This is a genomic window from Roseibium sp. ROS1 (assembly GCF_054658215.1).
This window is the reverse complement of record NZ_BAAGIG010000002.1, coordinates 1-226,601: the sequence shown is the minus strand read 5'-3', so window position 1 is coordinate 226,601 and position 226,601 is coordinate 1. Positions and strand designations below refer to the sequence as shown.

Genomic DNA, 226,601 nt, shown 5'->3' with positions numbered 1-226,601 from the left:
CTGGCAGATGCCTTGAGAGACCCGGACGTCGTTCAGGCAATAGAGGCCGTTGGCGGGATCTGGGTTACAAGTTTCGAATGGAGCGGCCGGTACCAGCAATTGCTCCAGCTTGGGTGGAGCCATCTTTCCGATGCGCAAAGCGCTGCGAATGCGGCCGAAACCCTGCGACGCTCACCACGAGGCTACACCGAATTTCCAACCGCCCTCGGTTATGCACTCGGCCATGCGGCAACCCTGATGCGCAAGGCACCTGCACCTTGTGTTCGTAAGGTCATAGATGTAGCCGGTGATGGCATCAACAACGACGGTTTCGGCCCGGAAAGCGCCTACAGGGCCTTCGATTTCCAGGACGTTACGGTCAACGGTCTGGTGATTTCAGGCGCCGATGAAGCTCCGGTGCGCTACTACCGGACCCATGTGATCAGGGGTCCGGGTGCCTTTGTCGAAGTTGCAGCCAGTTATGACGACTACGCAGAGGCAATGAAGCGCAAACTGCTGCGGGAAATCTTCGGCAGCGGCTACGCTTCCCTGCGCTGAAATCAGCTTCAGGCTTGCCGGCGCTCCGCCCGGGCCAAAAGAGCCGCTTCGAAATCCGCTGCCGGCATTCTGTCCTGCAGGGCCCTTAGGAAAAGCTGCTTCTGTGTCTCGGGCGCCAGCCCGCCTACAGGCGGATCCCGGTCCAGATTGGTCGGGAAGGAATATCCTTCCGCACACGCGGAAACAGCCGCCTCCAGTCTGGCACCTGACATTGTTGCCTGTCCGGTTTTCGCCAGGAGCACGGGATAGAGCGCCCGGCACATGGCATCCCTGTCCACACTTTCCATGGCGCGTCCGAAGGCCGAGGACACCTGAAGCAGGTTTGCCATGCGCTGGATATCTGCACTGGAATTGTCACCGGCAGCGTGGAACAGTGCCGGGTTGAAGAACACCGCATCGCCCTTGCGCAATGGCATCTGCACGTAATTCTGTTCAAAAAACTCCTTGAATGCCTCCAGCCGGTAGGCAGCGTAGCCCGGACGATAAAGCTGTGAAAACGGCAAGAGCTTCGTGGGACCGCTTTCAATCGGCATGTCTGTATGCGCGACCGCCCCTTGCAGGGTCATGACCTGCGACAGGTCGTGCACATGGGCCGGATAACGTGCGCAGTCTTCTGCGGACTGGAAACCAAGGTGGTAATCCCGATGCGCCTGCTGCGCCTTGCCTCCCGGACGTACAAGATTGACCTGGGCCGTCATCTGGTAGTTCGGCCCGAGCCAGGCTTCACAAACGGCATCGATGGCAGGATTGGCAAAATAATCCGCGAAGACATCGGGGGCTTCCAGGCAGAGTTTCTGCAGTGAGTTCCAGATCCGGTCGTTTGCGCCGGCGGCTGCAAAATGATCCGCACCGCCGCCTGAAGCAGCTTTCTCCTCGGCGATGATCCGGTTGTAGACCTGCGTTGCCCGGTCTATCGGGGTGACATCCTTATATGCCTCCTCCAGCACCAGCACACCCGAGTGCAGCCGCATAACCTGCGCCCATTCTGCCATCAACCGGCTACGGCTTTCGCTACCTGCGAGTACGGTCTCCAGATCGGCAACCCGGTAGACGGGAATACCGGCAACCACCTTGTAGGCGTGCGGCACGATGCCGTCGTCCAGTTTTTGCGACACAAGTTGCCTGAAGTCCTCGACATCGCAACTGGTGGCGTTGAAATACGCCAGATGATCGACCCGTTTGTCCATGATCCCCTCCCAGGTTTTGTTGGCTGCAATGCTATCAGGATCGGTCTTGATCGGATCGGCATTTTCCATCAAGAATCCATCAAATGACCCATCGCTTCCCGATCAAGGAAATCGCCCTTCAGGCAGGCCTCAGCACTGCCACGGTTGACCGCGTGATGAACGGGCGAGCACATGTCAGCCCGCAAACCCGTCGCAGGGTTGAGGATGCGATTGCAGAACTGGAACAACAGGAAGGTCAGCTGGCTGCCAGGGGGCGGCGGCTCTTCTTCGATGTGGTTATGGAAGCGCCGAACAGGTTCAGCAGAGAAGTGCGTCTTGCCTGTGAAAGCGTGCTGACAGATCTGCATCCGATCGCGATCCGCCCCAGGTTCACTTTCACCGAAACCATGTCGGCAGCCGAATGCAGCGCGATTCTGCAGCGGATTGCAAAGCGAGGCAGCCAGGGCATCTGCCTCAAGGTGCGCGATACAGAGGAAGTCCGGCATATGATCGCAGGACTGGCAGACCGCAGAATCCCTGTCGTCACCGTCTTTACCGACCTTCCCGCATCCCGGCGGCTTGCCTATGTTGGCCTGGATAATCGCAGCGCCGGCAAAACCGCAGCCTATCTCATGCACAAGCTCCTGCCGGCGAACGGAACGGTTCTGACGACGCTCAGCCAGCACACCTTTCAGGGCGAGGAGGAGCGCTACGAGGGTTTCAGGCAGGAACTGGATCGTCTGCGCCCGAAATGCAGATTGGTGGATGCCAGCGGCGGCGGCGGCCTCAATCCCGAAACACGGCGGGAGGTTGCCGAGAAGCTGGGCTCCTCTCCACCGATTTCCGGCGTCTACTCCATGGGAGGCGGCAACAGGGCCATTTTGCAGGCCTTGTCCGAGGTGGGCCAGATACCAGGGGTCTATGTCGCGCACGATCTGGACAAGGATAACCTCGAGCTTCTCCGGCAGGAGCAGCTGACGCTGGTGCTTCATCACGACCTGCAGTCAGACATGCACACGGCGTTTCGTCATCTCCTGGCATACCACGGCATCGGCACGTCTCCCTCCGGCGAAACGAGCGATGTTCAGGTTGTCACCCCCTTGAACATCCCTTCCAGGTTCAGTGAACCAGCCTGACCTGGCAGTGCTGATCTCCACAGCCAAAGCCTGCCGTTCAGCAGAAAACGCGCCAACAGCACACTGCCAGCAGTTGATCAACCGTGTTTCAGCTCTGTGCCAACTGCGCGTTCGACAAAAGCTAACATGGATTGCCTGAGCTGTTTTCTGGTCGAAACATCTCTGGAAACGGCATTCTGGCCACTGCGTTCGATCAAACCAAGAACCAGTTCGGCCGACGTGGCAGGGTTTTCTTCAAACGTTGGCAGGCAGTTGGCAACAGCTTGAACGAGCCGGGCCCGGGTTTGTTCGAAAAGGCCGCCGATCTCGGGATTTCTGAAGGCCTCGGCAACGATTTCCGCGCTCAACGCGGCATGTGCCGGCGACGAACAGAGATCGAAATACTCCGCTCCAAATTGCAGCAGTCTTTCCATCCGATTTTTTGACGTGTCTTCAAGCCGCCTCAACAAGGGATCAAGTTCGACAGTTTCCAGTTCCGAGATGGCTGCGATGATCTCGTTCTTGCCCTTGAAGTGATTATAGAGATTGCTGAGGCTGATCCCCGCCTTTCCCGCGATGTCGCGCATGCCGGTCTGGTGAAACCCCTTTTCGATGAAAAGACCCGCAGCCGTTTCGACGATCATCTGCCGACGCTTGGCGGATTTTTCCAGACGGCTGGTGGATTGCGGCCTGGTTTCGGCCATCGGGAATCTCCTGTGGGACGCTACGAAGAAAGACCGTAGACCGACTTCTTCTTCTGCGCTGTTCATTTCAGGTTCGTTGCCGTCTTGCAATCCTGGGCCGCGCACCCAATTAAAGAACGAACGTTCGTTTTTTGTGAGGTGTCATGTATTCTGATCTGGAACTTCGCCTTCAGGAGGCGGCTGGCGTCTTCAACGGTATTGAAATTCTGGCGCTGGTCTTTCTTCTTGTTTTGGCTTCCGAAACCGTGTGGGACCGGTTTACCGGCTACCGTCAATCGCTATCGGAAACCGGGGCAAATCTGATTATCGGCCTTGTCTACGGTCTGTTGGAACGAACCGCATACGGGCTGATCCTCGTGATTGCCGTTTTCCTTGCAGAACCGTTCGCGCTTTGGGACCTGCCCATGAACGCTTTGACGTGGGTGCTTGCGATCGTGGTCGCTGATCTGACGTACTATTGGATGCATCGCTGCGAGCACCGGGTACGGCTATTCTGGACCTATCACAGCGTTCATCATTCTTCGCCTGAGTTCAACTTCACGACGGCTCTGCGTCTGGCCTGGACCGAAGCGCTGTTCGAATGGATGTTTTTCATTCCCATGGTGATTGTCGGTTTCGACCCTGTACAGGTGATCGCAGGACTTGCCGTCGTGGTGGCCTATCAATCGTGGATCCATACCGAAAAGGTCAGACGGCTCGGGTGGCTTGAGAGCATTCTGAACACACCGTCGCATCATCGCGTGCACCACGGCAGCAATCCGGAGTATCTCGACAAGAACTATGGCGGCATCCTGATCGTCTGGGACCGGCTCTTTGGAACCTACACACCCGAGCGTGCCAAGGTTGTCTACGGGATCACCGATCCGCTCAACACATCCAATCCGATCACCATCAACTTTCGAGACTTCATTCGTCTTGGCACAGATGCGCTCAATGCCCCTTCCTTCGCCCAGGCTCTGAAGATGCTCATGAAACCTCCCGGCTGGACACCGACGCGCGATACGGCTTTTCCCGCGGACCAGTCCGACACTCAACTGCAGTCGCCTGCAGGTTCCAGCCAAGGGGAACACCACGATGAACATTGATCTGCTTCTGGCGACGTTTGCCGGCTATCTGGCGGTCTTCGGACTGAGCGACCGGCCACAGGACCCGAAGGTCCGCGACTACCCCATTGAAACCGTCCAGATCAGAACTGCGTCCGGCACCACCGTACTGGATGCCGAGCTAACCTTGCCAAAAGGGAGGGCGCGCGTCCCTGCGGTGGTACTCATCACCGGGTCTGGCCCACAGGACAAGAATGAAGAAATTGCGGGCCACAAACCTTTTCTCGTGCTTTCAGATCACCTGACGAAATCCGGCTATGCCGTGCTGCGTTACGACGACCGCGGCGTGGGCCGGAGCACGGGAGACTTTGCGACTGCAACCCCGCAGGATCTCGCGAGCGACGCAGCCGCCGCGCTTGCCTATGTGAAGTCTCATCCGCGTGTTCTTTCCGAAAAAACCGGATACATCGGCCACTCGGAAGGCGGCTATCTCGCGCCGATCGCGCAGCAGATCGAACCGGCCGCCTTTCATGTTTATCTTGCGGGCCCTGCCCTGCCGCTTGTTCCCGATGTCATGCGTACTCAGGTTCAGGATATCGGGCGTGCGGAAGGCCTGTCCGATGAAGTCATTGCCGGACAGAGCCGCGCGGTGAATGAGATCAGCTCCGCTCTTTTGAAATCCGGAACACCGGCAGAATTACGCGAGGACATCACGAAGGCCTTGAAGAACTCGGGGGCGAGCGGTTCCCAGATCAGGCAAAACCTGGCTGTCTGGGCGACACCCTGGGCCTCCGCCTACGCACGGCACGATCCGGTTGAACAGCTGGCAGGCCTGACCATTCCGGTGCTGGCCCTTTTCGGTGAGCACGACTTGCAGGTTTCCGCCAGCGAGAATTCACCTGTCATGCGAAGAGCCCTCACCCACCCGCTCTCGGATGTCAGAACGCTGCCTGGCCTCAATCACCTGTTCCAACCAACGCAAACCGGACGTATCAACGAGTATATCCGGATAGCAACGACCATCGATCCAACCGCATTGCAGGCGATTGCGACATGGCTCGATATGATCGTGCAGGTGCCATAAAAACGCGGGAACGGTGCCCTTCTCCTGCGGCCAGGCCGTCACCCCCCGGTGTTGCCGTAGTTTTCCGCCTCCATGCCCCGGTAGAAATCCTTCAGCGTCTTGCCGGGTTCCGGATCAAACCTGTCTCCCGTCTCCCGCATTTCGGAAATTCGGTCCAGACGGAACATACGGAAGTCCTGGCGCAATTCGCACCAGGCCACCAGCGTCCAGACCTTGCCCCAGAACCACAGTCCGAGAGGGCGGATCGTACGATCGGTCGGCTCTCCCTTGCTGTCGCAATACGCCACGAACAAGCGCTTGCGGCCATCGGCAGCCGCCTCCAGAAAATCGATATGAGCGCGGATTTGCGGTGTCATCTCTGGCGCGAACGCGTGGATCTCGACTTCGTTCTGACGCACCCGCATCTTTTCCGGCAGGACGGCGTCGATCTTGATCATCGCCTCTTCGGCGGCCCGGGCCATGGCGGCCCCGCCCCAGGCACGGATCAGACGCGCACCGGCGAGTAGAGCAACAATTTCATCCCGGGTGAACATGAGTGGTGGCAGTTCATAGCCATCGCGCATGATGTAGCCGACACCAGCCGCACCTTCGATCGGCACGCCGGATGCCTGCAAGTCGGCAACATCGCGATAGATGGTGCGTTCGGATACTTCCAGCCATTCGGACAGCTGACGTGCCCGCACGAGCCGGCCGCCGCGCAGATATTGCACGATCTGGAAAAGGCGGTCGGCGCGTCTCATGATGCCGGCTCCTTGCGAAGCCGACATCCTGTCAGTCTCAAATCAGCGTGCGAACATGCCGATGGAATTTCCGTCCGGGTCGATGCCATAGGCAAAGCGCCCCGCCGGAATGGCAGCCGGATCGGAAATGATCTCTCCCCCCTTGGCAGCGAACCGTTCCATCGTTTCTTCCAGGGTGTCCGGGCAGGCGAGATGAATGGTTGGTCCGGTCCCGTTCTGAGCGGGTTTTCCCGGGTAAAGGTGACCCGCAATCCCACCCTGCTCCTTGGTCGGAAAGATTGCGATCTCATTTGGTCCCATGTCGATGACACGTCTAAGCTCCGTTTTGAAAACGTCGTTATAAAAGCTGACCGCCTTGTCCAGATCGGAGACAGGAATCTCCATCCAGACGTTGAAGTGATCGGGTGCAAAAGTCATGGAAAGTCTCCTCAGGCGCTGTGATGAGGATCACCTTATCAAACCTCTCCTGACAGCATTCTGTCAGGAGAGACTGACAAACATATATGACGCAAGGGTAAGTAAACACCTGCAAATTTCGTCTCACAGATGAATTTGGAAAAGAGGCTGATGACAATTTGCCGGTACCGCGTCGTCACAGCTAAACTGCATGGGCCGGGACGCAGACCAAGGCGGTGCGACAACCGGAAGGAGAGATCATGAAACGCTGGCAGATGATCCTTTTCGGTCTCTTGCTTCTGCTGACAAACTTCACGCCTGCCTTCGCGCATTTTTCGGAAGGTACCAAGGTGCGCACGCTTCTGGTCTCCCGTGAAGGTGACACGCTGACTGTTTATGTGCGGGTGCCCGCTCCACTTGTCTTCTCGGATCTCGTCGGTCGCTCGCAGGTCGAACAGGTACCACTGGTCTCGCCGTTTCTTCGCCTGGAGCAAACCCCGGACAGTGAGCGCTATCGGGTTGATCTCGGCGCAATCGACAGCAATCGATCTGCCTTTGAAAACCGGCTGCGCAACGCCCTCGTCTTTTCGCAGGCGGACCTTGTCCTGCCGGTGGAGATCATCGGGTTTACGGTTCACGCCAGTCGACCTGATCAGGACATCGACACAGCTGTTGCCGCCCAATCCGCATTGAGCGAGGCTTTCCCGAATGAAGACCCGCTCTTTGGTACGGCAGTCATCGACTACGCGCTCAGGCTGGAAAGCAGCGATCCGACCGGTGTCCTTCAGGTGCAGTCCGGGTACGCTCCCCTGATCCCGGGGCCCGGCATAGCCATCGACAACCACCTGGTCGATGCCCGCATCACCCCTCCGGTTTCGACCACGGCTCCCGGGCAACTGGAAGAACATGCGCGGTTCGACGGATCCCGGCTCAGCACGTTTCTGCATTTCATCCACCAGGGCACCCTGCATATTCTGGAAGGCCTTGATCACGTCTTTCTGGTGATTGCGCTGGCTCTGGGCGTCGGGGCAACGCGGAGACTGATTTACCTCGTCACCGCCTTCACGATCGGGCACTCAGTCACGCTGATTGCCACCTTCCTCGGGGCAACACCTTCCTGGCCATGGTTCATCCCGTTGGTGGAGACGGCCATTGCCGCTTCCGTTCTTTATGCGGCCATCGCGGCAATGGTCCGGAAGTCGGGCTCGGTGCTCGTCTTCGCCGCGATCGGCCTGTTGCACGGCCTTGGCTTTTCCTTCGTTCTTGCGGACATTCTCGGCCGGGGCGCACCGGATCTCATACCCGCGCTGCTGGCATTCAATCTCGGCATCGAATTTGGCCAGCTGATCATTCTCGCCGTAACGCTCTCCATCGTCCTGCTTGTGCGAAAGACAGCTGAACCCGCCCTGCACCCCTTGCGGCTCGGCGCGCTGTCGGGGATTGCGATCCTGTCTGCCTGGTGGGTCATCGAGCGCCTGTCCGGATTGCTGACTTCGGCCTGACTTGAGGACGCCTCATGGCTATTTCAGGCAAAAAACACCCTAAAAAGACATAAAAAGCCGATTAATCTGCCGGGTTAAGCGCCGTTAATTCTAACAATTGACTTGTTCTTAATCCCGACCGTGCAACTTGGGCGGAATAATAATTGGCAATGAAATGGCTCGTCACGGTACCTCGCCCAATACCCGCCCACTATTAAAAGGCTCTCTTGCAGGCCTCGCGACGGTTGCCGTCATGTTGCTTATAGCCTGGGCCGGTGTCGCCTATGACGGGCAAAGCGAACTGCAGAAACAGACGGCAGACCTTCTTGGCATCTGGCAGTCCAACATAGACCGTGGAAACAAGCTCTACGGAGCGCTGGAAAGACTTCCCGAAGACGATTGCAGCGACGCGCATCTGAAAACGCTGAACACGCTCGTCTACAACGACAATCACATTACCAATATCTGGTTTTTTCCGAACGGCGACACGAACGCCGCCTGCTCTTCGAGCTTTGGGCGTTTCGAACCTGCCCACGATTTCGGCCCGCCTGAAAAGGCGCAACTGTTCCGCGATGGCAGGGAGACCTGGTACAGGGTGCCCTTCGACAAGGCCGAGGGTGTCGACAGCGTTACAGTGATCAAGAAGGGCCGCTACGGCGTTTCATTCTACCAGACCGGCAACCTGGCAACGGCCGCCGACGACATGTTCTATGTGTCGAGTGTTGAAGACCCTTACACGGTTCTGTTCCACGCCAATGGAAACGCGGGCCTTCTGAAGCAATACCGCGACAACTACGGCCCGATGTTCGGCAACGTCTATGCACAGGCCTGCGGCGAAGGCGATGTCAGGCTGTGTTACCTGACCATGATCCCTGCCAGCCGGATCGTTCAGCAAAATATCGGCCTGCTCGCGATTTTTGCGGTCTTCGGCATCGTCACCGGCGGGCTCGTTTTCCTGAGGGTGAAACGGATCGTGCGTGACCGCCATAGCCCGGCCGGACGGATCCGTCACGCGATCGCCAACGGCGGCAAAGGTTTCGAGCCGCACTACCAGCCCATCTTGTCGCTCGACACGATGAAATGCGAAGGCTGTGAGGTTCTGGCCCGGTTCGAAGATGCCCAGGGCAAGCTTTTCCCGGATGAATTCGTGAACATAATCCAGCAGGAGAACCTGACCTGGGAGTTTACCGAGATCATCATCGCCAAGGCACTGCGCGACCTGAAACCGCTGCTTGCGGGACGGCCGGGTTTCAAGGTGTCCGTCAATTTCTTCCAGGCGGATCTGGAAGACGAACAGATCCAGTCCGTTATTCAGTCGCCGGTTTTTGCGATGGCGACGGAAGCCGGTCTTTCCCTTTGCTGCGAGATCCTGGAAACCGGGATCCGGTCCGGTACCAGCATTGCAAAATCGCTGGAATACCTGCGCAGCATCGGCTGCCTGATCGCAATTGACGACTTCGGCACCGGCTATTCCAACCTTGCCCAGATCAAGGCGCTCAAGCCCGATCTGGTGAAGATCGACAAGATGTTCGTCGATGATCTCGGCAGCACCACCGACACGGCCCGCGGTGCCTTTGTTCAGGCGATCCTCGGCATTGCTTCGGCACATGGCATGAAAGTCTGTGCGGAGGGTGTCGAGACGATGGACCAGCTCGCGTCTCTCAGGAACCGAGATGTGGACTACGCCCAGGGCTATTTCTTTGCCAAACCGATGCCCATCCGGGACTTCTCCCTCTACCTTCTGGAACAGACCTTGAAGGAAAAGATGCCGACGAGCGGACGCTTGGCAAAGCTCAAGCCTGTCAGCGGCTGACACCCGTTCCAGCACCGATCGCCTGCTTTTCCAGGCTTCCAGCCTCGCGCGTTCGAGCAAAACGGCACAACCACAAAAACTCCGATGCAATTTCGAGCACGATTGATCTGTCTCAAGGTGAATTGAACAGGTTGGCGGCACCTTGTGGTTCTTACAAGGAGGCAAGAATGAGCCACGTGCCACACGAGTTACATGAAGAATTTCCGGAAGCCGCAGACACTTTGCATGCGTTGAAAACAAGTGATGCCCATTTCGCACGGCTGGCGGATGAATATCACACCGTCAATCGCGAAGTGCACCGCATCGAGACAGATGTGGAGCCGGCATCCGACGATGTCCTGGAAGACCTGAAAAAGAAGAGACTAAATCTGAAAGACCAGATTGCTGCCATCCTGGCGGCAACGGCTAACACCGTGTCCTGAGCCCCTCCTTTTCAGGCCGGTGTTAAAGCCCGCGCCGTCCCCGTCCGACGGCGCGGGCCACCACATGCAGCTCTCCAGGAAAAGGTCCTGGCCCACCAGGAGCGCAGTGGAGCACATTTCCGGTTTTGGCGACCTTGTCGCCCGCACGGTCAGCATACCGACAAAGAGTTGAAAAAAGAAGGCGCCGCAGCTTTTCGTAAAAGCCCGGCGCCAGTCTGGGGAGGAACGACCCTCATCGTTCACCCTACGATGTGGGTCTTCCCGCAAATAGTTGCAAGGCAAGCCTGTGTGAGGCTTGCGTGATCCAGGACCAGCGCTCCCCGGCACAGCTTGACCCACACGCGGCGCTGTTATCTTCTGGGGCGAGTTCATTTCGGATCAGACCATGACCCTTGTTCGCCTCTGCCTGCTTCTGCCCCTCTTGTTCTCGTCCACAGCATTTGCCGCCGATCATTGCATCGATGTTCAGGCAAAACGCGGCTGGCAGCAACTGTCCCTGCCCGGCGGGAAGATCACCGGCGTGCAGTATTCCGGCGGCTGGAGCGTGATTGCCGGCATGTACAAGGCCGTCGGCCCGCGTGGCTATACGGGCGAAGACGCCCGCCGGCTAGGCCCGCTCTACGGCTACAAGTTCGACCAATCCTACGCTTTCGGCGAGATGCTTGTGCGAGATCAGGCGGGCCGCATTGTTCCGTTCGCGGAGTTTGCCGCGCTCGCCGTCAACTCGCGCGATCCGGCCGGTGTCTATGCCTTCCGCATCAACGACAAGGATGTCGCGCTGCCGGACAATGCCGGTTCCATTCGCGTCTGTATTTCAATGCGCTGACCTTCTCAACAGGCCCGCTTCCCCTTCCCCTGCCCTGAACGGATCTCCCCCCATGACCCAGAAAACCATCCTCATCACCGGTGCTGCCCGGGGCATCGGCCTTGCGACGGCAAAGCTCATGCTGAGCCGCGGCTGGCAGGTTGCCATGCTTGACCGGGATGTCGACGAACTCGCGATTGCGTCCGAAGGTCTGGCAGGTGCCGTTCCGTTTATCTGTGACGTTTCCATCGCAGAGCAGGTCGAGGCAACCATCCCTGCCATCTTGCAGAAATTCGGTCAGCTAGATGCCGTCGTGAACAATGCCGGCGTCGCCGAATTCGGCCCGATAGAGGAGACGGATTTTGCCATGTGGCGGCGGGTCATGGAGACCAATCTCGACGGCGTGTTTCTGGTTTCTCAAGCTGTCGTTCCCGCCTTGAAGAAAACCCGTGGCGCCATCGTCAACATCGCCTCCATTTCCGGCCTGCGCGCGTCAACGTTGCGGGTTGCCTACGGAACCTCCAAGGCCGCCGTCATCCAGCTCACCAAGCAACAGGCAGCGGAACTTGGCGAATACGGCATTCGTGCCAACTGTGTCTGCCCGGGCCCCGTGCGCACCAAGCTGGCGATGGCGGTGCACAGCCAGGACATCATCGATGCCTATCACGACGCGATCCCGCTCAACCGCTATGGCTCGGAAACGGAAATTGGCGAAGTAATCGCCTTTCTATGCTCCGAGCAGGCGAGTTACGTCACCGGGCAGGTGATTGCTTCCGATGGTGGTTTTGAAAGCACCGGGGTTGGGCTTCCGGCACTTCGCAAGTAAGTGAGCGTCACTCGATTTTCAGAAAGACACAACGCTGCATAACGGGCCGGTTTGCGGACTTGCGGGAACAATCTTCTTTCCGGAATGCGCCCTCAGGCCGGTATTTGTCCATGACCGCGTCCAGGCGATCATTGGTGATGGCAGCGTTGGCCCTTTGCAGGCACGGCAGCAGCAGCGCCTTGTTTGCCCGTTGCTGGGCAACGCTGGGATATTTGCCCGGCTCCGGATTGACGGGTTTGAAACACTCGATGAAGACCGCCTCCTCGATACCGAGGTCTGCCGCGATCCTGTCGGTCGGGCGGTTCGGGTCGTTATCGGCAAGGGCGGGACCAGCCAGGAACAGTGCGGCAAGGAAAAGGGTGGTGCGCATCTGACTATCTCCCTGAAACGCAACCGGCTTCCGGTTTTCGGAGACGGATTTCCGGATCATGCAACCACTCTACCGGCTTCAATTTTTCAGGATGTGATAATCGTCACAAATTTTCCGAAAGCGCCTTTTTTCTCAATCACGGTCATCGAACGCGCAGACAAAACATCCGATTAGCTGTCAGGCAGAAAATGAGCGGCGATCTGACGCTGATGGGCTCGGGTCCGATGTTCAAACAGATAAATTCCCTGCCAGGTTCCAAGCGCCATGCGCCCTGCCGAGACGGGAATGGAAAGCGAAACCGGCATCACCGCCGCCTTGATGTGGGCAGGCATATCGTCCGGTCCCTCCAGGGTATGCACCAGATAATTCATGGAAGGATGATCTGCGGGCGGAACCAGGCGTTCGAAAAACGCTTTCAGGTCGCGCTGCACATCCGGATCCGCATTCTCCTGGATCAGCAGCGAACACGAAGTGTGGCGGACGAACAGTGTGAGCAAGCCATCTTCCGCACCCGTTTCTGCAAGCCATTCAGCCACCGACGAGGTGAATTCGTAAAGGCCCTGCCCGCGGGTGCCAATTGCGAATCTGGTTTGCATCGATTCCTCCGAGGACCATTTGCCACTTCGCACTGGCTTAGGCGATCCACGCTACGGTTGCAATTACAGCCGCGGGCCGCCATCTGAGGGAAGCCTACCGAAGCCCCGCCAGTTTTTCCGAACCGAGGCCCTGATGCCAACTCCCCGAAAGAAGATCCTCATTGCCTCTCTGGGCACGCGCGGAGACGTTCAGCCCTACGTTGCCCTGGCACGCGGCCTGGCAAAGATGGGCGCCGACGTCGTGGTGACGACGGGAGAAGGTTTCGATGACATGATCACCGCCGCCGGTGCCCGGTCACGGCCGGTTCCACTGGATTATCAAGCTCTTCTGCAAAATGAGGACATTCAGGCTGCGCTGTTCACGTTGAAGGGCAAAATCCGTGCAGCCCACAAGAATATCGATCTGCAGAAGGAAGCCGCCCGGCGCCTCTGGCAGATCGGCATGCAGGAAAAACCGGACCTTATCCTGTTCAATCTCAAGGCAACTGTCCTGACACTTGTGGCGCGTCATCTCGACGTACCCGCCCTGCCGACAGCGCTTCAGCCGGTGAGCGCGGCAACGGGTTCCTTTCCGCTACCGCTTTTCGGGTTGCCCGACCTCGGACCCTTCCTGAATCGGCGAAGTTTTACCATCGGTCGCTCCCTGATGCGGCTGGGTATCGCGCCGCTCGCAAAGGCCGTCCGCGCGGAAGCGGGGACGAAGGATGCGCCTGCCCATTCGGGCGATCTGATGGACGGCCATATGCCCGGCGGAGGATCGCCGCTGTCCCTTCAGGCTTTTTCCCGGGGTCTCGTGCCAACACCACCAGACTGGCCGGAGAACAACTGGGCCTGCGGCTATTGGCTGACCGAACCTGATCCGAACTACGTTCCGCTGGAAGATCTGGCTTCGTTTCTGGAAAACGGCCCGGAGCCGATCTATCTGGGCTTTGGCTCCATGCCGAGCAGGAACCCGGCAAAGCTGACAGAAACCGTGCTTGCAGCCCTGGAACAAACCGGCCAACGTGCGATCCTGGCGACGGGCTGGGGAGGATTGTCCGGGCAAAGCCTGCCGCGGACACTTTCAGGCCGCGTCTTCCTGCTGGATAAAGCACCTCATAGCTGGCTTTTCCCGCGTTGCGCGGCAATCGTTCACCACGGTGGTGCCGGCACCACCCACGAAGCCCTGCGCTGGGGCAAACCTTCGCTGGTCTGTCCCGTCTTCGGCGATCAGCCCTTCTGGGGTGCGCAGGTTCACAAGATCGGAGCCGGGCCTGCACCGATCCGGCAAAAGTCGCTCACTCCTTCGAAACTCGCCCGGGCGCTGATGCAGCTCGAAGACCCTGTGTATCGTGTCGGTGCCAAACGGGTGGCAGACATCATGGCAAGCGAACCGGGTGCGCGAGGTACGGCAGAGCGGCTCCTGTCGATGATCGGCGCTGACAGGATCTGATTATACTATGTCGTCTAAAACCAAGCTACGTATCTGAAAACGCGGCTTCGGCCCCGAAGGCTGTTGCCAGAAACCGCGTCATGCAGGCGACCCGTTCGACAGAGCGAAGGTCGGGATGGGTCAGCACCCAGAGCTCATTTACTGGTATGTCATTAGTGAGGGCCAGTTTCTGCAAGCCGCCTTGTGCGACATCCACCGGAACGAGACATATCCCCAACCCCTTGCGCGCCAATGCAGCCATGGTCATCAGATCATCGCTTCGGACCGCGATCCTGTCGCGATGCGTCCTGTCCATCTGTTGGAAGCCTGGCCGCTGGGATAGAAGTCCGCTTGCACCAATCAGGTCATGTGTTGTGAGATCGGCCGAATTCGACGGCGCGCCATTGCGCTCCAGATAGGTCTTACTTGCGAAATAGGCCCAGGGAATATCTGCGACCTTGCGTCCGATCAGGTGTTCGGGTGGAGATGACGTGACCCGCAGGGCAATCTCCGCAGCCCTGCTGGACATGTTGAGCTCCTCGTTGGAAGTCAGCAACTCAACGGTGATGTCTGGAAACCGGGCTTTGAAGTCGCGCAGATAACCGGGAAGGAAATGGGCTGCGAAACTTGCGGGGGCCGTCAATCGAATTCGCCCCTTCAAAGCCAGATCCGCCCCGGATATCCGCCTGTCGATGTCCTCCATGGCAACGACAACAGACTGCGCCAGGTCCAGAATTTCGGCACCAGCCTCGGTCGGCCTGTAACGGCCCTTCACCTTTTCGAACAATCTGGAGCCAAGCTGCTCTTCCAGAGAACGGATGTGCCTGAACGCCGTGGCATGGCTGATTGCGAGCTTTTCAGCAGCCTTGCCGAGACTGCTGGTCTCGGCGACCGCGTGAAACGTTCGAAGGTAGTTCCAATCCATCATGTTCTTTCAAATTTGAAAACTTCCACCTTAAATCTGCCTATTCCAAACATTTTTGCAAACACCTAAATCCATCACGCCGGCACCGCACACACCGATTTTCAGGAGAAACTTATGATCGGATATACGTCTTTGGGAACCAACGACCTGAAGCGGTCAGCAGCGTTTTACGACGCATTGCTGGCTGAACTCGGCGCACAGCGGCTGATGGAGTTCGATGACTTCATCGTCTGGGCGAACCAGCCGACCACGTCAGCCTTTTCCGTGCATATTCCTTATGACGGCAAACAGGCGACCGTCGGCAATGGCGTCATGGTCGCCTTGTCCGCTCAGAACCGGGCACAGGTCGACGCGGTCTACCGTAAAGCCATAGAGCTTGGCGCAGCGGACGAAGGCAAGCCCGGCCAGCGCGCCGACAACGGCTTTTATGCCGCCTATTTTCGGGACCTGGACGGCAACAAACTGAACGTGCACCACATGGTCTGAGCTCAAACCGGTTCCATGCAAGAGCGATCAACAGTGTTGATCGCTCTTTCCTTTTTGGCCGCAGCCTGACACAACTAGACAGCCCGCCGAATAGGAGTCACCCGTCCGTGTTTCCCGCCCGCTATACCGTTTTCATTCTTTGTATCGTACTTGCCCTGGTTGCACTTGTCCTGACGTTTGCCCTCAGCGGCTACTTCGTCTGGCCATTTCTGGTTTTTGCTGTCCTCTCGGCGATCGGTTATCTCGATATCCGCCAGACCCGACATGCGATCCTGCGCAACTATCCTGTTTCCGGTCATTTCCGTTTCCTTTTCGAAGCGATCCGGCCGGAACTGCGCCAGTATTTCTTTGAAAGCAACCAGGACGGTAGACCGTTTTCGCGGGAGCGGCGCTCCATGGTTTATGACCGGGCGAAGGATATCGAGGATGTTCTTCCATTTGGTACAGAACTTGATGTCTACGACACTTCCTATGGCTGGGTGAACCATTCGATCTGTCCCAAACCGCACAACCATGAAGACATGCGCGTGACGATTGGCGGACCGGACTGCAAACAGCCTTATTCGGCTTCCCTCTACAACATTTCGGCCATGAGCTTCGGCTCACTTTCCGGCAATGCCATTCTGGCTTTGAACAAGGGCGCCAAGTCAGGCGGGTTCTATCACGACACCGGGGAAGGCAGCGTTTCGCGCTATCACCGGCAAGGTGGTGGCGATCTGGTCTGGGAGCTTGGCAGCGGCTATTTCGGCTGCCGCGCGGACGATGGCACTTTCGATGCCGAAAAGTTCGCCAAGCAGGCTGTCGAACCGCAGATCAAGATGATCGAAATCAAGATGAGCCAGGGGGCCAAGCCTGGTCATGGCGGTGTGCTGCCCGGACCGAAAGTGACGGAAGAAATCGCCGAAGCTCGCGGCGTTCCGATCGGCACCGACTGCATATCACCTGCCTCTCATTCCGCTTTCTCGACCCCGGTTGAACTGCTGCATTTCATCGTTCAGCTGCGGGAGCTCTCAGGTGGCAAGCCGGTCGGCTTCAAGCTGTGCATCGGTCATCGCTGGGAATTCATGGCCATTGTCAAGGCCATGCTGAAAACCGGCATCAAGCCGGATTTCATCGTGGTCGACGGTGCCGAAGGCGGGACAGGCGCCGCACCGGTGGAATTTGCCAACAGGTTGGGAACACCTCTGCGCCAGGGTCTGACCTTCGTACACAACTGCCTTGTCGGCACGGGTCTTCGCGAAGATATCCGGATCGGTGCCGCCGGCAAGCTGATCAGCGCATTCGACATTGCAGGGGCGTTGGCTTTGGGCGCCGACTGGGTCAACTCTGCGCGCGGCTTCATGTTCGCAGTCGGCTGCATCCAGTCCCAGAGCTGCCACACCAACCGTTGCCCCACCGGCGTTGCCACGCAGGACCCCAAGCGCCAGCAGGCCCTGGTTGTTCCCGACAAGGCACAGCGCGTCGCGAATTTTCATCGCAACACGCTGAAGTCCCTTCGGGATTTTTCCGCCGCTGCCGGGCTCAGCCATCCGCGCGAATTCAAGCCGGAACATTTCTACCTGCACGAAGGTCTTCGTGAAATCATGCCGGCCAGCGTCGCGCTGTCCTGGTTGAAGAAGGGGGCCCTCCTGGAAAAGTCGCACAACATTCCGGGCTACTCGACCTATTGGGAAATGGCGGAAGCAGAAAGCTTTCACCCGGCCAAGTCGGTGGAAGCTGCAAAGTCCGCCCACGCCTAGGAATAAAACGTCAGCGGGGGCCTTGCGTCGTCCTTCAAGGTGAAGGTTTCCGGGAAACAGGCTTTCTCGAGGCGCGCACCTGCTGCCTATCCTCCCAACCGGGCTATGCCTGCGGCTCACATGATATCCATGGCTGCAAGGTGACCATTTCTTGCAGCTAAAAACGAACAGACGTCAGTCGAGCTGGCGCGCCAGTTGAACGGCAAAATCACCTGCCTCATGCGAGCGGATGACCGCGTGGCGAACGAGATCGTCAAAGTGGCTGGAGAAGAGCTGGACGTGGCGCGTGTTGGAAAACGCCAGGTAGCGCTGCCCGAGGTAGAGTGCCGCCCATTTCTGCCCGAAGACCGTGAAAGGTGCGGAGAACCGGTCGGTCGCGCCGAAGAGATGCAGACGTAGCGAGGGGTAAAGCTCGCTCAAGGTAAGCCCCATGACCTCCAGCTGTTCGCGACGCAGGTCAACCGGAAGCCCCTGCCATAGCCCCTCCCCGCGCGCAAAGCCTTCCAGCGCCTCTTTCGACAGGGCGATTTCCATGTCGGATTCCGCCCGGCTGAGGAGTGCCCTCTGATCCCTGGTGCCGGTTATGGCCTGGTCGGCGGTGCGCAACGTTTCGCCGGAGTACTCGAAAGCCAGAACAGCTTCGGTCTTGAGGACATCCGGCAGGTTGGCGGGCACATGCCGGATCTTCGCCCCGACCGCATCGCGGTACCAGGCGAGCAGATGTTCATCGACCGGGTGCCGCTCGGTCTCGGCCACCTGAACTGCCTGATCCAGGATTTCGGCCGCGGCCCCGCGGTGGGTGGAAAGACCAAGCAACCAGTCGGAAGAAACGCTGAGCGCGGTCGCAATGGCAGCCAATGCCTGCCCGTTTGGCAGGCGGGGTGCATCTTCCGACAACAGCTGGGAAACGGTTGACCGGTCGAGCCCGGCACCGCGTGCCAGATCCGATCGGTTCATATCCCGGCTGCGCAAGGCATCCGACAGGCGTTCGCGAAAAAGTACGGCGCGGTCTCTCTTGTCCATGAGAGGAGTATTGTCAGCCGGATTTCGGAAAATCAACACAAGCTGACATTTTCCCGAAGCACCAGCCTGTGGGAAGCTCACGCAAGCAAGGTGCTTTTCAACAGCCCCTATTCAGCAGCACTGAGCGCCAGGAAACCACCTGATTGACGTTCCCAAAGCGCAGCGTAAAGACCACCGGAGGCAAGCAGCTCGCGGTGTGTACCTTCTTCCGCAATCCGGCCTTGATCCATCACCACGAGCCGGTCCATTGCGGCAATGGTCGACAGACGGTGGGCAACGGCCAGCGTGGTGCGCCCTTCCATCATGCGGGTGAGGTTCTGCTGAATGGCAAGCTCGGCTTCACTATCGAGGGCAGAGGTTGCCTCATCGAGGATCAGGATCGGCGCATCTTTCAAAAGCACCCTGGCGATCGTGATACGTTGGCGCTGACCGCCGGATAGTTTGACACCGCGATCGCCCACATGGGCATCCAGCCCCGTCCGGCCCTTGCTGTCCTTCTGCTCCTCAATGAAATCGAGCGCTTCGGCAGCACGGGCAACCGCACGGATCTCCTCGTCGGTGGCTTCCGGCCTGCCATAGCGAATGTTGTCGCGGATCGACCGGTTCAAAAGGGAGATGTCCTGGGTGACAACGCCGATCCGGCTGCGCAGAGATGCCTGGGTGACATCGCGCACGTCCTGTCCGTCGATCGAAATCCGGCCCTCGGTCACGTCCCGCAAGCGCATCAGCAAAGACACAGCGGTCGATTTGCCGGCGCCGGACAGGCCAACCAGACCGACACGCTCACCCGACTTGATCGTCAGGTTGAACTTGTCCAGGACCGGCTTGCGGTCACTCTGATAGGCAAAGGACACGTTGTCGAAGCGGATTTCCCCGGTGCTGACATTCAGCTCGCCGGCATCCGGCTGGTCGATGATTGCCGGCCGGCTCGTCATGATCGGCATGGCATCGCGGATCGTACCGAGCGTGCTGGTGATCGACTGTCCGATCCCTATGAAGCTGGATGACGCGTGCGACAGCGAGCGTGTGACGGTCAGCCCGGCGACAAAGTCGCCGATTGAGACCCACCCCTTCATCATGCCCCAGAAGCCAATGACCACCACAGCCAGGATCAGCAGCACGTTCAGAAAATAGACGCCGCTGTCGGTCAGGATATAGGACCGGTTCTCGCTGTGCCTGGTGTCGATTGTTTCGCCGATAACCTTGCGAATGGCACCGGCTTCCGAATCTTCCGCCGCAAACAGTTTGACCATCGCGATGTTGGAATAGACGTCTGTCATCGCGCCGGTGGCCTTGGAATTTGCCGCCGCCACCTTAGCAGAGCGCTGCAGATAGGCCGGGATCGCCAACCAGGCGACGAGGATATTCGCGCAGATCCAGAACAATACCGGAATGGCCAGCGGCCAGGCCATGGCCAGAAGCAGCAGGAACGATCCGCCAAACTGAATGACCAGGAACGGAACCGTTTCGATGGACAACATCATCTGACGGTGGACCGACATGGTGACCTGGGCAATGCGGGAGGCAACCTGACCGGCGAAAGTGTCCTCAAAGAAAGCCAGGTCCTGGGCTTCCACGGCCTTGTGCGCCTGCCAACGCATTGCCGCCGGCAGAAGAATGCGCACGGTCTGGAAGGCAAAGGTCTGGCGCAGGAGAAAGGCGAGCGGATCAATAATCACGAAGAGGAGGAAGAAACCGGCCAGGATGGTGAGGTTGTCTTTCAGAAACGCCTGCGCCCCTGCCTCGGTCACACCGTCGACCACGAAAGCTATTGCCCAGATGCCCGCAAGACCCAGCCCGGAGGAGATCATCGCCAGGCAGGAAACGATTACCAGTTGCCAGCGGAACATCATCGCGAAATGCCAGACCAGCTTCAGCGGCCCTTCATCCGGAAGAGGCGTGACAGGCAGTTCCAGCGGTTTGATGTGGGTTTCGAACGGATGGAAATACCGGTCGATGAGCCGCGCAAGCAGCGGCCTGGCGATTGACACGCAAAACACTCCTCGACTGAGACCAGCGCCTGATCAGGCCGCGGGCTCAATCCTGTAAACACAGCGACGACCGCCCGAGAGCTGATGTTCGGTACGTTCGACCGAGACACCTGGCCCAAGTACATCCTTGAAAAGCTTGAGTTCCGACCGGCAAAACCCCTGACAGGCCGTTGCCGCGGCACAGATCGAACAGTGATTTTCGATCAGCAGGTAGCCTGCCCCTTCCGGAACAAGATCGGCCATGTAGCCTTCCCGGTTGCGCAGATCGGCAAGCACTTCCAGCTTGCCGCGCAGATCCGGCGCCTTGCCAACCGCTTCGGTATAGGATTTCCGGCTTTGCGCTTCACGGTGGGCAATCAGCTTGTCGACACCTTCTTCGCCGAAAATATCGTTCAGGCCGGAAATCAACCCGAGCACCAGGTTGGAATGATTGTCAGGAAACTGCTTGTGCCCGTCCGGTGTCAGGTCCCAGACCCGCTTGGGCCGGCCGACCGAACCTTTCTGATCATCGAAATCCACCAGTCCGTCCTGCAGCAAGCCGTCCAGATGCTGGCGAACAGCCACTGACGTCACCTTCAACCCGCTGGCAAGATCTGCCGCAGTCTGTGGGCCGGAAGATTTCAGCGCGTTCAAAAGCCGGGTTCGAGTACGATCTGCCATAGCCGTCTATATAGCGTATTTCAAAGATAAAAAAATAGTCTGCTTATCTTATTGTGAAGCGACCAGAGCATTTCCCGCCAACAAGCCTGCCTTGGCAGTCACGTTTATTTGCCAAGCGTGGCGGGAGCATGCAAGAAATGTCACTATAATATCCTGCGATGAACCGTTGTCCGGCGCCGGCCCAACTTAGTGCCTGATTGCTCGATCACACGGTTTTCGCCTTGAAATATTTCGGAACCCTCGCGTCAGCATTTCCCATAGGCGCTTTAACTCTTCAAGAACCCCAATGCGACGCAAAGTCAGCAAAGTCGCCTTCATAACAATTCTTTATCTCATTTTGATTAGAAGAAATATCAATGGAGAAAATGATGGAAAAAATCAGGGCTTTCCTGAGATGGATGATGATCGATCCTCGCCATCCGGAAATTGCACAAGCTCAGTACAATGAGCTCAAGACCCAGATTCCGTCGCTCTATGCCCTCCTCATGGTCAATGCGGTTGCCGTTGCCTATACCCATTTCGATATCGCGCCGACTTATCTGACCGTCGGAATTCTTGCGCCGATCCTCTTGATCACGACCTTTCGCATGGTGGCCTGGATACGCGCCCGCAAAGTTGACCCGACACCGCAAGAAGCGATCAGCAAGATGCGGCAGACCGTCATTCTCGGCAGTCTGGTGTCCGTCATCTACATTGCCTGGTCGCTGAGCCTGGACGGCTATGGCGGACCTGCGGAGCGCGGTCATGTGGCGCTTTTCATCGCCATCACCGTCATCGGCTGCATCTTCTGCCTGATGCATCTGCCGCAGGCTGCCCTGATGGTCATGGTGATCGTGACGATCCCTTATCTTGTGCACTATCTCGGCCAGAACCAGGACGTCTACATTGCCATAGGGCTCAATATCTTCCTGGTGTGCCTGGTCGTCCTGCAGGTTCTCCTGAACGGCTATCGAGGGTTCTGCAAACTGATTGAATCGCAATCGGACCTGGCCGCCAAACAGAAAGAAACGGAGCGTCTCAACGCAGAAAACTCCAAGCTTGCCCAAACCGACGCGCTTACCGACCTGCCGAACCGACGCTATTTCTTCAACCGGCTTGAAGCCCTGATCAGCGAAGTGGAAGGTACGGACCGGCAGTTTGCGGTCGGCGTCGTCGACCTGGACCGGTTCAAGCCCATCAACGACACCTATGGCCACCAGTTAGGCGACCAATTGCTGATGGAAGTCGGCTCGCGCCTGAAAAGCCTTGGACTGCCGAATGTCGAGATCTGCCGTCTCGGCGGCGACGAGTTCGGTTTCCTTTATCTCGGAGACATCTACGAGGCAGCCTCGACGGGGCAGTCTATTTGCGAACTGATCAGCCGCCCCTATCGGATCGGTGAACTGCAGGTTTCCGTTGGCGCGTCCTGCGGCATTGCGTTCTATCCTGATGCCGGCACTTCTGCCCATGTTCTGTTCGACCGGTCCGACTACGCCCTTTACAATTCCAAGACCAGCCTGCGCGGCCGGACGACGGTCTATTCGGCTGAACATGAAGCCCGCATCCGCTCGGAACGGGCCATCGAGGCCGCGCTTCAAAGCGCCGATCTTGCCAGCGAATTCCAGGTCTATTTCCAGCCTGTCGTCCAGTTGCCGGAACGGTTCGTTGTCGGCTTCGAAGCGTTGGCGCGGTGGGACAACCCGCAGCTTGGCAGGATTGCCCCCGACAAGTTCATTCCCATTGCCGAGCGCGCCGGCCTGATCCACAGGCTGACCCTGTCGCTGTTCGAAAAGGCGGTCGAGCAGATCAAGGCCCTGCCCGGAACGCTCTCGCTATCCTTCAATCTGTCCGCACATGATGTCACCTCCGCCGAGACAGTGGCTGCGCTGCTCGAGATCATCCGCCGCGCGGCGATAGACCCGCGGCAGATCACCTTCGAAATTACCGAGACTTCCGTGATCGGCAGTTATGAAGCGGCTGAAACCTGTCTGCAGGTTCTTCGCAATGCCGGTGTCAAACTCGCGCTGGATGACTTCGGCACCGGTTATTCCAGCCTTGGCTACCTGCACCGACTGCCTATCGACTGCGTCAAGATCGACCGCAGTTTCGTTGCCGGTATCAAGGACCCGATCGCGAGCGGCGTCGTGACCTCCATCGTCAACCTGTGCCGGTCCATGAAGATGCAGTGCGTGGTGGAAGGCGTTGAAGAAAGCAACCAGTTGGAACTTCTGGAAGCGATGCATTGCCGTTTGGTCCAGGGATACCATTTCAGCGCTCCCCTGCCTTTCGAGGACCTTCTTGCCGATGCCAGGGAAAATGGAAGGGTTGCAGGGCTGCCCCTGTCCGGCACTGCCGGGGCCAGCAGCTTTCAGTTCTTCCGCGCCTGACCGGCGATCCGGACCAATTCCACCGGACCTCTTCTAATCCGTCCGGGATTTGTTTACCTCTCCGGTCTCAACCTCAAAAATCCGGGACCTGTTCATGACCGGCGGCACCAAGCGGCAAAAAGACATGCGCAAGGCCTTGCGGGTCCTGCTGCCGCGCGTTCCCTTTTCAGATGCGGAAGCCATTCTCGAAGTTGCCCTCGCCGGACACCTGCGCCATCTGCCGCCCGGCATTGCCCTCTGGCAGGCCACTACCAGTCATGTCCGGCACGCCCTGACCGACTACGACACGTTGCTGGACGAAGGTTATGACCGTGACGCTGCCCGGTTCTTCGTGCTGGACGAAATGAATGACGTTCTGAGCTCCTGGGGATGTGCGAAACGCCTGGAAGCTGACGATACGTCCCCAACCGAGGACTGACACCGGTGCTTAAAGCGGATCCGTGCCCGTCACACACAACCCCGGATGGGATTTGCGGGTAGCCGGCCGTTACGGCCGCCGGGCGATCAAATCGATCTCGACCAATGCATCGACGGCAAGGCCCGACACGCCAATACAGGTACGACCCGGCAATTTTCCGGGTTCGAAAAATGACCGGTAGGTGTCGTTCATCGCCTGATAATCGCGCTTGAATTCAGTCAGATAGACACGAATGAAAGTCGTGTTTTCAAGGCCGAGCCCGAGGCCGGCCAGAACGAGTTTCAGGTTTTCCATCACCCGCACAGTCTGCGCCTCTATGCCCTCCGGCAGCGGGGCGTCCGGATCGTCCGGCAGTGTCGGCATCTGGCCGGTTACAAACACCCAGCCGTCAATTTCGACGGCATGGGAGAATGGCGCGACCGGCTGTGGCGCCTGATCGATCATGTGGTGGATCGGCAGCATGGAGGCTCCTGTTGGAAGGTTATGACAGAGCATCCAGACTAGAGAATATCAGGCACCTCGGGAAACAGGTTTCCCTCGCTGCGAGCCTTAAAATCAGATGCGCTCGTAGATCCACTGTTCGGGAACATGGGCGGTGACCGCCTCGCCCGCCGCAACCTTCCCCGGGACTTCGACATAGCCAACAAGTCCTCGCAGGCGCTTTGCCTTTTGCGGGAACAACAGGTCCAGTCCTTCCCGACCAGGATTGGCTTCGGCGATCGCCTCGCCCGCGAAACGGCAGGGTTTGTTGTCACCGTCCACACGTATAACCACACCGCCCTCGAACACCAGCCGGGTGCGCGGTGGCACCATCGTAAGGTTGGGAATGCCGGACAAGGTAATGTTGCCGCCGATCCATTCGGCTTTCAGTTCGGCAATCTCCATGCGAGTGGCAATCAACGAAAGTTCCTCGGCGGACAGGATGGATATCTGGCGCTCGTTGCACATTTCCGTGCCACGCGGATACCAGGGTTCGCGGCCACCGGACCTCCGGGTGTATCCGCCATGCCGGTCTCCCGGAATGCCTTCGAACGTCATCTCCAAAGCATCCGTTGCAGTGGTCCTGAAGTCTTCCGCAGAGACTGTCCTGAAAACGCCCTCCACCTTGCCACTTGTCCTGAATGCAGGCGTAATCCGAAAGTCATTGGCAAGAAGCTGGAGCTGGTCTGTCATGCGGTGTCTCCTGTCGCAGTCGAGTGGCGATGCTAGGGCGCCGGCGCCTTCCTGACCAACAAAACTCATTGATGTTTTCATAAGCGCGGAAGATCGATCCGCTGCCCCAGTATTTGCGGTGGTGAAAGCTATCTTCAGGCAGGGCCGGAGAGGAATTTCTCCTTGCGCAAGCCGTCCAGGCATCGGACGATTTTCCGCGCGTGGTAGAGCATCGCGACCCAACCGGTTTCCAGCGCAAGATTGCCTGTTGCGCCCTCGGGCATGGCTGTCATCCAGTCATCCTCCAGGCCCGGGACGGTCTGCCTCGGGCGTCCATCCAGGACAGCCGAGAACTCATCTTCCAGACGCTTGTCCATGCGAGCGACAAGCGCCTCTATCCCCGACCTGGCCTGAGCTTCCACCGTTTCCCGCGTGACGTCCGAACGGGCTTCGCGGTAAAGCACCACGTATTGGGCCAGCACGATCACCAGCACGTTGAGGTCACTGGCGGAGCGTGTGAACGACGACCAGGGAGCTTGCTCGATCCGATAGGACCTGGCGGTGGCGATCAGCGTGCTCGCTGCCGTTCGAAGCCGGGCGAGATCCTGAAGGTCCGTATCCGCCTTGCCGCCTTGCGCCCGCAGGCAACTTCGGCAGGCGTTGAGGTAATCGGACGCCAGCTCCTTGAAGCTTGCGCCAGTGCGGTTGGGAAACAGCAGCCATGCCGCGGCAAGCCCCACGCCTGCGCCGATCATCGTGTCATAGAGACGCGACCAGAGTTCATCGATGGGCAGACCTTCAAGCGTCTGAAGCCCCATGACCACCAGGAAACTGATGATACCTGAGGCGATGGCGTAATTGCGGTCGAGGAAAACGATGACCCCGGGTATGGCAATGACAACCAGTACCAGCCTGACGGACGGAAACTCCGCCAGGGCCGGGTCGACCAGCATGGCCAGAACAACGCCGCCCGCCGTCCCGCCGATCCGCTGTGCGGTTCGGAGCAGTGTCGCCCCAAGGCTGTTCGACAGCACGATGATGATGGTGAGCGTGACCCAATAGGCGTGATTGAGATCGAACGCGAACCCCAGGGAAAAGCCGATCCCGGCTGCGACACCTGCCTGAAGTGACAGGCGCCAGGAAAGCTTCCGCAACCAGCCGCCCTCGCGGCTGTCGTCATCCGTACCGAGGCTCAGGCGAACCGGCTGGTCTTTTGCCGCCAGCAGCCACAGACGCTTGAAAGCCTGGGCAATGCGCAATTCCTGAAACCGGTCATGTGCCGTTACTGCCGCATCGGCCTGCAGCCAGCTCGCGGCAGGTGCGCTTGCGCCGGTTTTGCCTTCCCCGACATCGCTCTCTTCCGGAACGCCCTCACCGGTTTCAAGGCGATGGACAAGCCGGTCGACCGCACGGCGAAAGCCGTCATCTTGCGCCAGTCGGGTGCGTGCGTCCCGGGACAGCTGGTCGCGCGCATCGCCCACCACTTCCAGGGCAAGTTCCACCATGATAGCCGCTTCCGGCGACATGCCCTGCAACTCACCTTCCGGTCTGAGCAGATCGGCACAGACCTGAAGTTCCATGCGCAGCTTCGCCAGATCCCTGATCCGAACTGCCGCATCGCCGGACGAACCGGTCGCCCGGCCTGACAGCTGCCTCAGATAGGTTGCCATCGCCTGACGATTTGCAGCTTCGACCCGCAGGTAGGTTCGGTATGTCGAAGGCCGCCAGGGCCCTGTGCGAACCACGAGGGCTGTCACCATTCCAAGCACCGCCATGACCGGAAGCCAGAGGCCGGGCGATCCTCCGACGTTGCCGAGGACGACGAAAAGCCAGCAAATCGCCATGCTGCGCCCAGCGCGTTGCCAGAAGGGACCAAGCCCCTGCATGGCAAAGCCGAGCATGATCGCGGCGATCCAGAGCCCTTGCAGAACGGTTGAGGCGCTTTTCCCCGACAGCTCGGCGACAACCGCCCCGAGAGCAAACAGGGTCGTCAGCAGAACGCCAAGCTTCAGGATGCCGAGGACCTCGGCCTTTCTGGTGGAGACCGGCGTGAACATCAGGCAGTGACCGCCGCTCGCGGCTGCCAGAACGGCCAGTTTAAAGGCCGACTGACCGGGCACGAAGCTTGCCACGACATTTGCCAGAAAGACCGCTCCGAGCACGGTCAGCATCAGATGAACGCCGCGCATCAGCCGCAAGCCGCCGGGGTCCGTGCGCAGGAGACTTGTCTTTATGTCCGAAGCGGCTTGCAGCATCTGTCTGACTTGAACCCGGCTCTTCAGGGCAAAAACCCCGACGTTCTGAATGGAAATCTTTTATGCGGACTGCATTGTCTCGTGTCCATGGCGCTTTGACCGGGTGGACGCAGGCTTGCCGCAGAAGATCAGTCGGACGACTTGCCGTCGACAACCGTGAATTCGGCAAAGACCGGCCAGTGATCGGAACCGTTGAAGTGTCCGAGTTCGCAGTTTTTGACCGCAAGCCCGCTCCTGACGAAAAAATGGTCGAGTTCGAGACCGATGCCCGGAACAGGGGCAAGCCATGTCGGGGTCCAACGACTGCCGCAGACTGCCTTGCGCACCCCTGCCGTTTCCTGAAACCGTTTCAGCAGCGGTGCCCAGGAGGCGGCGTTCATGTCGCCGGCAACAAGAACAGGTCCCGGCGTCCTCGACACTTCGGATGCAAGCTTCTGAAGGATGTCCGCCTGGTGCAGATAGAAGTCACGCCTGAAAGGCGGCAGTGTGTGAACTGCAAGGACACTCACACAGGGCTCCGCCTGCATACCGCAGTAAATCGCTTTCGTAATCGCGTATGGGTTCCCGCCTACAGGGATCAGTTCAACGCTGTGCGGCGCAGTGCGCGAGAGGATAACTGCGGCGGGACGTCCACCAAGCGCCTGATCGGGCGTTCCGGCCACATGCAGCATGCCTTCAAACCGGTCGAGCAGCCCTTGGTCGGCAGGTACCGGCAGCTCCGTGAGGATCATGAGATCGAAGCCGCGGGCGCTGTTTTCCTCAACCAGATTGCCGAGCGCTGCGGCGCTGCCGAAGAGATTTGCGGTGACGACGCTGATCGCCGGTTCTGCCGCATTGGCGGTTGGGGCAAAGCGTCCGTTGTCGAAGATGCCCATGCGCATGAGAGCGACCACCGACAGGCAGATAGCCAGTGCCGCCATGTTCCAGTTCCGGAAGAAGACGAACCCTGCAGCAAACAGCAATCCGGCAAGAACGTATTGGGTCTGAAAATGAGCCAGCAGATCGACGGGCCAGCCGACTGCCGCCAGAAACGAGGCGAGAACGGAGATGGCGAAGGCCACAAACAGACAGACGAGAGTTCTGTGGAACATGCCTTGTGCCGCTCGCAAGGACAAAAATTGCCGGTGGCCGGTTTATACCGCCGGACAAAAAAGATGCCGGCCCGTTTCCAGGGCCGGCACATTCGGGAAACAGGGGGCACGCCCCCCATTTCAGCTTCCAGGCCGTTCGCTTAGCGCGTAAGCGGCTTGTACTTGATCCGGCGCGGGTCGGCGGCATGTGCGCCAAGGCGGCGGACCTTGTCCTTTTCGTAGTCTTCGAAGTTGCCTTCGAACCATTCCACATGGCTGTCGCCTTCAAAGGCGAGCATGTGTGTGGCCAGACGGTCGAGGAACATACGATCGTGGCTGATGATAACGGCGCAGCCGGCGTAGTTTTCCAGCGCGTCTTCCAGAGCTGCCAGCGTCTCGGTGTCGAGATCGTTGGTCGGCTCATCGAGCAGCAGCACGTTGGCGCCCTTCTTCAAGACCTTGGCCAGATGCACGCGGTTGCGCTGACCGCCGGAAAGGTCGCCGACCTTGGCCTGCTGGGCAGCACCCTTGAAGTTGAAGGACGAGCAATAGGCGCGAGAGTTGATTTCCTTGTCGTCGAGGTAGATGACCTCGGCGCCGCCGGAAATTTCTTCCCAGACCGTGTTGTTCGGGTTGAGCGCATCGCGCGACTGGTCAACGTAGCCAAGGTGCACACTGTCGCCCACGACGACCTTGCCCTTGTCCGGTGTTTCCTGACCGGTGAGCATCTTGAACAGGGTCGTCTTGCCGGCGCCGTTCGGGCCGATCACGCCGACGATGCCACCGCGCGGCAGCTTGAACGACAGGTTGTCGATCAGGAGACGGTCTTCAAAGCCCTTGGAAACACCATCGACTTCGATGACGTTGGCACCGAGACGCTCACCAACCGGGATGAGGATCTGTTCGATGGACGGCTGACGCTCTTCCTGGGCGGTCAAGAGGTCTTCAAAGGCCCGGATACGGGCTTTCGACTTGGTCTGACGGCCTTTCGGGCTCATGCCCATCCACTCGCGCTCACGGGCAATCGCCTTGGAGCGGGCCATGTTCTCGCGGCCTTCCTGCTCCATACGCTTGGTCTTCTTTTCCAGATAGACCGAGTAGTTGCCTTCGTAAGGGATGCCCTGACCGCGGTCGAGCTCCAGAATCCAGCCCGTGACATTGTCGAGGAAGTAGCGGTCGTGGGTGATGATCAGGACGGAGCCCTTGAACTCACGCAGGTGACGCTCCAGCCAGTGAACGGTTTCAGCGTCCAGGTGGTTGGTCGGCTCATCCAGCAGCAGCAGGTCCGGCTCGGACAGCAGCAGCTTGCAGAGCGCGACGCGGCGGCGCTCACCACCGGAGAGATTGTCGACGGCTGCATCTGATGGCGGGCAGCGCAGGGCTTCCATCGCCATTTCCACCTGACTTTCCAGGTTCCACAGATCCTGCGCGTCAATCTCGTCCTGAAGCTGTGCGGCTTCCTCGGCGGTTTCGTCCGAGTAGTCCATCATCAACTCGTTGTAGCGGTCAATTTTCGCCTGCTTGTGGGCAACACCTTCCATGACGTTCTCCATCACGGTCTTGGTGTTGTCGAGCTGCGGTTCCTGCGGCAGATAGCCGACCTTCGCACCCTCGGCCGCCCAGGCCTCACCGGTATATTCCTTGTCGATACCGGCCATGATCTTCAGAAGGGTCGACTTACCCGCACCGTTCGGGCCCAGGATACCGATCTTGGCGTCCGGGTAGAACGAGAGATGGATGTTGTCGAGAACCTTCTTGTCGTTATAGGCCTTGGACAGGCCATGCATGTGATAGATGAACTGGCGCGCCATGGGGCTCCGCTTCTCCGCTTTCAAAATCTGATGGGATTCTCAGGAATTCTGCGGCGTCTTTTAGGGGAAATGGCGCCCGGGGGCAATGGGGGGATTTGCCTGAGAACGCCTCGAGAGTTCGTCTCGCAATCAGGCATTACCTGTGCAATCGCAATTAGACCTCTTCCTTGGCCAACTTTAAGCCGCCTTCGCTTTGGGATAAGTGTCCTTTTCATTGGACAGTTTACGGACCGACTCCGATTACCAAAGTTTCCAGAAAGCACGCCGCCCCACTCGCGTTAAACGCCGACCGCTATACTCGGAATTGCAGTTACGCCCAAGAACCTGCCCACCCTGTCATTCCGGACAAGTGCAGCTACGCTGCACGCCGATCCGGAACCCAGCGTGTCAGCGTGAGCAAAGCGAACACTCAATTTGCCGCGCATGGCGCGACATATCTCTGGATTCCGGATCGGCGCTCGACACCTGTCTCACTTGTCCGGAATGACGGCGGAATACGCCGTTTCACTGATGAAGTGAGCCGAAAGCGTTTCGAGGGTGACGAAATTTGCGTACCAACTCTGCCCATTCGGCTCTTTTCTCCCCCAACCGAAGACCTTAAGGTCACCTCACCTTTCTTCATCACCCCACCGGACCTGCCATGACCTCCATCGATATTCTGATGCCCCGCCCGATGCTGCCGATCGTTCAGGAGCAGCTTGATGCCGCCTTTACCGTGCACCGGCTCTACGAGGCCGACAATCCGGAAGCGCTGCTGGCGGAAATCGGCGAGAAAATCCGCGGGGTTGCGATGGCATTCGGGTCGGTCAACGCCGAGTTGCTTGCGAAAATCCCGAACGCGGAAATCGTTTCCAGCTTTGGCGTCGGCTATGACCACGTCAACACGGACGATTGCCTGGCGGCGCAGGTGATGGTGACCCATACGCCCGATGTGCTGACGGAAGAAGTTGCCGATACGGCGGTCGGGCTGATGATCATGACCATCCGCGAATTCGGCCAGGCCGAACAGTGGCTTCGCCAGGGCAATTGGGAAAGCAAAGGGCCCTACAAGCTGACCGGGGCGACCATGCAGGGGCGCACGCTCGGCATCTTTGGTCTGGGGCGCATCGGCAAGGCGATTGCCAAGCGTGCCGAAGCCTTCGGCATGACAATCCATTACCACGGCCGCCACAAGCAGGACGACATCTCCTACCCCTATCACGCGACGCCGAAGGCGCTGGCTGCTGCCTGCGACACGCTGATGGTGGTGGCTCCGGGCGGCGAGGAAACCAGACATGCCGTCAATGCGGAGGTGCTGGAAGCACTCGGGCCAGATGGCATCGTCATCAATATCGGCCGTGGCACCGTCATCGACGAGGCCGCATTGATTGCGGCGCTTGAGAATGGCACGATCTATGGTGCCGGCCTCGACGTCTTCGAGAACGAGCCGCATGTGCCCGAAGCCCTTCTGAAACTGCCAAGGGTCACCGTACTGCCGCATGTCGGTTCCGCCTCGCAGGCGACCCGCAATGCCATGGGTCAGCTCGTGGTCGACAACCTGAAAAGCTGGTTCGAAACTGGCGCGGCCATAACACCAGTGCCGGAAATGCGCTGAGATTGAGGGCGTGCCAGGGCTGCAGGCAGCCCGACCCGTTTCTTTTCCCGGCTCAGTATTTGACACGCCCGACTTGTGCCTTAGGTTTATGGATCAAGCGCATCCTTTCTGCTTGTGATGCGCTTACCCGATAGGCGTGGATCCATCAGACCACATAAACCACGCCGGGATGCCGACTGGGGCGGCTGGTGAACCAAAAGACGAATGCGTTCAGAAGCCTACTCAACACCGGCTGTTCGCCCGGATCCGTCAGCGGGTCCAGTTTGCCTGCGGAAGTGGCCCGTTTGCTCGGGGTGCCTCGCAACGGCAGAAGACGACATCCCAGGTCGCAGAAGGTGGCTGGCGACGTAACCTCCGCCAGCACCCTGGGCCGGCCCCTTCCGGGCCGGTCCGCACCGACATCTCACATGCTTGGGGAAGGCCTCAAGCCGAACCTTCTCATTCCGCTCCACCGGCCGGGCACCTGAACGGTGTAAAGGTGCTGCCCATGTTTGCACTGACGGTCATCATCGTCAGAATGTCGGCAAAGGCGAATTCGGCGGGTGTTTTCGGGCAAACGGCTTTCGCCGCGAAACACCCCCCTTCGATAAAGGCATCATGTTCGGCAACGAAACCGGGCCGCATTTGTGAACGACTGACATTTTCGAACGCCACGCGGACGATCTCCTGATAGTAGGCGCATCTTCTGGCGCGCTTTTGTTCGCGTGTTTCCTCGGCAGATGCCTGGGAGAAACCGGCTGAAACCGCGACAAGCGCCAACGGCAGGGCAAACAAGGATCTTGGAACGGACAAGGTTGTCTCCGTCAGAAGCGGCAGGACATTTCCAGAGGCAGAGGCGCCCGGGCGAATGAAGGGATCCGCCCGGACAAGAAAACTCAGTCGTGGAGACTTTCGGCAAGTGCGGCTGCGATATCGGCAATCGCCTTGTTGCGGTCGTCAAAGGAAGCGTCGGTCTGCGTGATGTAGACCGCGATCACGACGGGCTCCCGATCGTCTGGCCAGATCACGCCGATGTTGTTGCGCGAGCCATTGGCCCCTGCCCCGGTCTTGTCGGCGACCGGCCATTCTTCCGGCAGCCCAGCACGCAGGGTCGCGTTGCCCACCTTGTTGTCCAGCAGCCAGCCTGTCAGCTGGGCTCTGGCGGTGGACGAAAGGGCATTGCCCAGAACCAGTTTCTGCAACGTGGCAACTGCCGCTGCCGGGGTGGTGGTGTCGCGGGCATCGCCCGGGCGGCCTTCATTGAGACCCGGCTCCGTCCGGTCCAGCCGGGTGATGGTGTCGCCAATACCCCGAAGGTAATCCGTCAGTCCTGCCGGTCCACCGACAGCTTCCAGCACGAGATTGGCCGCCGCATTGTCGCTGATCGCAACGGCCGCTTCACACAGTTCCAGATAGGTCATTCCTCCGGAGCCGACCTTTTTCTCGGTAACCGGCGAATAGGAGACGAGGTCTTGCGAGCGGATCTTCACGCGGCGTTCCGGCTGAACCTCGCCCTGCTCGCCCTTTTCCAGAAGGGCCGCACACAGAAAGGCCTTGAAGGTGCTGTTGAGCGGAAAACGCTCGTCGGCGCGGTGGGTCCAGGTCTTGCCGGTTTCCGTATCCAGCACCGCAACCCCGATCCGGGCAGACAGTCGGCTCTCGGCACCGGTGACGGTTTTCTCAAGTGGTGCGGGATCGAACCCGGCGGCGTGTGCCAATCCGGAAATTGCCGGAAACCCGGCAAAAAGGGCAAGGGAAAGCGTCAACGCGTTACGGCGTGTCCAGAGTTTCATCTTCAACTCCAATGATGAATACAAACAGCCCGAACCGGTGTGGTGTGTCGCCCCCCGCACCATTCGTCTTTGGGACACCGCGACAGTGCCGCTGCCTCAGATATAACGCAAATGATGAATACTGAGGTTAGGCATGAGTAAAACTTGGCCTAAGTGGGATCCGGATGGACGTCTCGAAACTTCCGCTAAATGCCTTGAGAGCCTTTGAAGCCTCTGCAAGGCTCTGCAGCTTTACACGCGCCGGCCTGGAACTGCGGGTATCGCAGACTGCCGTCAGCCACCAGGTGAAGGCGCTGGAGGACGTGTTGCAGGTGTCGCTGTTCGAGCGCCTTCCGCGCGGCGTTGCCCTGACGGATGAAGGACTGGCGCTGCTACCTGTACTGAGCGATGCCTTCCGGCGGATGAGCGATGCGCTCAGCCGGTTCGAGGATGGCAACTACCGGGAGGTGCTGACGGTCGGCGCCGTCGCCACTTTCGCGACCGGCTGGCTGTTGCCGCGCCTTTCCGGCTTTGCCAGGGCCCATCCGCAGATCGATCTGCGGCTGAAAACCAACAACAACCGCGCGGACATTCTTGCAGATGGTCTCGACTGTTTCCTGCGCTTCGGCGACGGGGCCTGGCATGCCACCAACGCGGTCAAGCTGATGGACGCCCCGCTGTCGCCTATCTGTTCGCCTGGAACCGCTGCCCGGCTATCCAAGCCGGAAGACCTTGTGCACGAGCCCTTGCTGAGATCCTACAGGTTAGATGAATGGGCCATGTGGTTCCAGGCGGCGCAACTGCCGCCACCACGGGCGCGCGGCTGGATGTTCGACAGTTCTCTTGCGATGGTTGAAGCCGTCACGCAGGGTGCCGGCGTCGCTCTGGTGCCGACAGCGATGTTCAGCCGCCCCCTCGCGTCCGGCGCGATCGTGCAGCCTTTCCAGACCAGCGTCCTGACGGGAAGCTATTGGCTGACTTGGTTGAAGTCGCGGGAGGAGACCAGCGCCATGCAGAAGTTCCGCTTGTGGATGCTGGAGACGGTAGCGGAGTGAAAGGAGTCGCGCAATAAACTATCTCGAAAAAAGAGCATTGGGGAGGTGGAAACACGCTTCGACTTTGCATAGAGCCATTGGGACGAAGTCAAGACAAAACATCCATATTAGTGCAGCATAAAGAGACTTCGCTATTGCATACAACAGTTCGATATTTGTCCCGATGGCCAATTGTGAATATCTAGGCACGATTAGTCTAAGGTGCGACCCAAGCGGAAAATCGCTCTATGTTGAAAATATATGTGTATGACACCGCTTCGTCATCAACAAAATCCAACTCAGAACCCAGCCGCCTGAAAACGAGAGTGCGCAAAATCTTTGACGCTACCATCCTGCTCGGGATATTGATTCATTCTTGCTCGAATTCATCTGACTGTTTTCGATCTTAGCAAAAATTTTGGAGTGGCCTCTTGCCAGTTTTGTTGAAACGAGCGTCATTGGCGTATTTCCCTGCGCCAAAATGTGCATGTACTACTTTGAAAACTGCCATCTACGATGCAGAACATGAGGAAAAATATGATCCGGAAATAATGGTTAAGAGGCAATCAGTTCACGATCTGTACAGAACCTCCCAGTTTGATACTTCATTCATAAAGCGCACCGAAGGTCTATTGAGGATCGCATTTGTCCGTGAGCCTAGTCAAAGAATTTTATCCGCATATGCAAACAGAGTAATATATCACAAGGCGCTCGAAAAGTTTGGTGACTTCGAAAAACTTGGCCTTAACTCAACTCCAAGTGTCGAAGAGTTCATTTTGAAGCTGCCGCTCTATCGATCCGCGTGTCATGAGGTAAGGCATCACACTGATCTTATGACATTATTCTTAGGTCCTTCTAGAGACTTATATGATCGATTACTAAACCTGTCTGAAATCGAAGTATTCTATGATATACTTGAAAAAGCCTACAATAAGAAGATTGATCGCCGCAGAAGACAATTTGAAGGACCAAAACTTACTATTGACGACCTATCTAGTTCGACACGAAAATTACTAATATCTTATTGCGCTCATGATTATGATTTCCTTGGTATAGCCCCCCCAAAGACTGGCTTATCAGGTTGGAGCTGGTCGAAGAACAGTTTCTTTAAATCAAAACAAGCTACTCAGTTCGGATCAAAACAAAAACAGGGCCAAATTTAACGTACCAACCAGTTGAAATAACAGGATGCCAATTGAAGTTGCGCTAATCGCGATTTATTTGAATTAAAAAAGGAGGCAATCGCCCACCTCAAGGCTTTCGCCCTTTCACCATTTCGCGTTTGCCGGCGAAGCCTTCAGCCTTTTCAATCTCGAACCCGGCAGCCTGAAGATTGCGGCGAACCCAGCCGGCAGCCGTGTAAGTTGCCAGTGTTCCGCCATGGGCCGTCAGGTCAGCCGCCACCTTCAGAAGGTCCGCGTCCCAGAGCTCCGGATTGCGAGCCGGACTGAAACCGTCGAGAAACCAGGCATCGATGGGGGCAATTGCCGGTTCTCCTCCCTCGCCTTCACCTGCCATTCCGGCGTTCAGCTCACCGATCAGCTCACGCGCATCGCCAATGCCGATCTGGAGGTTGGCTCCGGCAATTTTCAGGCTGTTCCAACCCGGCTCAGGCGACCAGGCCTGCAGCAGCTCTTCTGCCAGCGGGGCCAGTTCGGGAAAGGCCGCGAGGGACCGTGCCAGTTGCTCTCCCGACATCGGGAACAGTTCGAAGGTCAGGAAGGTCAGGTCCGGCCGATTGGTCCTTTCCTGCCATGCCGCAAGGGTGGTGAGGAAATTGAGGCCTGTCCCGAAGCCGAACTCTGCAATGGTGAAACGCTCGCAGCCATCGAAGCGGCCAGGCAAGCCGTTTCCTTGCAGAAACACATGACGCGTTTCCGCAAGCCCCCCGGCCTTGGAAAAATACGTGTCGTTGAAGCCTTCAGCCCGGGGCACATCGCCCTGCAGCCATTCCAGATCCGGTGCCTTGATCGACATGATCTTGAGGTTTCCTTCGGGGCGCACCCATCAGCCTTTGCCATTTGCAACGCGTTCTCATAAGAGAGCCGGCAGGATCAATCAATCTCAAAGGACCCCGCCCCATGGCAGCAACCGACGCCGAAACTTTCGATGTTGCCATTGCCGGAGCCGGTATTTTCGGTCTCGCTGTTGCCCGGGCAGCGATCGAGGCCGGACTGAAGGTGGTAGTTCTGGAGAAAAGCCACGTCGGCGCCGGGTCCAGTGGAGGTGTGCTGGGGGCGTTGATGCCGCACATGCCGGCACGCTGGAACCCCAAGAAGGAATTCCAGTTCCAGGCCCTGCTGTGTCTGGAAGACCGCATCCGCCAACTGGAAAGCCAAACAGGGCTTTCCTGCGGCTATCACCGCTGTGGACGCATCCTGCCGCTGACGACAACCGACAAGCTGGAGCACCATCTGGAGCGGGCGGAAGAAAGCAAGCTGCGCTGGCAACCTCAGGAAACCGGCTTTTCCTATGTGGTTGAACCTGCCGGAAGCCGGTCTGACTGGCTGGACGCGAATGCCGCTCCCTTCGGCATCGTCTATGAAACCCTTGCCGCGCGGATCTCCCCGAGGGCTTATCTGGCAAGCCTTGCCAGCTTCGTCCGTCAGAACGGCAGCTTGCGGGAAGGCGTTGAAGCGGTCGGTTATGAGGATGCAACACAGACCGTCCTGCTCGCCGACGGGCAGACCTCGATTCAGACTCGGCAATTCGTCGTTTCAGGAGGATTTGCGGCTTTCGACCTGATCGAAACGCTGACCGGCGAACGCATCGGACGTGGAGAGAAAGGCCAGGCCCTTGTGCTGGAGGGCAAGGGACTGGAAGACAGGCCAGCGATCTATTGCGACGGGCTTTACGTCGTGCCGCATGACGACGGTACCGTCGCCATTGGCAGCACATCCGACCGGGAATTCGAAGACGCCGCCCCCTCTCCAGTCCGTTCAGCCGAACTGCTGGAACGCGCCACCGCCTTTTGTCCGCTATTGAAGGGCCGAGAGGTTCATTCCGACTGGGCCGGCATCCGGCCCCGCAATCACAGGCGAGACCCGCTAGCTGGAAAACTGCCTGGCTTTGACACCGCCTTCGCGGCAACAGGCGGCTTCAAGATTTCCTTCGGCATTGCACATCTGATAGCGGAGGCCCTGGTGGCGGAGATGACTGGCAGAGAGCCTGTTGTTCCTCTGCCAGAGACATTCCGCCCGGCACACCACTTCGGCAGCGGCAGACTGGACGCAGATCGCTAAAGGAACTCACGTTCACGCAATCGCCGACCGCAGAAGCCGACGGCGCGCATGCAATGAAAGGTTGTATATGCGATTGCAGGTGATGAGACTTGACCGCGAACTTGACGCGGTTCGTTCAATCACAATCGGTTTACGCACCTGCTGCCTAGATGGCAGCAACCACCGCGTAAAGACCGTAAAGGCTGAGCGAAATCGTCCCCCAGAACAGGAGATTTTTCGCCACCAAAAATGGCAAATTCATAGACCCACCCTGATGAGCTGCATAGTCAGCCTGCTTCCTCCTCTCCACCCCAGAGGATTCAACTTCGGTTCCGGCTGTAGCTGCTCTCGCCATTTCGGCAATCCTTGAACGACTTAACCAATGGCCATCTGGAACCCATTTCCATCGGCCACACACAGTACCGTTTACGTCGTAAATGGTTAAAACCCGTTTAAGATTAACATGAATCTTTTCTTAATTTACAGCACAATGAAATTGTTGATATGCACAAATTATGGCCCGGCCCGCGCAGCTCTTGCGCGTCCCTCCCTGCCGGTCTTGTTTGATCCGACCTGAAGGAAGCCCTGCAGCATGAGCCTTGACAGCGTACGCAACCACCTTGCCAGTGCCGCCCCCGAACTTGAAGTCATCGTGACGGAAGACAGCAGTGCCACGGTCGACCTTGCCGCCAAGGCACATGGGGTCGAGCCCGGTCAGATTGCCAAGACGCTGTCGTTTCAGCTCAAGGACAAGATCTTTCTGGTGGTTGCCCGCGGCGATGCCCGCATGGACAACAAGAAGGCGAAAGCAACCTTTGGTGGCAAGGTGAAGATGCTGGGCCTTGATGAAGTGGAAACGCTGACGGGACACCCCGTCGGCGGCGTATGCCCTTTCGGCCTTGCCCAGCCGTTGCCTGTCTACTGTGATGTCTCTCTGAAGGAATATGACGTGGTCATTCCCGCCGCCGGCGCGACCAATGCCGCTGTCAGGATACCGCCGGAGCGCATGGCGGAAATCACCGGTGCGGAATGGGTGGATGTCTGCCAGCCGCCGCAGGATGCGTCGCAGCAGGCATAAGAGCCACATGAAGCCAGACATTCGCCCGATGTCTGCCAGGCGTTACGCCCGGTAATAGTCCCGGTACCATTCGACGAACCTGGCAACGCCTTCCTGCACTGTGGTCTTCGGGCGGTACCCCGTGAGGCTTTGCAGCAGATCCGCATTGGCCCATGTCGCCGGAACATCTCCGGCCTGGATAGGCATGAGATTGCGTTCGGCGGTCCGGCCCGTAGCTGCCTCAATGGCTTCGATGAACTCAGTCAGCTGAACGCAGGTCGAATTGCCGATGTTGACCACTCGCCAGGGAGCAACCGGTGAAAGGCTGTCGCCATCCTTCACTCCTTCTCCCTCGGCCGGGCGAACAGGCACTGCGTCCATCAGCAGCCGGATGCCTTCGACGAGATCTTCCACATAGGTGAAGTCCCGTTTCATGTCGCCGTAGTTATAGACGTCGATCGGCTTGCCTTCGAGGATCGCCTTGGTGAACTTGAAGAGAGCCATGTCGGGCCGTCCCCAGGGACCGTAGACGGTGAAGAAACGGAACATCGTCACCGGAAGGTCGTAGAGATGGGCATAGGAATGCGCCATCGACTCTGTTGCTTTCTTGGTCGCCGCGTAGAACGACATCTGGTGGTCAGCCTTATCGGTCTCCGCATAGGGCATTTCGGTGTTGGCGCCATAGGCGGACGACGTGGACGCCAGCAGCATGTGTTCCGGCGGAAAGGCCCTGGCTGCCTCGAGCAGCTCGAACGTTCCGCAGATATTGCTTTCCAGGTAGGAGCGCGGTGCTTCGATGGAATAGCGGACACCCGCCTGCGCTGCCAGATGAATGACAAAATCCGGCCGCTCCGTACGAAACAGGGACATCAGCAGGTCCGGCGCCTCAACGCGGTCGTTCACCGGCTTGAAATGCTCGTTCTGCATCAGCATCTGCTGCCGGCGTTCCTTCAGGCGGACATCATAGTAATCCGTCATGGCATCGAGGCCGATCACCCGAAAGCCGTCCTTCAGCAGTCGGGTACATAGGTAAAAGCCGATAAACCCGGCAGAGCCGGTCACCAGAACGGTTTTCATGATTTGCCCAAAGCCTTTCGATCAAAAATTCATTTTACAAAACGCGTAAGTAGGTCAGCCAAGTTATTAAAAGGCTTCGAAGGTTCGGGCAATGGCGAAGTCTGTCCGAACCCTCTTGGCCTCCTGGAACCGCGACACTTACAGACGCCACAACACCTAGTACAAAATGAATTACCGCGGCGTGACACGCCCACAGAGCTTCTGAAAAACGACCGGTTCCCAAACGAAATTCCAGCTCGTCTGGCCGGAAAATCGCATCGGTCCCACAAACGAAAAAGCCACCCGCGTCCTTGCAACGCGGATGGCTGTCTTTCAGATACCAGGGCACGTTATCAGCCTGGCAAGGTCACTTTCGGCCTCTTGTCAGATGCCGCCGCCGTCGGCGGAGAAGCTGTTCAGGAACCCGCGCTTGCGCAGATACTCAACGATCTCCTCGGCAACTTCTTCCGGTTCCCGGCCGACGTTGCGAATATGAAGTTCCGGATTTTCCGGCGCTTCATAGGGGCTGTCGATACCGGTGAAGTTTTTGATCTCGCCCCGGTCGGCCTTGGCATAAAGGCCCTTCGGGTCGCGTTTGCGGCATTCCTCGATGGGCGTATCGACAAAGACCTCGATGAACTCACCGTCTTCCAGGAGATCGCGCGCCATCTGCCGCTCCGAGCGGAACGGCGAGATGAAGGATACCAGCGTGATCATGCCCGCATCCGCAAAGAGCTTGGCCACCTCGCCGACACGGCGGATGTTTTCCACCCGGTCGGCATCGGTAAAGCCCAGGTCCTTGTTGAGGCCGTGGCGGACGTTGTCGCCGTCGAGCGTATAGGTGTGACGCCCGTCGACATGCAGTTTCTTTTCGACGATCGACGCGATGGTCGACTTGCCGGACCCGGAGAGGCCGGTGAACCAAAGGACTGCCGGCTTCTGACCGAGTTTTTCAGACCGGGCGTTCTTGTCGACGTCGAGGGCCTGCCAGTGAATGTTGCTTGCCCGGCGCAGTGCGAACCAGACCATGCCCGCACCAACCGTCGAGTTGCTCATCCGGTCGATGAGGATGAAGGAACCGGTTGTGTGGTTGGCCTCATAGGGATCGAACGGCACCGCGGAGGACAGTGAGAAATTGCAGAACGCGATTTCATTCAATGCCAGCGTCTTGCCGGCCACATGCTCGAACGTATTGACGTTGATCTTGTGCTTGATTTCGGAGACCGTCGCCGTCACCGTGCGAGTGCCGATCTTCAGGAGATAGGGCCTGCCCGGCAGCAACGGCTCGTCCGACATCCAGATGACATGGGCGGCAAACTGGTCGGCAACATCCGGGCGATGTGCGGTCGAGGTCAGAAGATCGCCGCGGGAGATGTCGATTTCATCTTCCAGCGAAATGGTGACTGCCTCGCCCGCCCGGGCGGAGCTGACTTCACCGCTTGCGCCGATGATCGACTTCACCCTGGACTGCTTTGCCGGACCGGCAACCACCAGTTCGTCGCCAACCGACACCTGGCCGCTGGCGACCGTACCGGAATAGCCGCGGAAATCGAGGTTGGGCCGGTTGACCCACTGCACCGGGAAGCGGAACGGGGCTTCCAGCACATGCTCGCCCACCTGAACCGTCTCCAGGTGCTCCAGCAGGGTCGGTCCGGAATACCAGTCCATCTTGTCGCTGCGCCCGGTGACGTTGTCGCCATAGCGCGCCGACATCGGAATTGCCTGCAGGGTTTCGAAATCGAAGCCGTTGGCAAAAACCTCGAATTCCTTGCGGATTTCCTCAAATCGTTCCTGGGAATAGCCGACAAGGTCGATCTTGTTGATGGCCAGCACAACGTGGCGGATGCCCAGCAGCGACGCGATGAACGCGTGGCGACGGGTCTGGACCATCAGGCCGTTGCGGGCATCAACCAGCAGCACGGCAAGGTCGGCGGTGGAAGCGCCGGTGGCCATGTTGCGGGTGTATTGTTCGTGGCCCGGGGTATCGGCAACGATGAACTTGCGCTTTTCGGTCGCAAAGAACCGGTAGGCAACGTCGATGGTGATGCCCTGCTCGCGCTCGGCCTCAAGACCGTCGACAAGCAGCGCCAGATCGATGTCCTCTCCCACGGTTCCATGTTTTCTGGAATCGCGTTCCAGCGCGGCCAACTGGTCTTCGAAGATCAGCTTGGTGTCGTAAAGCAGGCGGCCGATCAGGGTCGACTTGCCATCGTCAACGGAACCGCAGGTCAGGAAGCGGAGCTGGTCCTTGCTTTCCTGTGCCAGGATATATTCGGTGACGGCTGTCTCTGCAGCTTCCTGAATGTTCTCGATCGTCATCTTAGAAATATCCTTCCCGCTTCTTCTTCTCCATCGACGCGCTTTCATCCTTGTCGATGAGGCGGCCCTGGCGTTCGGATGTACGGGCAATCAGCATTTCGCGGACAATGGCGGGCAGCGTGTCGGCATCCGATTCAATGGCGCCGGTCAGCGGGTAGCAGCCGAGCGTGCGGAAGCGGACCATCTTTTCCTCGATCTCTTCGCCGGGCTGCAGTTTCATGCGGCCGTCGTCGACCATGATCAGCATGCCGTCGCGGTTCACGACCGGGCGCTTTGCTGCGAAATAGAGCGGCACCATCGGGATGTCTTCCGTCAGGATGTACTGCCAGATATCCAGCTCGGTCCAGTTGGACAGCGGAAACGCACGGATGCTCTCGCCCTTTGCCACACGGGCATTGTAGAGGTTCCACAGTTCCGGCCGCTGGTTCTTGGGGTCCCAGCCGTGATTGGAATTGCGGAAGGAGAAGACGCGCTCCTTGGCGCGCGACTTTTCCTCGTCCCGGCGCGCGCCGCCGAAGGCGGCATCGAAGCCGTATTTGTTCAGCGCCTGTTTCAGCGCCTCGGTCTTCATAATGTGCGTATGAACCGAGGAGCCGTGGGAAAACGGGCCGATATTCTTTTCAAGCCCTTCCGGGTTGGTATGGACGATCAGGTCCATGCCGAGACGCGCGGCGGTCTCGTCACGGAAGGTGATCATGTCCCGGAATTTCCAGGTCGTATCCACATGCAGCAACGGAAACGGCGGCTTGGACGGATAGAATGCCTTCATCGCCAGGTGCAGCATGACGCCGGAGTCCTTGCCGATGGAATAGAGCATCACCGGATTGGAGAATTCGGCCGCGACTTCGCGGATGATGTGGATGCTTTCTGCTTCCAGCCGCTTCAGATTGCTGAGGCGCTCGGGCGAGATCCCGTGAGATTGCATGTTCATGTTCGCTTTTCCGTTTGGCCGGCGAACCGGCCGTATCAATCGTTCGGCACGGGCCAACCGCCCGCGCAATTTTGCAAATCGTCAGGCAGCGGGCGCGACATCCCGCAGGAGGTTCCTGCATCCGGCTGCCAGAAAAAACGGGTTCCGCAAGTCGTCCTTGCGGGCGTTTTCCGGCACCCGGTAGACAAAGTCCTCGCCGGTTGAAGCCAGAACGACCGCCCCGCCGGCGGCGCGCACAACAGCATCGCCGGCGGCAATGTCCCATTGCATCGTGGGCGCAAGACGGGGATAGAAATCGGCCCGGCCGGCCGCCACCCAGCACAGCTTCAGCGACGAGCCGACGTTAAGCTGCTCGGCGACACTCAGCCGTGAAATCAGGGCAGAGGTTTCTTCCGAAAGATGAGAGCGGCTGGCGAGCACGCTGATGCCGTCCACCGGCGGCGTGCGAACGGAGATTGGCGCAACATCGCTGATGCCACCGTTCGCGATGGTTCCCTTGAAGGCCCTGGTTTCGGTTTTGCCGTTGTCCCGGATTTCCCCGCCCCAATAGATCTCTTCGAGGGCTGGTGCGGAAACCACGCCGAACACCGGGCGGCCATCCTCGATCAGGGCGATGTTGACGGTGAACTCGCCGTTCTTCTTCAGGAATTCCTTGGTACCGTCGAGCGGGTCGACCAGGAAGTACCGCGCCCCTGCCGCAGGCAGCTTGCCAGCTTCGACCGCTTCTTCGGCCACCACCGGAATGTCGGGGAACTTTTCCGCAAGGCCCGCGAGAATGATTTCCTCGGCTGCCGCGTCGGCCTTGGTCACCGGAGACCCGTCGACCTTGTTCTCGACCTCGAAAGGTTCCGCGTAGATTTTGAGGATTTCCTCTCCGGCCCTCAGGGCCAGCAGGTTCAAGAAAGATATCTGGTCTTCAGTCATTGATGCCTCAATTCGCGCCGGGAAATATTGCCCCCCGCGCTGTCCGCCCGCGTGGCTGTCCCGTAAATAGAAAGGTACAGTGTATCAATTCAAGGAATGGTGTTCCACGTTTTCGCCTGAATACAAAAAGCTCAGGTTTCTCTGACCGTCGCAAGGGAGCTTTTGTTGCTCCCAACATGGTCCTATGCCGGGCTTTACCTGACCGATCCATACGTGGATTCACCGATTGGCAAGGGCTTTGCGCCTAAACTTACCCCAAATGGGGGTTAAAGTGCCCTTGGACACCATGAGAATGCGAGAAACCCATGTCGGACGCCAAACCATTTCCGCACACACCCGCGGATGAGAGCGCCAGCGAACAGATGCCGCGGGAGCGGCGGGCACGCGTGTTCAAGAAAGGCAAGATGGTCTTTCAAAACGGGCTGAGATCCATTCCCTGCATGGTGCGCAACATCTCCGAAGGCGGCGCTTTGCTGGAATTCGAGCAGGCCTACATGCTGCCCAAGGAATTCGACCTTCATATCGACCTGGAAGACTATGAAGTCACCTGCGAACGCCGCTGGGAGGAAGGCCTTCGCTGCGGCGTCCAGTTCATCGGCGAGAAACGGCATGTTGCTGCTCAGCGCGCGCAGGTGCTGAAAAGCTCCGAAGAAGCGCTGAGAAGCGAACTCGACGAGCGCCGCGACAGCCCGGACAACTTTTTCCAGCGCCGCCACCAGGACGAACCGCATACCGACGAGCGCACCTCCGTGCGCCGCAACCGGCAGGACGCAAGTGCCGGCGCCGGCAAGCCGACCTTCGGCAAGAGACGCTGATACTCTGCGCGCGGCGAAATACTTCAGATACCCTTTCTCTTCGCGGTGCTCGACAGACAGCCAGCAAGTGCACCCTGCCGCCCAAGGCAGAATGCCGGCTTCCACGCGAGCCTCTAAATTCCTGGATATGATCCGCCTCCGCGTCGTACCCTTTGAAGATCACGCCAAGGCGTGTTTCGAACCAGGATCATGACCAGGAAACAGCCCGTGGCGACCACCCTCTACGACATGAGCGTGCCAACCTTCCTGCAAACGGCACGCGCCGTCAGCGGGTTTCTTCAAAAGGCGGCAACTCATTGCCAGCAGACAGGCACCGATCCGGACGACTTCGCGACCGCGCGGCTTTATCCGGACATGGCTCAGTTCTGGTTTCAGATCGAGTGCGTCGACAATTTTTCCGTCTGGGGCCTGGAAGCAATGAGAACGGGTGCCTTCACCCCTCCGCCGCTTGTCGGACCAGCCCCATATGCGGCTCTGCAGGACCGGATCGCGCAGACAGTGACACGTTTGCAGGCCTATACGCCTGCCGAGGTAAACGACTGGTCGAGCCGGCCTCTCGACCTTGATCTGGTTCACATCAGCCCCGCGCCGATGCCCCTGACATCGGAGACGTTTCTCCTGTCCTTCCTGCTGCCGAACTTTCATTTCCACGCCGTCACCGCCTACGACATCCTGCGCACGCGCGGCGTGCCGATCGGCAAGCGCGACTATGAAGGCCAGTTGCGGACGAGGCCGGACTGACGGCCCTCACCCTCACCGGCAGAAACGGACGGGCTCGCCAACTGGAAAGCCGCGCAGGCAATTCATCCCGTTTCAGGGCCGTTTTCATGACACCTGCGCAAACAGATATGGCCCACCGGGCAAAACCCGGCAGGCCATATCGTCAGCGGAGGTTCAAAACCTCTCAGGCCGCCTGGCGCTCACGCTCCAGCGTCCGCACGGTGGCCGGGCGTTCGCTGCACCGCTTCACCCAGTCACGGATCGCCTCGTTGTCTGGCAACATGTCCGGCAGCCACAGGAACGGACCGCTGCACAACAGGTCGACGGCGGAATAGGTTTCGCCCAGCAGGTAAGGCTGCTTTTCCAGCGTTTCCGCCAGCCGCGCGACCATCGTGTCGAAATCGCGCAGGCTCGCCTCCACGGCCGGATGCGTAAACTGGGCGAATTTCAGGATGATGACCGGCTCCATCACACCCTGATAGTAGAACAGCCAGGACAGATATTCCCCGCGCCCCGGCTGGCCTTCGATCGGCCCAAGCCCGGCTTCGGGAAACTTGTCGGTAAGATAAAGCATGATCGCGCCGCGCTCGCGGATCCCCTCGGCACCATCCACCAGGTAGGGCACCTTCTTTTCCGGGTGCGGGTTGGATGCATCCGGCCCGCCCGAGCCATCCTGCCGGCGAACCGTCACTTCCTTCACCTCGACGTCGGCGCCCAGCTCTTCGATCAGGGTCACGATCGCCGAAGACCGGCTGTTGGGAGAATGGTAAAGCGTCATCATGGGAAAGCTCCTTTTCTTTGTGATGCCAAAGGTATAGCTTCCCCCTGCTGACAATTTACGGCAGGAGCAAAAATGGCCCGCATGGACAGGCTGATGCGCCTGATGGATACCCTCAGGCGCCTTCCCCAACCGGTCACCGCCGCGCGCCTTTCCGAAGAGACCGGCGTTTCCCTGCGCCAGCTCTACCGCGACATCGCGACCTTGCGTGCGGGCGGCGCCCTGATCGACGGGGCCGCAGGCGTCGGCTACACCTTGACGGAAGATCCCGTGCTGCCGCCGCAGAGTTTCTCCCGGCTGGAAATCGAGGCGCTGATGCTGGCGCAAAGCGGGCTGGACCAGATCGGCGACGAGACACTGAAAAAGGCCGGCCGCAACGCCATGGCCCGCATCATCGCCACCCTGCCCGACCGGCAGGCGCGCCAGGCCATGCACACGGTGATGCGCAGCTGGCGGCAGCCGGACAAGCGCCCGCCGGTGACAGTGGATCTCGACCTGTTGCGCGAGGCCTGCTGGGAGGAGTTCAGCCTGGTCATCACCTACCGCGACCTGCAGGAGCGAACCACCACAAGGGAAATCTGGCCGATGGGCCTGTCCTATAGCGAAACCTCGCTGCTACTGCTCGCCCATTGCCGCCTCCGGCAAGACTATCGCCACTTCCACGTCAGCCGGATCGCCTCCCTGGCGCCCGGCACCGAAAGCTTCCGCCCCAACCGGGTGGGCCTGCTCCGCGACTACATCCAGCAACGGGGATATGACCGGAACAGATCACCTCAGCGCGGTGAAGTTGGGTAAAGTGCGAATTTGAAACGGGCTAACCTCAAAACGGGGAAATTTCGGAGAAGCGGGTCACTTCCGCTCCTTCTCCCAGCCGGGTTCCTAGCGCGGAAAACTCCAGTCAAAAACGATCCAGTTTTGGGGGATCAGAGCAGTGTTACGAAAAGCAGCGCGCTAAGGGTTCGGATCAGGTGGCGGAGGAGATGCCTCTACAATATTCTCTCACCGGTCCCAACGAAAACCCCGAATTGCGGTAATGTTAACACCCACGGCTCATCCAGATCCGTTGAAAAAATTTCTAGATCCTTTCCGCCTTCCAACCGAAAAACCAAATCAATAGGTCTGTCTGGTGATTGGAAATCGAGTCCGACGACAGTGCTTCCATTTAGGATTGAAGAAACTCCTAGAGATTGGTCATCTAAGCATCCTAGGAAGATGCCCTTGCCATCAAATATCCGCCAAACCGATTGCGTACTAAAACTCCAGCTTTCGCCGGAGATTACTAAAGTTGTTTCATCCCAAGATGAAAATGAAATACGGAGCGGAAGCTCAATATTTACCGCTGATAAAAAGGATCGCATATCAATCATCCTGCACAATATGAGTGCTTTCGCGAACATATTTCTTTCGCTCAGCGCGTGTCATACCTGACGGCGGTTGAGGCGGTTTGCCTGTAGTGGGATCAACCGGTTGTCCGTTCGCATTTTCGAATGATGCGCGTTCTGGACTACGGCTATCGGCTTGCATTACTCGAACTCGGGTACCGTCCGGTAAAGTATACTTTGTACTCACTGACCTGCGACCCGAGCTTCTGCCGGTTTGGCGCGCGCCCTTCAGGGCAAGGTCCCGGCCGGTTTCGACCGACACGTTGCCGCCCGCCGTGACATCCGTATTGGTTTGATAGGTCTCCGCGTGCTCATAGGGGCACTTTTAGCTCGGGCTCAGGTCAGCAGTCTGTTTTACTGATTCAATCCCTTCAGACTTCGTAGTCGCCCACATGGTCAAGATAGAATGTTGTGTCCTGGTAAAGTTGCAAAACAAACTCGTTGAATGAGTTTGAAACGGGTTTTTTGTCATATGGGGCATAGACCGCGTTAGGGTTAGCTGAATGTGGTCTAAGGACAAAATAGCTGTAACTCCCCATATCAAAGAAAGGGAGTTCTCCGTCGGCGACAAGCTCAGCATCGTATTGAAAGCTCACGTCTTCACGGAGCCAGAGTTCACTCAGGCGTCGCAAGTCCACAAATATATTCAGATAGTCGGTCTGTAGGACCCCTTTGCGACTTCGTACCAGATGGCCACTCCCAACTTTGGCATAAAAACGTCTGAGTTCATGCGGTATCATGATCCCCATGCGTTTTTCAGCATCTGCAAGTTCAGCTTCTTCTATCTTCCAGAATTCATTTTTTTGGGCGTTGCCACGATGGTCATCCGGTACTCGAAACTGATTTAGTTCAGAGAAAATTTTGTCGACTTCCTTGATACTTAACGACATCGTTATGGTGATCCAATCATCTGCATCAAGTTCTTGAAAGCACTCCCAGTCCCATGGATGTCACCTTGATGCTGATCTGGGAACCTCGCAGGCGCAATTACTATTGTATGGGACCACTTCACCCATACGACGATCACTACGAATCGTTCGTACATCGGATAGATTCAATGCATCAAAGTCTGCGACAGGTGGAATGATCAGAGTTGGATACGTCCCTCGGATAAATCAACAAAGAAAGTAAACAAATCAGACGATATCGCTCGTTCAACGCCCGGCCCTATAGCTAATATTTTCGTTCTAGGTGACGCTTTCGTATCGAGGAAAAAATAGATACCAGTGCCGTCATCCGAAATCGGGATATATGCTGGGTTCTCAGCCCCAGCTTGTCCCCAATCCCTGAACTGCTTTGTCACCTTTGTCACGTCTTGCCAGAGTGGCGGATCGTTTTTTTCAAAGCCAGGCAAGCCATAGATTTCAACACCTCCGATCAAGCCGGAACCAAATCTTTGCAAAAAATCTCTGTATTGTTCCGGAAATCTGACACCTAGGTCTGCTTCTGCTGCTGCAACCGCAGCCTCCGGGACAGGCCCGTAGACCTCACCACCCGCACACATTTCTTCGAACTTCCGGTTATAACTCATGAATTTTCCTCATTCAGCAAGTTGCCCTGAGTTGATAAATCCTTGATATCGCTGTTGCCAGTATGACTGCGAATAGTTCGGTTGCCTGATCGGGCCTCCCAGCCCCGGAATATGGAGCGGCCCCCCAGTCGAATGATTGTAGCGGTTTTGAGACCGAGTAACCTCAATCATCTGACCGGTTTCGCGTCCGACATGGTGCAGTTGAAGTGGTTCCCAATCGCCATTCGCGTTACGGACGAAGGGTGCCTGCCCATTGCGCATCCTAGTTACGTTTTGCTGGCTAAGCTCGATATCTGAACGCTGAACAACCAGTTCACCACGGTGGCGAGTTACACCTGTCCAAGTAGTGCTCTCACCAAATGTTGCTTCAGCATTGCGAAGGAACTGGGCCTCATCAACATTTCGGGCTTGAATTCCGCTGAACCGTCCGCTTCCTCCCTTTGTGGCAATAGAGGAACGCAAAAGCGTGTAGAGCGACCCAGTGGTTTCCACGCCATCCAATGCGCGCAGATCGCCGGCTTGCGCGAGCGTATTGCCGGTAGACGTGAGATTTCTGCTGGTTGTCGGTGGTGCTTGGGCCGTGTTCGTGAGATTAGGCGACTGAGTGCCTTGCTGATGCGACACGGCGGGGTAGCTGACCTGCGACCAATCACTAGGCGTGGCAACCGCCGCAACCGATCCGAATGCCGCGAAAAGCAGCATCAGAAATGTTCGTATCAGGCAACGGAGCAAGGGCATTTCCGCAGCTACGAAGGTTCTTGATCCGACTTTTTAGTTAGGCGCATCTCAGCGTCCACCTCGCCATTGATCGCCTTTTGAACAGCCTGCTTCCACTCGTGCCAATACGCAGGGTCCATCGGTTTTCCATCGCTGGCGAGACACATCGCCCCAAGCATCGCGCCAATCTCGTCTGACTTTGTGCGATGGTAGTAGTCTTCGAGGAATGAAAACATCGCCAAGTACGACTGTTTTTCGTCCATTTTCACCATCTATTGCAACCCTACCCCTTCAACCCATTGTTTCGGAGGATTGTTAACGCCGCCGTTCTGAATGACACCATTTCGGGTATAGACCCAGACCTGTGATCCATCTGCTTGCGTGATTGTATGAACTTCGTTCCCGAATCTATCTGTACCATGCAAGTTCGACGGATTGTTGCTCGTATCGACCAACAACTGCCTGTTTTGAGGAGTATCTGGCAGATGGCCCGAACGATCTCCAAAGACGTGCCCAAGCTGTGAAGGATTGTCCGGCAGTCCGTTGGTTACCCTATTTGGAGCCTTTGTTTTTCCAACAAACTTCGGAGCGAGAGCGAGTCTTACTGTGGTGAAGCTGGTTCCCGGCCCACCGACCGCAGATGCGTCGCTTACATAAGAAATGACTGCCGGATCCCCCACATCCAGCGGATTGGCAAAGAATAAGTCACCTGTAACTGTATTCTTATAGAGGAAACGACCATTGCCGTCTGTCGTTACAAGGTCTTCGCCATCTTCTCCGTAGCCTGTTACATACGGGCCGTTTGACATGGCCGCGATTGCGCCCATTGCCCTGACCGGCGCCGTGAGGTTCCCGTTGCGGAGCAGATCCGCCCAACGACCGGCATCCTCCGGGTTGGCGATCATAGTGCCGAGATAGATCTCAAGGCATTGACGTGTCTCTTCGTCGCTCAGGTTAATGACATACCCATTGGATGTCGTAACAGAGCAAGTTCCTTGTGCGTAGGCAGGTGAAACGAACAATTGCCAGAGATTAAAGCCATGCTGAGGGTTGCAACCAGCAAGCTGTGTCAGGATCGCTTCGTCCGAAAGGTGTCCCGCACGTTTGGCTTGGGCCAAGTCTTTTATACCTGGGTTTTCATCTCCCATCCTTTCCATGACACTGGAAACGATTGAAGAAGCTGCGTGCCCAACCAGTTTGACGGCTTTGAAAGCGTCCCTGACACTCGTATCACTCACATAAAGCTCAAACCCTTCCTGCTTCTGCGAGGTCACTTCCACCACCGCGTCCGGGTCGCGGTTGAGGTTGGAAAGTTGGGTTTCGGTGGCGGTGGTGTCTTCCGCCGCCTCCAGCTCCGCTTCGGTGCGCAGGGCTTCCGCGCGGGCCGTGTCGCCTTCGGCATCTGCCGCGTCGACCTCGGCTTCCAGGTCGGCGGCCTTGATGCCGTCGCCATCGCCGTCGCGCACGGTGATCTCGCCCTCGCCAATGGTGGCGCGGGCAACGCCCTCGGTTTCGGAGTTGGAATAGGCCCCTTCCACCGTGATGCCCGGTTTGGACTTGCCTTCCGGATTGGAACCTATGCTGACGCCGACCGAACCGGAAACCTGCCGGCCCTTGCGGTGAAGGTCGATATCCGCCGTTTCCAGACGCTCGGTTTCAAGGGTCAGGTCGCCGGAGCGAGAGGCGATTACCCCGCCGGTGAAGTACCAGACATGCCCTCAAAATGGGATTGGAGTATTAGCGGTGGGCAAGACCTTCGCCGCGCCGCGGCGAAGCAACTAGACATATATCACGGACGCCTCGGTGCGCCATCGTCATGGAAGGATATCAATCGGAAGGGAAAAGCGAATTTACTCGTTTTATTGTTGGCAAATTCCGGCAGAGTACCTCAAACCAATCATTTTGCGTCAACACCGCTACATGCGTTACTTCATTATGAGCAAAAATACCACAGCTTTGCCTATGAAACCATTCGAGAAAATCTGATCCGGTTACTAGTACAATAGGTCCAACTGGCTGTTTCTTTTCATCGTAAGTCCAAGACATCGACAAAAAGCTTCCCTCATCCATGCTCCTCTGAGCTAAGGGAGCATGCCCGAAATTGATTTCAAATATTTCCTTCCCACGCGAAGAAAACTCCGTAACATAGATGCGATATCCTTTGTCATCATAGTGCAATGCACAAAACTCCAGGCGCTCTGGCAGCAAATATTTTGTAGGAAATGGGCTGTGAATACGCATCTTAGTCAATACCTTATCTTAGTTACACCGTCTGGATACTGAATCTCCAACGTAGGTTGACTAACAAATCCCGGTCGATTTTCACTGCTATCAGAACGAACGACTACCTTCGTTCCATCTGGTAGCTTACCCACGCGCCCCAAACCTCCATTCGGCATTTTGATATCCCTGACATCACTCAGACCTAGCGAGTCAAAATCAGCGTTTGCCTGATCAACCCTCCAGCCTTTTGAATCTGAGTTGTCGGTCCGTCCTTGCTTGGCAAACGTTTACTGCCAGCGAAAACATTGTCCGCCGACTTATTTGTGGCAATTGAGGAACGCAAAGGCGCACAGACCACCCCTGTGGTTTCTGCGCCATTTGATGCGCGCAGGTCATCGGCTTGCGCAAAGACAATGCCTGTAGCCATCACATTTGCACTGGTGTGCGGCGGCGCGCGGGCGGCGTTCGTCAGAATGACCGGCAGCACGCAAAATTCCTGCGCCTCAACTGGATAAGTGACCCGTGCCCAATCTCCCGACGCGGCGAAGGCTGCAACCGTCCCAAATGCTACGAAGAGCCGTACGCTCAAGGCTCGGATCAAGACCCGGAGGATAGACATTAAATAGCTACCACAAGTCTACTCTGGAGCATGAGAATTCGACCCGATCACCGCTTTGCAAGTCGGCCGGAATATCGGCATCGACTTCAACAATAATTCCACCCACACAAAAAGTTTTTCTTTCACAATCATTAAGAACAGCACAAAAATCATGTGCCAATCCTTTGTTGTGGCGCTCTATTTTTAGAGGAGAGGAGACGGTTCGTATAAACCCCCTCGCATCTAGCAGGTGTAGCGGCTCGTCCAGCCTATCACCAACGCTATAGGTGTACGGCTGGCAAAATGTAGCCACATAAAATCCTTTACCTGAAACAATTACCACTGCTTCTCTTGAAGATTTGTCTAGCCATTCTTCTTGAGAAATTATCATTTTGTAATCCCCAAACTTGGCGCCTTTTTAGCCAGCTCACTAGCCGTCTTGATATGAAATGTGGTGAGGTTGCCCGTCGATCTATCCAAGCCTGAAAAGGCTTATTTTGCACTACCTTGTCCGCCGATCAGTTTAACAAACCCATTTAGCTCTGGAACATAGGTGCCAGTTTGGATCGTATGATGTGCATCGTCCAAGTAGTTCTTCATATTGTAAGACGTCTTTCCAAACGCATTCATCATTTCGGAACCGTGTTTATCAAAATGCTCAACCGCTCCGTCACCCTTGAAAAACCGATATTTGTCACGGTCAAATCCCTTGAGGAAATCATCTCCCCCCTTTGTGGCAAACTTCTGCTTCTTGGTTTTGACCTTGACACCCGGAATTGCACCGAGTGCTGCAAGCATGAAGATATCTCGGACGCTTGTTCCGTATTCGCGTAGGCGCTGATCTTTTTGTTCCAGGGTTAGATCGTCGTTCCCGAGAACAGCGCGGACATTTGCATCCATCGCTGCGCGGTCAGCATAGGCCAGAACGCCTTCTGCGCGTCCGAAAACTTCGATGCCTTCATCGCTTCCGCTCCTTCTCCCAGCCAGGATCCTAGCGCGGAAAACTCCAGTCAAAAACGATCCAGTTTTGGGGGATCAGAGCAGTGTTACGAAAAGCAGCGCGCTAAGAGTTCGGATCAGAGGGCGGAGGAGATGCATAATTCAGACAGAAGACGGGTCTGGTGCTTGGTAGTCCTCGAACTCCCAGCGAAGATACCGGGACAGTTTGTTGGCCACTTCATTCCAACTGTTTCCATCGGCTTTTCTTGCGATCTCATAGACTAAGTTTTTTACTGCTTGTTCGTCGTATTCAGATACGAAAACTATATTTCTCGCAAATGCTGCTAAACCCAGCCTATTCTTGGAGAACCATTTTGGCGTGCAAACTTCAAAGCTAAATATTTCGGCTCCGTCTTCTCCCAAAGGTCCAATCATAGCCTCTGCTGCGACACAAAAATCTTCAACGTCATCAGGCCAATATGCCCAATTTTCATGATCAATCAGATCTACGGATTTCACTTCGGCAATCATGGCGTGACATTCACGTGGCCATTCGCGCCCCATGCTCCACTAGGTGTTAGTCGCTGCTCAAAATTAGCCTGGACTCCAGTCGTAGCAAACTGGCTGTTTGGCTTTGATGAGGGAGGTCTAAATTGCCTCAAACCGTCTGCACTTTCGTAGTATCCGCGTGAAGTCACCCGATAGCCCGGACCAACCCAAGCCTCTCCCATGGCTAAAGTTTGGTCGCGGCTAAAAGTTCCCATTCCGTAATTGATTGGGCCTTCGCCTCTAAGAGCCGCACGTGCCGAGTTGCCTGCTTCTCTTAGGCTACCGCTTAATTCCGGCCAGTCTACCCTATTTGGTACGATGTTTTCAGTTTGTGGCGCCCCACTCCCAGCGACATTCTGACTTTTGGTCTTTGTTTTGGTTTTGACCTTGACACCCGGAATTGCACCGAGTGCTGCAAGCATGAAGATATCTCGGACACTTGTTCCGTATTCGCGTAGGCGCTGATCTTTTTGTTCCAGGGTTAAATCGTCGTTCCCGAGAACAGCGCGGACATTTGCATCCATCGCTGCGCGGTCAGCATAGGCCTGAGATAGCCCGTCACCGTATGGATGATAGTTCACCCCAGGAATGTCGTTGTCTAGAACGTAAAGTGCATCAATGAGAGCAAGCTGAGATGCGTTGCGATCTCCACCTTCGCCTACAAGGTCTAGGCCCGACGCATAGCCTGCTGCAAAGACAATGGCGTCCCGTTCTTCCCCCGACAGAGAATTCAAATAGGCGTAGATGGCATCACTACACTCGGCATAGGTTTTGATTCCAAGCGAAAGTACGGAGCCATCAACTCGGATGATGGTGCAGTTGAACTCCTGCGCGTGTGCTGGCGTTATTAGCCAATTCAGCGGATTGAATTGGTTATAACCCTGTTTTTGGCCGCAGCCGCCAAAACGTCCCCCCTCACCAAGTGCCGCGAGCCCGGCGTTGATGTTGCCACGCTCCTCCTCGCTCAGCTCACGACCGAGCAGATATTTATCGATGAAGCCGCCGGGAGCCGTCGCTTCTTTCAGCGATTTCTGAACAGCCCGCACCGCCGTATCACTCACATAAAGCTCAAACCCTTCCTGCTTCTGCGAAGTCACTTCCACCACCGCGTCCGGGTCGCGGTTGAGGTTGGAAAGTTGGGTTTCGGTGGCGGTGGTGTCTTCCGCCGCTTCCCGGTCCGCTTGCGCGCGCAGGGCTTCGGCGCGGCCCGTGTCGCCTTCGGCATCTGCCGCGTCGGCCTCGGCTTCCAGGTCGGCGGCCTTGATGCCGTCGCCGTCGCCGTCGCGCACGGTGATCTCACCCTCGCCGATGGTGGCGCGGGCAACGCCCTCGGTTTCGGAGTTGGAATAGGCCCCTTCCACCGTGATGCCCGGTTTGGACTTGCCTTCCGGATTGGAACCTATGCTGACGCCGACCGAACCGGAAACCTGCCGGCCCTTGCGGTGAAGGTCGATATCCGCCGTTTCCAGACGCTCTGTTTCAAGGGTCAGGTCGCCGGAGCGCGAGGCGATCACCCCACCGGTGATGGAGGTCGTTTCGCCGACATCGGCATTGAGCGCGTTGTCGGTGACGATGCCGGAGGGGGCGTTCACCCAGGCCGAGCTGTTGGAGCCCTTGGCCCCATTGACGCTGGCAGATGCGCCGAAGGTGGGCCCGGCGCCGTCTGCCCCCAGCCCGATGCCCACGGAAACCCCGGCGCTGTAGCCACTGCTCTGGTTGGAGCCTTCGGCCGTGTCCAGCCGGCTTTCGATGGTGAGGTTGCGGCCGATGTCGAGATCGGCACTGTCGGCTTCAATTCGCGCTCATAAAAGCGATCAACCAAAGCAAAGCTCGATCAACAAGTTGGCAATGCAGCCCAGTGTCACTTTAAAAGTTCAGCGGTTTGATCCGTGTTACGCGATGGTTTTTTGATCTCCGTTTACAGATTCAAACACAGCACCCGTCACACCAGAACCTTCAAAACGCCTCTTAACCTCCTCGCTCACGATAATGGAGCCGAGGTGTTTTTTGAGGCGGAAAATATGATGATCTCCGGTCTTCGACGGATCTATAACCAAATTGAAAAATGCGCGGTACTGCCCCGCCTTGTCTGGCCGAACAGGATCGTTTTCTTCATACTTCTGAAACTCGGATCGTTCTTCGTCTACGCAATCAATCTGCGTTTCGACAATCATCACAAAATAATCTTGATCTACCTGTTTGTTTTCGACCTTAACGGGCTCTAGAACTACGTGGTGATAAGGTTCATCGACTTCTGGCAGTCCAGTCAAAGCATTCTTCGCTTTAATACTAAGCACAGGAACACCAAAAGCTGCGCTCTCACTATAATCTAGTTCCTCTCCGTCTTGAAACACATCTATAGTATATTTTCCCGGCTCCATAAAGTAAGGAGTGGGATCGCTAAATAACCAGTTATCTACATTATGCACATCTCCCAGTGTCCATTTACAAGGATTGAACATATCCGAGCGAAGTAAATAGTATTTCATAATCTACTGTCCCGTGAGCCACTTATTAATTTGACTTCCTGGTGTCACAGCTTCTGCCTTTAGCCTGTTTAGAGTATTGGACACGGCTTGTGTATAGGCAGGACTATTAGCGGACAACCCTCGCGTCGCATCAGTCAATCTGCCGTAGACATACTGATGATATGCCTGTGGATGTGACCTACGGTGTCCAGGAACGGCAATTTTATTGATTTCAATATCAATATTCAGTCCCGCATTGTCGAAAATTTTCTTAAACCGAGACGTCCAAGCGGGCGTTTTACCGGCACCTATGTCACATTTATTGGTACAGACATGATGAATCGGAACTGAATTGTAGTCAGTTGGGGCAAACGTGCGGACCCCGCCTCCTTCGAGCGTGAAATAACCGCCATTTGTGTCACTGTAGATAGGCTTTCCATTATCCGAGTATCGACCGATCGAAAGCTACCCCTCAGGGTTTTCTATCCGCTTGTATAAGAACTCTGCAAAGCTGTCCGCGTATCTTTTTTCATTTGCGCCAGCTTTCACAAAGACTGGATACTCTCCGTCATCATCTTGGGTCGATGTGTCAAAATAGAAAGTTTCACCAAAATCATTAGAGCAAACAACTACAGCGGAATCCCTTACAAAGCCCTGCTCTCTTTCACTCTTTGTTTGATAAGCAATGTCGCCAACCGACAGGTCGGATAGAACGGGATATATTGCGAATATCTCTTCGCCATAAACGTGACCGCCGCCGTAGTTCTTGACAAACCAGAGATAGCTAGGGGGCAGCTTACAGCCAATCTTGTTTTCAGTTTCAGCAACTCTTTCGTCTGTTGGTGAAAGATCGCTGCTCGCTGTGCCGAACTCAACGCCATTGCCAGAGTATTCGGCAATTAGTTTTTCTAACTCAGTTATAGACGTCATCATTGCCCCCAGTTTGCCGAGCGATTTATCCAATAATTGCTCGACCATGTGCTCTGATCCCCGAAAACTGGATCGATTTTGACTGGAGTTTTCCGCGCTAGGATCTCGGCTGGGAGAAGGAGCGGAAGCGATGAAGGCATCGAAGTTTTCGGGGATCAGAGCAGATGCAGCAAAGCTCCAACCTCCGGCGATCCAAACTTCGGGCTCAGTGCATCATTTCACTCGACTTTGAATGAAGACGCGCCGAAATACGGGATCAAAGTGATCGTCTGTGCTTTTCAAACGCTTCTCGCGTTGCGGTTTGCACCCGAGGGAAATACTGGTTCAAGTCTCTCAGAAACATCAGCGTGGAGAGAGCTTCGGCACGTATTCTTGTAGTGTCTTCCACACTGTCATATTCTTGTATTTCAGCACTCTTTAACTCCACCCAGTCTTCCAACTTTCTGCGAAGCAGCGATATCCTCTCCTCCGCACTAACATTTTCCGGAACAGTTCGCTCCGTTCGAAGACCAAGAGCATTCATTTCTTCCGAGTGCGTTACGCCGAGGGCGCTATATCCAATCTCCTTGTTTTCGAAGAGTCTGCCAATTGCAGCTTCAAGTTCTTTAGATAGGTGCACCATTTACTTCCTCATTCGAAATCTAACCACGGGATTGTGTCTTCCCAGTTCGCTCGAGCATTTGCGCGCCGATGCGCTTCTGCATGTGAAATACCAGGGTTGTTCTTCTTAATCCAAATCTCGGCCACCTCATGTTTGAGTAGCAGTTTGTCGCTCGTTGTTCCTTGGCCGGTCCGTAGTCTGTGCCAAGCTGTGGCGATGGCAGGATCAGCTTGGAAATTTGGAATATCGTTGTTTCGCTTGAAAAGATAATCTTTGATCTGCTCAAGCCTTCCTTGGCTTCTATGATTCAAATTCAAGTAACGTGTAATTGCTTCCACGTCTGTTTTTGAATTTGCAATTACAGTGTATGCCTCTTCCACCTCGGCTTGTCTCACATTCTTGGCTCCCCATTTCCACTTCGGAAAGGTTCGTCCGCCAGTTTCGGTGGCATGGTAAAATCCTGAGAAACGCTTTGTTACTGTTGGCCCTACCTTCGAAGCCAGTGAAGAAATAGCCTTGGCAACCGCTGTTCCAGCAGCAGCTCCAGTCGCATTTCCAATGAGTTCTTCAGCCTGAACGACCGCGATGTACTGCGACCAGCTCATTCCCGTCGTATCGAAGCCCAAAGAGCTCTCGCTCGGTGGTGTCAGCTTCAGGAAAGTGGCAAGGTGCAGCTCTTTTTGACCCATGGTGTTGTAGAGCTTGAGCACCGTCTGGTTCTTGGTGTTTTTGCAGCTTGGCGCCTGGCAGTGCAAAGCCTCGTTCGCCAGCTCAAGCATCAAGACCGTGTCATAGGACAGCCCGGATACGCTTTCGATGTCCCATTTGGTGATCGATTTCAGTTGAGCGCGGTCAGCGGCTGGCAAGTCTGCAAAAATGCGCGCTGCCAGAGCAGCCTTCGCATAGGCTTGAACGCCGGGATCAAGGTTCTCACAATATTCTACGAGTTCGGCAAGCGTCTCCCGTTTGATCCCGAACATGAGATCTTCAATCGCAGTCTGAGAGCAGTCCGCAGCGTAGGCTGGAGTAACAATCCAGTTCAGCGGGTTGTACCGATTATACCCTTGACGACCGCCGCAGGCGGCCAAGCGCTTTAGCAGTTCGCGTTGTTGGGGAGACACATCCAGCTTTTCGATGGCCTGCCCTACCGCGGAAAGAACCTTGCCCAGGTCCCGCACCGCCGTATCACTCACATAAAGCTCAAACCCTTCCTGCTTTTGCGAGGTCACTTCCACCACCGCGTCCGGGTCGCGGTTGAGGTTGGAAAGTTGGGTTTCGGTGGCGGTGGTGTCTTCCGCCGCCTCCCGGTCCGCTTCGGTGCGCAGGGCTTCGGCGCGGGCCGTGTCGCCTTCGGCTTCCGCCGCGTCGGCCTTGGCTTCCAGGTCGGCGGCCTTGATGCCGTCGCCATCGCCGTCGCGCACGATGATCTCGCCCTCGCCGATGGTGGCGCGGGCAACGCCCTCGGTTTCGGAGTTGGAATAGGCCCCTTCCACCGTGATGCCCGGTTTGGACTTGCCTTCCGGATTGGAACCTATGCTGACGCCGACCGAACCGGAAACCTGCCGGCCCTTGCGGTGAAGGTCGATATCCGCCGTTTCCAGACGCTCTGTTTCAAGGGTCAGGTCGCCGGAGCGCGAGGCGATCACCCCACCGGTGATGGAGGTCGTTTCGCCGACATCGGCATTGAGCGCGTTGTCGGTGACGATGCCGGAGGGGGCGTTCACCCAGGCCGAGCTGTTGGAGCCCTTGGCCCCATTGACGCTGGCAGATGCGCCGAAGGTGGGCCCGGCGCCGTCTGCCCCCAGCCCGATACCAACGGAAACCCCGGCGCTGTAGCCGCTGCTCTGGTTGGAGCCTTCGGCCGTGTCCAGCCGGCTTTCGATGGTGAGGTTGCGGCCGATGTCGAGATCGGCACTGTCGGCTTCAATCCGCGCGCCCTTCAGGGCAAGGTCCCGGCCGGTTTCGACCGACACGTTGCCGCCCGCCGTCACATCCGTGTTGGTGTGATAGGTCTGCGACTGGCTGTAGGAACTCTGCTGGCCGGAGACATCCAGCCCCAGGCTGAGGCTGGCGCCGGGGGCGCCATTCTTGCCACTGGCGCCGACACCAAGCGTCAGCCCGATGCCCGCGGACATGCTGGAGCTTTCGCCCTCATAGGCGAGATGGTTTTGCGCCGATTCCAGGATGACATCCCGTCCCGCCGCCATGGCAATATCGTTGCCGGCGTCGATCCGGGCGCCCTTGGCGGTGATGTCGCGTCCCGCCTCCAGGGACATGTCGTTGCCCGCCGACAGCGTGGCGGTGCGGGCGATGGCGCTAACCTCCGACGAGCTGCTTTCCTCGCGGGAGATGCCGATGCCGATGCGCACCCCGGCAATGGTGCCGCCCTGGCGGATGGCGTTGAGCTGGTTGAGCGCGTCGACCGCCTTCAGACCGGCGGAGACCGCGGAAAGCGCCTGATAGCCGAGATTGCCCTTGCCCGAGGCTGCCATGCGCGGGGCATCCGCCAGCGATTTCACCGGTCCGGAGATGTTTTCGAAGGCGCCGACCGACAGCGCGAAGGTGTCGATCTTGTGGCTTTCCGAATGGGCATAAAGATCGTGGACGCTGTCCAGGACGATGTCGCGCCCGGCGGTTATGCCAAGGTCTTCGTCGGCGGCGACGGAGGCAGCTTCGGAGACCACATCGCGCCCGGCATCAATGGAAACGTTCCGGCCGGACACCGCCGAGGTGACCTGGGTCAACGAGCTGGTGTCGGAGGTATGCCGTTCGGACTTGTAGCCGGCGACCACGCCCATGTTGCCGGTTTCGGCAAAGAAGCCGCTTTTCTTGTCGACCCGGCTGTCTTCGGAGGTGTTCTGGGCAGCTTCCAGGCGCACATCGCGCCCGGCCGAAAGGGCAACGTCGCTTTGGGAGGATACGGCGGAGCCCTTGACCACGACATCCCCTGCACCGGCCGAGATCTCCAGATCGCCGAGCGCGGTCACCATGGAGCCCACCTGCGTGGTGCTGCTGCTGTCGCGTTTCCTGGAACTTGAGGTCAGGAAACCGCTTTTGTTGCGCGCGGACCGGTCTTCCCGGCTTTCCTCCGCCGTGCCGATGGTGACGTTTTCACCGGCTGTCAGGCTGGCCGTGCCGTCGCTGGCAATCAGCGAGCCTTCCACGGCAATGTTGCGCCCTGCCTTGAGGTCAACCGCGTCTGCCGCCTGGATGGTGGAGCCGGACACACGGGTCTGGCTTTCGCGCACATCGTAACGGTTGCTGCCCGCCTGGCCACTGGCTTCAAAATGGCTGTCGAGCTCGATGGCGGTCACCACCAGGTCCCGGCCGGCGTCGATTTCCAGGCTGCCGCCGCTGGCAAGATCTGCCCCGGTGATGCGGGTGTCGCTATCGCTGCGGATGGTCAGCGTGTCTTCCGCCGTCACCGTGCCGCGCTCATAGGCCCAGGTGCCGATGGCCGTGGTGCCGTTGCCGGTCGCCCGGGTTGCGGTTTCGATCGAGACAGTCTCGCCGGACAGGGTTACATCCCTGCCGCTGATCGTGCCGGACCTGTTGAGCAGGGTGCCGGCGGCGCTGGCGACCAGGGTTTCGTCGGCCTTGATCGTGCCGCGAACGTTCCTGATTTCCGCTGCCTCCAGCGTCGTGTTGCGCCCGGCGATGACAGCGCCGGTCTTGTTGAGGCCGGTTGTCGAGGCAAGGTAGAGACGGGGCGCGATCACCTCGACGCCGTCCACCACCGCGCGTTCGTACCAGACGATGTCGCTGGTCAGGAGTGCGATCTGCTCCTCGCTCAAGGACACGCCGAACGCCAGGTCCAGCGCCTCGGCCTGTGCGCCCGCGTTGTCGATCAGCGTCTTCATCTGCAGGGCATCGGAGGTCTGGTCGGCGGACAGCCAGCGGCGGCCCGTGGCCCTGCGCACCTGCTCGGCCACATACTGGCTTTCGAAATAGGCATCACCGAGCGAGCGGATGTGCTTGTCGATGTCGGGAATGCCGACCGTATCCAGGAAATACTGGGACCCGAAGAATGCGCCGATGTCGACGAATGCGAAGCGGGTTTCGTAAAGGAACGGGCTGCTTTCCGGAGCGCGGCTGAAAAGCTGGCCGTTGAACTTGTAGGACGCAGGGTCGAAGGCCGGGGCCTGGGAGCTGGCGTTGAGCTGAACGATGGACGTGTCCTGCGTGGACTTTTGCAGCTTTTCGGGGGTGGAAGGCTCGCCGGCTTCGTTGGTGAGCGTGCCTGTCAGGTTGCCGATCAGCGATCCGCCGGCGTGGATGGTCGCGGGAACGGCATCGATGGTTTCGGCGCTCAGCGTCTTGCTTTGCACCCCATTGTCCAGAAACTTGTGCGAGGGGGCAAAACCCAGCGTGCGGGTTTCGTAGCTCGACCAGCTCTGGTGAATGGTGATGACCCGTGTCAGGGTCTTGCCGCCGTTGACGATACTGGTGCCGTCGATGCGCATGTCGCCGGAGGCGACGATGTCGCTGTATTCGTTTTCCAGCGTACCGACATCCAGCACCATGTTGCCGTTCAGCGCCGCGATGCGCGCGACCGGGTCGACCAGCTCATAGGTGTCTTCGGTGACGAAGATGGTCACCACATCGCCCGAACCTGCTGCGCCGTCCTCGTCGGGGGCGAGCATCAGCCAGTCGTCATAGGTGCCGTTGTCCGGGTCGAACTCGGCAATGGAAGTCGGTGCGTAGTCCTTCCACCAGTTCTGGTCCCAGTCCGCTGCCGTGGCATTTTTGGCCGTGAGGATCTCATCGATCTTTTCCGGGTGCGGCACGAAAACATAGCCGCCGGGCCCGCCGCCAGTGTCCCAGAACTGGTCCCAGTCGCCGATGCCGCCGGCCGCCCAGTATTTGGAGAAACCGCCCTTCAGCCAGTCGGGAGGATAGGCCCCTGCGACGACTTCATTGGCATATGCGGTCGTCTTGGTGTCGAAAGTGGCACCGGTGATGTTCTTCAGGCTTTCAGCCCGGATCGTCAGCGTTCCGGACCGTGCCTCGATGATCCCGCCCTTGCGGTTGATGATGCCGGCCGCCTTGGTGCCGGCCGTGCGGCCTTCCAGCGTCAGGCCGTTTTCGGCAACAAGAACGCCGCCATGGTTGTCCAGACTGGCCGAGCGGATGGTCAGGCCGTTGCCGGCGTGAACGCCGCCCCGGTTGGTGAAGCTGTCCAGCCCATCGAACAGGGCAGCATCATTGGCAATGATGTAAGCGTCAGCGGCGACACTCGTGGTTCCGCCGTTGACCGTCAGCCCGCCGGTCGCTTCCAGTTTGCCGGTCACCGACAGCGTGCCGCCGATGGTCAGCTGACCGGTTCCGTTCACGCGCAGCAACCCGGCAACGGTCAGATCGTTGACGCTGAGGTCCAGCGCGTTGGTGGCGGTCAGCCCCGGGGCGGCAGCGGCAAGCGTTGCAGTGCCGGTGATGCTGCCGGAGATATCCCGCGCCGCGACCGTCGCACCGGAACCGCTGAGGGAGAGCCCGCCAAGATCGAGTTCCAGGGAACCGACCTCCAGCGCGCCGAGCTGGTTCCAGGTGCCGGCGGTGATCCGTGTCAGGTCGCCGGACTGAATGCGGGACCCGGCGGCAACGTTGAGCGAACCGGATGCAGTCAGCGTCAACGTGCCGGCGTCCGTTATCGCGGCGCCTTCGCCGGTGACACCCGCAAAAACCTTGCCGCCGGAAATGTCGATCACCGGTGCTGTCAGCGCGACATGGTCGCGCGCGTTGACCTCGCCCGCCGTTGCCACGGTCAAACGGCCGGTTGCCGAAAGGGCAAGGTCTCCGCCGGAATAAAGCACGGAGCCGGAGGCCACCGTGACGTCGCCAAGGCTGGAGGCGACATTGATTGCACTGGCGATCGATGCGCTGCCAAGGACCACGTCGTTTGATGCCTGCACCGTGTAGGTGTCGGCGGCAACGGTTCCGGATTGCTGAAGCGCGCCGACGTTGAAGGTGATGGCCTCGCCCGCCTGAAGGTGGCTGGCGGCGGAAAAATCGGCCAGGCCCGTCGTTGCCACCTTGATGGAGCCGACCCCTGCTGCCAGCGTGCCACCGGGCGCCATGCCCGCCAGGAGCTGCGCCTCGTCAAAATCGATGCCTGCTGCTTCCAGCTCCACCTGGCTGCCGGCACCAAGGGTTGCATCCTTGGCAACCTTGATATCGCCGCCGGCCTTCAGGATCAGCGTTTCCTGGCCATAGAGGGACGCATTTTGCTGAACCTCCACCGACCCGTTGACGGACCGGGCGCGCAGGGACTTGCGGGCAGACACCGTGCCGCCAAGCACCAGCTTGCCATCGGCGGTTATCTGAAAATCGCCGGTGGCTGCGGTCGCGCTTTCCGGAGCACGCACACCGACGCCGCTTTCCGTGCCGATCAGCTTGATGCGGCCGGCATACATGCCGCCAAGCGCGGAGGTATCAATGGCAAATTCCGGTTTGTCCGCCGCCGACCCGGCCTTGGCCGCAACCGAGCGGTTGGCATAGTCGTAGTCGTTGCGACCGGCAAAGACGCCGAGGTTCTCGCCAGCGTGGATCTTGCCGTTGATTTCGACCGCGCGCGAGACGATGTCGAAATAGTCGACGCTTTCCGCCGCGACGCCATCCGCACCAATGGTGACAGTGCCCCGGTCCACCGAGAAGCCCTTCAGCGTTCCGGCATCGACTTGCGGCACGCCTGTCGTCAGCGTTGCCCGCGGAATGTTGATGAAGCCGCAGCCGTTACAGGTGATGCCGTTGGGGTTGGCGAGGATGTAGTCCGCCTGCCCGCCGTGCAGCTCTGTCGCGCCCTGCAACAAAGACCGGTTGGACGAGGTGACTTCGTTCAAGATCACCGTTGCCGGGCCGGAGCCTTGAAGATTGGGGTTGCCGACAATGTAGCCGCCCAGGTTGCTTTGGCCGACACCCTTGGAATTGTTGAGGATCAGGCCGTTCTTGCCGACATTGAAATCGGTGAACTTGTTGTGGGACAGGCCCTGCGCATTGGGGGTGACGATGTTCTGGACCGGCACGCCGTTTGGCGCCGCGATGATCTCCGGCCGGTTGCCGGGCGCAGCAGCGCCATCCGGCGTCAGTCCGCCGGCAAAGGCCGGCAGGGAGGTCTGGACCAGGAAGACGGTGCAGAAGAAACCATTTAAAACGGACTTGATCATAAGCCGATCCGCCTAAAACGTTTGAGAAATGCCCAGCCGGAAACGCAAGAAGCCGTTTTCCGCCGGATCCAGAAATGTCGGATGGGCCAGAGCCCGCTCATAAGCCACTTCGCCGGTCACAATGCCGCCGCTCAGCCGCAGGCCGACCGCACCGCCCATCAGCTCTCCGCCTTCCAGCGGATCGTCAGCATCTTCCAGGACGCCGCCGGCATCCAGTCCGGCAAACACCTGCGGCAGACCGAATAGCCGTTTCAGGTTGTCCGGAGCTTTGCTGGCGAATGCGGGGGTGAAGCCAAGCTCAAGCTGGCTGTAGCCACCGGCATCCCCCGACAGGCTGACATCGCGGAACCCGCGAACGGACAACGGCCCGCCGATGGTTACCCTTTCGGAGGCAAACAGCGTGTCGGGCGAAAAAGCGCCATAGGTGCTGGCCTGAAAGGAAAGCTGGCCGACCGGGTTCTGCCAGACCCGCTGATAGAACCCCGACAGCGTCACCTGGCTGAACTGGGCCGCCGGCGTGCCATCCAGCTGGCGACTGTCCTTCTGGGCGGCAAAGCCCTCAAGCCCCTGCTTGAAGGCGATACTGGCCTGTCCGAACCCACCGGCAATCCGGCCGCTGATCTTCGTGGAGGCTTCCAGAACGGCCAACCGCTGGCTGGAGGCGTCGATGAAGATCTCTTCGATGAAGTTGTTGGCTTCCTTCAGCGAGAACGCGCCGCCGGCACGCCAGACAAAGCGCCCTGTACGGTGGAGCACCCGGTCGAGTTCCACGCGGCCTTCCCAGCTGGTGCCATCATAGGAATAGTCGCCCGAGGGGCTTTCCAGGCGGGACAGATAGTCCAGATAGGAACCACTAATGTTGACGGTCCAATACCGCCAGGGAACGGACAGATAGGCGTTGATCGAGCGCGAATAGATACGCTCGTCCAGCCTGTCGAGCGAGCTGCGGGCAGATATCGTCAAAAGCTCGTTCAACCCGAGCACGTCCTCAAAGCCGGCGATGCCGTTCCACTGATGACGGCCGGTGCTGGTGGCCCCGCCATTGTCCAGCGACGCGGACAGTTGCACCGCGTAGGCATCTTTCACCTCGATGGTGACGATGCTCTGGCCAACGCCCGCGCCCGGCTCGATGCGGATGACGGCTTCCTTCGATCCCAGCCGGTTGATCTGCTCCAGCCCCTGCTCGAAATCGCGAATATTCATGATCCGGCCGGATCGCTCGCCGAAAAGCTGCGTTGCCCCTCGCCGCGCCTTGCCGTTTTCCTGAAGGCGAACCTCGGACACCGAGCCCTCGACGATGAGAACACGCAATTCTCCGGAACCGAGATCCTGCGGCACCAGATAGGCGCGCGAGGTGACGAAGCCCTTCTCGACATAATAATTGGTCGCCGTTCTGAGCACGTTCTGGATGTCGGTCAGCGTCAGGCAGGCGCCCTGACGGTTGCGGACCAGCAACTCCAGTTGGTTTGCCGGAACACGCTTTGCGCCTTCGAACCGGATCCTGTCGACGTCAACACATGGTCCCTCGCCGCCGGTTGCCTGTGGCAGCAGGTCCGGTGAACGCTGGGATGGTTCCGTCGTTCCGCCCAGAAAACGGTCACGCTCCAACCGGCGCTGCTGTTCCTCGCGCTCGATGATCTGCTGCTGCTGGCGCAGCACGTTCTCGATCCCCGCAGGCGTTTGAGCCGCCCCGGGCAGTGCAAACAGCAGTGCCCCTGCAAGCGGAGCCAGGAAACGTGCAAGTGCTCGCATGGTGTCAGTCGGTCGTCTTGCCCGCGGAAAGGTCCTTCAACCGGGCCAATGCGGCAGCGGACCCCTGCAGCGAAAACTCGATGCGGACCTGCTTGTCGTTGGTCGCGGTGACACCGACTGCGGTGAGCCGATTGCCCGTCCGGAGTTTTTCAAGGGCTGCTTCATCCAGTGGCACCGGCACCACGCAGCCTGAGGGAAGGCAGGTCAGGAACTGCGCCTTCGGCAACTCAACGTCATCCACCGCAAGTGTGAGCCCTTGCGAGAAGGCCAGGCCAAAGGGCGCCAGAACCGTCAGCACCGGCCCCTCCCCGGCCCGTTCCTCGACCAACAAGGCGGACAGGCGCTGCCCGGTCTTTTGCTGCACCAGCTCCTGCGTCATCCGGCAGGTGCGTGTTTCGGCCTCCACGCACGTCACCGTCCAAGCCTTGAACCGTTCAGTGAGGGTCTTCTGGTCCGGCTGTTCCGATTGGGCGGAGGCTTGCGTGCACACAGCCAGCAGACCTGCCGCCACCAGTACCGGTTTCCAGAACTTGTGGCGGTGACCGGAGACGAAATTCGGCGATACGAAAAATTGGAAAAACATTGTCTGTGCCTGGAGTATCTGTTTTTTGACGGACAGCACGCAGGGCGTGCAGAGGCGTTCTGCCGGGAGAGCCGGCAGGCCAATGATCAGGATCGTAAAAAGGCAGCTATCGTCGCCGACCCTTCAAATTCAGAACCGGCAAGTTGTTCAAAAAACAGCGAAACTGTTGCGCATTGTCTTTTCCCGCATTGTCTTTTTTGTTAATGCTGCCCTAAGGGTTTAAGCCACAGGTTGCAAGCAATTTTTGCGGGAAAATTGCCTCATATGGTTGAGGATTTTTGTTTAGCAATCGATTTAATTTCAGTTTTATTTCGCAAAACTCTCAATCAAAACGAGCACTTGCTAGTATCTTCCAGTCCGGCAAGCAAGTGGCGCGCAGCCTGATCAAACCGCGCTTTTTATCGGGGACGAATGTAAAGACCGGTCTCGAGAGACGGGCCACAACGGCATCAGGTTGCAAAACCAGGTCTGAAACGCGCAGCTCCAGCAAGGAAGGCAACGACGCAGGCGTACCAATCGCTGCGGGCGAAAACAGGTCCGCAGGCGTTCCAGGTCGCGAGGCGTTCAAATTGGAAGGAAGAAAATGGTCGGAGTGAGAGGATTCGAACCTCCGACCCCCTCGTCCCGAACGAGGTGCGCTACCAGGCTGCGCTACACTCCGACACAGAATATGAGCTTAGAAAGCTAGGCTCATCGGGAACAGCTGGGCAAGCCCTCGCTGCGTGGAGGGTCATTTAGCAAAGCTGGTCTGATCCCGCAAGCGATTTGCATAGCCGAATGTCACTTTTTTGAAACTGTGAACAACCTCGGCAAGGCAAGGGCGAATTACGCCGCTTTCCAGCGGACACGCCAAGTCCGGCTTGCCGTTCTGCCAACTTGAAGCGGATTGAAACGACCTCCAATCATCCCGGCGATGGCTTTGCAACGCACCTGGGGAAAACCGGTCCTTCCCCGTCAAAGTTTGCTCTTGTGGAGACTTGCGCAAAGGATCGAGGCTCGCTATACAGCGTCCCCACGGCCTTGGGGTGTAGCCAAGCGGTAAGGCAGCGGTTTTTGGTACCGCCATGCGAAGGTTCGAATCCTTCCACCCCAGCCAGTCTTTCTTTCCTTAAAAGACATCTTCTAGCCTTGCCCGTTTCGGGCCGTGCTGCCACGTGCCACGACCTCGTAGCCGAGATCGACCACCGGCTGTTCCGGCTCAATTCCGGCAAGGGCACCCGTCAGCATGCGAAAGGCATCGCGTCCCATGGCCAGGCGGAACGTGCGCACGCTAGTGATCGGCGGGTTGGCGGCGGCCATCATTTCCAGATCGTTGAAACCGCAGATACCCATCTGATCCGGAACACGGATGCCGCGCCGCTGGCACTCGAACAGGGCGCCGAGCGCAAGGTCATCGTTGTTGCACAGGATCGCATCGGTTTCCGGCGCTTTCGACAGAAGATCGGCGACCAGTTCACAGCCAAGGGTGACGGTTGAAGGACGCGGTGTCGTCACGATCCGGCCTGCATCGAAGACACCTGCCTTTTCCGCCTCCCCGCGAAACCCGGCAAGGCGGCGCTGGCTGCGCGGGTCGAGCCGGGCAGCGATATAGCCCGGACGCCTGTATCCGGCAGCAAGAAGATGGCGAGTTGCCGCGGCAGAGGCCTCCACGTGGGAAAAGCCGACCATCATGTCATATGGCGCTGGCCCGCACTCCATGATCTGGACGATGCGGCAGTCTGCCCGTTCCAGCAGCCGGGCAGTGTCTTCCGACTGATCGAGACCTGACAGGACCAGGCCAGCGGGACGCTGGCTCAGGAAGGTTCGCACAAGGCTTTCTTCTTCAAGTGGGGAATAGCGGGAATTGCCGAGCTGGATCTGCCATTTCGACCCTTCAGCCGCTTCATAGATGCCTCGCATGACATCGGAAAACACGTTGTTCGTTACTGACGGCACGATGACGCCGATGACGTTGGTCTTGCCCGCAGCAAGCGCGCTGGCCGCCGGATCCGGCACGTATCCGAGCCTGTCGACCACCTCCCGGATTTTGATCAGTGTCTTGGCGGAGACCTTGTCAGGATCACGTAGCGCGCGTGACACGGTCATAGCGCTAACACCAGCTTCCCGGGCAACATCGGCGATCGTGCTTTTCAAATTATTCAACCATTACAATTGTTTATACTATCGCAAATCAACTCTTCGATAATATCCCAGAAAAAAGTGTTTGACAAATGTTAGCGCTATCATTTTCAATGCACCCAACAACGAGATCATTCGGGGACGGAAATGCAGGGTGAATTGCCATCAGCCTCTGGCGAAACGGCCATCGTCGTGATGGGCGTTTGCGGCGCCGGCAAAAGCCTGCTGGCGAACCGCCTCGCGGACAGGCTTGGCGTCGGCATGGTTGAAGCTGACGACTTTCACAGCCCGGAAAACAAGCGCAAGATGGCGGCAGGAAAAGCGCTGACCGATGCCGACCGCATGCCCTGGCTGGACGCTGTGTCACTTGCCGCCAAGCTGCAGATCTACTGTGCCGGCGGTGCAGTGATCGCCTGCTCCAGCCTGAAGCGCGCCTATCGGGACCGTTTACGGGCTGCCCTGCCCTCGTGCATCTTTGTTCACCTGGCAGGAGAACGCGGCCTGATCGCCGAGCGCCTGGGTGGGCGCCAGGGACATTTCGTCGGTGAAACGCTGCTGGACAGCCAGCTGGCGACGCTGGAACCGCTGCAAGTCGGGGAAGCCGGCTTCAGCCTGGATATTTCAAGGCCTGTCGACGAACTTGTCGACAAAGCCATGAAAGAACTGCGGCCAGCAAGGCCGCCTCGTACCACCATCGCCTCTTGAGCGATGACGTTTCGACTAGGGAGGAAATCATGCTCAAACTCTTGACCAGAACCGCTCTTGCCGCCGTTGCGGCCGGTGCGCTTGCTACGACCGCCATGGCTGCGGATTATTCGTTCCGCTTCCAGTCTTCCGACCCGGCAGGCAACCCGAATTTCGTGCTTCAGCAGGGCTGGGCCGCGAGCGTGAAGGAAAAGACCGGCGGCAAGATCGAGGTCGAGTTGCTGCCTGTGGAGTCCATTGTGGCCCACAGCGAGACCCAGGATGCCATCGCATCCGGCATTCTTGACGGCCATATCACCGATACGTCCTACTTTGCCGGCAAGGATCCGGCTTTCGGCCTGATCGCCAACCCGGTTGGCGCCTGGGCGTCGCCGGACCAGATGTTTGCCTTCATGTACGATGGCGGCGGCAAGGACCTGATGAACGAGCTGGTAGAGCCTTACGGCCTGCACTTCATCGGCGCGACGACACCGGGCCTGGAGGCCTTCGTCTCCAAGGTTCCGCTGAACGGTGTTGACGACCTGAAGGGCCTGAAGATGCGTGCGCCTGAAGGCCTGGTGCAGCAGGTGTTTGCAGCGGCTGGCGCTGCTCCGGTCAACCTGCCGGGGTCCGAAGTCTTCACCGCGCTCGACAAGGGTGTGATCGACGCAGCCGACTACTCGGTCTTCTCCACCAACCAGGCACAGGGCATGCACGACGTTGCTCCGAATCCGGTCTATCCGGGCTTCCACTCCATGCCGCTGGTGGAAATTTCCATGAACAAGGCCAAGTGGGATGCCCTGCCGGACGATCTCAAGACCGCCCTTGAAGAAAGCGTCAGGGATTTCGCCAACGCGCAGGTGGCAGCTCTCGCCGAGAGCGACCAGAAAGCCGTTGAGGAAGCCAAGGCCAGCGGCAAGGTGACCGTCACGGACTGGTCGCCGGAAGAACGCGCGAAGTTCCGCTCCATCGCCACCGGCGAATGGGCCAAGGTCGCCGAACGTTCGGACAATGCCCAGAAGGTCTATGACGTTCTGACCAGCTACCTGAAAGAAAACGGCCTGATGCAGTAAGCTGCCTCAATGTGGTTACCTGGCGGGCGCCTTCGGGCGCCCGTTTTGTAAAAGAAGCTGGAGGAAACCTTGGTGGAACCGAACGAAACCCCGGAGCGGGAAAAGGATCCCGGCGCCATTTCCGAGGCCGGCATGCTCGGGCGCTGGATCGACAGGGGCGGCTTGCTGTTTGCCATCGGCATCGTTGCTTCGATGCTGATCCTCATCAACGAAGTGCTTTTGCGCTACGTCTTCAACGCCCCCACAATCTGGGCGCACGAGACCACCATCTTCCTGTGCGGTGCCGCCTTTCTCTATGGCGGGCTCTACTGCACCGCGCGCGACCGCCACATCAGGGTCGTGCTGATCTACGACACGTTGCCGCCACCTCTGCGGCGTGTCCTTGACGTCATCATCTCGCTCATCTGCATGGTGGCCAGCACCTTTTTTGCCTATGCCAGCTGGCTGATGGTTCAAAAGGCGGCCTTTCGGCCCGATGGCAGCTTCCGTCTGGAACGCTCCGGCAGTGCCTGGGACCCTGTCTTCCCGGGCCTGATCAAGGTTTTCCTTCTGGTTATCATGGCGGTGATGGCCGTTCAGTTCCTCATTCTTGCCTATAACTATGCCAGGGGGCGCAAGTGACAGAGTTCTTCGGCTCTCTTCAAGGGCTCGGCATCGAGACCGGCACGCTGCTCATGTTCGCGATGCTGCTGGTGCTGCTGGTCTCCGGCATCCCGCTTGCCTTCGTCACCCTGCTGGTTGCGCTGATCTTCGCGCTCGGCTGGTTCGGACCCATGGTCGTGCCGCTGATCACCAGCCGGGTCTACTCCTTCGTCGGTTCCTTCGTCTTCGTCTCCGTGCCGATGTTCGTTCTGATGGCGGCAATCCTTGACCGATCAGGCATCGCCAGAGATCTGTTCGACGCCATGAAGCTGCTGGGCGGGCGCCTGCGCGGCGGGGTCGCTATCCAGACCATCGTCGTGGCAGTGATCCTGGCGGCCATGAGCGGCATCATCGGCGGCGAAGTCGTGCTGCTCGGCCTTGTTGCGCTGCCCCAGATGCTGCGCCTCGGCTACGACAAGCACCTGGCCATCGGCGTCGTGTGCGCAGGCGGTGCGCTCGGCACCATGGTACCGCCGTCCATTGTCCTCATCATCTACGGCCTTACCGCCAACGTCTCGGTTGGCGATCTCTTCACCGCCGCCTTTCTGCCGGGTCTGATGCTGGCTGGTTTTTATGTCGCCTACGTCCTGATCCGAGCCTACCTCAACCCGGCCATCGCGCCGGTACAGGACGATCAACCTGTGCCGATGGCGGAAAAACTCCGCCTCCTGAAGGGGCTGATCCTACCGCTTACCGTCGTTGCCGGCGTGCTTGGCTCCATTTACGGCGGCATCGCGAGTGTCACCGAGGCATCGGCGGTCGGCGTTGCCGGGGTGCTGTTGTCGACGGTGGTTCGGGGGGAATTTACACTCGAGCTTCTGAAAGGCGCTGCCCTGCAGACGCTTCAGACCGTCGGCATGATCGTGTGGATCGGCATCGGTGCAAGTGCTCTGGTCGGAGTGTTCAACCTGATGGGCGGCATCAAGTTCGTCTCGGCCCTCATATCCGGCATCTCCGACAATCCGACCATCATCCTGTTGTTCATGATGCTGATCCTGTTCGTGCTCGGCATGTTCCTGGACTGGGTCGGGATCGCGCTGCTGACGATGCCGATCTTCGTGCCGATCATCAAGGATCTCGGCTACGATCCGGTCTGGTTTGGCGTGCTGTTCTGCATGAACATGCAGGTGTCGTTCCTGTCACCGCCGTTCGGGCCTGCCGCCTTCTATCTCAAGAGCGTGGCACCACCGGGCATAACGCTGGCAACGATCTTCCGCTCGCTGCTGCCGTTCATCGCCCTGCAGATACTCGCCGTAGGTATCCTGCTGTTCTTCCCGGCCATCACCGGGCGGTAAGGCAAAAACAAAAACCGCCCGTGGACATACGGGCGGTTTCTTTTTTTCGCGATGCCTCTGCTCGCCAATCCGGCCAAGCGCAGCGTGAGCCGGGATCAAAGAGGCACTGGTCTTTCGGTTTTGAAAATACCCGGTCACCTGCCACAACTGGCGCGAACCGGCTCTCCAATCCCGTATCTCAGCTGCGCTGTATCCGGGATGACTGCGGTTGGGTGAAAGCCAGCTCAAAGCCTGCTTTCCAGTGTTGTCACTCGCCCGGCTGTTGACTGATCGTCCTTGCCGCGTCCAGTTCCTTGTGGAGGCGCTCTTCTTCCTGAACGGCCGGCGTGATGAACCGCCCGAGCAGGAGATAGGCAACCGGCGTGAGGAACAGGGTCGAGACAGTCGCAAGGCCCAGACCTCCGACGATGACAAAGCCCAGGGCAATTCGCGCTTCTGCCCCTGCCCCGCTTGCCATGATCAGCGGCACGCCGCCGACAATGGTACAGATCATGGTCATCATCACCGGTCTCAGGCGGATGTTCGAGGCATTTTCGATCGCTTCGCGCAGTCCCTGCCCACGATCCCGCAGCTGGTTGGCAAATTCCACGATCAGGATGCCGTTCTTCGCCATGATGCCCACAAGCAGCACGAGGCCGATCTGGGAATAGACGTTGAGTGTCGTCCCGGTCAGCAGCATGGCGAAGACAGCGCAGGCCAGGCCAAGCGGAACCGTCGCCATGATGATGAGCGCACTGATGAAGCTCTCGAACTGGGCCGCCAGCACCAGCAGGATGATGATGATCGCAAAGCCGAAGGTGCGCGCCATGGAGGATGACTGTTCACCCAGCGTTGCCGTTTCCGCCAGCGGCACGATACGGGCACCGGGCGGCAGCAACGGTTCGGCGATCTTCAGCGCTTCCTCATAGGCATTGCCGAGGGCGAAGTCGTCCGCAAGACCTGCCGTAACAGCAACGGAGCGCAGCTGCTGTTCCCTGGCAAGAGAAGGCGGCACGGCCTTTTCCACCAGGCTGGCAATGGTCGACACGGGTACGAAGCGGCCATCACCTGTCTTGATGAAGATGTTCTCCATGTCCGTCGGATCGTTGATCGGATTGGACGTGGAGACGAATTTCACGTCATAGGCCTGATCGTTGATGAAAACCTGACCGATCTTGCGACCGTCCAGCATGGCCTGCATGGCCGTGCCCAGTCCGTTGATGTCGATGCCGAGGTCGGAGGCGCGTTCGCGATCGATGGAAACCGAAAGCTGCGGCTGGGTGGCCTCGGTGGACAGGCGCACCTGCCGGAACCTTGGGTCCTGCTCCATCGCCGAGATGATCTTGTCCGCCGTAGCGCCGAGCGTCGCATAGTCGTTGCTGCCCGCGACGGCAAACTGAAGGCCGGACCCGGCACCGCGAATGCCGAGGCTGTTGGGCTGGAAGGCGAAGGCCCGCACACCCGGTACATCGCGCACAAGCGCACTGACCTCGGACAGGATCTGCTGCTGCGACCGCTCGCGCTGGTCCCACGGCGCCAGACGCATGACGATGAAGCCGCTGTTCTTGGAACCGCCTGTTCCCGCAATCGAGAAGGTGCTGTTGATCTCGCCGCTTTCCCGGTAAGGCTCCAGCAGGTTTTCGATCTGGCGCATCTGCTGAGACAGGTAATCGAGGCTCACGCCCTGAGGCGCCGAAATGCGCATGAAGGCAATCGAGCGGTCTTCAGTCGGCGTCAGTTCCGACTTGATGGTGGGAAACAGGACACCCGCGGTGGCTGCAAACAGCAGCGAAATAGCCACGACCACCATTGGCGCATCAAGGCATGCATGCAGGCAGCGCCGGTAGAGCGCACTCAACATCCGCCCCAGACCGCCGGCACCGCCCCCGTGATCTTCGGCCTTGCCGGCCGGTTTGCTCTTGAGAATGCGCGAGGCCAGCATGGGACACAGCGACAGCGCCACGATGGAGGACAGGAACACCGCGATGGCGAGTACGAAGCCGAATTCGCGGAACAGCCCGCCGGTCTGCCCCGGCAGGAAGGAGAGCGGTACAAACACGGCAATCAGCGTCGCCGTTGTCGCCAGCACCGCGAAGAAGACCTCTTCGGCACCCAGAACCGCCGCAGCGCGTGGTCCGATGCCTTCGTTTCGCCTGCGCACGATGTTTTCCAGCACCACGATGGCATCGTCGACCACAAGGCCTGTTGCCAGAACCAGCGCCAGCAGCGTCAGGATGTTGATGGAGAACCCGGCAAGATAGATCGCCGCAAGTGTTCCGATCAGCGCCACCGGCAGGGACACGCCCGGAATGATGGTTGCCCGCCAGTCCCACAGAAAAATGAAGATGATCAGCAGAACGATGCTGACCGAGATGGCAAGGGCAATCTCGACTTCATGAATGGCGCCATTGATGAAGGTGGCGTCATCGCTGGTGACCTCAATGGTCATGCCTTCAGGCAGGTTCTCCTGGATACGGTCGACCGCGGAGCGAACGCCTTCCGAAATCTCGAGCGTGTTCGACTGGGCCGAGCGAATGACGCCAAGGCCGATGCCCGACTTGCCGTTGGCGCGCAGCTGTGTCTGGCCCAGATCCGGGCCAAGTGTCACCGTCACGAAGTCGCGGAGCCTTGCACGGCGATTGATGATGACACTTTCGAATTCTTCAGGCGTATCAATGGAAGCCGTGGCGCGGACGATCAGATCCTGGTTCTGGCTGGTCAGCGAGCCTGCCGGCGTATCGAAGGCCATGGAGGACAGGGCATTGGCCACATCCGCGATGGTCAGATTGAGGCTGGCCATCTTGGCCTGGTCGATGTCGATCCGGAAGATCTTGTCGCGGTCACCGTAGACCTGGACGTCCGCGACACCTGGAACAGCGGCAAGGACGTCGGAAATCTCGTCTTCCACCAGCACCGTCATGTCCTCGACCGACATGCGGTCGGAAGTCAGACCCAGGCGCAATACCGGCTGGGCGTTGGCATCAGCCTTGATGATACGGGAAGGCTCGGCGTCCTCGGGCAGATCGTTGGTGATGCGCCCGAGCGCATCGCGCATGTCGGAAGCGGCAACGTCCAGATCGACATCATCGGAAAATTCCACGGTCACACGGCTTCGGCCGAAGGAGGACGATGAAGAGATAGACTTCACGCCGGAGACACGTGCCACTGCGCCTTCGATGACACCGGTCACTTCGCGGTCGATGGTTTCGGCAGCTGCGGCCGGATAGTCCGTGCTGACGGTGATGACCGGGCGGTCGACGTCGGGCAGTTCGCGCACTTCGATGCCGAAAATTGCCGCGATCCCCGCGACCACGATCAGCATGTTGATCACGAAGGCAAGAACCGGACGCCGCACGAACAGGCCGGTGATGCCAAGTTCCTTCAAACGGTCCATCTGCATGGCAATCTCTCCAAGACCTTCAGGTCAATTCTCAGGAACCGCTTTGGCTGGAAGCAGTTGTCGCCGGAGTGTCCGATGCCGGAGCCTGCTTGCGGTCTGCAACCGTCACGTCGGCCCCGTTGCGAACCAGATGAATGCCTTCGGTCACGACCTCGTCGTTGACCGTCAGCTCCGCGTCGACCAGCACGCTGTCGGTGTTGCGCTGGATAATGCTGACCGGGACACGAACGCCCTTGCCTTCACGCACGGCCCAGACGAAGGCACCGTCGGAACCCCATTGCACGGCCAGCGGATCAACCGCCGGATACTTGTCGCCGGGAAACTTCATCGATACCTGGAACGACATGCCGGCTCTCAACTTGTCGGCCTTGTTCGGAAAACGGGCACGAACCTGAAGTGTGCGGCTGTCGATATCGATGCGGTTGTCGACGGCACTGATGACACCCTCGAAGGTTTCACCCGGGCGGGCGACCGACGTGGCGGTGATCGGAGATCCCACTGCGATAGCGGAGGCGAACCGCTCCGGAACCCAGAAATCGACAAGAATTTCGCTGCGGTCGTCAATGGTTGCGATGACGGTCTGCGAGGAAACGTAATTGCCTGCGGTAATGGGAAGAATGCCGACCACGCCGGCGATCGGAGTTTCGATGGAGCGGCGGGAGAGCGCCAGTTCGGCTTCGCGAAGTTGCAGCCGCGCATTGTCTACCGAGAGTTCCGCGTCTGTCACCTGAACAGCCGTAGCCGTATTGGTTTTCCGCAGCACCTGCATGCGCTGAAGCCGGGCCTCGGCATCTTTCAGAGCATTTGCGGCTCTCTCGACGGCGATCTGCTCGGCGTCCAGATCCAGTTTGGCAATGGCATCTCCTGCCTTCACGGTGGCACCGGACTTGACCAGAACCTCGGTCATGCGGCCGCTTGTATAAGGCGTCACGGCAACAGACTGCAGTGCCGTGCTGGTACCGATCGCCGACAGACGGTCATTGATCGTGATTTCGACGACCGGCGTTGCAACGACGGCGCCTTGCGGCCCACCCCGGCCACGCCGTGGTTGATCACCTCCGCTTGGCGCCACATCGGCGACGGCAAAATCCAGCCAGTCTATCCCCCAGGCGGACAGGTGCGCGCCGGCTCCCGGATAATAACGAACCCAGAGCCCCGCCGCCACGATGACAACCAGGAGGGTGAGAACGAGCTGTTTCCAAATTGACAATTGGAACTCCGATCAGAACTTGCCGGCACTGCCGAAAACGGTTGTTTCCTGAAACCAGTTATCTACGGCAATTCCCGTATGCCAACAATCGATAAGGTGTACCAATTTGTAAGCGAAACGACACGCTTTCACGCCAATGAGTTGTTCCATCTTTGCAAATTCTACCTATGATATAGAAACTGACTGCCGGAACCGCCGTGAGAGCGTCTTCTGTCCGGGATTTCTATCCAGATAGCGTAGTGATTGCCCGAAACCAGTGCCGAGCGTCCGGCACCGGTTCTCTTTCAGGATGGCAGGATCTGTCCCTATGCGGCGTCGTCAACGCGGCGCAGGGAAGCCTGCCGCGTCAGGATCTGGCGGCGGGCAAACGCGGCGATGAAAACCGCTGTCAAAATGAGGACGATGGTGGGGGCTGGCGCGCTGTCCAGGAAGAAGCTGGCATAGGTGCCTGCGACCATTGAAACCATGCAGACCAGCACCGACACGTAAAGCATCGCCTTGAAGGTGCGGACCAACAGGAATGCGATTGCCCCCGGTGCAATGAGCAAGGCAACCGCCAGGATAAGGCCAGCAGCAGAAAGCGTGGCCACGATCGTTAGCGACAGTGCCGCCAGAAGGCCGTAGTGCAACAGCTTTACCGGCAAACCGGAGGCCTGAGCCTGGGCCGGATCGAAACTGTGCAACAGAAGGTCTTTCCACTTCAGCACAAGCGCGCCGCCGACAACAAGAGCGATGATGCCAGCTGTTACAAGCTCGTGCTGCTCCACGCCCAGCATGTTGCCGAACAGGATGTGGTCCAGATGAGCGTTTGTCCGGATCGAGACGTAAAGCACGATGCCGACGCCGAACATGCCGGAAAACACGACCCCCATCACGGTATCCTGCTTTACCCGGCTGTTGCCCGACAGGTAACCTGTCAGCACGGCACAGACCATGCCGGCGGCAAAAGCGCCGACGATCAGCGGAATACCAAAGATGTAAGCCAGTACGATGCCGGGTAAAACCGCGTGGCTGACAGCATCCCCCATCAAGGCCCAACCCTTGATCACCAGGAAGCTCGACAAGAGAGCCGTCGGGATGGACACGATCACGCAGATCAGAAACGCATTCTGCATGAAGGGGAACTTGAACGGCAGAAGCAGTGTCTCGAGGTCCATCAGGCCTGATCTCCCGCTTCTGGTTTCGCAACGTCCGCAGCGTATACCCGGCGCAGGGCTTCCGCCGACTTGCGCCTGGCGGCAAGAAGGCCGTGCTTTGGCGCCAGAACGAAGGTGATCAAGAAGATCAGGGTCTGCAGGGTGACGATGATACCGCCCGTGGCCCCGTCCAGAAAGTAGCTGATATAGGCCCCGGCAAAGCTGGTCAGCGTGCCAATCGCGATGGAGGTCAGGATCAGGCGCGGGAAGCGGTCGCACAAGAGGTAGGCTGTCGCACCGGGCGTGACCACCATCGCAATAACGAGAAAGGCCCCGACCGTCTGCATGGCCGCAACCACGGAGGCGGACAGAAGCACAAAGAAGATTGCCTTGAGGAGACCGGGCCTCAGACCGATTGTGCGGGCATGGCTTTCGTCAAAGAAAGTGACCATCAGATCCTTCCACTTGAGCGTCAGGATCGCCAGCGACACAAAGCCGATGATGGCCAGTTGCAGGGTATCTTCCGGCGTTATGGCCAAAATATTGCCCATGGTGATCGTCTGGACCGAGACCGACATGGGGCTGATGGAAACGATGAAGAGACCAAGGCCGAAGAAGGACGTGAAGATGAGGCCGATGATGACGTCGACCTTGAGGCCCGACCTTTCGGACAGGAACAGCATGGCCCCGGCTGCAAGTCCACCAGCCAGAAACGCTCCGAGGGAAAACGGCAGGCCCAGGATATAGGCACCGGCCACACCCGGCACGACCGAATGAGACAGGGCATCACCGATCAGCGACCAGCCCTTCAACATCAGGTAGGACGACAGAAACGCGCAAACCCCGCCAACGAGTGCGGACACCCACATGGCGTTGGTCATGTAGCCGTATTGAAAGGGTTCGAGAAGATAGGCGAAACTGAAAGGCTCCATCAGTCGCGCGCCTCTCTCGTCTGCACTTCGTCGCCATATTGAACGAACGGGCGCTCGTCGTCGGTCAGGATCGTCACCGTACGCTGATCGCCATCGGTGTGCAGGGTCTGGTCGGAAATGGTGAAATGGCGCAACACGCCACCAAAGGCCTTCTCCAGGTTCTGACGGGTGAAGGTCGTCGCGGTTGGCCCGTAGTCGAGCACCGTTCCCTTGACCAGCACCGTCCTGTCGCAGAATTCGGGAACGGAACCGAGGTTATGGGTGGAGACAAGCATCACCCTGCCCTCGGCCTGCAACTCCCGCAGCAACGCCACGATCTGCTCTTCTGTTTTCACGTCGACGCCAGTGAAAGGTTCGTCCAGAAGGATTACCTGGCCGTCCTGGGCAAGAGCGCGGGCGAGAAAGACGCGCTTGCGCTGACCGCCGGAAAGCTCGCCAATCTGCCGATGCCGGAAATCCTGCATGTTCACGCGGGTCAGTGCCTGGTCGACCGCGGCATGGTCCGCAGGCTTTGGCCGGCGCAAAAACCCCATGTGGCCATAACGGCCCATCATCACCACGTCTTCCACCAGAACGGGGAATGACCAGTCGACTTCCTCCGATTGGGGAACGTAGGCGACGAGGTTCTTCTTGAGGGCTTCCCGGACGGTCATATCCAGGATCCGGATGCGCCCCTTGGCTGTGGGCACGAACCCCATGATGGCCTTGAACAGCGTCGACTTGCCCGCGCCATTGACGCCGACCAGAGCCGTGACGGTGCCGCGCGGGATCGAGAAGCTGGCGTTCCAGAGTGCCGTATGTCCGTTCCGGTAGGTAACCGTAACGTCTTCGGCGGCAATTCCGCCATCGTCCCTGACGTTGGGCATATCCATAACCGGGTCCTTGATGACATTCAGCATGTAGGCTTTCCAGTACAATCCGAAGTTACTGTGACACAATCAAGGGCAGCTTCGGGTCATGCTGCCCGGCAGTCTTTATTACGGGCCATCACTGTGAATTGGATTTCAGCCCCTCGACCACCGTGCTCGAGGTGACCTTCAGCAAGTCGAGGTAGGTGGGCACCTTGCCGTCCGCCTCGCTCAGGGAATCGACATAAAGGTCGCCGCCATATCTCGCGCCGGTTTCCCGGGCCACCTGCTTGGCAGGCGAAGTGTTGACCGTGCTCTCGCAGAAGACGACCGGGATGTCGTGCTCACGCACCCCGTCAATCACCGAACGGACCTGCTGCGGCGTGCCGACCTGATCGGCGTTGATCGGCCAGAGGTACAGTTCCTTCATGCCGAAATCACGAGCGAGATAGCTGAACGCGCCTTCACAGGTCACCAGCCAGCGCTTGTCTTCCGGGATATCGGCAACGGCCTGGCGCAGCGGCTCTATGGTTTCGCGCAGCTTTGCCTTGTAGGCATCCGCGTTGCCGGCATAGACCTCCGCATTCTCCGGGTCGTATTGGGCAAATGCCTTGGAGATGTTGTCGATATAGATCAGCGCGTTGTCCAGGCCCATCCACGCATGCGGGTTCGGCTTTCCTTCATAGGAACCCGACGCGATCGAGATCGGTTCGATCCCGTCTGTCAGGGTTACGGAGGGGATGTCGCCTAGGTTAGACAGAAACTGCTCGAACCAACGCTCAAGGTTCATGCCGTTCCACAGGATCAGGTCCGCGTCGGATGCCCGCACGATGTCCTGCGGTGTCGGCTCATAACCGTGGATTTCCGCACCCGGCTTGGTGATCGAGACCACGTCGGCGGTCTCCCCGGCAACATTCTGCGCAATGTCGGCAAGAACGGTGAATGTGGTCACCACTTTCATTTTGTCCTGTGCGGAAGCGCCGTTTACCGGTCCGGCTGCAAGTGCCGCAAGAGAGACCGTCAGAAGCAGTTTTTTCAACATCACCATATCCCGGTTCGAACATCATTTCTGCAAGTGATATTGCAACTCATTCGCAACTGTCAAGCTTGTTGCGAATGAGTTGCAATATCATTCTTGTCTTGATGTACCGTCGCCCGGCGTACCACCTCAAGAAGAACGCGGCGTCACCGGGCAAGCCCAACCTTGTTCCTGCATTAAGGTTGAAGCGTGTCATGCCGATGTATCAATCGAATAAAAAGCACTCCACCGGATCGGAGTCCGGTGGGGTGCCGAAGTGTTGCCTTTCCCGTTTGCCGTCAAGCTGCTTCAACGCGGGCCAGGAAGGTTTCAATTCCCTGCTTCAGAGCGTTGCTGCGGTTGCTCAGGTCTCCCGAAGCAGCCAGAACATCCCCCGATGCTTCCTTGGTATCGCCAACCGCCCGGGCGAGGCTGGACATATTGGTCTGAACAGCCTGCGTACTCTGGGCTGCCCGCTGCACATTTCCGGAAATCTCGTTGGTGGCCGCGCCCTGCTGGGTAACGGCTGCCGAGATTCCCTGAGTGTAACCGTTGACCTCTTCCATCGTGTCGGAAATTGCCCCGATGGCCGCGACGGCTTCGCTGGTGGAGTTCTGAATGGTCTGGATCTGGGACGAGATTTCTTCAGTTGCCTTCGAAGTCTGTGTCGCCAGTTCCTTGACCTCGGCGGCCACAACGGCAAAGCCCTTGCCTGCTTCGCCTGCACGAGCCGCTTCGATAGTGGCGTTCAACGCCAGAAGATTGGTCTGTTCGGCAATCGCCTGGATCAGGTTGACCACTTCGCCAATCTTCGAGGCAGCTTCCGCCAGTCCTTGAACCTTGCCATTGGTCTCGTGTACCGCGCTCGTCGCCGACGTGACGATGTCGGAAGACCGGCGTACCTGTTCGCCGATTTCGGCGATGGATGCCGACAGTTCTTCGGCCGCACCGGCAACGTTTTCAACGCTCATGCTGGCGTCTTCACTGACCCTGGAAGTATCGCCTGCCTGTTCCGCACTGCTTTCCGCGATGCCGCCAAGTGCCGAAGCTGTGTTGGACATGCCGGCGGCCGTTTCGTCCAGCGCACCAAGAAGTCCCTGGATCTCACCTCGGAAGTTCTGGATCAGATCTTCGATGTCCTGCTGACGCGCATTCTGGGCCTCGCGATGGGCATTCGCTTCGATTTCCAGGCGAATCCGTTCGCGGGCGTTTTCCTGAAACACCTGAACGGTGCGGCTCATGTCTCCGATTTCGTCCCGCTGATCAGTCGAGGGAATGGTGGCGTCGATATCCCCCTCCGCGAGGCGGCCCATGGCTTCGGTCAAAGCCCGTGTCGGGCGCGTGATCACGAGAGAAAGAACAAAGGCCAGCAATCCACCGGCTGCAACGGCGACGACGAGTGCGACCGCGATCAGCCCAAGCGCGGTATCGGCCCGCGCATAAGCTCCCGCGGACTGAGCCTCCGTGAGGGCCGTGATGACACTGCGAACCTTGCCGGACAGTGCAACAAGCTCTGTCCGTCTGACATCGAACGCATCCTTCGCGGTGACCATGGCGGCGAATTCGGCCTCATAAGTGCCAACCTCCGCCTCGATCGACGCAATGGCATCCGCGATTTCCGGGAAAGCGGCACTGTCCGCCTTCAGCAGATTGGCGAGGTAGCGCAGCGTTTCGATACGGTTGAGAACCTCTTCCGCACCAATTGTATCGAAGCCGGCAAAATACTCCATTGTCGCAGAGCGAATATCCAGGGACGCGTTCTGGTACTTGTTCACGTTCACATTGACGAGATCAACGATACCAAGTTTCGACGTTGCCTTGCCGGCAATCGACTTGGCGTCATCGGTTGCCGCATAAACCGTCTTGCGCAAGGCAGAGGCCTGAGTGTGGAGTTTCTCCAGTCCCGCGACGAGATCCGCAGCAACGGCAGCCGACACTGGTGCCGGCCGAGCGCCGTCCGCTTCCGGCTTCGGCAGTTTTTCACCGAGCGCTGCCGCCATGTCCGCCAATTCCTTGACCTTTGCCGGGTCTACGCCGTCCACCTTCAGCTTTCCAGCCTTCGCTGCCGTCTTTGCCAGGGTCTGCGTGCCCTCCACAATGGCTGCCACCGTTTCAGGCGGAAGATCGGCACCTTCACTCACCTCGGCGATCCTGGCTTCCAGACCGGCGACGAGGTCTTCCATATCCGACAACATGCGCCCGACCTTGTCAGCCCGGTTGCGTGTGCCTGATGCGGTCTTGGCGGCGCCGCCCGCATCACGCTGGATCTTGCTCATCTTGTCGTTAATCTGGGCAGCGATGGTTGCCAGATTGACAGCGGACCGCAGCAACTTGTCGACCTGAGCCTGCCTGTTCTCGACAGCCTGCACGACACCATCAAACTCGCCACCAAGCTGACCTACCAGCGAGATGGCCTCTGCGGTGGCCGTTTCGCCCTCTCCAGGCCCCGAGACGCCATCGAGCGTGACCAGCGCAGTTTCCAATTGTTCAATCTGAAACCGGGCTGCGTCAGCCAACTCCGGTGTGCGATCCGAGAGATAGGCTTCCTGCGCTTGTGCGACCTGCTGAAGGTTTGCCATTGCGGTTGTTGCCTTCGCACTGACATCCGACTGTGTTCTGAGGCCGAGAATAGCGACCGCGCCCACGGCACCGACCGCGGCGGCGACAAGAATCATGGCTGCAAAGCCACCGCCTACTTTCGCAGAAAGGCGCACATTCTTTAAAGGTGTAAGTAACCTGGACATTGTTTCCCCCGCACTTTCCGCGATTGAAGGTGTGGGTAGATAAACAATTGGTGAAAAATTTCGGGTTCGACTTTTGTTAGCCGTCACGAATTAAATCGGGCGTTTTTTAGTCTTTATCGACAAGGCGATACTGAACATTTTTCTGAAAATTATTTTTGCCCAAAATAATTCCGATTACCTGCATCGCTATCAGGTGAAACTGAAATTCTACCGAGGGTGTGATTGGGCGAATCCCTCACACCCTCGTCAAAAGCCTCGATGCCTACGGCAACAGCACCTGCGCGACGCCCTGTTCGACCTATTGTTTGGCGGCCTCAAGCAGCTTTTCGAGCACCTGCCGCTCACCGATCTGGTTTGCCATCAACAGGATCAGCCGGGCATTGAACGCATCGCTTTCGGCCTTTGTGAGGCCTTCATGAGCGGTCAGCAGGTCAGCATAAAACCCGTCGGGCGTTTCAAGGTTCGCTTTGGTGACAATCTCCGCCATTAGGCCTCTCCGCCTTTCCCGAGTGCAATTGCAAATGCGTTTTCGACCGCGGTGCGGTCATAGCCTGTCCAGCGCGACGCCACATGCTGGTCTGGCCGGATCAGATAGACAGCCGAAGGCTCGTCGCCGAGATAGCGGTCCTTAAGCTCTTCACCGGCTGCGGAAGTCGCAATGCTGACACCGGTAATTTCGATACCGTCGATCAGAAGCTTCTCGGGTACTTCGGTGCCGATGCCAAGCAGATGGAAGCCGCTGCCAAGCCAGTCCAGCAGCCAGCCGTCTGCCAGAGGCGCATCCACAGCCGGGCTTCCCGGTCTTGTGCGCGCGGGCAGGCCTTCCACATCCGGTCCATTGAGCTTCGAACCGTCATAGACGCAAGGAACGGACAGTCTCCCGGAATTGACCAGTGGCCGGGCAAAGGCGTGATGTTCGGAAAGGTCCAGCACCGCATCACGGAAAATACGGCTGATTTCCGATTTGGGAGTAATGAAGTCGGTTGAACGCGAGCTTTGCAGGATATTCTCGTCTGCGGCCATTTCGCGCTCAAAAGCATAGCTGTCCAGAAGGCTTTCCGGAGCCTTGCCGTCAATGACCAGCTTCAGCTTCCAGCCGAGATTGTCGGCATCCTGGAACCCCGAGTTGGCACCACGCGCACCGAAAGGCGACACCTGGTGAGCACTGTCGCCGGCAAAGATCACCCGGCCATGGCGGAACTTTTCCATGCGGCGGCACTGGAATGTGTAGATCGACACCCACTCCAGATCGAATTCGACATCCGCGCCCAGCATCTGCTTGAGCCGGGGAATGACGTTTTCCGGTTTCTTTTCTTCTTCCTTGTCTATGTCCCAGCCCAGCTGAAGATCGATGCGCCAGACCCCGTCCGGCTGCTTGTGCAAAAGCGCCGACTGGTCCTTGTTGAAGGGCGGATCGAACCAGAACCAGCGCTCGGTCGGGAAATCCGCCTTCATGATGACGTCGGCAATCAGGAAGTTGTCTTCAAACACCCGGCCGACGAAATCGAGATCGAGCATCCGGCGGGACGGCGAACCAGCCCCGTCGCAGGCAATCAGCCACTCCGCTTCCAGATTGTAGGCGCCATCGACCGTTTCAACGGTCACCAGCGTGTGGTCGTCCCGCTGGTTGAGGTTCGCAACCCGGCTGCCCCCGCGGATTTCCACCGGCTTGCCTTCCACCTGCAGAGCGCGAATGCGCTCGACCAGATGAAGTTCACAATAATATTGCTGCAGGTTGATGAAGGCCGGGCGCTTGTGCCCCTGCTCCGGAAGCAGGTTGAAATCGTAGACCTGCCGGTCACCGAAAAACACCTTGCCGACGTTCCAGACGACGCCCTTGTCGACCATCTCGTCGCCGCAGCCCAGCCGGTCGAAGATTTCCAGCGAGCGCTTGGAAAAGCAGATTGCCCGTGAGCCCACGCTAACCTTGTCGTTGTCATCAAGAACGACGACCGGCACATCCGCCTGAGCCAGATCGATAGCCGTGGCGAGGCCCACCGGTCCGGCTCCAATGATCACCACCGGATGGCGAACGGGTGTCGCTGCATCCTGATCCTGGGACCGCTTGTACGGATAAAGCGGCGCTTCAAACAACTTGGTCACAGGCGTTTCTCCCAATTGCCGAGGCGTACCGGCATCGTGAACCGGTTCGCCTTTGCCTGTTTCGCGGAACCCGCAGGGGGGCTTGCGCGTTTTCGTTAGACAATCCCCCAAGAAGGAGGTGTGACATGCCAGTCCTGACACGTCAGAACATGTTGACATCCGGCCGACGCTGGACCTTCCGGTTGATTGCCGGACTGATGTCCGCGGTCGCCCTTGCGCTTCTCATCGCCGCTCCTGCCACCGTCCTTGCCGACAACTGGAGCATGGTCGGCATCGCCATCGTGGTGAGCGAGATCATAGTTCTTGCAGCTGGCCTCACCTGGCTCGCCCTGTTGATCCTTGCACCGAAGCGCTAGCCAGTTTCCCAGAAACGTTGCGCCGACGGGTGGCGATCGAACTCCAAAAAGAACTCGTCAAGTTGAGGCGGCGCAACACTGGTTCCTGCCAGCATGGCATGCACCTGCCCCCGGTGATGGATCTGGTGCTGAAAGAGATGCAGCAACGTGTTTGCGATCGTCTCGTGAAAGACACCGCTCTTGCCCCGGTCCTGAGCGACATTCCGGTCCAGGTCTCCTTCCACCGTGCGGTCGCAGAATGCGATCAGAGCCTCGTCAACACTCTCCTGGGCCGGTTTCAGTTCTGCTGCAGAGGCAAGATGCGGCGTGTCGAATACCGACAGCCCCTGCCCCTCTTCCTTCAAGGCATCCAGATAGTAACGGTCCACTTCCCAATTGTGGTTGAGCGTTTCCCGGATCGAGGGAAAGAACCCGGTTCTTTCCGCCTCGAACTCCGCCTGCGACAACCGGCAACAGGCGTCGTAAAGACGTTCGTTCGCGTAGGCGTTGTTGCGAGCCATCAGGCGGAGGTGGTCCAGGACAGTGTTCATGGGTCAGCCCTGCAGATCCGCCCACATCTTGGCGTCGCGTTCCGCCGTCCAGATGCGCGGCGTGTCGATGCCGAGAGCCTCGTCATAGGCCCGGGCAACGTTGAACGGCAGGCAGTGTTCGTAGATGGCGTAATCCTTGAACTTCGGATCGCATTCGGCACGGCAGGCGTCCCAGGCTTCTTTCAGCGATCCGCCACCCTGAGCGACCCGGGCCACCGGCCGATAGGTCGAGGAGACGAAATCGGCGGTGTTGGTCAGCGCCTTGCCCACCATCTCCTTGCCGACCAGCGCATCGCCGCGGCCAGGCGCGATTGCCTCCACATCGAAGGAACGGATCGCTTCCAACGTTGTCGGCCAGTCGTTGAAATGGCCGTCGCCGCAATAGCAGGCCGAGTGGTATTCGACGATGTCACCGGTGAACATGACGTTCGCGTCCGGCACGTGGATAACGATATCTCCGGCCGTGTGGGCGCGACCAAGGAAGCTGAGGTCGACCCGGCGCTTGCCGAGATAGACAGTCATGCGGTCGTTGAAGGTGGTGGTCGGCCAGGTCAGAGGCGGAATGTCGTTGACGTTTTCATAGCCCATGAAAAGACGCGGGAAGCGCATGAATTCGGATTCCCTGTCTTCCGCGCCCCGTTCCACGACCATCGAACGGGCCTTCTGGCTCATGATCACGGTCGGTGCCCGATAGGCGGCAGCCCCCAGCACGCGAACGGCATGGTAATGCGTGAGGACAAGGTGGCTGATCGGCTTGTCGGTGACGGACCGCACTTTCTCAATGACCTTGTTGGCGAGTTCGGGGGTCGCCTGCGCCTCGACGATCATGACGCTGTCGTCGCCGATGATGACGCCGGTATTCGGGTCCCCTTCGGCGGTAAAGGCCCAGAGATCCTTGCCGATCTCGGTGAAGGAGATCTTCTTCTCGGTCATGTCTCCGGCGGATGCGAATTGCTTGCTCATTCAGAGGCTCCGTGTTTGCCTTCGTCCCATGCGGGCATCGCCTTTTTGGCGACGGCAGCCGGATGGGCTTCCATTGTGGTTGCCATGGTGTCATTCCACCGGTTGAGGTAGCCAAAGAGCGCGATCGAAGCGACGATCTCGACAATCTCGGCGTCGTTGAAATGCGGCTTGAGCGCCGCGAAATGAGCTTCGGTCACGTCGTTCGGAACACCGGCAGCCTCGCGGGCCAGCACCAGCGCCGCTTTTTCGGCCTCCGTAAAGAGCGGCGAAGTCTCGCATTCCCATACGGCGGCAATCTTTTCGTCCGGCACATCGTAGACGTGGCTCAGATTGGCCATGTGGCCCTGGCAATAGCGGCAGCCGGTCGCCATGGACGTCATGAGTGCGACCATCATCTTCAGGTCTTCCGGCACCGTGCCTTCATAAAGAATCGCCTGGTTCAGATCCATGAACGCCTTGGCGATATTCGGCCGGCGCGCCATGGTGAGGATCGAGTTCGGCAGAAAGCCGCGGATTGCATCGTAACGTGCAAATTTTTCCTCGAACTGAGGCAGATCCGCCCGGTCAAGCGGGTCGACGTGAGGCATTGCCCTCTCCCTGAAATATTCTGGCGGCCGAAGGGCTCAACCCAACGCTGCACTCTTGTCTTTCTCCTGGATGGAAAACCATACCCCGAGCCCCTCCCCACAAGGCGGAGGGGCTACATGCCCAAAACGGTGTCGAGATCCCGGAAGGTCCGATCACTACCCTTCGTATTTCTCCACGGTCTGCTCGATGGCGCCGAAGATCGAATGGCCTTCGGTGTCGAGCATCTCGATGCGGACAGTGTCTCCGAACTTCAGGAAAGGCGTCTTGGCTTCGCCCGTGTTGATCGTTTCGATCATGCGGATCTCGGCAATGCAGGAATAACCGACGCCACCGTCTGCCACCGGCTTGCCCGGACCACCGTCCAGCTTGTTGGAGACCGTGCCCGAACCGATGATCGTGCCGGCACTGAGCGGCCGGGTCTTTGCCGCATGGGCAATGAGCTGGCCGAAATCGAAGGTCATGTCGATGCCCGCGTTTGCGCGGCCGAACGGCTGACCGTTGAGGTCGACATGCAGCGGCAGGTGAAGCTTGCCACCCTTCCAGGCATCGCCGAGCGCATCCGGCGTGACGGCAACCGGCGAAAAGGCGGAAGACGGCTTGGACTGGAAAAAGCCGAAGCCCTTGCCGAGTTCTGCCGGGATCAGGCCACGCAGGGAAACGTCGTTGACCAGAAGCACAAGAAGGATGTGGTCGCGCGCGGCTTCCGCGCTGACACCCATCGGTACATCGCCGGTGACGACAGCAATTTCGCCTTCCATATCGATGCCCCAGGCCTCATCGCGCATGGAGATCGGATCACGCGGGGCGAGGAATGTGTCGGAACCGCCCTGATACATCAGCGGGTCCGTCCAGAAGCTTTCCGGCATCTTCGCACCGCGCGCCTTGCGCACGAGTTCGACATGGTTGACGTAGGCCGAACCATCCGCCCACTGGTAGGCACGCGGCAGCGGCGAATGAGCATCGTGTTCATGGAAACGCAGCGTCGGTACGGCTTCGTGAGACAGGCTCTCGGCCAGCAGTTCCAGCTTCGGCGCCACATGTTCCCAGTCATCGAGCGCTGCCTGCAAAGTCGGCGCGATGTGGCTTGCGTCGGTGCAGAAGGTCAGGCGGTCGTTGACCACCACCAGCTTGCCGTCGCGGCTGCCATCCTTGAGCGTTGCCAGTTTCATCGGGTTTTCAGCTCCTAATGTTCGCCAGACCGTGGTGCCCGGCGATGTTTCTCCCGGGAAGCCGCCAGCGGCTTCCTGCCTTTGTTCTTGTCCGCCCCCCGGCGGGACCGCCGGAGGTTCAGGGTAACCTACCGGTGCGGATCAATCTGCCGTTTGCGGTTGGTCAAATCCTGGATGATTTGGCTATTTGTTCCAGGTCCCTTCGGGCGTGCCATCGAATTTTTTGCCCAGCGAGTCCCAGCAGTCAATGTAATCGTCCTGCAGCGGAGCATCCTTGGCGGCGAATTCCGTGAGGTGCTGCGGGAAACGGGTCTCGAACATGAAGGACATTGTGTTGTCGAGCTTTTCCGGCTTCAGGTCGGCATTCGAAGCGCCTTCGAAGGCATTGTTGTCCGGCCCATGCGGCAGCATCATGTTGTGCAGGCTCATGCCACCGGGAATGAAACCCTGCGGCTTGGCATCGTACTGGCCGTAGATGTTGCCCATCAGCTCCGACATGATGTTCTTGTGATACCAGGGTGGCCGGAAGGTATCTTCCATCACCATCCAGCGCTCGCGGAACAGCACGAAGTCGATGTTGGCGGTGCCTGGAACGCCGGACGGAGCGGTAAGCACCGTGAAGATCGACGGATCGGGATGATCGAACAGGATCGACCCGATCGGGCAATAGTTCCTGAGGTCGTATTTGCAGGGCGCATAGTTGCCGTGCCAGGCAACAACGTCGAGAGGCGAGTGGCCGATTTTTGTTTCGTGGAACTGGCCGCACCATTTCACCGTCACCGTCGACGGGGCATCGCGATCCTCGTAGTGCGCGACAGGCGTCTTGAAGTCACGGCGGTTTGCCATGCAATTGGCTCCGATCGGCCCCCTGCCCGGCAGTTCGAATTTCTGGCCGTAGTTCTCGCAGACGAACCCGCGCGCCGGACCTTCCACCAGTTCGACCCGGTAAACGAGGCCACGCGGAAGGATTGCGATTTCCTTCGGCTCCAGCTCTATCACGCCCAGCTCGGTGCAAAACCTGAGGACACCTTCCTGCGGAACCACCAGCAATTCGCTGTCGGCGGAGTAGAAATATTCGTCCTCCATCGACTTGGTGATCAGGTAGATGTGGCTGGCCATGCCAACCTGTGTATTGACGTCGCCGGCTGTCGTCATGGTACGCATGCCAGTCAGCCAGTTGAGGCCTTCATCCGTATGTGGCACCGGATCCCAGCGGTACTGGCCGAGCGAAACCACGTCGTCGCAGACATTCGGAGCCGATTTCCAGTAAGACAGGTCGATCTTCCTGAACCGGCTGGTGTGCTTGACCGACGGGCGGATGCGATAGCACCAGGTCCGCTCGTTCTGATGGCTTGGAGCGGTGAAGGCGGTGCCGGACAACTGCTCGCCATAAAGGCCATAGGCACATTTCTGCGGGCTGTTCATGCCTTGCGGCAAGGCGCCCGGCAGAGCCTCGGTTTCAAAATCGTTGCCGAAGCCCGGCATATATTCCAGATCCGCCGTGTTACGGCCGTTTCCAGCTAGATTTTGATTGCTGTCGGTTCTCTGATCCATGACGTCCTCCCGGTTCGGAGATGAATTTAGTTGCATATGTAACCATTTTGATCCCCGGGATCAAGCGGCATGTCGATGCTTTTGCGAACGGGCCGGATTTTCTGCTGCCGCAATGCAAAAAAGCCGCAGAACGTAAGCTTTGCTTTACGTGCGTCTCCTAGGGTTCCCGCAGTCTCACCGTTGGAGCTTTTCATGTCTCTTAGAAATCGAATCTTTTTCGCCTCGAGCGGCGTGTTCCTGGTTGGATTCCTGACGCTTATTCTTGCCGTCACCTTCATGACCCAGGCCACGTCGCAGAAATCGGGTGAAGATCTCATCCGCAAGACTGCCGAGGCACTTGCTCTGGATGCCGGCAAGACGCTGGCACAGGCACAGCTGGCGGCCCGCGCTGCGGCCGATGCCCTGGAAGGAATGCAGCACGCCGGCGTCAGCGATCGCAACGCCTATGCAGCCGTGATGCAGCACCAGATCAGCCAGAACAAACACTTTGTCGGCGGCGGTGCGATCCTGGAACCGGACATGGCCGGCAAGGATGCGGACAATGCAGGCGCCAACTTCTCCGACGAAAAGGGACGCTTCATTCCGTATTTCTATCACGCCGAAACAAAAGTCGCCTGGGAACCGCTCCTGTTCGGTGGCGATAGCGGCTCTGAAGAGTGGTACGACAAGCCGAAGAACCTGGGCCACGACACGGTCACCGAGCCCTATCTCTACCCGGTCAATAATGTCGACGTGCTGATGGCGACAGCCTCCTCGCCGATCAAGGATGCTTCCGGACGCGGCATCGGTGGCGCTACCATCGACGTGTCGCTGGAAGGCCTGCAAAAGGCGGTGAGCGCCGGCCAGACCTATGAAAGCGGCTATGTCGGCCTTCTCAGCGAAACCGGTGTCTGGGTGTCCCATCCGGACGCAGCCCTCCTCGGCCAGAAGGCCGATGCGGCAATGGTCGGCAAGATCCAGTCGATCAAGAATGAAGCTGCCTTCACGACCGAAAACGGTACCGTGGAAGCCATCAAGGGTTTCGAACTGGACGGCACCGGCCAACACTGGTTCATTGTTGTCGCCGTTGACGAGAGCGAACTTCTGGCAAGCGCCAATTCCACCATGCAGATGAGCCTGCTGCTCGCCCTCGGCCTGCTGGTAGCCGGCACGTTCCTGATGTGGATGCTTGGTTCCACAATTGCCGGACCGGTGCAGATGCTGACCGCTCGCATGCGCAAGCTTGCCGAAGGCGATGTCGATACGCCAGTGGCCTATCTCGACCGCAAGGACGAAATCGGCCAGATGGCCGGTGCGCTGGAAATCTTCGTTGAAAACGAAACCGAACGGCGGTCGCTGCAGAACGACACCGAGCAGGCCCAACACAGCCAGCTGGAGCGCCAGAAGACTGTCGAAGCCCTGATCGAAACCTTCGAGCGCGACGTCCACGCCGTTCTCGACCAGGTCAGCGGCAACAGCAAGCGCATGGAGCAGACCGCGGCTTCTCTCGATGCGATCGCGCGCGACACTTCCGCCAAGGTTTCCTCGGTTGCCGGATCTTCCGAAGTTGCGCAAAGCAGCGTTCAGACAGTGGCTTCCGCCGCTGAAGAGCTGTCCGCCTCGATTTCCGAAATCGGTCGCCAGATCGGCCAGACCAAGGAAGTCGTCACGAGTGCAACCCGTGCCGCCAACGATTCCAACGACAAGGTCGGAAGCCTCGACAGCGCCGCGCAGAAGATCGGTGAAGTGGTCAGCCTCATCCAGGCGATCGCCGAACAGACCAACTTGCTGGCGCTGAACGCCACCATCGAAGCCGCTCGCGCCGGAGAAGCCGGCAAGGGCTTTGCGGTGGTTGCCGCGGAAGTGAAGGAACTGGCCACGCAAACCGCCAAGGCGACGGAAGAAATCTCCACGCAGGTCACCGGTATCCAGTCCTCGACACGCAATGCCGTCGGCTCGATCCAGGAAATCGCCAGCACCATGGAAGAGGTCAACCAGTTCACGGCAGCCATTGCAGCGGCGATCTCGCAGCAGGGTGATGCCACCAACGAGATCAGCCACAATGTCCAGCAGGCAGCCAGCTGCACCAGCGACATGAGCAACAGCGTTGGCGACGTGATGCAGGCAGCCGAGGAAACAAGCAGCTCGGCAGCCGACGTCCTGTCGGTCTCCCAGTCGGTTTCCGAACATGCCCAGGGCTTGCAGGCCACCATTGCAGACTTCCTGAGCCGCGTTCGCGCTGCTTAAGTCAGGCACATAACCTCACGAACCGGGTTCGCGCAAACCCTTGTGCGAGCCCGGTTTTTTTGTTTTGCCCGGCATATTTCCCGTTCTCGGAAATAGCTGTTTTGAGATTCCACACTTGAATGAAAATACGAGCTGACGTAAAAAGAACAAAACAGGAACAATGGAGAAGATCGATGCGGCTCGCCGACACTGCTGTTGCGCATTCCTGCGCTGTTTCCTCCGCTGCCGCGTCGACGCCAGGCACGGAACAACTGACCTCCGTCACGCGCGGCGAGGTCCGCACCATGATGCTTTACCTGCGCAAGGCGCGGGAGCGGGCTATCGCGATCCGGGACAGGTCTCCTGGCGGCAGTTATCTGGAAAGCGTGCTCACACGCACGATCGACGGCATTTCGGTGGAGCTTTCACAACTCGACTATCTGCTGGCATCGAAACCGGCGGAAGCAAACCGGACTGAGCCGGGCCGCAGGATGCGTCCGGCGATTTGATTGTCATTGCCGTGCAGATTTTCGGCCCCCAAAGGGCAGACTGCGCTTGAAGAGCGTTCAGATTTCAGTGCCTGCGTGACCAGCGCGAGACCCGGCGTGGAACCATTGCCAATCACCCTTCCCGCTTCAGTGGCCCGAAGAAGCCGAAGACCGCGCTCAGCTTGCCGCTTTGGTCGTCAATCCAGACGACATCAAGTCCTTCCGGCAGCACCGTTCCGTCCACATTGACCATCTGCCACGCAAACCGCGCTGAACCGTGGTGGCTGTCGACACTGCTGGTCCGAAGGATCTTCGCACCGACCCTTTTGGCCAGAACGCCGGAGATGTGGTCAACCAGCGCAGCGATACCGGTCACATCGGTTTCCGGGTCCGTGTATCTGACATCTTCCACTACGGACCTGCCGAGCAGATCCTGCCGATAGGATGGGTCACGTTCAGACCAGGCTGCACAATAGATGTCGATGGTCTCTTCCAGCGTCATATTTGCCTCCCTTGCAGTCTTCTGCAGAAGCATGCGCGAAAGTTTGCAATCTCGCCAGTCAGTGTGCTGGAAAGGCCGCGTCAGGCGGCGGCTTCGTCACCCGGTGCCGTTTGCCAGCCAAGGTCGGTCAGCGTCACGATACGATTGCCGCGCAAGTCGGTGGCGCAGACAAGAAATCCGCGTTCTTCCATATGGCTCAACAGCCAACGCGCCCTGCCGGGAGACCGTGTGCCGTAGGCGGTGGCAATTTCAATGTTGCCGGGACATGGCGCCTTCGCGATCGCGGCCTTTGCCAGCAACAGGTACACACCGCGCATGTCTTCCGGCAATTCGGAGGCGATCAGTTCCGCCTGGGCCCAGGCTCCGTCGTCCATTTCGCCCTTTTCAACGCCTGCACGGGCAACGGAGAGCTTTTCTCGGAAAGTCTGCAGGTCCGGTGCGCCGCCCGCCAATTTGGAAATGCGGCAGCGGACCTGGAAGTCCTGATACAGCGTTGCAATCGGCTGGAACGCAGCTTCCTCGTCTTCCAGAATACCTGCAATGATTTCCGAAATTTTCTGCTCGCGTTCGCCAAAATCGAGCAGGCTCTCAGCCTGTGGCACGTCTTCAGCGCTAGCACGTTCTGCACTGCTGAGCTGATCGAGCACGTCACCGGTCGAAACCACAGGCTCGACGAAACGCTGGCGGACCGGCTGAACTTCGTCCGCTCCCGGCGTGAAGATCAGATCCTTGGCGTCTTCCTTGGGCTGCTCCGGCAGTGGCAGCAGTTTGTGAGTTCCGCCCCGCCCCATGGTCTCCACCGGGCCGATCTTGACCGGAACGGGACGGCGCGACATGGCCGGTCCGAGAGCGATGAAGTGACCCCTGTCGAGATTTCTGAAACTTTCGGCCTGGCGCCGCTCCATGCCGAGAAGGTCGGCAGCACGCGCCATGTCGATATCCAGGAACGTACGGCCCATCAGGAAGTTGGACGCTTCTGCGGCGACGTTCTTGGCAAGCTTGGCGAGACGCTGGGTGGCAATGACGCCGGCCAGTCCGCGTTTGCGGCCGCGGCACATCAGGTTGGTCATGGCTCCGAGGGAACGGCGCCGGGCCTCCTCGGTCACCTCGCCGGCGGCGGCAGGTGCAAAGAGCTGTGCTTCATCAACGATGACCAGCATCGGATACCAGAGATCGCGGTCCGCATCGAACAGGCCGTCGAGAAAGGTTGCAGCCGCCTTCATTTGCCGGTCGGCATCAAGACCTTCCAGATTGAGTACCACCGATACCCGGTGCTGGCGCACCCGTGCGGCGATCATCTGAAGATCCTTTTCGGTGCCGACCGCATCGACAACGACATGGCCGAACTTATCTGCCAGAGACACGAAGTCGCCTTCGGGATCGATAATGGCCTGCTGGACCCAGCTCGCGGACTGTTCAAGAAGCCGGCGCAGGAGATGCGACTTTCCCGAGCCGGAATTGCCCTGCACCAGAAGGCGCGTTGCCAGCAGTTCTTCCAGATCAAGACCGGCGCGTGCGCCGCCTGTCATTTCCCCGATATCGATTTGTACCGTCATGCGACCACTTTTCTTGCAGCCTCGGCAGCGCTGCGGCTTCTCCGTTTTCTGGATTTCGTGCAGTGCGGTAGTCAGCACGATTCCGTGCCACTTGCAAAGCCAGCCTGCCGGGAAAGCCGGGTTTTCCCAGAATTCCACCGAATAGCAACCTTTAAGTGACAGGCTGCCTCCAGAAGAGGCCGAAAATCCGGTTCGGGCCTGCGTTAAGCAATGTCGGCTTTGCCAGGTGCCACGCAGGACTTCTGTGCTAAGGTTGGTAGAACGGGAGCTTTTTCAGGGAAATCGCTGTGACAGTCAATGGATTGGCAGGCTCTTCGTGCCGGCTCGTTTTAATACAACTCAAAACGCTGCTTGCCGGCGCTGTGTTGTCGATCCTTGCGCTTGCGGTGCATCCCGCCAAAGCCGATATCGTCCGTATTGCCGTCGGTGAGTGGCCCCCTTATTTTTCCGAAAGTGACGAAGGATACGGAACCTACGCCAAGGTCGTCGCAAAGGCCTTCGAACTTGAAGGCCTTACGGTGGAGTACGGCTTCTTTCCCTGGAAACGTGCCTTGCTGGAAGCCCAGTCCGGCCGCTGGCAGGCTTCCGCAGGTTGGGGCAAAACCGCTGAACGAGAACCTTTCTTTCATTTCTGCGACGCGGTTCTGGTTGAGCGCGAGCAATTCTTTTATTCGTCAGACCGACCTGTGAATGCGCAAAATGTGCAGGACCTCAGCGGATTGAGCCTTGGCGCACTTGACGGTGCAGCCCTTGGGGAGGACCTGGATAAACTGGTTACCGCCGATCAGATCACCGTCTATCGCCAAAGTTCCCTGGCAGACCTCTTCAAGATGCTTGATGTAGGGCGTGTCGATGTGGTCATGGGCAACGGAGAGGTGGCTGCCGATGCATTGGCTGACGCTTTTTCTCCTGAGGAAACCACGCGTTTCAAGTCGTTGGAAAACGTCAACGTCCTTTGGGACTACCGCGTAATCGTTTCCAGGAACATCGAAAGCGGTGAGGAACTGTGCACCCGGTTCAACCAAGGTTTGAGGAAGCTTCGCGACACCGGAGAATATGACCGCCTTTTGTGGCCGGAACGCGATGGGGAGGGTCAGTCCCAGGCCAGCCCGTCCTGAGGCCCGGGCAGTCGCGAGAAATATGCAGGCTCTGATTTGGCTCGCTCGATTGCTTGCAATGCCTGAAAGGCTTCACAACGAGTTCAAATCTGTCCCCTTCCAAATGGGGATATCCTGCCCCATGTGAACATAATAAGAATCATATTGGGATGGACCGGATGAAAATTCATGCAGACCTGACGCAGCCTGCAATCGTCGACAGCGCCACGCTCGACTGGGTGCCCTCACCAATGGCAGGTGTGGAGCGAAGGATGCTGGAGCGCGATGGTGAAGAGGTCGCGCGAGCCACCAGTCTGGTCAGATACGCTCCCGGCTCTGCCTTTTCCGCCCACAAGCATGACATGGGTGAAGAATTTCTGGTTCTGGACGGTGTGTTCTCGGATGAAAGCGGGGATTTTCCCAAAGGCATGTATGTCCGCAATCCTCCGGGCTCCAGCCATGTGCCTTCGAGCGAACCTGGCGCCGTCATCCTTGTGAAATTACGCCAGATGCAGCCTGACGATGATGCCTTTGTCCGGGTGAACACTCTGGACCCCAGCGGCTGGCAGGCCGGCAGACCCGGAGAGAGCATCCTGCCGCTGTTCATCCGGCCGGAAGAGGAAGTGGTGATGCTCGACTGGGAAAGAGGCGCCAGACTAGCTCCGCAAACCTTCCCGGGCGGAGCGGAGTATTTTGTCGTTGAAGGCAGTTTCGAAGACCAGAGCGGCCGTCACGATCAAGGTACCTGGATACGCCTGCCGGCGGGAACCCGGCAGGAAATCACGACAACCCAGGGCGCCCGCGTCTGGAGAAAAACGGGTCACCTGGCGTTCTGAGTTGCCCAGTGCTGGAGGGCCGTCCCCCTGGCAAGCTGGGTTTTGACGATCATCTTGTGCAACGGCAGGATCATCGCAAGATAGGCATGACCGGCCAGGTTATGCCGTTTGCAGCAGGTCGAGACATAGATCCGCGCGGCTCCTCCCCTTTTGCGGAACACGGAGACACGGAAATCCTGGTGCCAGTCGTTCTCGCCCAGAATGATCTCATCTTCTGAAACCGAATAGATCTTGAAGAAACCGATCCGGTCGCCCTCGCCCTTGCAAATGATGTTATCGGCGCCTTGTTCCTGCGCCAGAGACTTCGTTGTCTTCATGCCGACGAGCCCTGCAAGCTTGTCGCGGAACGAGAGAAGCGCAGTCACCCAACCGATTTCTGCCATCAGAATGCGTTCGGCAAGTACGCGCATATCTGCGGTCAACAGGTCTTCCCGTCCCCGGATCGGGATGGAAAAGGTGTCGAGATAATCGTCGGCCGCCCTATAGGTATTGAGGAGACTTTCTTCCGGCAGTTTGTCGGTCATGGCCATGTCCTGGCTCCCTCCAGCAAATTCGACTTGCCAAACCTATACCTGCTGCCACCGGAAAAACCCCTTGCAGATTGCCGCAGCAAAAAGGCAGCGGAATCAGCCCGCTGCCTTTTTGGGAAAGTGATTGTGTGCCGACCTCGGCGGTCAGGCCCAGGCGCCTGCGAAAGCGATTTCAGCCAGCGGTTTGCGGCTGCTTGGGGTTTCGCGTTCCTGCAAGGTTTCCGGCAGGTCTGCTGTGTCCCCCCGCCGGCCAATGGCAATGGCAATCTGCGGCAGATAGCGTTCTGGCACACCGAGTTTTTCGTGGATCTCGTCTTTCAGGATCCCCGCCATGCCGTGCGCATGAAAACCAAGCGCGGTTGCCTGCAGGGCCGCATGCGCCCAGGCTGAACCGGCATCGAAGGTGTGCAAGCCGTTGGCTCTGTTCGGTTTACCGTCCTTGCCGTCCACTTCGCTGTCGGAAAACAGATAGACAAGTGCGGAGGCGTGTTGCGCCCAGTCGCGGTTGAACGGGTTGAGAAGATCGACCAGGACCTGCCAGTCGGCATCGCCCCTGCGGGCATAGACGAAACGCCAAGGCTGGATGTTGAAGGCAGACGGCGACCAGCGGGCGGCCTCCAGAATGGTTTTCAGATCCGCTTCCTCGATCGTCGACCGGTCAAAGGCACGCGGTGACCAACGGTCGACGAACAGGTTTTCAATCGGATGATCGGGTGTACGGGCAGTCATGAGCAGTGTCTCCAGTCTATTCCGGGCAAATATCCATCGGGCTGAACAGGAGATAGGTGACTTTTATCTCGATATCAAGATACTTTACTCCAAGATTTTATGTTGTCGGTGCCACTTCCCGGTCCAATCGCGGTCCTGCCCCGATGGATGGCGCGATCAGGATTGCCGACAACACCACGGCTGCGGACAGCAACTCCCTCAAGCCAATTGCTTCGCCAAAGACCAGCCAGCCGACCAGAAACATGGTCGGCAGCTCGAAACTTCCCGCAGCTGCAGTGCGAACAGGCCCAACCTTCTGACAGGCGATCGTATAGAGGATCTGCGGAACAAGAGCCGTTCCAAGTCCCATGGCGACGATGAGGCCCCACTGGCCGGTGCTTGCCGGCAGAACTGAGCCCTGCCCTTCATTGATTGCGAGGGGCAACAAACCAATGACGGACCCGGAAAGTCCGCAAGCCGTCCGTTCCAGCGAATTCAACTCGCCTGCCAGCCCGCTGAGGACAACAATCAGAAAGCCGAACGCGATGGGAGCAGGAATGGCCCATAAAAGCGCCTGCAGTGCCTCGGGAGATAGCGACGACGGATCGAGCAGCAGCCCGGCTGCCAGGATAACCAGACCTGCCGAGGCAAATGATCTCCAAGTCAACGCTTGCCTGAGCAGAACCCAGGCAAACAGGGCCGCGAAAACCGGATAGGACATGTAGACGACACCGGCAGCGGCAACGGGTGCCACGCGGATCGCCTCCAGATGGCCGATCAGGCTGAGCCCCAGCACCAGACCCGCCCCCGCCATCAACAGGGCGCCGCCTCGTTTGCGCTTCTCGAACGGCAGAAAGGGAAGCAGGAACAGGACGGAAAAGCCGTAACGATATAGCGCGATTGTGGCCGGGCCGGCGCCCAGTCCCTGAAGCTCCCGCACGAAGATCGGCACGAGGCCGAAACAGGCTGCGGAGGCTGCAATGACGAGTGTAGCCCCAGTCGTCCCAAGGCTGATGTGAGGAAAAGTGATGTTGCTCATGCCTTGTCGATACCGCGCAACGATGAGCAAACAAAATTCCTAGTTTTCATTCAGTTCATGAAATGCTTTCATACAAATATGATCCCTCGACTGGCCCTCCATCACCTGACCCTTCTTTCCGCGCTTGGCGAAACCGGCAGCATGACCGCGTCCGCCACCCGTCTCGGCGTGACACAGTCTGCTGCTTCACACAGGCTGCGGGAAGCAGAGCGCCGCCTGGGGGTGGTCCTGGCACGCCGCGCCGAGAACCGGATTGAACTGACGCCGGAGGGCGAGCGTCTGCGGCATCTGGGCGAGACCTTTCTGGGCGAGTTGTTTCGTCTGGAGCAGGATCTTGAAGCCTCGGCAAGGGACGCCAGGATCCTCGTTCGCCTCGGCCAGGCAACCTACAGTCGCTATCACTGGTTTCCCGCGTTTCTGGAATATCTGGACACGGCCGACCCGAAACTGTCGGTCGATCTGTCATCGCGTGCGACGGCACATCCCCTGGCCTCGCTCCTCGACGGTTCCGTGGACGTTTCGCTGGTTTTCGGCCGCGAACCGGCACTTGCCTCGCTGCGCGCGGTGAAGCTGGGCACCGACCCGATTGTCGCGGTGCTGGCGCATAATCACCCGCTTGCCGCAGAGCCCGTCGTCAACAGCGAAAACATGGGAGATGAGCGTTTCTTCGTTTATCCGCTGACCGCAGAACCCGGATTTGACTGGACAACCCTGCTTGGCGCCCCCACCCAGCCGTTCCGGCGGTTGACCCCGATGCCGACACCGGAAGCCGTGATCGATCTGGTGCGCGCCAAGTTCGGCGTTGCCATCTTCAGCAAGTGGGCCATCGAGCCGGAGCTGGCTGACGGAACACTGGTTTCCCGCCCGATTGCCGAAGGTGGTGTTTCGCTGGACTGGTGGTGTGTTCGCCGCGCCTCGGATCCGCTGGACAGTCCGGCGGCACGCCTCTCATCTGCCTTGACCGCCTGGAGCCACCAGTCCGACAGGGCCTTGTCGACGCTTGCCTTCGGCGGAACGGGTCAAACTGCAGGGTCGGACTTGAAAAAAACCTAGGCGCGAAGCAGTAACCTTCGTAAGCTTTTCAAGGGGAGAAGGGGAAAAGCCGGTAATTTCCGGCGAACGGGGGAGACAGGCAGTGGCTTCACTCTCCGGAAAGGATCGCAAACGCGGGCTTGTTCTGGCCATGGGTACGCTTGGCGGCCTGGTGATGCTGGACGAGACAATCCTTGGCGTTTCACTCCCGGCAATACGGTCCGAGATGGAGCTTTCGCCAACACTGACCCACTGGATCATCAACGCCTACATGCTGACGTTCACCTGCTTCGCCGCTATCGGCGGCAAGGCGATCGACCTTTTCGGGTTGCGCCCTGCCCTAATTGTCAGCGCCAGTGTGTTTGCGCTCGCCAGTCTTCTGGCCGGATTTTCAAACGGACCTGAACTGCTGATCGGCATGCGCATCGTCCAGGGCCTTTGCGCAGCAGTGATGTTCCCGATGACGCTCGCAGCCGCGACCCTCACCTTCGACAAGGCAGAACGGGGCCGTGCAATCGGCATTCTGGCGGGGATGGCAACGATATTCCTTGCCGCGGGACCGCTGCTGGGCGGTATCCTGACTGATTTTCTTTCCTGGCGCTGGGTCTTTTGGGTCAACATCCCCATTGTCGCCGTTGGCACTGTGCTTGCCTGCCTGTTCTGGCAACCGCCGCAGCAAACGCCTGCCCGCCCGCTCATAGACCGGATAGGTCTGTTCCTGTTGCTCGTTGGCATGACGGGGATCATTTTCGGCCTGATGGAAGGTCCCGACTTTGGCTGGATGACGCCACTGATCCTGGGCAGCTTGCTAGCCGGAATTGCCGGGATCGTGTTTTTCGTAGCCTATGAAGCCAGGCAACGGATGCCGCTGATCGATGTGCACCTGTTTCGACTGAAGGCGTTTCACGCCAGTGTTCTCGTGATCCTTCTGACACAGATGAACAAGATCGTCGTTGCGATCTTCGTGCCCCATTTCCTGCAGCTCGACATGAAATTCTCGGCGCTGGCGGCAGGTCTCGCAACTGTCGTCGCCGTTTTTCCGTTTCCCTTCCTGTCGGCACCCGCCGGCAAGTTGGGAGACAGGCACGGTTCACGCAAGCCGGTTCTGGTAGCCCTCGCGGTTCTGGCTCTGGCCAACATTGCTATCGGCACCCTCACCCTTGCGGAAAACTATTTGGTGCTAGCCCCGGCTCTTCTGGTCTGGGGAATTGCCCTTCCCTTTGCGATGATCCCGACCGGGCGGATCACCGCCAACGCGGTCCCTTCGGAAAAGCAGGGAGAGGTCAGTGGCCTGGTCATCACGGCGCGTCTGGTTGGAGGAACACTCGGTGTCACAATGGGCAGCGTGCTGCTGGCCATGGAGGCAGGGTTCGGCTCCATCTTCTGGGTGATGGGTGTACTGATCGCCCTGTGCTGCGCCTATGGCTTCAGGTCATTCGCCAATGATGCACCAGCTTACCATTCAGCACCCGGGAGCTGAGTGCTCCCGAGTGCCGGAACAAGTGACCTGGAAGGTCACGCCATTTCCGGTTCCTTCTTCCAGGCAAATTGCTTGACCGGCTCATCCAGCTCAGTGTGAGCCAGCGCGTTGGTGAAGTTCGACAAGGTCTTGGCGGCGATGCCGACAAGAACTTCAAGCGCCTGCCGTTTGGAATAACCCGCAGCAAGAAATGCCTTCAACGCATCGTCACCGATATGTCCACGCTGCTCGACGAGGGTTCGCGTATAGACGCGAAGCGCTTCCAGTTTCGGGTCGTTCAGGCGTCCTCCAACGCGCAAGGCGGCAATCGCATCATCCGGCACCTTCACCATTTTCATCAGCATGGTGTGCCCTGCCATGCAGTAGTGACATTCGTTGAGGTAGTTCATTGTCATCATCACGACCTGCTGCTCGGTCGGCGACAGATCCGTGGCTTGAGTGAAAAGCCGGAACGTTTCCAGATAGGCTTCATAGACGGAAGGGGCTTCGGCCATCACCTGGTGCAGTTTCGGATAGAAGCCGTAATCCTTCTTCGACCTCTCGAGCAGGTCCAGAGATCCTTGCGGTGCAGTTTCAGGGGTGTGGTACTCAAACATGCCTTATGCTCCTTCAAAGCTTGGGCTGAGGAAAAGAAACGCGGTGGTCTTCAGGGGCGCCGACGCGACTGGAGGGAACCGCACCATGCGTCCCGTCAGTCCGTGACAGCGCTTGAACTTGCTACGTTTTGATCACTTGTGTATAAAACTGAAACAAGCGTTTTGTCCATATGTGAACAAAACTATCCGCGTAACATGTTCGTGAGACGAGAGCGATGGCACGACCGTCCAAATTCGACAGGGAAGACGCGCTCGATGTGGTGATGAACCAGATCTGGCAGACAGGCTATCGCAACAATTCCGTCAAATCGCTTGCGGAGGTGCTCGGGATAACCCGATCGAGCTTCTACAACGCCTTCGGCTCCCAAGAGCAGCTGTTCAAGGAAGTGCTTGCCCGCTACACCCGGGTCTCGCCGGACAGAGTTCTGGCTCACGACAATTCCAACAAGCTGGTGCGTGGCGTAATCACTGAATTCTTTCAGGACATATGCCGCCTGCGGGCCCGCGACCCGGAATGGCGCGGCTGCATGGCTGTCAACGCAATTAGCGAACTCTGCAGCAGCCATCCCGAACTGGGGCCGGTGTTGGCAGAAGTTATCTTCGGAAGTCTGGAACGGTTGGAAAGACTGCTCAAGCTGGGTGTCGAAACCGGCGAACTACCGAAGGACTATGACATTCGCAGCAATGCACTTGCGGTTCAGACGCTGATGATCGGCATCAACACGCTGAGCAAGGTTGTCCATTCAGAGAAATCTTTGTGGCTTGCATGCGAAGCGACGCTGAAAGGTCTCGACCTTCTCGAAAAAAGCGGACAGGCGAGTGAGTGCAAGATGGCGTGATCAGCCGAAATCGCCGCTGAACCGTTCACGCAGCACGTTTTTCTGGATCTTGCCCATGGTGTTCCGCGGCAAGGCCTCCAGAATGTGGACCTTCTTGGGTTGCTTGAACTTCGCCAGACGATCGTTCAAGGAGGCTTGAACGGCGTCCTGACCCAGTTCGGCTCCCGGTTTCGGAGCCAGCACGGCGACCACCGCCTCTCCAAAATCGGGATGCGGAACGCCGATTACTGCGCTTTCGGCGACGCCCGGCAGTTCGTCCAGCAGCGCTTCAACCTCGGCCGGATAAACGTTGAAACCGCCGCTGATGATCAGATCCTTGGACCTGCCGACGATGGAAACATAACCGTCTTCGTCGACGCGCCCCATGTCGCCGGTAATGAAATAGCCGTCTGCCCGAAATTCCTGTGCCGTCTTTTCCGGCATTCGCCAGTATCCCAGAAAAACGTTGGGCCCCTTGATCTCGATGATGCCGACCTCTCCGTCCGGCAGCTCTCGCCCGGTTCTGGCATCGACGACACGGAGCCCGACCCCGGGCAGAGGAAATCCAACCGTTCCCGGCCGACGTGCACCGTCATAGGGATTGGAAGTGTTCATGTTGGTTTCGGTCATGCCGTAACGCTCCAGGATTGCGTGTCCGGTGCGCTCTCGAAACTCCTTGTGCACCTCTGCCGAGAGCGGGGCTGACCCTGAAATGAACAGGCGCATATGGGCCGCCACATCCCGCGTGAACCGGTCCGATGCCAGCAGGCGCGTATAGAATGTCGGAACGCCCATCATCGCTGTTGCTTTCGGCAGAACGGCAAGAACCTGATCCAGGTCGAACTTCGGCAGGAACAGCATGGAACCGCCTGCCATCATCAGACAGTTGGTGGCAACGAACAGCCCGTGAGTGTGGAAGATCGGCAGGGCGTGCAACAGCACATCGTCTTCGGTGAACTGCCAGTATTTCACCATGGTCTGCGAATTCGACGCCAGATTTCCATGCGTGAGCATCGCTCCCTTGGAACGTCCCGTAGTACCGGACGTATAGAGGATGGCCGCCAGATCGTCGTCTTCACGCGGACGGTTGTCATAGTCCGTCGGCATCTGGTCTGCGAGTAGACTGAGGCTGCCCTCCCCGTTCTGATCGAGCGTGTGCAATCGTGCGCCGGCCTTTTGCGCCGTTCCGGCCAGCTCGTCGGCCCTGGCCGGGTCGCAGACAAAGACAGCCGGTTCCGCATCACCAACGAAATAACCGATTTCGGCAGGGGTATAGGCAGTGTTCAGAGGCAGAAACACGCCACCGGCACGGATCGTGCCGAGATAGAGCATCAGGGTATCGGGCGTCTTTTCCATCTGGATAGCAACGCGGTCTCCCGCTTTGACACCCAGTTTCTGGAGGGCACCGGCATATTGCGCAGACCGCGCGAACATGTCCGCATAGGTTATCTTCCCGCCGTCCAGTGTTTCGAGAAAGACCTTGGACCGATCCGGTATGAAGGCGGTCAGGGCGTCAAAGAGATGGTTCATCATCGCAGCGTTCCGAAATGGCGGGCAATCAGGAAGGATGTATTTGATACCAGTGGTGCCCAATTTTAAAGCAAGTCTGAGAATTTTGGGCAAGTCCGGGGAAATGCGGCCTGCCACTATCAAGCTTTCATAAAACTTTCACGCCATGCTTTAGGGTGTGAGGCCATAAATGGTGCTGAAATGGTTTGAGAGCGATCGGTCCTCCTCGGCGTTGCGAATTTGCTTCGTCAAATTATCCGCACCTTCAGCTGAGAGGAGTTGGACCACGCAATCGCACTCCGAACGACCGAGGAACACTTGATGCCGACAATCAGATCGCAGACCTTTGCAGAATTCGTTGCCGACGGTGCCGTTCATGTGATCGGCATCTGCCTGGGGCTGACGGCAACCATTGTCCTGGCAGCCACGCTCTGGAACGCGGGTGACCCTGCCCGGCAGGTCACTGTCATGATCTATGCTGCCTGCCTGATGGCGATGCTGATCTGTTCTGCGCTCTACAACATGCTGGCGAAAGACCACAAGACAGGGATCTTGAGACGGCTCGACCACGCCGCCATCTTCCTGATGATCGCGGGCACTTACACCCCCCTGGCGGCAATGATCATCGGCGGATGGACGGGCAGCGTGCTGCTGGCTGTCGTGTGGACCGGTGCGCTGGCCGGGGCCATCGTCAAGCTGGCACATCTGACCGGGCTTGATCGCCTCACTGTCCCCATCTACCTCGCGCTAGGCTGGGTGGTCGTTTTTGCCGTCAATCCGCTGATCGAAAAAGCATCCGCATTCGGGTTCTACATGATCCTGGCGGGCGGGCTGCTTTATACGGTTGGAACAGCCTTCTATGCCTGGAAACGCCTGCCATTCCAGAATGCGATCTGGCACGCCTTCGTACTGGCCGCCGCGGTCTGTCATTTCTCCGCCGTCTTCCACGACGTGGCCCTGATCAGAGCCGCCTGAAACCACGCGACAAAAAAGGCGGCACCGACAGGTACCGCCCTTTTCCATTTCCATCAGCGTGACTGCTTAGGCGTCCGCGTTGGGGTCCTTGCTGAGCACGACCACCTTTGTCTGCAGCGGCACGCGGCTGTACAGGTCGATCACGTCCTGCTGCCACATGCGGATACAGCCCGAAGACACACTCTTGCCGATGGAGTTCGGCTGGTTGGTGCCGTGGATACGGTAAAGCGTGTCAGTGGCGCCTTGCCACAGATCCATGGCGCGCGCGCCCAGCGGGTTCTTCAGACCCGGCGGGTAGCCCTTTTCCCAATAACGCTCCAGAGACGGCTTGCGGGCAATCATTTCGCGTGGAGGGCGCCAGATCGGATGAGGCCGCTTGACGCGGATCTTCGCCTCGCCCGACCAGGCGAACCCGGCCTTACCCACACCGATGCCATAGCGCAGCGCCTTGCCGTTGCCGAGCGTCCAGTACAGGAAGTTGTTATAAGGATCGACGATGATGGTTCCGGGCCGCTCGCGGGTTTTGTACTCCACGATCTGCCGCCAGTACTTCTGGTCGAAATTCTTGTAGTTGATGGCCGGCCAGGTGTAATCGCCATCGGGCCATGCCGCATAGGCAGCCGCATAGTCGAACTGCTCGTCCGGCAGATCGGCCTGATCCGGCAGACCAACCAGCCCGGCGGACTGACATCCTGCAAGGCCGGCTGCCGTAAGCACCACGCCGGCGGCCAGGAAACCACGCCTGTTCATCGCGCCACCTGCTGGCGAACTGTCAACATCGAGCGGCGAATTGGAACGCTTCATGAGACCTCCACAAATTCTGGCTCCTTCTTGAGACAGGTTTTCAACAGTTGCAAGTCACATTCGCCGAACTGCCTTACATTCTTCAGATGAATCCTTAGATTATTCCCAGCCGACCTTCTCCGGCCCACCCCACACTCAAGGTCCTTCCGTGCAGACAAACGTTTCAAAGTCGCCTTTTCCCGTCTTCGATGGTCACAACGACACACTCCTGAAACTAGAAATCGAGGCCATGAAAGGCACCGAGCGCAGTTTCTTTGACCGCTCGACCACAGGCCACATCGACATGGTGCGGGCGCAGGAAGCCGGATTTGCCGGTGGGCTTTTCGCCATGTTCGTACCGTCCAACCCGGAACAGGACTTCACCCGCCCCTTCAACCCGAAGGACCCTGCCAACTATCAGCCCGTACCGCAGAAGAGCGCGTTTGATTTCACAAAACGTATGCTGGAACGGGCCGAGCAGATCGAAGCCCAGTCGGAAGGCAATGTCGTCATTTGCAGAACGCCGGACGAGAACCGTACAGCGATCGAAACCGGCCAGATTGCCATAAGCCTTCACATTGAAGGTGCCGAAGCCATCGATACCAACCTCTATGCGCTGGAGGAACTCTACGGCCGCGGTCTGCGCTCACTTGGACTGGTGTGGAGCCGAGAGAATGATTTCGGATACGGTGTGCCGATGGCGCACCCGGCTTCACCGGATATCGGCCCCGGCCTGACCGGCGCGGGTCGAGATCTGGTTCGCGCCTGCAACCAGCTCGGGGTGCTGCTTGATGTGTCCCATCTGAACGAAAAGGGTTTCTGGGACCTGGCGCGCATCACAGAACGGCCGATCGTTGCCAGCCACTCCAACGTTCACAAGATTTGCGAAAGCAGCCGCAATCTGACGGACAAGCAGCTTGATGCCATCAAGGAAAGCGGAGGTCTCGTCGGCATCAATTTCCACGTTGCCTTCCTGCGCAAGGACGGCGGTCATTCGCGTGACACGCCGCTTTCGGTCATTGCCGACCATGCAGCCTATCTGGTTGACCGCCTCGGCGAAGACAGCGTGGCTCTCGGATCGGATTTCGACGGCTGTGTCCTGCCGCGCGACATCGGCGACGTCACCGGTCTGTCCCGTCTGATGGAAGAGCTCGACGGCCGCGGTTTCAATACACCGGTTCTGGAGAAGATCGCCTGGAAAAACTGGATCTCCGCACTGGAGAAAGCTGCCGGCTGAAGGGGCCTGTCTCGCCTTTGATCAAGATCACTCCGCCCGCCTCGCAAACTTGTTACCATGCGTAAACAGTTAGCGATTGCATTTGTGGACGGGCGGAGAAACAATGCATTTATTGTTATTTTTTGGCAGCCGTCTAAATATTAGATCCGGAATTCCACCTGAACTGCACGTTCAAGACCCACCCTCATCGGTGGCACAAGATGCAGGCAGGTTGCAGTATTCAGGCGGTTGTGCGTGGTTGGCACGTCCCATTGACCGTTCCTTCGCACCAGCGGATGGCCGGATGGAGAAAAAAACGCGAGATTGCAGACGGCGATATTTGTCGGCTGTGGTCTTTCTTTGCGTTGCCATTCAGACGCGATGCCAGTGGGGGGCAGCGACGTGAATGTATTACTTACCGCGGACAGACGTTCGCCGGTTCAAGCGGAAAACAGGGGCAAGCGCGCGCGCAAGTCCGATGCAGTCTATCAGGACCTCAAACGCCAGATCCTGACCGGGGAAATGACCTCGGAAAGCCCGATTACAGAACAATCCCTTGCCCAGGACTATGGCTGCTCGCAGAGCACAATCCGTGAAGCGCTCATGCTGCTTCAGGAATGCGGCCTCGTTGTTCGCCGCGGCTATCAAGGCACCTACGTCACAGATCCGAGCCCGCTAGAAGCCCGTCTGATGCTGAAACTTCGCATCGACATTGAATCGACCGGCGTCGTGGAAGCGGTCAAACATGTCACCAAGGACCAGGTGAACGAGCTCTATGACCTTGAAGACCAGTTCGAAGCCTGCCGCGACAAGCGGGACGTGTCCGGCTGTGCCGAGATCGATCGTGCTCTGCATCTGAAACTCTTCAGAATTGCCCGGATGCCGGTTCTGGATCCTATGCTGCTCAGGACCTTCATGATCCTGCAACGGGTCATGCTGTCGAGACCGCGTTCCGAACAATCATGGACCAGGCCGAATGTGACCCCGCACCGGTCCGTCATCGAAGCGCTGGAAGCTCATGATGTCGACGCGACGCTGACGGCTCTTCGAGCTCATATCCTGTCGAGCGCCGTTTTGCTGGCTCCACACTTTTACGGTACGGATATCGTGGAATTGCAGGACCAGTTCGACGCGCTGCCTGTTCAGGCAGCTGGTTTCAATTGGCGCTAGGGTAAGTTCAACCGACCTCCCCGCTCACACAGGCCGAGAGCCCACAGGGTGCGGGCGGCCAACCGCTTTTGGATTGACCGCCCGCGCACCCGAGATGCTTATTGAGGGTTCACCCTCAGGCGCTTTCCATCATTTGCTGCTGGGTCAGCATTGCGGCCCCGATCAGCTCCTTGGTGTAATCGCACTTCGGCGCCTCGAAGATTGCGTCGGCGGACCCCGCCTCAACAACCTTGCCACGTTGCATCACCATCACCGTGTCGGACAGCGCGCGCACGACGGCAAGGTCATGACTGATGAACAGATAGGTCAGGTCATGAGCCTTCTGCAGGTCACGCAGCAGTTCCACTACCTGCTTCTGGATCGTTCGGTCGAGAGCAGAGGTCGGCTCGTCGAGCACGACTAGTTCCGGCTTCAGAACCATGGTGCGGGCAATCGCGATACGCTGACGTTGTCCGCCCGAAAACTCGTGCGGATAGCGATTGCGCATGACCGGGTCGAGTGACACTTCCTCAAGTGCCTTGCAGGCGCGCTCATCCCGCTGGCGGGCGTTGAGTGAGGGTTCGTGCACCATCAACCCTTCTGAAATGATCTGGCCAACCGTCATACGCGGGGACAGAGACCCGAAAGGGTCCTGGAAGATAAGCTGCATGTCCTTGCGAAGCGTGCGCATTTCGGAACGGTTCTTGCCGGTGATCTGCTGTCCGTGGAACACCACCCGGCCACCGGCCGGCAACAGGTTCAGCACTGCACGACCGAGGGTGGACTTGCCAGAGCCACTTTCGCCGACGATGCCCAGTGTCTGGCCCTTGCGCAGCGAGAAACTGATATCGTCAACCGCACGCAACACATGCTTGGGCTTCAGGAAACCGGAATCGAGCTCGAATTCCACTTCGACCTTCTGCGCTTCCAGCAGAACAGGTGCGCTGTCCGGCACCGGAAGCTTGTGGCCTGTCGGCTCCGCATCCAGAAGCATCTTTGTGTAGGGATGCGCAGGCCGGGTGAAGATCTGCCCGGTCTCGCCGCTTTCCACCACTTCACCGGTCTTCATGACATAGACCCGGTCCGCGATACGGCGAACGATACCCAGATCATGAGTGATGAAGATCACCGCCATGCCTAGGCGCTTTTGCAGATCCGCCAGAAGGTCCAGGATCTGCGCCTGTGTGGTGACATCGAGCGCAGTGGTCGGCTCGTCGGCAATCAGCACGTCTGGATCGTTGGCAAGCGACATTGCGATCATCACACGCTGGCGCTGGCCGCCTGACATCTCGTACGGATAGGCGTTGATCTTGCGTTCCGGCTCGGGAATGTTGACGAGTTTCAGAAGCTCGAGGGCCTTTGCCTTGGCCGCTTTCCACGACAATCCGCCATGAACGACCATGGGCTCGGCCAGCTGCCGTCCGATGGTGTAAAGCGGGTCGAGCGAGGTCATCGGCTCCTGGAAGATCATTGTGATCTTGGCACCGCGGATCTTGTTGAGCTTGCCCACCGGCAGGCCGAGAATATTCCGGCCTTCGTAGATCACCTCGCCGCGTGTGCGCCCGTTGGACGCCAGAAGGCCCATAGCCGCCATCATGGTCTGGCTCTTGCCCGAGCCGCTTTCCCCGACGATCGCGACGGTTTCACCCGCCTGGACATGAATGTCGACGCCCTGAACCGCATTGACGGTACCCGTCGCGGTTTCAAAGTCGACCTTCAGATCCTTGATTGAGAGGACCGTTTTCTTGGTTTCGCTGGTCATGGTCTTCTCCTCACCGGTCCTTCGGGTCCAGGGCATCGCGCAGGCCGTCGCCGATGAAGTTCAGCGCAAACAGGGTCGATGTCAGGAAGATGGACGGGAAAATCAGCATCCAGGGAGCCCCTTGCAGATTTCGCGCGCCTTCGGAAATCAACACGCCCCAGCTGGTCATCGGCTCCTGAATGCCGAGGCCAAGGAAGGACAGGAAACTTTCCAGCAGGATCACCTTCGGCACCAGAAGGGTCATGTAGACCACGACCGGACCAAGCGTATTCGGGATGATGTGCCGGCGCACGATACCGCCATCGGCCACACCGAGTGCTTCCGCCGCCTGCACATATTCCTGGCGTTTGATGGTCAGCGTCTGCCCGCGCACGATGCGCGCCATGTCGAGCCATTCCACGGCACCGACGGCGATGAACATCAGGATGAAGTTCCGGCCGAAGAACACGACGAGCATGATCACGAAGAAGATGAACGGCAGCGAATAGAGGATATCCACGACGCGCATCATCATCTGGTCGACCCGGCCACCGAGATATCCTGAAGTCGCCCCGTAGAGAACACCGATCGATATCGCAACGATGGTCGCCAACAGACCGATGGTCAGCGACACGCGGCCGGCGATGAAGGTCCGGGTCATCATGTCCCGACCATTGGCGTCGGTGCCGAAATAGAAATGCATGAAGTTGATGTCGGCCCTGACCGTTGCAGACTTGTTGTCCGCGGACATGTCCGTCAGCTCGGTATTCTTGAACAGGTCGCTACGGTCGAAATACAGCACGGACCGGGGATCGATATCCCGGCTGGAGGTGACCTTGGCGACAATCGTGTCGCCTTCGCGCTCAAACGCATCCACGGTCAGACGCGCCCGTTTGGCGGAGGACATGAAACCGGGCTCGACCTGCTCAGGCTTCGGATAGGCCTCCAGGCTGGCCGGCACCTTCACGTAGTCACGATAGACTGTGTCGTAGTGATGGGGAGACAGGATCGGACCAAGGATCGAGATCAGGCCGATTGTCAGAAGCACGATGATGGAGGCGACCGCCGCACGGTTGGCGAGCAACCGGTCGCGCGCGTCGTCCCACAGGGAACGCCCCTTCGCAGGCGCCCCGGTGGATGAAGTTGCAGTGAGGGTCACAGTCGTCTCCTCCTCAGTCGTAGCGCACACGCGGATCGAGCAGCGCATAGAGCAGATCCACGACGAGGTTGAACAGGATAACAAAGCAGGCAACGACAACAACCGTCCCCATGACCAGGGTGTAGTCACGGTTGAGAGCGCCCTGCACGAAGTAGCGGCCGATGCCCGGGATACCGAAGATGGTTTCGATCACGACGGAACCGGTGAGCAGCGCTGCCGCAGCCGGGCCGAGATAGGAAACGACTGGCAGGATCGCCCCTCTGAGCGCATGCACCACCACGATCATGTAGGAGGTCAGCCCATAGGCCCTTGCAGTGCGAACATGGTTGGACCTGAGCGCCTCGATCATCGAGCCGCGCGTCAGACGTGCCACGACCGCGATCTGAGGCAGCGCGAGAGTCACGACCGGCAGCACCCGGTTGACGAACGCCCCGCCATTCCAGCCCCCCACGGGCAGCCAGCCGAGCCACACCCCGAGGATCAGGGTCAGGATCGGCGCAACGACGAAGTTGGGGATCGTGACACCGAGCGTTGCCGCAGCCATGATCGAATAGTCTGCCGGTTTGTTCTGGCGCAGCGCCGCTGCCACGCCCAGGAAACCGCCGACCACCAGAGCCAGGCAGAGCGCGGACAAGCCCAGCTGGATGGAGATGGGAAGACTTTCCGCAAACAGTTCATTGATCGAGAAGTCGCGGAAGTAGAAACTCGGACCGAAATCCAGACGGGCCACGCTCTGCAGGTACAGCAGGTACTGGTTCCACAGGGGCTCGTTGAGATGGTAGATCTTGTTCAGGTTTTCCATCACCTTTGCTTCCAGGGGACGTTCCAGATCGAACGGTCCACCCGGCGCGATGCGGATGAGGAAAAAGGAAATCGTGACAATCAGAAAAAGCGTCGGGATTGCGCCGAGCAATCGTCCGAGGACATATCGGAGCATAGGCTTTGCCTCTGTTTGTTAAACGGCGGTCTTTCGGTCAATCTTGATTGATTGATGCCGCCTTGCAAGAACCGGCAGGGAAGCCCTGCCGGTCTCGATGTTGTCAGGTTATTCGGAGATGCTCATCCAGCGGGACGGATGGATGTTGAGGAGGTTGTCCTCAAATCCTGCCATCTTGTCGGAGACCAGGTTCATGGAACCGTAGTACATCATCGGAATGAACGGCAGGTCCCGCATGAAGAGCTCTTCAGCCTTCTTCAGGATGTCCGCACGCTTCTCCAGATCCACCGTGACGGCCGCTTCGTCCATGAGTGCATCATACTCAGGATTGTTGTAGCGGGCGTAGTTGAAGCCGTCGTTGTCGCTCTCGACCATGAACAGGAAGTTCTGCGGGTCGGAGTAGTCGCCGATCCAGCCGGCGCGGGCGACGTCGAAGTCCTGACGGTCACGCAGCATGGCGTAGTGCGTCTTGGTGTCGGTGTTGATCAGCTTGACGTTGACGCCGAGAGGTTTCCACATGTCGGCAATCGCGACTGCCGTGTTCTTGTGGTTTTCGGACGTGTTGTAGTTGATCGTCAGTTCGACAGGATTGTCCGGGCCGAAACCGGCATTGGTCAGAAGTTCGATCGCTTTTTCTTCGCGGTCGATCTGGGACATGTCCTTGTAGTCGGCATAGGCCGGTTCACCGTAGTTGCCGATGCCCGGCGGCACGAAGGAATAGCCGGCAACCATGGTGGAGCCCCAGATTTCGTCGGCCAGGAACTCACGGTCAATCGCCATGGACAGAGCCTGGCGGACGTCCGGGTTCTTCAGGACTTCGTCTTCGTGATTCAGGGCGTAATAGTAGGTGCCCAGATACGGCGCCACGTGGAACTGGTCGCCCAGGTTCTCACGCATGAAGGCGACCTGCTCGGTCGGCGCATCGTTGTTGGTGTGCAGCTCACCGGCCTGGAACCGGCGCAGAGCCGCGCCACGGTCTTCGGTCGGATAGAAGAAGACAGTGTCGATCTTCACCTGATCTGCATCATGGAAATGCGGGTTCTTGACCGCTTTCACATGTGCGTTCGGCACGAACTCTGCGAGGGTGAAGGCACCGTTGGTGACGATGTTTTCGGCTTTCACGAAATCGGAGCCGAATTTTTCAACGGAAGCCGGATGGACCGGAAGGCCGGTCTGGTGGCCCAGAAGGTCGATGAAATAAGGCGTCGGGGACTCCAGAGCGATCTCGAGCGTATGATCGTCAAGCGCCTTCACGCCGAGTTCTTCCGGCTTGGCTTCGCCCTTGTTGACCTTTTCGGCGTTCAGGATCGGATACAGAACGTTGGCGTATTTTGCGCCTGTTTCCGGGTTCATGATGCGCTGAAGCGAAAAGACGAAATCGCCGGCAACAACCGGATCCCCATTGGACCACTTTGCATCATCGCGCAGCATGAAGGTATAGGTCTTGCCGTCGTCGGAAACCTTCCACTCCGAAGCCACGCCCGGAATGATCTGGCCATCGGCTCCATAGGCAACCAGGCCCTCGTAAAGATCACGCAGGATATGCGCTTCATAGGTTGTGGAGGTCTTGTGCTGATCCAGGGTTTCCGGGTCGGCAGTGTTGCCGCGGTGGTAGACCACCTCGGCAACCGCAGTAATAGATGTAGCAGCCATCAAGGCAGCCGCAAGCGCTGTCACACGCATGGACTTGAACATATCGCTCTCCCCTCTTGGGTTATAGTTGAAGCAAATGGAACGATGGGTCACAAGATTCCACGCTCTTTGCGAGCAATCAAGCATCCCCCAACGGCACATTTCGACCTTAGTCGCAAAAAGGCGATGTTTTTGCTTGTTTTTAAACGAAACCGGAAAATTTTTCCGTTGTTTTACTCGGCGGTCAAATAATTTGACCTCAACACGCGCAATTATGTTTCAATCCTAGCGGCAAAATCGATATTTTCCACTATGAGCCAGATACATGCCCGTATCAGGGTTGAAAGACTTGAATTTCCGCGCGCAATAGGCCGTCCACTGAGGGGTAAAAGGAGCCAGTCCGGTCTTGGTATAGGGGACACGCTGCGGTTGTCCGCGATAGCGCGGCGGGTTCACATAGACCCGCGACCGGTAGGGATAGGCCCGCATGTCGTAGGGGTGGTAATAGTAAGGTGCGCCATAGGGACGGTAAGGCGGGCCGTAAAGACCATAAGGTGCGTAGAAGGCACCGCCGCGATACCCACGATTGCCGAAACCGAAGCCGATACCGACACCATTGAAATAGATCCCGTCGGCACGTGCGGGCGATGTGCCGGTCAAGCCGGCGACTGCCCCGGCCAGACACACGGCGACAGCGGCAAGACAGATCCGAAACCGCTTGCGGGCAAGAGAGCCCCCTTCGCGTTTCGCCAGGTTCAGGTCAGACATGATGCTCTCTCCTGTCGGCGCACGCCCCGCGCCTGTTGGTCGCCCCTGTCCACACGCTGCCCAGAATAACGCATTCGGGCACCAAAATCTCTCAGATCAAGATCAAAAATGCTGGGCGTTCTTTCCGGGCCGCTTGCGCGGTTCACGCGCGGCCAGTAAACCGGGCGCCGATCCGACATTCCGACCGGGAAAACAAGACCCTCATGGCTCCACCGCTGCTGACACTTCGCGACGTTCATCTGACCTTTGGCGGCACGCCACTTCTTACCGGTGCCGAGCTTTCCGTTTCCGAAGGTGAGCGCATGTGCCTTGTCGGCCGCAACGGCTCCGGCAAGTCGACCCTTTTGAAGATTGCTGCCGGCATGGTGGAGATGGACAAGGGCGAACGCTTCTTCCAGCCCGGCCGCACGGTGCGCTATCTTCCGCAGGATCCGGACCTTTCCGCCTATGCCTCCACACTGGAGTATGTCAACGAAGGCCTGACCGAGGGCGACGATCCCTATCGCGGCGCTTATCTTCTTGAAGTCCTGGGCCTTAGCGGCACGGAAGACCCGAAGTCCCTTTCCGGCGGCGAAGCCCGCCGAGCTGCCCTCGCCCGGACGCTCGCCCCCGAGCCGGATATCCTGCTGCTCGACGAGCCAACCAACCACCTGGACCTTCCCGCCATCGAATGGCTGGAACAGGAGCTCAAGAGCCTGAAGTCCGCCCTGGTGCTGATTTCCCATGACCGTCGCTTCCTGGAAAACCTGTCGCGCACCACTGTCTGGATCGACCGCGGCGTCGCCCGCCGGCTCGACAAGGGCTTTGCCCACTTCGAAGCGTGGCGCGACGAGGTGTTCGAGCAGGAAGAGGTCGACCAGCAGAAACTGGCGCAGAAGATCAAGCGCGAAGAGCACTGGATGACCTACGGTGTCACCGCCCGGCGCAAGCGCAACATGCGGCGCGTGCGCGAGCTTGCCGACCTTCGCAAACAGAAGCGGGAACATCGCGGGCCTCAAGGCACCGCCAAGCTTGCTGCCACGGATGCTGAAGTCTCTGGCAAGCTGGTGATCGAAGCCAAAGGCATTTCCAAGACCTATGGCGACCGTGCCATCGTCAAGGACTTCTCGACCCGCATCCAGCGCGGTGACAGGATCGGTTTTGTCGGCCCGAACGGCGCCGGCAAGACGACGCTTCTGAAGATGCTGACCGGCGAACTGGCACCGGACACGGGCACGACACGGCTCGGCACCAACCTGGAAATGGTCACACTCGACCAGAAGCGCGAGAACCTGAACCTCAACGACACGCTGTCCTCGGTCCTGACCGGCGGGCGCGGCGATACGGTGGTGATCGGCGACGAGACCAAGCATGTCATGTCCTACATGAAGGACTTCCTGTTCTCGCCGGAACAGGCCCGTACGCCTGTGGGTGTGCTGTCGGGCGGTGAACGCGCCCGCGCCATGCTCGCCCGGGCACTGGCCAACAAGTCGAACCTGATGGTGCTCGACGAACCGACCAACGACCTCGACCTTGAAACGCTCGACCTGCTGCAGGAACTGCTGGCCGACTATCCCGGCACAGCCCTGATCGTCTCGCACGACCGCGATTTTCTCGACCGGGTGGCAACCTCCGTGATCGTCTCGGAGGGCGACGGCCTGTGGCGTGAATATGCCGGTGGCTACACCGACATGCTGGCACAGCGCGGCGAAGGCGTGACCGCCCGCAAGGCCGACAAGGCAGCGCCCGTGAAGAAGGAAAAGTCTTCCGCTCCAGAGGCTTCGCCGCAAAAGCCTCAGGCAAAATCAAAACTGAGCTTCACCCAGCAGCATCTTCTGAAAACCCTGCCGGACACGATCGAGAAACTTGAAGCACGTCTCGAAACGCTTCAGGCGGAAATGAACGACCCGCAGCTCTACGTGAAGAACCCTGACAAATTTGCCAAGATATCCCAGCAAATTACTGATCTCACGAATGAAAAGGATGCTGCGGAAGAGCAGTGGCTGGAGCTGGAAATGCTGAACGAGGCAGGTTAGGCAAGCCGTTCGGCACATCAACTTCAGAAATTGATTCAACTCTGGGACCGCCCAGCTCTGCACTCCGGCACCGCGATCACATGGTCTCGGGAGCACTAGGCGCCTCACCGGGCACATTGCACCAAATCGGACCTATGGCACCCAGCCGGGACACCGTGTTCTGGCGGAACCTGCCGCCACCTGTCGCGTTTCCTTTTCGAGCAAGAAGGAGACGCACAGATGCACAAGGCGACCATTCTCAAGATCGACCAGGTCACTCACGATGTGAAACGCTTCCGTCTTGTCGAGCCTGAAGGGTTCGACTTCAAGGTCGGTGACGCGACAGAGATTGCGCTCGATGAAGACGGATGGCGGGACGAGACTCGCCCCTTCACCATGACGTCCTTGCCCGAAGAGCGAACTCTCGAATTCACCATCAAGGGATACCCCGATCATGACGGGGTTACGGAGCGCCTTCACAAGCTGAAGGAGGGCGACCACGTGCTGATCGCCGATCCGTTCAAGACTTTCCGCTATGACGAGCCGGGTGTGTTCATTGCCGGCGGCGCCGGCATCACGCCGTTCCTTGCGATATTCCGGGACCTGGAGAAGAAGGGAAAGCTGAACGGCAACCAGCTGATCTTTGCCAACAAGACCTCGGAGGACATTATCTACCGCAAGGAACTTGAGGCTATGGACGGCCTGAAGATCGATCACGTGCTTTCAGACGAAGACACGGCCGGCAGCCACCACGGCATGATCGACGCGGACATGATCAAGGAATTCGTGCCTGATCTGGACCGCCGCTTCTACCTTTGCGGACCGCCGCCCATGATGGAGGCGGTTCAGGAAGTGCTCGAGGAACTTGGCGTCAAGGCGGACTCCGTGGAGTTCAGCGACTAACGCAGGCGTGGGGGTCTGCTTCCTCAGCTGAACAACCCTGGCGACTGACAAGCCAGGCAAATCCCAGCGGAGACCCGGGCCTCGGGCCTCCGCCGCCTGTACTGCGGAGCAAATCGCTTCCCCTCACCGCAAATCCTTGAAGAACACGGTTGTCGCGTCCAGATGGCCGTGGCTGTTATAGGCGTAGTCCGGAATGACGCCGACCTTCTGGTATCCGCAAGTCGGGTAGAGCTTTTCCGCCCGATCTCCGGTGACCGTATCCAGCACCAGCATCCAGCGGTTCTCGGAACGGGCAAGGCCATCGATGGCCGACATGAGCTTTCTGGCAAGTCCCTTGCGCCGATGTTCCGGATGAACCATCAGCTTGGCGACGTCCGCCCGATGGGGCTGGTTGTCGGCTCCTGCCTTCACAAGCATCACCACGCCCGCAATGTCCGCCCCTTGACGCGCGGCAAGCAGAAATGCCTCCCCACTTTCGATGGCGGGCAGCTTGCTCGCCCAGAAGGCTTCCGCCTTGTCCTGTGGCATCGGCAACAGGAAGCCGATCCCGGCACCATCTTCGACACATGCTTTCAGAAGCTGCCCCAGGGCGGGAAGCGACCTGCGCACCTCATCTGCGGACAACAGACCGACGGGGGCTTCAGGCGTGAACGTCTGGACTTGCAGAGGATCGGTCTCGGTTACAGGAAGTGTCATGGCGTGATCACCGTCAGGAAATAGCGTGCCGGAACCGTTCCAGACGCGTGGTAACTGTTGGGGGCGTTGAGACGAAACCGCAGGGCATCACCAGGTTCCAGGTCGTAGGCATCCGGGCCGATGACCATCCGCAGGCTCCCCTCCAGTAGCACAAGTTGATGCTCCAGATCCGGAACCGGCGGAGCGGCATAGGCAACGGTGGCACCCGGGGGTATGCAACCTTCGATCATGGCCCCGCGATACCCGCTTGCTGCCGGCGTTAATGTGCGGCGGACATAGCCTGTCTCCGGGTCCGTCCAGACGGCCTGCACGTCCCGAGGAACAAGCCGCTCGATTGTTGCGGAGGCTGCTCCGAACAGTTCGGCCATTGAGAGGCCGAATGCCGCGGCAAGTTTTCCGAGAACGCTTGCGGTCGGGCTGGTATCGCCGCGCTCGATCCGAGACAGGGTGGCCCGACTGATACCGGTGCATTCGGCCAGATATTCCAGTGGCCAGTTTCTGGCCCGTCGCAGCTCGGTCAGCCGCCGGGCAAGATCTTGATCAAGGTTCGACATCAAAAAATCCCATAAATGAGAATTTTCTCATATATGGGATTCTTGATTTTAAAAAGCTCAAAGAATGAGCAGTGTCTGACGGTCGTTTAGTTTCACACCTTCGAGAACACCGCGCTGGCGTTCACACCGCCGAAACCAAAGCCATTGGTGAGGATGTGGTTGACGTCACGAGCAATGGCCTTGCCGGGGATCATTTCGAACCGGCTCATGGCCTCATCGGCCGCTTCCAGATTGCGGGAAGGCGGCAGCAGACCGCTCATCAGGGCCTTGACGCAGGCGATTGCCTCCACGGCTCCCGCGGCTCCCAGCAGGTGGCCGAACATCGATTTTGACGACGACACCGCAAGGTCCTTGCCACGGTTTTCGAAAAGCGTTGTCAATGCAGCAATTTCGGCAGCATCGCCGACGGGCGTCGATGTGGAGTGCGCATTGACGTAACCGATTTCACCGGGCGAGAGATTGGCCGTCGACAAGGCCTGCCGCATTGCCCGCAGACCACCCTCACCGTCCGGCGAAGACGCGGTAACGTGATAGGCGTCGGCACTGGTGCCGTAACCGGCCAACTCGGCCAGGATCGTCGCACCGCGGGCGGTGGCATGATCATGGTCTTCCAGGATCAGGATGCCAGCGCCTTCGCCCATGATGAAGCCGTCACGGTCCTGGTCAAATGGCCGGGACGCATGGGCCGGGTCGCCATTGCGTTTGGAGGACATGGCCTTCGCGGCACAGAACCCGGCGTAGGAAACCTTGTCGATACAGGCTTCTGACCCGCCTGCCACCATCACGTCGGCTTCTCCCGAACGGATAATACGGGCGGCATCGCCAAGGGCCTGAAGGCTGGCGGCACAGGCAGTCACCGGCGCGCCAATCGGCCCCTTTAGGCCATGCCGGATGGAGACCTGCCCGGCAGCCAGGTTGGCCAGGAACGACGGCACCAGAAAAGGCGACGCCCGGCGGGGACCTTTTTCGTCCACCAGCCGCGTACCGGCGGTCATGGCCGGAAACCCGCCAACCCCGGTCGCGATGATCGTGCCTGTGCGTTCCTTGTCCCTGTCGGACTTCGGCTCCCAACCCGCATGGGCCAGCGCTTCCTGAACCGCCCCCATGGCAAAATGGATGAACCGGTCAGAGCGGCGCTGTTCGCGCGGATCCATCACTGCATCGACATCAAAGCCATGCTCGTCTTCTGCTTTCGAAGGAACCTCGCCTGCAATCTGGCAAGCCAGCTCACCTGCATCGAAGTGGGTGATCTGGCGGATGCCGTTGCTCCCGTCTTTCACCCGGTTCCAGAAGGCATCTACCCCGGTGCCCAGCGGGGAAACGGTCCCCAGTCCCGTCACGACCACACGTCGCATGTCTTACCTCACATTGGTTTGCCAGCGCCCCCGCCCCGGCAGTTAAGATGTGTCGAGGCGGTTTGCCAGTCCGCCCGAAATGGAAATTCTTTTTGCCCGGCTATAGCTCCGAGAGCCGTTTCAGGGTGTCGATGGCACGCAGAAATTCATCGCTGCCGAGATGTCCCTTCACGTCTGCCTGGGCCTGCCGCCACAACGGGACGGCAGTATCAAGAAGCTCCGCACCCTTCGGGGTCAGCCGATACTGTTTGCTGCGGCCGTCCCGGACGGGTTGCGATGCGACCAGCCCCTTGCGCTCCAGAAGAGCGACATTGCGCACCAGTGTCGTTCGTTCCATGGACAGCCGCTTGGCCAGTGCTGCCGTCGTCACGCCTTCGTATTTGCGGATCGAGACAAGAACGGAGAACTGTCCGGCCGTCATGCCAACCTGCCGCGCCAGCTTGTCGTAGTGCCGGCTGACGGCACGTGCGGCCTTGCGCGCGTTGTCGAGAACGCAGAGCGAGAAATCGTCTTCTTCCATGCGGGCTTTGTGTGCATATACACATCAAAAGTCAAGTCACAGTCGAACGATCCCCTTCCCGGGCAATTTGTCATCAGGATATTGCGTTTATTTGCAAAGGGGTTACGGTCAACAACGGCAACCGGAGCGTGAGGAGGTCAAAATGACAGATGCTGTTCAGGCCGTAGAGAATATGAGAAGAAAGATCCAGGACAACTGGGGCTGGTTTCTGGCGCTCGGCATTGCGCTGGTCATAGGTGGCATCATCCTGATCGCCGCTCCCCTGGCAACGTCGATTGCCGTGACGATCCTGATCGCGGCCGTGCTATTCGTCGGCGGCCTGGTTCAGATCTACAATTCCTTCAAGACCCATGGTACCGCCAGTTTCCTCTGGAACCTGATCACCGGCATTATCGCCGTCATCGGCGGGATCGTGATTTATGTGAACCCGCTCGCGGGAACCATCGCGCTGACACTGGTGATTGCCGCCATCTTCGTGGCGCAGGGCATCAGCCAGATCCTGCTGGCCTTCAAACTGAAGCCGCATGACGGCTGGGTCTGGGTGCTGATCGCAGGGCTTGTGTCCCTGGTGGCTGGTGCCATGATCTGGCTGGAGCTGCCGAGTTCGGCCGCCTGGGCGCTTGGCCTTCTGGCCGGCATTTCGGTGCTGATCAACGGCTGGAGCTACATCGCCATTGCCCTTGCAGCCAAGGCATCCAAGAACTGAACCTGAAATTATTCGAGACGACTGGCACCTGGCAGAATTTAATTTGCCGGGTGCTTTTTTTGATGTAGCGTTTTTCAGGTTCAACAGCAGGCATCGCCTGCGTTCAGGCTGTTCCGTGGATGGTTTCTGTTCTCGGCCGCAATGGCGGCAATCCGCATAACAAGGCCTATTGGTGGTGGCCGCCCCCTGCCGACCGTTGATGTTTGCCGGCTCTTGCCGGTGTCCCTGCTCTCCAAGACATCAACGGATTTTAGAAATGACGAACGTGACCTTGCGCGGTGAAGACCGCATGCTTTCTGTCGCCTGGACCGATGGCACCAGCACCGACTTTCCCTACATCTGGCTTCGCGACAACTGCCCGAGCGGGTTTCATCCGCAAACGCAGGAACGCCATTTCGACCTGACCGGCATTGCGATGGATATTTCCATCGCGAAGGCCGAACAGGATGCGGATGAAATTATTCTTACCTGGTCCGGCGACGGCCATGTCAGCCGCTACAGGGCCGACTGGCTGTTCGATCACCGGCCTGGGGTCGGACTTGCCGATCCAGCCGAGATCGAACCTGCGCTGTGGCGCGGTGATCTCGCCCCGGAAAGCCTTCCGCGAGCGGCGGCCGCCGACTTGATGGTCAACGACGATCTCCTTCTCGCTTTCCTGATCGAAGCCAAGAAAACCGGCCTTGCTCTTGTCGACGGCATGGCTGACGACGTGGAGGCAGGTGTCGATGTCGCCCGCAGGATCGGTTTTCTTCGGGAGACCAATTTCGGCACGACGTTTGAGGTCATTTCCAAACCGAACCCGAATAACCTGGCCTATACGTCCCATGCCCTTCCTTTGCATACGGACCTGGCCAATCAGGAACTGCCACCAGGCTTCCAGTTCCTGCATTGTCTTGCCAATGAAGCAGAAGGTGGCGGTTCGACCTTTTGTGACGGCTTCGCGATTGCGGACGATCTCGCCCGGCTTGATCCGGAGGCCTTCCGGCTCCTTGCCGAGACGCCGGTGCCCTTTCGCTTTCACGACGAGGACTACGACATCCGCCGCCATCACACGGTGATCGAACTCGATCTGTTCGCACGCGTGCAAGAGCTCCATTTCAACGCCCATCTCGCCGGGATCTTCGATCTGCCGGCAGATCAAATGGAAGCTTATTACGGGGCGTATCGCACCTTGATGCAGATGACCCGATCAAGGAATTACGTCATCACCACACGGCTGAAAGGCGGAGAGATGGTGATCTTCGACAATCGGCGGGTCCTGCATGGCCGAGCCGCTTTCGACCCCGGCACCGGGTTCCGCCATCTGCGCGGCTGTTATGTTGACCGCGGCGAATTCGACAGCCGCATCCGAGTCCTCAGCCGAAAAAGGAATTAAGGGTCTCATAGTCAAGAGCGCCCGAACATGTCCGGGCGCTCTCCAGTTCTTTACCCCTTCCGGTGCTTTTCACACCGATGATCAGCGAGGCTCCCTCGCAAGACCCTTGCCGAGGATGGGGCCGGTCGGCAACCCGGTTGGAGAACCTCCCGGCTGTTCGAAGGTGATCTCATAAAGCTGGTCTGGCTTGGGAACCGGCAACCCGGCAGCTTGCAGGATCGTTTGTTTAGGCTCATCGAAGATGCCCAGGGAAACCGGCGGCCCATCCGGATCCGGTTTGGTCCAGAGCTGAAGGATCGTTCCTGCCGGAACATCGGTCTGCCCCAGAAGCGTGACCTGGGTCGCGTTGTTCTCAGCCCCTTCGATCATCGCAACAGGCTGCCCGGCATCGTTGACAAGCACGGCAATCACCTGCGGCTCAACTGTCGTCATCAGGTTCCAGACAAGCGCGATGGCAAGTACGAGGCTCGCTGCCAGACTGGCTGCCGCCGTCCACATCAGTGGCCTGCTGCGCTTTTCTCTCTCGGACTTGAGATCCACCGGCGCCTCAACACGACTGTCTTTCGTCTCGGGAGCGGCAATACTTTCTTCCACGGCGTCCAGACGCCTTTCAACGCGATGCCAAAGGCTCTCCGGCACGGCTTCACGGGGCGTCGCGGCGTCCAGGGCGGCGAACCGCTGACGGGCAAGTTCCACGAGAACGGCCAATTCCGGCTCCTTCATCAGGCGATCTTCCACTTCGCGCTGTTCTTCTGGGTCGCACAGGCCAATGACGAATTCGTCGGCAAGTTCGGCAAGGTTTCGGCGGGCCGTTCTCATGACATGCACTCCCGCAAGGAAGTCAGGCCACGGCGCACCCACGCCTTTACCGTTCCAAGGGGGGCCGACAGCCGGCCGGCAATTTCACCGTGGGTGTAGCCCCAGATATAGGACATCAGCACGGCACTGCGCTTTTCCGTTTCCAGTCGTCCGAGACAACGGCGCAACTCGCTGTCATGGCCCAGCATTTCCCACGCCTCGTTCAGTTCGCTGCCGTCGATCTGGCGTTCCAGCTTGTCGTCATCGGTTGCCGCTTCCCGGGCCCCGTCACGAAGCATGTTCAAGGTCCTGTTCCGCAGGACCGCGTAGATCCACGCGCGTCCGGATCCCTTCGCAGGGTCAAACTGGGAAGCCTTGCGCCAGATCAGGACCAACGCATCCTGGAGGGCATCTTCAGCAAGGTCCTGCCGGCGCAACATGCGCTTGGCAATGCCCAGCATCTTGGGGCCTTCCAGTTCCAGGATCTGTCGCAGGGCCTGCCGGTCCTTGCGTGCACAGGCGGCCAGTAGGGCCGCGTGATCCACTTCGCTTACGCTTTCCGGCATATCCAGCACGTTGGTCTCACTTGTTCAATCTCACCAGGGCTCCTGACTGCTACGCATCAGAAGCGTTGCCGGACCAGTCGTACCGGTAAGGGACCGGAGCAGCCTGGGGTGGGTGGTCCAGGCTGCTCCGGCAATCGGCTTTGCGAACCAGGTGGGAAGGGGCCGCAAAGCCCAGAGCATCCTTGTTCATTCAGCGGGCTGAAGATGCTCTGTCAGCATGTGTTTTGGATGGGGCTTACATCGCGGTCATGAACGTGATGTCGCGCAGCGGCCATTCCAGGCCACCCAGTTCCCAGCTGTCGGTCACCTTGCCGGTTTCCAGCGAAACGGTGTGCAGCCACGTGCCGGTTGCCAGCCAGGCCTTGTTGTTGCCTTCCGCGTCGGTGGCAACATCAAAGGCATAGGTTTCGGCAGCGTCCACACCCAGTTTGCCAACGGCCGCAAGGGTGCCATCGTTCGGCGAAGTCTGACGGATGACGGCACCAATGGTCGCGTCGATGTCATACATCGCAGTCGTTTCCGGCTGGCCATAGGAGTTGATGTAGGCGGCTGCAACGATGTTCGGCGCCTCACCCGCATGCATGTCCTTTTCCTCAAAGGCCAGGCTGCCGTCGACGGTCACCTTGCCGCTTTCGATATCAACCCGGTGGTTGGTCACACCGGTCATGAAGCGCAACTTGTTGGCCTTGGGGTTGAAGTCGACGATGACAGGCTGCCCGTCTTTCAGCGGCAGCATCTTGTCCATCTTGGAAATCACCGTTGCCGCACCGGTCTTCGGATCAATCTCGACGATTTCATGAGCGCCACTGACGCCGATCAGCTGCCCCGTCGCCGGCCGCAGGTCAATGCCGAGCAGGCTGTCGACACCGGAAACTTCCATCGTGTCGGTGACCTTGCCGGAATTGCTGTCGATGACCACCAGGGTCTTTTCACCGGCAAGACCGATCGCAGGGGTCGCGTGAGCAGCGCCAGCGGCAAGAACAAGGGCGGATGCTGTCAGAAGGCTACGTGCAATAAGGGGCATTTCAGATCTCCGTCTCTCAAAGGCAGGAGGCATCGGATTGGCCTCACTTCCCGGAAACACGGCAGATCGAATTTTGGATGCAGCAGGGGGAAATCTTTTTTGGAATTTTTCAGAAATTGGCGATCAGAAGAAATCTAACTATCTGAATTTATTGAACTTAGAGAAAAGACTTTTCATCACAAAAAATTCCTCGCTCGCCGCGAAAAAGGGAACCGTGACCTCATCCGCCTTCGAAAATGCGTGTCTTTTCTTCTTCGGACAGCACTTTCCATTTGCCCTCTTCGAGACCTTCCAGACCGAGGCCGCCGATGTGGCTGCGGGTCAAGTCGGTGACATGATTGCCCGTTGCTGCAAACATGCGGCGTACCTGGTGATACCGGCCTTCATGCAGGGTCAGCCGGGCATGGGTTTCGTCCAGAACCTGAAGCTCCGCCGGCTTCAGCGGCTTGTCTTCACTTTCCAGCATCATGTCGCCGGAGGCAAACAGCGCGCCTTCGTCGCCCTTCATCGGGCGGTCGAGTGTCACTTCGTAGATCTTGGGAACTTCGGACTTCGGCGAGATGACGCGATGCAGGAATGTGCCGTCGTCGGTAAACAGCAAGGCACCGGACGTTTCCTTGTCCAGCCGACCGATGGTGGACAGAACCGGCTTTCGCATGCGGAACCTGTCCGGCAACAGGTCATAGACCAGCCGGCCCTGATCCTTGATGGAGCAGGTGTAGCCAAGCGGCTTGTTCATCAGGATCACCACCCCGTGTGCGGGGTCGAGCGGCTCATCGTCGAAGAGGATGTCCTCGTGAGCGGTCTTGGCATCCGCCTTCAAACGGCTGCCCTCGCGGTCTGTGAGCCACCCGTTGCGGATGGCGACCTGCATTTCCTTCCGGCTGCCATAGCCGAGATTGGCAAGGAGTTTTACAAGACGCATCTTACCGACCTCCCTTGCCTTTGACGGCCCGGATCACCTTGTAGCCACCTTCGTCGGCGAGCTGTTTCACATCGGCGAAGACTTCGCCCAGCGTGTGCTCGTAGGGAAGATGCCGGTTCGCGACCATGAAGAACTCGCCACCCGGCCGCAGTCCGCGGGCAGCGGCGCGAATGAAGCCCTGACCGACGTCGGCACGATCTGCCTTGCCGGCCTGGTGGAACGGCGGGTTGGAGACGATGAAGTCGTAAGGTCCTTCGATGCCCTGGGTCACATCCGACCAGATGCCGTTCATCGTTCTGAGCCCCTTGAAGGCAGCCAGGTTCTGTTCGGCCAGATCCAGCGCACGCTTTTCCGCCTCGTAGAGATCCATCGAAGTGACCTTCGGAGCTTTCTCGAAAACGGCACGTGTCAGATAACCGAAGCCCGCTCCAAGATCAGCGCCTCTGCCCTTCAGCGTTGCCGGCACAAGGTCTGCCAGAAGTCTGGAGGCCGGGTCGATCCTGTCCCAGGCGAAGATGCCCGGCCGGCTGACGAATGCGCCGTCAAGCACGGTCCGCGGCGCATCGAGTACCAGCCATTCGGCGAGAAGCGCGGTGTTCAGGCTGTCATCGGAAAGTTCACTCCAGACAACCCGGCACTTGTTCTTGGTCATTTTCTCGGCGCTGCCCAGAAGCTCCTGAAGATCGCTTTCCAGCGTCTTGGCACCTTCGGTGTTGGGCGCGCAGGCAATCACGGTCCCACCCGGCCGTGTCTTTGAAACCGCACGGGCAAGCTGTGCCCTTGCTTCTTGCCGTTGACGACCAGGAAGAACGAGAACAGCGTCGAAGCTTTTATCTTCCGTCTCCGCGTCTACCTTCAGCCCTGCCTTTTGCAGCGCATCCCGGTCTGGTGCGAAACTCTGTTCGCAAACAAGATCTGCGTCCGCAAGCGCTGCAAGCGGACGCCCTGTCCTTGCGCGCAGGAACAGGACGCGGCTCTTGTCGGCAAGCTCGACAGCCCCGGTTTCAAGAGGCAAGACGAGTGTATCGAGCGCGGGATCGGACATGGCGGTCTTTCAGACGGGTTTCAGCTGACGCGCTCATACCGCCAGAATGGCCGAAGGTCAAAAGATCGCATCAGACCGGATTGCTTTTCCATCCACCAGCAGGTTTACCGGCAGCGACCGGCCGTCTTCGGTCAACGAGATTTCAAGAAGAATGCGCGATGTGTCCATGCGTTCGATTTCAAGTCCCTCGCCCTCGGGCAGGAAGAAGGCATCGATACCGTAGTCCACCCGTATTTCGTCACCAAGAACGGAGCGAACGGTACCGGCGATCGCCTGATCACCGGCGTCAGCTCTTTCCTTCGCGATCAGCACCGGCACCGCAGCACCCGTTCCTTCTGACTTCAGACCGACGAAGATGCTGTCTCCCGACAGGACCTTGTCAGCACCGGGCACCGTCCTGGAAATGGTGCCGATCGCAAGATTGATCACTACATAGTCGCCACGGAGCAGGTCTCTCGGGTCAACCGGCACCACGGCAAGCGAAACAGCGCTTCCGCTGTGTTGCACGTCCAGCCGGTCGAACAACGGGATTGAGATGAGGCCAAGCTGGATCAGGGCCAGAAGTCCCCAAAGCAGCCATGGGGCGCGGGACTGCGGTTTTGAAACGGGAGTTGCAGTTGCCGTGGTCATTCCTGAACCTCCCCGGTGACGTCACCTTGTTCCGGCGTCCGGCCACCGCGCCTCATCAGACGTGCCAGCCAAAGGGCCATTGCCAACAGCAGAACTCCTGCCACCAGGAAGAACAGCGACTGCCCCAGCAAACTGCCGATGGTGACCTGAAGCAGCCAGAGCGCGACCGCAGTCAGGCCGAAATAGGCACAAAGCATCCAGAACCTGTTGTTATACCATGTCCCCAGTGCGCACAGACCGATCAGTGCGGCCAGAACAAAGGCTGCCAGAACGAGAACGTTGGCCGTCAGAACCGGCATCAGCACGGCCACGAGCGCCAGGCCGGTTGCCCCGAAGAGCGCCCCCGACTTCACGGTCTTGTAGGATAGCAGCAGGCCTGTCACCAGGAGAGCCAGAGCGACGGCCAACGGCACCATGGCAGGGAGCGTTGCAAGGCCGCCCAAGGACGGTTCATCCGCAACCTCGGGAACAAACACGAGCGCCAGGACGACCAGCACCGACAAGACCAGAATACCGACATCCTGAAGGGACCTTGCCATCAGCCAATGCCCATGACTGCGCGTCGGCCGGTCGCTTGACCACTTCACGAAAAGATCAGCAACGGGATCGAGCAACATCATCGCGGCCGCCATACCACCGGTTCCGGCTAGGAACATTGCAGTGATGAAATCATCGCTGGAGCTCATCAGTTCCGCTGTTTCGCCAAACCACCGGCCATAGGTTACCCAGAGCAGCGAAATCGCGGCCCAGCGCGAAAGCCGTGCGGGGTGAACGACCGGATGTGCAAACACCGCGACAAGAAGGAGAAACCCGATCAGATCTTCCATCAGCGGTGCCGAACCGAATTCGGACCGCATGACCTGCCAGGTTATGGCAGCACCAGCAGCGACGATCAGGGATGTTTTCGAACCGGTGAGCCACGCGGCAGCCAATGCACCGAGACAGACAAGGAAAGCACCACCGGGCCAGTCGGCAGGCAAGTGGAAGATCTGTCCGACCAGCGCCATGCCACCGAGAAAAACCAGCGTGGCAAAGCCAGTGGCAAGATCCGCGATACCCTTGCGCCCTCTTGTAGCGGCAAAGGCCGCAAGACCGTTGCTCGCAACGACAAGCAGTGCAATGCCGACGAGCTTCACGGACTTCGGAATAGCTCCCCAGTTTGCCGCTATGAATGCCAGCAGTGCCAAAGCCACGCAGACCATTCCAATTCCGGCAAGGGCCATGGGCAGGCGTGAACGACCGTCGTCCTGATCCTGCTCCTTCAATATGGCCGTTGCACCGGCAGAACTCACCCAGCCCTTCTCGACCCAAAGTTCCAGGTCGTCCTTCAAGCGTTTCTTATAGGCCCAGTCGAACATGCGGCTCCGCCAGTTTTCTCTTCATTTTTCTCTCGCAGCAGGGTTTTCCCTCACCCAGGTACAGGGGATTCCGAACCGCGAGCGGCTCTGCTTCGGACAAGAAGTAGGCATTCGGGTGGCGAATAGGAAGTTTGTCTTTCGCCATCACGCTGGAGCGTAGCGAAAAATGCAATAAAAACAGAGTTTGAAATTCGGCAGCTCAAATTCCTGCCGGAAGCAGCGTTCCGGCACTTGTGAGCAGCACCGATCTTGCTATGCTTAACGGACAAATCCGGCGGTCGGACATCGGCGCCACCTGTGCCGGATTGCCGGAAACATGTCTTAGCCTGCTAAGCGAAACACCGTTTCAGATCAGAGCCAAACTCCAAAAATAATTCCAGGGGGGCTCTGTGGGGGCGTCCGAGAGGCCCGGACGCCCCCTATTATTATTCAGCCCGTTCCTGCGGTTTTTTCGCGCTGCTGCGTGATTTGCGTGGAGCCGTCGTCTTACGCGCCGCTGCCTTTCGCGTTGCAGTCTTGCGAGGAGACGATTTGCTCGGCACTGACGCAGCCGAAGCCGCCCTAACGGGAGCTGTCCGCGTTGGCGCCGACTTCGCGGGGGCCTTGCTCGCCGCCTCTTCCTGTGCCGCTCGGGCGTCTGCCTTACCCGGCTCGACGACTACATCGGTCGCGGCAAGGGGATCTTCCGTGATGTCTCCCGAAACAGGCGGCAGGCCCAGCACCTTGTGGAACTGCTGCAGCGTTTCCAGTGTATGCGGCGTCATTTCGTCTATTGCACCGGGAATGAACCGCACAACCTTGGCCGCGAGTTCCCGCTCTTCCGGGGTTTTCAGAAGCTTTGGCAAGGTTTCGATTGCCAGTTCGGGGGCAAATTCGACGATCAGCGTCTGTTCCTGAAGAATGAAACTGCGTTCGTCCGCATTGAGCGATTTGAACGGTTCGTCCTGTGTCAGGACACGGGCTGAGCGTTCCAGACGGTCGCGGCGAACATTGCCCCGGCTGTCGGCAAGCAGGATCAGCATACGGATCACCGCTTCGCAGAAACCACCTTCCTCGATATGCATCAGGGCTGCCTGGACCGGCGGCAAGCTGCGCAACTCGTCCTTGCGCTTCAGCGTTCGGCCCGGTTGCTTGGTTCGGCCGAACCAGCGCATGTAGGGCGTGCCCCAAATGGAATAGAAGAGGTTCTCGTAGGCTGTGTCGCGCAAATCCCGGAAAAGATCCATGGACTGCTCGATCAGGGCCGCATTGACCTTTTCCAGTTCGACAAACGGATTGCCTGCAGTGGCCGGAGACCTTTCGTTCCTTGCACGTTCGGCAATACCGGGCAACCAGCCGAGAGCCGGATTTAGGCTGGAGAACAGCGCACGCTGCATTCTGAGCGGATGGCTCTTGCGACGCAGATCCGCGCTCTGCTCGGTGACGAAAGCCTGCACGAAAGGCCGTACGCAAACATCGTAGAATTCGGCCTGCTGCTCGGATGCACGGGCAACAGCGGCAAAGGGTATTTCATCGTCCCGGCCATCATCGATCTTCGTCAGGTCTTCCATCTTGCGCTCATGGAAGCTGACCGTGAATTCCCGCTCCAGCAGCGGGCCTTCATAGTCGTCGATGGTCATTTCGTAGAGGCCTGGTGCCAGCGCCTCGATTGTCTTCAGTGTCGAGGTGACTTCCGTGTGCTCCTTCTTCGCAATCTTGGAGGACACGAAAATGCCGAGATGGCCAACCTGTTCGTGGATCATATAGATGATCCGCTGGCCACGAATGGCGATTTCCCGCTCATCCGTGTAGGTGTCGATGATCCAGTTGAGGGCCTGCTGCGGCGGTGTGATGTTGTCGCCATAGCTGGCGAAAACGATGATCGGCGCGCGAATATGCTTGATGTCGACGTTTCGGCCGGGCTCAAGCTGTGCCTCATTCTTGGAAAGACGGTTGCCGACGAAGAGCTGCTCGACAATCCACTTCATCTCAGCTTCGTTCAGCAGGAAATACCCGCCCCACCAGCGTTCGAACTCCAGGAAACGCTTTGGCTCGGTATCTACCTTGGCATAGAGATCGTAGTACTTGCCGAAGTAGTTCCGGGCCGGATTGAGCAGTTCGAAATTCTGCACGATGTCGGCGCCATCGAAGATGCCGTGACCAAGGTCGGAGTAATACATCGCGTTCCAGGTCCCACCCAGGACACCGGCATTATAACGCATCGGGTTTTCACCGACCCGGCCGGACCATGTGGACACAGGCGCCCCATTGAGGATGACCGGCCCGGTCAGATCCGGGTTCATGGCAGCCAGCAGCAGCGTCGCCCAACCACCCTGGCAATTCCCTGTCACCACCGGGTTCGGAGCTTCGGGGTGAAGCTCCATGACCTTGCGCACAAAGGCCGCCTCGGCATGGGTCACGTCCGCCAGTGTCTGGCCTTTCTCCGGCATGCGCTTGAAGGCAACAAAGTAGACCGGGTGACCGTCATGCAGGGCAACGCCCACCTGACTGTCCGGTTTGAAACCACCGATCCCGGCTCCGTGTCCGGCCCGTGGATCGATGATGATATAGGGCCGTTTCCAGGGTTTCGGATCACGGCATGGCAGATCTGCGGGCGGAATGATTTTCAGCAGCATGTAACAGCTGGGGCGCGGCAGATCGGCACCATCCAGAACCACTTCATAGTCATAGATCAGGACAGGTGGACAGCCGGCCTCTTCGTGATCCAGGAAGATGTCACCGCGCTGACGAAGCGTGTCCATTGTGAGAACCATGCGCTGGGCCGCATCCTTCCAGTAGTCTTCCCAGGCCTCGTATAAAGACCCTTTTTCCTGCGCACCGCCCATGGCTTCCACGGCTTTGCCGAACTCGGAAATATTCGACTGCCAACGGGTCTTGTGATCGTCCGAGATCCGGGTCAGGTGCTTCGTCAGTCCCCTGCCCATCAGTTCCGCAAGGTTGGACAGCTCCGTCGCCTGGGCCTGCAGTGCCGTAAAACGCTCCGAGGGGCCCCAGGCGGTGGCATCATGCAGCGATTCCAGAAATTCGTTCTGGCCTTTTTCAAGCGCGTCAAAAATGTCCTTCATCAGGACCTCCTATCCAAGAATGCTGTAGCCACCGTCGATCGGGTGCACTGCCCCGGTGACGTTGAACGCCTCCCGGCTGGCAAGAAAGGCGGCATAGGCCCCGACATCGTCGATCGTGGCCAGTTGGTGTGTCGGCGCGCGTTCAGCCGCGTCGTTCAGTAATGCGTCGAATTCGGCAATGCCCGATGCGGCACGGGTCTTGAGCGGACCTGGCGACAGCGCATGGACCGAGATCCCCTTCGATCCGAGCTCGGCTGCCGCATATCGGGTGGCCGCTTCCAGCGCGGCCTTGACCGGGCCCATGACGCCATAGTTCTCGACGACCTTCTGCGCGCCCATGAAAGAGACTGTCATGCAGGTACCGCCATGGGGCATGAGCGGCTCGGCCCTTTTGATAAGCCGCAGGAAGGAGTGGACGGAAACGTCCATGGCCAGCGAAAAGCCGTCCGCGGAACAGTCGATCACACGACCATGCAGGTCTTCCTTTTTGGAGAAGGCGATGGAATGGAGCAAAGTGTCGAGACGGCCCCATTTGGCCCCAATCTCGGAAAACAGCGCATCCATCTGCTCTGTATCACGCACGTCGAGCGGGGCAATGATTTCCGCATCGAGCTGTTCGGCCAGAGGCCGCACGTAGGCTTCGGCCCGCTCATTCAGATAAGTGATCGCCAGATCTGCTCCCTGCGCACGGAAGGCCTTGGCGCAGCCATAGGCAATGGACTGATCGTTGGCGACACCGACAACAAGGGCCTTGTGGCCCGTCAAATCAAACATATGCGCACAGCTCCCGAAACCTTGGGCGGCCAGGACGGAGGGAAACCGGCCGACCACCACACTTCGCTGTCTCAAGCGCAACCTGAAACTGCTTCGCAGTGCACCATAAACCTTGTGACGGAACAATGACCTTTTCAAGGAGATAAGGGTTAGTGCTGATGAAAATGATCTGCTGCAGCGCAAAATCAGCACCGGACGGAAAGCCCCCCCAAAGAAAACGGCGCCCCGGGAAACCCCGGGGCGCCGCCATCTGTCTCAAATTGCAGATACCGTCCTTAGATCAGGTCGAACCGGTCTGCGTTCATGACCTTGGTCCAGGCTTCAACGAAGTCCTTCACGAACTTCTCGTTGTTGTCGTCCTGAGCGTAGACTTCCGCATAGGCCCGCAGGATGGAGTTGGAGCCGAAGACCAGGTCTGCGCTGGTTGCGGTCCACTTCAACGTGCCCAGCTGACGGTCGCGCACTTCGTAGGTACCGTCGGCAACCGGATGCCAGCTGTTGGCCATGTCGGTCAGGTTGACGAAGAAGTCCGTGGTCAAGGCACCTTCACGGTCGGTGAAGACACCATACTTGGAACCACCGTAGTTGGTGCCCAGCACGCGCAGGCCGCCCACCAGGACAGTCATTTCACGCGCGGTCAGGCCCAAGAGCTGTGCACGGTCGAGCATCATCTCTTCCGGGCTGACAACGTATTTCTTCTTCTGCCAGTTGCGGAAGCCGTCAGCGAGCGGCTCCAGAACTTCAAAGGACTCTGCATCCGTCTGTTCGTCGGTTGCGTCACCGCGGCCCGGAGCGAACGGAACAGAGACGTTGAAGCCACCTGCCTTGATTGCCTGTTCCACACCGAGATTGCCGGCCAGAACAATGACATCGGCAACCGAAGCACCGGTTTCGGCAGCAATCGGCTCGAGCTTGGCCAGAACCTTGGCGAGGCGTGCCGGTTCATTGCCTTCCCAGTCCTTCTGCGGCGCGAGGCGGATGCGCGCCCCATTGGCGCCGCCGCGCTTGTCGGACCCACGGAAGGTCCGGGCGCTGTCCCATGCGGTTGCGATCATCTCTGCAGCGGTCAAGCCACTGGCTGCGATTTTCGCTTTCACGGCGTCCACATCGTAGGAGGTGGAACCAGCCGGGATCGGGTCCTGCCAGATCAGGTCTTCAGCCGGAACGTCCGGACCAAGGTAGTTGACCTTCGGGCCCATGTCGCGGTGGGTCAGCTTGAACCAGGCGCGGGCAAAACAATCGCGGAAATAGGCTTCGTCAGCCATGAACTTCCGGCAGATCTCGTTGTAGACCGGGTCCATCTTCATGCCCATGTCGGCATCGGTCATCATCGGGTTCCGGCGGATCGACGGATCAGATGCATCAACCGGCTTCTTGTCTTCCGGCATGTTGACCGGTTCCCACTGCCAGGCACCAGCCGGGGACTTGCGCAGTTCCCAGTCGTAGTTGAACAGGTAATCGAAGTAGCCCATGTCAAACTGGATCGGGAATTGCGTCCAGGCACCTTCGATACCGGAGGTGAACGCATTGGAAGCCTTGCCACCCTGTTCGGTGTTCGCCCAGCCGAAGCCCTGCGACTCGACGCCGGCGGCTTCCGGCTCGACACCAATTCCTTCAGCAGACCGGTTGCCGTGGGCCTTGCCGACGGTGTGGCCGCCACAAGTCAATGCCGCGGTTTCCTCGTCGTTCATCGCCATGCGCTTGAAGGTTTCGCGAACATGCGCTGCGGTTCTGACCGGGTCCGGCTGGCCATTCACGCCTTCCGGGTTGACGTAGATCAGGCCCATGTGGATCGCCGCAAGCGGGTTCTCCAGGGAGGTCGCATCATCGGCGTTTTCAAAACGGTTCTCGACCGGTGCGAGCCATTCCTTTTCCGAACCCCAGTAAACGTCGGTTTCCGGACCCCAGATGTCTTCCCGGCCGAAACCGAAACCGAAGGTTTTGAAACCCATGGATTCGTAAGCCATGTTACCGGCCAGAATGATCAGGTCGGCCCAGGAAAGCGCGTTGCCGTACTTCTTCTTGACGGGCCACAGCAGACGGCGGGCCTTGTCCAGGCTGGCGTTGTCGGGCCAGGAGTTCAGCGGAGCGAACCGGATGTTGCCGGAGCCCGCGCCGCCGCGGCCGTCCTGCATGCGGTAGGAACCGGCGGAATGCCATGCCAGGCGGATCATCAGACCGCCGTAGTGACCCCAGTCAGCCGGCCACCAATCCTGGCTTTCGGTCATGAGCGCACGGACGTCGGCCTTGACTGCCTCGTGGTCGAGACCCTTCACGGCTTCACGGTAGTTAAAGTCGGGGTCCATCGGATTGGTGCGTGCACCGCGCTGGTGCAGGATGTCGAGGTTCAACGCATCCGGCCACCATTTCGTTACCGGCTTGTCCATCGCCGTGTTGCCGCCGTGCATTACAGGGCAACCGCCTGTCTTTTCCACCTTAGCGTCCATAACTCTCTCCACTGTCATCTGAAACGTTCGATTATTCGGGCCGCGTGAGACGCCCGTGATATCCGCAAGGCCCGTATGAGCCCGGGACAGATCGGTTTCCTCAAATCTCCCAAAATCTCCGCGCACAAAAATCAACCGGCATCGCAAGGGGTGTTTGCATGCCACCTGATCTCGTCTGTGCAGATTGACGCTAGCAAAGGCAATCGATCAGAGGAAGTTGAATTTTCTGATAAGTTCGATAAGTTATGCTTATGATCAATATCACCCTCAAACAGTTGCGCTATTTCGAGGCCCTCGCTCGGCACGGTCATTTCGGCAAGGCAGCCGAGGCCTGCGCCATTTCGCAGCCGGCGCTGTCCATGCAGATCAAGGAAATGGAGGAAGTGCTCGGCGCGAGCTTGTTCGAACGCGGGGCCAGACAAATCCGCCTGACACATTTTGGTGAAGTTGCCGCCGAGCGTGCCCGCGACATCCTGCGGGCCACCGAGGAGCTGGGTGACCTTGCCAGGGCATCACGCGAAAGGCTTGTCGGGCGGCTGCGCATCGGCGTCATTCCGACTGTCGCCCCCTATCTTCTGCCGAGCGTTGTCGGAGCATTGACCAGGAGCTATCCGGAGCTGGACATTCATGTGCGCGAGACAGTGACGCCGAACCTGATCGACGAGCTGGACGAAGGCCGCCTCGACACGGCTATTGTGGCCTTGCCGGTTTCCGAAGGCACACTTGCCGAAACGGCCCTTTTCAGCGAGCGCTTCGTGCTGGTGCGCTCGGCGCGGGAAGCCAACGCACCAATGCCGAGCGCCGACAGCCTGCGCGAGATGCGGTTGCTTTTGTTGGAGGAAGGCCATTGTTTTCGCGATCAGGCCCTGTCCTTCTGCAACCTGCAATCCGGCCCACCGCGCGAAGTGCTGGACGCAAGTTCCCTTTCAACGCTGGTCCAGATGGTCAGTGCGGGGATGGGTGTCACCCTGATTCCGGAAATGGCCGTTCCCGTGGAGACGCGTTCGGCATCAGTTGCGATCTCGCGTTTTGAAGCCCCCGAACCGACCCGGACAATCGGCATGGTCTGGCGTAGAAGGAGCCCGTTGGCAGGCCAGCTCACCGAGATCGCGGATATCGTCAGACGGTCAGCAGAAGGGTTGACGGCCTTGCGAGACCAACCGGCGGTCAGCTGATCTGCCACCCCATGCCACGTGTTACGACTGCGTGGCGGCGCGCCGGAATGTCATGACGCCCAGCACTGCCATTGCACCGGCAAGGCCAAGCAGGACGGCCCTTGCGTCGTCTCCGGCTGCGAAAATGGCGACGATGAGGCCAGCCAGCGGCTGCGACAGATTGTTGAGGCAGATGATCACGCCGGTTGTCTTGCCGAATTCCTCCGGCGGTATGATCTCCTTGCGCAAGGTGCGTACATAGATGTTGAACATCTTGTCGAACCCGGCGATCAGCAGGAAACCTGCCGCATAGATCAGCGGATGGGCTCCAAGGCCTGTCAGCACGGCCCCCGCGCAGATCAACCCGTAAGCCGTAACGCCGAGGGTCTTCAGGCTGAGCGCAACATGTGCGGTCAGCGTCAGGACGGCAAGTGTCGCCAGGGCTCCGCCGACCTGAAGCCAGGCGTAGACCTGTTCGCTTTGGCTGAAAAAGCCCGTCATCATGGCGGCAGCCGTTGCCAACGTCGCGCCAATGATCAGGTTGACGCCGGCGGCCTGCAGGATTGCCCGCGTCAGGCCCGGCAATGCCCAGACCAGCTTGAGCGCGTGATTGAGGTCCGCCACGGGATGGCGTGAAACACGCCTGCCTGGAGCGCCTTCCATTCGCGCCTGACCGGGCCAGAAGTAAAAGGCTAGATCGGCCAACACAAACAGGACCGTTGCCAGCACGACCACTGCCTGCCAGGGCCAGAACGCCATGAGGTAGGCGGCGACCAACGGACCGAGCACGACGCCCATTTGCGAGGCGAGCTGTCCGTAACTCGCCACTTTTTCGAAACGCTGGTCGGAGAAGGCACGTACAAGCACCATTTCCAGCGCCAGCATTCCCTGCGTCGTGAAAATGCCGACAACGGCAGAAAGCCCGATCAGCCACCAGACCCCACCAAATGCAAGCTGACCGGCTATACCGACAATACAGGCCACAGCCCGCAGGATGCGGCTGATACGCAGCAGCAGGATCGGCGAGAACCGGTCACACAGAATTCCTGCGACTGGAAATGTCAGATAGCGCGGCAAGGTTTCGAAGAAGAAGGCGAGGCCGGACCAGGCGACATCGCCGGTTATCTGGAAGATCACCAGCGGCACCAGAAACAGGAGGATCTGGTCGGCCAGAACCGTCAGGAACATGGACGCGAAAAAGGCGTGGTCGCGGACGAGCATTTGCAGCTTTCGAGGGAGCAAGTGTGGCGAGACAGATCACACCTAGCACTCAACACCCCTCATCTGCAAGTCGCTACAACCGGCCAATTCAATCGATTTAAGTAATAACCGCGACGCTGCTTTTTCTGCGCACCCCTGTCAGAGCTTCCTTGCCACGACAAAGCGGCTGTAGGGTGCAGGATAGGTTCCTGTCTCGATGATTTCGAACCCTGCCGACCGGATGCTGTCTTCCAGTGTGTCGAAGGAAAAGAAACGGACAAAAGGCGCCTTGCCAACCAGTTGCATCACCTTGACGAGGGGAGCAAACAGCCACGCGCGCCTTTTCAGGCAAACGGTCTTGGAAATGTACAGCCCACCCGGTTTCAGGAGATGATGAATACGGGACAGAGTGTCCTCGGCGTTTTCCACCAGATGCAGGAAGTTGTAGGCAAGGATGGCATCGTACCCGGTTTCCCCCGGCTCGACCTTGTCGCTGAAGACATCGGCAACGGCAAACTTCAACCCTTGCGGATGATCATCGGTATCCGGCCCACCCTTCAATTTCGCCTGTGCAATCTCGATCATGCCGCTGGCGAAATCGGTGGCAAGATAAGACCTGACATTGCCGGCCAACAAAAGCGCCGTCGACCCTGTGCCGCAGCCCAGTTCCAGAACACTGTCCTGCGGCCCCAGGTGTTCCGTCGTACGCTCCAGCGTCTTTTCGTAAGCTTCCTGGTTGCGGATTGGAGACGCAGCATATTTGCGCGCAGCCTTGCTCCAGAAACCGGCAGATGACGGCATTTCATTGGTCCATGTTGTCGCCATGGCGAATAGTCCATTTCTAACAGATAAGCGGGAACGGCAGTAACCGGTCGAACCTGGTCCGACTGCGAATATGACAGCCGGCACACAGCTATCCGTGCTTCGAAACAGCTTCGAAGCACAGGCTGCTTGAAACTCCCGTACCCGCTATTTCTTCTTCTTGCGGCCGCCGCGCAGACCGATCTGATGAAGAATGTCGCGGCCGATATCGCGGCCGCCAGTGGGTGAAGCCAGGAACTCCAGAACCGAAAGAACGATGTTTGCCAATTGGATCATCAAAGATGACGGGCTCATTGGCGTCTCCTTTCGACAAGAAATCTACTTGCTTCAGAAATGAATGAGAATTGCCGAATTCTGGCTAGTTGATATACATATTTGCATGAACTGGCAGACCATCACATTCGACTGGAACCAGGCCCGTGCGTTCCTAGTAACGGCAGAGGAAGGGTCTCTCTCCGCAGCTGCCCGGGCACTCGGACTGACCCAACCCACGCTCAGCCGGCAGGTGGCAGCGCTTGAGCAGACACTTGGCGTGACCCTGTTCGAGCGTGTGTCGAAGAGCCTGATCCTCACGGAAGCCGGGATCGAGCTGGCTGATCATGTGCGCGCCATGGGCGACGCGGCCAGCCGAATATCCCTCGCGGCATCCGGCAAATCACAGCAAGTCGAAGGACTGGTCACAGTGTCCACGACGGATCTGATGGCAGCTCATCTCTTGCCCGATATTTTGCGTGAGCTGCGCAAAAAGGCACCGGGCGTCGAAGTGAAAGTGCTTTGTACCAACAGCTTGAGCGACTTGCGCCGACGCGAAGCCGATATTGCCATTCGACATGTCGAACCGGACCATCCTGACCTTTATGCCCGCAAGCTACGGGCAGCCCCGGCCCGCATCTTCGGCGCCAGATCACTGGTTGAACAATTCGGCCGCCCCCTGACGAGGGACGATGCGCCAGATCTCGATTTTATCGGCTTCGACAACAACGAAGAGCTGGTCGGCTACCTGCGCGCCTTCGGTCTGAAGGTGACCGAGGCCAATATTCGCCTTGGCTCCCCCAGCGGTGTGGTCGCCTGGGAATTCGTCCGCCAGGGCCTCGGTCTGGCCATCATGGCGGACGAAATCGCTGCACGGTTTCCCGAGATCGTTCCCGCCTTTTCCGATATCGAACCGGTTTCGTTTCCAATCTGGCTGGTCACCCACCGCGAACTTCACACCAGCCAGAGGATACGCGTAGTGTTCGATCATCTGGCGGAAGGTTTGCTGAAGGCAAAGCTCACCAAGATATAGACGCCCGCTCCGGTCCCAGCCACGTGGCGCAAGTATCCGGTCATTTTTTAGCGGCATCCAAAACCAGTCGTTGATCTGCCCGAACTCTTCTTTACGCGGCCTTCGCCCGGCAGAGGCAGCTTGCCCGGATCGGAATGTCCGCACGCGCGATGGCCTGGTCGAGCAGAAGCTTGACGTGCGGCAGCTCCACCTTCTCCGAACGCCTTACCAGACATTCATGCAATCCGTGCAACGCCCAGACATTACGTGGATGCTGGCTCGGGCGCGGCAGTTTGCCGTCCAATCCGAGATCCGCGCGGTAGACCGCTTCGGCTTCCTCATATTTGCCGGCTTCCATCAGGAGCGCGCCCAAGGCATGGCGCGTTGGCTGTGGCCAGGACCACGGCTCTTCGTATTGAAGCCCGTCGTCCAGGTCGACGGCAGTGCGAAGATGGGCAAGTCCTTCTTCCCTCCGCCCAGCCTTGAAAGCCACCTCCCCCTTCATCATTTCCTCTGCAACGGCGAGGACATCCCTTGCGGTGTTGTTGAAGAGCATCCGGCTATCGGGCACCTGCGCATAAGCCGCGGTGAAATCCGCCATGGCGGACAGCGCTTCGTCATGACGGCCGAGGTTGGCCAGGGCGATGGCCTTCGCGTAGTAGATCAACGCGTTGGTGGTGACATAGAGTTCCTTGTCCGCCGGCTGATCGAGCTCAAGGATTTCAGGCCACATTCCGAACCGGATGTAGACATGCGGTGCGGCGGCCACGAAGGTTTCGAAAACGTCCGGATACGATCGAACAACTTCGTCGGGCACCTCGCCGCGCAATCGCTCGACAGCCTCCACCGCGGCGGCTTTTCTGCCAAGAAACATGGCGCCGTAGAATGCGAAATGCAGATTGTGGATCCGGTACAGCGCATAGAAATTCGCCGGGCCAGCGTAAGCCTTGAACTTGTCGTCGACCTTGGCTGCCGCAAGATTGCGGTAGAGCACATTCTGATAGTCGCCGCACAAGACATCGATATGCGTTCCCATGTGCACAAGATGCCCGGCATCCGGAACCAGATCCTTCAGCCTGTCGCCATGGCGCAAAGCCCTTTCCGGGTGCGGCGACATTTCCATCAGGTGAATGTACATGTGCAAGAGCCCAGGATGATCCCAGGCGCCCGGCAACCTCTCAAATGCATGTTCCAGAACAGCTACGGCCTCGGTGGTGGAACCTTCAGGGTTCGGCACGCCCGTGTGGAAATCCCACAATTGCCAGGGCGTGCGGTTCATCAAGGCTTCTGCATAGATGCACGCGACATCCAGATCTTCCCTGTTGGCTTCGTAAACGGGTTTCATCGCTTCCGCGAAGCCATCGTTGAAGGGCTGATAGTCTTCGATTTCCGGATCTGTGGGATAACGCGACGCCAGGGCCTCGATCAGCGCACGCTCCACCGGTCTGGCCTCCTTCAGCGCCTTTGCGGTGGCCAGCGCTGCATGTGCGCGTGCCAGCGCAGGCCCCTTTTCCTCAGGCGTGAAGATTTCCCAGGCCTTGTTGTAATTCGGACCGATACCGTAAGCGATGCCCCAGTGAGCCAACGCACAGGCCGGGTCAGCCGCCACCGCCTTTTCGAAACAGACAATCGCCTCTTCGTGATTATAGGCAAATAGCCAGACCAGACCGCGGTCAAACCAGACTTGCGCTTCCGGTATAGACGTCACGACACGCGTATAGCGGCCGAGATCAAAATACTCTGACATGATACATCCCCCCTGATACGCGGCACCAACCCGAGGATCGAGGCTGGCACGCCGAAACGGCGGTTTCGAGCCGTCTCCAGATGACAGGCACTGGTGCCCAGAGGGTAGTTTGAAATTAAAAGTGACGTAAGGGCAACCGCAAAAGCGCTTCAAGTTTGCTCTGGCGCCGTGCAGACCAATTAACACGAGCCAGTTTTGATCCTGAGCAGTGCCGAGCCTTCGCCTAACCCAGCATCCAGTTGAGTATCAGGCGCCAGTCGGTCATGCGGATGGGGGTGCCGTGGGTGCCTGTATCGAACAGCGTGAACTTGATCGGATAGTTCGGAGCCCTGGTCTTTATCTGCTTGAAGAAGTTCGCCTGATCTTCCCAATTGTAGACCTGGTCGAGCGTCCCCTGCCCCATATAGATCGGCACGTTGCGCCCAAGTGCACCTGAAGACAGGAAGTTGGGATCCTTCGGTGAGCCAAGCAGCAGGATGCCGGAAAGCATGCTGGCATAATTGGCGTTCTTTACCAGGTTCCAGCAGATGATGCCGCCCATGGAACCGCAGGCAACCACGACCTTGGCACGTGGCGACAGCTGCTTCTGATACTGGATCAGGGCTGCCACATCGGCCGTGCCGCCATTGTCGAAGTTCTTTATGTCGACCGTCAGGTAGGCGCCGCCGTTCCTTACCATCAGGTTCTGAACGCGGTTGAAGTTGCCGCCGAACGAAACGTCGTTCATGCCCTGAAAGCGGTTGCCGCCCTGCCCGTGAATGTAGATCACGATGGCATTGGCACCACCCTTCCAGTTGCCGGTGCCCATGAATTCGACAACCCGGCCGTTGGCTTTCAGTTCTCCGCTGCCACGGCCCCGCTTCGGTTTGTAGGAGACATAGTTTCCGTAGACCCTGCGTTCGTCGACTTCGTCGCGATCGCGCAGGTCTCGCTGTTTGGAATATTCAACGACGATAAAATCGCCATCATAGAGCGTTTCTGAGACCTTCTTGTATCTGAACAGCCCATCCTTGTAAGGCTTCAAGGCCTCAGCCCACGCTGCCCCTGCCGTGCCCGCAAATGCCAACACCCCGCAAAGCAGAAGGTTCCGGATCAAGCAGGCCGGGCGGGAGTTGAGAAATCGGTGCAGCATGTGGCGTCCTTCAAGGCGCGGATCAAAGACATAATTCTGACCCCAAAGCATCTGGCGTTCAAATCAACGCGGACAAGTGCCCCGAATACCATGAGACCGATCAACAGCGGCAGACCACCGATTCAGGCACCCCTTCCGCACCGACAACCTACGCGGCACCCAAGGCGCATGCAATCGGTGGCGATCCAAAATCCGGCAGGATTTCTCCCCACCCCAGACAGAAGACGCACGAGGCGTTGCTGTTGCCGAATTCGCGTCATCCAGGCTGCCCATTGCGGCTGAACGCAGCTTTTCACCAGACCCTTGCAAATAGTGCCAAGGCGCTTTGCTGGTCTTTATCCACAAATCCTAACGTTTGTTGAATAAGTCTGCTGTAAATTGCGAATTTAAGGATTTGGTAACCATAAAAATCCAAGACTGCCAGACAGATAGGCCTGCAATGGGTCATCGGCGACACAAGCGGATTTGCAACGGAACACTCGGGAACCCGCTGACAGATCGCCTTCAAGGTGTTGGGCAGCTTTCGGCATGCGCTCGCAGACGCAAGTTGCTCCAGACAATGCTCGGCAAGGTCAGGAGAAGCCAGATGCCAGTCATTTCCTTCGCAAACGCAAAGGGCGGCGCCGGAAAAACCACGGCGGCTCTGCTGCTGGCGACAGAAGTCGCAGCACGGGGAAAGCGTGTCACCATCTTTGATGCGGACCCGCAGAAATGGATCTCGAAGTGGTACGAGCTGCCACGCAAGAGCCCGGGCATCAACGTCGTCAGCGAAATTTCGCCGGCCTCCATTACAGAGCAGATCACACTTGCCGCCGAAACGTCCGACTATGTGATTGTCGATCTTGAAGGAACCGAAAACCTCATCGTCGCCAACGCACTTTCAGTGTCCGACCTTGTGGTCGTGCCGATCCAGGGGTCTTCGATGGATGCGCGCGGTGGCGCCAAAATCCTGACCCTGATCAAGAAGCTGGAAAAGATTGTCCGCCACGACATCAAGCATTGCGTGGTTCTGACCCGTACCAATGCCGCGGTGACAACGCGTGCCATGAAGGCGGTCCAGGACTTCCTTTCCGCCCAGAATATCGACGTTCTTATGACCCCGATTGTGGAACGCGCCGCGTTCCGCGATCTCTTCGAATTCGGCGGCGGCCTCTCCGGCCTCGACACGTCGCTGGTCTCCGGTGTCGGCAAGGCCCGGGAAAACGCTTCGCTTTATGCCGCGGAAATCCTCGAACGGGCTATCACCGTTCCCAGGAAGCGCTGGTACAACGTGTTCAATCGGGCGAGTTGACGGCGTTCGTTCCTGTCGTTTTTGCAAGAAAGGCTGCGGCTCAAACCGCGGCCTTTTTCGTATCGTTTGCGGAAGACCGGAGCTGCGCCCTCCTGCTTGGCATGCCTGGTGTTGATGCCCGGTGTTGCCCCGAAGGAGGCAGGTCCGAACCTGCCTCAACCAGCCATGGCACAGGCCCGCGAAGCAGGCTATGGTGGCGGCAAGGTGATACCCTTCTTGCCGCATACCCTTGATCCATAGGGAGGAATTCATGTCTACACCCCGTCTGCGCAGTGTCCTCGCAGCCACCGTGTGCCTGTTTGCTGCCGGTTGTTACGGTGAAGACGGGAATGTTGCCCTTGGAAACCTCGAGCGAGACAGGGTCGCGCTGACCGCAACAGCAAATGAGGTTCTGGTCGAGTTGCCTGTGCCACAAGGAACCTTCGTCAAGAAGGGCACCGTGCTGGCTCAGCTGGACCCGGCCGAACAGCAGGCCATCGTTGCCCAGGCGAAGGCAGAGGTGCAGAAGGCCAAGGCCAATCTCGTGAAGCTTGAAAACGGCGCCCGCGACGAGGAGATAGCAAAGGCTCGCGCGGCCGTAGCGGGTGCGAAAGCGGAGTTGGAAGATGCGCAGGCTTCGTTCGGGCGCTACGACGACCTGACCGGACGCGGCACCACAAGCCAGGCACAGCTCGACAGTGCCAAGGCTGCGCGCGATGCAGCCGACGCGACCCTGAAAAGTGCGCAGGAACAACTGAAGGAGCTTGTCGCCGGCACAAGACCGGAAGACCTCGACATAGCCAAGGCCGAACTGGAGGCCGCCCAGGCAAGCCTCGCCACCCAGGAAAAGATCCTGTCCGATCTGACCATCACCGCCTCGCGTGATGGCACGCTCGACAACCTTCCCTGGAACCTTGGGGAACGGGTGACGGTCGGCAGTCCGGTCGTTGTGATGCTGGCCGGCGATGCACCCTATGCCCGCGTCTATGTTCCCGAACCGCACCGGGTGAAGGTCAAGCAGGGCGACAAGCTGGAGGTGCGAATTGACGGCCTCGACAAGCCGATCGAAGGCACTGTGCGCTGGATCAGTTCCGAAGCTTCCTTCACGCCCTATTACGCGCTCAATCAATCCGAGCGCGCCCGGTTGATGTATGTCGCCGAAGTGCAGTTGCCCGACAGCGCCAACGACCTGCCGAATGGCGTTCCGGCCCAGGTTGTTCTGCCGTGAGTTCAAACGACGGCGACATCGTGATCCGGGCCGAGGGCCTGGTGAAAAGCTTCAAGGGGTTCCGGGCGGTCGACGGACTGGATCTGACCATCGAGCGTGGCATGATCTATGGCTTTCTCGGCCCCAACGGCTGCGGCAAGACCACGGCCATGCGCATGCTGACGGGACTTCTCACACCGACCGAAGGCACCGTCGAAGTGCTGGGGCTTTCCGTCCCCAAGGATGCCGAGACCCTGAAATACAAGATCGGCTACATGACCCAGGCCTTTTCGCTCTACGGCGATCTGACGGTTCTGGAGAACCTCAACTTCATGGCAACGATCTACGGCCTGCCATCAAAGCGGAAGAAGCAGCGCATTGCCGAGGTCATGGAACGATATGAATTGAGCGAGCTGGGTGACCGGTTCGCAGGTAAGATGTCCGGAGGGCAACGCCAGCGCCTGGCGCTGGCAACCGCCGTTCTGCACGAACCGCAGCTTCTGTTTCTGGACGAACCGACCTCGGCCGTGGATCCGGAGTCGCGTCGCCATTTCTGGGAACAGCTGTTCGACCTGGTCGATGGCGGAACGTCCATTGTCGTGACCACGCATTTCATGGACGAGGCGGAACGCTGCCACAAGATTGCAATCATGGAAGCAGGGCAGAAACGTGCTGACGGAGCACCGAAGGACCTGATGGCGGCAATGGGTGCCAATGTCGTGGAAATCGAAGGCCCCAACCTGCGCGAAATCCGCCGCCGGCTGCTGGGAACGGAAGGCATCATCACCGCGGCACAGCTGGGGGCACGCCTGCGCGTTCTGGTGCGGGACGACATTGCCGATCCCGAAGCGTTCCTGAAAAACAAGGACGAGACCAACGGTGCCACGTTGATCGAAAAGGTGCGCCCGAACCTGGAAGATGTCTTCGTGACGGCAACGGGAGAAGGCCGACAATGATCAGACCCCTTTCACGGATATCGGCCATCTTCTTCAAGGAGCTCAGCCAGCTGCGCCGGGATCGGATGACCTTCGGCATGGTCATCATGATCCCGTTGATCCAGCTGATCCTGTTCGGCTACGCCATCAACACCAACATTCGCGATATTCCCGTAGCTGTCGTCGATCACAGCCAGACCGGGCTAAGCCGGATCCTGATCCAGATGGTGGAAGCGACACGTGTCGTAAAGGTGACCGAACGCCTGACCAGCATCGAGGAAGCGGAAACCGCGATCAAGGCCGCGCGCGTGCGCGCCGCCTTCATTCTGCCGGACGACCTCTCCCAGAGGGTCGCCCGCTCGCCCGCCGCCAACCTGGGCACGCCGCCTTCCACCGACGAGGAAACCAGCCGCCCTGTTGCCCAGTGGATCGTCGACGGCTCTGACACCATGATTGCAGGTGCCATCAAGTCGCTGCGCAACATGCCGCTGGCAGAATTGAACCGTCAGGCCCCGAACCGGTCGACGCCGACCTTCGAGGTGGCCCTGTTCTTCAACCCGGAACAGCGTACCGCCATCAACATCGTGCCCGGCCTGGTCGGCATCATCCTGACCATGACCATGATCATGTTCACCTCTGCGGCAATCGTGCGCGAACGCGAGCGCGGCAACATGGAAATGCTGATCAACACGCCGGTGCGGCCGATCGAGCTGATGATCGGCAAGATCATTCCCTACATCTTCATCGGCCTATTGCAGACGATGATCATCCTCGGGCTCGGACACCTGCTGTTCAACGTGCCTTTCGGCGACAAGATATTCGATCTCTTTGTCGGCACATTGCTCTTCATCGGAGCCAGTCTGTCACTGGGCCTGGTACTGTCGACCATCGCCCAGAGCCAGTTGCAGGCAACCCAGATGACGGTGTTCGTGCTGCTGCCGTCCATCCTGCTGTCTGGCTTCATGTTTCCCTACGAAGGCATGCCGGTGATCGCGCAGTATATTGCCGAGGCGTTTCCGGCGACCCATTTCATGCGCATGATCAGAGGGTTCGTCCTGCGGGACGCCGGACTGCTGGAGCTGCACCGCGACGTGCTTTGGATGTGCGGGTTCTTCGTTCTGGGCATGATCGTCGCCGCTTTCCGCTTCAAAAAACGGCTGGACTGAGGAATGTTTGGCCTGAGGCCGGTTGCTTAGCCAACTGCTGTGGTGACCCGGTTTCCTTCCCCGCCTCCCTCCCGGCCTCATCCTGAGGAGCGCATTTCTGCGCGTCTCGAAGGATGGGCGGCATACTCAGGAGCAAGTGGCCCATCCTTCGAGACAGCGCTCACGCGCTTCCTCAGGATGAGGCTGTCGTATTGTGGGATGTCCGGATAGCCGCCAGTTGGGAGCCAGTCTCCCTCGCCCCCTACTTCGGCTGCGGGCCCGTATCGAAACGCGGGTTGGCGGTTTTCAGGACCGGGGTCTGTACAGAGACATTCTCCCGGCTCTCACGCCACACGACGAAGATACCCGAGGCAATGATGACTGCTGAGCCGAGGCCGACGTAGAAATCCGGTGTTTCGGAAAAGAACAGCATGCCGAACAGGCTTGCCCAGAGGATCTGGCTGTATTGCAGTGGTGCCACGACCGCGGCCGGCGCGGCCTTGTAGGCCGAAATCGTCAGGAACTGGGCAATGACCGAGAGAAAGCCGATCGCCGCCATAAGTCCGAGGTCGAGAAGCTCCACCGGCACATAGAAGACCGGCAGCGTCATCGACATGGCCATCATGGACAGGATCATCGGGTAGAGGATCAGGACGGCCGGACGTTCCTTGCCGCCGAGTTTACGCACCAGAATGGTGGAAAGCGAATTGGCGAAGGCCGCTGTCAGGGCAGCTGCATGGCCGAGGGTCAACTCCGTCACGCCGGGACGTAAAACGATTAGAACGCCGATCAAACCGACGATCACGGCAGCCCAGCGCTGCGCCCGCACGGTCTCACCAAGCAACGGTACGGACAAGGCGGTGATCAGAAGCGGCATGGCAAACAGCAATGCATAGACCTCGGCCAGCGGCAGCGCCGTAAAGGCGTAGAACCCGCAGGACATGGCGATAATGGCCAGGCCTGCCCGCGACAGCACCAGCCAGGGGTGTCTTGGGCGGAAATTGTCGACCGCCTTGTCCGCCAGCATCATCATCGACATCGGCACGAAGGCAAAAAGCATCGTGAAGAAGATGATCTGAAAGACCGGATAGCTGCCACCGAGTTCCTTGATGATGGCGTCATGCGTGGAAAACAGGGCAAATGCGAGAAGCGCGGCGGCAAGTCCCTTGAGCGATTCAGTCATAGGCCGGGCCTTAATGGTGTGATGGCCGCCCGCAGAAACCGGACGGTTGCTGGGCTGGTTCCGGACGTGACGTCTTGTTTCGTCAGCCGAGCGGTGATGGCAAATCAGCGGTTGGTGGCAATGTCTTGTTTCGATCATCACTGAAACGAAGAAAAGTTCAAGAAAGGCCGCTTCGTTTCAGACGGGTTTCGGACAAAATGACCAAGAGTTTCCACAAAGCAAATGGCGCGGCAGAGGTTTCCCGCTGCCGCGCCATCATTTGCAGTTTGCCAAAACGGCTTTTCAATCCTGGCAACCGGTTCCGGCTCTTTTCAGAGGATCTTGCGCCGCAGGTAGGACGATACGACCTCCCCCACCACCACCAGGGCGATGATGGCCAGGAGCACCATGGAGACTTCCTGCCAGTTGAAGGTATCGATGGCCCCTTGCAGGATCACACCAATGCCCCCTGCCCCGACCAGCCCGAGAACCGTGGATTCCCGCAGGTTGATGTCCCAACGCAGGATAGTCACCGCAAAGAAGGTCGGCATGACCTGGGGGACGATGGCATAGAGCACCACCTTGAAATGGCTTGCGCCGCACGCCTTCAGCGCCTCGACCGGTTTCGGATCGATTTCCTCGATGGCTTCGCCCAGAAGTTTGCCCAGGAAGCCGATGGAACGGAACATGATTGCAACGATGCCGGCAACCACACCCGGGCCGAAGATTGCCACGAACAAGAGGGCCCAGATGATCGTGTTCACCGAACGCGACGAGACCAGGATGAACCGGCCGAGCCAGAGCGTCAGTGCGTTCGGCGTGGTGTTCTGCGCGGCGATATAGGCCACCGGCAGAGCCAGCACGACCGCCATAGCCGTGGCGATTGTGGCAAGGTTTACCGTCTCCCACAACGCACTCAGAATCTGGTCGAGGTGGGTTGGGTCTGGAGGCACCATGCGGCTGAAAAGATCGCCCATCTGGGTCGGCGCATCCCACACCCACGCCCAGATGATGTTGACGCTGCCGAGGGCCCAGGCAACGACGAGTGCGGTCAGGGCAAAGTAGCCGTAGCGCTGAAACCGTTGGGCCGGCGTGTAACGCGCCCAGTCTTGGAGCTGTACCTGTTCCATTATGCGATCCGCTTTCTGATTGCACCGCTGACGGCTTCGGAAATCAGGATGGCACCCACGATGACCATGGTGATGGCCAGGGCGAAGTCGTAGTCGTAGCGCCCGAAGGCATTCGCCAGGGTGGCGCCGATGCCGCCCGCGCCAACGATACCGACGACCGCCGAGGCTCTGAGGTTACTGTCGAGCTGATAAATGCCGAGGCCGATCTGGCGCTGCATGATCTGCGGGAACACCGCGTAAACCAGTGTCGACAGGAACGGTGCGCCCGCTGCCTTCATGGCTTCGACAGGCCCCGGATCGATTTCCTCGATCTTTTCCGCCAACAGCTTGGCAACAAAGCCGATGGAGTAGACGATCAGCGTCAGGACACCCGCGAAGGGACCAAAACCGACCGCTTTCACGAAGATGATGGCGACAATTACCGGATGGAAGCTGCGTGCGATGATGATGACCGCCCGGCCAAAATAATAGATCGGGAGCGGTGCGATGTTCCTGGCCGCCATGAAGGCGATCGGGATCGACAGCAAGATGCCGCCGACAGTTGCAAGGATCGCGATCTTCAGGCTTTCCATAAACCCGTCGATGAGCAACTCGCTGCGCTGGAAGCTGGGCGGGAAGGCCCCGCCGAAGATCCGCCCTGCACGGCTCAAGCCTTGCATCATGCGGTCCCAGTCGATCGGCAGAGTCGCAAAGGTGGTCACGATATAGATCGCTATTGCGACATAAAGGCCGTAGCGCAATAGCGGGTTGGCGATGAAGGGCTGCTTGCGCCAGGTATCCCTCGCCGTACTCATGCCGCAGCGCCTTCCATCTGCCGGTCTTCGTGAGGAACACCGGCATAGATCTCGTGCATCGCGTCCTTCGTCAGGGCATCCGGCAGATCGTCGAAAATGATCCGCCCATAGCGCATGCCGACGATACGGTCGCTGAATTCCTTGGCTTCATTGACGTTGTGAATGTTGATGATCACCGGAAGCTTCAGTTCGCGTGCGAGGTCCCGCAGCAGCGTCATGATCTGTTCCGAGGTCTTCGGGTCGAGAGAGGCTGTCGGTTCGTCGGCCAGAAGGATTTCAGGTTGCTGCATCAGCGCCCGGATAACGCCGACACGCTGGCGTTCGCCGCCTGAAAGTTCGTCCGCGCGCTTGTTGGCGTAATGGGCGATCCCGACCCGCTCCATGAGCTCATAGGCCCTGCGAATGTCTTCCTTGGGGTAACGTCTCGAAAGCGCTGCCCAGGTCGAGATGTAACCGAGGCGCCCGCTCTGGACATTTTCCATCACGGTCAGGCGGTCAACCAGATTGAAGCTCTGGAACACCATGCCGATGCGGCGGCGGCCGACGCGCAGCTCGCGCTTGCCCAGGCTGGTGAAATCGGTGCCATTCAGGAAGATCTTGCCGGAGGTCGGCTCGACCAACCGGTTGATGCAGCGAAGCAGAGTACTCTTGCCTGCCCCCGAAGAGCCGATCACGGAGACGACCTCTTCACCGGGAACCTCGAGGTCCAGGTCTTTGAGCACAGGATCCCCGGCCCCGTAACGTTTCACAAGGCTTGTTATCTTTAGCATGTTTTACCTCGATTGAACCGGCCCACCGGAGTTCAACTCACGGCGGGCCGTCAAAGCCAGTTGTCTTACTTGGCAAGACCTTGCGGCGTGTATTCAACACCGTTGCTGGCCTGGATCTGCCGGATGACAGCCCACTGATCCTTGTAGGTGATGGGGACGAACTTGCTTACGCCCTCGAATTCCTCACCCAGTTTGTTGCCCTTGAAGTCGAAGCTGAAGAACGCTTCCTTGATTTTTTCAACGAGGGCCGGGTCCAGGTCGTGGGCATAGTTGAAGGAAGTTGTCGGGAACGGATCGCTTTCCCAGACAATGCGCACTTCCTCCGGATCGTAAAGGCCACGTTCCGCCATGCGGTCAACAACTTCGGAGGCGACCGGTGCGGCGTCATAGTCGCCGGCAACGACACCCAGCATCGACTGGTCATGGGATCCGGAATAGATGACTTCATAGTCCTGATCCGGTACGACACCGAGGTCCGGGAACAGGGCCCGCGGCGCCTGATTGCCCGAGTTGGACGTCGGAGACGTGTGCGCGATGCGCTTGCCCTTCATATCGGCAGGCGTTTTGATATCGCTGTCGGCCTGGGTGTAGATCTGAAGGCGGTAGCCGAACTGACCGTCTTCGCTGCCCATGATCGCAAACGGCACGGCACCGGCGAGATTGACGGCAAAAGGTGTCGGGCCGGTCGAGAAGCCCGCGATATGCAGACGGCCGGACCGCATGGCTTCCACTTCAGCCGAATTCGACTGCACGGCGAAGAACTGCACGTCCTTGCCGGTAACGGTTTCCAGATGCTCGATGAAAGGTGCCCAGATGTCGGCGTAAACGGCCGGATCTTCAACCGGTGTATAGGCGAAGACGAGCGTGTCCGGGTTGCTCAGTTTGGCCGGATCGGACGGGGCATCGGCGACAAGATCGCCATTGGCATCGCAATAGATGCTATCAAGTGCACCCTGGTTCGCGCATTCAGCTGCATAAGCGGACGAAAGGGCAAAACCGGTCACAAAAGCCACGGAACCGAGCCGGGCCAGCATATTTCTCATATTTTCCTCCCATTACAGATCACTCGCACCTCACAGCGCATCGCACCGCAAGGCTCTTGAAAGATCGACTTAAGCCTAGCGGGATGTGGCGAGGGAAAACGAGCGGCGAAGTGTTAACAGAAGCTGTTGGACAGCCCTATTTTGTTAACAGTGTTACAACCGCCCATGGGCGGGTGAAACAATTGTAACGAGATTCTGGTCTCGCAACCTGGTCCTTGTGTTAGACAGCTCATGAAGGTGCAAGAGAGCGACGGCATGGATGCAAGCGCGACAAGACCGGTGATTGCCATCATCGATGATGACGCGGATGTGCGCGAAACCCTGTCTGCTCTCATGGAGGCAAGCGGGTTCGAACCGGTTGCGTTTCAGGACAGCGACGGCTTCAAGGCGGCCGGCAGCCCCCAGGATTTCGACCTCGCGCTGATTGACCTGCGCCTCAAGGGCGAATCCGGTCTGACCCTTGCCATTCACATTCGCGAAACCAGCGAGCTTCCAATCGTCATGCTGACCGGTGTGGGCGACGAGATCGACAAGATCATCGGCCTTGAGACAGGCGCTGACGACTACCTGATGAAGCCGTTCAATCCGCGTGAACTCGTCGCCCGCATCCGCGCGGTTCTGCGACGCTACGGGCATGGCGTTTCAGCTGCGAAAGCCGGCAAGGATCAGGAGATCATCTTCGGCGACAAGAGGGTGAACCTGAAACGCAGGGAACTGCTTGACGGCAACGGCGACGAGATTCCGCTGACCAATGCGGAATATGTCCTCCTGGAATATTTCGTGAAGAACCCGGACCGGATCATTCCCCGTACGGACCTGATGCGCGAGATCGGCAGCGACATGCAACGCTATGTGGACCGGACCATCGATGTCCTGATCCTGAGGCTGCGCCGCAAGATCGAGAATGTCCCGTCCAAGCCCGTTCATCTGCAGACCCGCCGCGCACAGGGATACATCTTCGTCCTGCAGGCAGACGGACCATGAGCACGTCCCGGCTCCGCCAGCCCAGCATCCGCTCGCTGCTGCTTTCCTCCATCGGCCTGCTTCTTGTCGTGGTCATGGTTGTCGGGGCCATTGCCCTCATCACTCTCAACAGCGCCGAAGAGCAGCTCGGCACATTTCACGACCAGACCTTGAGCGACGTTTCCGACGCCCTGGAACTTTCCGGCAACGCGTCGAAACTGGCCGCCTCCGCGCCCTTTCTGATGACGCTAAGCCCCAGCTTCCAACTGGAAAGCGAGGCCGAACGAATTCTCGCAACGCTTGATCACATCGAGACACTGGGTGGTGGCGATCCCGACCTCATCAGGCCTCTTGCCCGCATCCGGGTGGCGATCACCGATCTGGCCCGCGCAATGGTTCCACAAGGCAGGAACGCTGCAGAGCTCGCATTGATCGATCAGGATCTGGAGCGCCTTCAAAAACGCTTCAGGAGGCTCGCACAATCTCGGGACCAATCGCCTGAGGACCGTCAGGACTGGTCAGCCCTGCAGCAACTGGTCATGGCGGCCATCGGTGCGTTGCGCAGTCAGGAGCTGATCAAGGTCGGCGAGCAGCAAAGCAGCTTCCGGCGTATCCGTCAGGACATTGCTTCCAATGCCCCAGCCGCCGTACGCGCCGCCTTGGCCGAGGTCGATGACGCCGTGATGCGGCGGGGCGACCTGTTCTCGCTGCGTTATGCCAGCCTCGCCGCCAAGCTCGATGCCGAAAACGCGCTCTTCCGCATTCGCACGGAGCTCGCGCAGGTGAACGCCTACGCCCTTCAGAAGGTGACGGACACAAAGCTGCGGCTTCGTGTTTCACGCGACAAGACAACGACCAGCATTACCTTTGCAAAGGCCGTCATTCTTGTCCTGACCGGCATCAGCCTGATTGTTGCCATCGGCTCCGCCCTGTTTGTCTCCCGCTACGTGGTTCGCAACCTGCACCAGATCACCGCAGTCATGCGGCGGCTGGCGGCTGGAGATCTGAAGGCGCGGCTCCCCAAGAAGGCAAGCTCGTCGGACGAAATCGGGCAGTTGTCAGAGGCCTTCCGCAAGTTCCGGTCCAACGCCCTGCGCCTGGAACGGAAAACCAGGGAAGTCTGGCGTCGAAACGAGCTTTTCATCACCGTTTTCCAGAACATAAGCGACGGTGTCGCGGTCCTGTCGCCAACCGGGCAGATCCTGGCCGAAAATGATCGTGTCCGGGAGTTGTTGCGCCTTGAAAGGGCTGGCCGCGGCAAACGCATGACTTTGCCGGAACTTCTGGAAAAGTCGCCGTTCGAACGCCGCGCCAATGAAAACGACCGCGCCGGATTTGGCGAATACGCCGACACCACCGGCCGCGTGCTGGAAGTGCGCCAGTCGGCATTGCCCGACGGCGGCTCGGTTTGGCTGTTTTCCGAAACGACGGAACGCAAAAGGATCGACGAACGGCTGGAAGAAATCCGGCGAGTGGAAAGCCTCGGCAAGGTGACAGGCGAAGTTGCCCATGACTTCGGCAACATTCTGTCCACGATCTCCGGAAATCTTCACATGCTGGAGGGCGAGCTTACGCCCAAGGCCTCCGTGCTGAAAGCAAGGATCAACGATGCCGTCGAACTCGGTGTTTCGCTGATCGAGAGACTTCTGGCCTTCGCCCGCAAACAACACCTTGCCCCCATCGAAACCGATATCGCCGTGATTGCGGAAGGCATGGAAGACCTGTTGTCGATGGCCCTGCCCGAAACCGTAACGCTGACGATCAGGTGCGACGAAAGCCCGATGCATGCGCGGATCGACCCCGGCCAGCTGGAAAGCGCCATCTTGAACCTGTGTGTCAATGCAGGACAGGCCATCGAAGACGAAGGACATATCGAAATTGCCGTGACGCGGCAGACAGACGGGACGATCTCGCTTTCGGTGAAGGATGATGGCTGCGGTATGGATGCAGATACGTTGCGCCAGGCCGCAGAGCCTTTCTTCAGCGCCCGCGCGAACGGTGAAGGCACGGGCCTAGGGCTGTCCATGGTGCACGGGTTCGCGCACCAGTCAGGCGGCACCATCCACATTGCATCGCAGCCGGGGCACGGAACCTGCGTAACGTTGACCTTTCCCCAGCAGCCTGGTGGACAAACCGCCCATTCTGTGGAGACCGTGGCCGGGATCGGGCACGCTCTTGTGGTTGATGACGACCGGAGGTCGGCAGCTGCAATATCGGACCTCATGACAAGGTTCGGGTACAAGGTGACGACAGAGCATTGTTTTGAGGATGCCAAGGTCAGGATTGGCCGCGACATGCCCTATTCGATCGTGGTGACGGACTTGCAGCTCGACAATGGTCACTCGGGCTGGGACCTTGTGGCGAAAGCTCTTGATGTGCACCCCGATTGCCGGGTCGTTGCCGTTTCGGGGCATCTGCCACAGGACGACCTGTTTTCAGACAGATTTCCGGAACGGTTTTCGAAGCTGTCCAAGCCGGTGGATGCGGAAGCACTGGCCGAAAAGATCGGGATACAGCTCAACGCACCTGCCTGAGCAGGCGCGAACCGAACCGAAGGCTCGGTTCAGATCAAACGAAGACCCGTGCCAGTGTCGCGACCGCGAGCGCAGTTGCGGCCCGCTTCGGGCCTGCAAGATCCGACGCGGTGCCGCCAGGCACCATCAGGTTGATCCGGTTGAGGTCCGTTGCATCCAGATGATCGAGATCGGCCGATTTGGCGGCTTCCTCGGCCGACAGGCGGATTTCGTCGAGCATGCGCACAAGGCCCTGCCAGATATGGATAGGAGGAGCCTCGCTCGTATTGCACCAGCGAAGAATTTCATCTTCAGATACATTGAGCACCATCGCAGCCTCACTCGTATCGAGACCGAGATATGTCATCATATCACTGAAGTTACTCATTCTTTTCCCCAAGACGCTCTGCGCCCCAAACACCAGAACCTACATTTTGCACTGCAATATGGCAAAAATCCAGTTCTTTACGGGAATTGAGTTAACCAATGCGCCGGCAAAGCAGGCGGGCAGCAACGCAATGCTGCGATTCTTGGCGGTTCTCTTGGTATTTTTGGCAAGAGGGTCCCATTGCAATTGACCAGCGCACTAGGTGGAAGAGCCAATTATCTGAAATATCTGATGAAAATTGATATCGGTGGAAAACGGTCGCCTGCCCGATTGTCCGGTTCGGTTAATGATAGGTTTATCCGACCAAATCAACCTGACCAATTGTGCCGCCGGACTCTTTGATGAAGTTCAAGGGAAAATCCTTCATTGCCATCGTTCTGAGCCCGGAACCGCCCTTCGCGGACTGGTTCCGTGAAATCGACCGGATCATCGAACGCTCGCCGGGATTTTTCATCGATCGGCCCATCATTCTGGACGTTCGTGGAACCAAGATTCCGATTGAAGAGCTGGAACAGCTTCTCGCCGAACTAGCCGAACGCTCGATCCGGGTGATGGGAATTGACGGTGTCGCCGGAACACGCCTGAAAGCCGGCATGCCGCCGAGCTTTTCCGGTGGCCGTCTGGCGTCCGACGTGGATGTCCCGACCCCTGCAAACGCTTCGGCCGTGGCTGGAAACGGTTCTGAAACCGAAAAACCGGATGGGAAGGACGCAGATGGCTCGGCCAGGAACACAACAGCAAAATCCAAGAAGACAGCCGCTGAGCCCAAAGCCAAGGTGAGTAAGGCAAACGGTGACAGCGATGTCGAACCGGAAGCGTGGGAAACCTCGCCGGCCAGCATCGCAAGCGGATCTTCCATCGTGATTACCGAACCGGTGCGCTCGGGCCAGAGCATCCTGCATCCGGAAGGCGACGTCACTGTCATCGGGTCCGTGAGTTCCGGCGCCGAAATAATCGCCGGTGGCTCGATACACGTTTACGGCGCCCTGCGCGGACGTGCATTGGCCGGTGTCGCAGGGAAAGACAGCGCCCGTATCTTCTGTTCCAAGCTGGATGCGGAGCTGGTTTCCATCAACGGGCTCTACAAGGTCGCGGACGATTTCGATGGCGCCCTGCGCAACGCACCTGCGCAGATCCGCTTCGAAAACGAGACCCTCGTCTTTGAAGAGCTGAACTAACCACAGGGCCGGCTGCAGAAGGCCGCCGGACTGACAACAAAAACAGGACGAACACCATGAGCAACGCTACTGTCGTTGTGGTCACGTCAGGCAAGGGCGGCGTGGGCAAAACCACCACCACCGCAGCTATCGCCTCGGCGCTTGCCAAAGAAGGCTACCAGGTCTGCGCCATCGACTTCGACGTCGGGTTGCGCAACCTCGACCTGATCATGGGTGCGGAACGGCGGGTCGTGTTCGACCTCGTCAACGTGGTGCGCGGCGAAGCTTCGATCAAACAGGCGCTTGTACGCGACAAGAAGCTGAACAACCTCTACCTGCTGCCGGCCTCCCAGACCCGGGACAAGGACGCATTGACCGAAGAGGGCGTTGCCAGCGTCATCAGCGAATTGCGGATGTATTTCGACTGGGTGATCTGCGACAGCCCTGCGGGCATCGAACGCGGCGCGACGCTGGCCATGCGCCATGCGGATGAGGCCATCATCGTGTCCAACCCGGAAGTGTCGTCCGTACGCGACTGCGACCGGATCATCGGCCTGCTCGACGCGAAGACCAAGATTGCCGAAGACGGCGGCCGGATGCCAAAGCACCTGATGATCACCCGTTACGACACCGAGCGTGCCAAGACCGGTGACATGCTGGCAACCGACGATGTCGTCGACATTCTCTCCGTGCCGCTCATCGGCGTCGTGCCGGAAAGCAAGGACGTGCTGAAAGCGTCGAACGTCGGTCTGCCGATCACGCTGTCGGACGAAAATTCGCCTGCCGCAAAGGCCTATACCGAGGCCGTGCGCCGTCTGCTGGGTGAAAATATCCCGGTCACAATCCCTGAGGAAAAGAAGGGCCTGTTCGGCAAGTTCTTCAAGGGGAGGGCCGCATGAACATCCTGAGCCTCTTTGGCAAAAGAGGTGAAAGTGCCTCTGTTGCCAAGAACCGGCTGCAAATTCTGCTGGCGCACGAACGGGCCGACGACGGCTCCGACGCGGTCCTGATCTCAAGTCTGCGGGAAGACATCCTTGCCGTCGTGGCAAAGCGCGTTGCGATCGACCCGGACTCCGTCCGTCTCGAAATGGACAGGACCGGTGACGTCACCACGCTCGGCATCGATATCGAATTGCCGCCGGCGAAAGCCTCCTGACGTTCAAGACCGGCCTTCTGGCCGGTCTTTTCCTATCAGCCTGGCTGAGCTGCCGATTGAATGGGGACATGCCGGAAATCCAGCAGGTCGGAAGAATAGACCGCGACCTGTGCCCTGCCCCGCCGTTTCGCCGAATAAAGTGCAACATCCGCCTGGCGAAGCAGTTCCGAAGGCTTGTGCGAAAAAGCGACGCCGACACTGGCTCCGAAGGTATAGGTGGCACCGTCCAGGTTCACCGGTCGGCTGAGCTGTTCCACGATCGCCCGGCTTGCCGAAAGCACCCGCTCGCGCCGCGCCCTGCCGAACACAATGACGAACTCATCCCCGCCCAGCCGAACGACCGTGTCGTCCGCATTGACAAGGCCGGTCAAAGCTTCCGCGACATGCAAAAGCACCAGGTCCCCTGTTTCATGGCCGTAGGTGTCGTTTATTTCCTTGAATCGATCAAGGTCGACATAGAGCAGCGCGTGACCGTCCGCCAACGGTTTGACGTCCTGCAGGAGCGCCAGCTTTTCATCCAGCAATCGCCTGTTGCCCAGCCCCGTCAGAGGGTCGCTCCTGACCTGATTGGCCAGTAGTTCCTTGACCTTGTCCGCCTGGTGTTTGGCTTCCGCAAGCGCCCGGACCGTATCTGTTGCACGGTGGAAGAACATGCGCGCGGACAAGAACATGCCGAGATAAACCGCCAGCACCCCAAGGGCCAGAAGAGGCAGCATTCGAAATCCGGCCAGTTCCGGGTTCCAAACGAAAAACCCGAGGTGCCGCCTGTCCACGGTCTCAATGTCGTATCCAGCCTGCCAGAAGGCCGGGGGTATTTGCGCCAACCCAAGACCGGGCAAGTGATATTTCTCCGCCATATCCGCCAGGACTGAGGCATTGATAGGCCGTGCGAAGACCAGCACATGATCGGTACTGGTGTCGCTGTCATCCGTGTAGGACGTCAGCAAAACAGCGCTGGCGAGGTAAAGCGTCTCAAGGTTGCCAACCAGACCTGTTGCCGGAACCGGCGCCTCATCCTGCGGCGTATTTCGGGCATCGGCAATCAGAACGCTCATCGAAGGCCCATAGCGAACCCGCAAGTCCGTATTGGCGACCTTGCCTTCCACCACATGAACCTTGGGCTGATTGTTGCCATCCAGCAGGTGGATCCCGTCGATCTGCAGTTCTTCCTGCATGTAGTCGACAAAGGTTTCCCGTATCCAGGTCATGTCAAAGGATTCGACAAGGTTTTCGACCGCGTCGTTCCAATAGCCGTACTCAAGCGTGATGTCCGCCAGATGATCGGAGCGATCGCCAAGCATGGCCGTGAAAATATGTTCTGAAGATCGGATGGAATTGCGGTCAAGGGTCCAGGAAAGGAACGACACAAACGCCATCAGGCTCACCGCGCTGATGATCACGGTTATCCAGAACGGCTTGGACAGACGGCGGATTTCTACCGCTTGCGCTTCGCCCTTGGCCTTTTGAAGCGGCGGCGAACCATGCCCGACAGGCTCGTATCGCACTTGCTTATTCGCTCTCTTAGCTGCATTCCAGCTGGAAATACCTATATTCCGGCAGCTGCAAGTATCCTAGAGAAGCCTTTCAGCTCTATCAACACAAGAAATATTATTTAAAATCAATACTTAGCCAAATATTTCACAAACACTCGACCTGAAAGACAATCACCGTTAAAAATAACGATAAATTATCCTCAAAACAACTTTCATGAATTCGTATTAGTCACGAGCCAACTTCAGAAACTCGAAATCGTTTCTTGTGAAAAACCCAAGCGAGATAACATAGCCCCCCCGTGGACAGCGCACGGTTCGTGGGGCTCGGCGAAGCGCCGGATAAAGGCTGAGGCCAGCCACGTGGCCCGGCTCCCATACTCATTCCTCTCAGCCCCTGAGGTCGCCCCAGCTCAATGACACTGAGGCTCAGTGAACGGAGAAAAGCTGGAACCGGATTTTCCGGTTACGCCTCGTAGACGATCTCGCGGGTTTCGCGGAATTTCACGTCCGGGAACTTTTCGGTTACGTGACCGATCTCCCAGGCGTTCTTGAACAGGAACACCGGCTTGTCGTCACGGTCATTGGCGATCGACATGCGGTGGCCTTCCAGCATCTTCTGCAGGGTCTGGCTGTCTGTTTCGATCCAGCGGGCGGTGGTGTAAGGCACTGCTTCGAAGCCGATTTCAGTGCCATATTCCGCCTTCAGCCGATCCACTACGACATCAAGCTGCAATGCGCCGACCACGCCGACGATCCAGTTGGAGCCGAGATCCGGTTTGAAGATCTGCACCAGACCTTCTTCTGCCAGGTCCTGAAGGCCCTGGCGCATCTGTTTGACGCGCATGGTGTCGGACAGGCGTACGCGGCGCAGGATTTCCGGTGCGAAGGCCGGCAGGCCGGTGACGTGGATGTTCTCGCCCTCGGTCAGGGTGTCGCCAACACGCAACTGGCCATGGTTGGGAACACCGATGACGTCGCCCGGATAGGCAAGGTCGGCGATTTCCCGTTCCTCGGCAAAGAAGAAGATCGGTGCGGAGACGGCAATCTGCTTGTCGGCGCGCACGTGCTTCAGCTTCATGCCGCGCTTGAAGGTGCCGGAGCACAGGCGCACGAAGGCAATGCGGTCGCGGTGCTTGGGGTCCATGTTTGCCTGCACCTTGAAGACGAAGCCGGTGACCTTGTCTTCCTGCGGCATGATTGTGCGCCCGCCGGTCGCCGGCTGCGAATGCGGCGGCGGGGCGAAGTCGGCGATGAAATCGAGCACTTCCTCGATGCCGTAGTCGCGCAGCGCCGAGCCGAAGAAAACCGGCGTCAGGTGCCCTTCCAGGAAGCTTTCCTTGTCGAATTCGGCGTAGCCTTCGGCGCCCAGTTCGACGTTCTCGGTCAGTTCATCCATGATCCGGTCGAACACGGTGCCGGTCAGGACCTCGTCATCAAGACCGGAAACGTCCTTGGTCTGGGTAAAGGCACCACCGCGCTCGCCGTCGGACGTGTGGAATTTCTTCTTCTGCCAGTCATAGACGCCGAAGAAGTCCGAGCCCATCCCGACGGGCCATGTCTGCGGAGAGACGTCGAGAGCCAGTGCCTCCTGTACCTCGTCCAGAATCTCCAGCGCATGCCGGCCTTCGCGGTCGATCTTGTTGACGAAGGTGATGATCGGAATGTCACGCAGGCGGCAGACTTCGAACAGCTTGCGTGTCTGGGTTTCGATACCCTTTGCAGCGTCGATGACCATGATGGCCGCATCGACCGCAGTCAGCGTGCGATAGGTATCTTCGGAGAAGTCCTCGTGGCCCGGAGTATCGAGCAGATTGTAGACAATGCCTTTTCGCTCGAACGTCATGACGGAAGACGAGACGGAAATGCCGCGTTCCTGCTCGATCTTCATCCAGTCGGACCTTGCACGGCGGCGTTCGCCGCGGGCGCGCACTTGGCCCGCCGCCCGGATCGCGCCGCCTGAAAGCAGCAGCTTTTCGGTCAGGGTCGTCTTACCGGCATCCGGGTGTGAAATGATCGCAAAGGTGCGCCGGGACTGATAAGGCGCCGTGCCGTTTAGGCCAGTCATGAAGATCTCCTGATCCCAAATCCGGCGGGGCCGCGCAAACACGCCGGGAAAACCGGGGCGCAACCTTCCACTCAGAGCCGGACGGATTGATGTTTCGTTGGCGGAAGGTCATAGAGAGAATTCTTGAAGATTTCCAGTAGAGAATCGCCGATTTGCCCCGACAGTCCGAGGAGACCCCATGAGCCGAAGCAAATGTCTGATCGTCGGCCTGGTGATGATTGCCGCCACAGCGGCCATTCTCCTGGCCATGGGGCGGATCCCGATCTGTGATTGCGGCTATGTCCTGTTGTGGACACCGGCCAGCGATGTCGCCGGTTCCTCGCAACATATCGCCGACTGGTACACGCCCTCGCATATCATCCACGGCTTCCTGTTCTATCTGTTCCTGTGGCTGGTTTTCAGACACAGTTCCGTCGGTGAGCGCGCGCTCGGAGCGATCTTCATCGAAGCAGCCTGGGAAATCGTCGAAAACAGCCCCTGGATCATCGACCGGTACCGCGAAGCGACCATTGCCGTTGGTTACACCGGTGACAGTGTCCTGAATTCCGTCTTCGATATTCTCTGGATGCTCGCCGGCTTCTTCTTTGCCTGGCGCATGCCGGTCTGGGTGACGATCCTGGTCGGGATTGCCTTCGAACTGCTCGCGCTCTGGGTGATAAAGGACAATCTGACGCTGAACGTTCTGATGCTGGTCTACCCGGTCGAGGCGATCAAGGTCTGGCAAGGCGGGTAGGCACTGCCACCTGCTGCCCCCCTCCTACGCCGTTATCGTTGAGCCTGGCGAGAGAAATACATCCGAGTGAAGCTCAGAGCTGAAACAGCTTGTGCTTTTTCAGAAGCTCGATCAGCACCTCGCGGGCATCCTGACGATGAAGATGATGGCGCTGGCGTGCTGCCTGGGCGTCACCCTTGCGGATCGCGTCGAAGACAGCCCGGTGGTCTTCGTTGGACTTGACCGGCAAGGGGCGAATGTAAAGCGTCATGGCGCGTGCCCGGCGTACCTGATTGGACATCATCGAGACGATGGACTGAACACGCGAGTTGCCACCGAGGCGGACAAGCTCCGTGTGGAAGGCATCATCGGCTATCGCCCAGGCTTCCCGGTCCTCACGCTCCAATGCATCTTCCATGGCCTCGATCGCCTGCTTGAGATCCGCAAGATCCGTTTCCGAATAGCCTTGTTCAGCGGCTTCTTCGGCAGCAAGGCTCTCCAGTTCGGTCAGGATGGCGTAGATTTCCTCCATGTCCTTCAACGACAAGGTGGCGATGCGAACACCCTTGCGTGGTCGCACCTCCAGAAGGCCTTGCTGGGCCAGCATCAAGGTTGCCTCGCGCACCGGTGTGCGGGACATGCCAAGCCGGTCGGCAAGTTCGCTTTCGAGATGATCGGAGCCTGCCGCCAGTTCACCGTCGAAAATGAGCTGGCGGATCTGCTCCATGGCCTGGGTGGTGATGGTCTTTTGTTTCGGAGCCTCAAGCACAGTCAAACTCCCGGATTTTCTGCCCCTTGCGGTCCGACTCATAGATGGCCTGTTCGATTGCAATCACCTTCAGGTAGCTCCGCGCCTCGTTTTCCAGCGGCTTTCCATCCAGGAGACCGTCTACAACATGGCTTATCAGATTCTTGACGCAATCGCCGCCAAAGCCAGGCCAATCCTGTGCCGCCAGCAGAAGAGTTTCGTCCTTGTCGCCGAAATGGCGCAAGCGCACCGAGCCGTCGCCTTTCAATGTCAGCGTTCCCCGGGTGCCCTCCAACAAAGCTTCACCAAGTGTGGTTCTGCAATTTTCGGCGGCGTGGTCCAGAAGCCTGTTGCCGTCGAAGAGCGCTCTCACCTCGTTTGAATAGTCGAAAATGAAATAGCCGGCGTCCTCTCCCTTGATGGCCGGGTTGAGTCTGCGAAGATCCGCATAGACCGCCTCGGGCTCGCCGATCAGGTAGCGAAACGTATCGATCCAGTGAACGCCGGTTTCATGGATCAGCAACCTGGGCATTTCCTGAAAATACGGCTGCCGGTCCAGGTAGGCCTTCGGCCCCTGCCCGTCTCCTGTGCGCAGTCGGAAAGTTACCTGAAGCAAATCGCCAAGCAGTTGCCGTTCCAGAGCCTGTCGGATTGTCCGGTACCAGGGCTGGAAGCGGAAGTTTTCATGGATGACGATGATCACGCGGGCTTCTTCTGCCAGTTCGGTTGCCTTCCGGGCTTCCTCGAGCGAGGTACAGAACGGTTTCTGACAGATGATCGTCTTCACCCCCTTCCTGATTGCAAGCTCGATGGCGCTGAAATGCGTCGGCGGTGGCGTGATGATGTCCAGCAGATCGGGTTTCGCCATCTTCAGCATGCATTCCAGATCACTGAAGGCAGTCAGTCCAGTGGCCTTCGCCTTCGCGGGATCCTGATCACAGGAACCGACCAGCCGAACCCGTTCGACCCTGCGCCAGGCATCGTAGTGAAACTGGGCAAAGTAGCCCGCTCCAAGACAGGCAACGCGTAACGTGTCCGAGACGCCCAGGTCTTTTGCAGAGCCGTCGTTCATCTTTTTTCGTCCTCCCGCACACTCCTGAATTCGGCAGAAGACCCGAAGGCTTTCCCTGTTTCGAAGCGGCAATTCCATCATTGGATTTTTGATAGTCGACATTAGCGTCGTTGACAAGGGATTGATTAGCGTATACGCAATCGAATGTGTAAATTGATACGGCCTTGGAGCGGCCGTGGGAGGAGATTGAAATGCTTGACAAGAAATCCTTGAGCCGCCTGCTGATGAGCGCGGCAATTCTCACAATGGGCATGAGCGGCGCGCAGGCTGTCGAAACCTTGCGTTTCAGCCATACGGACAACCCTGGCGGATCCCGTCAGCAGGCTGCAGAACTGTTTGCGGAGAAGGTCGCGGAATATACGGACGGCCGTTACGAAGTTCAGATCTTCCCGTCCGGATCGCTCGCAAACGATCCGAAAGCCATTGAACTGCTGCAGCTTGGCGGCATCGACTTCACGGTCTCGGCCACGGGCAGCTACGCCACGCACATGCCGACGCTGAACCTCACCGCCATGCCGTTCCTGGTCGACACCTACGAGCAGGGTTGGGAACTCTATGACAATTCCGAATGGCTGCAGGGAGAATTCGCCAAGCTGCCGGAAAAGGGTTTCCGGGTACTGTCGACGTGGGAAGCCGGGTTCCGCAGCTTCACCACCAACGAACCGCTAAATTCGCCAGAAGACGCCAAGTCCATGAAAATGCGCGTCTTCCCGAACGACATGATCCGCTGGTCGATGGAAGCCATCGGTTTCCAGACGGTCGTCATGCCGATTACCGACGTCTACATTTCCATTCAGCAGGGCATCGTCAACGGCCAGGAGAACCCGGTCGACACCATCAAGTCACTGCGGTTCTATGAAGTTGCGCCCTACATCACGCTGACACGCCACGTCTACAGCCCTCTGCCCCTGACGGTGGCCGAAAAGACCTGGCAGTCCTTTTCCGACGAAGACAAGGAAGCCGTGATGAAAGCTGCAGCCGATTCCGCAGCCTTCAGCCGGAACCTCGTCAAGAGTTCGGTCGAAAGCCAACTCACGGAAATGCAGGAATCCGGCGCCACGGTCAGCGTTCCCGATATCGCGCCGTTCCGCGAGGCGGTGCAGTCGGTCTACGCAAAGGCCAAGGATGTCTACGGCGAGGAAGCCGTCGACCAGATCCTGTCGGATGCGGCAGCGATCCGCGAAAAACTCCCGGCCCAGAACTGATCAGGCAACGAGATCAACGCACGGGTGATCGAGCCGGTTGCCCGTTCAACAGTTGATCGTTTCTTGTGGGTCGGAGCGCCGAACGGCGTTCGAAAGAACGCAGGGTGCTCCGGGGCTCAACTGCCGGAACCGCACGTCACGCGGCGGTTCCGGCCCTTTTCAAAAAGAGACGACCCTTGGATTACCGAGATCACTATCCGGCTGCGCTTCGCTGGCTCAGTCACCTGGTCGATATATGCCTGGCGCTCGGCGGCTTTTCGATCGTCACCCTGGTGTTCTGCAACGCCTGGCTTCGCGGCTTCGCCGGCTTCGACCTCGCATGGTCGCTGGAAGTGACCAGCTTCCTGCTGCTCTGGAGCACCTTCATCGGTTGTGCGGCAGCGGTTGCCCGGGGCGCGCACATGCGCGTTACCGAAGTTGTCGAGAAACTAGTGCCGCTGACGGGTCAACGTGTCTTGTCGATCGCAATCGACGTGATCATCGTCGTCCTGCTGCTCAGCCTGATCTACACCGGTGTCAATATCTCGATCCATACTTGGGCACAGAAGACAACGGTTCTCTACTGGCCTGTCGGTCTGCTCTACGCGTCCATGCCAGCCGGCATGACACTGACCCTGATCTTCCATCTCTTTAACATGGTCTACGACCTCAAAAATCCTGTCGTTCCTCATGCAGCGCACTCAGATGGCGGCGAGGCCCTCTCATGATCCTGATCTTCGTTGTTGCGGTCTTCCTGACCTCCGTTTTCATCGGCATTCCGCTGGTCTGGGCAATTCTGATCACTGCTGTCCTGCCGATCATCGTCTTTGACCTCGGTTACCCCTTGCAAGCGCTGTTCCTGAATTTTATCGGCGGGGTGGAGCCGAACCACTTCCTTGCGATCCCGCTCTTCATCGTCGCCGGGGAAATGATGAGCCGCGGCGGTGTCGGCCTGCGCATCATCGGCTTTGCAAGGGCTGCCTTCGGCTTCATGGCAGGCGGGCTCGGCATGGTCGTCGTCGGCGCCTCCATGATTTTCGGCGGCATTTCGGGTTCGGCCATTGCCGACAGTGCAGCCATCGGTTCGGTCATGATCAAGAACATGTCCCGCGAGGGCTACAACACCGCCTTCGCCGCCGGTCTGGTGGCGGCAGCCGGGACGATCGGCATCATCATCCCACCATCCATTCCGATGCTGATCTACGGCTTTGTCGGCAACGTTTCGGTTGCCGATCTCTTTCTCGGTGGCATGGTTCCCGGCATTCTGTTCGGCGCCCTGTTCATGGCGGTTTGTTACTATGTCGGCAAGACCACCAAGTGCGACCCCGGTGGGCGCACCACGACCTTCAAGGAATTGACCAGTTCCTTCATCGGTACCGCCCCTGCCCTGTTCATGCCGATCGTGATCCTCGGCGGCATTTTCACCGGCTGGGTAACCCCTACGGAAGCCGCGGCCCTTGCCGTCGTCTACGGCCTGTTCGTCACAACTGTTGTCTACCGGGACTTCAAACTCCGCGATCTGCCGCGTCTTCTTATCGACAGCTTTGTCACCAGCGCGGTGGTGATGGTCGTGATCGGTGCAACGACAGTCCTTGGCTGGCTGATCACGCTTGAACAGATGCCCCAGATCCTGGTCGGTTTCGTGCAGGCGTTTTCAACCGGACCCTGGATGTTCCTGTTGCTGGTCAACGTCGTGCTTCTGGTCCTCGGTCTCGTTCTCGATCCGGTTCCTGCAATCCTGCTGACGGCACCGCTGTTCCTGCCGACCGCACAAGCCTTCGGTGTCGACCCGGTCCATCTGGGTGTGATCATGACCTGCAATGTGGCCGTCGGCCTGTTCACACCTCCGGTTGGCGCAACGCTTTATGTTGCCTCGCGGATATCCGGCGTCGGTGTTTTGTCGATCGCCCGCAACATGGCACCGCTCTACATAGCCGCAATCGCCGCCCTGCTCGCCGTGACTTACATACCCTTCCTGTCGATGGGTATGGTGAACCTGTTCCGCTGAGGAGAAGAACATGTATGCCGTAACGGTGGTGTTTCAGATCAAGGCCGAGGCGGTGGAGGATTTTCTGCCGCTCATGATCGCAAACGCCGAAGCGTCCCTGAAGGACGAACCCGGATGCAGGCAATTCGACGTCTGCACCGACCCTGATCGCCCCGGCGATGTGTTTCTCTATGAACTTTATGACGATGCCGACGCCTTTCAGGCGCATCTGCAAACCCCTCACTTCAAGTCGTTCGATGCAAAGGTTGCCGGGATGATCGCGCAGAAAACGGTTCGAACCTACGCGAAGGTGGCCTCATGAGCCCCTGGCAGGTTTTCGCGGTCAAATATGCCGACAGGAATGCGCGCACGCGCAAGGACAGTTTCCTGTTCGACGACAACCACGACCAGCCACACGAGATGGATTACTTCATCTGGGTGCTGCGGCAGCAGGACGAGATCATTCTGGTCGACACAGGTTACGACGGCGAGGAAGGCGCGCGGCGCGGCCGTCCTGTCCGGCTCAATCCGGTAGAGGCCCTGGCCCCTCTCGGCATTGAACCTGAGGCAGTGACGACCATCATCGTCACCCATCTGCATTATGACCACGCGGGCGGCTTGAAGCATTTTCCCAATGCCACCATCCATCTGCAGGCAGCGGAAATGGCTTTCGCCACAGGTCCCTGCATGTGCCAGGGCGCGATGAAGGCTCCCTACACCGCGGACCATGTCTGTGAAGCTGTGCAAAGGCTCTACTCTGGCCGGGTAATCTTTCATGAAGGAGATGGCGAAGTCCGGGAAGGACTTACAGTTCATCGCATTGGCGGGCACAGCAAGGGATTGCAGGCGGTTCGTGTACTGACAGAAGCCGGCTGGATGTGCCTGGCTTCCGACGCAGCCCACTACTACGAGAATTTCCTGGAAGCCAAACCGTTCCCGATCGTTGTCGACATGCAGGACATGCTGGATGGGTTTGGAACCATTCAGCACCTTGCCAGCTCGATAGACCTTGTTGTGCCGGGACATGATCCCCTGGTGCGAACGCTCTTTCCGCAACACGGCCCGGAACACATCTTCCGTCTCGACCGTGGTCCGTTCAAGGGGATCCGCTCATGAAGCTGGGCGTGATCGCGGATGATTTTACCGGAGCCTCCGACATTGCATTGATGCTGTCGGAAGGCGGCATGACGGCGGCTCAATATGTCGGTGTGCCCGATGTTCCGGCACTTGCGTCGGTGGACGCCGGCATCATCAGTCTGAAGTCCCGAACGATCCCAGCTGCAGAGGCAGTTGCCCAGTCCCTGCGAGCCTGCGACTGGCTGACCGATCAGGGATGCAAGCAGATTGTCTTCAAAATCTGTTCGACGTTCGATTCGACCGACGAAGGCAATATCGGCCCAGTGGCGGAAGCCCTTGCCGACAGGCTTGGCGAGACATGTGTGATCGTCTGCCCGGCCTTTCCGGAAAACGGACGAACCGTCTACCAGGGACATCTCTTCGTCGCAGACAGGCTTTTGAGCGAAAGCGGCATGCGCCACCATCCGTTGACGCCAATGGGCGACCCGGACATCCGGCGGGTGCTGGTTCGTCAGACGTCCTGGGCAGTCGGTCATGTCTCCCTCGATCACGTGGCAGATGGTCCGGCCGCAATCAACCTCGCCTGCCCTGCCGACGGCAAGTCGATGGTGATTGTGGATGCAATCCGCAACGATGATCTTGCGACCATTGGGCGGGCAATCGCGGCACGAAAGCTTCTTGTCGGAGGCTCAGGCATAGCCCTCGGCTTGCCCAAGAACTTTGGCCACGCGCCTGCGGTCGCCAACTGGACCGGACATTCGGGCAGAGCCGTGGTTCTGTCCGGTTCATGTTCAATGGCAACTCGCGCCCAGGTGGCGAGCTACAAGGCCATTGCGCCCTCGCGTGAACTGACTGTCGACGACATCATGGCGAAGGCACTGTCGGTGCAGGAAATCGCCGGCTGGGTACTTCGCCAGGACGCTTCGCCCCTGCTTTATTCCTCCGCCGACCCGGAGGTGGTGAGTGCTGCCCAACAAAAATACGGCAGGGAAAAAAGCGCGGCGGCGATTGAGCAGTTTTTTTCCGATCTGGCGGCGTCGCTGTTCAACGCCGGTGTCAGCCGAATGGTGGTCGCCGGCGGCGAAACGTCAGGGGCCGTTGTTTCCGGTCTCGGGGCAAACACGCTGGATATCGGTCCGAAGATTGCGCCGGGTGTTCCCGCGCTCAAGGTGAGCGGTCAGCCGCTGGCGCTGGCGCTGAAATCCGGCAACTTCGGTGGCCCGAACTTCTTCTCCGAGGCGCTCAGCGTTCTGGAGACAAGCCGATGAGCGAAAGCGCAACCACCCGCGAACAGATTTGCCTGATGGCAAAATCGATGTTCGACCGTGGTTTGACACATGGATCGACCGGCAATCTCTCCGTTCGTCTGTCGGATGGCACATTGCTCGTTACCCCGACCGGCTCCTCCATGGGGTTTCTGGACCCGGCCCGGATCAGCCATCTTTCTGTCCAGGGCGAACTGCTTTCGGGTGACAGGCCGACGAAGGAAATCCCGCTTCACACGGCCTTTTACGAGACCCGCCATTCGGCAGGTGCGGTCGTGCATCTGCATTCGTGTCACTCGGTCGCACTTTCCCTGTTGCCGGAGATCGATCCGGACAACGTTCTGCCACCCCTGACGGCCTACGGGATCATGCAGCTCGGCAAGGTGAAGCTTCTGCCGTTTTTCGTGCCGGGAGATCCGGCAATGGGAGACGCGGTCCGAGGACTTGCGGGCCGTCGCTCTGCCGTTCTGCTGGCCAACCACGGGCCCGTTGTTGCCGGCCGGGATCTGGCCGCCGCCGTCCATGCCATGGAAGAGCTGGAAGCAACAGCCAGGCTTGCCCTTCTGCTTCGCGGCACTGCCGCAACGGCGCTCAATCCGGACCAGATCGCCCGGATCGTCGAGCGCTACGACGTTGATTGGATTTGAGGAACAGTCCCATGAAAATTGCCCTGATAAAAGGTGACGGTATTGGCGTCGATGTGGCGGAAGCAGCCATTGCCGTGCTGGAAACAGCCTTGAAGCACACGGGAGAACCCGCGCCCCGCTATGACGAGATCCAGGCAGGGGCGGGTTACTTCAAGGAGACTGGCCTCGACATCGAAGACGGCGGAGAGGAACGCGCGGGGCTTGCCGATGCAATTTTCCTTGGGGCCATCGGCCTTCCCTCGATCCGACATGCAAACGGCACGGAGATCTCGCCGCATTTGCGCCTGCGCGATCGCTTTGGGCTTTATGCGGGTGTTCGCCCGGTCAAAGCCTATCCCAACGCACCGCAAAGGCTCGCCGATCCGCGCGCTGCCGGTATCGATCTCGTTATCCTGCGAGAATCAACCGAAGGGCTGTTCTACTCTGCAGCAGCACACAAGCGCAGCCTCGTAGTCAATGATGACGAAGTGCAGGACGTTTTGCGCATCACGCGCAAAACCACCACCAAGCTGCATCGCTTTGCATTCAACCTTGCCCGCAAACGGCGCGAGCGCGGCCATCCGGGCAAACTCACATGCGTCGACAAGGCGAATGTGTTCACCTCTCTGGCTTTCTTCCGCCAGATCTTCGACGAAGTGAAATCGGAATTTGCCGACGTGCCTGTCGGTTACAATTACGTCGACGCACAAGCGCTCGACCTGGTGCGCAAGCCCTGGGAGTTCGACGTTCTGGTGATGGAAAACATGTTCGGCGACATCCTTTCGGACCTTGCCGGTGGCCTGGTGGGTGGCATGGGCATGGCCGCCTGTGGGGAGATCGGCGACACCACCGGATTGTTTCAGCCTGCCCACGGCAGCGCCCCCGACATCATGGGAGAAGACAAGGCCAACCCGCTGGCCGCGATCTTGAGTGCTGCGCTGATGCTGGACTATCTCGCCGAGAAGTTGGACAAGCCCTCCCTTGCCGACGCCGCAGACCTGATCAACGGCGCAGTCGACACCGGATTCCAGGAAAATGTGTTGCGACCGATGGAATTCGGAGGTGACATGGGAACCAGGGCGGTCACGAACCAACTGCTTACGCTTGTCGGTTCATCGATTGCGATCAGAAGGTCTGCCAGCGCCTAATGCGCACTGGCATCAAGCCGACAGCACGTCACTTCAGCTTGCGGGAAATGCCACCACAGCTCTCGCGCACGATGAGATCCCCGTGGAGCAGATGAGTGCGCGTTTCCAGGGACCGGTTCGCAAGGCGATCAAGCAGGATTGTCATGGCCTTTTCGCCGATATGTTGCCGGGGTTGGCGAATTGTCGTCAATCCGGGCGTGAAATTGTTGGCAAAGGGAATGTCGTCGAAACCAAGCACGGAGAAATCTTCCGGGACGCGGTAGCCACGCAGTTGAAGCGCCGAGATGACCCCAATCGCGGTGTTGTCGTTGAAACAGAAGAAAGCGGTCGGCAGGTCGTCCTTGATGAACAGCCGTTCGACGGCGGCACGCCCGCTCTCGCTGGAGCCGTCGCCCTCCACGCGCCAGTCGCGCAGTGCCTCGGGCGATTCCTTCAAGCCTTGCAAGTAACCGGAATGGCGCAGATCGCTGCGTATGTCAGCCGGCCCGCCGGAAATATAGGTGATCCGCCGGTGCCCCAGGGAGATCAGATATTCGGTCGCCACCTTGGAGGCCGCGACATCATCCACGCCGACGTAGCTGATTTCGGGATTCGAGACCGGACGCTCGGTCGCAACGATCGGCGGCAGGTTGGTGAGCGGTGTTTGTGGCTGCCCGGCAACCGGAATATGTCCTGTCAGCAAGACAAGCCCGTCGGCCATGCCCGTCGACAGGAAACGCAGGTAGTTCTGCTCCAATCCGCTGGTACCTTCGGTGTTGCCGATGAGGACACCATAACCACGGTCGTTTGCCGCTTTTTCCAGTCCTGTCAGAATGCCGGCAAAGTTTGGATCAGCAATGGAAGACGCCAGCACCAGCACCATCTGTGAGCGCTGCATGCGCAGGTTCTGCGCCATGGCGTTGGCGGTGTAGCCGGTTCGGGCAATGGCGGCCGTAACCTTCTTGCGCGTGCTCTCGGCAACCTTCTCCGGCGAGCGCAAGGCCCTGCTGACGGTCGCGATGGATACGCCCGCCAGTTTCGCAACGTCTTCAATGGTCGCCGGCCGCTCGCCCGGTTCGCTCATTTTCTATTTCCAGACATGCTGCGGTGCGGCCTCGTGGTAAGTCCATGAATCGCAACGCCATCTACGCTGTATAGAACGCATTGCACATAATGAAAAGGTTTACAGAGGCCAATGTAAAGGTTTACACGATCCATGAAAACGTTTACATCAAACGCACGGTGCCATTGAGGAAGAGGGCTTTGGCGCCTTGGGAGGAACAAGAATGAGCGTGGACACCACTGTTCCGGCAGCGGTCATCGAGGCCGTGAACATCAGCAAATCCTTTGGGCCGGTTCCCGTGCTGTTCAGTGTCAGCATGGACGTCCGCCCTGGCGAGGTTCATGCCCTGATCGGCGAGAACGGCGCCGGCAAGTCGACGCTGATGAAAATCCTCTCCGGGTTTCATGATCCGACCTCCGGCCAGATCCGTCTCGACGGCAAGCAGACCGACCTGCCCGCGAACGGTGGCGCAGAGAAACTCGGCGTCGTGCTGATCCACCAGGAGCTCAACCTCGCCGAACAGATGACGGTAGAGGAAAACGTGTTCCTCGGCCGCGAGATCAAATCCAACGGCTTTCTGGACAAGGCGGCCATGCAGGCAACCGTCCGGAAGTATCTGGACGAGATCGGCCTCGACATTTCCCCGACCGACCGCATTTCCGACCTTACCATCGCCCAGAAGCAGATGGTCGAGATCGTCAAGGCTGTCAGCCGGAACGCCCGCATCCTGATCATGGACGAACCAACCGCCGTTCTGACCGAAGAGGAAACCCAGGTTTTCTTCCGCCAGGTGGAAAAGCTGAAAGAAAGCGGCGTCGGCATCGTGTTCGTTTCGCACAAGCTCAACGAGGTCAAGGAGATTGCCGACCGCGTCACCATCCTGCGTGACGGTCAGTGGATCGACACGCGTGCCTCCAGCGATCTGACGCCGGACATGATGGCCCAGATGATGGTTGGCCGGGAGCTTTCCGACCTCTACCCGCCCATGCATGAGGCAGACGTCGATGCAGAGCTCGTTCTGGAAGTCCAGAACCTGCGTGCGCCGTCCGTCGACAACGTCAGCTTCAGCCTGCGCAAGGGCGAGATATTGGGCTTTTCGGGTCTGATCGGCTCCGGCAGGACCGCAGTCTTCGAGACGATTTGCGGCCTTGCTCCGTTTGAAGCAGGAACCATCAGGCTTTTTGGACGCGACACCGGCCCCATGACCGTCGCGCAGGCACGGGACCTTGGTTTGGCCTATCTCACCAAGGACCGGAAAGAAAAAGGACTGCTTCTCGACAAGAAGATGCGGCCAAACCTGACACTGTTCGCCCTGCCGAAATTCGTCCGCAATTTCGGTCTCGACAGCAAGGCGGAAGAAGACGCGCTCAACCGTGCCATCCGCCGCTTCGACGTTCGGGCCCGCGACAAGGAAATCACGGTCGGCAAGCTGTCGGGCGGCAACCAGCAGAAGCTGCTGCTCGCCAAGATCATGGAATGCGATCCGAAGATCGTCATCATCGATGAACCGACCCGCGGTATCGATGTCGGCACGAAACAACAGATCTACCACTTCATCGCCGCCCTGGCCGCCGAAGGGGTTTCGGTCGTGGTCATCTCTTCGGAAATGCCGGAAATCATCGGTATTTGCCATCGGGTGGTGGTGATGCGCGAAGGGCATATCACCGGCGTTCTAACCGGCGATCACATCAACGAAAACGAAATCATGCGCTACGCCGCCGGGCTGAAACGGGAGGAACTCCATTGACCATGATGACCGCGTCTGACGATACAGCGGCCAAGCCGGCCAAGAGGTCTTCCATAGACTTCAAGACGATTGGCCCCGCAGTTGCCCTTCTGATCCTTTGCATCATCGGCTTTCTGCTGAACCCTGCCTTCGTCAGCGAAGGCAATCTGACCAACCTTCTGACCCGCTCTGCCTTTATCGGCATCATTGCTGTCGGGGCGACCTTCGTCATCACCGCCGGAGGCATCGATCTGTCTGTGGGGTCCATGGCGGCAGCCATTTCCGGTGTCATGATCATCATCATGAACAACGCCGTCGAGACCATGGGCAGCGGCGTTCCGACAGTTCTGCTCGGCTGCGGCCTTGCCATCGTGCTGGGCATCGGGGCCGGCTGGGTGAACGGTGCCCTGACCACCAAGGGCAAGATCGAAGCCTTCATCGTGACGCTCGGCACCATGGGCATCTATCGCTCGCTGGTGACCTACTTTGCCGATGGCGGAACCCTGTCGCTCAACTTCGATATTCGCGGAACCTACCGGCCCGTCTATTACGACACGTTTCTGGGCCTGCCCTTCCCTGTCTGGGTGTTCATCGCGGTTGCCATCTGCGGCTGGCTGCTGCTGAACCGCACCGCGTTCGGCCGCTATTGCACGGCCATCGGTTCGAACGAGGCTGTCGCCAGATATTCGGCGATCAACGTGGACCGTGTGAAGACGCTTACCTATGTCATTCAGGGCCTGTGCGTTTCCTTTGCCACCATCATTTACGTGCCCCGCCTTGGCTCGGCGTCCGCGTCCACCGGCGTGTTGTGGGAACTTGAGGCGATCGCCGCGGTCATTATCGGCGGTACGGTGCTGAAGGGTGGGTATGGCCGGATCGGCGGCACCATCCTTGGTGCGCTCATTCTCACCACCATCGGCAACATTTTGAACTTCACCGATGTGATCTCGAATTACCTGAATGGAACCATGCAGGGCCTGATCATCATCGTCGCAGTGTTTCTTCAGCGCAGTGACTGGAAGCTCCGCAAGAGCAAGTAAGCCCCTGACCTGATTTCAACCGAACCGGGACCCGTCCCCAATTCAAATACCGGATCGCACCGGACGGGAGAGGTGCGTCCAGATGGCAGCATTGAAGGAGGAAGCAATGCTCATGAAGAAAGCTTTGGGAGTGATCGCGGTAACCGGTGCGCTGGCCTTTGCGGGCGCTGCGGTTGCACAGGAAAAAATCAAGATCGGCGTCAGCTATCCGACCCCGACCCATGCCTGGGCAGCCGGCATGAACTGGCACGCGGAACAAGCGGAAAAGCGGCTTGAGGCGCTTTATCCGGATGTCGATCTCATCCTGGTGAACTCGCCGGATCCGGAAGCACAGGCAAGTGCCCTGGAAGACCTGGTCTCCGTTCACCAGATCAAAGCCCTGGTGGTTCTGCCGTTCGAATCCGAACCGCTGACCGACCCGGTGCTGAACGTCAAGAAATCCGGTGCATGGATCACGGTCGTCGACCGCGGCCTCAGCCAGCCGGGCATCGAAGATCTTTATGTGGCCGGCAACAACCCGGAACTGGGCCGAGTTTCCGCGCAGTATATGAAGACCCGTCTGAAGGAAGGCGACAACATCGTCATCCTGCGCGGCATTCCGACGGTCATCGACAACGAGCGCTTCGACGCGTTCATGGCGGAAATCGAAGGCTCCGGCATCAACGTGCTCGACCACAAGCACGCCAACTGGAACCGCGACGACGGCTTTGAAGTGATGCAGGACTTCCTGTCCCGCTTCCCGGACATCGACGCGGTCTGGGCCCAGGACGACGACATCGCCATTGGCGTGGTTGCCGCCCTGAAACAGGCTGGCCGTGACGGCGACGGCATGTTCGTCGTTGGCGGTGCCGGCATGAAGGAAACCATCAAGGCAATCATGGATGGCGACACCCTCATTCCGGTCGACGTTCTCTATCCGCCGGCAATGATCGCCACCGCCATGGACCAGACGGTTGCCGCCTTCAAGTCCAATGGTCCGGTTGCCGGCCGCTACATTCTCGGTGCGACGCTGATCACGCCGGAAAATGCTGAAAACTACTACTTCCCGGATTCGCCCTTCTAAGGCTTCGGGACGTAGCAGGCCGGGGTCTTTCGCGATGGGACCCCGGCCCTTTCCACCTCACCTCACCTTCCCCGATTTCTGGAGAATGTCATGAAAACCATAAAGGGTCCGGCGTTGTTTCTCGCCCAGTTTGCGGGGGACGAAGCGCCGTTCAATTCCTGGGCGTCGATCACGAAATGGGCCGCGGATTGCGGCTATCTTGGCGTTCAGGTACCCAGTTGGGACAGCAGGCTGATCGACCTTGAAAAGGCAGCCAGTTCCAAGACCTATTGCGACGAATTCATTGGAACAGCGCGCGAGAACGGTGTCGAGATCACCGAGCTTTCAACCCACTTGCAGGGTCAGCTCGTCGCCGTGCACCCGGCCTATGACACGGCTTTCGACGGCTTTGCCGCACCGCATGTCCATGGCAATCCTGCCGCCCGTCAGGCCTGGGCGGTCGACCAGGTCAAACTGGCCCTGGCCGCAAGCCGCAATCTCGGCATTTCAGCCCACGCCACCTTTTCCGGCGCGCTTGCCTGGCCCTATGTCTATCCGTGGCCGCAGCGTCCTGCCGGACTGATCGAAACCGCATTTGACGAACTTGCCAGACGCTGGCGTCCGATCCTCGACTATGCCGAGGAAATGGGGGTTGATGTCTGTTACGAAATTCACCCGGGTGAGGATCTGCATGACGGCATCACCTTCGAGATGTTCCTGGAGCGCGTCAACGGTCACGACCGCTGCAAGATGCTCTACGATCCGTCCCACTATGTGCTGCAGTGCCTGGATTATCTGGACAATATCGACATCTACAAGGACCGGATCGGCATGTTCCACGTCAAGGATGCCGAGTTCAACCCGACCGGACGTCAGGGTGTTTATGGCGGCTACCAGTCGTGGGTCGACCGCGCCGGACGCTTCCGCTCCCTTGGCGATGGTCAGGTCGATTTCGGAGCCGTCTTTTCCAAGATGGCCGCGAATGATTTCGATGGCTGGGCCGTGGTTGAGTGGGAATGCTGCCTGAAGCACCCTGAAGACGGGGCCCGGGAAGGCGCGGACTTCGTGAAGGCTCACATCATCCGCGTGACCGAAAAGGCCTTTGACGATTTCGCCGACGGCGGCAGTGACGAGGCAGCCAACCGGAAAATGCTCGGGATCAACTAGAGTTTTGACTTCGACGAGGCAACAATTGGACGGGTCGGCGACGACGCTCGCCACCTCTCACTCTCGTCATGAGGAGGACCGCCCGGTCCGTTTCGAAGGGTGGGCTGCAATCTTGAAAACAAGCGGCCCCTCCCTCGAAAAAGCGCATCCGCGCTTCCTCAGCATGGGGTTTCTATGTATGTAAACAACGCGTGTAATCGATTACAGCGCGCGGCACGATAGAACAGAAACAGTTTCAGGAGGAGCGATATGGCCATCGAAGGAAAAAACACCGTGCAGACGCGCCCGATCCGGCTCGGCATGGTCGGCGGCGGCAAGGATGCCTTTATCGGCGCCGTTCACCGAATTGCCGCGCGCATCGACGGCGCCTACGACCTGGTGGCAGGCGCCCTGTCTTCCACCCCGGAGAAAGCGCTTGAGTCTGGCCGCGCGCTCGGCCTCAAGGAAGATCGCATCTATGGCTCTTTCGAGGAAATGGCCAAGCGCGAAGCCCGGCTGAAAGACGGCATAGAAGCCGTTGCCATCGTGACGCCGAACCACATGCACTATCCCGCGGCGAAGGAATTCCTGAAACGCGGGATCCATGTCATCTGCGACAAGCCTCTGACTTCAACCCTGGCCGATGCCAAGAAATTCGTGAAGGCTGCGGAAAGCTCCAATGCCCTCTTCTTCCTGACGCACAACTACACCGGCTATCCAATGGTTCGGCAGGCACGCGAGATGGTGGCCAGTGGCGACCTCGGCACGATCCGCGTCGTTCAGGTGGAGTATCCCCAGGACTGGCTGACGGTGGAACAGCACAACAAGCAGGCTGATTGGCGTACCGACCCGGCACGCACGGGCCTTGGCGGCTCCACGGGCGATATCGGCACTCATGCCTATAATCTTGCCTGCTTCATCACAGGCCAGTCGGCGGAAAGCCTTGCAGCCGACCTGCAGTCCTTCGTTCCGGGCCGTCAGGTGGATGACAACGGCCACGTGATGCTGCGCTACGCCAGCGGCGCGCGCGGCATGCTGTGGTGTTCGCAGGTAGCACCGGGCAACGAGAACAATCTCAAGATCCGGATCTATGGCGACAAGGCCGGGCTCGAGTGGCACCAGGAAGACCCGAACTATCTCCACTACACGCCTTTCGGAAAGCCGAAGCAGCTGCTGACACGGGGTGGTGCCGGCATGCTCGACAGCATCGCCTCGGCCACACGTGTGCCGCCAGGACATCCGGAAGGCTATCTGGAAGGCTTCGCCAACCTCTACAAGGACGCTGCCGACGCCATCCGTGCCCACCAGTCCGGCAAGGACGCCAGCTCTCTGGTTCCGGGAATCACGGACGGACTTGCCGGCGTGCGCTTTGTAGACGCCTGCGTCCGCTCTTCGGCGAAAAACGCTGCCTGGGTGAAGCTGGACGGATAGTCTTGCCTATCGTCGCACCTCACGAAGCCCGGGCTCTGCTGCCCGGGCTTTTGTCGTTTTCAGGGTACTCTCCCTCGGGAAAGCAGGGCCACAGAACAACATCCTTGCCGCTCTCGGCAATTGCACACGGTGGTGTGTACTGTACCCTGGATCTTGACTTGGAGCGGGAGGACCAAGGGCGAGCCACATACCTTCCTCGTCGCCCCATGGCTCGACCGTGGTTTCCATGCCCATTCCTGACCTCTGTCACGCCTCCCGGAAATGGCCCCGCATCGGCGTGGATTGCCGGATCAGGTCCGGGAACGACGAAGGAAAGAGGCAATCCAGATCGTCATTTTTTCATTATTACAGATACTTACCTATCCTGTTCGCACCGCACAACGCTACTCGCTTTACAAAAGTAATAAAGTATTACTTAATGATTTTTGTGAGGAGAATATACCTTGTGGAGGAGACCCTATGAAACTCAAGGCAATGCTTATTGCCGGGGCAATGTCGTTTGTCCCGATGACCGCCATGGCTGCCGATCTGACCATCGGTTTTTCGCAGATCGGATCTGAATCCGGTTGGCGTGCAGCTGAAACAACTGTCACCAAGCAGGAAGCTGAAAAGCGCGGCATTGATCTGAAATTCGCCGATGCCCAGCAGAAGCAGGAAAACCAGATCAAGGCGATCCGGTCCTTCATCGCACAGGGTGTCGATGCGATCCTGCTCGCTCCTGTGGTTGCCACCGGTTGGGACGAAGTCCTGGAAGAAGCCAAGGATGCCGAGATCCCGGTCGTGCTGCTTGACCGGACTGTCGACGCACCGGAAGATCTGTACATGACCGCCGTCACGTCGGACCTGGTTCATGAAGGCAGTGTCGCCGGCCAGTGGCTGGTTGATGAAACTGCCGGCGAGAAGTGCGACATCGTCGAACTTCAGGGAACGACCGGTTCCAGCCCCGCCATCGACCGCAAGAAGGGCTTCGAGCAGGCGATTTCCGGCCATGACAATCTGAACATTGTCCGTAGTCAGACTGGCGACTTCACCCGCAGCCAGGGCAAGGTCGTCATGGAAAGCTTCCTGAAGGCCGTTGGCGGCGCCAACATCTGTGCCCTTTATGCCCACAACGACGACATGGCCGTCGGCGCCATCCAGGCGATCAAGGAGGCAGGGCTGAAGCCCGGCGAGGACATCAAGATCGTCTCGATCGACAGTGTTCCGGACATCCACCTGGCGATGGCAAGCGGCGAAGCCAATGCCACGATCGAACTGACCCCGAACATGGCAGGCCCGGCGCTGGACGCGCTTGAAGCCTACCTTGCGGATGGCACGATGCCGCCGAAGTGGATCCAGACCGAGTCCAAACTCTACACGCTCAAAGATGATAACATGGCCATCTACGAGATGAAGAAAGACCTGGGATACTAAGAACGATCCCGATGCCGGGCGGCCTGCCGCCCGGCATCTCAAGGTTCAGGAAGTCCGACTTCGGGGGAAGCCGATACATGGCGAGCGTAACCGACCCTGTGCTCGAATGCCGGGGCATATCCAAATTCTTTCCGGGGGCCATAGCACTGGATGCAGTGGACCTGACCCTTTATCCGGGTGAAGTGCATGCGCTGCTCGGCGAAAACGGGGCCGGAAAATCCACCCTGATCAAATGCCTGACCGGTGCCTATCGGCGCGATGCCGGCACCATCCTCCTGAACAGTCAGGAAATCTCGCCCAACAGCACTCAGGACAGCCAGAAACTGGGTATCGGCACCGTCTACCAGGAAGTGAACCTGCTGCCGAACCTGACTGTTGCGGAGAACCTTTTTCTCGGCCGCCAGCCGATGTGGCACGGGTTCATTTCCCAGCGCAAGATGATGAAGATGGCGCGGGATCTGCTTGCCGAATTCGGCCTTTCCGTCAATCCGGCCGAGCCGCTGTCGGCCTATTCCGTCGCGGTACAACAGGTGGTCGCGATTGCCCGTGCCGTCGAGCTTTCCGGCAAGGTTCTGATCCTTGACGAACCGACAGCCAGCCTCGACCGGGATGAGGTCGACCTTGTTTTTTCCGTCATTGAAAAACTGAAGGCGCGTGGTCTTGCCATTGTCTTCATCACGCATTTCCTTGACCAGGTGTTCGAGATCTCCGACCGGGCAACGGTCCTGAGAAACGGCCGTGTGGTTGGCACCCGTCTGCTTGCAGATGCAACCCAGACCGAGATCGTGACGCTGATGCTCGGCCGGCAGCTGGAAGATCGCATCCACGACCGCGCCCCTTCCGCAACCGGTGACACATTGATAGAGCTGACGAACTTCGGCAAACGCGGCATGATCACGCCGTTTGACCTGACCGTGCGCAAGGGCGAAGTCGTCGGCCTTGCCGGGCTTCTAGGGTCCGGACGTACGGAAACTGCCGAAATCATCTTTGGCGCCGTGCAGGCTGACCAGGGCGAAGCGCTGCTGGAAGGCAAGAAAGTCGCCATCAAGAACCCGCGTGAGGCCGTCGCGCACCGGTTTGCGCTCTGTCCGGAAGACCGGAAGAGCGACGGTATCGTCGGCGATCTTTCCGTGCGGGAGAATATCATTCTGGCTCTGCAGGCCCGACAGGGCTGGTTCCGGCCACTACCGAAAGCAAAGGTCAATGAACTGGCGGAAGCCTATGTGAAGGCCCTCGACATTCGCCTCGCCAGCCTGGACATGCCGATCCGCCTGCTTTCTGGCGGCAATCAGCAGAAGGCACTGCTGGCAAGATGGCTGGCGACCAATCCGGCCTTCCTCATCCTGGATGAACCGACACGCGGCATTGATGTCGGCGCCCACGCGGAAATCATCGCCCTTATCGAGAAACTGCGCGAAGACGGCATGGCGCTTCTTGTGGCCTCGTCCGAGCTGGAAGAACTCGTCGCCTACTCCACCCGGGTGATCGTGCTGCGTGACCGGCGTCAGGTATGCGAACTTGCCGGTGACGACATCACGACTTCCAACATTGTCGCGGCCATTGCCGACGAACCCATGGCGGAGGCCGTTTGATGACCGCACATGTTCACAACACCCTCCGGCGGATCACCCCGCAGCTGATCATCCTGGCTGCCGTTCTGATGTTGAACTTCATGGTATTCCCGGATTTCTTCCGGATAGAATTCCAGAACGGGCGCCTCTTCGGCAATCTGATTGACGTGCTCAATCGTGGCGCGCCGACCGCCCTTCTGTGCATCGGCATGACACTGGTCATCGCGACCAGAGGCATCGATCTGTCGGTTGGCGCCGTCATGGCAATTGCTGGTGCGGTTGCCGCTTCCCTTGCCGTGGATGGACATGGCTGGCACGTCGCCCTTACCGGTGCGCTTGCCGTCGGTGCGATCTGCGGCCTGTGGAACGGCGTGCTGGTTGCTGTCCTGCGCATTCAACCGATCGTCGCAACGCTTGTGCTGATGGTCGCCGGCCGGGGTATTGCCCAGCTGGTGACGGAAGGAACAATCCTGACCTTCCTGGATCCTGGCCTCATCCACCTTGGCGCCGGCACGATCCTGGGCATTCCGACCCCGATCCTGATCTGGATCGGGCTCGGGCTCGCGGTTGCGGCAGTGGTCCGCAAGACAGCGCTTGGCATGCTGATCGAGGCAATCGGCATCAACGAGAGTTCTTCGCGCCTTGCGGGCATCAACAGCCGTGTTCTGATCATCTCGGTCTATCTGATTTCCGGTGTCTGCGCGGCCCTGGCCGGCGTTATCGTCGCGGCGGATATCAAGGGGGCAGATGCCAACAATGCCGGTCTCTGGCTCGAACTTGATGCAATCCTTGCGGTGGTCATTGGTGGTAACTCGCTGCTTGGCGGGCGTTTCTCGATCATGGCGTCGCTGCTCGGAGCCCTGATCATCCAGTCGGTCAATTCGGTGATCCTGCTGTCGGGCATGCCACCTGAATTCAATCTGGTCATCAAGGCACTGATCATCATCGCGATCCTGGTCATCCAGTCTCCGACCGTGAAACACGCGCTTTACATCTTGCGGGCTTCCGCGGAGCCCCAGCCGTCCGACCCCATCAAGGAAGCGAAAGAAAGCCCGCAATGATCCGCTCCACTCATCTGCCGCTTCTGATCACCATCGCGACTTTCGTGCTGGCCTATACGCTGTGCGCGTCGCAATACCCGGCGATGCTTTCGACACGGGTCGTCGCGAACCTTCTGACAGACAACGCCTTTCTTGGAATAGCCGCCGTCGGCATGACCTTCGTGATCCTTTCGGGGGGCATCGATCTTTCGGTCGGCTCGGTGATCGCCTTTACCGGCGTCTTTCTGGCTGTGATCCTGAGGGATACCTCGATCCATCCGCTGGTCGCCTTTGTCCTGGTACTGGCGATCACCATTTCCTTCGGTGCGGCGATGGGGGCGATGATCCATTATCTGGAGATGCCGCCCTTCATCGTCACGCTGGCAGGCATGTTCCTGGCCCGCGGCGCGGCCTATGTACTGTCGACCCACAGCGTACCGATCACCCATGAGTTCTACGACACACTGCAGTCGCTTTACTGGAAGGCTCCGGGCGGCGGACGTTTCCGGCTCACCGGCATGATCATGCTGCTGACCTTCCTCGTCGGCATCATCGTCGCCCACCGCACCCGCTTCGGCCAGAATGTCTATGCACTTGGCGGCGGGCTGTCGACGGCCCGGCTGATGGGCGTGCCCCTGGCAAGGACCACCATCGGCATATACGCCACGTCAGGCGGCCTTGCCGGACTTGCCGGGATCATCTTCTCTCTCTACACGTCCGCCGGCTATTCACTGGCGACGGTCGGGGTCGAACTCGACGCCATCGCGGCAGTGGTGATCGGCGGCACATTGCTTACCGGCGGCACTGGTTTTGTCGCAGGCACATTCTTTGGCATTTTGATCATGGGGTTGATACAAACCTTTATCGTGTTCGACGGAACGCTTTCGAGCTGGTGGACAAAGATCGTGATCGGCGGTTTGCTCTTCGGCTTCATCTTGCTTCAGAAGGGACTCACTTGGGCAACGACACTGCGCAGAAAACCAGCGACAGAGTTCGCCGCGCAATCATGACCTTCGTCGCCACCGGCGGGTTGGGAAGTCAGATCGGAAACCATACCGATCAGGTTGTCGAGCAACTGGGAAGAGCCATCGTTGCAGGTGAGTATCCGCCGGAAACGATGATCCCCCTGGACCCGGACATTTCGGAAATGTTCGACGTCTCGCGCACGGTGGTGCGGGAAGCGAAGAAGACGCTGATCGCAAAAGGCCTGATCCAGTCGAAAGCCAAGGTTGGAACCCATGTCCGGCCCGCATCCGAATGGAACATGTTCGATCCGGACGTCCTGCGCTGGCACGCCGCGCTCAACAACCAGCGCCCGTTTCTGGAAGACCTGTTCGAGATCCGCCTGATCTTCGAACCGGCGGCGGCAGGCAGCGCCGCCAAGCGCGCAACCGATGCGGAATGCGTGACCCTGTCCAAACTCTGCGACAACCTTGCCACCGGCAAGGACAGGGCCGCCGTGGCCGTGGCCGATCTGGAGTTTCACAAGATGATCCTGAAGCTCTCCGGCAATCGCTTCCTGCAGTCACTTGGAGATCTCGTTCAGGCCGCTCTCTACTCCCTCTTCATTGCCGAGGCCAACGAGCGCAACGACCAGGAAACCTACGAGTTCGTCGAGCGTCACCGCGCCATTGTCACGGCCATCAAGGCCGGAGACGCGAAAGCCGCTCATGACGCCATGGTCGCCGTCATCCTGGCCGGCCGGAAGATCGAACTGAATATCTGAGGCTTCAAACTTGAAAAAACGCCTCATCCTGAGGAGCGCACTTGTGCGCGTCTCGAAGGATGGGCCACTTGTTCAGAGCAAGGTGCCCATCCTTCGAGACGGACCTGAAGGTCCTCCTCAGGATGAGGTCGTCATTTGATCGCCCACCCGGCTCAGCTGGCCGGCAGCAGGTCGTCCGGCAGGTTCTGGTAGCAGACCGGGCGCAGGAAGCGCCGGATCGCCATCGTGCCGACGGAGGTGGCGCCGAAGTTGGTCGATGCCGGGTAAGGCCCGCCGTGAACCATGCTGTCGGCAACTTCCACACCGGTCGGGAAGCCGTTGGCAAGCACGCGGCCTGCCTTGCGCTCCAAAACCGGCATCAGCTTGCGGGCAAGGTCCTTGTCGCCTGCATCCATCTGCAACGTGCAGGTGAGCTGGCCTTCCAGGCCCTTGGCGATTTCCAGAAGCTGTGCTTCATCCTTCACGCGGACCACGATGCCGAGCGGGCCGAAGACTTCCTCGCCCAGTTCCTCGTTGGCCAGCCAGTTGTCGCCGGTTGTCTCGAAGACGTAAGGTGCGGCTTCACGGGTCTCGCAGGACGTGCCGATCAATTCGCGGACACCGCTGGAAGCGGCAACCCGCTTGGAACCGGACCGGTAGGCGGCCGCGATTCCGTCTGTCAGCATGGTCTGCTTGCCAATGCCGCCGAGGGCTTCTGTTGCTGTCGCAACGAAGGCGTCCGCATCCGGACCTTCCAGCACCAGGATAACGCCGGGGTTGGTGCAGAACTGGCCAGCACCCATTGTCAGCGATCCGGCCCAGCCCTTTGCAATTGCCTCGCCGCGAGCGGAGAGCGCCGCCGGCAGCAGGAACATCGGGTTGACCGAACCAAGCTCACCAAAGAACGGGATCGGCACCGGGCGCTGTGCGCACATGTCGAACAAGGCACGGCCGCCACGCAGGGAGCCAGTGAAACCGACGGCGGTGATCAGCGGGTGCTGAACAAGCGTCTGGCCGACCTCGAAACCATTGCCCTGGATGAAGGAGAAGACCCCCGGATGCAGGCCGCAGGACTTGATGGCTGCGGCGATCGCCTCGGCGACGATCTCACCGGTGCCCGGATGGGCCGGGTGGCCACGGACGACCACGGGGCAGCCCGCAGCCAGAGCCGATGCCGTATCACCGCCGGCGGTCGAGAATGCCAGCGGGAAGTTGGAAGCACCGAAGACCGCGACCGGCCCGATCGGGCGCTGGACCAGCTTCAGGTCCGGGCGCGGCAGAGGCTGACGGTCCGGCAGGGCTTCGTCGTGACGCTTGTCGAGATAATCGCCTTTCAGAATATGCGAGGCAAACAGGCGCAACTGGCCGGTGGTGCGACCACGCTCGCCCTGAAGACGCGCTTCCGGCAAACCGGTTTCGGAAGTGCCGATCTCGGTGATGGCGTCCGCACGGGCTTCAATCTCGTCTGCAATCGCATTGAGGAATTTCGCCCGCTCTTCACTGCTGGAATAGCCATAGCTCCAGAAGGCTTCTTCCGCTGCGCGGCAGGCCGCGTCCACCTGGTCGGCGGTACCGACGGAGAAAGCGTGAGACGCACCATGCGCCGGTTCGGAGGTAAATGTTGCATCGCCAGCAACCCATTGCCCTGCAACAAGCTGCTTTCCGTGAGGCATAAAAGTCATGTCAAACCTTCTGGTTTTGAAGATGGATCAGAATTCGAACGGATCAGTGATGACGCGCCGCCCAAGAGAAAAGGCGTCGCACACATGGATCATCGGCGAGAGATCGACGTCGCTCGTGCCCGATTTCACCAGATCCGCCATACGGACGTAGAGGTTGGCATATTCATGGTTCGCCCCCTGTATAACGGGCTCACCGTCGATTTCCAGCTTCTCACCGCCAAGTGACAGCTTTGCGGCGCCCCGGTCGGTTTCAACGTCGATGTCCCATGTCTGGGGCCCTTCCTGACGCCAGTCGAAATCGGCGGACATTTCCGCGCCAACCGGATCTGCGAAGGTCAGCCCGGCGGCAATTGGCGTTGCCCGGTTCTCCGGAAACTCCAGAGTCGCACCGGTGAGGTGAACCGGATAAGGAAGAACCTCGGTCAGGATCGAGAGCGCATTGATACCTGGATCGAAGACCCCCATGCCACCCGGCTCCCAGATCCATTCCTGGCCTGGATGCCAACGGCGAACGTCTTCCTTCCAGGTGATCTTGAGCCGTTTCAACGTGCGTTCGGCAAGGAATGCCTTCAGCGCCGGTACGCTATCTGCATAGCGGGAGTGCCAGGTGGCGAACAACGTCACCCCGTGTTCCCTTGCAAGTGCCTCCAGCGCATAGCATTCGGCAAGGCTCTGACCCGGCGGCTTTTCCAGCATCACATGCTTGCCGGCCTTCAAGGCCTTGGCCGCATACTCGAACCGAGGTTGCGGTGGAATGGCGAGCGAGACCGTGGTGATGTCCGGCCGCTTTTCCAGAAGCTCGTCGATCGTCTGGAAATGATCGATCCCGTCAACGCCGGCGTGACGGCTGACCGCCGCCTCCAGCTGCCAGTCCGGATTACCGGCGATTGCCGGAATGTGCTGATCGCGGGCAATCTTGCCGATGCCCACCAGCGCCAGTTTTTCTGCCATCAATGTGAATCCTTCGGCACGGCGGAACCGCGGCAGCCTTTCAGGAAGTCGAAATCGGCGCCGGTGTCGGCACCTTGGACGTGGTCATGGAACAGGCGGGCGTAGCCGCTGTCCGGAACATGGTGCGACGGCTTCCATGCTGCAAGCCGTGCGGACAATTCCTGTTCGGAAATGTCGAGATGGATTGTCCGGTTCGCAACATCCAGTTCGATCATGTCGCCGTCTTTCACCACAGCCAGCGGTCCACCGGCAGCCGCCTCCGGAGAGGTGTGCAGGACAACGGTGCCATAAGCCGTGCCGGACATGCGTGCATCCGAAATGCGGACCATGTCGGTAATGCCTTTCTTCAGCACCTTGGGCGGCAAGCCCATGTTGCCGACTTCCGACATGCCCGGGTACCCCTTGGGGCCGCAATTCTTCAGCACCATGACGCAGGTCTCGTCGATGTCGAGGGCATCGTCGTTGATCTTGGCCTTGTAGTCGTCGATATCCTCAAAGACCACTGCCCTGCCCTTGTGCTGCATCAGATGCGGCGACGCGGCAGACGGTTTCAGGACAGCGCCATTGGGTGCAAGGTTGCCCTTCAGAACCGCGATACCACCCTGGCTGGTCAGCGCCTTTTCCGCCGGCAGGATGACATCCTCGTTCCAGTTCTTCACATCCTTGACCTGGTCCCACATGGTCTCGCCGGAAACGGTGATGGCGTCCTTGTTGAGCATGCCCGCCTCGCCTAGGCGCTTGATCACCACCGGCAGCCCCCCCGCATAGAAGAACTCTTCCATCAGGTATTTGCCGGACGGCATCAGGTTGACGATGGTCGGAATATCCCGGCCTGCCTTGTCCCAATCATCGAGCGATAGGTCTATGCCGACACGGCCGGCGATGGCCAGCAGATGGATGACCGCATTCGTCGACCCGCCGATGGCACCATTGGTGCGGATGGCGTTCTCGAACGCTTCGCGGGTCAGGATGTCGGACGGTTTCAGATCGTCCTTCACCATCTGCACGATCCGCCGGCCGGAGAGATGCGCGATCACCCGACGTCGACTGTCGACAGCCGGGATCGCCGCATTGCCGGACAGCGCAATGCCGAGCGCCTCTGCCATAGAGGCCATGGTGGATGCCGTGCCCATGGTGTTGCAGCTGCCTGGGGACCGGCTCATGGCGGCCTCGGCTTCCAGAAACTCCTCCTGGGTCATTTCCCCAGCCTTCACCGCCTCGGAGAATTTCCAGAGGTGCGTGCCGGATCCGACCCGTTCGCCCTGGAACCAGCCATTCAGCATCGGGCCGCCGGTGACGACAATTGCCGGAATATCGACGGAAGCTGCGCCCATCAGCAGAGAGGGCGTGGTCTTGTCGCAACCAACCAGCAAGACCACACCATCCAGCGGCGTGCCCCGGATCGCTTCTTCCACATCCATGCTGGCAAGGTTGCGGAACATCATCGCCGTTGGACGCAGCGTGCTCTCGCCGGTCGAGAACACGGGGAACTCTACCGGAAAGCCGCCAGCCTCGTAGATCCCGTGTTTTACGCGCTCCGCCAGATCGCGCAGATGCGCGTTGCAGGGCGTGAGCTGGGACCAGGTGTTGCAGATGCCAATAACCGGGCGACCATCGAAGAGGTCGTCCGGCAGACCCTGGTTCTTCATCCAGCTGCGGTGATAGATGTGGTCACGGCTGGTGCCGCCGAACCATTCGGTCGACCGCAGTTTGCGCGGCCATTTCGCCGGTTTGAATGCCATGATCTAAAGAACCTTCACTTGAGCCGCCCCGGCTTCCGCAGCCTTAAAAGCCAAGCGGTTTTTCAGGGGAACGCCGAATCCCGGCGCAGAAATCTCGACCTCGTCCCCTTCCCGGCAGCCAATGCCATCGGCGAAGGAAAGCGTTGCCGTGCCGAACATGTGCACGTGCAGATCGCCCGGCTGGCGGAAAACGTCATACTTGAAATGATGGTGTTCCAGGTTCGCCAGCGTGTGGGACATGTTGCCTTCACCCGACAGGAATGGCTTTTCCCAAAGCACTGCGCCGTCACGATAGATCCGGCTGGTGCCTTCAACCTTCTCCGGAAGCGGACCGACCATCAGTTCCGGCCCGAAGGAGGCCGGACGCAGTTTGGAATGTGCCAGGTACAGATAGTTCTGGCGCTCCATCACGTGATCGGAGAACTCGTTGGCGAGCGCGAAGCCGACGCGGAACGGCGTTCCGTCTTCGGCAATAACATATACCCCGGCAATCTCCGGTTCCTCGCCGCCATCCTCGCAGAAACCGGGACTGACAAGATCACCGCCCGGCGCAACCGCGCAGGATCCGTTGCCCTTGTAGAACCATTCCGGCTGGACGCCGACATGGCCCGGCTGCGGCCGACCGCCTTCAAGGCCAAGCTGGAACATCTTCATGCTGTCCGTGACGTTGGCATCGTCGTTCTTCGCCTTGGCGTGCATGGCATCACGAGTTGCCGCGGACCCCAGGTGCGTCAGCCCCGTGCCTGTCAGATGCATATGGGCTGCGTCCGGGTGGTCGATCGGCAGCAGCAACCGGCCTTCCGAGGCCAGCTGTTCCAGGTCGACCGCCGCACCGAGTTCATGTCCTCGGATACATTCGGTCAGGCTCTGGCCTTTTGCGATGGCTTCCTGAACCAGCTCGTAGGTGGAGGCAACTCCCTTCAGGACAGAAGCTTCGCTGCCATTGCGGACGACCACGGCACGTTTGCCGGCATCATCCAGGATCTGGGAAATCAGCATAGCGTTACCCCTGCTTGTTCTTGTTGTAGACGTCGAAAATTACGGCTGCGAGCAGCACGAGGCCCTTGATCATCTGCTGGTAGTCGATACCGATGCCCATGATCGACATGCCGTTGTTGAGCACGCCCATGAGGAAGGCCCCGACGACCGCGCCAATGATGGTGCCGACCCCGCCGGACATGGACGCCCCGCCGATGAAGACGGCCGCAATCACGTCCAGTTCCAATGCGAAGCCGGCCTTGGGCGTTGCGGTGTTGAGACGTGCAGCGAATACGAGACCCGCGGCAGCAGCCAGAACGCCCATGTTCGTGAAGGCCAGGAAGGTCAGTCGTTCGGTCTTGATGCCGGACAGTTTGGCAGCCTTCTGGTTGCCGCCGAGTGCGTAGATCCGGCGGCCGACCGTCGTCGTTTCGGTGATGAAGGCATAGATGATCGTCAGGACGCCCATGGTGATGAGCACATTCGGCAGACCGCGGAACAGGGACAGCTTGAACATCACGAACACCAGTGCCGCAGCAATGATCACGTTGCGGGCGATGAAGAAGCTCGTCGGCTCATCCTCGATGCCGTAGGCCTTGTTCTGTGCCCGCTGGCGCATGCCGATCCAGACCACAAGGGCTGCGGCCACGACACCGGTTGCGAGCGCAAGAACATTGACCTTGCGAGCACCGAAGAGATCCGCCAGTGCTTCCCCCATGCCGGCCGGAAACATGTCTGGTACGAACCCGGTGGCAATGATCTGGAATTCCTTCGGGAACGGCCCCACCGACTGACCTTCGAGAAGCCAGAGCGACAAGCCGCGGAAGACAAGCATGCCTGCCAGCGTCACGATGAAGGATGGTATTTTCCAATAGGCGACCCAATACCCCTGGGCCGCGCCGATAAGCCCGCCGATGGCCAGACAGACGATCATCGTGATGTACGGCGATTGGCCGTAGTTGACGATCATGACCGCGGCGAGCGCCCCGATGAAGCCCATCACCGAGCCGACCGAAAGGTCGATGTTGCCCGAGACGATGACGATCAGCATGCCAAGCGCCATGATGATGATGTAGGAGTTCTGCAGCAGCAGATTGGTGATGTTCACCGCACGCAGCAGCGTGCCGTCGGTAACCACCTCGAAGAAGGCCATCACCGCAATCAGCGCGAACAGCAGTCCGTATTGCCGCAAATGCGAGGAGATATACTCGCCGAAGCCCTTGGTCTTCACGACCGGCGTCGCATTGGTGTCGCTATCAGCCAGTTCCATGGGTTTTTCTCTCACTCGTTGACAATGAGCGACATGATGCGCTCCTGGCTCGCATCGCCGGCGGCAAGTTCACCGACGAGAGCCCCTTCGTTCATGACGTAGACCCGGTCGCACATGCCGAGCAGTTCCGGCATTTCCGACGAGATCATGACCACGCCTTTGCCCTGCGCGGCGAGGTCGTTGATGATGGTGTAGATTTCATATTTGGCGCCGACGTCGATGCCGCGGGTCGGCTCGTCCAGGATCAGCACTTCCGGCGCGGTGAACAGCCATTTGGCCAACACCACCTTCTGCTGATTGCCTCCGGAAAGGTTGACCGTTTTCTGGAACACCGACGGCGTACGGATCGCCAGCGCTTCCCGGTATCTCTCGGCAACGCGGGTTTCCTCGTTGCGCTTGAGGATGGGCCCGGAAGAAACGCCGTTCAGGTTGGCAAGCGTCGTGTTGAACCGGATCGTCTCGTCCAGAACCAGCCCGAGGGCCTTGCGGTCTTCGGTGACGTAGGAGATGCCGGCTGCAATTGCCCGGTCCACGGTGCTGACATCAATCGGCTGGCCCTTGAGCTTCACCGATCCGCTGATGTTACGGCCATAGGACCGGCCGAAGATGGACATGGCCAGTTCGGTCCGGCCCGATCCCATCAGCCCGGCAATGCCGACGACCTCGCCTGCCCGGACATTGAAGGAAGCGTTCTTGATCACACGCCGTTCGGAATGCTCGGGATGCCAGACGGACCAGTCCGTGACTTCCATCAGGACATCGCCCGGGGTTCGGCTGTGCTCCGGGAACCGATGCGTCATGTCCCGACCGACCATGTCGCGAACGATATCGTCCTCGCTCAAGCCTGCCTTGGCGTCGAGGTTCGACACGGTCATGCCGTCACGGATCACCGTAACGCTGTCCGCGACATATCGGACTTCGTTGAGCTTGTGCGAGATGATGATGCTGGTGACGCCCTGCGCCTTGAGTTCCAGCATGAGATCAAGCAGCTTGCGGCTGTCGTTTTCCTGCAGCGCCGCCGTCGGTTCGTCCAGGATCAACAGCTTGACGTCCTTCGACAGGGCCTTGGCGATTTCGACAAGCTGTTGCTTGCCGACGCCGATGGAGTCGACCTTGGTCGTCGGGGCCTCCGAAAGACCGACCTTGGCGAGCAGTTCTTCTGTCCGCTGGTTGGTTTTCCGCCAGTCGATCACGCCCTTGCTGGCGCATTCGTTGCCCAGGAAGATGTTTTCGGCAATCGAAAGCTGCGGCACCAGGGCAAGTTCCTGGTGAATGATGATGATGCCCTGCTTTTCACTGTCCGATATGCCGGAGAACCGGGCCGGTTCGCCTTCAAAAACAATCTCGCCGTCATATTGACCGTGCGGATAGACGCCGGACAGAACCTTCATCAGTGTGGATTTGCCTGCGCCATTCTCGCCGACGACGGCGTGAATTTCGCCCTTCTGGACATCCAGATTGACCCGGTCCAGCGCCTTCACGCCGGGAAAGGTCTTGCTGATGTTCTGCATGGAAAGGAGTGCCATCGACCCCGTTCTCCGAATTCCGAGGAAAGACCCACCCACCGAGCCGGACAATCAGGGTCCGGGTCCATTCCGCTCTCCCAGGACTGCGAGGAAGAGCGGAATTGCCGTGTCGATGGGTGGTAAGTGCCGCCGGACCAGCGGAAGATCAATCGGATGGGATCGATCCTCCTGAAGCTGATCACGTCCAAAGTGGCGGAGCATCCGGTGTGCGCTCGGTTGAGCGCAGGATGCTCCGGGGTGTTGTCGTTCTTATTTGACCTGGTCTGCAGTGTAGTAACCGCTGCCGATCAGGATCTCTTCCCAGTTGCTGGCGTCGACGGAAACCGGCTCCAGCAGGTAGGACGGAACAACCTTCACACCGTTGTCGTAGGTGGTGGTGTCGTTGATTTCCGGCTCGCCGCCACCAAGCAGGGCATCAACCATGCCGACAGTGACGCGGGCAAGTTCACGGGTATCCTTGAAAACGGTCGAGTACTGCTCGCCGGCCAGGATCGACTTCACGGACGGGACTTCGGCGTCCTGACCGGTGACGATCGGCATTTTCAGATCGCCGGAACCGTAGCCGACACCCTTGAGAGAAGACAGGATGCCGATGGACAGGCCGTCATACGGGCTGAGAGCGCCGTGCAGCTGCTTGTCGGTGTAGTGAGCGGACAACAGGTTATCCATGCGAGACTGTGCAACTGCACCGTCCCAACGCAGCGTACCGACGGTGTCCATGCCCATCTGGCCGGACTGGATGACGATCGTGCCATCGTCGATCAGCGGCTGCAGAACGGACATCGCACCGTCGTAGAAGAAGTAGGCGTTGTTATCGTCCGGAGAACCGCCAAAGAGTTCAACATTGTAAGGGCCGTCGCCGAACCGCTCTTTCAAGCCGTTCACGAGAGACGTTGCCTGCTGCACGCCGACCTTGAAGTTGTCGAAAGTCGCGTAATAGTCGACGTCGCCGCTGTCACGGATCAAGCGGTCGTAGGCGATGACCTTGATGCCGGATGCTGCTGCATTTTCAAGAGCGTTGGAAAGCGTGGTGCCGTCGATGGCGGCGATCACCAGAACGTCCACACCCTTGGTGATCATGTTCTCGATCTGGGCGAGCTGGTTCGGAATATCGTCTTCTGCGTATTGCAGGTCTGCTTCATAGCCGGCTTCGGTGAACTGCTCGACCATGGAATTGCCGTCGGAGATCCAGCGTGCCGAGGATTTCGTCGGCATGGCGATGCCGATGGAGCCTTTGTCCTGGGCCATTGCCGCGCCGGTCAGCGCCACGCCGGACATAAGGGTTGCTGCTGCCGCTACCGCGACAAGCGCCTTGGAAACAAATTTCATATCGTCCTCCCGGACCGGATCCCAGCCGGCCCAATTCAGTCACAGGCATTCACGGGTTGATGCCGGGGAGTACAAAATGGAAAAGTAACATGACGGTCAAATTATTATTCATTATCATTACATACCTTAATTGATATGAAATAACGGAAATCGGCCATGAGCTTGGACTTGCTGCGGCGGGGAATGAAAATCTCCCACTTGCGATTGCTCGCGGAGCTTGCAAAACACACTCGGCTCACCGACGCAGCAAGCGCTCTCGGCATGTCGCAACCGGCTGCTTCGCGTCTGATCTCAGAGGTTGAGCGCGTGGCGGAAGCCGACATTTACGTGCGATCGGGCCGCGGAATCGAGTTGACCGACATCGGCCACAAACTGGCCGAACGCTGTGTGCGCATCCTGCAGGAGTTTGCCGATGCGGGGCGCGATATCGAACAGCACAAGTCCGGCCAGAGCGGGCACGTCAGCATCGGGTCGGTGACGGGCCCTGCAATCGAATATGTCCTGCCCGCGATACGTCACGTGCGCCTCAGCTACCCGGATATTTCCATTTCGGTGGAAGTCGGTCCCAGTCTCGATCTGGCACCGATGCTGGAGGACGGGCGGCTCGACTTTTCCCTCAGCCGCGTGCCGGTGGATGAAGATCCGGACCTGTTTGAGGAACGCCCTCTCCTGCGCGAACCTGCCTGCCTTGTCGCCCGGACGGATCATCCGCTGACCCGCCTCGCAACACCTGTGCCTGCAGAAGCCCTATTGGGTTTTGACTGGGTCCTTCCGCCTGTTGGCGCCCCGATCCGCACCACGACGGAACAGGCTTTGCGCGACAAGGGGCTTGGTCTGCCCACCAAGGTGCTGACGACGTCTTCGTTTCTGTTCACGGTTACGACTGTGCAGCGTACCAACGCGATTGCCGCTGTCGCCCAATCGGTTGCCTCAAGCTTTGCTGAAAATGCAGACGGAAGCCCGGGCACGATCACGGCCCTTGAAAGCGATCTCACCTTGTCGGTTGAGACCTATTCCTTCCTGACCCGAAAAGGCCAGGTTCTGACGCCTGTCGCCCGGATCGTGGCACGTGAAGTCCTGCGGGCAATCACGGGCGAAACGATAATCGCGTGATTGCGGATCGCAAGCCGAAGCGATGCAACGTCTTGAAAAACTTGACAAACTGTAGAGGGAGAGTGGTGCCCAGAGCCGGAATCGAACCAGCGACACGCGGATTTTCAATCCGCTGCTCTACCAACTGAGCTATCTGGGCGTGCCTTGCAAGTGGTCCGGGGCGAGCCCCGTTCGCTGAAAGCCCGGTCCTTATAGAGGCTCCCTGAAACCTTGTCCAGCACCCCGGCAAAGTTTTTTGCGAAAGCGCGCCACCTGCCCTGTTGAAAACTTTGGTTCGGAGCAAGCTATTGATTATAATAGGCTTCTATCGGCATCCCGCAAGCGTGAACCGGTCGAAGATCACTCGCGTATCGCCGATGACGACCGCCATCGGCCAGACGAGAGCGCCCTTTGGCGTGCCGTCTGTCCGGGATCGAAGCCGGGACCAATCCCTGCCGGACTTCATTCTTCGCCACAAAGAAAAAAGCGCGCCGGCAAGCGGCGCGCTCATTTCCAATTCGTGGCTTAACTTACTGCTCGGCAATACGGCCGTCGGTGTAGGGCTTATAGCCGTTACCTTCGGCAATGAAGTCGGCAACAACGACTTCCAGCCCCGGGCCGTAATCGTAGGCATTCATGCCCTTTTCGGCGAACACCTTATAGCCATCGCCGCCAGAACGCATGTAGTTGTTGGATACAACGCCGTAGACCTTGTCCTTGTCGATCGGGGTCCACGCACCGTTCTCCATCACTTCAACAACCAGGATCCGGCCTTCACCCGGCGCTTTCTTGCGCGTCCAGGAAAACTTCAAACCGGCAACCTGCGGGAAACGGCCGGCACCTTCTTCGACCTGACTAACTCCATTTTCCAGAGCCGCAATCACGTCGGCGCCTGTCAGCTGAAAGGTAGACAGCGTGTTCTGGAAGGGCAGAACCGTTAGAACCTCGCCCATGGTAACTTCACCGCCATCGATGGAGGCGCGCAAGCCGCCGCCGTTTTGAATCGCGATCTGGACTCCTTGATCCTTCACGCGGTCCAGCATGGCATCGGCCACGAGATTGCCCATCTGGCATTCTCCGGCCCGGCAAGTGTCCCTGCCACCGTCGATTACCCCGTCCGACGCTCCGATGACCTTTGCCTTGATTTCTTCAATCGGTGCTGCCAGCTCAGCCACACGAGCCAAATATGCTTCATCCGGCGTGACGGAAGCATCAAGCAGGATCGGCTCGCCTTCGGCCTTGATCAGGTTGCCGTCATCGTCCCAGGTGACGTCGATCTCGCCGAGAAACTTGCCATAGGCATAGGCTTGAACGATCGGGACATCCTTGCCGTCCGGGTTCTTAACGAGAACGGGATAAGGCCCCTCGGCGCGCTCCTGGGTGTTGGAAAGCAGCGTATGGGAATGACCACCCACGATCAGGTCGATCCCCGGTACGGCTGCAGCGATCTCCTTGTCGCGCGGCAATCCCATGTGCGTAACGGCAATGATCTTGTTGACGCCTGCTGCCTCGAGGCCTTCAACGGCGCCTTTAAGGTAGTCTTCGGCCTGGATAAACCGGACACCTTTGCCAGGAGAAGACGTATCTACAGTGTCTTCCGCAAGAGCGGACACGATGCCGATCTTTTCGCCGCCTTTTTCCAGTATCAGAACACCGGGTACCTTGCCCTTGAGCGTCGGTTCGCCGGTCACATCGATGTTGCCGGAAATAACCGGAAACTCCACCTTGCCAAGAAAATTGGCGAGACCGGACGGGCCATCGTCGAATTCATGGTTTCCGACAGCCATGAGATCGATATCCATGCCGTTGAGAAACTCGGCAGCGGCATCGCCCTTGTAAGTGGTGTAGAAGAGAGATCCTTGGAACTGATCGCCGGCATCGACAACAAGAACGTTCTTGCCCTCTCCGTCCAGGGCAGACCGGCGTTCATCCAGTTTCGTCTTGATGCGGGCAATACCGCCGAAGCATTTGCCTTCGGTTTCGGACTCCGCATCGCACGTGGAATCGTACTTGTTGATGGACTCGATGCGCGAATGCAGATCGTTCAAATGCAAGATCGTCAGCGAATAATCGGCATAGGCTGCCGTCGACAGTGCCGTGGTCACGGACAGCACTGCGGCGCTCAGAAAACGTTTTTTCATCGGACCCTCGCCCTTGGATAGGTTGGTTATGCCGTATCGGGAACGAGACGCCCGATGCCGGCTTCCCGGTGTTCTTCATGACCCAGCACGACCATCAACGGAAGGTATCGACCTGCCCGGAAAACCGGAATTGATGGCGCCAGGATCGCCGGTATAGGAAGATCTTGGTGCAGTTTTATGACAGCTGCAAGAGCCCGGCGGCGGGATTCTGAAAAAAATTTTGCTGGATAAATATTTTTGCAGCGCTGCCTAAAAATAGCTCAATCCCGCCAACTCTGCCGAGCCAAGTTCCGTGGCAGCCGGCTGAACAGGCAAATGGCAAGGCTTCCCGAAAACTCTGGTGACGGGCGGTTTTCAGGGACTTTTGAGAAGATTTTCAGGAAAGGAGCACCGAGGCGCCGAGTTCTGCCTGGAATACCGGCAAGGCCTTCGCGCCTGCTTCGCCGGCAAATGAACCCGCGGATCATATGGCCCGCCAGGGCCTGTCAGGAGCGGTCTTCGTCCGGGAAATTGCTCTCGTCGATATCGTCGGTCTCCACCACGGGTATGGTGTACCCCTCGGAGAACCAGCGGTTCAGATCGATCTTGGCGCAGCGATCCGAGCAGAACGGATAATCGTCCGGCGTCGACAACTTCGAGCAGATCGGACAGGGGCGCATGCGCCGTTCGGGTTTCTGGCTTTCGGCCATTTCACTCTCCGGATTTCAGCTTCGCGCCAACTGCTGAAAAGGCAGCCGGTGATGGTTCATCGGCTTGCCGAACACGATCTCGACAGCCTCAGGCCGCCGCTGTCGCCCAGCCCTGATGAACAGGGTATCCGGCTGAACTCAGCAGGTTCGCGGTTTCCACCAGGGGCAGTCCGACCACCGCCGGGTAGGACCCGACCAGTTTGACGACAAAACTTCCAGCGAGCCCCTGAATGGCATATCCGCCTGCCTTGCCACGCCACTCGCCGGAGGAAATATAGTCGTCCATGTCCTTGCGCGTCAGGCGTTTGAACCGCACGCGGGTTTCGACAAGCTTGGAACGGACCTTGCCGTTTGCCTCTGCAACGGCCACCCCGGTGAACACCCGGTGGCCACGGCCCGACAGGAGAGACAGGCACATGAGCGCCTGATCGGTCAGCTCCGCCTTGGGCAAGGCCCGGCGACCGACCGCAACCACGGTATCGGCAGCCAGCACCACACTGTCCTGCATCGCTTCGGACGCATCGGCCATCTGACGAACGGCTTCAGCCTTTGCACGTGCAAGGCGCAGCGCAAGACTCCGCGGTGTTTCATGCTTCTTCGGCGTTTCGTCGATATCGGCCGGCAGGAGGTGATCCGGCTCCAGTCCGATCTGCTGCAGCAGCGCGAGGCGGCGCGGCGAGGCGGAGGCCAGGATCAACTGAGGGGCATTGGTCATCTAAGAGCGAGCCTTGCAGCCGGGGTCACCTTGAAGGATCCGCTTACTTGAAGCGGTAGGTGATCCGCCCCTTGGTAAGATCATACGGGGTCATTTCGACAAGAACCTTGTCGCCCGCCAGTACGCGGATACGGTTCTTGCGCATACGCCCTGCCGTGTGGGCAATAATTTCGTGATCATTTTCCAGTTTTACGCGGAACGTCGCGTTCGGCAACAGTTCTGTTACGACGCCCGGAAACTCCAGAGCTTCTTCTTTGGCCATTTGATATCCTGAATAAAGCGGGCCCTGCCCGCGGGTGCCGGGGAAACTAACGGATTAGCGGCAGAAAGTGAACCTTTCTTTCCACCGCTATGCAAAGAAACTGCCAGATCCTATGCATCACCCCCTGCGATCGCCATTTCCTGCCGGATTTACGCCGGAAAACCCGGCATTTTCCTGCTGTTCACGCCACTCATCTTCAAGAATTGCGTAATAGAACTCTTCGTCCCAACCACCCTTGAACAGGGCATGCTCGCGAAAATGGGCCTCCCTGCGCATGCCCAGGCGTTCCATCACTCCCCAGGACGCGTTGTTGCGGGCATCGCAGCTGGCGAAGATGCGGTGCAGTCCGAGATCCTCGAACCCCATGCGCAGCAGCGCGCGGCCAGCCTCCGTGGCAAAGCCCCTGCCCTGATATTGGGGATTCAACGTGAACCCGATGGTGCCCTGGCGCGCTTCCACGTTCGTCACCCTCAACGAAACGTCACCGATGACACCACCGTCCTTCCGTTCCTCTACCGCTAAGGCCAGTGTCCCTTCACCATCCAGGCACTTCATGTCCGCCCATTTGGTCAGTTTCGACCGGATTTCCTCCAGGCTCCGTGGTTCCCAGAACTGGAAACGAGCAACCTCCGGCAGAGACTGGTAGGCATGGAGTGCCACCGCATCGCCTGGCTCCATGGGACGCAGTACCAGCCGGTCCGTCAGGACCTGCGACGTGATTTCGAATTTCATCTTGTTCCTTCAGGTTCAGCCGCTTGGCGGCGGCGCCCAGTCCAGGCGCTTCTTGATGCGCATCATGAGCTGATCGCGCACTGCCCGGTATTCGCCCAGGATCTGCTCCCGGCTGCCGGTGGCAAGGGTCGGGTCGAGAGTCGGCCAGTATTCCACCTCGACCGATTCCGTTCTCGTCATGTCGAGCGCCTTGTGGTGCGCCTCGGGAGCGAGAGTGACCACAAGATCGAACCCGGATTCGTCCAGATCCTCGAATGTCTTCGGCGTGTGCCGGCTCATGTCGACGCCTATTTCGGCCATGACCGCGTCCACGAACGGGTCAACCTTGCCGGAACGGACACCGGCGGAACGCACATAAATCTGGCCGGGAAAGAGTTTGGCCGTCAGAGCCTCGGCCATGGGCGAGCGTACGGAATTCATTCCGCAGGCAAAAAGCACCGCAGTCGGACGCATGCCCGGCCCGGCCATATCCGTCAGCCCTTCCAGTGCAAGGCGTAAACGAGGGTAAACAGCCGTCGTGCCGTCTGCATGTCGACTTCTATCTTCCCTTCCAGCCGCTCCATCAAAATGGCAGAGCCTTCGTTGTGCACCCCGCGCCGCCCCATGTCGATCGCCTCGATCTGGCTCGGTGTCGCGTGGCGGATGGCCTCGTAATAGCTTTCGCAGATCAGGTCGTAGTCCTTGACGATCTTGCGCAGCGGAGACAGTGACAAAACATGAGTGACGACTTCCTTGTCGTCATCGGTCCTGATCCGGAAAACCAGCTTCTTTTCGATTACCGACAGGTTGAGAACATAGCTCGCAGGCGGATGCCCGACGGGCTGAAACGCGTTTTCCTCAATCAGGTCGTAGATCGCAACAGCACGGTCATGCTCCACTTCCGGTGTGGACCGGGCGATAGAGGCTTCGTCCAAAACCACATCAACCAGCTTTCCGCCGGTTTGCTGCGGTTCGGGATCCGGGTGCGGTTCGCTCATCTGGTCGAAGCCTCTTCTTCAAATCGGGAGCTATAAATTCAGTCTGATGGAAACAGAGCGCGCGTGCGCCGACAACCCCTCTGATTCACCAAGAGCGATTGCCGCCGGCCCGAGCTGACGCAGATTATCCGCATTGCATTTCAGGATCGAGGTGCGTTTGACGAATTCCAGCACGCTCAGACCCGACGAAAAGCGAGCCGACCGCGCGGTCGGCAACACATGATTGGAGCCGCCGACATAGTCGCCAATGGCTTCAGGCGTATAATGGCCCAGGAACACGGCGCCTGCGTTGCGCACCTTCTTCAGCAGCGCTTCCGGATCGGCAACGGCAAGTTCCAGGTGTTCGGGAGCAATTCGGTTGGCTAGCGGCATTGCCGCCTCCAGATCGTCCACCAGGATGATTGCTCCGTAATCCTGCCAGCTGGCACGGGCAACATCTTCGCGCGGCAACGTTTTCAACTGCGCTTCGACGGCAGCTTCCACCTGGTTCGCAAGATCTTCGCTGTCGGTGATCAGGATCGACTGCGCAGCGGTATCGTGTTCGGCCTGTGCCAGCAGATCGGCAGCAAGCCAGTCGGCATTGTTGCCGCTGTCGGCCAGGATCAGCACTTCGGACGGGCCCGCGATCATGTCGATGCCGACAGTGCCGAAGACACGGCGCTTGGCAGCCGCCACAAAGGCATTGCCCGGACCGACGATCTTGGCGACCGGGGCAATGGTCTGCGTTCCATAGGCAAGAGCAGCAACGGCCTGTGCACCGCCAATACGATAGATTTCCGTGACACCGGCAATTCTGGCGGCAGCCAGCACCAGCGGGTTCAGCACCCCGTCCGGGCTCGGAACCACCATGACGATGCGTTCCACGCCCGCGACCTTGGCCGGCACGGCATTCATCAGAACCGAACTCGGGTAGCTTGCGGTACCACCGGGCACATAGATGCCGACAGCCTCGACAGCGGTCCAGAGCGAACCGAGTTCCACGCCGATGGGATCGGTATAGCGGTCGTCCTTCGGCATCTGGCGGGCATGGTGGGCGTGAATGCGGTCGTGGGCAAGCTGCAGGGCGTCCAGCGTCTCCTGCGGCACCTTTGCAAGCGCGGCATCAATTTCTGCGGCGGACACCGTCAGTTCGGCCATGCTCTCGGCCTGCAGCCGGTCGAACCTTGCCGTATAGTCGAGGACTGCCTTGTCGCCTTCGGTGCGAACACGCTCGAGAATGTCCCGGACGATCTGGTCGACATCCTCCGACACTTCCCGTTTGCCGGAAAGGAGAGCCTTGAACTGGTCTTCGAAGCGGGCGTCGTTGATGTTAAGGCGTAGAACCACGCAATTCTCCATCATGTGCGGTGCCGTGCACCGTCTGTCATTCCGTGCGAGCGGTCAGCTGAGGTCGTGTTGCGGCAGGTTCGGCGTGGACCATGCGGCGCCCAAGTCCGACAGTTGCGCCTCGATGCAGTCCACCTCGAGCGCAAGGCTGCCACCACCTGCAAAGGCGAGCTGGATCGTGCCGGCCGGCTCTTCGCCCGGCTCGAATGTCACGGCGAGCAATTCCAGGACGGCACCCTTGGCCTTCTGGTTGATGTTCTGCGCCTTCATGGCCCTGACTTGCGCAAAGGCCAGCGCCGTGCGGCGGCGCTCATGTTCCTTCGATCGCTTGTCGGCTTCCTTGTCCCACACGAACCGGTTCAACACGAACACGGCCTTCTGCTCCTTCGGCAGATAGCGGATATCCGCGATGGTGATCACCGCGTCCTGCAGATGGGCGGAAAGAACCTGAAGGTCTTCCTGGTCAAGGGCGGCAAGTTTCAGCTGGTCCATTTGCTCTTGTTCTGATCCGGTCATGCGTTGTCTGGCAGGACGCATATAAGCGACTTTCTGCCCGGTCCCAAGGCTGTTGCCTAATGGGGAATAACGGTTTTGGCAATCTCCAATGCCCTGAAACATGCCTTGCGGCACCGTGGAGCCCTCAAGGGCCTTCATCCACCCGCTGGCGCAGATCCGCCTTGACCTCGTCCAGCGATGCAATCCGCCGGAAGATCCGCCGGCCCAGCCAGAGCCCGAACACAAGCAGGAAGAAGCCCAGAGACGGCCCGTAGGGCGCCGGAACAAGGACAACAGCGAACAGTGCCGCGAAGGCAAAGGCCAGCTGGACCAAAAACCGGATTGTCTGTGCATTCATGCAGTCGCTCCAACATCGTCCCGCAGGTTATCCCGGCGTCGATTTGTAATCATCTGCCATCTGCCTTCCGTCTTGCAATCAGGGCACGCATTCTGGAAAGTGACGCCAGCACATCAGGGCGACACCCTACCATCACACGAACGCACGGGCACGTAATGCTGAAACGATCCACCTGCCTCGGCCTGCTGGCAGGCAGTCTGCTTCTTTTCCAGACGCCGATGGATGTCCAGTCACAGGATTTTACCGAGAAGGTTCTGGGTGAGACCATATATGTCCCGGCCTATTCGCGGGTCTTTTCCCATCCGAACAGGTCCGACCTTCTGGCGGCAACACTTGCCATCCACAATGTCGACCCTGAAGCCACCATAACGTTGCAGCAGGTCGATTATCACAACGAGGATGGCACCTTGCTGCGCTCTCTGCTCGATGCGCCGGTGGACCTTGCACCCCTGCAGTCGAAAACAGTGCTGATCCCGATCAACGACACCACTGGCGGCGTCGGGGCGAATTTCCTGCTCGTGTGGTCGTCGGATAGTGGTGCCCTCAGCCCCATCGCAGAAGCCATCATGACCAGTGGCAGCGGCGGTCCCGGCCCCTCTTTCACGTCACGAGGCCGGGTGATCAAGCGGCAAACGGCGGAGTAGATTTCGCGAAAAATGCATTACATGGGGTGCGGCGCAGTCCACGCCGCCCATGTTTTCACACGGTAATCCAACGGCTTTGTCAGGCCGAGATGCGCTCGATCTTCGCGCCGCAGCGGGTCAGCTTGTCTTCCAGACGCTCAAACCCGCGGTCGAGGTGATAGACACGGCTGACCGTCGTTTCGCCTTCTGCTGCCAGACCGGCAATAACCAGCGAGACGGACGCCCGCAGATCCGTTGCCATGACCGGAGCACCGCGCAGGGTCGAGACGCCTTCGATCATTGCCGTGCGGCCGTCCACATGGATCTGGGCACCGAGGCGGGCCAGTTCCTGCACGTGCATGAACCGGTTTTCAAAAATGGTTTCGGTTATCCGGCTGGTGCCGCCAGCCTTCGTCATCAGGGCCATGAACTGGGCCTGCAGGTCGGTCGGAAAGCCCGGGAACGGTTCGGTGGTGATATCCACCGGCTGGATGCCGTTGCCGTTGCGGTAAACCTTGATGCCGTCGGCGGTCTGCGTAATGTCCGCACCGGTCTGGCGAAGTGTCTCGAGCGCCGTTTCCAGAAGGTCCGAACGGGCGCCTTGCAACAGAACGTCACCACCGGTCATGGCAACAGCCATGGCATAGGTGCCTGTTTCGATCCGGTCCGGAACAACCGCGTGATGCGCACCATGAAGGCGCGGCACACCCTGGATGCGGATAGTCGATGTGCCTTCACCCTCGATCTTCGCGCCCATGGCCTTCAGGCACTTGGCAAGATCGACGACTTCCGGCTCACGCGCGGCGTTGACGATTTCCGTCTCACCACTGGCCAGCGTCGCCGCCATCATGATTGTGTGGGTTGCACCGACGGAAACCTTCGGAAACTCGACGCGAGCACCTTTCAGCCCACCCGGCGCCTTGACGATGACATAGCCGCCGTCGATCTCGATCTCGGCGCCGAGCGCTGCCAGACCGTCGATGAAGAAGTCTACCGGCCGTGTGCCGATTGCACAGCCGCCAGGCAGCGAGACCCGCGCCTCATGGCTGCGGGCAACCAGCGGGCCGATTACCCAGAAGCTGGCACGCATCTTGGAAACCAGCTCATAAGGCGCGGTCGTGTCGACGATTTCACGGGCGGTCAGGTTCAGCGTCTGTCCGGCAAGGTCATCCTGGCCGCTACGCTTGCCGTTCACCGAGTAATCAACCCCGTGATTGGACAGGATCTGCATAAGCTGGGCAACGTCGCGAAGGCGCGGCACATTCGACAGCGTCAGGGTCTCATCCGTCAGGAGCGATGCGATCATCAGCGGCAGTGCCGCATTCTTCGCGCCGGAAATCGGAATGACACCATTCAGTTCCGCACCACCAACGACCTTGATACTGTCCATGTTTTTCCCCGAACAGGACCGTGCTCACCGCACGGCCATCCCTTTGCATACGTCAAGAAACTCACATCAAACGTGCGGTCTACACGCAAGTTATGGCCCATGCAAGGCGCGCAACCGGCTGCGGCCGGGCAATTTTGGGGCGACACAGTCCTGCCGAACATCCGGCTGTTGGTCCTCAGTCGGCATCCCGCGTCTTGGCAGCAGACTTGCGGCGGCGCAGATTGGCTCTCAAGGCTTCGGCCAGCCGGTCTTCGCGGGACTTCGCCCCAGCTTTGTCCGACGCCTTTTCGCCTGTCTGCTTGCCGGATTTTCCGCCGCCGCTTTCAGCGGACTTGTGCTGCTGGTCTTTTTCGCCCATGGCGCGCCTGTGTGATGATCCTGTGATTCATTTATCTAGCAAGCTGCCCGCAGCTTGCCTAGGCATCTTGTGTCTTCCGCATGGTTTGCCGCCTACCCTGCCAGCTTCAGCAGCATTCGGTTTTCCCATCGCTGCCAAAAACGTGTCCGCGGCCAGGCTGCACCCCATCAGACTCATGCATCATCGCGTCAAGAAGCCTGCACACGGTGCTGTGTCCCGCCTTCAGTCTTCCCTGTTTCCAATCGTCCCAATTCCCCGGAGGCTGCTTCCACCTGCCTTTCGGCGAGAGCCCGTCTCCCCTCTCCCGAAAACGCCAATCTGCTCTGCGCCTCGACCGGAAGGATTGTTTAATATCCACAGGCGAAACAGGGCCGAAAGCACCAGCTTTGCCGCACCAACCCTTCAATCGTCCCGGCTTTGACGAGAGGGAGCAAATGACTGCGGAAAAAAATCCCAAAACACTGCTTGCGTCCCCGAAGGTCTTATGGCAAAAGCCCCCTCATTCCGGTCGGCACCGCTGATCGGCACCAGCACTTGCGTCTTGCAACTCAAGCTTTTCAAGCAAAAAAGTTCGACGCCGCGCCTGTCCCAAAGACAAGCCAGATGCTGCCGTAGCTCAGGGGTAGAGCACTCCCTTGGTAAGGGAGAGGTCGAGAGTTCAAATCTCTCCGGCAGCACCATTTCACATTTCTTCCCGCAAAAGACGCTAACACCTTGAATAGTAAGGTAATTGCTGGCGTTCTACAGTCCTCGTTTCGGGTGTATTCCAAGCGCTTATTAAAAGCCCATCTGAGGACTGCTTTCTGCAACTCGACGGCGCATGAGCCCTCAAGGTTCTTCCTTGCGTTCCATTGCCGGAATAACGCCGCAATGCTTGGTTTTATGGGGTAAAGCCCTAGCTAAGCTGCTTGCGAGCTTGTGAGGAAATGCGATGAATGAGAGCCAGACGAAATTGACTGCTGCGGAAGCAAAAGGCCTTCGCACTGCCAAGGAGCTTGAAGCTCATCTTGCTTGGCTGGAAACCTTCACACCTGCGGCGCTCGGCGTTCTGGCAATCGCTTCCGGTATCTACACATACCTGGGTGTGTCCTCTCTGCTGGAGGATACGGGTGCGATGAGTTTCTTCGCGGCGGTGGCCTATTCCGTCGCCGTGTCAGTCGGGATTTTCGTATTCTGGAGCTACATGCTTCGGCTCATGCCAGCGATGCGCAGTGCGGCGGGCTTCATCGGACTTTCGGTTTCAATGCTTGTGGGGTCGGCTGCAATCATTGCCATGTCGAGCTGGCTCAACGCTGCCGCGCTTGCGGGATCGGCGGCTGTCGAACAACACCTGGATACGACAGTCCGCGACTACCAGGCGGCTTTGGAGCAGGCACATGAGATCGCCCTTTCGGGCCAGGCTCTCGGGCGCGAGGTTCAACGTGCAAAGGAAGCATTCGAAGCACTCGCCCAACAGGAACGCTCCGGCGAGCTCTCAGGCACAGCAGGTGAAGGCGCAGTCTTTCGAGTTCTGACGCAAAAAACAGAAGAGCTCCAGAACCTTGAGGAGCAGATTTCAGAACAAAAGCCACTGATTGACTCTGCCTTTGCCCGGGGCAACGAAATCCTTGGGCGCATGCGAGCCCTGACGGTTGCCCCCGGCCCGGTTGAACAAAGGTCGGTCGCGTTTTCGGAGGAAAGCGTGCGTCTTGCCGGCGTTATTGCAAACCTGAACCAGTACTCCGTTGCACCTCTCGTCGCTCGAGCCGCCGAGGATCTGCCCGCATCTGTTGTCCTTCCCGAACTTGATGGCCGAAACAGCAGCGTTCGGGACGCTCAATCAAGCACCATCGCATCCGTGTTGAACGCCCTCGACCAACGCAGCCAGACCCTGCGGCGCGCAGCCGATGAAGTGCTGGCGTTGGAGCCACCACAGGAGACGGCCTATAATCCGATCTCAAGCGCCGACGCTGTGATCAGGTACGCAGGCAACTTTGTCCCCTCATGGGCTGGTGCTATCGCGATCGACCTCCTGCCCGCCGTTCTGGTCTTTGTGGTCGCAATCACCCAGGCATCGATCCGTAGCGGCCGGGATGGGCTAAGCATCGAGGCAACCCTGACGCTCGCAGACCTCAAGGCAGCAATCAATGCGATGAAGGATGTCGAGGCTTCGATGGGGGCGGCAGACAAGGAAGTCTTGCGCCGTGTCGCAAATGCGGAAACTTCCGAACCCGCAAACCTGAATGCTGCGGAGTAGCACGACGTGTTTTCCGAGCGCCTTGATACGTCGCGGATAACCATCCAGCGCAGCCTGAAGTGGGTTTTGGTCGCTCAGGCGGTCCTGGCAGCCTTGTTGGTGCTCTCGCATCTGCAGGCTCAATGGCCCCCGGGGGCTGGCGGCAACGATGCACTGCCGTCCGGACCCACGACACCCGGCGATCAGGTGAGACACTACGATCCATCTCGAAGCTTTCCCGACTTCATGCGGACACCCGCCCCGTCGACTGTCAAAATTCCGGGTGACATGCCTCCCAGGCTTCAGTTTGAAGTGATCGACAGAGGTGAATTGGGGGAAGCGATTTTCCTGAAGGGCCGGATCTCGTCTGGAGACGCCGAACGCTTTTCGAGCTTCCTGGCCAGCCTGGAAGAAGCCCCCAAAGTGGTTTCACTCCATAGCCCCGGTGGCAATGTGAGTGAGGCATTTGAAATTGGTCGTAGCCTGCGCGCAGCTGAGCTGGATACCACCATGCTGCCTGGTCTGGTGTGCCTTTCGTCGTGTCCTTACATTTTTGCAGCCGGTGTCAATCGTTCAGCCTCCAAGGATGCTGCCGTAGGCATGCATCAGCACTACTATGACACCCCCGGCTACATGCCTGTTTTCCTGGCGGTGGAAGAGATTCAGTACGGCCAGGGGGAAACGATGGAATACCTGATCGAGATGGGTATCGATCCAGGCCTGATGGTCCATTCTCTCAATACGCCCCCCAAGGAAATCTACATCCTGGTTGAAGATGAGCTTCTCGGCACCCGGCTCGCGACGGAAATCCTGGACTGAGCACCGATCAGCAGAGGTCGGGTCTGAGCCCGCTCCAAAAGCTAGAGATGCAATTGGCCCGTTGCAGTGAGCACAGCGGAACCGGTCAGCTCAACAGCGTCGGGGCGCACGAGAAGCCGAATATGGCTTTCCCTACCCATAGAAACTCCCTGTACGACCGTGAACGTTTCTTGTCCTCCAGCACCGCTGCGGTTGGCCAATAGCCACCCCAGTGGGCCTGCGGCACTTCCTGTTGCCGGGTCTTCCCGAATGCCTACCGTTGGATTGAAGAAGCGGGCATAGGCTTCCCCTCTCTGTTCACCGGATGTCGTGAAAACATAACATCCTTGCGCACCGGCACGCTCCAACAACGGAAGAAGCATGGAGGCGTCAGGCTCCGCACGATCAACTTCGTCGCGCGAAACGAGCCTGACGAGCATATGCGCCGCACCCGTGGAGACCACAACCGCTTCCTGCGGCCCAAGGGCCGGCTCAGTCTTGTCGAGCCCCAGTGCTTCGGCAAGCGCCTGCAAGTTCCCGACGTCGCCAATATGGCGCGGCATGGCCTGAGACAGGGAGACAGTGACCCGTCCATTTTCCCGTCCGACCGAAACTGGAAGAAGCTCGTCCCCCAGTTGCTGAACAAACGAGGTGCGTTCACCTAATTGGCCCGTTTCTGCCAACCACCACCAGACACCAGGTGAAAAGCGACGCGATGCATCCTCCAGCAAGACTTTCTTGCGAGCCGAGTTCAGCCTTCCAGGATGCGTCTCAGTGAAACAACCGCGGCCGAGGTCCGGTTTTCAACGCCCAGCTTGCCGAAGATCCGGTCCAGATGCTTGTTCACCGTGCGCGGGCTCATGTCCAGAATGGAGGCGATTTCCTTGTTGGACTTGCCGTTGGCAATCCAGATCAGGACTTCGGCTTCGCGTTCCGTCAGGTCGAAGGCATCCTTCAGGATTTCGGAAGGCACGCTGTCCGAGACATCCGACACGCGCAGCAGATGCTCGCCCGCACTGATGTTGCCGGCATAGGTGAACCGCAACTCCCGTCCCTTGATGCGGGCAACAATGTCCTCTTCCTTCTGGACAGCCTTTCCCTGTGGCAGCAGGTAGTGGCGCAGCCAGTCGACGGCAGCTTCCGGCAACTGCCCGGCTGCCGCTGCGTCCTCGGCCGTGCCCGTACCAAGCAGCGCGGAGGCTTGCGGTGTCGCCCAGCATACGGCGCCCGAGAGGTCGACCGACATCAAGTAACGACCGGATGCATCAAGTGCGACATGGGCGCTGCGCGAATTTCGGGCGTTGGAAATATGCACGCGCAGACGGGCGATCAGTTCGTCCGGGTTGACCGGCTTGGTGACATAGTCGACGCCACCTGATTCCAGGCCCCTGACAATATGTTCCGTCTCGCTCAGTCCGGTCATGAAGAGAACCGGCACATCCCGAAGGTCTTCCAGCGCCTTCAGGCGCTTGCTGGTTTCGAAACCGTCGAGCTCCGGCATGATCGCGTCCATGAGGATCGCATTGGGGATCACGCGGGCTGCGATTTCTATCGCCTTTCGACCGCTTTGGGCCACCAGAACTGTGAAACCGGCTTCCTCCAGGGCGTCCGAAAGCATGCCCAGGGAAGAAGGCGTGTCATCGACCAGCAGCACCGTCTCGGCCTGACTAGGAGCATTCATGATCATGTCCGAGCCTTTCCAGAAGCTTGTCGTATTGGGTGAGATCGAATTCCTTGATGAGACGCCGCATGTGGTGGACAAAGTCCGCCGCATGCGGCTCATGCGCCTCGATGTCGTCGAGTTTTGCCTTGATTCCACGCACATAGCCGATGTCGCTCAGCTGTTTCAAAATGCCGAGGCTCTCTTCCGACGGCAGACAGGCCTTCTCGAATATCGCCCTGCCCGACGATCGCAGGCCCTCTGTCGGCGGCGCTGCCGCGGGGTCGTCCGTGCGCCAGACGAGTTTCAATGCCAGCTGAAGCTTGTCCTGCAATTCCTGCAACCTCACAGGCTTCACCAGATAATCGTCATGATAGATCCGGTGCACCGGGTCCCGGCCGCTGTCATCCGCATTGGCCGAAATCATGATGATGACCGCATCGCCAAATCCGCTTTCCCGCAGCTTGCGGGCAAGGTCCCAGCCACTCATGCCCGGCATGCTTATGTCGAGCAGAAAGGCATCGGGACGTTCGTCCTGTACCATCGCCAGACACGAGCGGCCGCTTGCCGCGGCAAGAACCTTGAAACCGAGCGGCGACAGGAAATCCCTGACCAGCGCCCTTTGGGCGGGATCGTCATCCACCACCATGATCGTCTGGATCGGACCGTGATACCCGCGAATGCGTTTTTCCGCCCGCCCCGCCTGGATTGGCGCTTCCGCGGCGCTCAGCAGCATGCGGACCTTGAACGTGCTGCCGGCACCAACCGTGCTTGAAACCTGGATGTCACCACCCATCACCTCACTCAGGAGTTTGGTGATCGTCAGACCAAGCCCCGTCCCGGGAACGGCCTCCTTGCCGTCTTCCTCTATGCGTTCGAACGGATTGAAGATCCGCTCGAGATTTTCCGGAGCGATGCCGATGCCTGTATCGACCACTGCAAATTCGGCAACCTGGCTGTGATAGGACACCTTCAGTTTGACGCTGCCTGTGTCTGTCCATTTGATGGCGTTCGACAACAGGTTGATCAGCACCTGCCGCAAGCGCTTCTCGTCACCGAACACGAACACCGGAAGGTTTTCGGCAGGCTCGAACAGAAAGCGCAATTCCTTGGCGTCGGTCTGAAGGCGGAACATGTCGACGGTCTGCGCCAGGAATTCATGCAGGTTGAACCGTTCCCGGTAGATGGTGAGATGCCCGGCCTCGATCTTGGAGATGTCCAGCAGGCCCTCGATCAGCCCGGCCAGGTGATCGGCCGAATGCTGGATCACCTTCACGGCGTCTCGTCTGTGGGCGGGGATTGCCGGGTCCTTGCGCATCAGCTGGGCGTAGCCGGAGATCGCATTTAGCGGCGAACGCAGTTCGTGGCTGATGCCGACCACATAACGGCTCTTGGCTTCGTTGGCGGCCTCCGCGGCTTCCTTGGCTTTCTGCAGCTTGGCGTCGGTGCGTTTGTGCGCGCGGATTTCCTTCATCAGAAGGCTGGTCTGGCGCCTTGTTTCCTCATTGGCGAACTTCCGGCTTTCGTGGACAAGAACGAACAGCCAGGCCATGACACCCGAGGTGACCAGCAGAATGAAGAAGACCTGGGTCAGCGCCCTGCCGACCCCTTCGCTGCCCGCCCCCGGCGAAATGGTTTCCGCCTCGACATAGACAAGCGACAGGATCGCTCCGAGCGAAGCGGTGATCAGGATCATGACACTGAAATAAAGCCCGATCCGGGAGCTCATCCAGCCGGCGATCCGGTCCGGAAGGATCGAATGAAGCAGAACAGTGACCTGGTCGCCGATGCGTGCTTCCTGTTTGCAGTCATCCTCGCAGCGCGCATCGAGTGAGCAGCACAGCGAGCAGATCGGCCCCGAATAGACCGGGCAATGCGCCATGTCCTCATGCTCGAACGTATGCTCGCAAATACAGCATTGAATGTCGGGGGGACGTTCGCCGTCGGGGGTTACAGCCCGTACCGGTTCACGGGCGATATAATATTTGCCGCCGGTCGCATAGGCAATCAACGGGGCAAGGAGAATGGCGGTAAACAGAGCAATGTAGCTTGCCAGCGCATGAGCGGTCTGGCCGAACACCCCGGAATAGGCAATGAGGGCGATCAGGCTCGCTGCGCCCATAGAGCCAAGGCCAACCGGATTGATGTCGTACAGATGGGCACGCTTGAACTCGATATGTTTCGGGCTGAGCCCAAGCGGTTTGTTGATGACAAGATCGGCAAAGATCGCGCCGATCCAGGCAACGGCAACCACGGAATAAAGACCGAGCGTGCGTTCCAGCGCCTTGTAGACGCCAAGCTCCATGAGCGCGAGTGCAATTGACACATTGAAGACCAGCCACACCACCCGGCCCGGGTGGCTGTGAGTGAGACGGGAGAAGAAGTTCGACCAGGCAATGGAGCCGGCGTAGGAGTTGGTCACGTTGATCTTGACCTGGCAGACAATCACGAAAAGCCCTGTCAGGGCGACTGCCACCTCCGGCGTCGTGGCCCTGGTGAAGGCGACCAGATACATGTGCGTCGGCTCGATTGCCTTTTCCGGGCTGAGGCCGCTCTGCAGGGCCAGAACCACCAGGAACGACCCCAGCAGCAGTTTCACCGCGCCGATAAGGATCCAGCCAGGACCTGCCGCCAGAAGGGCGAACCACCATTTCAGCCTGTGCCCGCGCCGTTGACGCGGCAAAAAGCGCAGGAAATCGACCTGTTCGCCGATCTGTGCGATCAGCGAGAACAGAACGGCGCTTGAAGCACCGAAAAGCAGGAGGCTGAACTGGCCGCCCTCGTCGCCCAGCCGGCCGGAGAAGTTCTGCCAATCGTCCAGCGGAGCCACGCCCTGCCAGGCCAGGAAAGCAAACGGCAGGATCTGCAACACGATCCAGAGCGGCTGGGTGTAGATCTGCAGCCGGCTGATCAGGGTGATGCCGTAGATCACCAGCGGAATGACCACAAGCGTGCACAGAAGATAACCGATGTTGAGCGGCACACCGAGGAACAGCTCCAGCGCCGTTGCCATGATGGCCGCCTCGAGGGCGAAGAAGATGAAAGTGAAACTTGCGTAGATCAGCGAGGTCACTGTCGAGCCGATATAACCGAACCCGGCTCCGCGGGTGAGCAGGTCGATATCCACGCCGTATTTCACGGCATGGTAGGCAATCGGAAGGCCGGTAATGAAGATGAGCAGGCAGACGACGCCAATCGACGAGACGGCATTCGTGAAACCGTAGTTGTAGGTGACGGCAGCCCCGATCGCCTCAAGGGCCAGGAAGGAAATTGCGCCCAGCGCGGTGTTGGCAACCCAGACCGGAGACCAGCGGCGGGCGCTTTTGGCGGTGAAACGGAGCGCAAAGTCCTCCAGGGTCTGATTTGCGACCCACTGATTGTATGTTCTCCGCAGGCGTACAACCCGCTGATGACTACCCATTGCCCATCACCATCCCGCCCGCCGGAACCGGCGCGCCAGCCCACTCATTGTGCATCGCATCTATTTTTCATGCACATTTTTGTTCAAGATTTGCGACCTCCCCCTCGAATTGATCAACAACCGCCGATCGACGAACTTCCTAGCAATTTCTATGCCTCAATCAAAAAATATTAAAAAATTTCAATATTCCCATCAATACAAGTTATTCGAATTCAAAAAATACGAATGACAACTTCCCTTATTATCGAATTTCAGATTTTTGGACTATGAATTTATTCCAAACATGGAAGTCTTTCACATGCGGCGGTGCGGAGAAATAAGTCAAATAACCCACAGCAACTGACGCATTGCGGCAGTGCACAATTCCAGACGAGCCTTGGATGCATGCGGAGGAGCTTCACGGCGCTCTGCTTCAACCTCAACCTCAGAGGGGTCCAGAGAATGAAACGTCTGAAAGACTTGATTGACCACCGGCTGTCTCGCCGGTCCGTGCTGTCAGGCACGGCAGCCGCGGCAATGCTGGCCACCGCCAGCACATTTGCACCTGCCATCGCCGACGACGCCAACACGACTGGCCTTGCGGTCACCGAAGACACCGTGAAGGTCGGCATCCTGCACTCCGTCACCGGAACCATGGCGATTTCCGAGACCGGGTCGGTGCAGGCGGAAAAGCTCGCCATCGACCAGATCAACGCCATGGGCGGCGTGCTTGGACGCAAGATCGAATACATCCAGGAAGATGGCGCATCCGACTGGCCGACCTTTGCCGAAAAGGCAAAAAAGTTGCTGGTCAACGACAAGGTCGCGGCTGTTTTCGGATGCTGGACATCCGCGTCGCGCAAGGCCGTTCTGCCCGTCTTCGAGCAGTATAACGGCATGCTCTACTATCCGACCTTTTATGAAGGCTTGGAGCAGTCCCCCAACGTGATCTACACCGGCCAGGAAGCCACCCAGCAGATCATCGCCGGCATCGACTGGGTCGCCAAGGAAAAAGGCGCCAAGAGCTTCTATCTGCTTGGTTCAGACTATATCTGGCCGCGGACGTCCAACAAGATCGCCCGCAAGCACATCGAAAAGCTTGGCCTGGAGGTCGTCGGCGAAGAGTACTATCCGCTCGGCCACACCCAGTTCAACTCGGTGATCAACAAGATCAAGCTGAAGAAGCCGGACGTGATCTACGCCATCGTCGTGGGTGGTTCCAACGTTGCCTTCTACAAGCAGCTGAAGGCTGCCGGCATCGACATGACCAAGGAAAAGCCGGTTCTTCTGACCATCTCGGTGACCGAGGATGAAATCCGCGGCATCGGTGGCGAGAACATCGAGGGCGCTTATGCCGCGATGAAGTACTTCCAGTCTCTCGACAATGAGAACAACGCCGAATTCGTCAAGTCCTTCAAGGAAATGTGGGGCGACGACATCGTTATCGGCGACGTGACGCAGGCCGCCTACCTCGGCCCCTGGCTCTGGAAGGCCGCGGTTGAAAAGGCCGGCAGCTTCGACATCGACAAGGTGCGTCTTGCCTCCCCGGGCATCGAGCTCACCACCGCGCCGGAAGGCTATGTCCGCGTCCATGAAAACCACCACCTGTGGTCCAAGACCCGGATCGGCCTTGCCAAGCCGGACGGCCAGTACGAGCTGGTTTACGAGACGGCCGACCTGATGGAGCCGGATCCGTTCCCGGAAGGCTACCAATAAGCCTCCGTTAGTTCCCCCAGGGATGGAAACGCCCTTCCAGAAAGCGGGCATAACCGGGGCGCTGCGTGGAAGCAGCCTGCGCAGCGCCCGTCCCCTTCGTTTCAAACCCTTATTCGCAGCAGGGGAACAGGCGTTCCGCCTTGACCCCGCAGCATGGAGACGCGCGCAATGTTCGCCGATTATTCATGGACGGAACTCGGGTCCATATTCGCCATGCAGGGTTTTGCCGGACTGATCCTGTTTTCCGTTTTCGTCCTCATGGCCCTGGGTCTTGCAATCATTTTCGGCCAGATGGGCGTCATCAACATGGCTCATGGCGAGTTCATGATCCTGGGCGCCTATGTCACCTACCTTTGCTCCAATTTCGTCGAGACCTATGTCCCGTCCCTGTTCGGCATCTACTTCTTCTTCGCCATGGCATTGGCCTTCGTCGCTGCGGGTGCACTCGGGGCACTCGTCGAATGGTCGCTCATAAGGCATCTCTACAAGCGTCCGCTGGATACCCTGCTGGCCACCTGGGGCCTGAGCCTCATCCTGCAGCAGGCCTACCGGTCGATCTTCGGCGCGCGTGAAGTCGGCGTCAGCCTGCCGAACTGGCTGCTCGGGTCCGTGCCGCTGACGGACATCATCGAAATCCCGATCAACGGCATCTTCGTCATGGTACTGACCCTGGTCATCGCCATCGGCGTCTATTTCATCCTGTTCCGCTCCCGCATGGGCATGCAGACCCGCGCTGTGGTCCAGAACCGCGTCATGGCCGGGGCCGTCGGCATCAACACCGAAAAGGTCGACCGGCACACCTTTGCTCTTGGCTGCGGCATTGCAGGCATTGCAGGCAGCGCCTTCACCATGATCGGCTCGACCGGGCCGACTGCCGGGCAGCTTTATATCGTCGATACCTTCCTGATCGTCGTTTTCGGCGGCGCAGCAAGCCTGCTCGGAACGATCGCGTCTTCCTTCGCCATCAGTCAGGCCCAGTCCACCATGGAGTTCTTCCTGTCCGGCTCCATGGCGAAGGTCCTCACCCTGCTGACCGTCGTCGGGATCCTGATGCTGCGCCCCGAAGGTCTCTTCTCCCTGAAAATCCGTCGCTGAGGAGGTTCCGATGACACATGTGAAATCCCTGCTGTCTCGACAGGAACTGATCGGACTGCTGGTCGTAGCCGCGCTGATCTTCGTCTTGATGCCCCTGTCGATGGACATCTTCCGTCTCAACCTGTTCGGCAAATACCTGACCTATGCCTTCGTGGCTATCGGACTGGTGCTGTGCTGGGGCAAGGGCGGCATCCTGAGCCTTGGGCAAGGCGTCTTCTTCGGCCTGGGCGGCTATTGCATGGCCATGTACCTGAAGCTGGAGGCCTCCACGCCGGAAGCGACCGCGATCCAGTCCACCCCGGGCATTCCCGACTTCATGGACTGGAACCAGATCACGTCCCTGCCCTGGTTCTGGGAACCCTTCAACAGCCTGACCTTCACGCTGCTGGCCATCATCGTCCTTCCCGCGCTGTTCGCCTTTGTTATCGGTGCGGCGATGTTCAAGCGAAGGGTTGGCGGTGTTTATTTCGCCATCATTACCCAGGCAATCGCAGCCATCCTGACGATCCTGATCATCGGACAGCAGGGCTACACCGGCGGCGTCAACGGCATCACGGATCTCAGGACCCTGAAGGGATGGGACATCCGCACCGACGAGGCCAAATACGTTCTCTACTACGTCAACGGAGGTCTTCTGATCGCTGTCCTGCTGCTGAGCCAGTTCGTTCTCAAAAGCAAGCTCGGCCGTCTCTTGGTCGCCGTCAGGGACAAGGAGGACCGGGTCCGGTTTTCCGGTTACGACGTCTCCAACATCAAGATCTTCGTCTTCTGTTTTGCCGCGGTCCTGTCAGCCATCGGCGGCGCAATGTTCACCTTGCAGGTCGGCTTCATGTCCCCCTCGTTCGTGGGCATCGTTCCTTCCATCGAGATGGTCATCTTCTGCGCGGTCGGCGGCAGGCTTTCCATCTTCGGCGCGGTCTACGGAACGCTGCTGGTGAACTGGGCCAAGACCACCTTTTCCGAAACCTTCCCCGAGTTGTGGCTCTTTGGCCTGGGCGGGCTCTTCATCGCCGTTGTCCTGGTGTTCCCGAACGGATTATCCGGCCTCTATCGCACCTACCTGGCACCGCATGTCGACCGGGCGATTTCACGGGGCAATAGCGGCAACAGGTTAGAACCAGTCAGCCCTCCCCCCGACCTTGACGGCGACGCAACCGCAAAGCCAGCCGAGTAGGAGAGACACATGAACACCATCAGCAACAACACCGACTTCCTGCTGTCCATCGAAAACCTGTCTGTTTCCTTTGATGGCTTCAAGGCGGTGAACGACCTGAACCTTTACGTCGACGAAAATGAGATCCACGTCATCATCGGACCGAACGGCGCGGGCAAGACAACGGTTCTCGATCTGATCTGCGGCCGCACCAAGGCGACTGCCGGCTCGATCAAGTTCCGCCAAAAAGAACTGACCCAGCTGCGCGAACACGAGATCGTGCTTGAGGGGGTCGGACGCAAGTTCCAGAACCCGTCCATCTATGAGGACCTGACGGTCTTCGAGAACCTGGAGCTTTCCTTTCCCCGTGGCCGAAGTGTCTTCGGTGCCCTCACCTTCAAGCGCGATGCGGAGGTGACGACCCGCGTGCGCGAGATTGCCGAAATGGTGTTCCTCGACACGCTTCTGGACATGCAGGCAGCCCTGCTCAGCCACGGCCAGAAACAATGGCTGGAGATCGGCATGTTGCTGATCCAGGACCCGGAACTCCTGATGCTCGACGAACCTGTTGCCGGCATGAGCGTCTCGGAGCGCAAGCAGACCGCGAAGCTTCTCAACGAAATCACCAAGGGACGTTCGGTGATGGTTGTCGAACACGACATGAAATTTGTCGAGGACATCGCCCACCGCGTCACCGTCCTGCACCAGGGCAAGATCCTCTCCGAGGGCTCCATGGCAAAGGTGCAGGCCGATCCCAAGGTCATTGACGTCTATCTCGGCCACTAGGAGGCGACCATGCTCAATGTTGCACAGTATCACGTTGCCTACGGCCAGAGCGAAGTCCTGCACGGCCTCGACTTCACGGTCGCGCCGGGAGAAATCATCGCCATCATGGGCCGCAACGGCATGGGCAAGACCACGCTGATGAAATCCCTGATGGGGATCGTGCCCACCAGCAACGGCGCTGCCGCGGTCGAAGGCGTCGACATCACCACCATGAAGAGCTACGAGCGCGTCGCCAGGGGCATCGCTTACGTGCCTCAGGGGCGGATGATCTTTCCGACCATGACGGTCCAGGAAAACATCGAAACCGGCCTGACCATCAGCGGCCAGAGCAAGGTTCCCGGCGACATCTACGAGCTGTTTCCGGTGCTGCTCGACATGAAGGGCCGTCGCGGCGGCAATCTCTCGGGCGGCCAGCAACAGCAGCTGGCGATTGCCCGCGCGCTGGCGACCAACCCGAAGGTCCTGCTGCTGGACGAACCGACCGAAGGCATCCAGCCGTCGATCATCCGCGAGATGGGCCGCGTCCTGAAACGTATCCGCGACGAGCGCGGACTTTCCATCGTTGTGTCGGAACAGGTTCTGTCCTTCGCCCTCGACGTCGCCGACCGGGTGCTCGTCCTGGAGAACGGCCGCCTTGTCCACGACGAACCGCGGGCAAGCGTCGACGAGGAAAAAGTCTCCGCATTCCTGTCCGTCTAACCAGCTCATCCAGTTCAACAGCGCACGCTTTTCAGGCGCAAATCCAGAGGAGAACCCCATGGCAGATACACTGATTTCGGTTGATTTGAGCGAGTCGCCGCATACCAATGAAAAGGTCCATAACCGCTGGCATCCGGATATTCCGATGGCGGTCTGGGTGGAGCCGGGCGACGACTTCAAGATCGAGACCTATGACTGGACCGGCGGGCAGATCAAGAACAACGACGACGCGGCGGATGTGCGCGATGTCGAACTGGAACAGGTGCACTACCTCTCCGGTCCGATCGGCGTCAAAGGAGCCGAACCGGGCGACCTGCTGGTCGTCGATATCCTCGACATCGGCGCCAAGGAAGAAATGCTCTGGGGATTCAATGGCTTTTTCTCCAAGCAGAATGGCGGCGGGTTCCTGACGGAACACTTCCCGGAAGCCCAGAAATCCATCTGGGATTTCGAAGGCATGTTCACGCGCTCGCGCCATGTGCCGGGCGTCAGTTATGCCGGCCTGATCCACCCGGGTCTGATCGGCTGCCTGCCGGACCGCAAGATGCTGGACATGTGGAACACTCGCGAAAAATCGTTGTTCGATACGGATCCTGACCGCGTTCCGGCACTTGCCGCCCTGCCGAACACCCAGTCTGCCCATATGGGACAGCTCAAGGGCGAAGCGCGCGACAAGGCGGCTGCCGAAGGCGCACGGACGGTTCCCCCGCGCGAACATGGCGGCAACTGCGATATCAAGGATCTGTCGCGCGGTTCGAAGATCTATTTCCCGGTCTATGTGGACGGTGCCGGTCTCTCCATGGGTGACCTGCATTTCAGCCAGGGCGACGGTGAAATCACCTTCTGCGGCGCAATCGAAATGGCCGGCTGGCTGCACATCCGGGTCAACCTGATCAAGGGCGGGGTCGCGAAATACGGGATCAAGAACCCGATCTTCAAACCCTCACCGATCACGCCGAAATATGACGACTACCTGATCTTCGAAGGCATCTCGGTCGATGAGGCCGGCACACAGCATTACCTTGACGTGCACATTGCCTATCGCATGGCCTGCCTCAACGCCATCGAGTACATGAAGAAGTTCGGCTATTCCGGTGCGCAGGCCTACGCCATCCTGGGAACGGCCCCTGTACAGGGACACATTTCGGGCGTGGTCGATATTCCGAATGCCTGTGCCACCTTGTGGTTGCCGACCGACATCTTCGACTTCGACATGATGCCGGGTGCGGACGGACCGAAGACCTTCATTGACGGATCGGTCGACGTTCCGCTTGCCCCGGATCTTTGATCCGGACGCGACGACGAGACGGGCCCTGCCCGTCTCAAACCCCTTCCGCCGGCGAGCCGGCTTTCCGTCTTTCAGGATCAATCATGCCGACCTACGATTATCTGTGCGCTTCCTGCGGTCCCATCTCGGCCAACCGGCCGATGTCCGCCCATGCGGATCCGATCGAATGTCCGATCTGCAAGGCGGAAGCCCCGCGCGCGATCCTTCAGGCGCCGCATATGTCGGGCCTGTCTCCCAGCGACCGGGCTGCCCATCAACGCAATGAAACTTCCCGGCACAATCCGAAATTCTCGACCAAGTCGGATCGTGACGACAGTGCGAGGGAAAACCGAAAACGTCACCCGTCAGGCTGCTCGTGCTGTTCCGGCGCGAAAGGCAATTTTCGCTCAAGTGCGGTCTACAAGGCCGACGGCAGCAAGACTTTCCCCTCAAAACGCCCCTGGATGATCAGCCACTGACGGGTCGCGTATTCAGGGATACGTGGCAGGTCGCCTTGTTCCACTTTGTAAAAAGCTGCGTGAGGAGGAGGCGGCCACTCGGTCAGGGATATAGTTTGCGTGGCCTTGCTCACGTTGGCCGAAACGTCTTCAACGTGGCTGTTGGTCAGTCGCACGCGTCGTAGCGGCTGTCGCCGAATTCCAGCCAACGCTGACCGTCGTCTTCGAACACCAGGTATTCGGAGTGGTCTTCCCCCAAGAGGGCGACCACAAAGCCGCGCGGCGGTTGTGTTTTGCCGAAGTAGCTATAGGCCGTCATAGCCCTGATATCGGTCCCGTTCACCGTCACGACAGCATCCCATTCCCCGTCGGGTTGTTCCGGTGTGCGGTATTCAATTCTCTGTTTTCCTGCCGCCTCGCCACAATAGGCGACACCTTTGGACGGCTGCGCCGACACCCGGACGAACCGCCCGTTGAAGATGGAACACGAGGCACCCGCCAACTGGCTCGGGCCGCATCCCCTTTCGTGCGCCCATGAGCTGCTGTGCATCCTTTCGCCGGCAGGAAAGACAACGCGCCACTGTCCGGCGGTAGCGGGAACCGCTGCAAAGGTGAGTGCGACAGCGAAGCAAATGCCGAATTTGAACATATCTTTTAGTCCCGATTGGAGTTTAGACGGCCTGACAGGCCTACCCGTGCTGGTTCGTATCGTCATTTGGATTGGGCAAGAGAGGATCTGGCAAATCGGCAACAGAAACGTCATCCGAGGCGGCGGTACTCGCACCGTGTTGTCCGTCATCATCCAGGTCTGACACATCATCGCCCGGCAGCGTCGCTGGGTCTGGCAGATCGCTCAAAGTCGTGGCGCTGGCAGGATCGACACCGACTGCATCAAGATAGGCACCCAATTGGTCTGCATGTACCGGTGGAGCCTGAGGCGCCTCCGGATCCTGTCCGATTGCCTCGAAATAGGAAGCCAGTCTCCCGGCTCCGGCGTCAGCAGGTTCAATTGGCGGCTGCTGCGGCGCATCCGGATTGGTGTCACCGGTCTGGCTCTCGACGTGACCAAGCCCGGTTGTAGCATCCGCAACGTTTTGGGAAGACGTGTCGTGGTCTAGCGGCGGAGCCGGATCGGCACTCATCAGATCGATGGTTATGTCGTCAGTATTAGTTTCATCGGGCGCATCATGCTGAACGGTTGGAACAGGAGTGAAGGAAATGCCTTGCAGCACCGTGTGATCGACATGGTGGCCACTGTTTCCGTGAACACTTTGAACGTCGATCTGGACCTGAACATCCGCAGTCCCGGCAGACACGCCCTGCTGAACGATGTGGAAGGTGTCGATGTGCTGACCAGACGCTGTGGAAGTTCCACCCTGCTTTATGACACCCGAGTTCTGTTGATAGTGATACTCGAAGTGCCCGGTTTGCTGATCAATGACCAAAGTCCCGTAGAGGCCTTGAAGCGAAAGGACGACACCGCCATGCCCGTTGTCGATGCCCCATCCACCTTGGCCACCGCCGCTGAACGTTCCGGTAAGATGTTGTGAGCCCACGCCCTGCACTGCTGCAACGGATGGCGTCACGGCGGGTGCGTCGTAGGTACCGGTCACGGTAATGACGAGATTTTCCGTATCGGTGGCACCGGCTCTGTCGGTCACGGTCACCGGGATAGTGAGTTGTTCGACCTGGCCTTGCGCCAGATGCTGGTAGGCGGCGTGAGACGGATCAAAAGTCCAGGAGCCGTCGGTGTTCATCGCGAAACCATCGACGGGATGACTGATCGAGAAGCTCTTCGTGTCGCCTGTATCCACGTCCGTGGCGATCATCTGTCCCGTGACGACCTTGCCGTCTTCCACTGCCGATGCGGTGGCAGCAGTCAGGACCGGACCATCGTTGGTGCCGGTTACGGTGATAACAAGGCTTTGCGCGTCAGTTGCCCCGGCGCTGTCGGTGACAGCGACCGGGATGGTGACCTGCTGGGTCTGACCGGCTGCCAGATGCTGGTAAGCCGCATGGCTTGGGTCGAAATTCCACGAACCGTCCGTGTTCATCGTGAAGCCGTCGATGGGCTGACCGATGGAGAAGGCCTTGGTATCTCCGGCGTCGATATCCGTTGCCACCATCTGTCCTGTGACAGAACTGCCGTCTTCGGTAGCCGAGGCTGTCGCTGCCATCAGGACCGGGGCATCGTTGGTCCCCGTAATGGTGACGGTGATGTCATGGGTGGTCCCGTCAAGACTGGCGACTGTGAGCGTATCCGTGAGCGGCGTGCCACCTACCTGGAGCGCCTGAACGGCGGCCTGACTGTTGTCGGCCGTATACGTCCAGTGGCCCTGGGGATCCAGCGTGAATGTGCCGTATGTCCCCGCACCTGCCACGCCCGTGACCGGCGCAAACGCCGACTCGCCCGCATCCGGGTCAACAATCATCAGGGTGCCGTCCACCGTCAGCAAGCCACCAGTGACGTGCTTGTCTTCCGTCACCAAGCCCGTGTCGGTTCCCGTGATGACTGCTGCGTCCGGTGTCGCCCCCAGAACCAGGCTTGCGGTTTGCGGGACACTTCCACCGTGACCATCGGTGACCTGGTAGCTAAGGCTCACCGGACCGTTGTAGTTGGCATCCGGAATGAAAGTGAAGCCGTGGGCCACGTCTCCCGTGATGGTACCGTGGCTCGCGGTCAGGTTCGAGACGGAGAGGACATCTCCCGTATCAATGTCAGTGGCATGGGCCAGCAGCTGCGCTGCCGAGATCTGGACGGAATGATCTTCCGTTCCCCTGCCCAGATCGACCGGGCTGGACACAACGGGCCCGTCATTGCTGCCCGTTACGGTGATGACGAGGTTTTCGGTGTCCGTCTCCCCGGCCTGGTCGGTGACGGTGACCGGGATGGTCACCTGCTGGGTCTGGCCAGCCGCCAGATGCTGATAGGCCGCATGGGATGGATCGAAACTCCAGGACCCGTCCTGGTTCATGGTGAAGCCGTCGACCGGATGGCCGGCCGCGTAGGTCTGGCGATCACCATGATCGACGTCGGTTGCCACCATCTGGCCAGTGACGGACTTGCCGTCCTCGGTGGCCGAGGCCGTCGCCGCGCTCAGGACCGGCGCATCGTTGGTGCCGTGGACAGTGATATCGATCCGGTGCGCGGTGCCGTCGGCCGCATGTACCTCGTAGATCGCATGCCCCACTTCGCCCGCTGCAAGCGCCTGGATGGCCGGATGCGTATTGTCGACCTCGTAGCCCCACCACCCGCTGGGGAGGATGTGCAAGTTGCCGCCGAAGGGGTCCGAGACCGCGTGTTCGCCCAGGCTGTTGGACTGGAAGTGGTCGAAGGCCGTGCCATCCGGATCGTGGACGGT

Annotated in this window: 206 protein-coding genes, 4 tRNA genes and 1 pseudogene (1 of these 211 running past the window's edge); 84 read left to right on the top strand and 127 right to left on the bottom strand. The window is 59.0% G+C overall.

Annotated features, from left to right (window positions below; all coding sequences use genetic code 11):
- Positions 1 to 537, top strand: the 3' portion of a protein-coding gene (locus ACYQ6M_RS09270; protein WP_209014833.1) for a DUF1194 domain-containing protein. It extends 210 nt beyond the left edge of the window; the window shows 537 of its 747 coding nt (coding positions 211-747); its start codon lies beyond the left edge, outside the window; the stop codon is at positions 535 to 537.
- Between the two features lie 8 nt (positions 538 to 545).
- Here the strand turns inward: ACYQ6M_RS09270 and ACYQ6M_RS09265 are convergent, their stop codons facing one another.
- Positions 546 to 1,724: a phytanoyl-CoA dioxygenase family protein gene (locus ACYQ6M_RS09265; protein WP_460074619.1), complete on the bottom strand. Its 1,179-nt coding sequence runs from the start codon at positions 1,722 to 1,724 to the stop codon at positions 546 to 548.
- Between the two features lie 83 nt (positions 1,725 to 1,807).
- On the opposite strand from ACYQ6M_RS09265, the gene ACYQ6M_RS09260 reads away from it, so the two are divergent.
- Complete coding sequence (locus ACYQ6M_RS09260) at positions 1,808 to 2,839, top strand: LacI family DNA-binding transcriptional regulator (protein WP_460073439.1); 1,032 nt, start codon at positions 1,808 to 1,810, stop codon at positions 2,837 to 2,839.
- Positions 2,840 to 2,916: 77 nt separating this feature from the next.
- On the opposite strand, the gene ACYQ6M_RS09255 is transcribed toward ACYQ6M_RS09260, so the two are convergent.
- Positions 2,917 to 3,522, bottom strand: a complete 606-nt coding sequence (locus tag ACYQ6M_RS09255) for a TetR/AcrR family transcriptional regulator (RefSeq protein WP_167579483.1) — start codon at positions 3,520 to 3,522, stop codon at positions 2,917 to 2,919.
- 143 nt (positions 3,523 to 3,665) lie between these two features.
- Here ACYQ6M_RS09255 and ACYQ6M_RS09250 point away from each other — a divergent pair, with 143 nt between their 5' ends.
- Both ACYQ6M_RS09250 and ACYQ6M_RS09245 read left to right on the top strand, forming a co-directional pair.
- On the top strand, positions 3,666 to 4,607 hold the full coding sequence (locus ACYQ6M_RS09250; protein WP_460073437.1) for a sterol desaturase family protein: 942 nt from the start codon (positions 3,666 to 3,668) through the stop codon (positions 4,605 to 4,607).
- Positions 4,597 to 5,649 carry an alpha/beta hydrolase family protein gene (locus ACYQ6M_RS09245; RefSeq protein WP_460073435.1) on the top strand — a complete coding sequence of 351 codons (1,053 nt, stop codon included), beginning with the start codon at positions 4,597 to 4,599 and terminating at the stop codon, positions 5,647 to 5,649. The genes ACYQ6M_RS09250 and ACYQ6M_RS09245 overlap by 11 nt, the downstream gene beginning before the upstream one ends.
- A gap of 38 nt (positions 5,650 to 5,687) precedes the next feature.
- Here ACYQ6M_RS09245 and ACYQ6M_RS09240 read toward each other — a convergent pair whose 3' ends face one another.
- Both ACYQ6M_RS09240 and ACYQ6M_RS09235 read right to left on the bottom strand, forming a co-directional pair.
- The gene (locus tag ACYQ6M_RS09240; RefSeq protein WP_152507153.1) at positions 5,688 to 6,389 is read right to left on the bottom strand and encodes a helix-turn-helix transcriptional regulator; all 702 of its coding nucleotides are present in this window, start codon (positions 6,387 to 6,389) and stop codon (positions 5,688 to 5,690) included.
- A 42-nt stretch (positions 6,390 to 6,431) separates the two neighbouring features.
- Positions 6,432 to 6,806, bottom strand: coding sequence for a VOC family protein (locus ACYQ6M_RS09235; RefSeq protein ID WP_022997847.1), 375 nt, complete (start codon positions 6,804 to 6,806; stop codon positions 6,432 to 6,434).
- A gap of 239 nt (positions 6,807 to 7,045) precedes the next feature.
- On the opposite strand from ACYQ6M_RS09235, the gene ACYQ6M_RS09230 reads away from it, so the two are divergent.
- The 5 genes from ACYQ6M_RS09230 to ACYQ6M_RS09210 all read left to right on the top strand — a co-directional run bounded on the left by ACYQ6M_RS09230 (position 7,046) and on the right by ACYQ6M_RS09210 (position 12,132).
- Complete coding sequence (locus ACYQ6M_RS09230) at positions 7,046 to 8,287, top strand: HupE/UreJ family protein (RefSeq protein ID WP_460073433.1); 1,242 nt, start codon at positions 7,046 to 7,048, stop codon at positions 8,285 to 8,287.
- Positions 8,288 to 8,519: 232 nt separating this feature from the next.
- Entirely contained in the window at positions 8,520 to 10,079 is a 1,560-nt protein-coding gene (locus ACYQ6M_RS09225) for an EAL domain-containing protein (protein WP_460073431.1), read from the top strand.
- Positions 10,080 to 10,246: 167 nt separating this feature from the next.
- Positions 10,247 to 10,501: a YdcH family protein gene (locus tag ACYQ6M_RS09220; RefSeq protein ID WP_031268132.1), complete on the top strand. Its 255-nt coding sequence runs from the start codon at positions 10,247 to 10,249 to the stop codon at positions 10,499 to 10,501.
- 385 nt (positions 10,502 to 10,886) lie between these two features.
- Positions 10,887 to 11,327, top strand: coding sequence for a hypothetical protein (locus tag ACYQ6M_RS09215; protein WP_168693463.1), 441 nt, complete (start codon positions 10,887 to 10,889; stop codon positions 11,325 to 11,327).
- Between the two features lie 52 nt (positions 11,328 to 11,379).
- Positions 11,380 to 12,132 (top strand): SDR family NAD(P)-dependent oxidoreductase, encoded by a 753-nt coding sequence (locus ACYQ6M_RS09210; protein WP_062489479.1) that lies wholly within the window; start codon positions 11,380 to 11,382, stop codon positions 12,130 to 12,132.
- A 7-nt stretch (positions 12,133 to 12,139) separates the two neighbouring features.
- Here the strand turns inward: ACYQ6M_RS09210 and ACYQ6M_RS09205 are convergent, their stop codons facing one another.
- Together ACYQ6M_RS09205 and ACYQ6M_RS09200 are read right to left on the bottom strand one after the other, a co-directional pair.
- Positions 12,140 to 12,502 (bottom strand): hypothetical protein, encoded by a 363-nt coding sequence (locus ACYQ6M_RS09205; protein WP_367020576.1) that lies wholly within the window; start codon positions 12,500 to 12,502, stop codon positions 12,140 to 12,142.
- A gap of 170 nt (positions 12,503 to 12,672) precedes the next feature.
- Positions 12,673 to 13,098 (bottom strand): secondary thiamine-phosphate synthase enzyme YjbQ, encoded by a 426-nt coding sequence (locus tag ACYQ6M_RS09200; RefSeq protein WP_460073427.1) that lies wholly within the window; start codon positions 13,096 to 13,098, stop codon positions 12,673 to 12,675.
- Between the two features lie 133 nt (positions 13,099 to 13,231).
- On the opposite strand from ACYQ6M_RS09200, the gene ACYQ6M_RS09195 reads away from it, so the two are divergent.
- A complete protein-coding gene (locus tag ACYQ6M_RS09195; RefSeq protein ID WP_460073425.1) occupies positions 13,232 to 14,530 on the top strand; it encodes a glycosyltransferase in 1,299 nt (432 codons plus the stop codon).
- Positions 14,531 to 14,555: 25 nt separating this feature from the next.
- Here the strand turns inward: ACYQ6M_RS09195 and ACYQ6M_RS09190 are convergent, their stop codons facing one another.
- Positions 14,556 to 15,437, bottom strand: a complete 882-nt coding sequence (locus tag ACYQ6M_RS09190; protein WP_460073423.1) for a LysR family transcriptional regulator — start codon at positions 15,435 to 15,437, stop codon at positions 14,556 to 14,558.
- Positions 15,438 to 15,548: 111 nt separating this feature from the next.
- Between ACYQ6M_RS09190 and ACYQ6M_RS09185 the strand changes: the two genes are divergently transcribed.
- Both ACYQ6M_RS09185 and ACYQ6M_RS09180 read left to right on the top strand, forming a co-directional pair.
- Complete coding sequence (locus ACYQ6M_RS09185) at positions 15,549 to 15,920, top strand: VOC family protein (protein ID WP_022997858.1); 372 nt, start codon at positions 15,549 to 15,551, stop codon at positions 15,918 to 15,920.
- A 107-nt stretch (positions 15,921 to 16,027) separates the two neighbouring features.
- Positions 16,028 to 17,659: an FMN-binding glutamate synthase family protein gene (locus tag ACYQ6M_RS09180; protein ID WP_460073421.1), complete on the top strand. Its 1,632-nt coding sequence runs from the start codon at positions 16,028 to 16,030 to the stop codon at positions 17,657 to 17,659.
- 174 nt (positions 17,660 to 17,833) lie between these two features.
- Here the strand turns inward: ACYQ6M_RS09180 and ACYQ6M_RS09175 are convergent, their stop codons facing one another.
- The 3 genes from ACYQ6M_RS09175 to ACYQ6M_RS09165 all read right to left on the bottom strand — a co-directional run bounded on the left by ACYQ6M_RS09175 (position 17,834) and on the right by ACYQ6M_RS09165 (position 21,333).
- Positions 17,834 to 18,682, bottom strand: a complete 849-nt coding sequence (locus ACYQ6M_RS09175; protein WP_022997860.1) for a helix-turn-helix domain-containing protein — start codon at positions 18,680 to 18,682, stop codon at positions 17,834 to 17,836.
- A 107-nt stretch (positions 18,683 to 18,789) separates the two neighbouring features.
- Positions 18,790 to 20,673, bottom strand: a complete 1,884-nt coding sequence (locus ACYQ6M_RS09170; protein WP_460073418.1) for an ABC transporter ATP-binding protein — start codon at positions 20,671 to 20,673, stop codon at positions 18,790 to 18,792.
- A 33-nt stretch (positions 20,674 to 20,706) separates the two neighbouring features.
- Positions 20,707 to 21,333: a helix-turn-helix transcriptional regulator gene (locus tag ACYQ6M_RS09165; RefSeq protein WP_460073416.1), complete on the bottom strand. Its 627-nt coding sequence runs from the start codon at positions 21,331 to 21,333 to the stop codon at positions 20,707 to 20,709.
- Between the two features lie 368 nt (positions 21,334 to 21,701).
- On the opposite strand from ACYQ6M_RS09165, the gene ACYQ6M_RS09160 reads away from it, so the two are divergent.
- On the top strand, positions 21,702 to 23,699 hold the full coding sequence (locus ACYQ6M_RS09160; protein ID WP_460073414.1) for a putative bifunctional diguanylate cyclase/phosphodiesterase: 1,998 nt from the start codon (positions 21,702 to 21,704) through the stop codon (positions 23,697 to 23,699).
- Between the two features lie 94 nt (positions 23,700 to 23,793).
- Positions 23,794 to 24,117, top strand: coding sequence for a DUF2293 domain-containing protein (locus ACYQ6M_RS09155; RefSeq protein WP_055659520.1), 324 nt, complete (start codon positions 23,794 to 23,796; stop codon positions 24,115 to 24,117).
- A 69-nt stretch (positions 24,118 to 24,186) separates the two neighbouring features.
- Here ACYQ6M_RS09155 and ACYQ6M_RS09150 read toward each other — a convergent pair whose 3' ends face one another.
- The 5 genes from ACYQ6M_RS09150 to ettA form a co-directional block, all read right to left on the bottom strand.
- Complete coding sequence (locus ACYQ6M_RS09150; RefSeq protein ID WP_367020568.1) at positions 24,187 to 24,579, bottom strand: RidA family protein; 393 nt, start codon at positions 24,577 to 24,579, stop codon at positions 24,187 to 24,189.
- A gap of 93 nt (positions 24,580 to 24,672) precedes the next feature.
- A complete protein-coding gene (locus tag ACYQ6M_RS09145; RefSeq protein WP_460073411.1) occupies positions 24,673 to 25,290 on the bottom strand; it encodes an MOSC domain-containing protein in 618 nt (205 codons plus the stop codon).
- A 134-nt stretch (positions 25,291 to 25,424) separates the two neighbouring features.
- Complete coding sequence (locus ACYQ6M_RS09140; RefSeq protein WP_460073409.1) at positions 25,425 to 27,524, bottom strand: FUSC family protein; 2,100 nt, start codon at positions 27,522 to 27,524, stop codon at positions 25,425 to 25,427.
- Between the two features lie 128 nt (positions 27,525 to 27,652).
- Positions 27,653 to 28,615 carry an endonuclease/exonuclease/phosphatase family protein gene (locus tag ACYQ6M_RS09135; RefSeq protein ID WP_460073407.1) on the bottom strand — a complete coding sequence of 321 codons (963 nt, stop codon included), beginning with the start codon at positions 28,613 to 28,615 and terminating at the stop codon, positions 27,653 to 27,655.
- A gap of 140 nt (positions 28,616 to 28,755) precedes the next feature.
- A complete protein-coding gene (gene ettA, locus ACYQ6M_RS09130) occupies positions 28,756 to 30,405 on the bottom strand; it encodes an energy-dependent translational throttle protein EttA (RefSeq protein ID WP_022997869.1) in 1,650 nt (549 codons plus the stop codon).
- A 640-nt stretch (positions 30,406 to 31,045) separates the two neighbouring features.
- Between ettA and ACYQ6M_RS09125 the strand changes: the two genes are divergently transcribed.
- Positions 31,046 to 31,999: a 2-hydroxyacid dehydrogenase gene (locus ACYQ6M_RS09125; protein WP_460073405.1), complete on the top strand. Its 954-nt coding sequence runs from the start codon at positions 31,046 to 31,048 to the stop codon at positions 31,997 to 31,999.
- Positions 32,000 to 32,437: 438 nt separating this feature from the next.
- Here ACYQ6M_RS09125 and ACYQ6M_RS09120 read toward each other — a convergent pair whose 3' ends face one another.
- Positions 32,438 to 32,791: a hypothetical protein gene (locus ACYQ6M_RS09120; RefSeq protein ID WP_209168752.1), complete on the bottom strand. Its 354-nt coding sequence runs from the start codon at positions 32,789 to 32,791 to the stop codon at positions 32,438 to 32,440.
- An 83-nt stretch (positions 32,792 to 32,874) separates the two neighbouring features.
- Entirely contained in the window at positions 32,875 to 33,771 is an 897-nt protein-coding gene (bla, locus tag ACYQ6M_RS09115; protein ID WP_055658648.1) for a class A beta-lactamase, read from the bottom strand.
- Positions 33,772 to 33,935: 164 nt separating this feature from the next.
- On the opposite strand from bla, the gene ACYQ6M_RS09110 reads away from it, so the two are divergent.
- Positions 33,936 to 34,805 carry a LysR family transcriptional regulator gene (locus ACYQ6M_RS09110; protein ID WP_460073403.1) on the top strand — a complete coding sequence of 290 codons (870 nt, stop codon included), beginning with the start codon at positions 33,936 to 33,938 and terminating at the stop codon, positions 34,803 to 34,805.
- A 410-nt stretch (positions 34,806 to 35,215) separates the two neighbouring features.
- Complete coding sequence (locus ACYQ6M_RS09105; RefSeq protein ID WP_460073401.1) at positions 35,216 to 35,947, top strand: sulfotransferase family 2 domain-containing protein; 732 nt, start codon at positions 35,216 to 35,218, stop codon at positions 35,945 to 35,947.
- Between the two features lie 88 nt (positions 35,948 to 36,035).
- Here ACYQ6M_RS09105 and mnmD read toward each other — a convergent pair whose 3' ends face one another.
- Positions 36,036 to 36,761: a tRNA (5-methylaminomethyl-2-thiouridine)(34)-methyltransferase MnmD gene (gene mnmD / locus ACYQ6M_RS09100; protein ID WP_460073399.1), complete on the bottom strand. Its 726-nt coding sequence runs from the start codon at positions 36,759 to 36,761 to the stop codon at positions 36,036 to 36,038.
- 104 nt (positions 36,762 to 36,865) lie between these two features.
- Between mnmD and ACYQ6M_RS09095 the strand changes: the two genes are divergently transcribed.
- Positions 36,866 to 38,026, top strand: coding sequence for an NAD(P)/FAD-dependent oxidoreductase (locus ACYQ6M_RS09095; protein ID WP_460073397.1), 1,161 nt, complete (start codon positions 36,866 to 36,868; stop codon positions 38,024 to 38,026).
- Between the two features lie 571 nt (positions 38,027 to 38,597).
- A complete protein-coding gene (locus tag ACYQ6M_RS09090) occupies positions 38,598 to 39,083 on the top strand; it encodes a YbaK/EbsC family protein (RefSeq protein WP_209168749.1) in 486 nt (161 codons plus the stop codon).
- 42 nt (positions 39,084 to 39,125) lie between these two features.
- On the opposite strand, the gene ACYQ6M_RS09085 is transcribed toward ACYQ6M_RS09090, so the two are convergent.
- From ACYQ6M_RS09085 to cysQ, 4 genes are all read right to left on the bottom strand, one after another.
- Positions 39,126 to 40,139: an NAD-dependent epimerase/dehydratase family protein gene (locus tag ACYQ6M_RS09085; protein WP_460073395.1), complete on the bottom strand. Its 1,014-nt coding sequence runs from the start codon at positions 40,137 to 40,139 to the stop codon at positions 39,126 to 39,128.
- A 363-nt stretch (positions 40,140 to 40,502) separates the two neighbouring features.
- A complete protein-coding gene (cysN, locus tag ACYQ6M_RS09080) occupies positions 40,503 to 42,437 on the bottom strand; it encodes a sulfate adenylyltransferase subunit CysN (protein WP_055658637.1) in 1,935 nt (644 codons plus the stop codon).
- Between the two features lies 1 nt (position 42,438).
- Positions 42,439 to 43,368, bottom strand: coding sequence for a sulfate adenylyltransferase subunit CysD (gene cysD / locus ACYQ6M_RS09075; protein ID WP_082444691.1), 930 nt, complete (start codon positions 43,366 to 43,368; stop codon positions 42,439 to 42,441).
- Positions 43,369 to 43,449: 81 nt separating this feature from the next.
- On the bottom strand, positions 43,450 to 44,292 hold the full coding sequence (gene cysQ, locus ACYQ6M_RS09070; protein WP_152507173.1) for a 3'(2'),5'-bisphosphate nucleotidase CysQ: 843 nt from the start codon (positions 44,290 to 44,292) through the stop codon (positions 43,450 to 43,452).
- Between the two features lie 305 nt (positions 44,293 to 44,597).
- Here cysQ and ACYQ6M_RS09065 point away from each other — a divergent pair, with 305 nt between their 5' ends.
- Both ACYQ6M_RS09065 and ACYQ6M_RS09060 read left to right on the top strand, forming a co-directional pair.
- Positions 44,598 to 45,107 carry a PilZ domain-containing protein gene (locus ACYQ6M_RS09065; RefSeq protein ID WP_460073392.1) on the top strand — a complete coding sequence of 170 codons (510 nt, stop codon included), beginning with the start codon at positions 44,598 to 44,600 and terminating at the stop codon, positions 45,105 to 45,107.
- Between the two features lie 207 nt (positions 45,108 to 45,314).
- On the top strand, positions 45,315 to 45,848 hold the full coding sequence (locus ACYQ6M_RS09060) for a DUF1993 domain-containing protein (RefSeq protein WP_460073390.1): 534 nt from the start codon (positions 45,315 to 45,317) through the stop codon (positions 45,846 to 45,848).
- A gap of 163 nt (positions 45,849 to 46,011) precedes the next feature.
- Here ACYQ6M_RS09060 and ACYQ6M_RS09055 read toward each other — a convergent pair whose 3' ends face one another.
- A complete protein-coding gene (locus ACYQ6M_RS09055) occupies positions 46,012 to 46,608 on the bottom strand; it encodes a glutathione S-transferase family protein (protein WP_077290420.1) in 597 nt (198 codons plus the stop codon).
- A 93-nt stretch (positions 46,609 to 46,701) separates the two neighbouring features.
- On the opposite strand from ACYQ6M_RS09055, the gene ACYQ6M_RS09050 reads away from it, so the two are divergent.
- Positions 46,702 to 47,400, top strand: a complete 699-nt coding sequence (locus tag ACYQ6M_RS09050; protein ID WP_460073388.1) for a helix-turn-helix transcriptional regulator — start codon at positions 46,702 to 46,704, stop codon at positions 47,398 to 47,400.
- Positions 47,401 to 47,591: 191 nt separating this feature from the next.
- On the opposite strand, the gene ACYQ6M_RS09045 is transcribed toward ACYQ6M_RS09050, so the two are convergent.
- The 21 genes and pseudogenes from ACYQ6M_RS09045 to ACYQ6M_RS08945 form a co-directional block, all read right to left on the bottom strand.
- Complete coding sequence (locus tag ACYQ6M_RS09045) at positions 47,592 to 48,002, bottom strand: hypothetical protein (RefSeq protein ID WP_460073386.1); 411 nt, start codon at positions 48,000 to 48,002, stop codon at positions 47,592 to 47,594.
- Positions 47,965 to 48,282, bottom strand: a pseudogene (locus tag ACYQ6M_RS09040) (hypothetical protein); the annotation flags it as partial. The pseudogene ACYQ6M_RS09040 and the gene ACYQ6M_RS09045, both read right to left, overlap by 38 nt.
- A gap of 76 nt (positions 48,283 to 48,358) precedes the next feature.
- Positions 48,359 to 48,877, bottom strand: a complete 519-nt coding sequence (locus tag ACYQ6M_RS09035; protein WP_460073384.1) for an SMI1/KNR4 family protein — start codon at positions 48,875 to 48,877, stop codon at positions 48,359 to 48,361.
- 197 nt (positions 48,878 to 49,074) lie between these two features.
- A complete protein-coding gene (locus ACYQ6M_RS09030; protein ID WP_330558587.1) occupies positions 49,075 to 49,518 on the bottom strand; it encodes an SMI1/KNR4 family protein in 444 nt (147 codons plus the stop codon).
- A gap of 9 nt (positions 49,519 to 49,527) precedes the next feature.
- The gene (locus ACYQ6M_RS09025; RefSeq protein WP_460073382.1) at positions 49,528 to 50,220 is read right to left on the bottom strand and encodes an HNH/ENDO VII family nuclease; all 693 of its coding nucleotides are present in this window, start codon (positions 50,218 to 50,220) and stop codon (positions 49,528 to 49,530) included.
- Between the two features lie 44 nt (positions 50,221 to 50,264).
- Positions 50,265 to 50,507 (bottom strand): hypothetical protein, encoded by a 243-nt coding sequence (locus tag ACYQ6M_RS09020; protein ID WP_460073381.1) that lies wholly within the window; start codon positions 50,505 to 50,507, stop codon positions 50,265 to 50,267.
- Positions 50,508 to 51,773 (bottom strand): hypothetical protein, encoded by a 1,266-nt coding sequence (locus ACYQ6M_RS09015; protein ID WP_460073379.1) that lies wholly within the window; start codon positions 51,771 to 51,773, stop codon positions 50,508 to 50,510.
- A 289-nt stretch (positions 51,774 to 52,062) separates the two neighbouring features.
- Positions 52,063 to 52,485 (bottom strand): hypothetical protein, encoded by a 423-nt coding sequence (locus ACYQ6M_RS09010; protein ID WP_460073377.1) that lies wholly within the window; start codon positions 52,483 to 52,485, stop codon positions 52,063 to 52,065.
- A gap of 175 nt (positions 52,486 to 52,660) precedes the next feature.
- Positions 52,661 to 53,047 (bottom strand): hypothetical protein, encoded by a 387-nt coding sequence (locus tag ACYQ6M_RS09005; protein ID WP_460073375.1) that lies wholly within the window; start codon positions 53,045 to 53,047, stop codon positions 52,661 to 52,663.
- 37 nt (positions 53,048 to 53,084) lie between these two features.
- Complete coding sequence (locus ACYQ6M_RS09000) at positions 53,085 to 53,447, bottom strand: hypothetical protein (RefSeq protein WP_460073373.1); 363 nt, start codon at positions 53,445 to 53,447, stop codon at positions 53,085 to 53,087.
- A gap of 101 nt (positions 53,448 to 53,548) precedes the next feature.
- Positions 53,549 to 54,070 carry a hypothetical protein gene (locus ACYQ6M_RS08995; protein ID WP_460073372.1) on the bottom strand — a complete coding sequence of 174 codons (522 nt, stop codon included), beginning with the start codon at positions 54,068 to 54,070 and terminating at the stop codon, positions 53,549 to 53,551.
- Between the two features lie 87 nt (positions 54,071 to 54,157).
- Complete coding sequence (locus ACYQ6M_RS08990; RefSeq protein ID WP_460073370.1) at positions 54,158 to 54,526, bottom strand: Imm8 family immunity protein; 369 nt, start codon at positions 54,524 to 54,526, stop codon at positions 54,158 to 54,160.
- Positions 54,523 to 56,283 (bottom strand): hypothetical protein, encoded by a 1,761-nt coding sequence (locus ACYQ6M_RS08985; RefSeq protein WP_460074618.1) that lies wholly within the window; start codon positions 56,281 to 56,283, stop codon positions 54,523 to 54,525. Before ACYQ6M_RS08985 ends, ACYQ6M_RS08990 begins: the two co-directional genes overlap by 4 nt.
- A 153-nt stretch (positions 56,284 to 56,436) precedes the next feature.
- Positions 56,437 to 57,033 carry an imm11 family protein gene (locus ACYQ6M_RS08980; RefSeq protein WP_460073368.1) on the bottom strand — a complete coding sequence of 199 codons (597 nt, stop codon included), beginning with the start codon at positions 57,031 to 57,033 and terminating at the stop codon, positions 56,437 to 56,439.
- A 3-nt stretch (positions 57,034 to 57,036) separates the two neighbouring features.
- Complete coding sequence (locus ACYQ6M_RS08975; protein WP_460074617.1) at positions 57,037 to 57,354, bottom strand: AHH domain-containing protein; 318 nt, start codon at positions 57,352 to 57,354, stop codon at positions 57,037 to 57,039.
- 123 nt (positions 57,355 to 57,477) lie between these two features.
- Positions 57,478 to 57,990, bottom strand: a complete 513-nt coding sequence (locus ACYQ6M_RS08970) for an SMI1/KNR4 family protein (protein WP_209168736.1) — start codon at positions 57,988 to 57,990, stop codon at positions 57,478 to 57,480.
- A 208-nt stretch (positions 57,991 to 58,198) separates the two neighbouring features.
- Positions 58,199 to 58,564 (bottom strand): hypothetical protein, encoded by a 366-nt coding sequence (locus ACYQ6M_RS08965; RefSeq protein WP_209168735.1) that lies wholly within the window; start codon positions 58,562 to 58,564, stop codon positions 58,199 to 58,201.
- An 8-nt stretch (positions 58,565 to 58,572) separates the two neighbouring features.
- Complete coding sequence (locus ACYQ6M_RS08960; protein WP_460073366.1) at positions 58,573 to 65,703, bottom strand: hemagglutinin repeat-containing protein; 7,131 nt, start codon at positions 65,701 to 65,703, stop codon at positions 58,573 to 58,575.
- A gap of 12 nt (positions 65,704 to 65,715) precedes the next feature.
- A complete protein-coding gene (locus tag ACYQ6M_RS08955) occupies positions 65,716 to 67,455 on the bottom strand; it encodes a ShlB/FhaC/HecB family hemolysin secretion/activation protein (protein WP_460073364.1) in 1,740 nt (579 codons plus the stop codon).
- 4 nt (positions 67,456 to 67,459) lie between these two features.
- Entirely contained in the window at positions 67,460 to 68,038 is a 579-nt protein-coding gene (locus ACYQ6M_RS08950; RefSeq protein WP_460073362.1) for an invasion associated locus B family protein, read from the bottom strand.
- A 584-nt stretch (positions 68,039 to 68,622) separates the two neighbouring features.
- A tRNA-Pro gene (locus tag ACYQ6M_RS08945) sits at positions 68,623 to 68,699 on the bottom strand.
- A gap of 360 nt (positions 68,700 to 69,059) precedes the next feature.
- Here ACYQ6M_RS08945 and ACYQ6M_RS08940 point away from each other — a divergent pair.
- Positions 69,060 to 69,134 (top strand) — tRNA-Gln (locus ACYQ6M_RS08940).
- A gap of 26 nt (positions 69,135 to 69,160) precedes the next feature.
- On the opposite strand, the gene gntR is transcribed toward ACYQ6M_RS08940, so the two are convergent.
- Complete coding sequence (gntR, locus tag ACYQ6M_RS08935) at positions 69,161 to 70,171, bottom strand: HTH-type transcriptional regulator GntR (RefSeq protein WP_460073360.1); 1,011 nt, start codon at positions 70,169 to 70,171, stop codon at positions 69,161 to 69,163.
- A gap of 132 nt (positions 70,172 to 70,303) precedes the next feature.
- Here gntR and ACYQ6M_RS08930 point away from each other — a divergent pair, with 132 nt between their 5' ends.
- The 4 genes from ACYQ6M_RS08930 (at position 70,304) to ACYQ6M_RS08915 (ending at position 73,850) form a co-directional block, all read left to right on the top strand.
- Positions 70,304 to 70,861 carry a gluconokinase gene (locus ACYQ6M_RS08930; RefSeq protein ID WP_023001566.1) on the top strand — a complete coding sequence of 186 codons (558 nt, stop codon included), beginning with the start codon at positions 70,304 to 70,306 and terminating at the stop codon, positions 70,859 to 70,861.
- Between the two features lie 29 nt (positions 70,862 to 70,890).
- On the top strand, positions 70,891 to 71,913 hold the full coding sequence (locus tag ACYQ6M_RS08925) for a TRAP transporter substrate-binding protein (protein ID WP_055658597.1): 1,023 nt from the start codon (positions 70,891 to 70,893) through the stop codon (positions 71,911 to 71,913).
- A gap of 72 nt (positions 71,914 to 71,985) precedes the next feature.
- Positions 71,986 to 72,534 carry a TRAP transporter small permease subunit gene (locus tag ACYQ6M_RS08920; protein ID WP_460073358.1) on the top strand — a complete coding sequence of 183 codons (549 nt, stop codon included), beginning with the start codon at positions 71,986 to 71,988 and terminating at the stop codon, positions 72,532 to 72,534.
- A gap of 53 nt (positions 72,535 to 72,587) precedes the next feature.
- The gene (locus ACYQ6M_RS08915) at positions 72,588 to 73,850 is read left to right on the top strand and encodes a TRAP transporter large permease (RefSeq protein WP_228932990.1); all 1,263 of its coding nucleotides are present in this window, start codon (positions 72,588 to 72,590) and stop codon (positions 73,848 to 73,850) included.
- A gap of 247 nt (positions 73,851 to 74,097) precedes the next feature.
- Here the strand turns inward: ACYQ6M_RS08915 and ACYQ6M_RS08910 are convergent, their stop codons facing one another.
- The 9 genes from ACYQ6M_RS08910 to ACYQ6M_RS08870 all read right to left on the bottom strand — a co-directional run bounded on the left by ACYQ6M_RS08910 (position 74,098) and on the right by ACYQ6M_RS08870 (position 87,220).
- Entirely contained in the window at positions 74,098 to 77,229 is a 3,132-nt protein-coding gene (locus ACYQ6M_RS08910; RefSeq protein ID WP_460073356.1) for an efflux RND transporter permease subunit, read from the bottom strand.
- Between the two features lie 31 nt (positions 77,230 to 77,260).
- Complete coding sequence (locus tag ACYQ6M_RS08905; protein ID WP_460073354.1) at positions 77,261 to 78,439, bottom strand: efflux RND transporter periplasmic adaptor subunit; 1,179 nt, start codon at positions 78,437 to 78,439, stop codon at positions 77,261 to 77,263.
- Positions 78,440 to 78,744: 305 nt separating this feature from the next.
- The gene (locus ACYQ6M_RS08900; protein WP_460073352.1) at positions 78,745 to 79,596 is read right to left on the bottom strand and encodes a metal ABC transporter permease; all 852 of its coding nucleotides are present in this window, start codon (positions 79,594 to 79,596) and stop codon (positions 78,745 to 78,747) included.
- Complete coding sequence (locus tag ACYQ6M_RS08895; protein ID WP_460073350.1) at positions 79,596 to 80,507, bottom strand: metal ABC transporter permease; 912 nt, start codon at positions 80,505 to 80,507, stop codon at positions 79,596 to 79,598. The genes ACYQ6M_RS08900 and ACYQ6M_RS08895 overlap by 1 nt, the downstream gene beginning before the upstream one ends.
- The gene (locus tag ACYQ6M_RS08890; RefSeq protein WP_162493109.1) at positions 80,507 to 81,373 is read right to left on the bottom strand and encodes a manganese/iron ABC transporter ATP-binding protein; all 867 of its coding nucleotides are present in this window, start codon (positions 81,371 to 81,373) and stop codon (positions 80,507 to 80,509) included. The genes ACYQ6M_RS08895 and ACYQ6M_RS08890 overlap by 1 nt, the downstream gene beginning before the upstream one ends.
- 121 nt (positions 81,374 to 81,494) lie before the next feature.
- A complete protein-coding gene (locus tag ACYQ6M_RS08885; RefSeq protein ID WP_228148054.1) occupies positions 81,495 to 82,403 on the bottom strand; it encodes a metal ABC transporter substrate-binding protein in 909 nt (302 codons plus the stop codon).
- Between the two features lie 269 nt (positions 82,404 to 82,672).
- Positions 82,673 to 85,048, bottom strand: a complete 2,376-nt coding sequence (locus tag ACYQ6M_RS08880; protein WP_460073348.1) for a methyl-accepting chemotaxis protein — start codon at positions 85,046 to 85,048, stop codon at positions 82,673 to 82,675.
- Positions 85,049 to 85,415: 367 nt separating this feature from the next.
- The gene (locus ACYQ6M_RS08875; protein WP_023000080.1) at positions 85,416 to 85,604 is read right to left on the bottom strand and encodes a DUF2783 domain-containing protein; all 189 of its coding nucleotides are present in this window, start codon (positions 85,602 to 85,604) and stop codon (positions 85,416 to 85,418) included.
- Complete coding sequence (locus ACYQ6M_RS08870; protein WP_023000079.1) at positions 85,604 to 87,220, bottom strand: FAD-dependent oxidoreductase; 1,617 nt, start codon at positions 87,218 to 87,220, stop codon at positions 85,604 to 85,606. The genes ACYQ6M_RS08875 and ACYQ6M_RS08870 overlap by 1 nt, the downstream gene beginning before the upstream one ends.
- Positions 87,221 to 87,345: 125 nt before the next feature.
- Between ACYQ6M_RS08870 and ACYQ6M_RS08865 the strand changes: the two genes are divergently transcribed.
- Complete coding sequence (locus tag ACYQ6M_RS08865; RefSeq protein WP_460073345.1) at positions 87,346 to 87,576, top strand: hypothetical protein; 231 nt, start codon at positions 87,346 to 87,348, stop codon at positions 87,574 to 87,576.
- On the opposite strand, the gene ACYQ6M_RS08860 is transcribed toward ACYQ6M_RS08865, so the two are convergent.
- The 5 genes from ACYQ6M_RS08860 to hmgA form a co-directional block, all read right to left on the bottom strand.
- Positions 87,573 to 88,106 carry a DinB family protein gene (locus ACYQ6M_RS08860; RefSeq protein WP_062489552.1) on the bottom strand — a complete coding sequence of 178 codons (534 nt, stop codon included), beginning with the start codon at positions 88,104 to 88,106 and terminating at the stop codon, positions 87,573 to 87,575. The two genes, ACYQ6M_RS08865 and ACYQ6M_RS08860, sit on opposite strands and share 4 nt — an antisense overlap.
- Positions 88,107 to 88,109: 3 nt before the next feature.
- On the bottom strand, positions 88,110 to 89,069 hold the full coding sequence (locus ACYQ6M_RS08855) for an MBL fold metallo-hydrolase (RefSeq protein WP_023000076.1): 960 nt from the start codon (positions 89,067 to 89,069) through the stop codon (positions 88,110 to 88,112).
- The gene (locus ACYQ6M_RS08850; protein ID WP_152511484.1) at positions 89,066 to 89,656 is read right to left on the bottom strand and encodes a carboxymuconolactone decarboxylase family protein; all 591 of its coding nucleotides are present in this window, start codon (positions 89,654 to 89,656) and stop codon (positions 89,066 to 89,068) included. Before ACYQ6M_RS08850 ends, ACYQ6M_RS08855 begins: the two co-directional genes overlap by 4 nt.
- Before the next feature lie 156 nt (positions 89,657 to 89,812).
- Positions 89,813 to 90,826, bottom strand: coding sequence for a fumarylacetoacetate hydrolase family protein (locus tag ACYQ6M_RS08845; protein ID WP_460073343.1), 1,014 nt, complete (start codon positions 90,824 to 90,826; stop codon positions 89,813 to 89,815).
- Positions 90,827 to 91,009: 183 nt separating this feature from the next.
- Positions 91,010 to 92,380, bottom strand: coding sequence for a homogentisate 1,2-dioxygenase (gene hmgA / locus ACYQ6M_RS08840; RefSeq protein WP_460073341.1), 1,371 nt, complete (start codon positions 92,378 to 92,380; stop codon positions 91,010 to 91,012).
- Between the two features lie 192 nt (positions 92,381 to 92,572).
- On the opposite strand from hmgA, the gene ACYQ6M_RS08835 reads away from it, so the two are divergent.
- Both ACYQ6M_RS08835 and ACYQ6M_RS08830 read left to right on the top strand, forming a co-directional pair.
- Positions 92,573 to 94,606 (top strand): methyl-accepting chemotaxis protein, encoded by a 2,034-nt coding sequence (locus tag ACYQ6M_RS08835; protein ID WP_460073339.1) that lies wholly within the window; start codon positions 92,573 to 92,575, stop codon positions 94,604 to 94,606.
- A gap of 173 nt (positions 94,607 to 94,779) precedes the next feature.
- Complete coding sequence (locus tag ACYQ6M_RS08830; protein WP_055658570.1) at positions 94,780 to 95,094, top strand: hypothetical protein; 315 nt, start codon at positions 94,780 to 94,782, stop codon at positions 95,092 to 95,094.
- A 112-nt stretch (positions 95,095 to 95,206) separates the two neighbouring features.
- On the opposite strand, the gene ACYQ6M_RS08825 is transcribed toward ACYQ6M_RS08830, so the two are convergent.
- Together ACYQ6M_RS08825 and ACYQ6M_RS08820 are read right to left on the bottom strand one after the other, a co-directional pair.
- Positions 95,207 to 95,575: a hypothetical protein gene (locus ACYQ6M_RS08825; protein ID WP_460073337.1), complete on the bottom strand. Its 369-nt coding sequence runs from the start codon at positions 95,573 to 95,575 to the stop codon at positions 95,207 to 95,209.
- Between the two features lie 80 nt (positions 95,576 to 95,655).
- Positions 95,656 to 97,131 carry a helicase HerA domain-containing protein gene (locus ACYQ6M_RS08820; RefSeq protein WP_031268989.1) on the bottom strand — a complete coding sequence of 492 codons (1,476 nt, stop codon included), beginning with the start codon at positions 97,129 to 97,131 and terminating at the stop codon, positions 95,656 to 95,658.
- A gap of 365 nt (positions 97,132 to 97,496) precedes the next feature.
- Between ACYQ6M_RS08820 and ACYQ6M_RS08815 the strand changes: the two genes are divergently transcribed.
- Both ACYQ6M_RS08815 and ACYQ6M_RS08810 read left to right on the top strand, forming a co-directional pair.
- Positions 97,497 to 98,249, top strand: coding sequence for a substrate-binding periplasmic protein (locus ACYQ6M_RS08815; protein ID WP_055658568.1), 753 nt, complete (start codon positions 97,497 to 97,499; stop codon positions 98,247 to 98,249).
- A gap of 158 nt (positions 98,250 to 98,407) precedes the next feature.
- Positions 98,408 to 99,064: a cupin domain-containing protein gene (locus ACYQ6M_RS08810; protein ID WP_055659505.1), complete on the top strand. Its 657-nt coding sequence runs from the start codon at positions 98,408 to 98,410 to the stop codon at positions 99,062 to 99,064.
- Here ACYQ6M_RS08810 and ACYQ6M_RS08805 read toward each other — a convergent pair.
- From ACYQ6M_RS08805 to ACYQ6M_RS08795, 3 genes are all read right to left on the bottom strand, one after another.
- Positions 99,049 to 99,588 carry a DUF2867 domain-containing protein gene (locus ACYQ6M_RS08805; RefSeq protein ID WP_460073334.1) on the bottom strand — a complete coding sequence of 180 codons (540 nt, stop codon included), beginning with the start codon at positions 99,586 to 99,588 and terminating at the stop codon, positions 99,049 to 99,051. The two genes, ACYQ6M_RS08810 and ACYQ6M_RS08805, sit on opposite strands and share 16 nt — an antisense overlap.
- A 150-nt stretch (positions 99,589 to 99,738) precedes the next feature.
- Positions 99,739 to 100,323, bottom strand: a complete 585-nt coding sequence (locus ACYQ6M_RS08800; protein WP_023000065.1) for a nitroreductase family protein — start codon at positions 100,321 to 100,323, stop codon at positions 99,739 to 99,741.
- Between the two features lie 97 nt (positions 100,324 to 100,420).
- Positions 100,421 to 101,341 (bottom strand): DMT family transporter, encoded by a 921-nt coding sequence (locus ACYQ6M_RS08795; protein ID WP_156912337.1) that lies wholly within the window; start codon positions 101,339 to 101,341, stop codon positions 100,421 to 100,423.
- 78 nt (positions 101,342 to 101,419) lie between these two features.
- Here ACYQ6M_RS08795 and ACYQ6M_RS08790 point away from each other — a divergent pair, with 78 nt between their 5' ends.
- Positions 101,420 to 102,394 (top strand): LysR family transcriptional regulator, encoded by a 975-nt coding sequence (locus ACYQ6M_RS08790; RefSeq protein WP_367020532.1) that lies wholly within the window; start codon positions 101,420 to 101,422, stop codon positions 102,392 to 102,394.
- 82 nt (positions 102,395 to 102,476) lie between these two features.
- Positions 102,477 to 103,853 carry an MFS transporter gene (locus ACYQ6M_RS08785; RefSeq protein ID WP_460073331.1) on the top strand — a complete coding sequence of 459 codons (1,377 nt, stop codon included), beginning with the start codon at positions 102,477 to 102,479 and terminating at the stop codon, positions 103,851 to 103,853.
- Between the two features lie 35 nt (positions 103,854 to 103,888).
- Here ACYQ6M_RS08785 and ACYQ6M_RS08780 read toward each other — a convergent pair whose 3' ends face one another.
- On the bottom strand, positions 103,889 to 104,449 hold the full coding sequence (locus ACYQ6M_RS08780) for a carboxymuconolactone decarboxylase family protein (protein ID WP_460073329.1): 561 nt from the start codon (positions 104,447 to 104,449) through the stop codon (positions 103,889 to 103,891).
- 215 nt (positions 104,450 to 104,664) lie between these two features.
- Between ACYQ6M_RS08780 and ACYQ6M_RS08775 the strand changes: the two genes are divergently transcribed.
- Positions 104,665 to 105,288, top strand: a complete 624-nt coding sequence (locus ACYQ6M_RS08775) for a TetR/AcrR family transcriptional regulator (protein WP_055658554.1) — start codon at positions 104,665 to 104,667, stop codon at positions 105,286 to 105,288.
- Here the strand turns inward: ACYQ6M_RS08775 and ACYQ6M_RS08770 are convergent, their stop codons facing one another.
- Positions 105,289 to 106,800, bottom strand: coding sequence for a malonate--CoA ligase (locus tag ACYQ6M_RS08770; RefSeq protein ID WP_460073327.1), 1,512 nt, complete (start codon positions 106,798 to 106,800; stop codon positions 105,289 to 105,291).
- Between the two features lie 297 nt (positions 106,801 to 107,097).
- Here ACYQ6M_RS08770 and trhA point away from each other — a divergent pair, with 297 nt between their 5' ends.
- A complete protein-coding gene (gene trhA / locus ACYQ6M_RS08765; RefSeq protein WP_460073325.1) occupies positions 107,098 to 107,751 on the top strand; it encodes a PAQR family membrane homeostasis protein TrhA in 654 nt (217 codons plus the stop codon).
- A 66-nt stretch (positions 107,752 to 107,817) separates the two neighbouring features.
- Here trhA and ACYQ6M_RS08760 read toward each other — a convergent pair whose 3' ends face one another.
- Complete coding sequence (locus ACYQ6M_RS08760; RefSeq protein WP_460073323.1) at positions 107,818 to 108,555, bottom strand: L,D-transpeptidase; 738 nt, start codon at positions 108,553 to 108,555, stop codon at positions 107,818 to 107,820.
- Positions 108,556 to 108,703: 148 nt separating this feature from the next.
- Between ACYQ6M_RS08760 and ACYQ6M_RS08755 the strand changes: the two genes are divergently transcribed.
- Both ACYQ6M_RS08755 and ACYQ6M_RS08750 read left to right on the top strand, forming a co-directional pair.
- Positions 108,704 to 109,771, top strand: coding sequence for a dipeptidase (locus tag ACYQ6M_RS08755; RefSeq protein ID WP_077290455.1), 1,068 nt, complete (start codon positions 108,704 to 108,706; stop codon positions 109,769 to 109,771).
- 381 nt (positions 109,772 to 110,152) lie between these two features.
- Complete coding sequence (locus ACYQ6M_RS08750) at positions 110,153 to 110,920, top strand: GntR family transcriptional regulator (protein WP_460073321.1); 768 nt, start codon at positions 110,153 to 110,155, stop codon at positions 110,918 to 110,920.
- Between the two features lie 115 nt (positions 110,921 to 111,035).
- Here the strand turns inward: ACYQ6M_RS08750 and ACYQ6M_RS08745 are convergent, their stop codons facing one another.
- The 5 genes from ACYQ6M_RS08745 to ACYQ6M_RS08725 all read right to left on the bottom strand — a co-directional run bounded on the left by ACYQ6M_RS08745 (position 111,036) and on the right by ACYQ6M_RS08725 (position 117,136).
- Positions 111,036 to 112,661 carry an ABC transporter ATP-binding protein gene (locus ACYQ6M_RS08745; protein WP_460073319.1) on the bottom strand — a complete coding sequence of 542 codons (1,626 nt, stop codon included), beginning with the start codon at positions 112,659 to 112,661 and terminating at the stop codon, positions 111,036 to 111,038.
- A 10-nt stretch (positions 112,662 to 112,671) separates the two neighbouring features.
- Positions 112,672 to 113,799, bottom strand: coding sequence for an ABC transporter permease subunit (locus ACYQ6M_RS08740; RefSeq protein WP_055659503.1), 1,128 nt, complete (start codon positions 113,797 to 113,799; stop codon positions 112,672 to 112,674).
- 13 nt (positions 113,800 to 113,812) lie between these two features.
- Entirely contained in the window at positions 113,813 to 114,736 is a 924-nt protein-coding gene (oppB, locus tag ACYQ6M_RS08735; protein WP_031268981.1) for an oligopeptide ABC transporter permease OppB, read from the bottom strand.
- A gap of 108 nt (positions 114,737 to 114,844) precedes the next feature.
- Complete coding sequence (locus ACYQ6M_RS08730) at positions 114,845 to 116,431, bottom strand: peptide ABC transporter substrate-binding protein (RefSeq protein WP_062489583.1); 1,587 nt, start codon at positions 116,429 to 116,431, stop codon at positions 114,845 to 114,847.
- Between the two features lie 222 nt (positions 116,432 to 116,653).
- Positions 116,654 to 117,136 carry a BA14K family protein gene (locus ACYQ6M_RS08725; RefSeq protein ID WP_460073316.1) on the bottom strand — a complete coding sequence of 161 codons (483 nt, stop codon included), beginning with the start codon at positions 117,134 to 117,136 and terminating at the stop codon, positions 116,654 to 116,656.
- Positions 117,137 to 117,339: 203 nt separating this feature from the next.
- On the opposite strand from ACYQ6M_RS08725, the gene ACYQ6M_RS08720 reads away from it, so the two are divergent.
- Both ACYQ6M_RS08720 and ACYQ6M_RS08715 read left to right on the top strand, forming a co-directional pair.
- Complete coding sequence (locus ACYQ6M_RS08720) at positions 117,340 to 119,151, top strand: ATP-binding cassette domain-containing protein (protein ID WP_296598311.1); 1,812 nt, start codon at positions 117,340 to 117,342, stop codon at positions 119,149 to 119,151.
- A 219-nt stretch (positions 119,152 to 119,370) separates the two neighbouring features.
- A complete protein-coding gene (locus tag ACYQ6M_RS08715) occupies positions 119,371 to 120,033 on the top strand; it encodes an FAD-binding oxidoreductase (protein ID WP_023000048.1) in 663 nt (220 codons plus the stop codon).
- Between the two features lie 123 nt (positions 120,034 to 120,156).
- Here the strand turns inward: ACYQ6M_RS08715 and ACYQ6M_RS08710 are convergent, their stop codons facing one another.
- The 4 genes from ACYQ6M_RS08710 to ACYQ6M_RS08695 all read right to left on the bottom strand — a co-directional run bounded on the left by ACYQ6M_RS08710 (position 120,157) and on the right by ACYQ6M_RS08695 (position 123,158).
- The gene (locus tag ACYQ6M_RS08710) at positions 120,157 to 120,729 is read right to left on the bottom strand and encodes a GNAT family N-acetyltransferase (protein WP_460073313.1); all 573 of its coding nucleotides are present in this window, start codon (positions 120,727 to 120,729) and stop codon (positions 120,157 to 120,159) included.
- Positions 120,726 to 121,283 (bottom strand): helix-turn-helix domain-containing protein, encoded by a 558-nt coding sequence (locus ACYQ6M_RS08705; protein WP_460073311.1) that lies wholly within the window; start codon positions 121,281 to 121,283, stop codon positions 120,726 to 120,728. The genes ACYQ6M_RS08710 and ACYQ6M_RS08705 overlap by 4 nt, the downstream gene beginning before the upstream one ends.
- Before the next feature lie 92 nt (positions 121,284 to 121,375).
- Positions 121,376 to 122,638, bottom strand: a complete 1,263-nt coding sequence (gene fabF, locus ACYQ6M_RS08700; RefSeq protein WP_460073309.1) for a beta-ketoacyl-ACP synthase II — start codon at positions 122,636 to 122,638, stop codon at positions 121,376 to 121,378.
- 100 nt (positions 122,639 to 122,738) lie between these two features.
- On the bottom strand, positions 122,739 to 123,158 hold the full coding sequence (locus ACYQ6M_RS08695; protein ID WP_023000044.1) for a MarR family winged helix-turn-helix transcriptional regulator: 420 nt from the start codon (positions 123,156 to 123,158) through the stop codon (positions 122,739 to 122,741).
- Positions 123,159 to 123,300: 142 nt separating this feature from the next.
- On the opposite strand from ACYQ6M_RS08695, the gene ACYQ6M_RS08690 reads away from it, so the two are divergent.
- Both ACYQ6M_RS08690 and ACYQ6M_RS08685 read left to right on the top strand, forming a co-directional pair.
- The gene (locus ACYQ6M_RS08690; RefSeq protein WP_031268980.1) at positions 123,301 to 123,864 is read left to right on the top strand and encodes an HdeD family acid-resistance protein; all 564 of its coding nucleotides are present in this window, start codon (positions 123,301 to 123,303) and stop codon (positions 123,862 to 123,864) included.
- A 256-nt stretch (positions 123,865 to 124,120) separates the two neighbouring features.
- On the top strand, positions 124,121 to 125,239 hold the full coding sequence (locus ACYQ6M_RS08685; protein ID WP_460073307.1) for a TauD/TfdA family dioxygenase: 1,119 nt from the start codon (positions 124,121 to 124,123) through the stop codon (positions 125,237 to 125,239).
- Between the two features lie 81 nt (positions 125,240 to 125,320).
- Here the strand turns inward: ACYQ6M_RS08685 and ACYQ6M_RS08680 are convergent, their stop codons facing one another.
- From ACYQ6M_RS08680 to katG, 10 genes are all read right to left on the bottom strand, one after another.
- Positions 125,321 to 126,058 (bottom strand): anti-sigma factor, encoded by a 738-nt coding sequence (locus ACYQ6M_RS08680; protein WP_206905358.1) that lies wholly within the window; start codon positions 126,056 to 126,058, stop codon positions 125,321 to 125,323.
- Positions 126,055 to 126,603, bottom strand: a complete 549-nt coding sequence (locus ACYQ6M_RS08675) for a sigma-70 family RNA polymerase sigma factor (RefSeq protein ID WP_152512082.1) — start codon at positions 126,601 to 126,603, stop codon at positions 126,055 to 126,057. Before ACYQ6M_RS08675 ends, ACYQ6M_RS08680 begins: the two co-directional genes overlap by 4 nt.
- Positions 126,604 to 126,838: 235 nt before the next feature.
- Positions 126,839 to 127,627: a DUF4394 domain-containing protein gene (locus ACYQ6M_RS08670; protein ID WP_023000039.1), complete on the bottom strand. Its 789-nt coding sequence runs from the start codon at positions 127,625 to 127,627 to the stop codon at positions 126,839 to 126,841.
- Between the two features lie 220 nt (positions 127,628 to 127,847).
- Positions 127,848 to 128,552, bottom strand: a complete 705-nt coding sequence (locus ACYQ6M_RS08665) for a pseudouridine synthase (RefSeq protein WP_055658527.1) — start codon at positions 128,550 to 128,552, stop codon at positions 127,848 to 127,850.
- A gap of 1 nt (position 128,553) precedes the next feature.
- Positions 128,554 to 129,597 carry a class I SAM-dependent methyltransferase gene (locus ACYQ6M_RS08660; RefSeq protein ID WP_055658525.1) on the bottom strand — a complete coding sequence of 348 codons (1,044 nt, stop codon included), beginning with the start codon at positions 129,595 to 129,597 and terminating at the stop codon, positions 128,554 to 128,556.
- A 57-nt stretch (positions 129,598 to 129,654) separates the two neighbouring features.
- Positions 129,655 to 130,227 carry a GDYXXLXY domain-containing protein gene (locus tag ACYQ6M_RS08655; RefSeq protein ID WP_460073304.1) on the bottom strand — a complete coding sequence of 191 codons (573 nt, stop codon included), beginning with the start codon at positions 130,225 to 130,227 and terminating at the stop codon, positions 129,655 to 129,657.
- Positions 130,224 to 131,585: a DUF2157 domain-containing protein gene (locus tag ACYQ6M_RS08650; protein WP_460073302.1), complete on the bottom strand. Its 1,362-nt coding sequence runs from the start codon at positions 131,583 to 131,585 to the stop codon at positions 130,224 to 130,226. The genes ACYQ6M_RS08655 and ACYQ6M_RS08650 overlap by 4 nt, the downstream gene beginning before the upstream one ends.
- A gap of 425 nt (positions 131,586 to 132,010) precedes the next feature.
- Positions 132,011 to 134,650 carry a DUF3141 domain-containing protein gene (locus ACYQ6M_RS08645; protein ID WP_460073300.1) on the bottom strand — a complete coding sequence of 880 codons (2,640 nt, stop codon included), beginning with the start codon at positions 134,648 to 134,650 and terminating at the stop codon, positions 132,011 to 132,013.
- 9 nt (positions 134,651 to 134,659) lie between these two features.
- Entirely contained in the window at positions 134,660 to 135,424 is a 765-nt protein-coding gene (fabI, locus tag ACYQ6M_RS08640; RefSeq protein ID WP_206905353.1) for an enoyl-ACP reductase FabI, read from the bottom strand.
- Between the two features lie 275 nt (positions 135,425 to 135,699).
- Complete coding sequence (gene katG / locus ACYQ6M_RS08635) at positions 135,700 to 137,871, bottom strand: catalase/peroxidase HPI (RefSeq protein ID WP_460073298.1); 2,172 nt, start codon at positions 137,869 to 137,871, stop codon at positions 135,700 to 135,702.
- A gap of 251 nt (positions 137,872 to 138,122) precedes the next feature.
- On the opposite strand from katG, the gene ACYQ6M_RS08630 reads away from it, so the two are divergent.
- A complete protein-coding gene (locus tag ACYQ6M_RS08630; protein WP_055658514.1) occupies positions 138,123 to 139,046 on the top strand; it encodes a LysR substrate-binding domain-containing protein in 924 nt (307 codons plus the stop codon).
- Between the two features lie 21 nt (positions 139,047 to 139,067).
- Here the strand turns inward: ACYQ6M_RS08630 and ACYQ6M_RS08625 are convergent, their stop codons facing one another.
- The 3 genes from ACYQ6M_RS08625 to ACYQ6M_RS08615 form a co-directional block, all read right to left on the bottom strand.
- The gene (locus ACYQ6M_RS08625; RefSeq protein ID WP_460073296.1) at positions 139,068 to 140,246 is read right to left on the bottom strand and encodes an MFS transporter; all 1,179 of its coding nucleotides are present in this window, start codon (positions 140,244 to 140,246) and stop codon (positions 139,068 to 139,070) included.
- 138 nt (positions 140,247 to 140,384) lie between these two features.
- Positions 140,385 to 141,050, bottom strand: coding sequence for a class I SAM-dependent methyltransferase (locus ACYQ6M_RS08620; RefSeq protein WP_228869192.1), 666 nt, complete (start codon positions 141,048 to 141,050; stop codon positions 140,385 to 140,387).
- Positions 141,051 to 141,194: 144 nt separating this feature from the next.
- Complete coding sequence (locus ACYQ6M_RS08615; RefSeq protein WP_023000028.1) at positions 141,195 to 141,341, bottom strand: hypothetical protein; 147 nt, start codon at positions 141,339 to 141,341, stop codon at positions 141,195 to 141,197.
- A gap of 85 nt (positions 141,342 to 141,426) precedes the next feature.
- On the opposite strand from ACYQ6M_RS08615, the gene ACYQ6M_RS08610 reads away from it, so the two are divergent.
- Positions 141,427 to 142,332: a LysR family transcriptional regulator gene (locus ACYQ6M_RS08610; protein WP_062489612.1), complete on the top strand. Its 906-nt coding sequence runs from the start codon at positions 141,427 to 141,429 to the stop codon at positions 142,330 to 142,332.
- Between the two features lie 91 nt (positions 142,333 to 142,423).
- On the opposite strand, the gene ACYQ6M_RS08605 is transcribed toward ACYQ6M_RS08610, so the two are convergent.
- Positions 142,424 to 144,058 carry a hypothetical protein gene (locus ACYQ6M_RS08605; RefSeq protein WP_460073293.1) on the bottom strand — a complete coding sequence of 545 codons (1,635 nt, stop codon included), beginning with the start codon at positions 144,056 to 144,058 and terminating at the stop codon, positions 142,424 to 142,426.
- A gap of 223 nt (positions 144,059 to 144,281) precedes the next feature.
- Positions 144,282 to 145,190: an alpha/beta hydrolase gene (locus ACYQ6M_RS08600; RefSeq protein WP_460073291.1), complete on the bottom strand. Its 909-nt coding sequence runs from the start codon at positions 145,188 to 145,190 to the stop codon at positions 144,282 to 144,284.
- A 586-nt stretch (positions 145,191 to 145,776) separates the two neighbouring features.
- Between ACYQ6M_RS08600 and ACYQ6M_RS08595 the strand changes: the two genes are divergently transcribed.
- The 4 genes from ACYQ6M_RS08595 to ACYQ6M_RS08580 all read left to right on the top strand — a co-directional run bounded on the left by ACYQ6M_RS08595 (position 145,777) and on the right by ACYQ6M_RS08580 (position 149,768).
- Positions 145,777 to 146,481, top strand: coding sequence for an AAA family ATPase (locus ACYQ6M_RS08595; protein WP_460073289.1), 705 nt, complete (start codon positions 145,777 to 145,779; stop codon positions 146,479 to 146,481).
- A 250-nt stretch (positions 146,482 to 146,731) separates the two neighbouring features.
- Positions 146,732 to 147,688 (top strand): HlyD family secretion protein, encoded by a 957-nt coding sequence (locus ACYQ6M_RS08590; protein ID WP_023000023.1) that lies wholly within the window; start codon positions 146,732 to 146,734, stop codon positions 147,686 to 147,688.
- Positions 147,685 to 148,623: an ABC transporter ATP-binding protein gene (locus ACYQ6M_RS08585; protein ID WP_023000022.1), complete on the top strand. Its 939-nt coding sequence runs from the start codon at positions 147,685 to 147,687 to the stop codon at positions 148,621 to 148,623. Before ACYQ6M_RS08590 ends, ACYQ6M_RS08585 begins: the two co-directional genes overlap by 4 nt.
- Complete coding sequence (locus ACYQ6M_RS08580) at positions 148,620 to 149,768, top strand: ABC transporter permease (RefSeq protein WP_075284259.1); 1,149 nt, start codon at positions 148,620 to 148,622, stop codon at positions 149,766 to 149,768. Before ACYQ6M_RS08585 ends, ACYQ6M_RS08580 begins: the two co-directional genes overlap by 4 nt.
- Before the next feature lie 241 nt (positions 149,769 to 150,009).
- Here the strand turns inward: ACYQ6M_RS08580 and ACYQ6M_RS08575 are convergent, their stop codons facing one another.
- From ACYQ6M_RS08575 to phnD, 5 genes are all read right to left on the bottom strand, one after another.
- Positions 150,010 to 150,930, bottom strand: coding sequence for a DMT family transporter (locus tag ACYQ6M_RS08575; RefSeq protein WP_023000020.1), 921 nt, complete (start codon positions 150,928 to 150,930; stop codon positions 150,010 to 150,012).
- Positions 150,931 to 151,241: 311 nt separating this feature from the next.
- The gene (phnE, locus tag ACYQ6M_RS08570) at positions 151,242 to 152,039 is read right to left on the bottom strand and encodes a phosphonate ABC transporter, permease protein PhnE (RefSeq protein WP_023000019.1); all 798 of its coding nucleotides are present in this window, start codon (positions 152,037 to 152,039) and stop codon (positions 151,242 to 151,244) included.
- Positions 152,039 to 152,833: a phosphonate ABC transporter, permease protein PhnE gene (phnE, locus tag ACYQ6M_RS08565; protein ID WP_460073286.1), complete on the bottom strand. Its 795-nt coding sequence runs from the start codon at positions 152,831 to 152,833 to the stop codon at positions 152,039 to 152,041. The genes phnE (ACYQ6M_RS08570) and phnE (ACYQ6M_RS08565) overlap by 1 nt, the downstream gene beginning before the upstream one ends.
- On the bottom strand, positions 152,830 to 153,603 hold the full coding sequence (gene phnC / locus ACYQ6M_RS08560; RefSeq protein ID WP_006939395.1) for a phosphonate ABC transporter ATP-binding protein: 774 nt from the start codon (positions 153,601 to 153,603) through the stop codon (positions 152,830 to 152,832). Before phnC ends, phnE (ACYQ6M_RS08565) begins: the two co-directional genes overlap by 4 nt.
- 65 nt (positions 153,604 to 153,668) lie before the next feature.
- Positions 153,669 to 154,637: a phosphate/phosphite/phosphonate ABC transporter substrate-binding protein gene (gene phnD / locus ACYQ6M_RS08555; RefSeq protein ID WP_023000017.1), complete on the bottom strand. Its 969-nt coding sequence runs from the start codon at positions 154,635 to 154,637 to the stop codon at positions 153,669 to 153,671.
- A gap of 240 nt (positions 154,638 to 154,877) precedes the next feature.
- On the opposite strand from phnD, the gene ACYQ6M_RS08550 reads away from it, so the two are divergent.
- A complete protein-coding gene (locus ACYQ6M_RS08550; protein ID WP_023000016.1) occupies positions 154,878 to 155,630 on the top strand; it encodes a response regulator in 753 nt (250 codons plus the stop codon).
- On the top strand, positions 155,627 to 158,143 hold the full coding sequence (locus ACYQ6M_RS08545) for a sensor histidine kinase (protein ID WP_460073283.1): 2,517 nt from the start codon (positions 155,627 to 155,629) through the stop codon (positions 158,141 to 158,143). The genes ACYQ6M_RS08550 and ACYQ6M_RS08545 overlap by 4 nt, the downstream gene beginning before the upstream one ends.
- A 34-nt stretch (positions 158,144 to 158,177) precedes the next feature.
- Here ACYQ6M_RS08545 and ACYQ6M_RS08540 read toward each other — a convergent pair whose 3' ends face one another.
- On the bottom strand, positions 158,178 to 158,510 hold the full coding sequence (locus ACYQ6M_RS08540) for a hypothetical protein (protein ID WP_460073281.1): 333 nt from the start codon (positions 158,508 to 158,510) through the stop codon (positions 158,178 to 158,180).
- A 341-nt stretch (positions 158,511 to 158,851) separates the two neighbouring features.
- Between ACYQ6M_RS08540 and minC the strand changes: the two genes are divergently transcribed.
- Genes minC through minE form a run of 3 tightly spaced genes read left to right on the top strand, consistent with a single transcriptional unit; the run spans position 158,852 to position 160,823 of the window.
- Positions 158,852 to 159,688, top strand: coding sequence for a septum site-determining protein MinC (minC, locus tag ACYQ6M_RS08535; protein ID WP_460073280.1), 837 nt, complete (start codon positions 158,852 to 158,854; stop codon positions 159,686 to 159,688).
- 56 nt (positions 159,689 to 159,744) lie between these two features.
- Positions 159,745 to 160,566 (top strand): septum site-determining protein MinD, encoded by an 822-nt coding sequence (gene minD, locus ACYQ6M_RS08530; RefSeq protein WP_006939389.1) that lies wholly within the window; start codon positions 159,745 to 159,747, stop codon positions 160,564 to 160,566.
- On the top strand, positions 160,563 to 160,823 hold the full coding sequence (minE, locus tag ACYQ6M_RS08525; protein ID WP_023000012.1) for a cell division topological specificity factor MinE: 261 nt from the start codon (positions 160,563 to 160,565) through the stop codon (positions 160,821 to 160,823). The genes minD and minE overlap by 4 nt, the downstream gene beginning before the upstream one ends.
- A 35-nt stretch (positions 160,824 to 160,858) precedes the next feature.
- On the opposite strand, the gene ACYQ6M_RS08520 is transcribed toward minE, so the two are convergent.
- A complete protein-coding gene (locus tag ACYQ6M_RS08520; RefSeq protein ID WP_055658492.1) occupies positions 160,859 to 162,328 on the bottom strand; it encodes a diguanylate cyclase domain-containing protein in 1,470 nt (489 codons plus the stop codon).
- 451 nt (positions 162,329 to 162,779) lie between these two features.
- Positions 162,780 to 164,381, bottom strand: coding sequence for a peptide chain release factor 3 (locus ACYQ6M_RS08515; protein WP_031268973.1), 1,602 nt, complete (start codon positions 164,379 to 164,381; stop codon positions 162,780 to 162,782).
- A gap of 178 nt (positions 164,382 to 164,559) precedes the next feature.
- Here ACYQ6M_RS08515 and ACYQ6M_RS08510 point away from each other — a divergent pair, with 178 nt between their 5' ends.
- The gene (locus ACYQ6M_RS08510; protein ID WP_209168690.1) at positions 164,560 to 165,114 is read left to right on the top strand and encodes a DUF2585 domain-containing protein; all 555 of its coding nucleotides are present in this window, start codon (positions 164,560 to 164,562) and stop codon (positions 165,112 to 165,114) included.
- 73 nt (positions 165,115 to 165,187) lie between these two features.
- Here the strand turns inward: ACYQ6M_RS08510 and ACYQ6M_RS08505 are convergent, their stop codons facing one another.
- Both ACYQ6M_RS08505 and ACYQ6M_RS08500 read right to left on the bottom strand, forming a co-directional pair.
- A complete protein-coding gene (locus ACYQ6M_RS08505) occupies positions 165,188 to 165,862 on the bottom strand; it encodes a GntR family transcriptional regulator (protein WP_023000008.1) in 675 nt (224 codons plus the stop codon).
- On the bottom strand, positions 165,855 to 166,913 hold the full coding sequence (locus ACYQ6M_RS08500) for a Gfo/Idh/MocA family protein (RefSeq protein WP_460073276.1): 1,059 nt from the start codon (positions 166,911 to 166,913) through the stop codon (positions 165,855 to 165,857). The genes ACYQ6M_RS08505 and ACYQ6M_RS08500 overlap by 8 nt, the downstream gene beginning before the upstream one ends.
- A 191-nt stretch (positions 166,914 to 167,104) precedes the next feature.
- Here ACYQ6M_RS08500 and ACYQ6M_RS08495 point away from each other — a divergent pair, with 191 nt between their 5' ends.
- From ACYQ6M_RS08495 to ACYQ6M_RS08460, 8 genes are all read left to right on the top strand, one after another.
- A complete protein-coding gene (locus ACYQ6M_RS08495) occupies positions 167,105 to 168,118 on the top strand; it encodes a TRAP transporter substrate-binding protein (protein WP_023000006.1) in 1,014 nt (337 codons plus the stop codon).
- A gap of 176 nt (positions 168,119 to 168,294) precedes the next feature.
- Positions 168,295 to 168,825 carry a TRAP transporter small permease gene (locus tag ACYQ6M_RS08490; protein WP_062489626.1) on the top strand — a complete coding sequence of 177 codons (531 nt, stop codon included), beginning with the start codon at positions 168,295 to 168,297 and terminating at the stop codon, positions 168,823 to 168,825.
- Positions 168,822 to 170,105, top strand: coding sequence for a TRAP transporter large permease (locus tag ACYQ6M_RS08485; protein WP_023000004.1), 1,284 nt, complete (start codon positions 168,822 to 168,824; stop codon positions 170,103 to 170,105). The genes ACYQ6M_RS08490 and ACYQ6M_RS08485 overlap by 4 nt, the downstream gene beginning before the upstream one ends.
- Before the next feature lie 10 nt (positions 170,106 to 170,115).
- Positions 170,116 to 170,406 carry a putative quinol monooxygenase gene (locus ACYQ6M_RS08480; protein ID WP_023000003.1) on the top strand — a complete coding sequence of 97 codons (291 nt, stop codon included), beginning with the start codon at positions 170,116 to 170,118 and terminating at the stop codon, positions 170,404 to 170,406.
- Positions 170,403 to 171,200 (top strand): N-acyl homoserine lactonase family protein, encoded by a 798-nt coding sequence (locus ACYQ6M_RS08475; protein WP_209168687.1) that lies wholly within the window; start codon positions 170,403 to 170,405, stop codon positions 171,198 to 171,200. The genes ACYQ6M_RS08480 and ACYQ6M_RS08475 overlap by 4 nt, the downstream gene beginning before the upstream one ends.
- The gene (gene otnK / locus ACYQ6M_RS08470) at positions 171,197 to 172,429 is read left to right on the top strand and encodes a 3-oxo-tetronate kinase (RefSeq protein WP_460073272.1); all 1,233 of its coding nucleotides are present in this window, start codon (positions 171,197 to 171,199) and stop codon (positions 172,427 to 172,429) included. The genes ACYQ6M_RS08475 and otnK overlap by 4 nt, the downstream gene beginning before the upstream one ends.
- A complete protein-coding gene (otnC, locus tag ACYQ6M_RS08465; protein ID WP_023000000.1) occupies positions 172,426 to 173,073 on the top strand; it encodes a 3-oxo-tetronate 4-phosphate decarboxylase in 648 nt (215 codons plus the stop codon). Before otnK ends, otnC begins: the two co-directional genes overlap by 4 nt.
- Positions 173,074 to 173,084: 11 nt before the next feature.
- Positions 173,085 to 174,200 (top strand): isocitrate/isopropylmalate dehydrogenase family protein, encoded by a 1,116-nt coding sequence (locus ACYQ6M_RS08460; protein WP_055658474.1) that lies wholly within the window; start codon positions 173,085 to 173,087, stop codon positions 174,198 to 174,200.
- 28 nt (positions 174,201 to 174,228) lie between these two features.
- On the opposite strand, the gene ACYQ6M_RS08455 is transcribed toward ACYQ6M_RS08460, so the two are convergent.
- Positions 174,229 to 175,263: a LacI family DNA-binding transcriptional regulator gene (locus ACYQ6M_RS08455; RefSeq protein WP_055658472.1), complete on the bottom strand. Its 1,035-nt coding sequence runs from the start codon at positions 175,261 to 175,263 to the stop codon at positions 174,229 to 174,231.
- A gap of 202 nt (positions 175,264 to 175,465) precedes the next feature.
- On the opposite strand from ACYQ6M_RS08455, the gene ACYQ6M_RS08450 reads away from it, so the two are divergent.
- The 10 genes from ACYQ6M_RS08450 to ACYQ6M_RS08405 all read left to right on the top strand — a co-directional run bounded on the left by ACYQ6M_RS08450 (position 175,466) and on the right by ACYQ6M_RS08405 (position 187,377).
- Positions 175,466 to 176,989 (top strand): sugar ABC transporter ATP-binding protein, encoded by a 1,524-nt coding sequence (locus ACYQ6M_RS08450; RefSeq protein ID WP_460073269.1) that lies wholly within the window; start codon positions 175,466 to 175,468, stop codon positions 176,987 to 176,989.
- Positions 176,990 to 176,991: 2 nt separating this feature from the next.
- Positions 176,992 to 178,008 carry an ABC transporter permease gene (locus ACYQ6M_RS08445; protein ID WP_022999996.1) on the top strand — a complete coding sequence of 339 codons (1,017 nt, stop codon included), beginning with the start codon at positions 176,992 to 176,994 and terminating at the stop codon, positions 178,006 to 178,008.
- A gap of 82 nt (positions 178,009 to 178,090) precedes the next feature.
- Positions 178,091 to 179,071, top strand: a complete 981-nt coding sequence (locus ACYQ6M_RS08440; RefSeq protein ID WP_460073266.1) for a substrate-binding domain-containing protein — start codon at positions 178,091 to 178,093, stop codon at positions 179,069 to 179,071.
- Between the two features lie 90 nt (positions 179,072 to 179,161).
- Positions 179,162 to 180,217 carry a sugar phosphate isomerase/epimerase family protein gene (locus tag ACYQ6M_RS08435; RefSeq protein ID WP_022999994.1) on the top strand — a complete coding sequence of 352 codons (1,056 nt, stop codon included), beginning with the start codon at positions 179,162 to 179,164 and terminating at the stop codon, positions 180,215 to 180,217.
- A 249-nt stretch (positions 180,218 to 180,466) separates the two neighbouring features.
- Positions 180,467 to 181,627 (top strand): Gfo/Idh/MocA family protein, encoded by a 1,161-nt coding sequence (locus tag ACYQ6M_RS08430; RefSeq protein WP_460073264.1) that lies wholly within the window; start codon positions 180,467 to 180,469, stop codon positions 181,625 to 181,627.
- Between the two features lie 459 nt (positions 181,628 to 182,086).
- On the top strand, positions 182,087 to 183,040 hold the full coding sequence (ytfQ, locus tag ACYQ6M_RS08425) for a galactofuranose ABC transporter, galactofuranose-binding protein YtfQ (RefSeq protein ID WP_460073262.1): 954 nt from the start codon (positions 182,087 to 182,089) through the stop codon (positions 183,038 to 183,040).
- 77 nt (positions 183,041 to 183,117) lie between these two features.
- Positions 183,118 to 184,632: a sugar ABC transporter ATP-binding protein gene (locus ACYQ6M_RS08420; RefSeq protein ID WP_460073260.1), complete on the top strand. Its 1,515-nt coding sequence runs from the start codon at positions 183,118 to 183,120 to the stop codon at positions 184,630 to 184,632.
- On the top strand, positions 184,632 to 185,672 hold the full coding sequence (locus tag ACYQ6M_RS08415; RefSeq protein WP_055658468.1) for an ABC transporter permease: 1,041 nt from the start codon (positions 184,632 to 184,634) through the stop codon (positions 185,670 to 185,672). Before ACYQ6M_RS08420 ends, ACYQ6M_RS08415 begins: the two co-directional genes overlap by 1 nt.
- A complete protein-coding gene (gene yjfF / locus ACYQ6M_RS08410) occupies positions 185,672 to 186,661 on the top strand; it encodes a galactofuranose ABC transporter, permease protein YjfF (RefSeq protein WP_460074616.1) in 990 nt (329 codons plus the stop codon). Before ACYQ6M_RS08415 ends, yjfF begins: the two co-directional genes overlap by 1 nt.
- Entirely contained in the window at positions 186,607 to 187,377 is a 771-nt protein-coding gene (locus ACYQ6M_RS08405) for a FadR/GntR family transcriptional regulator (protein WP_208984467.1), read from the top strand. Before yjfF ends, ACYQ6M_RS08405 begins: the two co-directional genes overlap by 55 nt.
- Before the next feature lie 152 nt (positions 187,378 to 187,529).
- Here ACYQ6M_RS08405 and ACYQ6M_RS08400 read toward each other — a convergent pair whose 3' ends face one another.
- From ACYQ6M_RS08400 to chvE, 7 genes are all read right to left on the bottom strand, one after another.
- Positions 187,530 to 189,038, bottom strand: a complete 1,509-nt coding sequence (locus ACYQ6M_RS08400) for an aldehyde dehydrogenase (NADP(+)) (RefSeq protein WP_460073257.1) — start codon at positions 189,036 to 189,038, stop codon at positions 187,530 to 187,532.
- A gap of 27 nt (positions 189,039 to 189,065) precedes the next feature.
- Positions 189,066 to 189,989: a Gfo/Idh/MocA family protein gene (locus ACYQ6M_RS08395; protein ID WP_055658462.1), complete on the bottom strand. Its 924-nt coding sequence runs from the start codon at positions 189,987 to 189,989 to the stop codon at positions 189,066 to 189,068.
- A complete protein-coding gene (gene araD, locus ACYQ6M_RS08390) occupies positions 189,989 to 191,731 on the bottom strand; it encodes an L-arabinonate dehydratase (RefSeq protein ID WP_460073255.1) in 1,743 nt (580 codons plus the stop codon). The genes ACYQ6M_RS08395 and araD overlap by 1 nt, the downstream gene beginning before the upstream one ends.
- 3 nt (positions 191,732 to 191,734) lie before the next feature.
- Positions 191,735 to 192,730 carry an AraD1 family protein gene (gene araD1, locus ACYQ6M_RS08385; RefSeq protein WP_022999984.1) on the bottom strand — a complete coding sequence of 332 codons (996 nt, stop codon included), beginning with the start codon at positions 192,728 to 192,730 and terminating at the stop codon, positions 191,735 to 191,737.
- Positions 192,731 to 192,734: 4 nt separating this feature from the next.
- Entirely contained in the window at positions 192,735 to 193,979 is a 1,245-nt protein-coding gene (gene mmsB, locus ACYQ6M_RS08380) for a multiple monosaccharide ABC transporter permease (RefSeq protein ID WP_460073253.1), read from the bottom strand.
- 11 nt (positions 193,980 to 193,990) lie between these two features.
- Positions 193,991 to 195,505 carry a multiple monosaccharide ABC transporter ATP-binding protein gene (gene mmsA / locus ACYQ6M_RS08375; protein WP_022999982.1) on the bottom strand — a complete coding sequence of 505 codons (1,515 nt, stop codon included), beginning with the start codon at positions 195,503 to 195,505 and terminating at the stop codon, positions 193,991 to 193,993.
- 249 nt (positions 195,506 to 195,754) lie between these two features.
- On the bottom strand, positions 195,755 to 196,834 hold the full coding sequence (gene chvE, locus ACYQ6M_RS08370; RefSeq protein WP_022999981.1) for a multiple monosaccharide ABC transporter substrate-binding protein: 1,080 nt from the start codon (positions 196,832 to 196,834) through the stop codon (positions 195,755 to 195,757).
- Between the two features lie 156 nt (positions 196,835 to 196,990).
- Between chvE and ACYQ6M_RS08365 the strand changes: the two genes are divergently transcribed.
- Entirely contained in the window at positions 196,991 to 197,947 is a 957-nt protein-coding gene (locus ACYQ6M_RS08365) for a LysR substrate-binding domain-containing protein (RefSeq protein ID WP_075281241.1), read from the top strand.
- A 63-nt stretch (positions 197,948 to 198,010) separates the two neighbouring features.
- On the opposite strand, the gene ACYQ6M_RS08360 is transcribed toward ACYQ6M_RS08365, so the two are convergent.
- The 11 genes from ACYQ6M_RS08360 to ACYQ6M_RS08310 form a co-directional block, all read right to left on the bottom strand.
- Positions 198,011 to 198,086 (bottom strand) — tRNA-Phe (locus ACYQ6M_RS08360).
- Positions 198,087 to 198,456: 370 nt separating this feature from the next.
- Positions 198,457 to 200,067: a bifunctional metallophosphatase/5'-nucleotidase gene (locus ACYQ6M_RS08355; RefSeq protein ID WP_460073250.1), complete on the bottom strand. Its 1,611-nt coding sequence runs from the start codon at positions 200,065 to 200,067 to the stop codon at positions 198,457 to 198,459.
- Positions 200,068 to 200,552: 485 nt separating this feature from the next.
- A complete protein-coding gene (yacG, locus tag ACYQ6M_RS08350) occupies positions 200,553 to 200,756 on the bottom strand; it encodes a DNA gyrase inhibitor YacG (protein WP_031268946.1) in 204 nt (67 codons plus the stop codon).
- 88 nt (positions 200,757 to 200,844) lie between these two features.
- Positions 200,845 to 201,471, bottom strand: a complete 627-nt coding sequence (locus ACYQ6M_RS08345) for a Maf-like protein (protein ID WP_006939342.1) — start codon at positions 201,469 to 201,471, stop codon at positions 200,845 to 200,847.
- A 43-nt stretch (positions 201,472 to 201,514) separates the two neighbouring features.
- On the bottom strand, positions 201,515 to 201,733 hold the full coding sequence (gene infA / locus ACYQ6M_RS08340) for a translation initiation factor IF-1 (protein WP_006939340.1): 219 nt from the start codon (positions 201,731 to 201,733) through the stop codon (positions 201,515 to 201,517).
- 117 nt (positions 201,734 to 201,850) lie between these two features.
- A complete protein-coding gene (locus ACYQ6M_RS08335; RefSeq protein WP_460073246.1) occupies positions 201,851 to 202,465 on the bottom strand; it encodes a GNAT family N-acetyltransferase in 615 nt (204 codons plus the stop codon).
- A gap of 15 nt (positions 202,466 to 202,480) precedes the next feature.
- On the bottom strand, positions 202,481 to 202,933 hold the full coding sequence (locus ACYQ6M_RS08330; RefSeq protein WP_022999902.1) for an arsenate-mycothiol transferase ArsC: 453 nt from the start codon (positions 202,931 to 202,933) through the stop codon (positions 202,481 to 202,483).
- A 5-nt stretch (positions 202,934 to 202,938) separates the two neighbouring features.
- Positions 202,939 to 203,442 (bottom strand): UPF0262 family protein, encoded by a 504-nt coding sequence (locus ACYQ6M_RS08325; RefSeq protein ID WP_022999901.1) that lies wholly within the window; start codon positions 203,440 to 203,442, stop codon positions 202,939 to 202,941.
- Positions 203,443 to 203,472: 30 nt separating this feature from the next.
- A complete protein-coding gene (gene hisD / locus ACYQ6M_RS08320) occupies positions 203,473 to 204,780 on the bottom strand; it encodes a histidinol dehydrogenase (protein WP_077293138.1) in 1,308 nt (435 codons plus the stop codon).
- A 42-nt stretch (positions 204,781 to 204,822) separates the two neighbouring features.
- Complete coding sequence (locus ACYQ6M_RS08315) at positions 204,823 to 205,260, bottom strand: DUF2948 family protein (protein ID WP_152511540.1); 438 nt, start codon at positions 205,258 to 205,260, stop codon at positions 204,823 to 204,825.
- A gap of 148 nt (positions 205,261 to 205,408) precedes the next feature.
- A complete protein-coding gene (locus ACYQ6M_RS08310; protein ID WP_022999898.1) occupies positions 205,409 to 205,621 on the bottom strand; it encodes a hypothetical protein in 213 nt (70 codons plus the stop codon).
- Positions 205,622 to 205,776: 155 nt separating this feature from the next.
- Between ACYQ6M_RS08310 and ACYQ6M_RS08305 the strand changes: the two genes are divergently transcribed.
- Positions 205,777 to 206,265 (top strand): DUF3124 domain-containing protein, encoded by a 489-nt coding sequence (locus tag ACYQ6M_RS08305; RefSeq protein WP_152507235.1) that lies wholly within the window; start codon positions 205,777 to 205,779, stop codon positions 206,263 to 206,265.
- A gap of 79 nt (positions 206,266 to 206,344) precedes the next feature.
- Here the strand turns inward: ACYQ6M_RS08305 and murA are convergent, their stop codons facing one another.
- A complete protein-coding gene (gene murA / locus ACYQ6M_RS08300; RefSeq protein ID WP_022999896.1) occupies positions 206,345 to 207,634 on the bottom strand; it encodes a UDP-N-acetylglucosamine 1-carboxyvinyltransferase in 1,290 nt (429 codons plus the stop codon).
- A gap of 175 nt (positions 207,635 to 207,809) precedes the next feature.
- Positions 207,810 to 207,992, bottom strand: a complete 183-nt coding sequence (locus ACYQ6M_RS08295; RefSeq protein ID WP_152511542.1) for a hypothetical protein — start codon at positions 207,990 to 207,992, stop codon at positions 207,810 to 207,812.
- Positions 207,993 to 208,597: 605 nt separating this feature from the next.
- Here ACYQ6M_RS08295 and ACYQ6M_RS08290 point away from each other — a divergent pair.
- The 3 genes from ACYQ6M_RS08290 (at position 208,598) to ACYQ6M_RS08280 (ending at position 211,026) form a co-directional block, all read left to right on the top strand.
- Positions 208,598 to 208,672 (top strand) — tRNA-Thr (locus ACYQ6M_RS08290).
- Between the two features lie 251 nt (positions 208,673 to 208,923).
- On the top strand, positions 208,924 to 210,228 hold the full coding sequence (locus ACYQ6M_RS08285) for a hypothetical protein (protein ID WP_460073243.1): 1,305 nt from the start codon (positions 208,924 to 208,926) through the stop codon (positions 210,226 to 210,228).
- A gap of 6 nt (positions 210,229 to 210,234) precedes the next feature.
- Positions 210,235 to 211,026: a COG3904 family protein gene (locus ACYQ6M_RS08280; protein ID WP_460073241.1), complete on the top strand. Its 792-nt coding sequence runs from the start codon at positions 210,235 to 210,237 to the stop codon at positions 211,024 to 211,026.
- Positions 211,027 to 211,067: 41 nt separating this feature from the next.
- Here the strand turns inward: ACYQ6M_RS08280 and ACYQ6M_RS08275 are convergent, their stop codons facing one another.
- Genes ACYQ6M_RS08275 through ACYQ6M_RS08265 form a run of 3 tightly spaced genes read right to left on the bottom strand, consistent with a single transcriptional unit; the run spans position 211,068 to position 216,086 of the window.
- Positions 211,068 to 211,736, bottom strand: coding sequence for a PhzF family phenazine biosynthesis protein (locus ACYQ6M_RS08275; protein WP_460073239.1), 669 nt, complete (start codon positions 211,734 to 211,736; stop codon positions 211,068 to 211,070).
- Between the two features lie 20 nt (positions 211,737 to 211,756).
- On the bottom strand, positions 211,757 to 212,686 hold the full coding sequence (locus ACYQ6M_RS08270; protein WP_460073237.1) for a response regulator: 930 nt from the start codon (positions 212,684 to 212,686) through the stop codon (positions 211,757 to 211,759).
- Entirely contained in the window at positions 212,673 to 216,086 is a 3,414-nt protein-coding gene (locus tag ACYQ6M_RS08265; protein WP_460073235.1) for a hybrid sensor histidine kinase/response regulator, read from the bottom strand. The genes ACYQ6M_RS08270 and ACYQ6M_RS08265 overlap by 14 nt, the downstream gene beginning before the upstream one ends.
- Before the next feature lie 516 nt (positions 216,087 to 216,602).
- On the opposite strand from ACYQ6M_RS08265, the gene urtA reads away from it, so the two are divergent.
- From urtA to ACYQ6M_RS08230, 7 genes are all read left to right on the top strand, one after another.
- Positions 216,603 to 217,781, top strand: a complete 1,179-nt coding sequence (urtA, locus tag ACYQ6M_RS08260) for an urea ABC transporter substrate-binding protein (protein ID WP_208984573.1) — start codon at positions 216,603 to 216,605, stop codon at positions 217,779 to 217,781.
- A gap of 168 nt (positions 217,782 to 217,949) precedes the next feature.
- Positions 217,950 to 218,876, top strand: a complete 927-nt coding sequence (urtB, locus tag ACYQ6M_RS08255) for an urea ABC transporter permease subunit UrtB (RefSeq protein ID WP_031268940.1) — start codon at positions 217,950 to 217,952, stop codon at positions 218,874 to 218,876.
- A gap of 10 nt (positions 218,877 to 218,886) precedes the next feature.
- The gene (gene urtC / locus ACYQ6M_RS08250; protein WP_460073233.1) at positions 218,887 to 220,050 is read left to right on the top strand and encodes an urea ABC transporter permease subunit UrtC; all 1,164 of its coding nucleotides are present in this window, start codon (positions 218,887 to 218,889) and stop codon (positions 220,048 to 220,050) included.
- A 9-nt stretch (positions 220,051 to 220,059) separates the two neighbouring features.
- Positions 220,060 to 220,815 (top strand): urea ABC transporter ATP-binding protein UrtD, encoded by a 756-nt coding sequence (urtD, locus tag ACYQ6M_RS08245; RefSeq protein WP_022999885.1) that lies wholly within the window; start codon positions 220,060 to 220,062, stop codon positions 220,813 to 220,815.
- Between the two features lie 9 nt (positions 220,816 to 220,824).
- Positions 220,825 to 221,514 (top strand): urea ABC transporter ATP-binding subunit UrtE, encoded by a 690-nt coding sequence (gene urtE / locus ACYQ6M_RS08240; RefSeq protein ID WP_460073230.1) that lies wholly within the window; start codon positions 220,825 to 220,827, stop codon positions 221,512 to 221,514.
- A gap of 58 nt (positions 221,515 to 221,572) precedes the next feature.
- A complete protein-coding gene (fmdA, locus tag ACYQ6M_RS08235) occupies positions 221,573 to 222,802 on the top strand; it encodes a formamidase (RefSeq protein ID WP_055658422.1) in 1,230 nt (409 codons plus the stop codon).
- A gap of 83 nt (positions 222,803 to 222,885) precedes the next feature.
- Positions 222,886 to 223,260 carry an FmdB family zinc ribbon protein gene (locus ACYQ6M_RS08230; RefSeq protein ID WP_055658420.1) on the top strand — a complete coding sequence of 125 codons (375 nt, stop codon included), beginning with the start codon at positions 222,886 to 222,888 and terminating at the stop codon, positions 223,258 to 223,260.
- Positions 223,261 to 223,405: 145 nt separating this feature from the next.
- On the opposite strand, the gene ACYQ6M_RS08225 is transcribed toward ACYQ6M_RS08230, so the two are convergent.
- Positions 223,406 to 223,888 (bottom strand): hypothetical protein, encoded by a 483-nt coding sequence (locus ACYQ6M_RS08225; RefSeq protein ID WP_460073228.1) that lies wholly within the window; start codon positions 223,886 to 223,888, stop codon positions 223,406 to 223,408.
- Positions 223,889 to 223,928: 40 nt separating this feature from the next.
- Positions 223,929 to 226,601 (bottom strand): VCBS domain-containing protein (locus tag ACYQ6M_RS08220; RefSeq protein WP_460073226.1); only part of this gene is annotated, 2,673 nt, incomplete at its 5' end.

Excerpts from the sequence above, each read along its gene's own strand:
- ACYQ6M_RS09265 (WP_460074619.1), bottom strand. The coding sequence starts at position 1,724 with ATGGACAAACGGGTCGATCATCTGGCGTATTTCAACGCCACCAGTTGC.
- ACYQ6M_RS09260 (WP_460073439.1), top strand. The coding sequence starts at position 1,808 with ATGACCCATCGCTTCCCGATCAAGGAAATCGCCCTTCAGGCAGGCCTC.
- ACYQ6M_RS09255 (WP_167579483.1), bottom strand. The coding sequence starts at position 3,522 with ATGGCCGAAACCAGGCCGCAATCCACCAGCCGTCTGGAAAAATCCGCC.
- ACYQ6M_RS09250 (WP_460073437.1), top strand. The coding sequence starts at position 3,666 with ATGTATTCTGATCTGGAACTTCGCCTTCAGGAGGCGGCTGGCGTCTTC.
- ACYQ6M_RS09245 (WP_460073435.1), top strand. The coding sequence starts at position 4,597 with ATGAACATTGATCTGCTTCTGGCGACGTTTGCCGGCTATCTGGCGGTC.
- ACYQ6M_RS09240 (WP_152507153.1), bottom strand. The coding sequence starts at position 6,389 with ATGAGACGCGCCGACCGCCTTTTCCAGATCGTGCAATATCTGCGCGGC.
- ACYQ6M_RS09235 (WP_022997847.1), bottom strand. The coding sequence starts at position 6,806 with ATGACTTTTGCACCCGATCACTTCAACGTCTGGATGGAGATTCCTGTC.
- ACYQ6M_RS09230 (WP_460073433.1), top strand. The coding sequence starts at position 7,046 with ATGAAACGCTGGCAGATGATCCTTTTCGGTCTCTTGCTTCTGCTGACA.
- ACYQ6M_RS09225 (WP_460073431.1), top strand. The coding sequence starts at position 8,520 with ATGTTGCTTATAGCCTGGGCCGGTGTCGCCTATGACGGGCAAAGCGAA.
- ACYQ6M_RS09220 (WP_031268132.1), top strand. The coding sequence starts at position 10,247 with ATGAGCCACGTGCCACACGAGTTACATGAAGAATTTCCGGAAGCCGCA.
- ACYQ6M_RS09215 (WP_168693463.1), top strand. The coding sequence starts at position 10,887 with ATGACCCTTGTTCGCCTCTGCCTGCTTCTGCCCCTCTTGTTCTCGTCC.
- ACYQ6M_RS09210 (WP_062489479.1), top strand. The coding sequence starts at position 11,380 with ATGACCCAGAAAACCATCCTCATCACCGGTGCTGCCCGGGGCATCGGC.
- ACYQ6M_RS09205 (WP_367020576.1), bottom strand. The coding sequence starts at position 12,502 with ATGCGCACCACCCTTTTCCTTGCCGCACTGTTCCTGGCTGGTCCCGCC.
- ACYQ6M_RS09200 (WP_460073427.1), bottom strand. The coding sequence starts at position 13,098 with ATGCAAACCAGATTCGCAATTGGCACCCGCGGGCAGGGCCTTTACGAA.
- ACYQ6M_RS09195 (WP_460073425.1), top strand. The coding sequence starts at position 13,232 with ATGCCAACTCCCCGAAAGAAGATCCTCATTGCCTCTCTGGGCACGCGC.
- ACYQ6M_RS09190 (WP_460073423.1), bottom strand. The coding sequence starts at position 15,437 with ATGATGGATTGGAACTACCTTCGAACGTTTCACGCGGTCGCCGAGACC.
- ACYQ6M_RS09185 (WP_022997858.1), top strand. The coding sequence starts at position 15,549 with ATGATCGGATATACGTCTTTGGGAACCAACGACCTGAAGCGGTCAGCA.
- ACYQ6M_RS09175 (WP_022997860.1), bottom strand. The coding sequence starts at position 18,682 with ATGGACAAGAGAGACCGCGCCGTACTTTTTCGCGAACGCCTGTCGGAT.
- ACYQ6M_RS09165 (WP_460073416.1), bottom strand. The coding sequence starts at position 21,333 with ATGGCAGATCGTACTCGAACCCGGCTTTTGAACGCGCTGAAATCTTCC.
- ACYQ6M_RS09160 (WP_460073414.1), top strand. The coding sequence starts at position 21,702 with ATGGAAAAAATCAGGGCTTTCCTGAGATGGATGATGATCGATCCTCGC.
- ACYQ6M_RS09155 (WP_055659520.1), top strand. The coding sequence starts at position 23,794 with ATGACCGGCGGCACCAAGCGGCAAAAAGACATGCGCAAGGCCTTGCGG.
- ACYQ6M_RS09150 (WP_367020568.1), bottom strand. The coding sequence starts at position 24,579 with ATGCTGCCGATCCACCACATGATCGATCAGGCGCCACAGCCGGTCGCG.
- ACYQ6M_RS09145 (WP_460073411.1), bottom strand. The coding sequence starts at position 25,290 with ATGACAGACCAGCTCCAGCTTCTTGCCAATGACTTTCGGATTACGCCT.
- ACYQ6M_RS09140 (WP_460073409.1), bottom strand. The coding sequence starts at position 27,524 with ATGCTGCAAGCCGCTTCGGACATAAAGACAAGTCTCCTGCGCACGGAC.
- ACYQ6M_RS09135 (WP_460073407.1), bottom strand. The coding sequence starts at position 28,615 with ATGTTCCACAGAACTCTCGTCTGTCTGTTTGTGGCCTTCGCCATCTCC.
- ettA (WP_022997869.1), bottom strand. The coding sequence starts at position 30,405 with ATGGCGCGCCAGTTCATCTATCACATGCATGGCCTGTCCAAGGCCTAT.
- ACYQ6M_RS09125 (WP_460073405.1), top strand. The coding sequence starts at position 31,046 with ATGACCTCCATCGATATTCTGATGCCCCGCCCGATGCTGCCGATCGTT.
- bla (WP_055658648.1), bottom strand. The coding sequence starts at position 33,771 with ATGAAACTCTGGACACGCCGTAACGCGTTGACGCTTTCCCTTGCCCTT.
- ACYQ6M_RS09110 (WP_460073403.1), top strand. The coding sequence starts at position 33,936 with ATGGACGTCTCGAAACTTCCGCTAAATGCCTTGAGAGCCTTTGAAGCC.
- mnmD (WP_460073399.1), bottom strand. The coding sequence starts at position 36,761 with ATGTCGATCAAGGCACCGGATCTGGAATGGCTGCAGGGCGATGTGCCC.
- ACYQ6M_RS09095 (WP_460073397.1), top strand. The coding sequence starts at position 36,866 with ATGGCAGCAACCGACGCCGAAACTTTCGATGTTGCCATTGCCGGAGCC.
- ACYQ6M_RS09090 (WP_209168749.1), top strand. The coding sequence starts at position 38,598 with ATGAGCCTTGACAGCGTACGCAACCACCTTGCCAGTGCCGCCCCCGAA.
- ACYQ6M_RS09085 (WP_460073395.1), bottom strand. The coding sequence starts at position 40,139 with ATGAAAACCGTTCTGGTGACCGGCTCTGCCGGGTTTATCGGCTTTTAC.
- cysN (WP_055658637.1), bottom strand. The coding sequence starts at position 42,437 with ATGACGATCGAGAACATTCAGGAAGCTGCAGAGACAGCCGTCACCGAA.
- cysD (WP_082444691.1), bottom strand. The coding sequence starts at position 43,368 with ATGAACATGCAATCTCACGGGATCTCGCCCGAGCGCCTCAGCAATCTG.
- cysQ (WP_152507173.1), bottom strand. The coding sequence starts at position 44,292 with ATGACTGAAGACCAGATATCTTTCTTGAACCTGCTGGCCCTGAGGGCC.
- ACYQ6M_RS09065 (WP_460073392.1), top strand. The coding sequence starts at position 44,598 with ATGTCGGACGCCAAACCATTTCCGCACACACCCGCGGATGAGAGCGCC.
- ACYQ6M_RS09055 (WP_077290420.1), bottom strand. The coding sequence starts at position 46,608 with ATGATGACGCTTTACCATTCTCCCAACAGCCGGTCTTCGGCGATCGTG.
- ACYQ6M_RS09050 (WP_460073388.1), top strand. The coding sequence starts at position 46,702 with ATGCGCCTGATGGATACCCTCAGGCGCCTTCCCCAACCGGTCACCGCC.
- ACYQ6M_RS09045 (WP_460073386.1), bottom strand. The coding sequence starts at position 48,002 with ATGTTCGCGAAAGCACTCATATTGTGCAGGATGATTGATATGCGATCC.
- ACYQ6M_RS09035 (WP_460073384.1), bottom strand. The coding sequence starts at position 48,877 with ATGTCGTTAAGTATCAAGGAAGTCGACAAAATTTTCTCTGAACTAAAT.
- ACYQ6M_RS09030 (WP_330558587.1), bottom strand. The coding sequence starts at position 49,518 with ATGAGTTATAACCGGAAGTTCGAAGAAATGTGTGCGGGTGGTGAGGTC.
- ACYQ6M_RS09025 (WP_460073382.1), bottom strand. The coding sequence starts at position 50,220 with ATGCTGCTTTTCGCGGCATTCGGATCGGTTGCGGCGGTTGCCACGCCT.
- ACYQ6M_RS09020 (WP_460073381.1), bottom strand. The coding sequence starts at position 50,507 with ATGGTGAAAATGGACGAAAAACAGTCGTACTTGGCGATGTTTTCATTC.
- ACYQ6M_RS09000 (WP_460073373.1), bottom strand. The coding sequence starts at position 53,447 with ATGATAATTTCTCAAGAAGAATGGCTAGACAAATCTTCAAGAGAAGCA.
- ACYQ6M_RS08990 (WP_460073370.1), bottom strand. The coding sequence starts at position 54,526 with ATGATTGCCGAAGTGAAATCCGTAGATCTGATTGATCATGAAAATTGG.
- ACYQ6M_RS08980 (WP_460073368.1), bottom strand. The coding sequence starts at position 57,033 with ATGAAATACTATTTACTTCGCTCGGATATGTTCAATCCTTGTAAATGG.
- ACYQ6M_RS08970 (WP_209168736.1), bottom strand. The coding sequence starts at position 57,990 with ATGGTCGAGCAATTATTGGATAAATCGCTCGGCAAACTGGGGGCAATG.
- ACYQ6M_RS08965 (WP_209168735.1), bottom strand. The coding sequence starts at position 58,564 with ATGGTGCACCTATCTAAAGAACTTGAAGCTGCAATTGGCAGACTCTTC.
- ACYQ6M_RS08960 (WP_460073366.1), bottom strand. The coding sequence starts at position 65,703 with ATGATCAAGTCCGTTTTAAATGGTTTCTTCTGCACCGTCTTCCTGGTC.
- ACYQ6M_RS08955 (WP_460073364.1), bottom strand. The coding sequence starts at position 67,455 with ATGCGAGCACTTGCACGTTTCCTGGCTCCGCTTGCAGGGGCACTGCTG.
- ACYQ6M_RS08950 (WP_460073362.1), bottom strand. The coding sequence starts at position 68,038 with ATGTTTTTCCAATTTTTCGTATCGCCGAATTTCGTCTCCGGTCACCGC.
- ACYQ6M_RS08930 (WP_023001566.1), top strand. The coding sequence starts at position 70,304 with ATGCAGGGTGAATTGCCATCAGCCTCTGGCGAAACGGCCATCGTCGTG.
- ACYQ6M_RS08925 (WP_055658597.1), top strand. The coding sequence starts at position 70,891 with ATGCTCAAACTCTTGACCAGAACCGCTCTTGCCGCCGTTGCGGCCGGT.
- ACYQ6M_RS08915 (WP_228932990.1), top strand. The coding sequence starts at position 72,588 with ATGTTCGCGATGCTGCTGGTGCTGCTGGTCTCCGGCATCCCGCTTGCC.
- ACYQ6M_RS08910 (WP_460073356.1), bottom strand. The coding sequence starts at position 77,229 with ATGCAGATGGACCGTTTGAAGGAACTTGGCATCACCGGCCTGTTCGTG.
- ACYQ6M_RS08900 (WP_460073352.1), bottom strand. The coding sequence starts at position 79,596 with ATGGACCTCGAGACACTGCTTCTGCCGTTCAAGTTCCCCTTCATGCAG.
- ACYQ6M_RS08895 (WP_460073350.1), bottom strand. The coding sequence starts at position 80,507 with ATGGAGCCTTTCAGTTTCGCCTATCTTCTCGAACCCTTTCAATACGGC.
- ACYQ6M_RS08890 (WP_162493109.1), bottom strand. The coding sequence starts at position 81,373 with ATGCCCAACGTCAGGGACGATGGCGGAATTGCCGCCGAAGACGTTACG.
- ACYQ6M_RS08885 (WP_228148054.1), bottom strand. The coding sequence starts at position 82,403 with ATGGTGATGTTGAAAAAACTGCTTCTGACGGTCTCTCTTGCGGCACTT.
- ACYQ6M_RS08880 (WP_460073348.1), bottom strand. The coding sequence starts at position 85,048 with ATGATTCTTGTCGCCGCCGCGGTCGGTGCCGTGGGCGCGGTCGCTATT.
- ACYQ6M_RS08875 (WP_023000080.1), bottom strand. The coding sequence starts at position 85,604 with ATGGCGGAGATTGTCACCAAAGCGAACCTTGAAACGCCCGACGGGTTT.
- ACYQ6M_RS08865 (WP_460073345.1), top strand. The coding sequence starts at position 87,346 with ATGCCAGTCCTGACACGTCAGAACATGTTGACATCCGGCCGACGCTGG.
- ACYQ6M_RS08860 (WP_062489552.1), bottom strand. The coding sequence starts at position 88,106 with ATGAACACTGTCCTGGACCACCTCCGCCTGATGGCTCGCAACAACGCC.
- ACYQ6M_RS08855 (WP_023000076.1), bottom strand. The coding sequence starts at position 89,069 with ATGAGCAAGCAATTCGCATCCGCCGGAGACATGACCGAGAAGAAGATC.
- ACYQ6M_RS08850 (WP_152511484.1), bottom strand. The coding sequence starts at position 89,656 with ATGCCTCACGTCGACCCGCTTGACCGGGCGGATCTGCCTCAGTTCGAG.
- ACYQ6M_RS08845 (WP_460073343.1), bottom strand. The coding sequence starts at position 90,826 with ATGAAACTGGCAACGCTCAAGGATGGCAGCCGCGACGGCAAGCTGGTG.
- hmgA (WP_460073341.1), bottom strand. The coding sequence starts at position 92,380 with ATGGATCAGAGAACCGACAGCAATCAAAATCTAGCTGGAAACGGCCGT.
- ACYQ6M_RS08835 (WP_460073339.1), top strand. The coding sequence starts at position 92,573 with ATGTCTCTTAGAAATCGAATCTTTTTCGCCTCGAGCGGCGTGTTCCTG.
- ACYQ6M_RS08830 (WP_055658570.1), top strand. The coding sequence starts at position 94,780 with ATGCGGCTCGCCGACACTGCTGTTGCGCATTCCTGCGCTGTTTCCTCC.
- ACYQ6M_RS08825 (WP_460073337.1), bottom strand. The coding sequence starts at position 95,575 with ATGACGCTGGAAGAGACCATCGACATCTATTGTGCAGCCTGGTCTGAA.
- ACYQ6M_RS08820 (WP_031268989.1), bottom strand. The coding sequence starts at position 97,131 with ATGACGGTACAAATCGATATCGGGGAAATGACAGGCGGCGCACGCGCC.
- ACYQ6M_RS08810 (WP_055659505.1), top strand. The coding sequence starts at position 98,408 with ATGAAAATTCATGCAGACCTGACGCAGCCTGCAATCGTCGACAGCGCC.
- ACYQ6M_RS08805 (WP_460073334.1), bottom strand. The coding sequence starts at position 99,588 with ATGACCGACAAACTGCCGGAAGAAAGTCTCCTCAATACCTATAGGGCG.
- ACYQ6M_RS08800 (WP_023000065.1), bottom strand. The coding sequence starts at position 100,323 with ATGACTGCCCGTACACCCGATCATCCGATTGAAAACCTGTTCGTCGAC.
- ACYQ6M_RS08795 (WP_156912337.1), bottom strand. The coding sequence starts at position 101,341 with ATGAGCAACATCACTTTTCCTCACATCAGCCTTGGGACGACTGGGGCT.
- ACYQ6M_RS08790 (WP_367020532.1), top strand. The coding sequence starts at position 101,420 with ATGATCCCTCGACTGGCCCTCCATCACCTGACCCTTCTTTCCGCGCTT.
- ACYQ6M_RS08780 (WP_460073329.1), bottom strand. The coding sequence starts at position 104,449 with ATGTTTGAGTACCACACCCCTGAAACTGCACCGCAAGGATCTCTGGAC.
- ACYQ6M_RS08775 (WP_055658554.1), top strand. The coding sequence starts at position 104,665 with ATGGCACGACCGTCCAAATTCGACAGGGAAGACGCGCTCGATGTGGTG.
- ACYQ6M_RS08770 (WP_460073327.1), bottom strand. The coding sequence starts at position 106,800 with ATGATGAACCATCTCTTTGACGCCCTGACCGCCTTCATACCGGATCGG.
- trhA (WP_460073325.1), top strand. The coding sequence starts at position 107,098 with ATGCCGACAATCAGATCGCAGACCTTTGCAGAATTCGTTGCCGACGGT.
- ACYQ6M_RS08760 (WP_460073323.1), bottom strand. The coding sequence starts at position 108,555 with ATGAAGCGTTCCAATTCGCCGCTCGATGTTGACAGTTCGCCAGCAGGT.
- ACYQ6M_RS08745 (WP_460073319.1), bottom strand. The coding sequence starts at position 112,661 with ATGACCAGCGAAACCAAGAAAACGGTCCTCTCAATCAAGGATCTGAAG.
- oppB (WP_031268981.1), bottom strand. The coding sequence starts at position 114,736 with ATGCTCCGATATGTCCTCGGACGATTGCTCGGCGCAATCCCGACGCTT.
- ACYQ6M_RS08730 (WP_062489583.1), bottom strand. The coding sequence starts at position 116,431 with ATGTTCAAGTCCATGCGTGTGACAGCGCTTGCGGCTGCCTTGATGGCT.
- ACYQ6M_RS08725 (WP_460073316.1), bottom strand. The coding sequence starts at position 117,136 with ATGTCTGACCTGAACCTGGCGAAACGCGAAGGGGGCTCTCTTGCCCGC.
- ACYQ6M_RS08720 (WP_296598311.1), top strand. The coding sequence starts at position 117,340 with ATGGCTCCACCGCTGCTGACACTTCGCGACGTTCATCTGACCTTTGGC.
- ACYQ6M_RS08715 (WP_023000048.1), top strand. The coding sequence starts at position 119,371 with ATGCACAAGGCGACCATTCTCAAGATCGACCAGGTCACTCACGATGTG.
- ACYQ6M_RS08710 (WP_460073313.1), bottom strand. The coding sequence starts at position 120,729 with ATGACACTTCCTGTAACCGAGACCGATCCTCTGCAAGTCCAGACGTTC.
- ACYQ6M_RS08705 (WP_460073311.1), bottom strand. The coding sequence starts at position 121,283 with ATGTCGAACCTTGATCAAGATCTTGCCCGGCGGCTGACCGAGCTGCGA.
- fabF (WP_460073309.1), bottom strand. The coding sequence starts at position 122,638 with ATGCGACGTGTGGTCGTGACGGGACTGGGGACCGTTTCCCCGCTGGGC.
- ACYQ6M_RS08695 (WP_023000044.1), bottom strand. The coding sequence starts at position 123,158 with ATGGAAGAAGACGATTTCTCGCTCTGCGTTCTCGACAACGCGCGCAAG.
- ACYQ6M_RS08690 (WP_031268980.1), top strand. The coding sequence starts at position 123,301 with ATGACAGATGCTGTTCAGGCCGTAGAGAATATGAGAAGAAAGATCCAG.
- ACYQ6M_RS08685 (WP_460073307.1), top strand. The coding sequence starts at position 124,121 with ATGACGAACGTGACCTTGCGCGGTGAAGACCGCATGCTTTCTGTCGCC.
- ACYQ6M_RS08680 (WP_206905358.1), bottom strand. The coding sequence starts at position 126,058 with ATGAGAACGGCCCGCCGAAACCTTGCCGAACTTGCCGACGAATTCGTC.
- ACYQ6M_RS08675 (WP_152512082.1), bottom strand. The coding sequence starts at position 126,603 with ATGCCGGAAAGCGTAAGCGAAGTGGATCACGCGGCCCTACTGGCCGCC.
- ACYQ6M_RS08670 (WP_023000039.1), bottom strand. The coding sequence starts at position 127,627 with ATGCCCCTTATTGCACGTAGCCTTCTGACAGCATCCGCCCTTGTTCTT.
- ACYQ6M_RS08665 (WP_055658527.1), bottom strand. The coding sequence starts at position 128,552 with ATGCGTCTTGTAAAACTCCTTGCCAATCTCGGCTATGGCAGCCGGAAG.
- ACYQ6M_RS08660 (WP_055658525.1), bottom strand. The coding sequence starts at position 129,597 with ATGTCCGATCCCGCGCTCGATACACTCGTCTTGCCTCTTGAAACCGGG.
- ACYQ6M_RS08655 (WP_460073304.1), bottom strand. The coding sequence starts at position 130,227 with ATGACCACGGCAACTGCAACTCCCGTTTCAAAACCGCAGTCCCGCGCC.
- ACYQ6M_RS08650 (WP_460073302.1), bottom strand. The coding sequence starts at position 131,585 with ATGTTCGACTGGGCCTATAAGAAACGCTTGAAGGACGACCTGGAACTT.
- ACYQ6M_RS08645 (WP_460073300.1), bottom strand. The coding sequence starts at position 134,650 with ATGAAGGACATTTTTGACGCGCTTGAAAAAGGCCAGAACGAATTTCTG.
- fabI (WP_206905353.1), bottom strand. The coding sequence starts at position 135,424 with ATGTTTGATTTGACGGGCCACAAGGCCCTTGTTGTCGGTGTCGCCAAC.
- katG (WP_460073298.1), bottom strand. The coding sequence starts at position 137,871 with ATGGACGCTAAGGTGGAAAAGACAGGCGGTTGCCCTGTAATGCACGGC.
- ACYQ6M_RS08630 (WP_055658514.1), top strand. The coding sequence starts at position 138,123 with ATGATCAATATCACCCTCAAACAGTTGCGCTATTTCGAGGCCCTCGCT.
- ACYQ6M_RS08625 (WP_460073296.1), bottom strand. The coding sequence starts at position 140,246 with ATGCTCGTCCGCGACCACGCCTTTTTCGCGTCCATGTTCCTGACGGTT.
- ACYQ6M_RS08620 (WP_228869192.1), bottom strand. The coding sequence starts at position 141,050 with ATGGCGACAACATGGACCAATGAAATGCCGTCATCTGCCGGTTTCTGG.
- ACYQ6M_RS08615 (WP_023000028.1), bottom strand. The coding sequence starts at position 141,341 with ATGAGCCCGTCATCTTTGATGATCCAATTGGCAAACATCGTTCTTTCG.
- ACYQ6M_RS08610 (WP_062489612.1), top strand. The coding sequence starts at position 141,427 with ATGAACTGGCAGACCATCACATTCGACTGGAACCAGGCCCGTGCGTTC.
- ACYQ6M_RS08605 (WP_460073293.1), bottom strand. The coding sequence starts at position 144,058 with ATGTCAGAGTATTTTGATCTCGGCCGCTATACGCGTGTCGTGACGTCT.
- ACYQ6M_RS08600 (WP_460073291.1), bottom strand. The coding sequence starts at position 145,190 with ATGCTGCACCGATTTCTCAACTCCCGCCCGGCCTGCTTGATCCGGAAC.
- ACYQ6M_RS08595 (WP_460073289.1), top strand. The coding sequence starts at position 145,777 with ATGCCAGTCATTTCCTTCGCAAACGCAAAGGGCGGCGCCGGAAAAACC.
- ACYQ6M_RS08590 (WP_023000023.1), top strand. The coding sequence starts at position 146,732 with ATGTCTACACCCCGTCTGCGCAGTGTCCTCGCAGCCACCGTGTGCCTG.
- ACYQ6M_RS08580 (WP_075284259.1), top strand. The coding sequence starts at position 148,620 with ATGATCAGACCCCTTTCACGGATATCGGCCATCTTCTTCAAGGAGCTC.
- ACYQ6M_RS08575 (WP_023000020.1), bottom strand. The coding sequence starts at position 150,930 with ATGACTGAATCGCTCAAGGGACTTGCCGCCGCGCTTCTCGCATTTGCC.
- phnE (WP_023000019.1), bottom strand. The coding sequence starts at position 152,039 with ATGGAACAGGTACAGCTCCAAGACTGGGCGCGTTACACGCCGGCCCAA.
- phnE (WP_460073286.1), bottom strand. The coding sequence starts at position 152,833 with ATGAGTACGGCGAGGGATACCTGGCGCAAGCAGCCCTTCATCGCCAAC.
- phnC (WP_006939395.1), bottom strand. The coding sequence starts at position 153,603 with ATGCTAAAGATAACAAGCCTTGTGAAACGTTACGGGGCCGGGGATCCT.
- phnD (WP_023000017.1), bottom strand. The coding sequence starts at position 154,637 with ATGCTGGCCCGGCTCGGTTCCGTGGCTTTTGTGACCGGTTTTGCCCTT.
- ACYQ6M_RS08550 (WP_023000016.1), top strand. The coding sequence starts at position 154,878 with ATGAAGGTGCAAGAGAGCGACGGCATGGATGCAAGCGCGACAAGACCG.
- ACYQ6M_RS08545 (WP_460073283.1), top strand. The coding sequence starts at position 155,627 with ATGAGCACGTCCCGGCTCCGCCAGCCCAGCATCCGCTCGCTGCTGCTT.
- ACYQ6M_RS08540 (WP_460073281.1), bottom strand. The coding sequence starts at position 158,510 with ATGAGTAACTTCAGTGATATGATGACATATCTCGGTCTCGATACGAGT.
- minC (WP_460073280.1), top strand. The coding sequence starts at position 158,852 with ATGAAGTTCAAGGGAAAATCCTTCATTGCCATCGTTCTGAGCCCGGAA.
- minD (WP_006939389.1), top strand. The coding sequence starts at position 159,745 with ATGAGCAACGCTACTGTCGTTGTGGTCACGTCAGGCAAGGGCGGCGTG.
- minE (WP_023000012.1), top strand. The coding sequence starts at position 160,563 with ATGAACATCCTGAGCCTCTTTGGCAAAAGAGGTGAAAGTGCCTCTGTT.
- ACYQ6M_RS08515 (WP_031268973.1), bottom strand. The coding sequence starts at position 164,381 with ATGACTGGCCTAAACGGCACGGCGCCTTATCAGTCCCGGCGCACCTTT.
- ACYQ6M_RS08510 (WP_209168690.1), top strand. The coding sequence starts at position 164,560 with ATGAGCCGAAGCAAATGTCTGATCGTCGGCCTGGTGATGATTGCCGCC.
- ACYQ6M_RS08500 (WP_460073276.1), bottom strand. The coding sequence starts at position 166,913 with ATGAACGACGGCTCTGCAAAAGACCTGGGCGTCTCGGACACGTTACGC.
- ACYQ6M_RS08495 (WP_023000006.1), top strand. The coding sequence starts at position 167,105 with ATGCTTGACAAGAAATCCTTGAGCCGCCTGCTGATGAGCGCGGCAATT.
- ACYQ6M_RS08485 (WP_023000004.1), top strand. The coding sequence starts at position 168,822 with ATGATCCTGATCTTCGTTGTTGCGGTCTTCCTGACCTCCGTTTTCATC.
- ACYQ6M_RS08480 (WP_023000003.1), top strand. The coding sequence starts at position 170,116 with ATGTATGCCGTAACGGTGGTGTTTCAGATCAAGGCCGAGGCGGTGGAG.
- ACYQ6M_RS08475 (WP_209168687.1), top strand. The coding sequence starts at position 170,403 with ATGAGCCCCTGGCAGGTTTTCGCGGTCAAATATGCCGACAGGAATGCG.
- otnK (WP_460073272.1), top strand. The coding sequence starts at position 171,197 with ATGAAGCTGGGCGTGATCGCGGATGATTTTACCGGAGCCTCCGACATT.
- otnC (WP_023000000.1), top strand. The coding sequence starts at position 172,426 with ATGAGCGAAAGCGCAACCACCCGCGAACAGATTTGCCTGATGGCAAAA.
- ACYQ6M_RS08460 (WP_055658474.1), top strand. The coding sequence starts at position 173,085 with ATGAAAATTGCCCTGATAAAAGGTGACGGTATTGGCGTCGATGTGGCG.
- ACYQ6M_RS08455 (WP_055658472.1), bottom strand. The coding sequence starts at position 175,263 with ATGAGCGAACCGGGCGAGCGGCCGGCGACCATTGAAGACGTTGCGAAA.
- ACYQ6M_RS08450 (WP_460073269.1), top strand. The coding sequence starts at position 175,466 with ATGAGCGTGGACACCACTGTTCCGGCAGCGGTCATCGAGGCCGTGAAC.
- ACYQ6M_RS08445 (WP_022999996.1), top strand. The coding sequence starts at position 176,992 with ATGATGACCGCGTCTGACGATACAGCGGCCAAGCCGGCCAAGAGGTCT.
- ACYQ6M_RS08440 (WP_460073266.1), top strand. The coding sequence starts at position 178,091 with ATGGCAGCATTGAAGGAGGAAGCAATGCTCATGAAGAAAGCTTTGGGA.
- ACYQ6M_RS08435 (WP_022999994.1), top strand. The coding sequence starts at position 179,162 with ATGAAAACCATAAAGGGTCCGGCGTTGTTTCTCGCCCAGTTTGCGGGG.
- ACYQ6M_RS08430 (WP_460073264.1), top strand. The coding sequence starts at position 180,467 with ATGGCCATCGAAGGAAAAAACACCGTGCAGACGCGCCCGATCCGGCTC.
- ytfQ (WP_460073262.1), top strand. The coding sequence starts at position 182,087 with ATGAAACTCAAGGCAATGCTTATTGCCGGGGCAATGTCGTTTGTCCCG.
- ACYQ6M_RS08420 (WP_460073260.1), top strand. The coding sequence starts at position 183,118 with ATGGCGAGCGTAACCGACCCTGTGCTCGAATGCCGGGGCATATCCAAA.
- ACYQ6M_RS08415 (WP_055658468.1), top strand. The coding sequence starts at position 184,632 with ATGACCGCACATGTTCACAACACCCTCCGGCGGATCACCCCGCAGCTG.
- ACYQ6M_RS08400 (WP_460073257.1), bottom strand. The coding sequence starts at position 189,038 with ATGACTTTTATGCCTCACGGAAAGCAGCTTGTTGCAGGGCAATGGGTT.
- ACYQ6M_RS08395 (WP_055658462.1), bottom strand. The coding sequence starts at position 189,989 with ATGGCAGAAAAACTGGCGCTGGTGGGCATCGGCAAGATTGCCCGCGAT.
- araD (WP_460073255.1), bottom strand. The coding sequence starts at position 191,731 with ATGGCATTCAAACCGGCGAAATGGCCGCGCAAACTGCGGTCGACCGAA.
- araD1 (WP_022999984.1), bottom strand. The coding sequence starts at position 192,730 with ATGCTGATTTCCCAGATCCTGGATGATGCCGGCAAACGTGCCGTGGTC.
- mmsB (WP_460073253.1), bottom strand. The coding sequence starts at position 193,979 with ATGGAACTGGCTGATAGCGACACCAATGCGACGCCGGTCGTGAAGACC.
- mmsA (WP_022999982.1), bottom strand. The coding sequence starts at position 195,505 with ATGGCACTCCTTTCCATGCAGAACATCAGCAAGACCTTTCCCGGCGTG.
- chvE (WP_022999981.1), bottom strand. The coding sequence starts at position 196,834 with ATGAAATTTGTTTCCAAGGCGCTTGTCGCGGTAGCGGCAGCAGCAACC.
- ACYQ6M_RS08365 (WP_075281241.1), top strand. The coding sequence starts at position 196,991 with ATGAGCTTGGACTTGCTGCGGCGGGGAATGAAAATCTCCCACTTGCGA.
- ACYQ6M_RS08355 (WP_460073250.1), bottom strand. The coding sequence starts at position 200,067 with ATGAAAAAACGTTTTCTGAGCGCCGCAGTGCTGTCCGTGACCACGGCA.
- yacG (WP_031268946.1), bottom strand. The coding sequence starts at position 200,756 with ATGGCCGAAAGCCAGAAACCCGAACGGCGCATGCGCCCCTGTCCGATC.
- ACYQ6M_RS08345 (WP_006939342.1), bottom strand. The coding sequence starts at position 201,471 with ATGACCAATGCCCCTCAGTTGATCCTGGCCTCCGCCTCGCCGCGCCGC.
- infA (WP_006939340.1), bottom strand. The coding sequence starts at position 201,733 with ATGGCCAAAGAAGAAGCTCTGGAGTTTCCGGGCGTCGTAACAGAACTG.
- ACYQ6M_RS08335 (WP_460073246.1), bottom strand. The coding sequence starts at position 202,465 with ATGAAATTCGAAATCACGTCGCAGGTCCTGACGGACCGGCTGGTACTG.
- ACYQ6M_RS08330 (WP_022999902.1), bottom strand. The coding sequence starts at position 202,933 with ATGGCCGGGCCGGGCATGCGTCCGACTGCGGTGCTTTTTGCCTGCGGA.
- ACYQ6M_RS08325 (WP_022999901.1), bottom strand. The coding sequence starts at position 203,442 with ATGAGCGAACCGCACCCGGATCCCGAACCGCAGCAAACCGGCGGAAAG.
- hisD (WP_077293138.1), bottom strand. The coding sequence starts at position 204,780 with ATGGAGAATTGCGTGGTTCTACGCCTTAACATCAACGACGCCCGCTTC.
- ACYQ6M_RS08315 (WP_152511540.1), bottom strand. The coding sequence starts at position 205,260 with ATGGACCAGCTGAAACTTGCCGCCCTTGACCAGGAAGACCTTCAGGTT.
- ACYQ6M_RS08310 (WP_022999898.1), bottom strand. The coding sequence starts at position 205,621 with ATGAATGCACAGACAATCCGGTTTTTGGTCCAGCTGGCCTTTGCCTTC.
- ACYQ6M_RS08305 (WP_152507235.1), top strand. The coding sequence starts at position 205,777 with ATGCTGAAACGATCCACCTGCCTCGGCCTGCTGGCAGGCAGTCTGCTT.
- murA (WP_022999896.1), bottom strand. The coding sequence starts at position 207,634 with ATGGACAGTATCAAGGTCGTTGGTGGTGCGGAACTGAATGGTGTCATT.
- ACYQ6M_RS08295 (WP_152511542.1), bottom strand. The coding sequence starts at position 207,992 with ATGGGCGAAAAAGACCAGCAGCACAAGTCCGCTGAAAGCGGCGGCGGA.
- ACYQ6M_RS08285 (WP_460073243.1), top strand. The coding sequence starts at position 208,924 with ATGAATGAGAGCCAGACGAAATTGACTGCTGCGGAAGCAAAAGGCCTT.
- ACYQ6M_RS08270 (WP_460073237.1), bottom strand. The coding sequence starts at position 212,686 with ATGAATGCTCCTAGTCAGGCCGAGACGGTGCTGCTGGTCGATGACACG.
- ACYQ6M_RS08265 (WP_460073235.1), bottom strand. The coding sequence starts at position 216,086 with ATGGGTAGTCATCAGCGGGTTGTACGCCTGCGGAGAACATACAATCAG.
- urtA (WP_208984573.1), top strand. The coding sequence starts at position 216,603 with ATGCTGGCCACCGCCAGCACATTTGCACCTGCCATCGCCGACGACGCC.
- urtB (WP_031268940.1), top strand. The coding sequence starts at position 217,950 with ATGTTCGCCGATTATTCATGGACGGAACTCGGGTCCATATTCGCCATG.
- urtC (WP_460073233.1), top strand. The coding sequence starts at position 218,887 with ATGACACATGTGAAATCCCTGCTGTCTCGACAGGAACTGATCGGACTG.
- urtD (WP_022999885.1), top strand. The coding sequence starts at position 220,060 with ATGAACACCATCAGCAACAACACCGACTTCCTGCTGTCCATCGAAAAC.
- urtE (WP_460073230.1), top strand. The coding sequence starts at position 220,825 with ATGCTCAATGTTGCACAGTATCACGTTGCCTACGGCCAGAGCGAAGTC.
- fmdA (WP_055658422.1), top strand. The coding sequence starts at position 221,573 with ATGGCAGATACACTGATTTCGGTTGATTTGAGCGAGTCGCCGCATACC.
- ACYQ6M_RS08230 (WP_055658420.1), top strand. The coding sequence starts at position 222,886 with ATGCCGACCTACGATTATCTGTGCGCTTCCTGCGGTCCCATCTCGGCC.
- ACYQ6M_RS08225 (WP_460073228.1), bottom strand. The coding sequence starts at position 223,888 with ATGTTCAAATTCGGCATTTGCTTCGCTGTCGCACTCACCTTTGCAGCG.